This window comes from Pseudomonas taeanensis MS-3, assembly GCF_000498575.2.
In the GTDB taxonomy this organism is placed as follows: domain Bacteria; phylum Pseudomonadota; class Gammaproteobacteria; order Pseudomonadales; family Pseudomonadaceae; genus Aquipseudomonas; species Aquipseudomonas taeanensis.
Genome location: NZ_AWSQ01000001.1, coordinates 171,546 through 402,231 on the forward strand (window position 1 = coordinate 171,546; position 230,686 = coordinate 402,231).

At 62.7% G+C, this 230,686-nt stretch carries 194 protein-coding genes, 8 pseudogenes and 1 riboswitch (2 of these 203 only partly in view); of the genes and pseudogenes, 115 read left to right on the forward strand and 87 right to left on the reverse strand.

The features are described 5' to 3' along the window. The 5 genes from TMS3_RS00730 to fusA form a co-directional block, all read left to right on the forward strand. Positions 1-1,039 carry the 3' portion of a multicopper oxidase domain-containing protein gene (locus TMS3_RS00730; RefSeq protein WP_025163318.1) on the forward strand. Its footprint begins 428 nt before the window's first position, so only the last 1,039 of its 1,467 coding nucleotides appear in the window; the start codon falls outside the window, past its left edge; it ends in the stop codon at positions 1,037-1,039. Positions 1,040-1,086: 47 nt separating this feature from the next. Beyond that, complete coding sequence (locus tag TMS3_RS00735; RefSeq protein WP_025163319.1) at positions 1,087-1,686, forward strand: pyridoxine/pyridoxamine 5'-phosphate oxidase; 600 nt, start codon at positions 1,087-1,089, stop codon at positions 1,684-1,686. Positions 1,687-1,920: 234 nt separating this feature from the next. After that, positions 1,921-3,108, forward strand: coding sequence for a SorT family sulfite dehydrogenase catalytic subunit (sorT, locus tag TMS3_RS00740; protein ID WP_025163320.1), 1,188 nt, complete (start codon positions 1,921-1,923; stop codon positions 3,106-3,108). Further along, positions 3,083-3,439, forward strand: a complete 357-nt coding sequence (gene sorU, locus TMS3_RS00745) for a SorU family sulfite dehydrogenase c-type cytochrome subunit (RefSeq protein WP_029866030.1) — start codon at positions 3,083-3,085, stop codon at positions 3,437-3,439. The genes sorT and sorU overlap by 26 nt, the downstream gene beginning before the upstream one ends. A gap of 143 nt (positions 3,440-3,582) precedes the next feature. Continuing rightward, a complete protein-coding gene (gene fusA, locus TMS3_RS00750; RefSeq protein ID WP_025163322.1) occupies positions 3,583-5,628 on the forward strand; it encodes an elongation factor G in 2,046 nt (681 codons plus the stop codon). Between the two features lie 140 nt (positions 5,629-5,768). Here the strand turns inward: fusA and TMS3_RS25830 are convergent. Further along, positions 5,769-6,534, reverse strand: a pseudogene (locus TMS3_RS25830) (methyl-accepting chemotaxis protein); the annotation flags it as partial. After that, positions 6,508-7,602: pseudogene (locus TMS3_RS25835) on the reverse strand (cache domain-containing protein); the annotation flags it as partial. The pseudogenes TMS3_RS25830 and TMS3_RS25835, both read right to left, overlap by 27 nt. A 489-nt stretch (positions 7,603-8,091) precedes the next feature. Between TMS3_RS25835 and TMS3_RS00760 the strand changes: the two are divergent. Then, a complete protein-coding gene (locus TMS3_RS00760; RefSeq protein WP_025163324.1) occupies positions 8,092-8,484 on the forward strand; it encodes a GFA family protein in 393 nt (130 codons plus the stop codon). Positions 8,485-8,587: 103 nt separating this feature from the next. Here the strand turns inward: TMS3_RS00760 and TMS3_RS00765 are convergent, their stop codons facing one another. Then, a complete protein-coding gene (locus TMS3_RS00765; RefSeq protein WP_025163325.1) occupies positions 8,588-10,507 on the reverse strand; it encodes an outer membrane protein assembly factor BamB family protein in 1,920 nt (639 codons plus the stop codon). Between the two features lie 263 nt (positions 10,508-10,770). Between TMS3_RS00765 and TMS3_RS00770 the strand changes: the two genes are divergently transcribed. Next, positions 10,771-13,131, forward strand: a complete 2,361-nt coding sequence (locus TMS3_RS00770) for a DNA polymerase II (RefSeq protein ID WP_025163326.1) — start codon at positions 10,771-10,773, stop codon at positions 13,129-13,131. Between the two features lie 42 nt (positions 13,132-13,173). Here TMS3_RS00770 and TMS3_RS00775 read toward each other — a convergent pair whose 3' ends face one another. Both TMS3_RS00775 and TMS3_RS00780 read right to left on the reverse strand, forming a co-directional pair. Then, entirely contained in the window at positions 13,174-14,187 is a 1,014-nt protein-coding gene (locus TMS3_RS00775; protein ID WP_025163327.1) for a mechanosensitive ion channel family protein, read from the reverse strand. Positions 14,188-14,498: 311 nt separating this feature from the next. Next, on the reverse strand, positions 14,499-15,734 hold the full coding sequence (locus tag TMS3_RS00780; RefSeq protein WP_200929583.1) for a hypothetical protein: 1,236 nt from the start codon (positions 15,732-15,734) through the stop codon (positions 14,499-14,501). 575 nt (positions 15,735-16,309) lie between these two features. Here TMS3_RS00780 and TMS3_RS00785 point away from each other — a divergent pair. Both TMS3_RS00785 and TMS3_RS00790 read left to right on the forward strand, forming a co-directional pair. Next, a complete protein-coding gene (locus tag TMS3_RS00785; RefSeq protein WP_025163329.1) occupies positions 16,310-17,845 on the forward strand; it encodes a nucleobase:cation symporter-2 family protein in 1,536 nt (511 codons plus the stop codon). Positions 17,846-18,045: 200 nt separating this feature from the next. Beyond that, positions 18,046-18,255, forward strand: coding sequence for a hypothetical protein (locus TMS3_RS00790; RefSeq protein WP_025163330.1), 210 nt, complete (start codon positions 18,046-18,048; stop codon positions 18,253-18,255). A gap of 58 nt (positions 18,256-18,313) precedes the next feature. Here the strand turns inward: TMS3_RS00790 and gstA are convergent, their stop codons facing one another. Next, on the reverse strand, positions 18,314-18,922 hold the full coding sequence (gstA, locus tag TMS3_RS00795) for a glutathione transferase GstA (RefSeq protein WP_025163331.1): 609 nt from the start codon (positions 18,920-18,922) through the stop codon (positions 18,314-18,316). Positions 18,923-19,234: 312 nt separating this feature from the next. Continuing rightward, positions 19,235-20,335 (reverse strand): glycine-betaine demethylase subunit GbcB, encoded by a 1,101-nt coding sequence (gene gbcB / locus TMS3_RS00800; protein WP_025163332.1) that lies wholly within the window; start codon positions 20,333-20,335, stop codon positions 19,235-19,237. 367 nt (positions 20,336-20,702) lie between these two features. Between gbcB and gbcA the strand changes: the two genes are divergently transcribed. The 8 genes from gbcA to TMS3_RS00840 all read left to right on the forward strand — a co-directional run bounded on the left by gbcA (position 20,703) and on the right by TMS3_RS00840 (position 30,704). Further along, positions 20,703-21,995 carry a glycine-betaine demethylase subunit GbcA gene (gene gbcA / locus TMS3_RS00805; RefSeq protein ID WP_025163333.1) on the forward strand — a complete coding sequence of 431 codons (1,293 nt, stop codon included), beginning with the start codon at positions 20,703-20,705 and terminating at the stop codon, positions 21,993-21,995. 620 nt (positions 21,996-22,615) lie between these two features. Beyond that, positions 22,616-23,593: a dipeptidase gene (locus TMS3_RS00810; RefSeq protein ID WP_025163334.1), complete on the forward strand. Its 978-nt coding sequence runs from the start codon at positions 22,616-22,618 to the stop codon at positions 23,591-23,593. Positions 23,594-23,716: 123 nt separating this feature from the next. Further along, positions 23,717-24,247 (forward strand): 4-vinyl reductase, encoded by a 531-nt coding sequence (locus tag TMS3_RS00815; protein ID WP_025163335.1) that lies wholly within the window; start codon positions 23,717-23,719, stop codon positions 24,245-24,247. A gap of 15 nt (positions 24,248-24,262) precedes the next feature. After that, positions 24,263-26,323, forward strand: coding sequence for a dimethylglycine demethylation protein DgcA (gene dgcA, locus TMS3_RS00820; protein ID WP_025163336.1), 2,061 nt, complete (start codon positions 24,263-24,265; stop codon positions 26,321-26,323). Between the two features lie 167 nt (positions 26,324-26,490). Continuing rightward, on the forward strand, positions 26,491-28,440 hold the full coding sequence (dgcB, locus tag TMS3_RS00825) for a dimethylglycine demethylation protein DgcB (RefSeq protein ID WP_025163337.1): 1,950 nt from the start codon (positions 26,491-26,493) through the stop codon (positions 28,438-28,440). After that, positions 28,440-29,663 carry an electron transfer flavoprotein subunit alpha gene (gene etfA / locus TMS3_RS00830; protein WP_025163338.1) on the forward strand — a complete coding sequence of 408 codons (1,224 nt, stop codon included), beginning with the start codon at positions 28,440-28,442 and terminating at the stop codon, positions 29,661-29,663. The genes dgcB and etfA overlap by 1 nt, the downstream gene beginning before the upstream one ends. Next, entirely contained in the window at positions 29,653-30,432 is a 780-nt protein-coding gene (etfB, locus tag TMS3_RS00835) for an electron transfer flavoprotein subunit beta (protein WP_029866034.1), read from the forward strand. Before etfA ends, etfB begins: the two co-directional genes overlap by 11 nt. 26 nt (positions 30,433-30,458) lie before the next feature. After that, a complete protein-coding gene (locus TMS3_RS00840) occupies positions 30,459-30,704 on the forward strand; it encodes a hypothetical protein (RefSeq protein WP_025163340.1) in 246 nt (81 codons plus the stop codon). A 121-nt stretch (positions 30,705-30,825) separates the two neighbouring features. Here TMS3_RS00840 and gbdR read toward each other — a convergent pair whose 3' ends face one another. Together gbdR and TMS3_RS00850 are read right to left on the reverse strand one after the other, a co-directional pair. After that, positions 30,826-31,929 carry a choline metabolism transcriptional regulator GbdR gene (gene gbdR / locus TMS3_RS00845; protein ID WP_025163341.1) on the reverse strand — a complete coding sequence of 368 codons (1,104 nt, stop codon included), beginning with the start codon at positions 31,927-31,929 and terminating at the stop codon, positions 30,826-30,828. A gap of 397 nt (positions 31,930-32,326) precedes the next feature. Next, positions 32,327-33,706 carry an L-serine ammonia-lyase gene (locus TMS3_RS00850; RefSeq protein WP_025163342.1) on the reverse strand — a complete coding sequence of 460 codons (1,380 nt, stop codon included), beginning with the start codon at positions 33,704-33,706 and terminating at the stop codon, positions 32,327-32,329. A gap of 415 nt (positions 33,707-34,121) precedes the next feature. On the opposite strand from TMS3_RS00850, the gene choX reads away from it, so the two are divergent. The 13 genes from choX (at position 34,122) to TMS3_RS00915 (ending at position 51,191) form a co-directional block, all read left to right on the forward strand. Then, on the forward strand, positions 34,122-35,060 hold the full coding sequence (choX, locus tag TMS3_RS00855) for a choline ABC transporter substrate-binding protein (protein ID WP_025163343.1): 939 nt from the start codon (positions 34,122-34,124) through the stop codon (positions 35,058-35,060). 666 nt (positions 35,061-35,726) lie between these two features. After that, a complete protein-coding gene (locus tag TMS3_RS00860; RefSeq protein WP_025163344.1) occupies positions 35,727-36,923 on the forward strand; it encodes a quaternary amine ABC transporter ATP-binding protein in 1,197 nt (398 codons plus the stop codon). 1 nt (position 36,924) lies between these two features. Beyond that, positions 36,925-37,806, forward strand: a complete 882-nt coding sequence (locus TMS3_RS00865; RefSeq protein ID WP_025163345.1) for an ABC transporter permease — start codon at positions 36,925-36,927, stop codon at positions 37,804-37,806. 36 nt (positions 37,807-37,842) lie between these two features. Beyond that, positions 37,843-38,787 (forward strand): choline ABC transporter substrate-binding protein, encoded by a 945-nt coding sequence (locus TMS3_RS00870; RefSeq protein WP_025163346.1) that lies wholly within the window; start codon positions 37,843-37,845, stop codon positions 38,785-38,787. A 279-nt stretch (positions 38,788-39,066) separates the two neighbouring features. Beyond that, positions 39,067-39,924: a glycine betaine ABC transporter substrate-binding protein gene (locus TMS3_RS00875; RefSeq protein ID WP_025163347.1), complete on the forward strand. Its 858-nt coding sequence runs from the start codon at positions 39,067-39,069 to the stop codon at positions 39,922-39,924. Between the two features lie 240 nt (positions 39,925-40,164). Continuing rightward, entirely contained in the window at positions 40,165-40,755 is a 591-nt protein-coding gene (gene betI / locus TMS3_RS00880) for a transcriptional regulator BetI (protein WP_025163348.1), read from the forward strand. Positions 40,756-41,217: 462 nt separating this feature from the next. After that, a complete protein-coding gene (betB, locus tag TMS3_RS00885; protein WP_025163349.1) occupies positions 41,218-42,690 on the forward strand; it encodes a betaine-aldehyde dehydrogenase in 1,473 nt (490 codons plus the stop codon). Between the two features lie 98 nt (positions 42,691-42,788). Then, positions 42,789-44,471: a choline dehydrogenase gene (gene betA, locus TMS3_RS00890; protein WP_025163350.1), complete on the forward strand. Its 1,683-nt coding sequence runs from the start codon at positions 42,789-42,791 to the stop codon at positions 44,469-44,471. A 150-nt stretch (positions 44,472-44,621) separates the two neighbouring features. Next, positions 44,622-46,064: a TldD/PmbA family protein gene (locus TMS3_RS00895; protein ID WP_025163351.1), complete on the forward strand. Its 1,443-nt coding sequence runs from the start codon at positions 44,622-44,624 to the stop codon at positions 46,062-46,064. Beyond that, positions 46,064-47,407, forward strand: coding sequence for a TldD/PmbA family protein (locus TMS3_RS00900; RefSeq protein ID WP_025163352.1), 1,344 nt, complete (start codon positions 46,064-46,066; stop codon positions 47,405-47,407). Before TMS3_RS00895 ends, TMS3_RS00900 begins: the two co-directional genes overlap by 1 nt. A 146-nt stretch (positions 47,408-47,553) precedes the next feature. Then, positions 47,554-48,336 carry a hypothetical protein gene (locus TMS3_RS00905; protein WP_200929585.1) on the forward strand — a complete coding sequence of 261 codons (783 nt, stop codon included), beginning with the start codon at positions 47,554-47,556 and terminating at the stop codon, positions 48,334-48,336. Positions 48,337-48,522: 186 nt separating this feature from the next. Beyond that, entirely contained in the window at positions 48,523-49,902 is a 1,380-nt protein-coding gene (gene dbpA, locus TMS3_RS00910) for an ATP-dependent RNA helicase DbpA (protein WP_025163354.1), read from the forward strand. 53 nt (positions 49,903-49,955) lie between these two features. Beyond that, positions 49,956-51,191, forward strand: coding sequence for a diguanylate cyclase (locus TMS3_RS00915; RefSeq protein ID WP_025163355.1), 1,236 nt, complete (start codon positions 49,956-49,958; stop codon positions 51,189-51,191). A 74-nt stretch (positions 51,192-51,265) separates the two neighbouring features. On the opposite strand, the gene TMS3_RS00920 is transcribed toward TMS3_RS00915, so the two are convergent. Beyond that, positions 51,266-52,000, reverse strand: a complete 735-nt coding sequence (locus TMS3_RS00920; RefSeq protein ID WP_025163356.1) for a substrate-binding periplasmic protein — start codon at positions 51,998-52,000, stop codon at positions 51,266-51,268. Positions 52,001-52,213: 213 nt separating this feature from the next. Between TMS3_RS00920 and TMS3_RS00925 the strand changes: the two genes are divergently transcribed. From TMS3_RS00925 to TMS3_RS00945, 5 genes are all read left to right on the forward strand, one after another. Beyond that, a complete protein-coding gene (locus TMS3_RS00925; RefSeq protein WP_025163357.1) occupies positions 52,214-52,540 on the forward strand; it encodes a rhodanese-like domain-containing protein in 327 nt (108 codons plus the stop codon). Between the two features lie 57 nt (positions 52,541-52,597). Beyond that, the gene (locus tag TMS3_RS00930) at positions 52,598-52,936 is read left to right on the forward strand and encodes a TfoX/Sxy family protein (RefSeq protein ID WP_025163358.1); all 339 of its coding nucleotides are present in this window, start codon (positions 52,598-52,600) and stop codon (positions 52,934-52,936) included. Between the two features lie 150 nt (positions 52,937-53,086). Next, positions 53,087-53,596, forward strand: a complete 510-nt coding sequence (locus TMS3_RS00935) for an O-acetyl-ADP-ribose deacetylase (RefSeq protein WP_025163359.1) — start codon at positions 53,087-53,089, stop codon at positions 53,594-53,596. Positions 53,597-53,706: 110 nt separating this feature from the next. Beyond that, complete coding sequence (locus tag TMS3_RS00940) at positions 53,707-54,891, forward strand: BaiN/RdsA family NAD(P)/FAD-dependent oxidoreductase (RefSeq protein WP_025163360.1); 1,185 nt, start codon at positions 53,707-53,709, stop codon at positions 54,889-54,891. Between the two features lie 196 nt (positions 54,892-55,087). After that, positions 55,088-56,950: an SLC13 family permease gene (locus tag TMS3_RS00945; RefSeq protein ID WP_025163361.1), complete on the forward strand. Its 1,863-nt coding sequence runs from the start codon at positions 55,088-55,090 to the stop codon at positions 56,948-56,950. Between the two features lie 27 nt (positions 56,951-56,977). On the opposite strand, the gene TMS3_RS00950 is transcribed toward TMS3_RS00945, so the two are convergent. From TMS3_RS00950 to TMS3_RS00970, 6 genes and pseudogenes are all read right to left on the reverse strand, one after another. Beyond that, a complete protein-coding gene (locus tag TMS3_RS00950) occupies positions 56,978-57,631 on the reverse strand; it encodes a dioxygenase family protein (RefSeq protein ID WP_025163362.1) in 654 nt (217 codons plus the stop codon). Between the two features lie 198 nt (positions 57,632-57,829). Further along, on the reverse strand, positions 57,830-58,951 hold the full coding sequence (ald, locus tag TMS3_RS00955) for an alanine dehydrogenase (RefSeq protein ID WP_025163363.1): 1,122 nt from the start codon (positions 58,949-58,951) through the stop codon (positions 57,830-57,832). A 222-nt stretch (positions 58,952-59,173) separates the two neighbouring features. Continuing rightward, positions 59,174-59,281 (reverse strand): annotated as a pseudogene (locus tag TMS3_RS24920) (thiol:disulfide oxidoreductase); the annotation flags it as partial. Between the two features lie 18 nt (positions 59,282-59,299). Next, entirely contained in the window at positions 59,300-59,986 is a 687-nt protein-coding gene (locus TMS3_RS00960; protein ID WP_025163364.1) for a glutathione S-transferase family protein, read from the reverse strand. A gap of 417 nt (positions 59,987-60,403) precedes the next feature. Beyond that, the gene (locus tag TMS3_RS00965; protein ID WP_025163365.1) at positions 60,404-61,156 is read right to left on the reverse strand and encodes a slipin family protein; all 753 of its coding nucleotides are present in this window, start codon (positions 61,154-61,156) and stop codon (positions 60,404-60,406) included. A gap of 2 nt (positions 61,157-61,158) precedes the next feature. Continuing rightward, complete coding sequence (locus tag TMS3_RS00970) at positions 61,159-62,541, reverse strand: NfeD family protein (protein WP_051394199.1); 1,383 nt, start codon at positions 62,539-62,541, stop codon at positions 61,159-61,161. Positions 62,542-62,834: 293 nt separating this feature from the next. Here TMS3_RS00970 and yccS point away from each other — a divergent pair, with 293 nt between their 5' ends. After that, positions 62,835-65,018, forward strand: coding sequence for a YccS family putative transporter (yccS, locus tag TMS3_RS00975; protein ID WP_025163367.1), 2,184 nt, complete (start codon positions 62,835-62,837; stop codon positions 65,016-65,018). 49 nt (positions 65,019-65,067) lie between these two features. Here yccS and TMS3_RS00980 read toward each other — a convergent pair whose 3' ends face one another. Beyond that, positions 65,068-65,925: an HDOD domain-containing protein gene (locus TMS3_RS00980; RefSeq protein WP_025163368.1), complete on the reverse strand. Its 858-nt coding sequence runs from the start codon at positions 65,923-65,925 to the stop codon at positions 65,068-65,070. Positions 65,926-66,132: 207 nt separating this feature from the next. Continuing rightward, a complete protein-coding gene (locus TMS3_RS00985; protein ID WP_025163369.1) occupies positions 66,133-66,363 on the reverse strand; it encodes a hypothetical protein in 231 nt (76 codons plus the stop codon). A gap of 161 nt (positions 66,364-66,524) precedes the next feature. Between TMS3_RS00985 and TMS3_RS00990 the strand changes: the two genes are divergently transcribed. Together TMS3_RS00990 and TMS3_RS00995 are read left to right on the forward strand one after the other, a co-directional pair. Then, positions 66,525-67,007: a GreA/GreB family elongation factor gene (locus TMS3_RS00990; protein ID WP_025163370.1), complete on the forward strand. Its 483-nt coding sequence runs from the start codon at positions 66,525-66,527 to the stop codon at positions 67,005-67,007. Between the two features lie 168 nt (positions 67,008-67,175). Then, positions 67,176-67,409, forward strand: a complete 234-nt coding sequence (locus TMS3_RS00995; RefSeq protein ID WP_025163371.1) for a DUF2789 domain-containing protein — start codon at positions 67,176-67,178, stop codon at positions 67,407-67,409. A gap of 22 nt (positions 67,410-67,431) precedes the next feature. Here TMS3_RS00995 and TMS3_RS01000 read toward each other — a convergent pair whose 3' ends face one another. The 8 genes from TMS3_RS01000 to tkt all read right to left on the reverse strand — a co-directional run bounded on the left by TMS3_RS01000 (position 67,432) and on the right by tkt (position 75,172). After that, positions 67,432-67,938: a YgjP-like metallopeptidase domain-containing protein gene (locus tag TMS3_RS01000; RefSeq protein ID WP_025163372.1), complete on the reverse strand. Its 507-nt coding sequence runs from the start codon at positions 67,936-67,938 to the stop codon at positions 67,432-67,434. 229 nt (positions 67,939-68,167) lie between these two features. Next, positions 68,168-68,530: a hypothetical protein gene (locus TMS3_RS01005; protein WP_025163373.1), complete on the reverse strand. Its 363-nt coding sequence runs from the start codon at positions 68,528-68,530 to the stop codon at positions 68,168-68,170. 414 nt (positions 68,531-68,944) lie between these two features. Then, positions 68,945-70,009 carry a class II fructose-bisphosphate aldolase gene (gene fba, locus TMS3_RS01010; RefSeq protein ID WP_025163374.1) on the reverse strand — a complete coding sequence of 355 codons (1,065 nt, stop codon included), beginning with the start codon at positions 70,007-70,009 and terminating at the stop codon, positions 68,945-68,947. A 142-nt stretch (positions 70,010-70,151) separates the two neighbouring features. Beyond that, positions 70,152-70,472 (reverse strand): MliC family protein, encoded by a 321-nt coding sequence (locus TMS3_RS01015; RefSeq protein ID WP_025163375.1) that lies wholly within the window; start codon positions 70,470-70,472, stop codon positions 70,152-70,154. A gap of 49 nt (positions 70,473-70,521) precedes the next feature. Further along, positions 70,522-70,713: a hypothetical protein gene (locus TMS3_RS01020; RefSeq protein WP_025163376.1), complete on the reverse strand. Its 192-nt coding sequence runs from the start codon at positions 70,711-70,713 to the stop codon at positions 70,522-70,524. Between the two features lie 105 nt (positions 70,714-70,818). After that, positions 70,819-71,994 (reverse strand): phosphoglycerate kinase, encoded by a 1,176-nt coding sequence (locus TMS3_RS01025; RefSeq protein ID WP_025163377.1) that lies wholly within the window; start codon positions 71,992-71,994, stop codon positions 70,819-70,821. Between the two features lie 4 nt (positions 71,995-71,998). Beyond that, positions 71,999-73,066, reverse strand: coding sequence for an erythrose-4-phosphate dehydrogenase (epd, locus tag TMS3_RS01030; protein WP_025163378.1), 1,068 nt, complete (start codon positions 73,064-73,066; stop codon positions 71,999-72,001). 108 nt (positions 73,067-73,174) lie between these two features. Then, positions 73,175-75,172 (reverse strand): transketolase, encoded by a 1,998-nt coding sequence (gene tkt, locus TMS3_RS01035; RefSeq protein WP_025163379.1) that lies wholly within the window; start codon positions 75,170-75,172, stop codon positions 73,175-73,177. A 222-nt stretch (positions 75,173-75,394) separates the two neighbouring features. Here tkt and TMS3_RS01040 point away from each other — a divergent pair, with 222 nt between their 5' ends. From TMS3_RS01040 to ligB, 3 genes and pseudogenes are all read left to right on the forward strand, one after another. Next, positions 75,395-76,435 carry an ArsR/SmtB family transcription factor gene (locus TMS3_RS01040; RefSeq protein ID WP_025163380.1) on the forward strand — a complete coding sequence of 347 codons (1,041 nt, stop codon included), beginning with the start codon at positions 75,395-75,397 and terminating at the stop codon, positions 76,433-76,435. A 21-nt stretch (positions 76,436-76,456) separates the two neighbouring features. Next, the gene (metK, locus tag TMS3_RS01045; RefSeq protein WP_025163381.1) at positions 76,457-77,647 is read left to right on the forward strand and encodes a methionine adenosyltransferase; all 1,191 of its coding nucleotides are present in this window, start codon (positions 76,457-76,459) and stop codon (positions 77,645-77,647) included. 107 nt (positions 77,648-77,754) lie between these two features. Beyond that, positions 77,755-79,436: pseudogene (gene ligB / locus TMS3_RS01050) on the forward strand (NAD-dependent DNA ligase LigB). Positions 79,437-79,463: 27 nt separating this feature from the next. Here ligB and TMS3_RS01055 read toward each other — a convergent pair. The 4 genes from TMS3_RS01055 to TMS3_RS01070 form a co-directional block, all read right to left on the reverse strand. Next, on the reverse strand, positions 79,464-79,910 hold the full coding sequence (locus tag TMS3_RS01055; protein ID WP_025163382.1) for a c-type cytochrome: 447 nt from the start codon (positions 79,908-79,910) through the stop codon (positions 79,464-79,466). 148 nt (positions 79,911-80,058) lie between these two features. Further along, a complete protein-coding gene (locus TMS3_RS01060) occupies positions 80,059-80,445 on the reverse strand; it encodes an MAPEG family protein (RefSeq protein WP_025163383.1) in 387 nt (128 codons plus the stop codon). Positions 80,446-80,548: 103 nt separating this feature from the next. Then, complete coding sequence (locus TMS3_RS01065) at positions 80,549-81,832, reverse strand: Zn-dependent hydrolase (RefSeq protein ID WP_025163384.1); 1,284 nt, start codon at positions 81,830-81,832, stop codon at positions 80,549-80,551. Positions 81,833-81,908: 76 nt separating this feature from the next. Beyond that, positions 81,909-83,399 (reverse strand): NCS1 family nucleobase:cation symporter-1, encoded by a 1,491-nt coding sequence (locus tag TMS3_RS01070; RefSeq protein ID WP_025163385.1) that lies wholly within the window; start codon positions 83,397-83,399, stop codon positions 81,909-81,911. 481 nt (positions 83,400-83,880) lie between these two features. Between TMS3_RS01070 and hydA the strand changes: the two genes are divergently transcribed. From hydA to preA, 3 genes are all read left to right on the forward strand, one after another. Further along, positions 83,881-85,320 carry a dihydropyrimidinase gene (gene hydA / locus TMS3_RS01075; RefSeq protein ID WP_025163386.1) on the forward strand — a complete coding sequence of 480 codons (1,440 nt, stop codon included), beginning with the start codon at positions 83,881-83,883 and terminating at the stop codon, positions 85,318-85,320. 187 nt (positions 85,321-85,507) lie between these two features. Then, positions 85,508-86,875, forward strand: coding sequence for an NAD(P)-dependent oxidoreductase (locus tag TMS3_RS01080; RefSeq protein ID WP_025163387.1), 1,368 nt, complete (start codon positions 85,508-85,510; stop codon positions 86,873-86,875). Next, positions 86,876-88,156, forward strand: coding sequence for an NAD-dependent dihydropyrimidine dehydrogenase subunit PreA (preA, locus tag TMS3_RS01085; RefSeq protein ID WP_025163388.1), 1,281 nt, complete (start codon positions 86,876-86,878; stop codon positions 88,154-88,156). A 105-nt stretch (positions 88,157-88,261) separates the two neighbouring features. Here preA and TMS3_RS01090 read toward each other — a convergent pair whose 3' ends face one another. Further along, on the reverse strand, positions 88,262-88,882 hold the full coding sequence (locus TMS3_RS01090) for a TetR/AcrR family transcriptional regulator (RefSeq protein ID WP_025163389.1): 621 nt from the start codon (positions 88,880-88,882) through the stop codon (positions 88,262-88,264). A 140-nt stretch (positions 88,883-89,022) separates the two neighbouring features. Next, positions 89,023-89,119, forward strand: a riboswitch (S-adenosyl-L-homocysteine riboswitch). A gap of 23 nt (positions 89,120-89,142) precedes the next feature. On the opposite strand from TMS3_RS01090, the gene ahcY reads away from it, so the two are divergent. From ahcY to TMS3_RS01160, 15 genes and pseudogenes are all read left to right on the forward strand, one after another. Next, complete coding sequence (gene ahcY, locus TMS3_RS01095; RefSeq protein ID WP_025163390.1) at positions 89,143-90,549, forward strand: adenosylhomocysteinase; 1,407 nt, start codon at positions 89,143-89,145, stop codon at positions 90,547-90,549. Positions 90,550-90,654: 105 nt separating this feature from the next. Further along, positions 90,655-91,500: a methylenetetrahydrofolate reductase [NAD(P)H] gene (metF, locus tag TMS3_RS01100; protein WP_025163391.1), complete on the forward strand. Its 846-nt coding sequence runs from the start codon at positions 90,655-90,657 to the stop codon at positions 91,498-91,500. Positions 91,501-91,723: 223 nt separating this feature from the next. Continuing rightward, positions 91,724-93,097, forward strand: coding sequence for a nucleotide 5'-monophosphate nucleosidase PpnN (gene ppnN / locus TMS3_RS01105; protein WP_025163392.1), 1,374 nt, complete (start codon positions 91,724-91,726; stop codon positions 93,095-93,097). Positions 93,098-94,137: 1,040 nt separating this feature from the next. Next, entirely contained in the window at positions 94,138-94,794 is a 657-nt protein-coding gene (locus TMS3_RS25840; RefSeq protein ID WP_407691600.1) for a methyl-accepting chemotaxis protein, read from the forward strand. Between the two features lie 18 nt (positions 94,795-94,812). Further along, entirely contained in the window at positions 94,813-95,103 is a 291-nt protein-coding gene (locus TMS3_RS01115) for an STAS domain-containing protein (protein WP_025163394.1), read from the forward strand. 8 nt (positions 95,104-95,111) lie between these two features. Next, positions 95,112-96,875, forward strand: coding sequence for an ATP-binding SpoIIE family protein phosphatase (locus TMS3_RS01120; RefSeq protein ID WP_025163395.1), 1,764 nt, complete (start codon positions 95,112-95,114; stop codon positions 96,873-96,875). Positions 96,876-96,901: 26 nt separating this feature from the next. Then, a complete protein-coding gene (locus TMS3_RS01125) occupies positions 96,902-97,267 on the forward strand; it encodes a response regulator (RefSeq protein WP_025163396.1) in 366 nt (121 codons plus the stop codon). A 33-nt stretch (positions 97,268-97,300) separates the two neighbouring features. Further along, on the forward strand, positions 97,301-99,145 hold the full coding sequence (locus TMS3_RS01130) for a chemotaxis protein CheA (RefSeq protein ID WP_407691594.1): 1,845 nt from the start codon (positions 97,301-97,303) through the stop codon (positions 99,143-99,145). Further along, positions 99,138-99,626 (forward strand): chemotaxis protein CheW, encoded by a 489-nt coding sequence (locus TMS3_RS01135; RefSeq protein ID WP_025163398.1) that lies wholly within the window; start codon positions 99,138-99,140, stop codon positions 99,624-99,626. Before TMS3_RS01130 ends, TMS3_RS01135 begins: the two co-directional genes overlap by 8 nt. Before the next feature lie 33 nt (positions 99,627-99,659). Further along, positions 99,660-101,087, forward strand: a pseudogene (locus TMS3_RS25845) (MCP four helix bundle domain-containing protein); the annotation flags it as partial. A 264-nt stretch (positions 101,088-101,351) separates the two neighbouring features. Next, positions 101,352-102,008: pseudogene (locus TMS3_RS25850) on the forward strand (methyl-accepting chemotaxis protein); the annotation flags it as partial. 53 nt (positions 102,009-102,061) lie between these two features. Then, positions 102,062-102,898, forward strand: coding sequence for a CheR family methyltransferase (locus TMS3_RS01145; protein WP_025163400.1), 837 nt, complete (start codon positions 102,062-102,064; stop codon positions 102,896-102,898). Between the two features lie 4 nt (positions 102,899-102,902). Further along, the gene (cheD, locus tag TMS3_RS01150; RefSeq protein ID WP_025163401.1) at positions 102,903-103,511 is read left to right on the forward strand and encodes a chemoreceptor glutamine deamidase CheD; all 609 of its coding nucleotides are present in this window, start codon (positions 102,903-102,905) and stop codon (positions 103,509-103,511) included. A 9-nt stretch (positions 103,512-103,520) separates the two neighbouring features. Next, complete coding sequence (locus TMS3_RS01155; protein ID WP_025163402.1) at positions 103,521-104,576, forward strand: protein-glutamate methylesterase/protein-glutamine glutaminase; 1,056 nt, start codon at positions 103,521-103,523, stop codon at positions 104,574-104,576. 282 nt (positions 104,577-104,858) lie between these two features. Continuing rightward, a complete protein-coding gene (locus TMS3_RS01160; protein WP_025163403.1) occupies positions 104,859-106,682 on the forward strand; it encodes a DEAD/DEAH box helicase in 1,824 nt (607 codons plus the stop codon). Positions 106,683-106,779: 97 nt separating this feature from the next. Here the strand turns inward: TMS3_RS01160 and TMS3_RS01165 are convergent, their stop codons facing one another. Both TMS3_RS01165 and TMS3_RS01170 read right to left on the reverse strand, forming a co-directional pair. Next, on the reverse strand, positions 106,780-107,358 hold the full coding sequence (locus TMS3_RS01165; protein ID WP_025163404.1) for a YceI family protein: 579 nt from the start codon (positions 107,356-107,358) through the stop codon (positions 106,780-106,782). A 77-nt stretch (positions 107,359-107,435) separates the two neighbouring features. Continuing rightward, complete coding sequence (locus tag TMS3_RS01170) at positions 107,436-107,981, reverse strand: cytochrome b (protein ID WP_025163405.1); 546 nt, start codon at positions 107,979-107,981, stop codon at positions 107,436-107,438. Positions 107,982-108,300: 319 nt separating this feature from the next. Between TMS3_RS01170 and TMS3_RS01175 the strand changes: the two genes are divergently transcribed. From TMS3_RS01175 to TMS3_RS01185, 3 genes are all read left to right on the forward strand, one after another. Beyond that, positions 108,301-109,707 carry an adenosylmethionine--8-amino-7-oxononanoate transaminase gene (locus tag TMS3_RS01175; protein ID WP_025163406.1) on the forward strand — a complete coding sequence of 469 codons (1,407 nt, stop codon included), beginning with the start codon at positions 108,301-108,303 and terminating at the stop codon, positions 109,705-109,707. A 74-nt stretch (positions 109,708-109,781) separates the two neighbouring features. Then, positions 109,782-110,504 carry a 16S rRNA (uracil(1498)-N(3))-methyltransferase gene (locus TMS3_RS01180; protein WP_025163407.1) on the forward strand — a complete coding sequence of 241 codons (723 nt, stop codon included), beginning with the start codon at positions 109,782-109,784 and terminating at the stop codon, positions 110,502-110,504. A gap of 224 nt (positions 110,505-110,728) precedes the next feature. After that, positions 110,729-112,222 (forward strand): alanine/glycine:cation symporter family protein, encoded by a 1,494-nt coding sequence (locus TMS3_RS01185; protein WP_025163408.1) that lies wholly within the window; start codon positions 110,729-110,731, stop codon positions 112,220-112,222. A gap of 82 nt (positions 112,223-112,304) precedes the next feature. Here the strand turns inward: TMS3_RS01185 and TMS3_RS01190 are convergent, their stop codons facing one another. The 8 genes from TMS3_RS01190 to pilG form a co-directional block, all read right to left on the reverse strand. After that, positions 112,305-112,775, reverse strand: coding sequence for a chemotaxis protein CheW (locus tag TMS3_RS01190; RefSeq protein ID WP_025163409.1), 471 nt, complete (start codon positions 112,773-112,775; stop codon positions 112,305-112,307). 31 nt (positions 112,776-112,806) lie between these two features. After that, positions 112,807-113,826, reverse strand: coding sequence for a chemotaxis protein CheB (locus TMS3_RS01195; RefSeq protein ID WP_025163410.1), 1,020 nt, complete (start codon positions 113,824-113,826; stop codon positions 112,807-112,809). Next, positions 113,823-121,115, reverse strand: a complete 7,293-nt coding sequence (locus TMS3_RS01200) for an Hpt domain-containing protein (protein WP_025163411.1) — start codon at positions 121,113-121,115, stop codon at positions 113,823-113,825. Before TMS3_RS01200 ends, TMS3_RS01195 begins: the two co-directional genes overlap by 4 nt. A gap of 21 nt (positions 121,116-121,136) precedes the next feature. After that, the gene (locus TMS3_RS01205; protein ID WP_025163412.1) at positions 121,137-121,994 is read right to left on the reverse strand and encodes a CheR family methyltransferase; all 858 of its coding nucleotides are present in this window, start codon (positions 121,992-121,994) and stop codon (positions 121,137-121,139) included. 68 nt (positions 121,995-122,062) lie between these two features. Beyond that, positions 122,063-124,111, reverse strand: coding sequence for a methyl-accepting chemotaxis protein (locus tag TMS3_RS01210; protein ID WP_025163413.1), 2,049 nt, complete (start codon positions 124,109-124,111; stop codon positions 122,063-122,065). A gap of 84 nt (positions 124,112-124,195) precedes the next feature. After that, on the reverse strand, positions 124,196-124,732 hold the full coding sequence (locus TMS3_RS01215) for a chemotaxis protein CheW (protein WP_025163414.1): 537 nt from the start codon (positions 124,730-124,732) through the stop codon (positions 124,196-124,198). Between the two features lie 45 nt (positions 124,733-124,777). After that, positions 124,778-125,143 (reverse strand): twitching motility response regulator PilH, encoded by a 366-nt coding sequence (gene pilH / locus TMS3_RS01220; RefSeq protein WP_025163415.1) that lies wholly within the window; start codon positions 125,141-125,143, stop codon positions 124,778-124,780. Between the two features lie 48 nt (positions 125,144-125,191). Next, positions 125,192-125,599, reverse strand: a complete 408-nt coding sequence (gene pilG / locus TMS3_RS01225) for a twitching motility response regulator PilG (RefSeq protein ID WP_025163416.1) — start codon at positions 125,597-125,599, stop codon at positions 125,192-125,194. 239 nt (positions 125,600-125,838) lie between these two features. Between pilG and gshB the strand changes: the two genes are divergently transcribed. From gshB to TMS3_RS01260, 7 genes are all read left to right on the forward strand, one after another. Further along, entirely contained in the window at positions 125,839-126,801 is a 963-nt protein-coding gene (gene gshB / locus TMS3_RS01230; protein WP_025163417.1) for a glutathione synthase, read from the forward strand. A gap of 56 nt (positions 126,802-126,857) precedes the next feature. Beyond that, positions 126,858-127,754, forward strand: coding sequence for an energy transducer TonB (locus TMS3_RS01235; RefSeq protein ID WP_025163418.1), 897 nt, complete (start codon positions 126,858-126,860; stop codon positions 127,752-127,754). A 99-nt stretch (positions 127,755-127,853) separates the two neighbouring features. After that, a complete protein-coding gene (locus TMS3_RS01240; RefSeq protein WP_025163419.1) occupies positions 127,854-128,423 on the forward strand; it encodes a YqgE/AlgH family protein in 570 nt (189 codons plus the stop codon). Further along, entirely contained in the window at positions 128,423-128,866 is a 444-nt protein-coding gene (gene ruvX / locus TMS3_RS01245) for a Holliday junction resolvase RuvX (RefSeq protein WP_025163420.1), read from the forward strand. The genes TMS3_RS01240 and ruvX overlap by 1 nt, the downstream gene beginning before the upstream one ends. A 29-nt stretch (positions 128,867-128,895) precedes the next feature. Next, positions 128,896-129,402 carry a bifunctional pyr operon transcriptional regulator/uracil phosphoribosyltransferase PyrR gene (gene pyrR / locus TMS3_RS01250; RefSeq protein ID WP_025163421.1) on the forward strand — a complete coding sequence of 169 codons (507 nt, stop codon included), beginning with the start codon at positions 128,896-128,898 and terminating at the stop codon, positions 129,400-129,402. A 10-nt stretch (positions 129,403-129,412) separates the two neighbouring features. After that, complete coding sequence (locus TMS3_RS01255; RefSeq protein ID WP_025163422.1) at positions 129,413-130,423, forward strand: aspartate carbamoyltransferase catalytic subunit; 1,011 nt, start codon at positions 129,413-129,415, stop codon at positions 130,421-130,423. Next, positions 130,423-131,694: a dihydroorotase gene (locus TMS3_RS01260; protein WP_025163423.1), complete on the forward strand. Its 1,272-nt coding sequence runs from the start codon at positions 130,423-130,425 to the stop codon at positions 131,692-131,694. The genes TMS3_RS01255 and TMS3_RS01260 overlap by 1 nt, the downstream gene beginning before the upstream one ends. A 256-nt stretch (positions 131,695-131,950) precedes the next feature. Here TMS3_RS01260 and TMS3_RS01265 read toward each other — a convergent pair whose 3' ends face one another. The 3 genes from TMS3_RS01265 to pilT form a co-directional block, all read right to left on the reverse strand. Next, positions 131,951-132,349 carry an NINE protein gene (locus TMS3_RS01265; protein WP_025163424.1) on the reverse strand — a complete coding sequence of 133 codons (399 nt, stop codon included), beginning with the start codon at positions 132,347-132,349 and terminating at the stop codon, positions 131,951-131,953. A gap of 221 nt (positions 132,350-132,570) precedes the next feature. After that, on the reverse strand, positions 132,571-133,716 hold the full coding sequence (locus TMS3_RS01270; protein WP_025163425.1) for a PilT/PilU family type 4a pilus ATPase: 1,146 nt from the start codon (positions 133,714-133,716) through the stop codon (positions 132,571-132,573). 107 nt (positions 133,717-133,823) lie between these two features. Then, entirely contained in the window at positions 133,824-134,858 is a 1,035-nt protein-coding gene (pilT, locus tag TMS3_RS01275; RefSeq protein ID WP_025163426.1) for a type IV pilus twitching motility protein PilT, read from the reverse strand. Between the two features lie 64 nt (positions 134,859-134,922). Between pilT and TMS3_RS01280 the strand changes: the two genes are divergently transcribed. From TMS3_RS01280 to TMS3_RS01325, 11 genes and pseudogenes are all read left to right on the forward strand, one after another. Next, positions 134,923-135,609 carry a YggS family pyridoxal phosphate-dependent enzyme gene (locus tag TMS3_RS01280; protein ID WP_025163427.1) on the forward strand — a complete coding sequence of 229 codons (687 nt, stop codon included), beginning with the start codon at positions 134,923-134,925 and terminating at the stop codon, positions 135,607-135,609. 64 nt (positions 135,610-135,673) lie between these two features. After that, positions 135,674-136,492, forward strand: a complete 819-nt coding sequence (gene proC, locus TMS3_RS01285) for a pyrroline-5-carboxylate reductase (protein ID WP_025163428.1) — start codon at positions 135,674-135,676, stop codon at positions 136,490-136,492. A gap of 11 nt (positions 136,493-136,503) precedes the next feature. Next, positions 136,504-137,094, forward strand: a complete 591-nt coding sequence (locus tag TMS3_RS01290) for a YggT family protein (RefSeq protein WP_025163429.1) — start codon at positions 136,504-136,506, stop codon at positions 137,092-137,094. A 159-nt stretch (positions 137,095-137,253) separates the two neighbouring features. Further along, positions 137,254-137,375, forward strand: a pseudogene (locus TMS3_RS24400) (YggU family protein); the annotation flags it as partial. Positions 137,376-137,544: 169 nt separating this feature from the next. Beyond that, positions 137,545-139,527, forward strand: coding sequence for a dynamin-like GTPase family protein (locus tag TMS3_RS01295; RefSeq protein ID WP_025163430.1), 1,983 nt, complete (start codon positions 137,545-137,547; stop codon positions 139,525-139,527). Between the two features lie 95 nt (positions 139,528-139,622). Continuing rightward, positions 139,623-140,762 carry a homoserine O-succinyltransferase MetX gene (gene metX / locus TMS3_RS01300; protein WP_025163431.1) on the forward strand — a complete coding sequence of 380 codons (1,140 nt, stop codon included), beginning with the start codon at positions 139,623-139,625 and terminating at the stop codon, positions 140,760-140,762. Between the two features lie 7 nt (positions 140,763-140,769). Continuing rightward, a complete protein-coding gene (gene metW / locus TMS3_RS01305; RefSeq protein ID WP_025163432.1) occupies positions 140,770-141,390 on the forward strand; it encodes a methionine biosynthesis protein MetW in 621 nt (206 codons plus the stop codon). A 40-nt stretch (positions 141,391-141,430) separates the two neighbouring features. Beyond that, positions 141,431-141,850 carry a DUF4426 domain-containing protein gene (locus TMS3_RS01310; RefSeq protein WP_025163433.1) on the forward strand — a complete coding sequence of 140 codons (420 nt, stop codon included), beginning with the start codon at positions 141,431-141,433 and terminating at the stop codon, positions 141,848-141,850. Continuing rightward, positions 141,847-142,443 carry an RdgB/HAM1 family non-canonical purine NTP pyrophosphatase gene (rdgB, locus tag TMS3_RS01315; RefSeq protein WP_025163434.1) on the forward strand — a complete coding sequence of 199 codons (597 nt, stop codon included), beginning with the start codon at positions 141,847-141,849 and terminating at the stop codon, positions 142,441-142,443. The genes TMS3_RS01310 and rdgB overlap by 4 nt, the downstream gene beginning before the upstream one ends. Continuing rightward, positions 142,440-143,600 (forward strand): radical SAM family heme chaperone HemW, encoded by a 1,161-nt coding sequence (hemW, locus tag TMS3_RS01320; RefSeq protein WP_025163435.1) that lies wholly within the window; start codon positions 142,440-142,442, stop codon positions 143,598-143,600. Before rdgB ends, hemW begins: the two co-directional genes overlap by 4 nt. A 36-nt stretch (positions 143,601-143,636) precedes the next feature. After that, positions 143,637-143,960, forward strand: coding sequence for a DUF3392 domain-containing protein (locus TMS3_RS01325; RefSeq protein ID WP_025163436.1), 324 nt, complete (start codon positions 143,637-143,639; stop codon positions 143,958-143,960). 412 nt (positions 143,961-144,372) lie between these two features. On the opposite strand, the gene zapE is transcribed toward TMS3_RS01325, so the two are convergent. From zapE to TMS3_RS01355, 7 genes are all read right to left on the reverse strand, one after another. Continuing rightward, the gene (gene zapE, locus TMS3_RS01330; protein WP_025163437.1) at positions 144,373-145,500 is read right to left on the reverse strand and encodes a cell division protein ZapE; all 1,128 of its coding nucleotides are present in this window, start codon (positions 145,498-145,500) and stop codon (positions 144,373-144,375) included. 338 nt (positions 145,501-145,838) lie between these two features. Next, positions 145,839-146,192: a GFA family protein gene (locus tag TMS3_RS24405; protein ID WP_083491678.1), complete on the reverse strand. Its 354-nt coding sequence runs from the start codon at positions 146,190-146,192 to the stop codon at positions 145,839-145,841. A 61-nt stretch (positions 146,193-146,253) separates the two neighbouring features. Further along, positions 146,254-146,979, reverse strand: a complete 726-nt coding sequence (locus tag TMS3_RS24925; RefSeq protein ID WP_152985464.1) for a hypothetical protein — start codon at positions 146,977-146,979, stop codon at positions 146,254-146,256. A 257-nt stretch (positions 146,980-147,236) separates the two neighbouring features. Continuing rightward, positions 147,237-147,971 (reverse strand): sulfite exporter TauE/SafE family protein, encoded by a 735-nt coding sequence (locus TMS3_RS01340; protein WP_025163439.1) that lies wholly within the window; start codon positions 147,969-147,971, stop codon positions 147,237-147,239. Positions 147,972-148,073: 102 nt separating this feature from the next. Next, a complete protein-coding gene (locus TMS3_RS01345) occupies positions 148,074-148,820 on the reverse strand; it encodes a DUF3726 domain-containing protein (RefSeq protein ID WP_025163440.1) in 747 nt (248 codons plus the stop codon). Beyond that, positions 148,820-150,541: a hypothetical protein gene (locus TMS3_RS01350; protein WP_025163441.1), complete on the reverse strand. Its 1,722-nt coding sequence runs from the start codon at positions 150,539-150,541 to the stop codon at positions 148,820-148,822. Before TMS3_RS01350 ends, TMS3_RS01345 begins: the two co-directional genes overlap by 1 nt. A 178-nt stretch (positions 150,542-150,719) precedes the next feature. Further along, positions 150,720-151,622, reverse strand: coding sequence for a LysR family transcriptional regulator (locus TMS3_RS01355; RefSeq protein ID WP_025163442.1), 903 nt, complete (start codon positions 151,620-151,622; stop codon positions 150,720-150,722). 93 nt (positions 151,623-151,715) lie between these two features. Here TMS3_RS01355 and TMS3_RS01360 point away from each other — a divergent pair, with 93 nt between their 5' ends. The 4 genes from TMS3_RS01360 to TMS3_RS01375 all read left to right on the forward strand — a co-directional run bounded on the left by TMS3_RS01360 (position 151,716) and on the right by TMS3_RS01375 (position 156,208). Next, positions 151,716-153,158 (forward strand): aldehyde dehydrogenase family protein, encoded by a 1,443-nt coding sequence (locus TMS3_RS01360; protein ID WP_025163443.1) that lies wholly within the window; start codon positions 151,716-151,718, stop codon positions 153,156-153,158. A gap of 10 nt (positions 153,159-153,168) precedes the next feature. Beyond that, positions 153,169-154,158 carry a membrane dipeptidase gene (locus TMS3_RS01365; RefSeq protein ID WP_025163444.1) on the forward strand — a complete coding sequence of 330 codons (990 nt, stop codon included), beginning with the start codon at positions 153,169-153,171 and terminating at the stop codon, positions 154,156-154,158. Between the two features lie 47 nt (positions 154,159-154,205). Continuing rightward, a complete protein-coding gene (locus tag TMS3_RS01370; RefSeq protein WP_025163445.1) occupies positions 154,206-155,765 on the forward strand; it encodes a BCCT family transporter in 1,560 nt (519 codons plus the stop codon). 71 nt (positions 155,766-155,836) lie between these two features. Then, positions 155,837-156,208, forward strand: a complete 372-nt coding sequence (locus tag TMS3_RS01375) for a RidA family protein (RefSeq protein ID WP_025163446.1) — start codon at positions 155,837-155,839, stop codon at positions 156,206-156,208. Between the two features lie 473 nt (positions 156,209-156,681). On the opposite strand, the gene TMS3_RS01380 is transcribed toward TMS3_RS01375, so the two are convergent. From TMS3_RS01380 to TMS3_RS01400, 5 genes are all read right to left on the reverse strand, one after another. Continuing rightward, a complete protein-coding gene (locus TMS3_RS01380) occupies positions 156,682-158,025 on the reverse strand; it encodes a DUF1329 domain-containing protein (RefSeq protein WP_025163447.1) in 1,344 nt (447 codons plus the stop codon). A gap of 202 nt (positions 158,026-158,227) precedes the next feature. Then, positions 158,228-158,899, reverse strand: coding sequence for a tRNA (guanosine(46)-N7)-methyltransferase TrmB (gene trmB / locus TMS3_RS01385; RefSeq protein WP_235576618.1), 672 nt, complete (start codon positions 158,897-158,899; stop codon positions 158,228-158,230). A gap of 224 nt (positions 158,900-159,123) precedes the next feature. Beyond that, positions 159,124-159,918, reverse strand: a complete 795-nt coding sequence (locus tag TMS3_RS01390) for a thiazole synthase (protein WP_025163449.1) — start codon at positions 159,916-159,918, stop codon at positions 159,124-159,126. A gap of 75 nt (positions 159,919-159,993) precedes the next feature. Then, entirely contained in the window at positions 159,994-160,194 is a 201-nt protein-coding gene (gene thiS / locus TMS3_RS24930; RefSeq protein ID WP_025163450.1) for a sulfur carrier protein ThiS, read from the reverse strand. A 107-nt stretch (positions 160,195-160,301) separates the two neighbouring features. Then, positions 160,302-160,682 carry a DUF423 domain-containing protein gene (locus TMS3_RS01400; RefSeq protein WP_025163451.1) on the reverse strand — a complete coding sequence of 127 codons (381 nt, stop codon included), beginning with the start codon at positions 160,680-160,682 and terminating at the stop codon, positions 160,302-160,304. Between the two features lie 199 nt (positions 160,683-160,881). Here TMS3_RS01400 and TMS3_RS01405 point away from each other — a divergent pair, with 199 nt between their 5' ends. Both TMS3_RS01405 and mtgA read left to right on the forward strand, forming a co-directional pair. Then, entirely contained in the window at positions 160,882-161,226 is a 345-nt protein-coding gene (locus TMS3_RS01405; RefSeq protein ID WP_025163452.1) for a cupin domain-containing protein, read from the forward strand. A 167-nt stretch (positions 161,227-161,393) separates the two neighbouring features. Next, complete coding sequence (gene mtgA, locus TMS3_RS01410) at positions 161,394-162,128, forward strand: monofunctional biosynthetic peptidoglycan transglycosylase (protein ID WP_025163453.1); 735 nt, start codon at positions 161,394-161,396, stop codon at positions 162,126-162,128. A 57-nt stretch (positions 162,129-162,185) separates the two neighbouring features. Here mtgA and TMS3_RS01415 read toward each other — a convergent pair whose 3' ends face one another. The 5 genes from TMS3_RS01415 to ftsY all read right to left on the reverse strand — a co-directional run bounded on the left by TMS3_RS01415 (position 162,186) and on the right by ftsY (position 166,993). Continuing rightward, a complete protein-coding gene (locus TMS3_RS01415; protein ID WP_025163454.1) occupies positions 162,186-162,788 on the reverse strand; it encodes a hypothetical protein in 603 nt (200 codons plus the stop codon). A 67-nt stretch (positions 162,789-162,855) separates the two neighbouring features. Next, positions 162,856-163,710 (reverse strand): RNA polymerase sigma factor RpoH, encoded by an 855-nt coding sequence (rpoH, locus tag TMS3_RS01420; protein ID WP_025163455.1) that lies wholly within the window; start codon positions 163,708-163,710, stop codon positions 162,856-162,858. Between the two features lie 111 nt (positions 163,711-163,821). Continuing rightward, the gene (ftsX, locus tag TMS3_RS01425; protein ID WP_025163456.1) at positions 163,822-164,838 is read right to left on the reverse strand and encodes a permease-like cell division protein FtsX; all 1,017 of its coding nucleotides are present in this window, start codon (positions 164,836-164,838) and stop codon (positions 163,822-163,824) included. Continuing rightward, positions 164,838-165,506: a cell division ATP-binding protein FtsE gene (ftsE, locus tag TMS3_RS01430; protein ID WP_025163457.1), complete on the reverse strand. Its 669-nt coding sequence runs from the start codon at positions 165,504-165,506 to the stop codon at positions 164,838-164,840. Before ftsE ends, ftsX begins: the two co-directional genes overlap by 1 nt. Further along, positions 165,503-166,993 (reverse strand): signal recognition particle-docking protein FtsY, encoded by a 1,491-nt coding sequence (gene ftsY, locus TMS3_RS01435; protein ID WP_025163458.1) that lies wholly within the window; start codon positions 166,991-166,993, stop codon positions 165,503-165,505. Before ftsY ends, ftsE begins: the two co-directional genes overlap by 4 nt. 646 nt (positions 166,994-167,639) lie before the next feature. Between ftsY and TMS3_RS01440 the strand changes: the two genes are divergently transcribed. From TMS3_RS01440 to TMS3_RS01475, 8 genes are all read left to right on the forward strand, one after another. Further along, complete coding sequence (locus tag TMS3_RS01440) at positions 167,640-168,380, forward strand: SDR family NAD(P)-dependent oxidoreductase (RefSeq protein WP_025163459.1); 741 nt, start codon at positions 167,640-167,642, stop codon at positions 168,378-168,380. Between the two features lie 4 nt (positions 168,381-168,384). After that, positions 168,385-169,584 (forward strand): hypothetical protein, encoded by a 1,200-nt coding sequence (locus TMS3_RS01445; protein ID WP_025163460.1) that lies wholly within the window; start codon positions 168,385-168,387, stop codon positions 169,582-169,584. Then, complete coding sequence (locus TMS3_RS01450; protein ID WP_025163461.1) at positions 169,584-170,825, forward strand: hypothetical protein; 1,242 nt, start codon at positions 169,584-169,586, stop codon at positions 170,823-170,825. The genes TMS3_RS01445 and TMS3_RS01450 overlap by 1 nt, the downstream gene beginning before the upstream one ends. 1 nt (position 170,826) lies before the next feature. Further along, positions 170,827-171,450, forward strand: a complete 624-nt coding sequence (locus TMS3_RS01455) for a 2OG-Fe(II) oxygenase (RefSeq protein WP_025163462.1) — start codon at positions 170,827-170,829, stop codon at positions 171,448-171,450. 66 nt (positions 171,451-171,516) lie between these two features. Next, positions 171,517-172,416: a DMT family transporter gene (locus tag TMS3_RS01460; protein WP_025163463.1), complete on the forward strand. Its 900-nt coding sequence runs from the start codon at positions 171,517-171,519 to the stop codon at positions 172,414-172,416. Positions 172,417-172,486: 70 nt separating this feature from the next. Continuing rightward, on the forward strand, positions 172,487-173,221 hold the full coding sequence (locus TMS3_RS01465; protein WP_025163464.1) for a cupin domain-containing protein: 735 nt from the start codon (positions 172,487-172,489) through the stop codon (positions 173,219-173,221). Further along, on the forward strand, positions 173,218-173,997 hold the full coding sequence (locus tag TMS3_RS01470) for a class I SAM-dependent methyltransferase (RefSeq protein WP_051394178.1): 780 nt from the start codon (positions 173,218-173,220) through the stop codon (positions 173,995-173,997). The genes TMS3_RS01465 and TMS3_RS01470 overlap by 4 nt, the downstream gene beginning before the upstream one ends. 137 nt (positions 173,998-174,134) lie before the next feature. Continuing rightward, a complete protein-coding gene (locus tag TMS3_RS01475; RefSeq protein ID WP_025163466.1) occupies positions 174,135-174,506 on the forward strand; it encodes a hypothetical protein in 372 nt (123 codons plus the stop codon). Between the two features lie 18 nt (positions 174,507-174,524). Here TMS3_RS01475 and TMS3_RS01480 read toward each other — a convergent pair whose 3' ends face one another. Then, positions 174,525-175,955, reverse strand: a complete 1,431-nt coding sequence (locus TMS3_RS01480) for an aminotransferase-like domain-containing protein (protein ID WP_025163467.1) — start codon at positions 175,953-175,955, stop codon at positions 174,525-174,527. 541 nt (positions 175,956-176,496) lie between these two features. Between TMS3_RS01480 and TMS3_RS01485 the strand changes: the two genes are divergently transcribed. From TMS3_RS01485 to TMS3_RS01500, 4 genes are all read left to right on the forward strand, one after another. Further along, positions 176,497-177,849, forward strand: a complete 1,353-nt coding sequence (locus TMS3_RS01485; RefSeq protein WP_025163468.1) for a M16 family metallopeptidase — start codon at positions 176,497-176,499, stop codon at positions 177,847-177,849. Further along, positions 177,842-179,329 carry a M16 family metallopeptidase gene (locus TMS3_RS01490; RefSeq protein ID WP_025163469.1) on the forward strand — a complete coding sequence of 496 codons (1,488 nt, stop codon included), beginning with the start codon at positions 177,842-177,844 and terminating at the stop codon, positions 179,327-179,329. The genes TMS3_RS01485 and TMS3_RS01490 overlap by 8 nt, the downstream gene beginning before the upstream one ends. Next, positions 179,329-179,940, forward strand: coding sequence for a 16S rRNA (guanine(966)-N(2))-methyltransferase RsmD (gene rsmD, locus TMS3_RS01495; RefSeq protein WP_025163470.1), 612 nt, complete (start codon positions 179,329-179,331; stop codon positions 179,938-179,940). Before TMS3_RS01490 ends, rsmD begins: the two co-directional genes overlap by 1 nt. An 83-nt stretch (positions 179,941-180,023) precedes the next feature. Then, positions 180,024-181,016, forward strand: a complete 993-nt coding sequence (locus tag TMS3_RS01500; RefSeq protein ID WP_025163471.1) for a hydrolase — start codon at positions 180,024-180,026, stop codon at positions 181,014-181,016. Positions 181,017-181,033: 17 nt separating this feature from the next. On the opposite strand, the gene pelG is transcribed toward TMS3_RS01500, so the two are convergent. From pelG to TMS3_RS01540, 8 genes are all read right to left on the reverse strand, one after another. Further along, positions 181,034-182,404, reverse strand: a complete 1,371-nt coding sequence (pelG, locus tag TMS3_RS01505; protein ID WP_025163472.1) for an exopolysaccharide Pel transporter PelG — start codon at positions 182,402-182,404, stop codon at positions 181,034-181,036. 1 nt (position 182,405) lies between these two features. Then, complete coding sequence (gene pelF, locus TMS3_RS01510; protein ID WP_025163473.1) at positions 182,406-183,926, reverse strand: GT4 family glycosyltransferase PelF; 1,521 nt, start codon at positions 183,924-183,926, stop codon at positions 182,406-182,408. Further along, positions 183,923-184,912, reverse strand: coding sequence for a hypothetical protein (locus TMS3_RS01515; protein WP_025163474.1), 990 nt, complete (start codon positions 184,910-184,912; stop codon positions 183,923-183,925). The genes pelF and TMS3_RS01515 overlap by 4 nt, the downstream gene beginning before the upstream one ends. Further along, entirely contained in the window at positions 184,890-186,260 is a 1,371-nt protein-coding gene (locus tag TMS3_RS01520) for a PelD GGDEF domain-containing protein (RefSeq protein ID WP_025163475.1), read from the reverse strand. Before TMS3_RS01520 ends, TMS3_RS01515 begins: the two co-directional genes overlap by 23 nt. A 5-nt stretch (positions 186,261-186,265) precedes the next feature. Beyond that, positions 186,266-186,784 carry a hypothetical protein gene (locus tag TMS3_RS01525; RefSeq protein ID WP_025163476.1) on the reverse strand — a complete coding sequence of 173 codons (519 nt, stop codon included), beginning with the start codon at positions 186,782-186,784 and terminating at the stop codon, positions 186,266-186,268. A gap of 27 nt (positions 186,785-186,811) precedes the next feature. After that, the gene (locus TMS3_RS01530) at positions 186,812-190,441 is read right to left on the reverse strand and encodes a tetratricopeptide repeat protein (protein WP_025163477.1); all 3,630 of its coding nucleotides are present in this window, start codon (positions 190,439-190,441) and stop codon (positions 186,812-186,814) included. Further along, positions 190,419-193,196 (reverse strand): bifunctional glycoside hydrolase 114/ polysaccharide deacetylase family protein, encoded by a 2,778-nt coding sequence (locus TMS3_RS01535; protein WP_029866047.1) that lies wholly within the window; start codon positions 193,194-193,196, stop codon positions 190,419-190,421. The genes TMS3_RS01530 and TMS3_RS01535 overlap by 23 nt, the downstream gene beginning before the upstream one ends. A 413-nt stretch (positions 193,197-193,609) precedes the next feature. After that, positions 193,610-194,269 (reverse strand): TetR/AcrR family transcriptional regulator, encoded by a 660-nt coding sequence (locus TMS3_RS01540; RefSeq protein ID WP_025163479.1) that lies wholly within the window; start codon positions 194,267-194,269, stop codon positions 193,610-193,612. A 255-nt stretch (positions 194,270-194,524) separates the two neighbouring features. Here TMS3_RS01540 and TMS3_RS01545 point away from each other — a divergent pair, with 255 nt between their 5' ends. The 7 genes from TMS3_RS01545 to ggt all read left to right on the forward strand — a co-directional run bounded on the left by TMS3_RS01545 (position 194,525) and on the right by ggt (position 201,461). Continuing rightward, positions 194,525-195,967 (forward strand): coniferyl aldehyde dehydrogenase, encoded by a 1,443-nt coding sequence (locus tag TMS3_RS01545; RefSeq protein ID WP_025163480.1) that lies wholly within the window; start codon positions 194,525-194,527, stop codon positions 195,965-195,967. Between the two features lie 119 nt (positions 195,968-196,086). Next, positions 196,087-196,632 carry a hypothetical protein gene (locus TMS3_RS01550; RefSeq protein WP_025163481.1) on the forward strand — a complete coding sequence of 182 codons (546 nt, stop codon included), beginning with the start codon at positions 196,087-196,089 and terminating at the stop codon, positions 196,630-196,632. Positions 196,633-196,771: 139 nt separating this feature from the next. After that, positions 196,772-198,367: a GMC family oxidoreductase gene (locus tag TMS3_RS01555; protein WP_025163482.1), complete on the forward strand. Its 1,596-nt coding sequence runs from the start codon at positions 196,772-196,774 to the stop codon at positions 198,365-198,367. A 21-nt stretch (positions 198,368-198,388) separates the two neighbouring features. Next, a complete protein-coding gene (locus TMS3_RS01560; protein WP_025163483.1) occupies positions 198,389-198,772 on the forward strand; it encodes a hypothetical protein in 384 nt (127 codons plus the stop codon). Between the two features lie 78 nt (positions 198,773-198,850). After that, a complete protein-coding gene (gene coaD, locus TMS3_RS01565; protein ID WP_025163484.1) occupies positions 198,851-199,330 on the forward strand; it encodes a pantetheine-phosphate adenylyltransferase in 480 nt (159 codons plus the stop codon). A gap of 157 nt (positions 199,331-199,487) precedes the next feature. Then, complete coding sequence (locus tag TMS3_RS01570; protein WP_025163485.1) at positions 199,488-199,739, forward strand: YfhL family 4Fe-4S dicluster ferredoxin; 252 nt, start codon at positions 199,488-199,490, stop codon at positions 199,737-199,739. Between the two features lie 3 nt (positions 199,740-199,742). Beyond that, positions 199,743-201,461 carry a gamma-glutamyltransferase gene (gene ggt, locus TMS3_RS01575; RefSeq protein WP_025163486.1) on the forward strand — a complete coding sequence of 573 codons (1,719 nt, stop codon included), beginning with the start codon at positions 199,743-199,745 and terminating at the stop codon, positions 201,459-201,461. Between the two features lie 95 nt (positions 201,462-201,556). Here ggt and TMS3_RS01580 read toward each other — a convergent pair whose 3' ends face one another. The 3 genes from TMS3_RS01580 to TMS3_RS01590 form a co-directional block, all read right to left on the reverse strand. Continuing rightward, a complete protein-coding gene (locus tag TMS3_RS01580; RefSeq protein WP_025163487.1) occupies positions 201,557-201,895 on the reverse strand; it encodes a hypothetical protein in 339 nt (112 codons plus the stop codon). A 217-nt stretch (positions 201,896-202,112) separates the two neighbouring features. Continuing rightward, on the reverse strand, positions 202,113-202,925 hold the full coding sequence (gene mutM / locus TMS3_RS01585) for a bifunctional DNA-formamidopyrimidine glycosylase/DNA-(apurinic or apyrimidinic site) lyase (protein WP_025163488.1): 813 nt from the start codon (positions 202,923-202,925) through the stop codon (positions 202,113-202,115). Between the two features lie 80 nt (positions 202,926-203,005). Then, entirely contained in the window at positions 203,006-203,872 is an 867-nt protein-coding gene (locus TMS3_RS01590) for an HDOD domain-containing protein (protein ID WP_025163489.1), read from the reverse strand. A 135-nt stretch (positions 203,873-204,007) separates the two neighbouring features. Between TMS3_RS01590 and TMS3_RS01595 the strand changes: the two genes are divergently transcribed. Further along, positions 204,008-205,204 (forward strand): class I SAM-dependent rRNA methyltransferase, encoded by a 1,197-nt coding sequence (locus tag TMS3_RS01595; RefSeq protein WP_025163490.1) that lies wholly within the window; start codon positions 204,008-204,010, stop codon positions 205,202-205,204. A gap of 14 nt (positions 205,205-205,218) precedes the next feature. Here the strand turns inward: TMS3_RS01595 and TMS3_RS01600 are convergent, their stop codons facing one another. The 6 genes from TMS3_RS01600 to TMS3_RS01625 form a co-directional block, all read right to left on the reverse strand. Next, positions 205,219-205,926, reverse strand: coding sequence for an amino acid ABC transporter ATP-binding protein (locus TMS3_RS01600; RefSeq protein ID WP_235576619.1), 708 nt, complete (start codon positions 205,924-205,926; stop codon positions 205,219-205,221). Between the two features lie 330 nt (positions 205,927-206,256). After that, positions 206,257-207,492: an NAD(P)/FAD-dependent oxidoreductase gene (locus TMS3_RS01605; RefSeq protein WP_025163492.1), complete on the reverse strand. Its 1,236-nt coding sequence runs from the start codon at positions 207,490-207,492 to the stop codon at positions 206,257-206,259. Between the two features lie 61 nt (positions 207,493-207,553). Beyond that, entirely contained in the window at positions 207,554-208,267 is a 714-nt protein-coding gene (locus TMS3_RS01610; RefSeq protein ID WP_025163493.1) for an ABC transporter permease, read from the reverse strand. Beyond that, positions 208,264-208,983, reverse strand: coding sequence for an ABC transporter permease (locus tag TMS3_RS01615; protein ID WP_025163494.1), 720 nt, complete (start codon positions 208,981-208,983; stop codon positions 208,264-208,266). Before TMS3_RS01615 ends, TMS3_RS01610 begins: the two co-directional genes overlap by 4 nt. Positions 208,984-209,117: 134 nt before the next feature. Further along, a complete protein-coding gene (locus TMS3_RS01620; RefSeq protein WP_025163495.1) occupies positions 209,118-209,876 on the reverse strand; it encodes an ABC transporter substrate-binding protein in 759 nt (252 codons plus the stop codon). Positions 209,877-209,885: 9 nt separating this feature from the next. Next, positions 209,886-210,779 (reverse strand): MurR/RpiR family transcriptional regulator, encoded by an 894-nt coding sequence (locus tag TMS3_RS01625; protein ID WP_025163496.1) that lies wholly within the window; start codon positions 210,777-210,779, stop codon positions 209,886-209,888. A 153-nt stretch (positions 210,780-210,932) separates the two neighbouring features. On the opposite strand from TMS3_RS01625, the gene TMS3_RS01630 reads away from it, so the two are divergent. The 6 genes from TMS3_RS01630 to ilvD all read left to right on the forward strand — a co-directional run bounded on the left by TMS3_RS01630 (position 210,933) and on the right by ilvD (position 218,858). Next, positions 210,933-211,961: an Ldh family oxidoreductase gene (locus TMS3_RS01630; RefSeq protein ID WP_025163497.1), complete on the forward strand. Its 1,029-nt coding sequence runs from the start codon at positions 210,933-210,935 to the stop codon at positions 211,959-211,961. A gap of 278 nt (positions 211,962-212,239) precedes the next feature. Continuing rightward, the gene (locus tag TMS3_RS01635; RefSeq protein ID WP_025163498.1) at positions 212,240-213,358 is read left to right on the forward strand and encodes an ABC transporter ATP-binding protein; all 1,119 of its coding nucleotides are present in this window, start codon (positions 212,240-212,242) and stop codon (positions 213,356-213,358) included. Between the two features lie 30 nt (positions 213,359-213,388). After that, positions 213,389-214,462, forward strand: a complete 1,074-nt coding sequence (locus tag TMS3_RS01640) for an ABC transporter substrate-binding protein (RefSeq protein WP_025163499.1) — start codon at positions 213,389-213,391, stop codon at positions 214,460-214,462. A gap of 153 nt (positions 214,463-214,615) precedes the next feature. Continuing rightward, complete coding sequence (locus TMS3_RS01645; RefSeq protein ID WP_025163500.1) at positions 214,616-215,848, forward strand: ABC transporter permease; 1,233 nt, start codon at positions 214,616-214,618, stop codon at positions 215,846-215,848. Positions 215,849-215,861: 13 nt separating this feature from the next. Next, positions 215,862-216,737 (forward strand): ABC transporter permease, encoded by an 876-nt coding sequence (locus tag TMS3_RS01650; RefSeq protein ID WP_025163501.1) that lies wholly within the window; start codon positions 215,862-215,864, stop codon positions 216,735-216,737. Positions 216,738-217,010: 273 nt separating this feature from the next. Then, positions 217,011-218,858 (forward strand): dihydroxy-acid dehydratase, encoded by a 1,848-nt coding sequence (gene ilvD, locus TMS3_RS01655; protein ID WP_025163502.1) that lies wholly within the window; start codon positions 217,011-217,013, stop codon positions 218,856-218,858. Positions 218,859-218,921: 63 nt separating this feature from the next. On the opposite strand, the pseudogene TMS3_RS01660 reads toward ilvD, so the two are convergent. Beyond that, positions 218,922-219,568, reverse strand: a pseudogene (locus TMS3_RS01660) (YitT family protein). Positions 219,569-219,654: 86 nt separating this feature from the next. Next, entirely contained in the window at positions 219,655-220,182 is a 528-nt protein-coding gene (locus TMS3_RS01665; RefSeq protein WP_025163503.1) for a dihydrofolate reductase, read from the reverse strand. A 136-nt stretch (positions 220,183-220,318) separates the two neighbouring features. Between TMS3_RS01665 and TMS3_RS01670 the strand changes: the two genes are divergently transcribed. Further along, complete coding sequence (locus TMS3_RS01670) at positions 220,319-221,719, forward strand: DUF2868 domain-containing protein (protein WP_029866049.1); 1,401 nt, start codon at positions 220,319-220,321, stop codon at positions 221,717-221,719. 78 nt (positions 221,720-221,797) lie between these two features. Then, complete coding sequence (locus tag TMS3_RS01675) at positions 221,798-223,198, forward strand: DUF3482 domain-containing protein (protein ID WP_025163505.1); 1,401 nt, start codon at positions 221,798-221,800, stop codon at positions 223,196-223,198. On the opposite strand, the gene TMS3_RS01680 is transcribed toward TMS3_RS01675, so the two are convergent. The 4 genes from TMS3_RS01680 to TMS3_RS01695 all read right to left on the reverse strand — a co-directional run bounded on the left by TMS3_RS01680 (position 223,180) and on the right by TMS3_RS01695 (position 226,763). Next, on the reverse strand, positions 223,180-224,247 hold the full coding sequence (locus TMS3_RS01680) for a transporter substrate-binding domain-containing protein (RefSeq protein WP_025163506.1): 1,068 nt from the start codon (positions 224,245-224,247) through the stop codon (positions 223,180-223,182). The two genes, TMS3_RS01675 and TMS3_RS01680, sit on opposite strands and share 19 nt — an antisense overlap. A gap of 129 nt (positions 224,248-224,376) precedes the next feature. Then, entirely contained in the window at positions 224,377-225,171 is a 795-nt protein-coding gene (locus TMS3_RS01685; protein ID WP_025163507.1) for a thymidylate synthase, read from the reverse strand. Then, a complete protein-coding gene (gene lgt / locus TMS3_RS01690) occupies positions 225,168-225,971 on the reverse strand; it encodes a prolipoprotein diacylglyceryl transferase (RefSeq protein WP_025163508.1) in 804 nt (267 codons plus the stop codon). Before lgt ends, TMS3_RS01685 begins: the two co-directional genes overlap by 4 nt. 9 nt (positions 225,972-225,980) lie before the next feature. Then, positions 225,981-226,763 (reverse strand): sulfite exporter TauE/SafE family protein, encoded by a 783-nt coding sequence (locus TMS3_RS01695; protein WP_025163509.1) that lies wholly within the window; start codon positions 226,761-226,763, stop codon positions 225,981-225,983. Positions 226,764-227,249: 486 nt separating this feature from the next. Here TMS3_RS01695 and TMS3_RS01705 point away from each other — a divergent pair, with 486 nt between their 5' ends. Beyond that, a complete protein-coding gene (locus tag TMS3_RS01705) occupies positions 227,250-228,002 on the forward strand; it encodes an NRDE family protein (protein ID WP_025163511.1) in 753 nt (250 codons plus the stop codon). 39 nt (positions 228,003-228,041) lie between these two features. Here TMS3_RS01705 and ptsP read toward each other — a convergent pair whose 3' ends face one another. Together ptsP and TMS3_RS01715 are read right to left on the reverse strand one after the other, a co-directional pair. Continuing rightward, positions 228,042-230,321 (reverse strand): phosphoenolpyruvate--protein phosphotransferase, encoded by a 2,280-nt coding sequence (gene ptsP / locus TMS3_RS01710; protein ID WP_025163512.1) that lies wholly within the window; start codon positions 230,319-230,321, stop codon positions 228,042-228,044. A 24-nt stretch (positions 230,322-230,345) separates the two neighbouring features. Further along, positions 230,346-230,686 carry the 3' portion of an RNA pyrophosphohydrolase gene (locus TMS3_RS01715; protein ID WP_025163513.1) on the reverse strand. The gene runs 139 nt beyond the window's last position, so 341 of the gene's 480 nt are visible here — the last part of the coding sequence; its start codon lies beyond the right edge, outside the window; it ends in the stop codon at positions 230,346-230,348.

Genomic DNA, 230,686 nt, shown 5'->3' on the forward strand with positions numbered 1-230,686 from the left:
GATGATGCACTCGATGGACTTCCACGCCGCCATGGTTTCGCCGCAGGATAAATACCGTTCGATTGCACCGGGGCAAACCATCGAGTTCGAGTTCACCCTCAACTACCCGGGCATCTTCATGTACCACTGCGGCACGCCGATGATCCTCGAACACATCGCCTCGGGCATGTACGGCGCGCTGATCGTCGAGCCGCGTGCCGGCTACCCCACCCAGGTCGACCGCGAGTACGTGATCGTGCAGAGCGAGTTCTACCTCAAGCCCGACCCGGCCCAGCGCAAGGTCGATGGCGCACCGCTATACGTGCTCGACGGCGAGCGGCTGCGTGCCGCGCAACCGAACCATACGGTGTTCAACGGCACGCATAACGGCATGGTGGCCCGGCCACTGCCCGCCAAGCCGGGTGAACGGGTGCGCCTGCATGTACTCAACGTCGGCCCGAGCAAGACCTCCAGCTTTCACGTGGTCGGCACCATCTTCGACCGGGTCTGGCTCGAGGGTAACCCGGACAATCAGTTGCGCGGCGCGCAAACGGTACTGCTCGGTTCATCCAACAGCGCCACCGTGGAGTTCATGATTCCCGAGGCCGGCTCCTACATCATGGTCGACCACCACTTCGCCAACGCGTCCCAGGGCGCCATCGGGCTGATCTCCAGCGAAGCCAACTTCGACAGCAAGGATCTCGAGCACCACAATCTGCCTGCCTCGGCCACCCCGAGCGAGCCGGATGCCGTGGCCGGCAAGCTCGATTTCGAGAGCAAATGCCTGGCCTGCCACTCGATCGGCGGCGGGCGCAAACTCGGCCCCGACCTCGCCGGCGTGACCCGCCGACGTAGCGATGCCTGGTTGACGCGCTGGCTCAAGGAGCCGGAAAAAATGCTCGCAGACGATGCGCCAGCCAACGCTATGCTGAAAGAGTACGGCAACCTGCCAATGCCCAACCAGAACCTCAGCGACACGCAGATTCAGCAGTACCTCCAGTACTTTCATTGGCTTGATGCACAGCCCACAGCCCGCCCAGCGGCACCCGCGCAACACTGACCGGCGTTGCGCACGGCCCCCTGACCGCCTAGCGAGGGTCACCGAACATGAAGAGCAGTGAATCACTTTACCAACAGGCACTCGAGCAGCTGCAACGGCTGATCGACGAAGCCGGCGCGCGGGCCATGGCGGAACCCCATGCGGCGGCGCTCGCCACGGCGGATAGCCAGGCCCGTCCATCCGTGCGCACGGTCTACATCGTGGCCGTCGAGGCCGAAGGCCTGCTGTTCTTCGCCAACCGCAACAGCGGCAAAGGCCATCAGCTGATCGAAAACCCACGTGCGGCGCTGTGTCTGTTCTGGCCGGTGCTGCAGGAGCAGGCGATCATCGAAGGCGATGTACTCCTGCAGTCCGCTGAAGTCTCGGACTTGTACTGGCACAAACGCGCCCGGGTGGCGCAACTCGCGGCCTGGGCATCCGAACAAGGCGCGCCCGCGCCGAAGAAGCCGGTGCTGCGCCGGGAGGCGCGCCAGTTCGAGCATGACCTGGGTTTCGAGCCGGTGCCGCGCAACCCCGATTGGTGCGCCTTCCGCATCCAGCCCGACCGCATCGAATTCTGGCCGACCGGTTGGCAGCGGATGCGCGAGCGCACCCGCTACCAAAAAGATTCGGACGGTCAGTGGCTGCGCGAAGCGCTCAATCCTTGAGCGGCTATGCTTGATCCTTACCCTGGAGCAGTACGCCGGCCGAGGTTGGCCCTATCCAAACCGCGCAAGGCAGCTGGATAGTACGGAGTCGTACCCTGTACCCCGAGCGGGAACCCGCCTTGCTCCCGCTCACCAGGGCTGCGCAGCTGTTCGCCGCACCCTTCACGACCTCAGTTTGCGCGAAACAGGAGTCAATCCCGCGCCGCGCGACTCGCTTAATAAGGGAGAAAAAACATGAGCGACAACTTTGATCCACGACGCCGCCAGGTGCTACTGGGCAGCGCCGTGGCCCTCGCCTCGACCAGCCTGCTCGGCCTCAGCCCGCTTAGCCTGGCCGCCGATATGGCCCTGCCGGATTACGTCAACTGGAAGACCCCCGAGGCGCTGATCGTGCACAGTGCCAACACCCTGGAAACCAAACGCGACGCCATCGGCACCAGCATAGTGACGTCCAACGAGCAGCTGTTCATCCGCAACAATCTACCGCCACCACCGCCGTCCATAGTCGCCGATCGCGATGCCTGGACGGTCGCCTTCAAGGGCGTGAAAAACCCACGCAGCATCAGCCTCGGTGAGCTCAAGACCCTCGGAGTCACCACCGTCGCCACTGTGCTGCAGTGCTCGGGTAACGGCCGGGCGTTCTTCGACCACGAAACCAGCGGCACGCAATGGGCGACCGGCGCAGCCGGCTGCGTATTGTGGAGCGGCGTGCCGCTGAAAACCGTGGTCGATGCCATGGGTGGCAGCCTCGGCGACCTCCCCTACATCACCAGCACCGGCGGCGAAGAGCTACCCGCCGGCCTCGACCCGAAGAGCCTGGTGGTCGAGCGCTCGGTGCCCCTGCGCGCACTGGACCAGGCCATCCTTGCCTGGGAGCTGAACGGCGAACCGCTGCCGCTGGCCCATGGTGGCCCGCTGCGCCTGGTGGTGCCGGGCTACTACGGGGTGAATAACGTCAAATACGTCAAACAGGTGGCCTTCACTGCCGAACAAACCGACGCCAAGATCCAGGCTTCGGGCTACCGCATCCGTCCGGTTGGTCAGGGCGGCGCACCGGATCAACCGTCGATGTGGGAAATGAACGTGAAGTCCTGGATCACCCAGCCACTTGAACAGGCCAAGGCCGGACGAGTGCGCATCCAGGGCGTGGCGTTTGGCGGGGCCAAGGAAGTGAAAAACGTCGAGGTGTCGCTGGATGGCGGCAAGAGCTGGCAAGCGGCCCCCTTCGTTGGCCCGAGCCTGGGCCCATACGCCTGGCGTCCCTTCGTGCTGATCGTCGACCTAAAACCTGGCGACTACCGCCTGGTGAGTCGGGCGAGCGATGTCGAGGGTAACGCTCAACCAGAAGAAGAACTGGTCAACGAACGTGGTTATGGTCATAACGGTTGGAGGGATCATGGAGTCAGCATTGCGATTGTCTAAGGCCTCAGGACTGGCGCTGGGCCTCGCCCTGAGCGGCCTGCTCGGCACGGTTCAAGCGGGCGAAGCCGCCACGGATGACGCCCGCTACCAGCTGGGGCGCAAGGTGTTCACCGAGCAGGCGCAACCCTCCTGCACGATCTGTCACACCCTGCAGGACGCCGGTGCCAGTGGCGCCATCGGCCCCAACCTGGATGAGCTCAAGCCGGCCCCGGAGCGGGTCATGGCCGCGGTACGCGGTGGCGTCGGAGTAATGCCGGCCTTTGCTGACTTGCTCAGTGCCGAGCAGATAGAAGCTGTGGCGCACTATGTGTCGCAGGTCACCCAGCCGTAAGACTCCAGGCTAGAAAGGCGTAACCTGCACGGCCATCGAGACGCCCCGTCTCGATGGCCGTTTTCAAAACCACCCACGCCTGCTGACGCAGAACCCATACCGCCCTGCCTATACTCAACAGCACTCTGAGTAAGGAGGATGTCATGGCCAGCTATTCGGTCGACGCCATACGCACGATTGCCCTGGTCGGTCAGGCCGATAGCGGCAAGACCACGCTGATCGAAGCCCTGCTGCAACGCAGCGGCGCCATCGCCAGCATGGGCTCGCTGGAGCGCGGCGATACGGTCTGCGACTGCGACCCGCTGGAGCGCGAATACCGCCACTCACTGACCTCGGCGCTGGCCCATTGCAGCCACGCAGACGCCGAACTCAACCTGATCGACACCCCCGGCTACCCGGACTTCATCGGCCAGACCATCGCCGCCCTGGCGGCGGTGGAAACCGCGCTGGTGGTGGTCAACGCGCAGAGCGGCATCGAGCTGAACACCCGAAGGATGATGGACCTGGCCGGCGAACGCGGCTTGTGCCGGCTGCTGGTGGTAAACAAGATCGACGCCGAACGGGTCGAGCTGCCCGCCCTGCTCGCCGATCTGCGCGAGGCGTTCGGCAAGCAGGTGCTGCCCATCAACCTGCCCAGCGACGGCGCCAGTCGGGTGGTCGACTGTTTCTTCAACCCCAGCGGCGACAGCGACTTCGCCTCGGTGACCGAGGCGCACCAGGCCCTGATTGATCAGGTGGTCGAAGTCGACGAAGCGCTGATGGCGCGCTACCTGGAACAGGGCGAAATCGACCCGCACGAATTGCACGCGCCCTTCGAGCGCGCCCTGCGCGAGGGCCATCTGATTCCCCTGTGCTTCGTCTCGGCGCGCAGCGGCGCCGGGGTCGGCGAGCTGCTGGATATTCTCGCGCGGCTGGCGCCCAACCCGAGCGAGGGCAACCCGCCGCTGTTCTTCAAGGGAGAAGGCGCGGCGGCCAAGCCCTTCCGCTCCACCCCCGACCCGCAACGGCATGTGCTGGCTCACGTGTTCAAGGTGATGATCGACCCCTTCGTCGGCAAGCTCGGCATCTTCCGCGTGCACCAGGGCACGCTGCAGCGTGACATGCAGCTGTTGGTCGGCGATGCCAAGAAACCGTTCAAGGTCGGTCACCTGCTGCGCCTGCAGGGCAAGCGCTACGACGAGGTGACCCAGCTGATCCCCGGCGACTTCGGCGCCGTAAGCAAGGTCGAGGAGATCGAGTTCGACGCGGTGCTGCACGACTCGCATGACGAGGACCAGATCCACCTCAAGCCGCTGGCCTTCCCCGAACCGATGCAGGGCCTGGCCATCGAGGCCAAGCGCCGCGGCGACGAACAACGCATCGCCGAGGTGCTGCACCGCCTGCTGGCCGAAGACCCCTGCGTCAAACTCGATTACCAGGCCGACACCCAGGAGACCGTGTTGCGCGGCATGGGCGATCTGCACCTGCGCTACCTGCTCGACCGCCTGACCAGCAGCTACAAACTCGACGTACAGACCCAGCCACCGCGCGTGCCCTACCGCGAGACCATCACCCGCACGGCCGAGGGCCACTGCCGGCACAAGAAGCAGAGCGGCGGCGCCGGTCAGTTCGGCGAAGTGTTCCTGCGCGTCGAACCCTTGCCACGCGGTAGCGGCTTCAGCTTTGTCGACACGGTGAAAGGCGGGGTGATCCCTTCGCAGTTCATCCCCTCGGTGGAGAAAGGCGTGCGCTCGGTGCTGCAGCGCGGCCCCCTGGCCGGCTTCCCGGTCGAGGACCTGCAAGTCACGGTGTATGACGGCAAGAGCCATTCGGTCGATTCCAAGGACATCGCCTTCCAGGCCGCCGGGCGCAAGGCCATGCTCGACGCCCTGAAGGCGGCCGGCGCTATCGTCCTGGAACCGATCGCCAGCATCGACATCAGCACCCCCGAAGGCAAACTCGGCGACATCACCAGCGACCTGACCGGCCGTCGTGGCCAGGTGCTCGGCAGCGAGTCGCTGGACCAGGGCATGGTGTTGATCCATGGCCAGGTGCCCATGGCCGAGCTGGACGACTACGGCGGCCGACTCAAATCCATCACCGCCGGCCAGGGCGGCTTCAACCTGCAGCACAGCCATTACAGCGCCGTGCCGGCAGAGGTGCAGCAGCGCCTCGCCGGGGCCTACAAGGCGGTGCAGGAAGAGGATTGAAGCGAGGTCGAGCAGCACTCAGTCCGTACGGAAGCAGCCCACCAGCTTGTTCAACTCGCTGGATATTTGCGTCAGCGAGTGCGTGCTGGTTTTAGACACGCTGGATACTTCGCTAATACGACCGGCATCGCTGTGAATATCAGCGATATGGCGGTTGATGTCTTCGGCCACCGCATGTTGTTCCTCGGCTGCGGTGGCAATCTGGGTGTTCATGTCCTTGATCGTCGTGACCGCCTCGCGCACGCCAGCAAATGCTTCTTCCACCTGAGCGGTAAAAGCCACCGACTCGTTTGATTGCACTAGGCTGTGCTGCATATCCAGGGCCACGCTCTGGCTGCTGGTGACCAGTTTGTGGAGCAAACCGTTGATCTGCTCGGTCGAATCGGAGGTTCGCTTGGCCAAAGCGCGAACTTCATCGGCCACCACGGCAAAACCACGTCCTTGATCACCTGCACGCGCGGCCTCGATGGCGGCATTGAGCGCCAACAGGTTGGTCTGCTCGGCAATACCGCGAATGGTGTCGAGAATGGCGGTGATGTCCTGGGTATTCTGCTCCAGTTGGCTGATCGACTCAGATGCCTGACGAATACGCTCACCCAGGCTGCTGACCTGGCTGACCATGAGGCCGATGACTTGCTGCCCTTTATGCGCCTGATCCTGGCCATGCTGAGCGGCTTCAGCGGCGCGATTACAGTTCATGGCCACTTCATTGGCCGTGGCGACCATTTCATGGAACGCAGTAGACACCATGTCCACGGCCATCGACTGGCGTTGTGCTGAAGCGTCTAGCTGGTCGGCCTGCGTCCCTATATCCATAGCCTCCCGCTCGACTTGCAGGCTGGAAGCGCGAATCTCCTTGATCAGGTTCTGGATACTGCCGACAAAACTATTGAAACCCTTGGCCATTTGCGCGGTTTCATCATTGCCCTTGACCTCCAATCGTCGCGTCAGGTCTGCCTCACCGCTGGCGATATCGCGCAAGCCCGCCGAGGTATTGTTGATCGGCGCAATCAGCACTTTGGACAGTGCTACGCCGCACAGCCCAAAAATCACCACCAGAGCACCGCCGAGAAGCGTGATCACCCACACCAGATGCCAGGCACCGGCGCTGATTTCGCTGCTTTCGATCAGGCCGATATAGGTCCAGCCCAGTGTGGGCGATTTATAGACACTGGCGTTGTAGTCTTTGCCTTCCAGCTGCACGCTATAAAAGCCTGCCGGCTGGCTGGCGAGAAACTTGTACCCATCACCCAGGCTAGCCAATGCTTTGAAGTTGTATGTGGGGTGCATAGGGTCAGCCAATACTGTGCCGTCACCTTCCACCAGTACCAGATAACCCTTGTCGCCAAATCGGACATTCTTGGCCACTTCTGTCAGTTTGTTCAGCGAGACATCCAGAGAGATAACACCTGCTCCGCCATCGGCATCGATAAAGGTCTGCGTGGTGGAAATGATGACGGCGTTCGCTTCTTTGAACTCGTAAGCCTGAGTACGAACAGGCTTGCCATTGCCAGTAAGCGCGGCCTTGAACCAGGGGCGTTCGCGGGGATCGTAGTTGGCGCGAAGCTCAGACACTGGCCATTGCAGATAATGCCCCTGGCTAGTAGACGCATACACAAAGGAGTAACTGGGGTGCGTCTTGCCAAACTGCTCGAATAGCTCATAGATTGCAACGCCAGCCCCACTGGCAGGGGGTGACATTTGCGTTGCCTGCGGTTTGTCCATATAGCTGGGAAGGCTGCTATCGGCGGACTTCAACAGCCGAGTCTGAGTCAATAGCGTGACGTTTTCTGCGGCGCTTTCAAGGAATAAAGAGAATGCATTGTCCACTTCTTGAATCTGCTTAACACTGCTCTGATTGAACTGCGTGCGCTCCCGCTCCATGGCCTGACTGGTGACAAACAGCGTAATAATCAGCACAGGAATCAAGGTCACGCCAATAAAGGCGGCTATCAGTTTGAAGCGAATAGTCATACATCCCTCTGCTTTATTATTTGTGTCGCCCGGGAAGACTTACAAACATAAGCTTTGTGGGAATACCGACAATTGCCTGAAATCGACCTGAAATTGTATGAATTCACCCTATCAATCCCGAATCAATATCCAACTAAAGGGGTCGAACTAAAGGAACTAAAGAACTAAAGGGGTCGGAGTGATTTATTTTTAATCACTCCGACCCCTTTAAAAATGGAGGTGCAGCAGCGCCTCGCCGGGGCCTACAAGGCGGTGCAGGAAGAGGATTGAAGCGAGGTCGAGCAGGACAAGCTGCGCTGTACGCGCCAATCAACTGTCGGCATACGCGAACAGGGGAATGCCGTCCCGATGCAGTCATTCACAGAAGCGAGTGGGCACGTAAATGTTGACCACCCTAGACAGCGCCCGAGCGCGTAGGCTGGAAACCGCGGAGCGTTTTCCAGCAACTCTTAGCCGGGTTACCTTGCTTGATTTTAGAGGAGACTCAGCATGGACCGATTCACGGGCGGTTGCCTTTGCGGCAACGTCCGAATTGTGGCCTCTGGACGCCCATACCGGGTCGGCCTTTGCCACTGTCTCGATTGCCGCAAGCACCATGGGGCTCTTTTTCACGCTTCCGCGGTGTTCCCTCAGGATGCGGTGAGCATCGATGGCGAAACACACGACTACGCCGGGCGGTTTTTCTGCCCGCGCTGCGGCTCGTCGGTTTTCGCACGCAACGCAGACGAAATCGAAGTGAACCTCGGTTCCCTGGATGCCCCTGATCAACTGATGCCAACCTACGAACTCTGGATAACCCGCCGCGAAGCCTGGCTACCGGCGTTTCCGCTGACCAGACGATACGAGCGCGATCGTGACGCCACGCGGCGCTTTGAGGAGTAGGTGGCACGAACGCTGCGAAAGCGCCATTAGAAGGTGACCGAAATGCTTGCCTCCGCCCCCCTTAGTTTAATCGGAGCAAAAATAAAGCTGTCCCCCTGTTTCTTTATCGTCCCCCAACAGAAAAATGTGATCCCTTGTAGCTTCCTTGGAAAGTCTGGATATCTCTGCCGGTCTGGCCCATCACTGCTTGCCGTAAATGCGCATAGGCCTCGCTCTCGCGGCTATAGGCATAGCCCCCGTTAATGACAACTGTCCGCGCATTACCGGCACCCTCAATACTCGAGGGGTAATAGCTGGAGAGCAGTATGAGCTTGATACTGTCTTTACCTTGCGGACTGATCCGCCAGGTTACGGATTCGTAGGAGCTCAGAACGAGAACCAAAGGTTTGGCTGTCGGGCGAACGGCAAGGGTGATACTGCCGGGTCTGTTGCCCGGCCCTTTGGACAGGTTGTTCGAGGACTCATAAACGCCAATGCCCTCGATCTGGGCATCCTTGGCGACTTCTGCAAAAGGCACAGAGGTACTCCCGTGGTCGAGCCGGGGGAATCGCGGAATGGAAGGCTGCCGAACAGAGTAGACGGGCGGTGATGGGCGCAACCTGCCATCCTTGAGCAAGGTCTGGCCACCTGTGGTCGACGATTGCTGTGCCATGGCTTCGAGCTTGGCCATCTGCCGCTCTAAGTTCCGTTTGCTGAGAAACTCAGCGAGAGCAAGCGGCTTTCCCTGTTGCAAATGTAGACCGAACCATACGCCGTCATGCTCGCGACGCATAAAGCCGGCTCTGCCATCGAGTTCATAAAGGATCCCGGCGCTACCTTCTTCCGTTTCGATAGGCGAGAGCGAGGCTTCTTCAATATTCAGGGCCCAAGGGCGGGTTCTTACAGGGCGCTCGTAGGCGTCCACCAGAACGGTGGACTCGCTTAGTTTGGCGTACCGATTTCCGATGAACTCTCCGGTTTTCCAGAGTGTTTCCTGGCCCGACTCCAGGTCGAGTTTCATCAGGTCTCGCCCGCTCACAAAAAACAGCACCCGCCCATCGAGCATGGAGGTAGGTCGCAATGAGGTGACCCCTGGGCCTGTCTTAATCGTGAGGTGCTTGAGTATCGTCCCCTGTATGCCATTGGCACCGCGCTCGTAAGTAACGAGCGAAAGCTTCTGGCCCGCACCTATCGCAATCCTGCCGTCCTGAAGCGGAAGGGCCCAGCTCTGACGCTTTAGCGCGGGCAATCCGGCAGCAAATTCGCCGCTCTGGAAGTCGATAATCAATAGCTGGCCGTCTGAGCCGCTTGCCACAGCAGCCAAGAGCTCCGGCAGCCAAACCAGCACGTTGTAGATCTCCCTGTTTTGCCAGAGCACCGCTCCGGTTTCCGTGTCGAAGAAAGTTACCCCTTTGCCATAGCCGCCTGGCAATGCCAGAACCCGGCCGTTGGGCGACAGCAACGCGTCGTGGAACCGGGCGTCGCTGAGCTGTGGCAATTTGACGATGGGTTTGCCACTCGGGATTTCTATGGAGAGCAGTTCGCCACGAGTGCCCCGGAGAATGGCAACTCCGGCGGTAGGTGCCGATATACCCGAAGAGATGGGAAGACCGGGGGAAACGAAGGCGGGCGCTTCGAGAGGTGTCTTGGAGCGCAATGCCGCCTGCGAAAGCCTTCGCTCGACCTGCTTGATTTGTAGGAAGCGCAGCAGAACTTCGTCCTGCGCTATCAGGCAGTCGCGGCTCACCGGCAGCTTCCTGATGTTATCCACCGAGTCGAATCTTGAAATCGCAAGACTCTTAACGCAGGTCAGGCCGCGAATCTCCCGCAGCGCCCCATATTGGGCAGAAAGCTTTTCCTGTGCAGACTCATCGTCACTTACTAGATCGCGCAGTGTTTCTTCTGTGGCGCGAATATCGGCGCTGGGCGGGAAGGCCCTGTTTACCTTTTCGCCGGGAGACAGGAAGGCTTCTTCGACGAAGGAGCAGCCCGAAATGCTCAGGGCAAGCAGTAATGCAACAATTATTCGCACATGGAACTCCATTTCCTTTCGATCCTAGATCAAGCCAGAGAGACGGGTGCAAGCTGGCAGAGGACTACTCGAGGCTAGCCGCTTCTACGACAGAGAATCAAGACACTGTTGCCCTTCACGCGCATGTCCGGCCGAATGTCGCCGGGCGGGGAGATTTCAAACGACTGCAAAACCCCGCACGCATCAATGACACGGCCTATTTGGCAGCCATCCGCCCCTTCCCCGCCGCTGGGCAGTAGAATCATCCGGTTAAACAGCTTCTTGAAGGTGCAGCGGTGGATTTACAGCAGGGTTTTGTCCTGACCCGGCATTGGCGCGATACCCCCGCCGGCACGGAGGTCGAGTTCTGGCTGGCGACCGATGACGGTCCCCGGCATATCCGCCTGCCCTATCAACCCTCGGTGGCCTTTATTCCGGCGGTGCAGCGCGCGCAGGCCGAAGCCCTGCTGCGTGGCGAGCGCGACGTCGAGCTGCGTCAACTTGACCTCTGCGACTTCCAGCACCGGCCCGTACTCGGCCTGTATTGCCGCCAGCACCGCCAGTTGATCAGCCTGGAAAAACGCCTGCGCCAGGCCGGGGTCGAAGTGTTCGAGGCCGATATCCGTCCGCCGGAGCGCTACCTGATGGAGCGTTTCATCACCGCGCCGGTGTCCTTCGCCGGCACGCCGCACGGCGGCCTGTTGCGCGATGCGCAGATGAAGCCGCTGGCGGGCTATCGCCCGCGGCTGAAGCTGGCCTCCCTGGACATCGAAACCAACGCCCAGGGCGACTTGTATTCCATCGCCCTGGAAGGCTGTGGCCAGCGCCAGGTCTACATGCTCGGGCCGGCGAACGGCGCGGACGCCACGCGCGACTTCCAGCTCGACTACTGCGAGAGCCGCGCGCAACTGCTGGAAGCGCTGAACCAGTGGCTGGCCCGGCATGACCCCGACGCGATTATCGGCTGGAACCTGGTGCAGTTCGACCTGCGCGTGTTGCGCGAGCATGCCCAGCGCCTGCAGGTGCCCTTGCGCCTGGGCCGCGACGGTGACGAGATGGGCTGGCGCGAACACGGCAGCGGCAACAACCATTTCTTCGCCGAGGCCGCCGGGCGGCTGATCATCGACGGCATCGAGGCGCTGCGTTCGGCGACCTGGAGCTTTCCCTCGTTCAGCCTGGAGAACGTCGCGCAGACCCTGCTCGGCGAAGGCAAGTCGATCGCCACCCCCTACCAGCGCATGGACGAAATCGACCGCATGTTCGCCGAGGACAAGCCGGCGCTGGCGCGCTACAACCTCAAGGATTGCGAGCTGGTGACACGGATCTTCGCCAAGACCGAGCTGCTGACCTTCCTGCTCGAGCGCGCCAGCGTCACCGGCCAGCCCGCCGACCGCAGCGGCGGTTCGGTCGCTGCTTTCTGCCACCTGTATATTCCACAGATGCATCGCCAGGGCTTTGTCGCACCCAATCTCGGCGAGCGTCCGCCCGAGGCCAGTCCGGGTGGTTTCGTCATGCAGTCCCGGCCCGGCCTGTACGAGTCGGTGCTGGTACTCGACTACAAGAGCCTGTATCCATCGATCATCCGTAGCTTCCTGATCGATCCAGTGGGGCTGGTCGAGGGCCTGCGCCACCCTGGCGACAGCACATCGGTCGCGGGTTTTCGCGGGGCCCGCTTCTCACGCACGCGGCATTGCCTGCCGGCCATCGTCGCCACGGTCTGGCAAGGCCGGGAAGCGGCCAAGCGTGAGCACAACCAGCCGCTGTCGCAGGCGTTGAAGATCATCATGAACGCCTTTTACGGCGTGCTCGGCTCCAGCGGTTGCCGCTTCTTCGACCCGCGCCTGGCCTCGTCCATTACCCTGCGTGGTCACGAGATCATGCGACGCACCCGCGAGCTGATCGAGGCCGAAGGCTATGCGGTGATCTACGGCGACACCGACTCCACCTTCGTCTGGCTCGGCCGCGAACACGCGGACGAAGACGCCGCGCGCATCGGCCGGACGCTGGTGCAGCGGATCAACCAGTGGTGGCGCGCGCACCTGCGCGACGAGTTCGGCCTGGACAGCGCGCTGGAGCTGCAGTACGAGACGCACTACCGGCGCTTTCTGATGCCGACCATCCGCGGTGCCGAAGAGGGCAGCAAGAAGCGCTACGCCGGGCTGGTCAGGCAGGCCGACGGCAGCGAGGAAATGGTCTACAAGGGGCTGGAGACGGTACGCAGCGACTGGTCGCCGTTGGCCCAGCAGTTCCAGCAGGCGCTCTATCTGCGTATCTTCAACCAGCAGCCCTACCAGGACTTTGTCCGCGACTACGTGTGCCGCACCCTGGCGGGCGAGTTCGACGAGCTGCTGATCTACCGCAAGCGTCTGCGCCGGCAGCTGGATGACTATCAGCGCAATGTGCCGCCACATGTGCGCGCGGCGCGTGCGGCCGACGCCTACAACGACTCACTGGGCCGTCCGCGGCAGTACCAGAACGGTGGTTGGATCAGCTACGTGATCACCGTCGCCGGGCCTGAGCCGCTGGAAACGCGGCATGCGCCGATCGACTACGATCACTACATCAGCCGTCAGCTGCAGCCGGTGGCGGACGCCATCCTGCCGTTCGTGGACGACGACTTCGGCACCCTGATCGGCGGGCAACTCGGCCTGTTCTGAGCAGGGCTGAGCAACAGTTAGCCCCTGCCACTCTGCAACCGCTTACTCCCTGGGCGCCGCCGGGTCGAGCAAGTCCTCCGAGCCGTGGGTCAGCTGATCCTGCTCGATCTGATGATCCAGGTCGGCGTTGACCCGCGTATCCACCACGACCTCTTCGCCCGGTACTTTTGCGCTAGCGCTCGTGCCGCTGCCAGACGAGGCTGCAGCTTCGATGTGCTCGGTGATCTGCACCCGATAGATCGGCTCCGGCATGTCCATCTCGGCAGCCTCCAACGCCAATTTCACCTGACGGATGGCCTCACTCTTCACAATCAGAAAGTCGTTCGTACGCTGGTCCACCCAGCCGTGAAAACGCACCTGCACGTTGGAGTCGCCGAGCGTCGTAATGTAAGCCCGAGGTGGCGGGCTTTGCATGACACCCGGCAAGCCCTTCAGCTCATCAACACCGATGCGTTGCGCACGCACCAGGTCCTCATTCACGCCGATGCCGACATCGAACTCAAAACGCCGGCTGGGGTTGCGCGTGTAGTTGAGGGTGACGCTACGAAACACCAGCGCATTGGGCAGGCGTAAGTGATTGCCGTCCAGGGTCATCAGGATGGTGGCTCGCGAGGTCAGCGCGACGACCATGCCTTCATTGCCATCGATCACCACGTGATCACGCGGCGCGAAGGGCTGGCGCAGGCTCATGAGGATGCCCGCCAGGTAATTCTCCAAGGTGTCCTTGAACGCGAAGCCCAGTGCAACCCCGAGGACCCCGGCGGTGCCCAGGACCGCGCCCACCAGAGAAGTCGCATCCATGATCTCCAGCGCAATCAGCACACCAACCAGCATCACCACCCAACGCGCAGTGGTGCGAGCAAGGTCGCGCAGAAACGGGTTGCGTCTGGCGATGCGGTCGAGCAGTGCGCGACGTGACAGCCAACTGCCAAGCATCCAGGCCAGCCAGATCACCAGGACCGACAAGGCCAGCAGCGGCAGAGCGGCCAGCAGGCTGTAGGCCTCTTCCAGTAGGCGTTGAATTACCGCATCGATATCAAAGCGTTGACTATCCAAAATCAGGCAACCTTCATCCTTAAGGAGTGTTCTTGATGAGCCTAGCGACTCATCGCTTGAGGATAGTTGACCGCAGACTGACTGAACTGTTTGCTTACTCGTCGTCGATAGCGCAGATCGTTCGGGTGCACGCGCTCGCGAAAATACCGGCCGGCCAGTGCGTCAGCGCTCCTAGGCTGACCGGGCAGAATCGCTGGGGTACTGCTGGAAGGCCAATCTAGCAACGCTCAACGCGCTGCCCGCTGTAGCCAGCGGAAGCTAAACCCCGGGCAAGAAAAAGCCCCGTCCGTAGACGGGGCTTGGTTGATGCCTCAGGCGACCTTGCGGACCTGGGCTGAGGGGTTGTTGTAGTACTGGATAAGGCCGATGTTCTGTCCACTGGCCAGGCTGGCCTGCACCTGGGACGAACTCATTCCGTACTCCAGCTCAGCGGTATTCACCTGCAGGTCGAGCTGCAGCGAACCGGCCTGTGCGTAGGCGCTGTTCCACTCGTCGATGGCCTCGTTGAGGTCATTGAGCACCGCATTGAAGTTGGCCCCGCCGGCATCCGAGAGGGCCGTGCGAATGTCGGTGACCGCCGCATTCACCTCGCTTTCCAGGGTTTGCCATTCGGCGAGGATCGCCTGCAGGCTGGCCTGGATGGTTTCGCTCTGGTTGGCCAGATCGGCGAAGTTGTTCGCCAGTATGTGCAGGGTCGCTACATCGGCGGTGATACCGGTGATCTGTCCGAGCTTGGCCTGGATGCTGGCCTGGTCGGCCTTGATCTTCTCCGCGTCGAGGGCGATGTAGGTGCTGGCCACCGCCACCGCCGGGCCGAGCACGAACCACACCGCAGCCCCCACCGGCCACAGGGCGATGGTCGCGGTAACGCCGAGCGTGATGGCCACTCCATCGGCGATGCCAAGGCCGATGATGGCCGCGGTGAGGCTCTTGATATCGGCCTTGAGCTGGGTGATCTGGGCGTTGAGGTCATCGATCTGCTGCTGGTCGGCATTGGCATCCTGGGTCGACTTGGTGGCGATGGTCTGCAACTGCTTGGCCATGTCGGGCAGGGTGTCGCTACTGGTCTGCAGGCTGCTGATGGCACCGGTGATGAAACTGGTGACCAACGCCAGCTGACCGGTCAGGGTATTCAGATCCTGGTTGAGAACCTTCAGCGCCACCTGATTGGACGGCTGGCTGACCAGGGTTTGCGCCTGGGTTTTGGCGTCCTGCAGCACCTGACTGATTACGGCGTTGTAACTGAGCACCTCCTGCGGCACGTTGAGCAGGCGTGCCATGACGTTGTTGACCCAGTTGAGAGCATCGCCATTGGCCTGTTCGTAGGCCGCGATGAAGTCCTTCCAGTCGGGCGGATTCTGGTTGAGGGTGGGCAGGTTGGAAGTCAACACGCTGGTCATCAGCGTGTTGACCTCAACCACGTTCTGCTTGTAGCTGGTTTGGGCCAGGGCAAGAGACTTGCTGTTGCTGCGGATTGCATGGGCGAGCGAGTGCATGGTGCGTTCCTCCTTGAGGTATTGCGGGGTGTGTTCCTTCACTGAACTCAAGGGTAGATCAGTCCCTGCGCCGCAAAAGACCGATTGGCGCTAAGCCCAGCGTGGGCAAATAGCGCTGGCCAATAAGCGGTTACAAGCAGCCCAACTGCCATGACAGCAAGCACAAGCGCGAGGCACTCCCACGCCCAGGCAGTCGGTGCTCTGGACGCACTGCTCTGCAATATGCCGCGTCCTTCGCAGCACTCTCCGGCCTGTGAGTCCCACCAAGCAGCGCGAACAACCAAGGCCTGCTCAAACAGTGGCACTGCCCCGCCGCCGCTCGAGTCAGCGGGCAGTCATGGCGACGACCGTTCGGCGGTTTATCTGCCGCTCCATGCACGGACGTTACGCAGATGGACAAGGCTATGCACCACCCGCGTTCCTCTGCGACCTTGGCTGATCTTGCGCCGATCACGAGTAGATCGGTCGCTAATGACCTGCCCACCTCCGCGATCTCAAGAGACATTTTGCAGCAGGGCGACAAGCAAAAAGATCACAATAAACCACAAACATGTATACAAAAGACCAGGCAACGAATTATTTTAGGACTGGCCACACGGTGTACAAAAATAACAGCGAGAACCACGATGACCTCCACCTCCGCTAAACCCTCTTCACGAGCGCGGCCCGAAGATGAGAATCTCGGTGTCACCGCCAATATCGCCTACGGCTTGCAACATGTACTGACCATGTACGGTGGCATCATTGCCGTACCGCTGATCGTCGGCCAGGCGGCCGGCCTTTCTCCGGCCGATATCGGTCTGCTGATCGCCGCCTCGCTGTTCGTCGGCGGCTTGGCGACCTTGCTGCAGACCCTCGGCCTGCCGTTCTTCGGTTGTCAGTTACCGCTGGTGCAGGGAGTGTCCTTCGCGGGCGTTTCCACCATGGTCGCCATCGTCAGTAGCGACGGCGGCGGCGGGATGCCGGCGGTGCTCGGCGCCGTGATCAGCGCGGCGCTGATCGGTTTTCTGATCACGCCGATATTCTCCAAGATCATCAAATTCTTCCCGCCCCTGGTGACCGGGATCGTGATCACCACCATCGGCCTGACCCTGATGCCGGTCGCCGCACGCTGGGCGATGGGCGGCAACAGTCGGGCCGAGGATTTCGGCAGCATGGCCAATATCGGCCTGGCCGCCTTCACCCTGGCGGTGGTCTTGCTGCTGAGCAAACTGGGCAGCGCGGCGATTTCCCGGCTGTCCATCCTGCTGGCGATGGTGATTGGCACCCTGGTCGCCTTCAGCCTCGGTATGGCCGACTTCTCCAAGGTCAGCGATGGTCCGCTGATGGCCTTCCCCACCCCCTTGCACTTCGGCATGCCGACCTTCGAAATAGCCGCGATCATCTCGATGCTGATCGTGATCATGGTGACCCTGGTGGAAACCTCTGCGGATATCCTCGCGGTCGGCGACATCATTGGCACCAAGGTGGACTCGCGCCGTCTCGGCAATGGCCTGCGGGCCGACATGCTCTCCAGCATGATCGCGCCAATCTTCGGCTCCTTCACCCAGAGCGCCTTCGCCCAGAACGTCGGCCTGGTCGCGGTAACCGGGGTGAAGAGCCGCTACGTGGTGGCGACCGGCGGACTGATTCTGGTCACCCTGGGACTGCTGCCGGTGATGGGCCGCGTCATCGCAGCCGTACCGACCTCGGTACTCGGTGGCGCCGGCATCGTGCTGTTCGGCACGGTCGCGGCCAGTGGCATCCGCAGCCTGGCCAAGGTCGATTACCGCAACAACATGAACCTGATCATCGTCGCCACCTCCATCGGCTTCGGCATGCTGCCGATTGCCGCGCCCTCGTTCTATGATCACTTCCCGAGCTGGTTCGCCACGATCTTCCACTCCGGTATCAGCTCGGCGGCCATCATGGCGATCCTGCTGAACCTGATTTTCAACCACTTCACCCTGGGCAACTCGGACCAACAGTCGGTGTTCGTCGCCGGCACCGAGCGCACCCTGCGCCATCAGGATATTGCCGCCTTGAGTGATGGCGATCATTTCGTCGACGGCAAGCTCTTCGATGTGGAGGGTAATGAAGTACCGGTGGTTGCAGAAGACGCCCCGACTGCAGCCGAACACGCGCCAACGCTCAGAACCACGGCGCCAAGCAGCACCAGCTAATGTCCAGATAGGCGCCTGGATCCGCCAGAACGGGCACCCCGATGGGTGCCCGTTGTCCTGTGTACCGACCGTTGCCAGGCCTTCCACGCACTGTGGCGGCGCCTGCCGCCGATAAGCTGAAACTTCCAGACAAGCGGTACTCAGCCGGCGCCAATCGCAGGGTCTAAACCTGACTATCCGATTGCTGCGAGGGTCAGCCGATGCCGACGAACCATCCCGAACTCACCGACCTGCTGCGTCAGGCGCAGACGCTGGACGAACAGCTGCCGACGACGGGCGACCCCACTCACTATCGCCAGCCGCTGCCAGCGGTGTTCCAGGCCTTGCAGCTGCACGCCAAGCAGTCGGGCGCCTGGTGCCCGAGGCGCGCCGGGGTTGACGCTGCACCGCACCGCAACAAGGCTCTCTGAGCCACCTGCGCAGCAAATACCTTGGAGCGCGCCTGAGCCCGCAGCAACTGGCGAGAGACTAGCCCAGCAGGCCTTCGGCATTCAGCGCGGCCTGCACCGCCGGACGCTCGCCGACCCGCTGCATGAAGGCTTGCAGCTCACTACAGCCGCCCAGGTCGAACTTCAAGTACGGGGCCCAGCTGGCAATCACGAACAAATAGGCGTCCGCGGCGGTGAAGACCTCGCCGGTCAGGTATTTCTTACCGCGCAATTGTTGCGAAACCCAAGCAAACTTCTTCACCACCGCGTCGGCGAACTGCTCTCTGGCCTCGGCCTGCAGCGCAGGATTGAACAAGGCCCCGGCGGTCTTGTGCAGCTCGGAGGTGATGTAGTTCTGCCACTCCATCACCCGGTAGCGCGCCATGTCGCCGGCCTCAGGCATCAAGTCCGGGCGTCCCGCCAAGTCGCAGAGATATTGGCAGATGACTGGCCCCTCGGTCAGCCGCGTGCCGTCGTCCAACTCCAGTACGGGCACCGCGCCCTTGGGGTTGATTCGGTAGAAATCGATGGTCTGCTCGGTCTCATGCTTGCTTAGATCGACACGTTCGAGGCTGAACGGCAATCCCGTCTCGTGCAGCACGATATGCACGGCGAGCGAGCAGGCTCCAGGGGTGTAATAGAGTTTCATGGTGAGAGCTCCGCATCATGGGCTGATGGGCGCGGGGACGGTCGCGACGGCCTGCGCCTGTTGCTGCCGGCTCAGGAAAGACGACAGCAGCATGCGCCCCTTCCGATACCGGCACGGTCGCAGGCGACTCGCTTACTGGAAGACACGACTAAGAGCGGCGAGCGCTCGACGACCTACTACAGACAAGCATAGAGCGCTTTATCCTGCGCACCGGGCCGCTGGAGCAGCACTAGACCGGCGGCTGACGAAGTGCAGGCGGGTGAGCGCGGCAGGAGCGAGCCGCCCCCCCCCGCCTACGCAGGGAACGGGCAATCAGTAGTCGATGACCACGTCGCCCTTGGGCACGCTGCAGCAGGAGAGGATAAAGCCTTCGGCGACGTCCTCGTCGGTGATCCCGCCATTGTGATCCATGTCCACCTCACCGGCAGTTTTCATCACCTTGCAGGTGCCGCAGATGCCCATGCCGCAGGCCTTGGGAATGTGCAGGCCAAGCTTGGCGGCGGCCGCGTGCACGGTCTCGCCCGGATCGATACGAATGCTCTTGCCGGTGGCGATGAACTCCACCTGATGCTGGTCGGCCAGCGGCACCGGATCGGCGTCGGCGGCTTCGGCGGCCAACTCCTTGGCCTCCTCGCGGATATCTGCCGGCGTCGCGCCGAAGGATTCCTCGTGATAACGCGACATGTCGAAGCCATTGGCTTCGAGCAGGCGCTTGACCGCGTTCATGTAGGGTGTGGGCCCGCAGCAGAAGATCTCCCGCTCCATGAAGTCCGGCGCCATCATGTGCATCATGGCCTGGTTGAGGTAGCCACGGTAACCGGCCCAGGCTTCGCCCAGACCGTGCTTCTCGCAGATGATGTGCAGGCTGAAGTTGTTGATCCGCGCCGCCATGTTTTCCAGCTCGCGGTGGTAAATCACGTCCTTCGGCGAACGTGCGCTGTGCACGAAGATCATGTCGACGTTGGCGTTGGTGTCATAGAACCAACGGGCCATGGACATCACCGGGGTGATACCCACGCCGCCACTGAGGTAGAGCACCTTGTCCGCCGGAAAGTCGATGGCGTTGAACAGCCCGACCGGGCCGTGCACCGGCACCTCGTCGCCTTCCTTGAGATTTTCGTGCAACCAGTTGGACACCTTGCCGCCCGGTACGCGCTTGATCGTCACCGAGAAGCTATAGGGCACCGCAGGCGAGCTGGAGATGGTGTAGGAGCGCATGACCGGCTGGCCGTCGATCTCCAGTTCCAGGGTAACGAACTGCCCCGGCTTGAAGAAGTACAGCACCGGCTGTTCCGCCATGAAACAGAAGGTACGCACATCCCAGGTTTCCTGGATGACCTTGACGCAGCGCACCAAGTGGCGGCCATTACTCCAGGTTTGCGTGGTGATGGGATTGAGGAATTCGTTCGACATGGTCGTTGCTCTCATGCGCGGCGGCCAAGTGCCGGCCTAGTGCTGCGAATTTTGCGCAACGTCAAATACAGGCACTTACCTGCTAGCGACATCCACATACTTATCGCGACCTGCCGCAGACCCCGCGACTTACCGCGTCGGGAACGGATTCAGGCATGTCGCCCATAGATAAGATAGACGACGCGCACGCCGCCACACTCCTCATCAGCCGAAACAGAAATTACCAACGCGCCCGACCAACGCTTCAACGTAGCAATCGCCAGTCGGCAGGCGATATACGAGCGGTCAGTCAAACCGCCTTGCGTAGCAACCGAAACAGCCACTTTTTGCGGCGCTCGCACGGCGAGCCGCCATTGAGGAGTTACCGATGGACGTCACTTCCACCCTGAGCCTGGGCGATCCTCTAGAGCCCGCACGCAAGGCCACCGCCGAGATGCTGCAGACCCGCGAGCGCACCTTCTCGCTGCCGCAGCCGTTCTATAACGACGAGCGCCTGTTCCAGATCGACATGCAGGAAATCTTCCACAAGGAATGGTTGATCGCCGGCATGACCTGCGAGATCCCGACCAAGGGCAACTATTTGACCCTGCAGATCGGCGACAACCCGATCATCATCATCCGCGGCGCCGAGGGCGTGGTGCATGCCTTCCACAACGTCTGCCGCCACCGCGGTTCGCGCCTGTGCACCAGCGACAAGGGCAAAGTGGCCAAGCTGGTCTGCCACTACCACCAGTGGACCTATGAACTGGACGGCCGCCTGCTGTTCGCCGGCACCGAGATGGGCGCCGACTTCGACATGAAGGAATACGGCCTCAAGCCGGTGCACTGCAAGACCGCCGGCGGCTTCGTCTTCATCAGCCTGGCAGAGAACCCGCCGGCGATCGACGAGTTCCTCGCCACCTTGGCTCACTACATGGAGCCCTACGACATGGAGAACACCAAGGTGGCGGTGCAGAGCACCATGCGCGAGCAGGCCAACTGGAAGCTGGTGCTGGAGAACAACCGCGAGTGTTACCACTGCAACGGTGCCCACCCGGAACTGCTGAAGAGCCTGCTGGAGTGGGACGATGTCACCGACCCGCGCGCCGACCAGGCGTTCAAGGACCACGTCGCCGAATCCGCCGCCAAATGGGAAGCCGAGAAGATCCCCTACGCTCACGCCAGCTTCGGCCTGCGTAACCGCATCGTGCGCATGCCGCTGCTCAAGGGCACCGAATCCATGACCATGGACGGCAAGCCGGGCAGCAAGAAACTCATGGGCCGGATCAAGAACCCGGAGCTCGGCTCGATGCGTATCCTGCACCTGCCGCATTCGTGGAACCACTGCATGGGCGACCACCTGATCAACTTCACCGTGTGGCCGATCAGCGCCCAGGAAACCATCGTCGTCACCAAGTGGCTGGTGCACAAGGATGCAGTCGAAGGCGTCGACTACGACGTTGAGCGCCTGCGCCAGGTGTGGGATGCGACTAACGACCAGGACCGTCGCCTGGGCGAAGAGAACCAACGCGGCATCAACTCCACCGCCTACCAGCCGGGCCCCTACTCGAAGACCTACGAATTCGGCGTGGTCAACTTCATCGACTGGTACAGCGCCAGCATGCTGAAGCACCTCGGCGCGGCGCCGGCGCCCTACCTGCGCGAAGTCGCCGTGGATTAATCCAGACAGCCAGGCGAGACCCCGTGCCTCGCCCGGCTAACCGTTATGGCCTGCGCCTGTTTAATCAGGCCCAGGCAGCCTCATCACACTATGCCCTCTGGGCACACTCGCCTCTTCCCAGGTCAACGGCCCTGGTAAGGGGCATTTTTTTGCCTGTTGACCAAGGGTTAAGCCGAACCACAGCGCTGGCAAGCTGGACCATTGGCGCCGCGGGGTAACCCAGCAGCCTTGTAGCCCGGATGCAATCCGGGGAATGGATGTGCAGCTGCAGGCGCTTCCCGGACTGCATCCGGGCTACGGGAGGACAGCCGACGGTTATCGGGTCCACGCCTGCGCCTGGACGCCCTCGCGATGGACATGCCCTTCACTCATCTCACCCGCGCACTCGGCAGGACTGGCGGGCTCGAATCGCAGCAAAGCGACCTGCAACCCGACAGCCCGCCTGGCGGGTTTCCTGCGGCTTACCCATTCACGACCTCGGCTTGACGCTTTCGGCAATACCCCAGTCGCTTTTGCGCGATAGCGGCAAACCCCTCGGGGATATGCTGCCCCCAATAGCGCCGGCAGCGGGTTCGGCGCGTATAGCTTCCGACTCGTAGTCGTATAAAGGGGACAGCCTGATGAGCCCAGCCGAAGTGCACGCCGACAGCATCGTTATCGATGGTCTGATTATCGCCAAGTGGAACCGCGAACTGTTCGAAGACATGCGCAAGGGCGGCCTGACCGCGGCCAACTGCACAGTGTCGGTCTGGGAGGGTTTCCAGGCCACCGTCAACAGTATCGCCGCCAGCCAGAAACTGATCCGCGAGAACAGCGATCTGGTGATGCCCGTGCGCACCACCGCCGACATCCGCAAGGCCAAGGAGCTGGGCAAGACCGGCATCATCTTCGGCTTCCAGAACGCCCACGCGTTCGAAGACCAGCTCGGCTACGTCGAGGTGTTCAAGCAGCTTGGCGTGGGCATCGTACAGATGTGCTACAACACCCAGAACCTGGTCGGCACCGGCTGCTACGAGCGTGACGGTGGCCTGTCCGGCTTCGGCCGCGAGATCGTCGCAGAGATGAACCGCGTCGGCATCATGTGCGACCTGTCCCACGTCGGCAGCAAGACCAGTGAGGAAGTCATCCTCGAATCGCAGAAGCCGGTGTGCTACTCGCACTGCCTGCCGTCCGGCCTGAAAGAGCACCCGCGCAACAAGTCCGACGAGGAACTGAAGTTCATCGCCGACCACGGCGGCTTCGTCGGCGTGACCATGTTCGCACCGTTCCTCGCCAAAGGCATCGACTCGACCATCGACGACTACGCCGAGGCCATCGAGTACGTGATGAACCTGGTCGGCGAAGACGCCATTGGCATCGGCACCGACTTCACCCAGGGCCACGGCCAGGACTTCTTCGAGTACCTGACTCACGACAAGGGCTACGCCCGCCGTCTGACCAGCTTTGGCAAGATCGTCAATCCGCTGGGCATCCGCACCGTCGGCGAATTCCCCAACCTGACCGAAACCCTGCTCAAGCGCGGCATGCCCGAGCGTGTAGTGCGCAAGGTGATGGGTGAGAACTGGACCCGCGTACTAAAGGACGTCTGGGGCGAATGATGAATACCTGCGGAGACTACGGCGCACGGCGCTAGCGGCTCCACAGGCATTCACAACCTATTTTTAATTGAGCAGAGCGCCAGGCGCTCTGCCACAAACCACCGAATTCTGGAGTTTGCACACATGGCCACCCACGCCCCTGAAATGCCCATCGAAGTCGACAGCGAAACCGGCGTCTGGACCACCGACGCCCTGCCGATGCTCTACGTACCGCGGCATTTCTTCGTCAACAACCATATCGGCATCGAGGAAGTGCTGGGCGCCGACGCCTATGCTGAAATCCTCTACAAGGCCGGCTACAAGTCCGCCTGGCACTGGTGTGAGAAAGAAGCCGAGTGCCACGACCTGTCCGGCGTGGCGGTGTTCGAGCACTACATGAAGCGCCTGTCACAGCGCGGCTGGGGTCTGTTCAAGATCCAGTCGATCGACCTCGACAAAGGCACCTGCGAAGTGCGCCTGGATCATTCCGCCTTCGTCTACGTCTACGGCCAGTGCGGGCGTATGGTTGACTACATGTTCACCGGCTGGTTCGCCGGCGCCATGGACCAGATTCTGCAGGCCCAGGGCAGCAGCATCCGCACCCGTGCCGAACAGGTCTACGGCGCTTCGCAAGAAGGCCACGACCACGGTCTTTTCGTCGTCAAGCCGCTCTAAGTCGAGGAACGCATCATGGCCTTCGAAGCAATGTTCCAGCCGATTCAGATCGGCAAACTGACCATCCGTAACCGTATCGTGTCCACCGCCCACGCCGAGGTCATGGCCACCGACGGCGGCATGACCACCGAGCGTTACGTCAAGTACTACGAAGAGAAGGCCAAGGGCGGCGTCGGCCTGGCCATCTGCGGCGGCTCCTCGGTGGTCTCCATCGACAGCCCCCATGGCTGGTGGAGCTCGGTGAACCTGTCCACCGACCGCATCATCCCGCACTTCCAGAATCTGGCCGACGCCATGCACAAGCATGGCGCCAAGATCATGATCCAGATTACCCACATGGGTCGTCGCTCGCGCTGGGATGGTTTCGACTGGCCGACCCTGATGTCGCCGTCCGGCATCCGTGAACCGGTACACCGCGCGACCTGCAAAACCATCGAACCGGAAGAGATGTGGCGCATCATCGGTGACTTCGCCAAGGCTGCGGCCCGGGCCAAGGCCGGCGGCCTGGACGGCGTCGAACTGTCGGCCGTGCACCAGCACATGATCGACCAGTTCTGGAGCCCACGAGTCAACAAACGTACCGACGAATGGGGCGGCACCTTCGAGGGCCGCATGAAGTTCGGCCTGGAAGTGCTCAAGGCCGTGCGCAAGGAAGTCGGCGACGACTTCTGCGTGGGCCTGCGTATCTCCGGCGACGAGTTCCACCCGGACGGTTTGTCCCACGAGGACATGAAGCAGATCGCCAAGTATTACGACGACACCGGCTTGCTCGATTTTATCGGCGTGGTCGGCTCCGGCGCCGATACCCACAACACCCTGGCCAACGTCATCCCCAACATGAGCTTCCCGCCCGAGCCGTTCCTGCATCTGGCGGCCGGCATCAAGGAAGTGGTCAAGGTACCGGTACTGCACGCGCAGAACATCAAGGACCCGAACCAGGCCACCCGCATCCTCGAGGGCGGTTACGTCGACATGGTCGGCATGACCCGCGCGTTCATCGCCGACCCGCACCTGATCGCCAAGGTCAAGATGGGCCAGGTCGACCAGATCAAGCAGTGCGTCGGTGCCAACTACTGCATCGACCGCCAGTACCAGGGCCTGGACGTACTGTGCATCCAGAACGCCGCGACCTCCCGTGAATACATGGGCTTGCCGCACATCATCGAGAAGACCACCGGCGTCAAGCGCAAGGTGGTGGTGGTCGGCGGTGGCCCAGCGGGTATGGAAGCGGCGCGCGTCGCGGCCGAGCGTGGCCATGACGTCACCCTGTTCGAGAAGAAGGATCAGCTTGGCGGGCAGATCACTACCGCCGCCAAGGCGCCGCAGCGTGACCAGATCGCCGGCATCACCCGCTGGTACCAACTGGAACTGGCGCGCCTGAACATCGACCTGCGCCTGGGCACCGGCGCTGATCCAGAGAGCATCATGGACCTGCGCCCGGATGTGGTGGTACTGGCCAACGGCGGTCATCCGTTCCTCGAACAGAACGAACACTGGGGCGCAGCAGAAGGCCTGGTAGTGAGCAGCTGGGACGTCCTCGACGGCAAGGTCGCACCGGGCAAGAACGTGCTGGTGTACGACACCATCTGCGAATTTACCGGTATGTCGGTGGCGGACTTCATCGCCGACAAGGGCAGTCAGGTCGAGATCGTCACCGACGACATCAAGCCGGGTGTAGGCATGGGCGGCACCTCGTTCCCGACGGCCTACCGCAGCATGTACCCGAAGGGCGTGATCATGACCAGCGACATGATGCTGGAAAAGGTCTACCGCGAAGGCGACAAGCTGGTGGCACTGCTGGAGAACGAGTACACCGGCGCCCAGGAAGAGCGCGTGGTCGACCAGGTGGTGGTGGAGAACGGCGTACGTCCAGACGAAACGCTGTACTACGCACTCAAGGAAGGCTCGCGCAACAAGGGCCAGATCGACGTCGAAGCACTGTTCGCGATCAAGCCGCAGCCTTGCCTGTCCGAGCCTGGCGACGGTTACCTGCTGTTCCGCATCGGCGATTGCGTGGCTCAGCGCAACACCCATGCGGCGATCTACGACGCGCTGCGTCTGTGCAAGGATTTCTAACGGCTTGTGGCTAACACTGTGGGAGCGGGCTTGCCCGCGAAAAGGGCGAGACGGAGCGACTGAGTAACCGAGTCGCCTGCTTCGCGGGCACGCCCGCTCCCACGGCAATCGGCAAGGCATCCAGGTATTTCCGCCTGCAAGACCCGAGTGTCTTTGGGAGCTCCACAATGTTGAACACCATTCTTCCTATTCTGCTGTTCGCCGCACTGGCGCTCGCCGTGCTCGGTGCCGGCAAGCGTTTTCTGATGTGGCGGCGCGGCAAGCCGGCCAAAGTTGACTGGCTCGGCGGTCTGCTGGCCATGCCACGCCGTTATCTGGTCGACCTGCACCACGTGGTCGAGCGCGACAAGTACATGTCCAAGACCCACGTGGCCACCGCCGGCGGCTTCGTCCTGGCCGCCGTTCTGGCGGTCATCGTGCATGGTTTCGGCCTGCACAACCGCATCCTCGGCTTCGCCCTGCTGGGCGCCACCGTGCTGATGTTCGTCGGCGCGTTGTTCGTCGCCAAGCGTCGGCGCAATCCACCGGCGCGACTGTCGAAAGGCCCGTGGAACCGTCTGCCGAAGAGCCTGCTGATGTTCTCGGTAAGCTTCTTTATCGCCACCCTGCCGGTGGCCGGGATTCTGCCGCACGATTTCGGCGGCTGGATCCTCGCCCTGATCCTCGCGATTGGCGTGGCCTGGGGCGTGTCCGAGATGTTCTTCGGCATGACCTGGGGCGGCCCGATGAAGCACGCCTTCGCCGGCGCCCTGCACCTGGCCTGGCACCGTCGCGCCGAGCGCTTCGGCGGCGGCCGCTCGACCGGCCTCAAGGCGCTGAATCTGGATGACCCGAACGCCTCGCTGGGCGTAGAGAAACCCACCGATTTCACCTGGAACCAACTGCTCGGCTTCGACGCCTGCGTGCAGTGCGGCAAGTGCGAGGCGGTTTGCCCGGCCTTCGCCGCCGGCCAACCACTGAACCCGAAGAAGCTGATCCAGGACATGGTCATCGGCCTGGCCGGCGGCACCGACGCCAACTTCGCCGGCAGCCCCTACCCGGGCATCCCCCTGGGTGAGCACGGCGGCGGTCCGCACCAGCCGATCGTCAACCTGCAGGGCAAGGCCCTGGTCGAGGCCGACACGCTGTGGTCCTGCACCACCTGCCGCGCCTGCGTCGAGGAGTGCCCGATGATGATCGAGCACGTCGATGCCATCGTCGACATGCGCCGTCACCTGACCCTGGAGAAAGGTGCCACACCGAACAAGGGCGCCGAAGTCCTCGACAACCTGATCGCCACCGACAACCCTGGCGGCTTCGCCCCCGGCGGCCGTCTGAACTGGGCAGCCGACCTGAACTTGCCGTTGATGAGCGAGAAAAAGCAGACCGACGTGCTGTTCTGGGTCGGCGACGGCGCCTTCGACATGCGCAACCAACGCACCCTGCGCGCTTTCGTCAAAGTACTGAAGGCGGCCAACGTCGACTTCGCCGTACTCGGCCTGGAAGAGCGCGACAGCGGCGACGTGGCCCGCCGTCTGGGTGACGAAGCGACCTTCCAGACCCTGGCCAAGCGCAACATCGCCAGCCTGGCGCAGTATCGCTTCAACAAGATCGTCAGCTGCGATCCGCACAGTTTCCACGTGCTGAAAAACGAATACGGCGCCCTCGGCGGTAACTATCAAGTGCTGCACCACAGCACCTACATGGAAGAGCTGATCGCCGGCCAGCAACTCAACCTGGGTCAGCACAAGGGCGGCAGCGTCACCTACCACGACCCCTGCTACCTCGGCCGCTACAACGGCGAGTACGAGGCCCCGCGCAACGTGCTCAAGGCCATCGGCATCGAGGTCAAGGAGATGGAGCGTTCCGGCTTCCGTTCGCGCTGCTGCGGCGGTGGTGGCGGCGCGCCGATCACCGACATTCCCGGCAAGCAGCGGATCCCCGACATGCGTATGGTCGACATCAAGGAGACCGGTGCCGAACTGGTGGCCGTAGGCTGCCCGCAGTGCACCGCGATGCTCGAAGGCGTGGTCGAACCGCGGCCGCAGATCAAAGACATCGCCGAGCTGGTCGCTGACGTTCTGATCGAGGCGCCTGCCGCGACCAAGCAGCCGGCTGCTGCCCTGGAGGTTAACTGATGAGCGATATTATCCGCCGCGACCCGCGAGCCGAGTGGATCGCCCGTAACCGCTTGCACCCACTGCACGCCTCGCTGCAAACGGCGCAGACCAGCTGGATGGGACCCAACGGCCTGATCCGTAAGAACCCGCACGCGATCGGCTTCATCGGCCCCAACGGCCTCAAGCGCATCGACCGCAGCGGCGCCCAGCAAGGCGGCAGCAGCAAACGCTCGACTGCCAAGGCGGAGGTGCAACTGCCGTTGCACGTCATCGAACAGCCGAGCTTCCACATCGTGGTGGTGCCGGACATGGTCGGCGGCCGCCTCAGCAGCCACGACAAGGACCTGCTCGGCCTGGCCAATAAACTGGCCGGCAGTGAGGGTGCGGTGGTCGCAGTGGTCTTCGGTGAACACAAGGAAAGCGCCTTCGACACCGCCGGCGTCGACCGCCTGCTGCACATCCAGGGCGAAGCCTTTGACGGCTACGCTCCGGAACAGCGGGTACTGGCCCTGAGCGCGGTAGACAACCAGCTGACACCTCGTCACTGGCTGATCCCGGACAGCCGTACCGGCGGCGGCGAACTCGGCCGCCGTCTGGCGGCCAAGCTCGGTGAACGTCCGGCCACGCGCATCTGGCAGGTCGCCGACGGCCAGTGCATCGGCCGCGCCGGCGCCGGCCGCGAAGACCTGGCACGCCGTGCACCGCGACTGATTCTGGCAGCGGCCGAATGCGCCGATCCGGTTGGCGACAGCCGTCACGAAGTCCGTCCGGTAGAGCTGCAAGACCAGATCGCCCAGTGCCTGCCACGCATCGAGAACCTCGGCGCCGTGGCCGTCAACCCGGCACTGATCCCTATGGCGGAAGCCGAGTTCATTCTCTCCGGCGGTAACGGCGTGCAGGATTGGACCCAGTTCCATCAGGCTGCCGAAGCCCTCGGCGCAACCGAAGGCGCCTCCCGGGTCGCGGTCGACGATGGCTTCATGCCGCGCGACCGTCAGGTCGGCGCCACCGGAACCTGGGTCACCGCCCGGGTCTACATGGCGGTGGGTATTTCCGGCGCCATTCAGCACCTGCAGGGCATCGGCGCCTGCGACAAAGTGGTGGCGATCAACATGGATCCAGGCTGCGACATGATCAAACGTGCCGACCTGTCTGTGATCGGCGACTCGGCGGCCATCCTTCAGGCACTGATCGAACGAGTCACCGAATTCCGTCAGGGAGGCGCACGCGATGCCGCTTAACACGCTGAACATCATCACCCTGGTTTCCGTCGGTGCTCACCCGATGTCGGGTCGAGCACGCCGCGCCGAACAGGATGCCCGCGCCGTCGAACTGGGCCTGCGCCTGGCTGGCGAACGCCTGCGGATATTGCACGCCGGCGACCCTGAGGAAGAAGCCCTGCGCGCCTACCTGGGCATGGGCCTGGCGGAAATGACCGTACTGCAACAACCGCCACAGGCCGACGCCCTGCCGGCACTGAGCGACTACCTGCGCCAAGCTGGCGCTCAGCTGGTACTGACCGGCACTCAGGCAGAAACCGGCGAAGGCTCGGGCATGCTGCCCTACCTGCTGGCCGAACAGCTGGGCTGGCCACTGGTGGTCGGACTGGCCGAGGTGGAAAGCGTGACCGATGGCGTAGCCCAGGTTCTGCAAGCCCTGCCCCGCGGCCAACGGCGCCGCCTGCAGGTACGCCTGCCATTTCTCGCCAGCGTCGACAATGCCGCGCCGACCGCTCGGCAGAGTGCCTTCGGCCCCGCCCGGCGCGGGCAGCTGCAGGCACAGGCCGTAAGCGTTGTAGAGGACGTCCTGTTCAGCGAGGCTCAGCTGCAGCCAGCCCGACCACGGCCGAAACGCCTCAAGGTGATCAAGGCCAAGACCGGTGCCGAACGGATGAAAGCAGCCACTGCGAAAGCCTCTGGCGGCGGCGGACAGGTACTCAAGGATGTCTCGCCAGAAGCCGGTGCCGAGGCTATCCTCAAGCTGCTGACGGATGAAGGCGTGCTGCGCTGAGCGCAGCCCTGAAGGGAGAAATAACCATGATGCATGCCGACCTGATCGACCAGGAAGACTTACGCGAGCGGCTGGTGGCCCTGGGCCTGAGCATCCCGCCGGGCGTAAGTGCCGAACAAGCCTGCAGCTATGCGGTGAGTGGCCTCAGCCCGGAACGGGCGGTGGCCTTGAAGCGATTGGTGGAAGAACTGCTAGGCGGTAACGCCACCCTGCTGCCGGCCGTACGTGAAGCGATTTCCCGTACCCTGCTGCCGGCCCTGATACCGCACTGAGACGAAGCCACAACAACCTACGAAACAGCACACAGCAAAAAGGGCGCTTGATGCGCCCTTTTTGCTGTGTGCTGATTAAGGGTCAGGCCGCGCTACTGGCTGTAGCGGCCCCGCACCAGAGCTAAAGCCGCACGCTGGCGAAAGTCGACTCGCCCTGTGCCCGGTTCAAGGCATCCTTGGCCGTGGACGAGGCTGGTTGCATCAGCTCATCAGGCACTGGCACCAACGCCACCACATTGCTCAGGCTTTGCCCTGCGCGCTCGTCGCGCGGCGGGATGCCGAAATACTCGCGGTAGCACTTGGAGAAGTGCGGCGTGGAAACAAAGCCACAGACCGAGGCCAATTCGATGATCGACATCGAGGTTTGCTTGAGCAACTGACGAGCACGGATCAGGCGCAACTTGAGGTAGTAGCGCGACGGCGAACAGTGCAGGTACTTCTGGAACAGGCGCTCGAGCTGGCGCCGCGACACGTCGACATAACAGGCCAGCTCGTCGAGGTCGATCGGCTCCTCCAGGTTGGCTTCCATCAGCGCGACGATTTCCTGCAGCTTCGGCTGGTTGGTACCCAGCATGTGTTTGAGCGGCACACGCTGATGATCCTGTTCGTTGCGGATGCGCTCGTAGATGAACATCTCGGAGATCGCCGCCGCCAGTTCACGGCCATGCTCACGACCGATCAGGTGCAGCATCATGTCCAGCGGTGCGGTGCCGCCCGAGGCGGTGCTGCGATTGCGGTCGATGGAGAACAGTCGCGGGGTGATGGCCGCACGCGGGAAGGCTTCCTGCATAGAGGCCAGACACTCCCAGTGCACGCTGCAATCATAGCCATCGAGCAGCCCGGCCTTGGCCAGCGCCCAGCTACCCGTGCACACGGCACCGAGCTTACGTCCTTGACGGGCCTGAATCTGCAACCAGTGCAGATGTTCGCGAGTGACGCTGTGCTGAATGTCTACGCCACCACAGACAATCACCGCGTCCAGTACCGGTGCATTGTGCAGGCCGACATCCGGGGTGATCTGCAGACCATCGCTGGCCTTCACCGGTTGGCCGCTCTGGGTCAGGGTATGCCAGCGATACAGTTCCTTGCCTGAGAGCTGATTGGCCATACGCAACGGCTCGACCGCCGAAGCGAGGGAAATCAGGGTGAAGTTGTCCAGCAGCAGGAAGCCAATGGAGCGGGGAGCAGGAATCTGGGGCTGTGCCCCTTGGTTGAACTGCGACATCAGTGAAGCCCTCACGCTAAGCACGGTGTGAGCCTTCTTGGCGAGGCTCTGATATTACGGTTCTGGTACCCGACTGGCCCAGATGAACACTGTTCACAAGGCAAAGGTCATGCCTAAATTACTTGAGCGTTCAATTAAAAATATAGGCCATCATCCAAGCCGTGTACCACAAGGCTTCGCGAGCGCGACAGAAGTGTTCTGTTTGCGCCATCAGGACCCTGTTATTCCTGGATCCTGAGCATTTTGGTAGCACTGACTATAGGCGCGACTGTCACCGCGCCACAGGTTGAATACCAGCGGTAACAGACGAACGGCAGCCAGAATGACCAGCAAGTCACGAAAGCCTGCCGTTCGCCCCTGCAGCGCACCAAAATCGCGCATCAGGGGCGAAAATGAATCAGCACTCGATGGCGCTGACCGCCAGGCCGCCGCGCGAGGTTTCCTTGTACTTGTCGTGCATGTCGGCACCTGTATCGCGCATGGTGCGGATCACCCGGTCCAGCGAGATAAAATGCTCGCCATCGCCACGCAGGGCCATTTGTGCGGCATTGATCGCCTTCACCGCGGCGATCGCATTGCGTTCGATGCACGGCACTTGCACCAGGCCACCCACCGGGTCGCAGGTCAGTCCGAGGTTGTGCTCCAGACCGATCTCGGCGGCGTTCTCAAGCTGCTCGGGTGTGGCACCGAGGATTTCCGCCAGCCCGGCGGCAGCCATGGCGCAAGCCGAACCGACCTCGCCCTGGCAACCCACTTCTGCGCCGGAGATCGAGGCGTTCTTCTTGCACAGAATGCCAACAGCCGCCGCGGCCAACAGGTAATCGACCACATCGGCTTCGCTTACCGCCGGACTGAAGCGCACGTAATAGTGCAGGACCGCCGGGATGATGCCTGCCGCACCGTTAGTCGGTGCGGTGACCATGCGCCCGCCAGCGGCGTTCTCCTCGTTGACCGCCAGGGCGAACAGGTTGACCCATTCCATGCCGCTGAGGGTCGAGCCGATCACGTTGGGCTTGCTCATTTCCTGCAGGCTGCGGTGCAGCTTGGCGGCGCGGCGCTTGACGTTGAGCCCGCCGGGCAGAATGCCCTCGTGCTTGAGACCCTGCTCGACACAGTCGCGCATGGCTTGCCACAGACGCATCAGGCCGCTGCGGATCTCCGCCTCGCTGCGCCAGGCCTTCTCGTTGGCCATCATCAATTCGGACACGCGCAGCCCATGCTCCTTGCACAAGCGCATCAATTCGTCGCCACTGGAGAAGTCGTAAGGCAACTGGGTGTGATCCTGGTCCAGCTGGCCGGTGGCCGCCTGTTCGGCATCGACCACAAAACCGCCGCCCACTGAGTAATAGGTATCGCTGCTCAGCTCGCTGCCGTCGGCCGCGTAGGCCGTCAGGGTCATGGCATTGGGGTGGTAGGGCAGGTTCTCCTCAAGCAGCAGCATGTCGCGCTGCCAGTCGAAGGCAATCGGCAAACGTCCATCCAGCTGCAAGGTGCCGCTGCTACGCAGTGCTTCGATTCGCGGTGCAATCTCGCGCGGATCAATCTGGTCCGGCCAATCGCCCATCAGGCCCATGATCACCGCAGTGTCACTGCCGTGACCGATGCCGGTGGCCGACAACGAGCCATACAGGCGCACTTCCACACGCTGCACTCGCTCAAGCAAATGACGCTCACGCAGGGCGCCGGTGAACAGCGCGGCGGCGCGCATGGGGCCGACGGTGTGCGAGCTGGAAGGCCCGATACCGATCTTGAACAGGTCGAACACACTGATAGCCATGTCGGCCTCCGAGGTGAGTAATTGTTATGCCGCCATCATCGGGTTTTCAGCAAAGCACCGAGGTCCTACTCCGACTCGTTCGTATCCAAATCCGCCACCGTACAACGCCAACCGCCCTCTCACTCCGCCCCGAGAACCGGCCTGAGTTGACCCTGTCCAGCTGCTCACGGCTGGTAAAACTCAGGGGCGGACAAGCCGTGACCGACCTCGCAGTTTTCGCCAACTGACGGCACCAAATACGACATTAGCGTTCTGTCAGCGACCCGACGAGTGGCAGCCCACAAACTCCAGCGCCATGATCCAGGCGCCCGCGCGCTGGCTAGCACCGCTTCGTCTCGCCTCGCCGTGCGGCCTAAGTCCCCGCCCCAGTACGGCCGGGAAACCTCGCACCTCTTGCTGGAAGCGCCCCATGAAGCTGCAGAAGAATAAGAACTGGCTGCTGGCGGCAGCGTTGAGCACCCCGCTGCTGACTCAAGCTGCTGAACCCGCTAGCTGCGATGTCGTGCGTTTGGCCGACGTTGGCTGGACCGACCTAGTCGTCACCAACGCCGTCACCCGTGTACTGCTCAGTGACCTGGGCTACCGCACCAAGACCATGCAGCTGTCGGTGCCCGAGACCTATCAGGCCCTGCGTTACAACAATGTCGACGTCTTCCTCGACACCTGGATGCCCAGTTCGGAAGAAGGCATCCGCCCCTATCTGGACGACGGTTCGGTGGAACTGCTTGCGGTCAACCTGGAAGGCGCCAAGTACACCCTGGCGGTCAATCAGGCAGCCTACGAAGGAGGCCTGAAGGACTTCGCCGACATCGCCAAGTTCAAGGACCAGTTGGGTGGCAAGATCTACGGCATCGAGCCGGGCAACAGCGGCAACAAGTCAATCCAGCAGATGATCGGCAAGAACGCCTTCGGCCTGGGTGACTTCAAGCTCGTCGAGTCCAGCGAGGACAACATGATCCTGCATGTCAAACGCGCCGAGCACATCAAGAAATGGGCGGTGTTTCTCGGCTGGGAGCCGCACCCGATGAACAACCAGTTGTCGATGCACTACCTGAGCGGTGGCGACGACTATTTCGGCCCCAACTTAGGTGGCGCCACCGTCTACACCAGTGTCCGCAAAGGCTATAGCGAGGAATGCCCGAACATCGGTCGGCTGCTGAAGAACCTGCGTTTCAGCCTACAGATGGAAAACGACCTGATGGAGGCACTGCTCAACCAGAACACCAACCCGCGACGCGAAGCCAAGGCCTGGTTGAAGGCCAATCCACAGATACGCGCCCAATGGCTGCAGGGCGTCACTCGGCGCGACGGCAGCGTGGCTGATATGCCCTCCAGTGACGGCAAAAAGCCATAAATTACAAATTTTTTCGATTCCGCCACAGCCCCCGGAGCATGGCGACTGAACCCTTACCACAGGCTGTAAAGCAGGCCCTGTGCGGCCTGCAGCTTCGGCGTAGAGCCTATAAACTGTGGTAAGGTTTTTTAGCTAGTCGCCATGTCGCCACCCAACACGTCAACGTCGCAAAGCGACAATCGCGGCGACTCGAAGGCTATATCGTTGAGACAGCCGATTTCGTCGCTGTCGACTCTTAACAGGGCCGACAGACCAGAGTTCCCAGGCTCTGGACCGAAGAATAGATAGCGCTGGCGCCCCAACTTAGGCACCAGCCCAACAAGAAATTTCGGATGTACGCGCATCTCAGGGTGAGATGTGAAATACCAAAGGATTGGCCTTCGTAACTCTGCCAGAGGGTTTGGAAAGCAGTTTGCAATACGGCAAAGCAAAGCTCATTCAAGCGCATAGTCAAGCCACGCCCATGACCCTGACAGTCCATGGCGCGCCACTTGGCCTGTACCCGAATGCAGCCCAGTTCGCCACGACGCAGAACGCTATCCAAACCTTGGAACCAAGCCCACACTCACACAGGCAAGAACAGTCGACATCACCTGAAGCACGCTCTCGGGCGCACGACAGGTTCCGTGTAACTGATCTGGATGTCTACTGAAGGGGAACTATCCCATGAAATCTGGAAAAATCGTGGTCGAAAACCTGTTCAAGGTTTTTGGCGACAAACCGCAAGACGCCATCGACAAGGTCAAGCAAGGCTGGGGCAAGGATAAAGTCCTCGCCGAAACCGGCGCGGTAATCGGGGTGAGCGACGTCTCGTTCAGCGTCCAAGAGGGCGAAATCTTCGTCCTCATGGGCCTGTCGGGCTCCGGCAAATCAACCCTGATTCGTTTGATCAACCGGCTGATCGAGCCTTCCGGCGGCGATGTGTTCATCGACGGTCAGAACGTCGCCAAGATGACCAGCTCGGAACTCATCAGCCTGCGTCGCCGCGACATGAGCATGGTGTTCCAGTCCTTCGCCCTGATGCCTTCACGCACCGTGCTGGACAATGCCGCCTTCGGCCTCGAGGTCGCAGGTGTCGGTCGCAAGGAGCGCGAAAAGCGTGCCATGGAGGTGCTCAAGGAAGTGGGTCTGGAAACCTTCGCCCAGATGCACCCCCATGAGCTCTCCGGTGGTATGCAGCAGCGCGTCGGCTTGGCCCGGGCCCTGGCGGTCGACCCCTCGATGATGATCATGGACGAGGCGTTTTCCGCCCTCGACCCACTCAAGCGCCGCGAAATGCAGGACCTGTTGCTTGAGCTGCAGAAAGTCCACCGCCGCACCATCATCTTCGTCTCCCACGACATCGAGGAGGCCATGCGAATCGGTAATCGCATCGCCATCATGGAGGGCGGCAAGCTGGTTCAGGTCGGCACTCCGCAAGAGCTGGTCGACAACCCGGCCAATGACTACGTGCGCAACTTCTTCGATACCGTCGACACCAACCGCTATCTCACCGCTGGCCAGCTGATGGCCAACAGCGTGCCGGTCTTCGTGCATAACGGAGTGGCTCCAGACGCCCAGACTGTCTCGCAAAAACTGCAGGAGCTGGACAAGCACTACGCCTTCATCGTTGATGGCAACAATCGCTTCTACGGCTCCATCAGCCTGGAGAAGATCGCCCTGCTGGTCGAGGGTGGTCAGTCCTGCAAGCTCGACCAGAGCGTGGTCAAGCAGATCACCCCCGTGCCGGAAGATATGCCCCTTGATCAGGTAATCGAGCGCCTGGTGATCAACGAAGGGCCGATCCCGGTCGTCGGTGGCAACGGCCAATACTCTGGCGCTATCAGCAAGGGTCGCCTGCTGACCCGCATGCAGGGAGAATGACATGAGCGAGAAAAAACTCGACCTGGGCAGCTGGGTCAATGACGGCGTTCAACACCTGCTGGACAACTACAGCAACGGCTTCGACAGCATTGGTAGCGTGGTCAGCTCCTTTTCCGAAGGCATCGAGGCCATCCTCATGCTGCCGCCGGCCTGGTTGCTGATTGCCATCTTCGTCGGCCTCGGCCTGTGGCGTATTGGCGCCCGGTTTGCTGCCTTTACCGCCGTGTCCTTCATCCTGATTGTCCTCACCGACTTCTGGGAGCAGACGGTGGTCACCCTCGGGCTGACCTTCTCCGCCACCCTGATCAGCCTCTTGCTGGGCATCCCTCTGGGCATCTGGGCCGCCAAGAGTGAGCGTGTGGCGACCATCATCCGTCCCATCCTCGACTTCATGCAGACCATGCCTGCGTTCGTCTACCTGATTCCGGCCGCCATGCTGTTCGGCCTCGGCCGGGTACCGGGGATCATCGCCACGGTTATTTTCGCCATGCCGCCTGCGGTACGCCTGACCAGCCTGGGCATTCGTCAGGTCAACAAGGAAATCGTCGAGGCCGGCCAGTCCTTCGGCTGCAGCAAGGCCCAGCTGCTATTCAAGGTCCAGCTGCCCAGCGCCATGCCGTCGATCATGGCTGGGGTCAACCAGACCATCATGATGGCCCTGTCGATGGTGATCATTGCCTCGATGGTCGGCGCCGGCGGCCTGGGTAACGATGTGCTCGCCAGTATCCAGCGCCTGGACATCGGTCTAGGCTTCGAGAGCGGCATGGCCGTGGTGCTGCTGGCGATCATCCTCGACCGCATTACCGAAAGCTTCGGTACCAAGCAGACCGAGAAACGTAGCACCCTGTTCAGCTGGGTCAGCGCAAAATTGCAACGCCAGTAAGACATTCACCTTATCCATTCACACAGGGAGTCATAAATGAACAAGTTGAAAACCGTTGCTGGAGTTGGCCTGCTGTCCTGCACGCTACTGCAAAGCGCCTGGGCACAGGAGCCGGAAAGCTGCCAGCAGGTACGCTTCGCCGAGATCGGCTGGGCCGACATTGCGGCCACCACCGGTGTCGCCATGACCCTGACCGAAGGCCTGGGCTACAAGCCACGCAAGATCATGGCCTCGGTGCCGATCGCCTTCACCGGCGTGCAAAAAAGCCAGATCGATGTATTTCTCGGCTACTGGGCGCCGTCGATGGACGCGGTGATCGAGCCCTTCACCAAGGACAACGGCGTCAAGGTACTGCCCAAGGCCAACCTGGAAGGCGCCAAGTACACTCTGGCGGTACCGACCTACGCGGCTGAAGCAGGCCTGAAGAGCTTCCAGGACATCGCCAAGTTCCAGAAAGAACTCGACGGCAAGATCTACGGCATCGAGCCAGGCAACGACGGCAACCTGCTGATCGAAAAAATGATCAAGGATGACCAGTTCGGCATGGGCAAATTCCGCATGGTCGAATCCAGCGAAGCCGGCATGCTGGTACAGGTGCAACGCGCAGTGAAGAAGAAGCAGCCAGTGGTATTCCTCGGCTGGGCACCGCACCCGATGAACACCCAGTTCGACATCACCTACCTGTCCGGCGGCGATGACGTGTTCGGTCCGGACTACGGCGCCGCCAAGGTCTACACCGTGGTACCACCGGATTACGAAGCACGCTGCCCCAACGTCGGCAAACTGCTGAACAATCTGCAGTTCAGTGTCGAGATCGAAAGCCAGCTGATGGAAAAAGTGCTGGAGAAAGAAGACCCGGCCACCGTGGCCAAGAACTGGATCAAGGCCAACCCTGAGTCCCTCGACAAGTGGCTGGCAGGCGTCACCACCTACGACGGCAAGGATGGCGCTGCCGCCGTCAAGAAATACGTCGGTCTGTAAAAACTCTGACCCGCCTGGCCTCCGCGCCAGACGGGGCAGGTGAAGCCACGGTACGCGCAGTTGTTACCGCTACTGCGCAGCAAGATGGATGGACATCGTTGAACCCGGACTGACCAGGCCCAACGGCGATCATCCACCTGGCCAAGGCTTCTCCAGCGGCTCAGCAATGCAGGGGCACAGTATCCCTGCTGCTAGCTAACCGGCCGCCGCAACACCCGCAATCAGAACGAGCCAGCAACACAGCTGAACTGCCACTCTCACTGATGGAGCACCAAATTAATGCGCAAACTATCCACCTTCTGTCTGAAAAGCCTTGGCGTTGCTGCCCTGGCACTGGGCATGTCCACAGCCATGGCTGCGGAAAAGCCCACATTGAAACTCGGCTACGTCAACGGCTGGGACGACAGCGTCGCGACCACCAACGTCGCCGGTGAGATCCTCAAGAGCAAACTCGGTTACACGGTTGAACTGAAGCCAGTTGAACCCGCCATCATGTGGCAAGGCGTGGCCCGCGGCGATCTGGACGCGACCCTCACCGCCTGGCTGCCGGTCACCCACGCCGACTACTACGCCAAGATGAAAGACAAGGTGGTGGTACTCGGCAGCAACTACGAAGGCGCAAAAATCGGCCTGGTAGTGCCCGACTACGTCGAAGCCAAGAGCATCGAAGACCTGAACAAGTACAACAAGGAATTCGACGGCAAGATCACCGGCATCGACGCTGGTGCCGGCATCATGAGCCGCACCGAAGAAGCCATCGAGAAATACAAGCTGGACTACAAGCTGATGCCGAGCTCCGGCCCAGCCATGACCATTGCCCTGGCCCGCGCAGAGAAGAAGAAAGAAGCCATCGTAGTCCCCGGCTGGATTCCACACTGGATGTTCGCCAAGTGGAAACTGCGCTTCCTTGAAGACCCGCAGAATGTCTATGGTGCCGCCGAGCACGTCGACACTGTGGCCAACCCTGCTCTGGAAGCCAAAGCCCCTGAGGCCGCCGCTTTCCTGAAGAAGTTTTCCTGGGGCCCAGAAGAAATTGGCAGTGTGATGCTGGCCGTCAGCGAAGGCGCCAAGCCGGAGCAAGCCGCTAAAGACTGGATCGCTAAGAATCCGGATCGCGTTGCCGAGTGGTTGAAATAAACCCCTACCGCGCGGTATAGACAAAGCGGGCTTCGGCCCGCTTTGTCTTTTCTGCCAAAAAAACCTGTTCAGCCGTTCTCTGGCCCGGCCATTGCTCTCGGCACACCCAGCGCCAGCGAGCACCGGCATATCCCTAACCGACAAGTCGCCCGCGAAACCGGCAGCCTTGATTGATCGACCAATAAAAAACAACCTAGACTGCGCCCATCCTGGGGGATACCCCTATCGATGGAGAGCTCGATGCCCAAGATCGGAATGCAACCGATCCGCCGCTCGCAACTGATCGCGGCCACCCTAGAAGCAGTCGACCAAGTCGGCATGAGCGATGCCAGCATCGCCTATATAGCCCGGCTCGCAGGCGTGTCCAATGGCATCATCAGCCATTACTTCAAGGACAAGAACGGCCTCCTGGAAGCTACCATGCGTCACCTGATGCAGGCACTCAACGCCTCCATGCGCAGGCGCCGCGCCATGCAGCCAGATGACAGCCCACGTGCTCACCTGCGCGCGATCGTCGACAGCAACTTCGACGACAGTCAGGTCAACGGTCCGGCGATGAAAACCTGGCTGGCATTCTGGGCCTCCAGCATGCACCAACCCTCCCTGAACCGCCTGCAACGGATCAACGATCATCGCCTGTATTCCAACCTCTGCGGGCAATTCCGCCGTGCGTTGCCGCAAGAATCCGCCCGCGCTGCCGCTCGCGGCCTGGCTGCGCTGATCGATGGCCTGTGGTTGCGCGGCGCCCTGTCCGGCGAAGCCTTCGACATCCAGCAGGCCGTGCAGATCGCCTATGACTACCTCGACCAACAATTGGCCAAGGCCGAGTAGCCAGATGAACGGCGCAAGCGCCACGCCTCAGCATGCCGTGGTGCCATGCTGCTGACTGATGCACAACGCCGCGTCAGCTAACGCAGCTCAGTGCAGGCACGCCCCCGTGCGCAGCCTTGCCCCCGCTCAGAAAACCCCGACTCAGGCGTCCGCCACGTCCAGGTAGACAGTAGCGCAACCATATCCAGCGCGCCCTGGCAGTCCCGCTCACGCCAACGACCGCTGGCACGCAACCTAACACCTCGATAGCGCACCGCTTGAGTCGCTCAAAAGCGCCCTCGACTGGCATGATTGCGACACCTGGGTTTTTATTGTTTGAACGTTCAATAAAAACCAAGTAGCCTAAAATTCGATCTACTCTGACCTGGCAACAGCAGCCCACATAGCCAGTTCATCCGCCCAAGCCGCGCTCCAAGCGCCGGCTGCCAGGCGCAAACCACACAGACAAGAGAGGACTCACCCATGGCCCGATTCGACGACCAGCAGCTCTATATTGGCGGACGCTATGTCGCTGCCAGCAGCGGCGCTTCATTCGAAACCATCAACCCGGCCAACGGTGAAGTGCTCGCCAATGTTCAGCGCGCCAGCAAAGAAGACGTCGACCAAGCCGTGGCAAGCGCCGCTGCCGGACAGAAGGTCTGGGCGGCGATGACCGCCATGCAACGCTCACGCATCCTGCGCAAGGCGGTGGACATTCTCCGCGCCCGCAATGACGAGCTGGCCGAGCTGGAAACTCTCGACACCGGTAAGCCACTGTCGGAAACCCAGTCCGTGGATATCGTCACCGGCACCGACGTACTGGAGTACTACGCCGGTCTGATCCCCGCCCTCGAAGGCCAGCAGATCCCGCTGCGCGACACCTCCTTCGTCTACACCCGCCGCGAGCCGCTGGGCGTGGTCGCCGGCATCGGCGCGTGGAACTACCCGATTCAGATCGCCCTGTGGAAATCCGCCCCGGCCCTGGCCGCCGGCAACGCGATGATTTTCAAGCCCAGCGAAGTCACCCCGCTCAGCGTGCTCAAGCTGGCGGAAATCTACAGCGAAGCCGGCCTGCCGGATGGCGTGTTCAACGTGCTCACGGGCAGCGGTCGGGAAGTCGGCCAGTGGCTTACCGAACACCCGGGTATCGCCAAGATTTCCTTCACCGGCGGCACCACCACCGGCAAGAAGGTCATGGCCAGCGCCTCCGGCTCGACGCTGAAGGAAGTGACCATGGAATTGGGCGGCAAGTCGCCGCTGATCATCTTCGAAGATGCCGATCTCAACCGCGCCGCCGACATCGCCATGATGGCCAACTTCTACAGCTCCGGTCAGGTCTGCACCAACGGCACCCGGGTATTCATCCCGCGCGCGCTGCAGGCACGTTTCGAAGCCAAGGTGCTGGAGCGGGTCAAACGCATTCGCCTGGGCAACCCCGAGAACGCCGAGACCAACTTCGGCCCACTGGTCAGCTTCGCCCACATGGAAAGCGTGCTCGATTACATCGCGATCGGTCGCAAGGAAGGCGCCCGCCTGCTGTGCGGTGGCGAGCGGGTGACCGATGGTGAATTCGGCCAGGGCGCCTACGTCGCGCCGACCGTGTTCACCGATTGCACGGATGACATGACCATCGTGCGCGAGGAGATCTTTGGCCCGGTGATGAGCATCCTCGCCTACGACAGCGAAGAAGAAGTGATCCGCCGCGCCAACGACAGCGACTATGGCCTCGCCGCAGGCCTGGTAACGCGCGACCTGACGCGCGCACATCGGGTCATCCACAGCCTGGAAGCCGGTATCTGCTGGATCAACACCTGGGGCGAATCGGCGGCAGAAATGCCGGTAGGCGGTTACAAGCAGTCGGGCGTCGGCCGCGAAAACGGCGTGGCCACCCTGGAGCATTACACCCAGATCAAATCCGTGCAGGTGGAACTGGGCGACTACGCCTCGGTGTTCTGACCCAGGCTGAACGCTGAACGCCCCGTAGCCCGGATGCAATCCGGGTTCATCGCGTGATATTCCCGGATTGCATCCGGGCTACACAGCAGGAAGATCATATGTCCCAAGAATTCGACTACATCATCATCGGCGCCGGTTCGGCCGGTAACGTCCTGGCCACTCGCCTGACCGAGGACGCCAATGTCAGCGTGCTGCTGCTGGAAGCCGGCGGCCCTGACTACCGCATGGATTTTCGCACCCAGATGCCCGCCGCCCTGGCCTTCCCCCTGCAGGGCCGCCGGTACAACTGGGCCTACGAAACCGATCCAGAACCCTACATGAACAACCGCCGCATGGAATGCGGACGCGGCAAGGGCCTCGGTGGCTCATCCCTGATCAATGGTATGTGCTACATCCGTGGTAACGCCCTGGACTTCGACAGCTGGGCCAAGGCCCCGGGTCTGGAAGACTGGAGCTACTTGGACTGCCTGCCGTATTTCCGCAAGTCGGAAACCCGTGACATCGGCGCCAATGCCTACCACGGCGGCGACGGCCCGGTCAGCGTGACTACTCCCAAGGCCGGCAATAACCCGCTGTTCCACGCCATGGTCGAGGCCGGCGTACAGGCGGGTTTCCCGCGCACCGACGACCTCAACGGCTACCAGCAGGAAGGCTTTGGCCCGATGGACCGCTTCGTCACCAAGGAAGGCCGCCGCGCCAGCACGGCGCGCGGCTACCTGGACCAGGCCAAGGTCCGTTCCAACCTGACCATCGTCACCCACGCCCTCACCGACCGCATCCTGTTCGACGGCAAGCGCGCCACCGGCGTCGACTACCTGATCGGCGACAGCGACACGCCCGTACGTGCCCAGGCCCGCCGTGAAGTACTGCTGAGCGGCGGCGCGATTGCCTCGCCGCAGATTCTGCAGCGCTCCGGCGTCGGTCCGGCCGCACTGCTGCGCGACCTGGACATCCCGCTGGTGCACGACCTGCCAGGCGTCGGCGCCAACCTGCAGGACCACCTGGAGATGTACCTGCAGTACGCCTGCAAGCAGCCGGTCTCGCTCTACCCCGCCCTGCAATGGTGGAACCAGCCGAAGATCGGCGCCGAATGGCTGTTCCTCGGCAAGGGTATCGGCGCCAGCAACCAGTTCGAGGCCGGCGGTTTCATTCGCACCCGCCCAGAGGTCGAGTGGCCGAATATCCAGTACCACTTCCTGCCGGTGGCGATCAATTACAACGGCAGCAATGCGGTCAACGAACACGGCTTCCAGGCCCACGTCGGCTCCATGCGCTCGCCGAGTCGCGGCCGCGTGCATGCCAAATCCAAGGATCCGCGCGAACATCCGAGCATCCTGTTCAACTACATGAGCCATGAGCAGGACTGGCAGGAGTTCCGCGACGGCATCCGTATCACCCGCGAGATCATGGCGCAGTCTGCGCTCGACCCTTACCGGGGGCGCGAGATCAGCCCCGGCGCCGAACTGCAGAGCGATGCCGAGCTGGACGAATTCGTGCGCCAGCACGCGGAAACCGCCTTCCATCCGTCCTGCACCTGCAAGATGGGCGAAGACGACATGGCGGTGGTCGATGGTCAGGGCCGCGTACATGGCCTGCAAGGCCTACGGGTGGTCGACGCCTCGATCATGCCGCAGATCATCACCGGCAACCTCAACGCCACCACCATCATGCTCGCCGAGAAAATCGCCGATAAGATACGTGGCCACGAGCCACTGCCGCGCAGCACAGCCCCCTACTACGTGGCCAATGGCGCACCGGAGCGCAAATCGGCGCAACGCTGAACCCGCCATAGCGTCCTGAGACAGCAGGCACCGGGCCGGGCAACCCGCCCGGTGCTTGTCGACGCTCTCCCCTTCGGCAATCATGCATCCTTAATAACGGGCGGCTGCGGCCACCCGCTTGCCTGCCTATTACCGGTAAGGAGCCAACGCATGGTCGAGGCCTTCCGCACACTCAAGCGCGACTTCGCCGCTCTGCACTGCGCTGCCGAGCACTGGTCGCTGCGCTACGTGAGCCAGGACAGCCAGCAGCTGGCGGTGCGTAAACAGGTAGCCGAGCCGCCGCGCTTCAGCCGCGATCAGGGCGCGATGCTCAGCGTACGGGTCGCCGGCGTCGAGGCCTACGCGGCGACCAGTGACCTGTCGCGTCAGGGCCTGCAAGCCGCGCTAGAGCGGGCCGAAGCCCTGGCCCGGCGGATCGCGCCGCTGGCCTTGCTCGACCAGCGCCCACTAGCGCCCTCCAGCGCGTGCGGCGACCAACGCTCGCCCGGTTTCGACCAGCCGTTCCCCAGCCTCGCCGAGTGTTATCAGCTACTCGCCGCCGAGTCGGCTGCAGTGCCCGCCGACCCGCGCCTGGTGAACTGGCGGGTCGGCCTCGACGTCAGCTGCGTCGAGCAGCTGTACCTGAACAACAATGGCGCCGAGCTGACCTCGAGTCAGCGCTTCGTCTACCCCCACCTCAGCGTCACCGCCTACGACGGCCAGGACAGCCAGACCCGCAACCTCGGCGGCGCCCACCTCGGCCAGCAGGGCGGCGCCGAGGTGATCGAGCGCCTGGGCCTGATCGGCGCCGCCGCGCAGGTCGCCGACCAGGCCCTGCAACTGCTGCTGGCGCCCAATACACCGACGGACACACGCGACCTGCTGCTGATGCCGGACCAGATGATCCTGCAGCTGCACGAATCCATCGGCCACCCGCTGGAGCTGGACCGCATCCTCGGCGACGAGCGCAACTTCGCCGGCACCAGCTTCGTCAAGGCCGGCGACTTCGGCCAGCTGCAGTACGGCTCGCCGCTGCTCAATGTGACCTTCGACCCCGAAGTGCCCGAGGAACTGGCCAGCTACGGCCACGACGACGACGGCAGCCCGGCGCAAAGGCAGCACCTGATCCGCGACGGCCTGCTGCTGCGCCCCCTCGGCGGCGCCCTGTCGCAGCTGCGCAGCGGCCTGCCGGGGGTGGCCAACAGCCGCGCCTGCAACTGGAACCGTCCACCGATCGACCGCATGGCCAACCTCAACATCGAGCCGGGCCAGCACAGCCTGGAGCAGCTGATAGGCGGCATCGAGCACGGCATCCTGATGGCCAGCAACCGCTCCTGGTCGATTGACGATGCGCGCAACAAATTTCAGTTCGGCTGCGAGTGGGGCCAATTGATCGAGAATGGCGAGCTGCGCGGCGTGGTCAAGAACCCCAACTACCGTGGCATTTCCAGCCAGTTCTGGGGTGCGCTGAAGGCCGTCGGCGACGCCAGCACCCGCGAAGTGCTGGGCACCCCGCACTGCGGCAAGGGCGAACCGAATCAGGTGATCCGCGTGGGCCACGCTACGCCGGCCTGCGTGTTCGCCGCGATCGACGTGTTCGGAGGGGCCGCCTGATGCACCGATCCCAGCAGCCCAGCGCGCTGGCCCAGTTCGAAGCCCTCAGCCAGTGGCTGCGCGATGCGCTGACCGAGGGCGAAGACTTCTGCCTCGGCTACAGCGGCGAAGCCTCGGATTTCATCCGTTTCAATCAGGCCAAGGTGCGCCAGGCCGGTCATGTGCAGCAGGCCAGCCTGGACCTGCAGTTGATCCGCGATGGCCGCCATGCCGAGCTGCAACTGACCCTCAGCGGCGTACCGCAGCTCGATCGCCAGCGCCTGGGCAGTGCACTCGAACAACTGCGCCAGACGCTGCCGCTGCTGCAGCCCGACCCTTACCTGCTGCTCAACCGCGACGCCTGGCACAGCCACAGCGTGCAGCTGCAGCCGCTGCCAGACTGCGCGGCGGTTCTGGAGCAGATCGGCCGGGCCGCTCAGGGCCTCGACCTGGTCGGCTTCTATGCCGCCGGGCCGATCAGCCGCGGCTTCGCCAGTTCCGCGGGGGCCTTCGGCTGGCACCAGGCGAGCAGCTTCAACTTCGACTGGAGCCTGTTCCACGCCAACGGCCAGGCCGTCAAAGCCCAATACGCCGGGCAACACTGGCACGCCGATGCGTTCGCCCTGCGCATGCAGCAGGCGCGCGCGCAGCTCGAGTACCTGGGCCTGCCGCCACGCACCTTGGCGCCCGGCGGCTACCGCGCCTACCTGGCCCCGGCCGCGCTGCAGGAGATTGTCGAACTGCTCGGCTGGGGCGGCTTCTCCGCCCAGGCCCTGGCCGAGAAAGACAGCCCGCTGCAACGCCTGCACGCCGGCGCCGCCCGGCTCAGCCCGTTGCTGCACCTGCAGGAACAGGTCCGCGACTCGCTGACCCCAGGTTTCTCCAGTGAAGGCTACCCGCGCCGTGACCTGCAGCTGATCAACGCCGGCCAGCCCCAGGAGCAACTGGTCAGCTCGCGCAGCGCCGCCGAATACGGCCTGCCGGCTAACGGCGCCAGCCCCTGGGAATCGCCGGCCTCGCTGGTCATGGCCGGCGGCGAGCTGGAACAGACCGAGCTGCTCGCGCGCCTCGGCAATGGCCTGTATATCGGCAACCTCTGGTACCTCAACTATTCCGACCGACCGGCCGCGCGCATGACCGGGATGACCCGCTTCGCCAGCTTCTGGGTCGAAGATGGACAGATCCAGGCACCGCTGGCCAGCATGCGCTTCGACGACAGCCTGTATGACCTGCTCGGCAGCCAGCTCGAAGGCCTGACCCGCGAACGCGAGCTGAGCCTGTCCACCAGCACCTATCATCAGCGCCACAATGGCTCGACCCTGCTGCCCGGCGCCCTGCTCAGCCGTCTGACCCTGACCCTGTGAGGCGCCTGGTTCAAGCCCAAGAGCGTGCGCCAGTGCCCGGCAGTCCCAGCCAGCGTGTGCCGGGCGCGGCGATGAACCCTAGGGTCTGTTGCCNNGAAACGGCAACAGACCCTAGTATTGCCAGCTTTTGAACAGTATTCGTCCGAGTGGATGCTTGGACCGATCAGCAGAAGGACGAGCACGTGCAGTGCCCAAAATGTCACCAGCCGAGACAGGCGCAGCGCCCGGACTGCCCGCACTGCGGCATCTACTTCAGTAAATATGCGCAGTTCCTCGAACGCCAGGCGGCGGCCGCCCAGGCAGTGATAGACGGCACGGCGGACAACGAGTCAGGCGTCAGCAGGCTGTGGCGCTACCTGCTGACCCCGCCAGATGCGGGCAGCGGCCTCTGGTATGGCCGTGCGGCGCTCTGGGTGCTTTTCGTGCTCTGGGGCGGCCATTTCATCCTCCAGGACATTCCCAGCCTGGCCGCAGCCCCCAGTTTCCTGCATAACGTCGACCTGGTATTCCACGAAGCCGGGCATGTGCTGTTTGGCGTGTTCGGCTCCTTTATCGGCTCGCTCGGCGGCAGCCTCGGCCAGCTGCTGATGCCGCTGATCTGCGCCATAGCCCTGCTGCGCCAGCGCGACACCTTCGGCGCCAGCCTGTGCCTGTGGTGGGTCGGTCAGAACTGCCTGGATATCGCGCCCTATATGGCCGATGCCCGTGCCGGGCAGCTGCCGCTGCTGGGCGGCAATTTCGGCCACTCCGCACCCTACGGTTTCCATGACTGGGAATACCTGCTGAGCGAAACCGGGCTGCTGGCGCATGACCAGGGCCTGGCGCTGCTCTGCCTGAACCTCGGCCGCCTGCTTATGTTGCTGGGCCTGATCTGGGCCGGCTACCTGCTGTGGCGCAGCCGACCACAGCTTAGTCACGCCACGGACTAGGAGCCTGCTGGCGTTTGCCCCTTCCGAGGGCGCTGCCGAGGCCATGGCCAGCCCCGTTAGCCAGCTCTCGCCGGTGGCCGGCGGGCGCCTGAACGGGTCGAGCAGGGGGGCGCCTGTCAGCCAGGCACTGCTTACCCCCCTGCGCCTGTTACACTGCGTGCCATTTCGTTTTTGCAGGCCAGCCCCGTGACCAACACCGCTTTCTCCAGCCTTGCGCTGTCCGCCCCCATGCTGGCCAACATCGAGTCCCTCGGTTACACCCAGATGACGCCGATTCAGGCGCAGAGCCTGCCGGTGATCCTCAAAGGCATGGACCTGATCGCTCAGGCGAAAACCGGCAGCGGTAAGACTGCAGCCTTCGGCATCGGCCTGCTCAACCCACTGAATCCGCGCTTCTTCGGCTGCCAGGCCCTGGTGCTCTGCCCGACCCGCGAACTGGCCGACCAGGTCGCCAAGGAAATCCGCCGCCTGGCCCGTGGCGCCGACAACATCAAGGTACTGACCCTGTGCGGCGGCGTACCCTTCGGCCCACAGATCGGCTCGCTGGAACACGGCGCGCAGATCATCGTCGGCACCCCGGGACGAATTCAGCAGCACCTGAGCAAGGGCACGCTGAAGCTCGACGGCCTCAACACCCTGGTCCTCGATGAGGCCGACCGCATGCTCGACATGGGCTTCTACGACAGCATCGCCGAGATCATCGGCCACACCCCGAGCCGCCGTCAGACCCTGCTGTTCTCCGCCACCTACCCGACCGGCATCAAGCAACTCGCCGCGGCGTTTATGCGCGACCCACAACAGGTCAGGGCCGAGTCGACCCACGACAACACGCAGATCGAGCAGCGCTTCTACGAAATCTCCCCGGAAGAGCGCATGGACGCGGTGGTCAAGCTGCTCGCCAGCTTCCGTCCGCAGTCCAGCGTGGCCTTTTGCTTCACCAAGCAGCAGTGCCAGGAAGTGGTCGACCACCTGACCGCCAACGGCATTTCCGCTGCGGCCCTGAATGGCGACCTGGAGCAGCGCGACCGCGACCAGGTGCTGGCGATGTTCGCCAACCGCAGTTTGTCGGTACTGGTGGCCACCGATGTGGCCGCGCGCGGCCTGGATATCGATGCCCTGGACATGGTGATCAACGTCGAACTGGCACGGGATTCGGAAATCCATATCCACCGGGTCGGACGCACCGGCCGCGCCGGTGAAAAGGGCATGGCCATGAGCCTGGTCGCGCCGCCTGAAGCGCATCGTGCCCAGGCCATCGAGACCCTGCAGAAGGCCCCGCTGAACTGGCATCCGCTGAACGGCCTCAAGGCACAAGCCGGCGAGCCGCTGCAGCCACCGATGATTACCCTGTGCATTGGCGCCGGGCGCAAGGACAAGCTGCGCCCCGGCGATATCCTTGGTGCCCTCACCGGCGATGCCGGTATCCCCGGCGCTCAGGTCGGCAAGATCGCCATCTTCGACTTCCAGGCCTATGTCGCGGTCGAGCGCAGCATCGCCAAACAGGCGCTGAAACGCTTGAGCGACGGCAAGATCAAAGGCCGCTCGCTGCGTATTCGTACGCTGTAGCTGCAATGGACAGACCCCGGGCACAGGACCGGGCCGAGAGACGGGAGCACCTCGTGCGCAATATTCTGGTCATCGAAGACAGCCCGCTGGTGCTGAAGATCCTCGAACATATGTTCCGCCAGGAAAGCCAGCTGCAGCCGGTCTTCTGCGCCTCGCTGGCCGAGGCCCGGGTGATGCTGGAAACCTCTGCCGAGCTGTTCTTCGCCGCCATCGTCGACCTCAACCTGCCGGATGCGCCCAACGGTGAGAGCGTCGACCTAGTGATGCACTACAAGCTGCCGTGCATCGTTCTCAGCGGGTCCTATAACGAGCAGCGCCGCGACGAGCTGCTGCTCAAGGGCGTGGTCGACTATGTGCTGAAGGAAAGCCAGCACTCCTACGAATTCGCCTTCCGCCTGCTGCACCGCCTGGAAAGCAACAGCCAGGTGAAAATCCTCATCGCCGAAGACTCGGCGGCCACCCGCCAGTTCATCCGCCATGTGTTGACTCCTCACCGTTACCAGATCATCGATGCCTGCGATGGCGACGAGACCCTGCGCATCCTAGAGGAGCAAACGGACATCGACTTGCTGATCGTCGACCACAGCATGCCCGGGCTCAGCGGTTTCGAGCTGGTCAAAGTGCTGCGGCAGAAGCTGAAGCGCAGCGAACTGATCATCCTCGGGTTATCTGCCGATGCCAAAGGCTCGCTCAGCGCCAAGTTCATCAAGCACGGTGCCGACGACTTCCTGCGCAAACCCTTCTGCCCCGAAGAGCTCAACTGCCGGGTGATGTCCAGCCTGGAGCGTCGTGACATGCTCCGTGCACTGAAACAAGCCGCGCAGTTCGATGCCCTGACCAACCTGTACAACCGCCGGGCCTTCTCGGAAAAGGGCCAGCAGCAGTTCCGCCAGGCGCTACGCGCCGAGCGCAACCTCAGTGTGGCGATGATCGATCTGGATTTTTTCAAACGGATCAACGACGAACACGGCCATGCCAGCGGCGATGCGGCGTTGATCGCCTTCGCCCGCGCCTTGCGCAGTCATTTCCCCGATGCGCTGATCGGCCGCCTGGGCGGCGAAGAGTTTGCCTTGGTCAGCCTGCAGGATGGCGCCAGCCTGGCCCAGGCCCTCGACCAGTTGCGCGAACACTGCGCCAGCCTGAAGTACGCCATCGGCGCACCGCCGCTGTCGTTCAGCGCCGGCATCCACCATGACGCCCCGGACGAGCTGGAGAACTTCCTGCACCAGGCCGATGTACGCCTCTACCAGGCCAAGCGCCAGGGGCGCGGCCGCAGCCACTGGCAATAGTGCTAGTGAGCTGTACGGCTAGTTGGTTAACTCAACCATCCGAAATTGACTAATCGAACTCGCTACACAGGCTCCTAGAACCCGTGGCGTTTGAGAGTTTGCGCATAACTGCCATCGGCCCGCATCGCTGCGATCGCCTGATTGAAGCGCTCGGCAATCAGTTGGTGTTCGGGATGGGTGCGCCGAATCAGAATGTGCAGGCCATTCTCGCGCAGCGCTAACGGCACAAACTCCAGCTCATCAGCAATTGCTTGCAAACTACGGCTTAGGTGGTAGTTAGCGACAAACTCGTCCTCCAGGACCAGATCCACCCGCTGCCGCTGAAGCATGCGCGCGCCGCTCTCGAAGCTACCGACCTCGATCTTGTTCAGCCGCGGATCACTGCTGAACTCACTGGAATAGGCATAACCGCGCATCACCGCGATGCGGTAGGGGTACAAGTCGGACAAGGTACGATAGTCGATTGCCGTACCTTTGCGCCGCAGGAAGCGGATGCGATTGACCAGATAGGGCTGGGAAAAATAACCGAACGTGGCACGAACTTCACTGAACCAGGCACTGACCACCACATCGTACTCGGCGTTCTGCAAACCCCGCACCGCCCGTGCCCAAGGCACCTCGGCATAGTGCGTGGCATAGCCGGCACGGCTCAGCGCGGTGGTGACCAGATCCGTAGCCAAGCCGTTATTGAGCAGGGTCTGGTCCGTGAACGGCGGCCAGGGATCGGCCACCAGGCGCAAGGTCTCTGCACCAGCCAAGCCTGGTGTCAGCAGTACCAGCAATAACAACCACCTATGCAGTCGCTCCATGACACGCCGCCCATACAGATAAAGGGTTGAACCTAGTCAGCACCACCGTTTCTAGCCCGCGAGAACGCGCGGCCGGATGACCGGCAGCGCTGCGCGCTGGACAAGGACCCAAGCGGCCACTAGTTTCGCTAGAGCAGACGCTAACACGCTTCGCGCCGCCGACACAGCCACCCTCAATTCAGGCCAGGCGACAGGGGTGAGAGGAGATCGTCCATGCCCGAATCGATTTCAGTCGCCGAACTCAACGCACTGCTGGCAACGCGCACGGCGCTGCTGCTCGATGTACGCCGCGCACAGGCCTTCGCAGAGAGCCCAACGATCATTCCCGGCGCCCTGCGCCGTGCCCCCGAACACGTCGCCGACTGGGCTGCCGAACTGCCCCGACAACAGCCCATGGTTGTCTACTGTGTGCACGGCCATGAGGTCAGCCAAGGCGTTGCCGCACAGCTCGCAGAGCTGGGTTTGCCAGTACGCTTTCTGGCCGGCGGCATCGCCCAGTGGCAAGCCGAAGGTGGTGTCACCGTCAGCCCGACCGACTGACAGAGGCCTCCCGGCAACGATTATCGCGCCTAGTTTGCCCAACCTCAGGGGGTGTCCATGGCCTATGACGAAGGAGTTGCCCAGCGCGTACGTGAACATCTGCAGTCGCGCAGCGACATTACCGAAAGAAAGATGTTTGGCGGCCTCGCCTTCATGGCGCACGGCCATATGTTTATCGGCATTCTGGGCGACCGGCTGATGGTGCGGGTGGGGCCGGATGACTACGCCAAGGCCCTGAGCCAGGCGCATGTGCAGGAAATGGATTTCACCGGCAGGCCCATGAGAGGGTACGTCTACGTCGAGCCCGACGGCTTTGAGTCCGATGCGCAACTCGAGTCATGGGTCAATCAAGGCTATGCGTTCGTCGGCGCGTTGCCGCCGAAATTGTCGAAATAATCCGCTCGGCGTGATCCGCTGTGGTGCATATCGCGGGCTTATCGCCGCGCGCCGGGTGGGCGTAGAATTTCACTACGCTCATCCACAGCCGGCGCTCGGGTCGGGGCTTCGCTGTACGGGCCACCGCCCGAGCCGGCATGAGGTTAGGTCATGTCTGCCATCGTCCGCGCCCTGCAAGCCGATATCACCCAGCTACCGGTCGGCGCCATCGTCAACGCCTCGCTACTCGGCGGTGGCGGCGTGGATGGTGCCATTCATCGCGCCGCCGGGCCGGAATTGCTGCGCGAATGCCGCCGCCTGGCAGGTTGCAAGACCGGCGAAGCCAAGCTCACACCGGGCTACCGCTTGCCCGCCCAACACATCATCCATACCGTCGGCCCGGTCTGGCACGGCGGCAGCCGTGGAGAGCCGGAACTACTGGCCGCCTGTTATCGCAGCGCCATCCAACTGGCCGCCGCCCACGGCATTCTGACCCTGGCCTTCCCGAGCATCAGCACCGGCGTCTACGGCTATCCCATCGAGCTCGCGGCGCAGGTCGCCGTGACCACGGTGCGAGCTGCGCTGCACAAGTACAGCGCTATTCAGGAGGTCATCTTCTGCTGTTTCTCAGCGCAAGACCTGCAGGTTTACCAAGCCGTACTCGCAGAAAGCCCCCCCTGAACCCGGCCGCCGTCGAGCACCGGCAGACCCTGGCAGCTCACGCCTTCGGGTAAGATGCGCGCTGTTTTGCGTCGCGCTGGCGACGCTGCTCACGTCTCGAGGAAGTTGCTGTGCTCGCTACACAGGTTGTAATTATTGGCGCCGGTGCCGCCGGTTTGATGTGCGCGCTGACGGCCGCCGGGCGTGGCCGTCAGGTGCTGCTGCTGGATCACGCCAACAAGGCCGGCAAGAAGATTCTGATGTCCGGCGGTGGGCGCTGCAATTTCACCAATATGTATTGCGAGCCGGAGAACTTTCTCTCGGAAAACCCGCACTTCTGCAAATCCGCCCTGGCGCGCTACAGCCAGTGGGATTTCATTGCCCTGGTGGCCAAGCATGGCGTGCCCTACCACGAGAAGAAACTCGGCCAGCTGTTCTGCGACAACAAGGCCAGCGACATCCTCGGCCTGCTGCTCAGCGAGTGCGAGGAGGCCGGCGTCGACCTGCGCCTGGACACCTCGGTCGCAGAGATCGCCCAGTTGGGCGGCGGCTATCAACTGCAGACCAGCGCCGGCCCAGTGCGCTGCCAGTCGCTGGTGATCGCCACCGGCGGCCTGTCGATCCCCACCCTGGGCGCCAGCGGCTTCGGCTATCAGGTAGCCAGGCAATTCGGCCACAGCGTGTTGCCGACCCGCGCCGGCCTGGTGCCGTTCACTATTACCGAGCCCCAGCTGAAGACCCTGTGCAGTGAACTGTCCGGCACTTCGGTGGAGGATTGCCTGGTCAGCTGCAACGGCCAGAGTTTCCGCGAGAACATCCTGTTCACCCACCGTGGCCTCAGCGGCCCGGCGATCCTGCAGATTTCCTCGTACTGGCAGCCGGGCGACACCGTGCATATCGACTTGCTGCCGCATATCGACCTGCCCGAATGGCTGGCCAGCCAGCAGCACGAGCGGCCGAACAGCGAGCTGAAAACCCTGCTCGCCGAACTGCTCACCAAGAAGATGGCCGGCCTGCTGGTCGACAGCTGGTTCGTCTCCAAGCCGATGAAGCAGTACAGCCCGAACGAACTCAAGGCGATTGCCGAGAAGCTCGCCGACTGGCAACTGGTACCGGCCGGCACCGAGGGTTACCGTACCGCCGAGGTGACCCTGGGCGGCATCGACAGCCGCGAAGTCTCGTCGAAAACCCTGGAGTCGCTGAAAGCACCGGGGCTGTATTTCATCGGCGAAGTACTGGATGTCAGCGGCCACCTGGGCGGCTTCAACTTTCAGTGGGCCTGGGCCTCGGCTTACGCGGCGGCACAATACGTCTGATCGTTGTTAAAGTCCGCTGGTGACATCCGGCTCGGATAGCTGGAGCCCCGTCGCAGCGGACGCCCGTGGCCAAGGCGAACCACTGCCGTGGGCGTGGATTGAACTGCCGAACGGATGCAGGCTCTGCTACAAAGCAAGGGTGGCGAGTTGATCCTCGCCTCCTAACGACCGCCCCACACAAGGACCGTCCACCCACATGACTCAAGACCAAGGCCTTATCTTCGCCATTCTGGCCGCCACCATTGGCCTGTTCCTCTGGGGCCGCTGGCGGCATGACATCGTTGCTCTGGCCGCGTTGCTGGCCTGCGTAATCGCCGGCCTGGTACCTGATGAGAAGGCCTTCGCCGGTTTCGGCCACCCGGCAGTGATCACCGTCGCCTGCGTACTGGTGCTGAGTTACGGCTTGCAACTCACCGGCGCGGTGGACGCGCTGGCCCAGCGCATACTGCCCACCAATGCCGGACCGATGCTCTCGATCGCCGCGCTGACCAGCCTTGGTGCGCTGCTCTCGGCCTTCATGAACAACGTCGGCGCCCTTGCTCTGCTAATGCCGATTGCCCTGCAGATCGCCCGCAAGCAGGACCTGCCGCCGGGCCGCATCCTGATGCCGCTGGCATTCGGCACCATACTCGGCGGCATGACCACGCTGATCGGCACGCCGCCCAACCTGATCGTGTCCAGCTTTCGCGCACAAAGCGGCGCGGGGCCGTTCGCCATGTTCGATTTCAGCCCGGTCGGCGTGGCGGTGGCGCTGAGCGGCGTACTGTTCATATCTCTGCTCGGCTGGCGTCTGGTACCCAAGCGCAAGGTGGCCAGCGTGACCAGTTTCGACACTGGCACCTACCTCACCGAGGCGCGCCTGCAGGAAGGTGGCAAGGCCGTGGGCAAGACCCTGCGCGAGGTCGAGTTGCTGCTCGATGAGGCCGACGCCCAGGTCATCGGCATGGTACGCAACAAGATGCGCCTGTCCGCACCCAACCCGCACCGTGAACTACTGGTCGACGATGTGCTGGTGATCGAAGCCGAGCCGGAGTCCCTGGGCAGCGTGCTGGGCAACCTGGGCCTGAAGCTGGAGGCCGCCGCCCAGCATGAGGACAAAGCCAAGCTGGCTGAACAACCGAGAGAAACCGCCTTCAGCCCACCGGCCGCAGAAGCCCAAGAGAGCAAAACCAAGCACAGCGAGAAGAAAGACCCGCAAGCCGATGCCCGCTCGCTGCAAGAACTCCTGGTGCGGCCTGACTCCCATATGATCGGCCGCTCCGTCAGCGAAACCCGCTTGCGTAGCCGCTACTCGATCAACCTGCTGGCGATCTCACGACAGAGCCATCGCTCGATCAAGCGCCTGCGTTCGACCCTGATCGAGCGCGGTGACGTGCTGCTGATGCAGGGCGCGCCGGATGACATCTCCGAGTTCGCCGCCGATTACGCCTGCGTGCCTCTCGCCGACCGCGCCATCAGCATTCCCGACCTTGGCAAGACCTCCCTCGCCGTCGGCGTCATGCTGCTGGCGGTCGCCCTCGCCGCGTTCGGCCTGCTCTCGGCGGCAGTTGCCTTCGCCGCCGGCGTACTGGTGTTCATGGTCATGCGTGTGGTGCCGCTGCGCTCGATCTACAGCGCCGTCGACTGGCCGGTGATCGTTCTGCTCGGCGCGCTGATTCCGGTGGCTGGGGCCATGTCCAGCAGCGGCGCGGCCGACCTGCTGGCGCGGTTGCTGATGGAGCATATCGCCCAGGGCAACCCGGTGATCGTCCTCACCGTGCTGTTGGTGGTGACCATGACCCTCTCGGACTTCATGAACAATGCGGCCACCGCCGCGGTGATGTGCCAGATCGCCCTGAGCTCGGCGAGCCAACTGGGGGTCAACCCCGACACCCTGCTGATGGGGGTGGCGATTGGCGCCTCCTGCTCGTTCCTGACCCCCATCGGCCACCAGAACAACACCCTGATTCTCAGCCCCGGCGGTTTCCGCTTCGGCGACTATTGGCGACTCGGCTTGCCCATGGAAATCCTCGTGGTCCTGGTCAGCGTGCCGCTGCTGCTGCTGGTCTGGCCGCTGTAAAGCGTTCGACGAGCAGACCGAAGCTGCTCATGAGGCAGGAGTAAGGCCCAGGACCACATCGAAACGCGCCACCTGCTCGCCCGCCGTCGAGCCGGCAACGGGAACAAACGGCACGATCAGGCGTTCACGCGCCTTGGGGTCGCGGATCGCATTGAGTACGCCGTCGCGCTGGTTGCGACGCTCACCACGGATGTAGCACTGGGTGGCGAAACGTGGCTGACCGGGCAGCGTCACCGCCAGATGGATATGCGGCGTGCGCCCGGGGTAGGCCACCGGCCGTATGGTGCGAAAGCGGTACTCGCCCTTGGCGCCGGTGACGAAGCGCCCGTAACCCTGGAAATTCACATCGCGCGCGCTGCGCTCGCCGCCACGACTGTGCAGGTAGATGCCGTTGGCATCCACTTGCCAGATTTCCACCAGCGCGTCATGTAGCGGCTTGCCATGCGCATCGAGAATCAACCCGTACAGATGCACTACAGTGCCACTGGCTGGCATCTGGTGATCGTCGACGATCAGCAGGTCATTGTCCCGGTCCAGCGGCAGTTGGTCAGGATAGAACGGCCCGAGTGTCTGCGCCGGGGTCAACAGGCGCTCGGCGAACGCGCCCGGCGCAGTCAGCAGCAAGGCCCCACTGCCGAGTCCGGCGAGTAACTGACGGCGACTGATAGACGACTGGAACATGCTGCCTCCGCTAATCGGCTGACTGCTTCTTGAGCTTAGTCGCGGCGACACGGCGAACGCGAACCACTGGGCGACTGCCTCGTGCAGCGCCACTCAGCCCAAGACTTCCCCACAGCAACCAGCACACCGGTCCAGACGCACTGCGGACCTGTCATCCGGGTTGCCGGGATTTTGCCGGCGGCCCTCGCTCACCCTGCGCTAAAGCTGCCCCAGCACACTGACCGCCGACTGATAGGGCAAACCGTGGGCTTCGGCAACGCTTTCGCAGGTAATAACCCCTCTGGCCACGTTGAGGCCATTACACAGGTGTGGATCGTCCTCCAGTGCCAGACGAGTCCCCTTCTCCGCGAGAGCGACGACAAACGGCAGAGTCGCGTTATTCAGCGCCAGGGTCGAGGTGCGCGCCACCGCGCCGGGCATATTGGCCACGCAATAATGCACCACACCATCGACCACATAGGTCGGATCGTCATGAGTAGTGGCCTTCGAGGTTTCCGCACAGCCGCCCTGATCGATGGCCACATCCACCAGCACCGAGCCGGGCAGCATTTCTTTGACCATCTCGGCGGTGACCAGCTTGGGCGCCGCGGCGCCGGGTATCAGCACGCCGCCGATGACCAAGTCGGCGGCCAGTATCTGCTCACGCAGCGCCGCGCGGGTGGAATACAGGGTGGTAATGCGGTTGCCGTACTGCCCATCCAGACGGCGCAGGGCATCGACGCTCTTGTCCAGCACCGTGACATCGGCGCCGAGGCCCACGGCCATGGCCAGCGCATGGCTGCCGACCACTCCACCGCCGAGAATCACCACCTTACCCGGCGCTACACCCGGCACTCCACCGAGCAGCACGCCACGGCCGCCCCTGGCCTTTTCCAGGCAATTGGCCCCGGCCTGGATCGACATGCGCCCAGCCACCTCGGACATCGGCGCCAGCAGCGGTAAACGGCCGTTGTGATCGGTCACCGTCTCGTAGGCGATGCAGGTGGCGCCGCTGGCCATCAATTCATCGGTCTGCGGCCGATCCGGTGCCAGGTGCAGGTAGGTGAACAAGGTGTGCTGTGGACGCAAGCGCGCACGCTCAACGGCCAGCGGCTCTTTGACCTTGACGAGCAACTGCGCTTGGTTGAACACCGCTTCGGCCGATACGGCGATCTGCGCGCCAGCGGCCAGGTAGTCGGCATCACTGAAGCCGATAGCGGCACCCGCCAGGGTCTCGACCCACACTTCATGGCCCAACGCGGTCAACTCGGCCACCGACTGTGGGGTCAGGCCGACGCGATACTCGTGGTTCTTGATTTCCTTGGGTACGCCGATACGCATAGCAATTTCCTCGTAGGTAAGTCGAGTGACCCTAGGAAAAGTCTAGGAAACCAGAAGCATCAACAGACCTTAATTGACCGTTTTTTTCAGGGAAATACCCTTTAAATAGCGAATTTACCGCAGGCATGCCGCGCCACGGCGCCGGTGCGACTGGCATCCGAGCGACGGCCGCGCCGATGAGTCGGGCACGTCGCGGTTCGTGGCCCTCTTGCTGACTCAGCGGCCCTGGCCGATATGCACCGACTGCACTTGGTACTCCAGCCCGGCCTCCTGGAGAAAGATGCTGATCTTGTGGCCGTTGGGTGTGGCCCAGTAGTAGAGATCGGACACGCGCGTGTCCTGCTCGACTCAGTTGAGGGCAGCCCGTTTCACCGGACCACAGTGCGCCTGGTAATGCTCAAGCAGACGCTGGAACCAGACCCCGACGGAGGAGTCCGAGGCCCATGGCTGTATGCCCAGACACCAGGCCCAGAAGAACAGACTGCCGACCAGATAATCCGTGCCGCCGGCGCTGTCGCCATCAAGGTAGGGTTGCTCCGCCAGCCAGACGTCCAGTGGTGCCAGCGCCTGCTTGAGTTGCACTGCACCCGCCTCGGGGTCGGCGAAAGCTTCCAGGCTACTACCCAGAGCCTTCTCGCGAGTGCTGCGGAAATACGCCTGGTCGTCCGGAGTGATAACCGCGTGGACTCGTGTCACCAGTAGCTTCAGTAGAGGCGGTCGCAGCGCCTGAGAGATCATCCGCTCGAGTAGCCGTGCGCGGCTCGCCGCCACGCCTTCACCCAGCAGAGGGCGCTCAGGATAAACGCGGTCCAGGTACTGGAAGATCGCCACGCTGTCATGCACCACCGTCTCGCCATCGCGCAGCACCGGCACCTGCTGCTGTCCGGAACAGGCCAGCGGTTCCTTGTCGGTGAAGCACAGGGGCCGGCTCTGGAAGTCCAGTCCCTTGTGCAACAATGCCAGTCGCACGCGCCAGCAGTAGGGAGAAAACAGCAACTGGGGATCGGCCCCACGTAATTCAAACAATTCACGCATGTATCAGACCCTCAGGTTAGGACCACTCGGTCCAGGTTGCGCCAAGTCAACCGCACAGCGCGCGCAGTAACACCTGTGCGCGATGCAGATATGAGGCGCCGCCAATGCAAGCGGCCAGTGGCGGATCGATAAACAGACAACCCGTAGGGCAGCCCACAACCTGGGCGAGAGGAGGTAATTCATCCAGAAACTAAGCAGCGAATTTAGAACCGAACAGTCCAAAAATCAAGCACGTCAGCACCTGGCCGCACGCCCAAGTGTGGGGTAGCCGCAATATTTATCCGAGTCGTAGCTAGATGAGACGCGGGCGCGGTGGTCCGCTCCAGTAGCCGAATCTGGCGCCCCTATGGTTGGCACGAGTGCCGCCATGCAGGGCTCTGATAGCCCACGAAGCAGAGGGAGATGCAGCCGCGCGCCCTAGCGCTTCAGCTCGGCCATGCCCTGCAACAGTTCGATCGGCAGCGGAAAGACGATGGTCGAGCTCTTGTCGGTGGCGATGTTGCTCAAGGTTTGCATGTAGCGCAGCTGCATGGCGCCGGGCTGGCGACCGAGCATCTCGGCGGCCTGCATGAGCTTCTCCGAGGCCTGCAACTCGCCTTCGGCGTGAATCACCTTGGCCCGCCGTTCGCGCTCAGCCTCGGCCTGCTTGGCAATGGCGCGAATCATCGACTCGTCGAGGTCGACGTGCTTGATCTCGACGTTGGCCACCTTGATGCCCCAGGCATCGGTTTGTGCGTCGAGCACCTGCTGGATATCGACGTTGAGCCGTTCGCGCTCGGCGAGCATCTCGTCCAGTTCATGCTTGCCGAGCACCGCCCGCAGGGTGGTTTGCGACAGCTGGCTGGTCGCACTGTGGTAATCCTCGACCTGGATAATCGCCTTCTGCGGGTCGAGCACCCGAAAGTAGATCACCGCGTTGACCTTGACCGAGACGTTATCGCGAGAAATCACGTCCTGAGTCGGCACATCCAGGACGATGGTCCGCAAGTCGACGCGGACCATCTGCTGGATCACCGGAATGATGATCACCAACCCCGGCCCCTTGACCTTCCAGAAGCGCCCGAGCTGGAACACCACGCCCCGCTCATACTCACGCAGAATCCGAAAGGCCGAGGCCAATAAAGCGATCAACAGCGCCGCCAGGGCGGCAAAACTCAGTTCAAAACCCATGTCTACTCTCCTTGCGGCGGCGCCTCTTCAATCACGCCAACGTCCAGTAGCAAGCCCTTGCGCGCCAATACCCGCACCTGTTGGCCCGGATGCAACGGCACCTGGCTGAGCACCTGCCAGTGTTCCCCTTGCAGCTGCACCCAACCGCTGCGTGAGTTGTTCGGCTGCACTGCACTGACTCTCACCAGACTGCCGACCAACTCGTTATCACCGCCGACCAAGGCCCTTCGCCTGGCGCGCAGGGCCATGCTGACGATGGCGAATATCAGCACGCCAGTGGTCACCGCGAGGGTTCCAATCAGCGCCAGCGGAATGCCGAAGCCCGGCACATCCGTATCGATCAGAATCAAGGCGCCAAAGACGAAGGCCACCACCCCGCCAATGCCGATCACACCGAAACTCGGCATGAAGGCTTCGGCCGTGATAAAGGCGATACCCAGCAGGATCAAGGCCACGCCCGCGTAGTTGACCGGCAGCAGTTGCAAGGCGTACAGCGCAAGAATCAGGCTGATCCCCCCGAGCACGCCGCCGACGCCGGTGCCAGGATTGGAAAACTCGAAGAACAGGCCGTAGACCCCGATCATCATCAACAACAGCGCCACACTGGGATTGGTGATCACCGCCAGCAACTGCGTACGCCAGTCCGGCACATGGCTGATCAGCGCGGCGCCGGCCGTCTGCAGGGTCACCTCGACGCCGGCGGCGTTGAAGGTTTTACCGTCCAGTTGCTTGAGCAGATCCGCCAGGTCGATGGCGAGGTAATCGACCACCTTGAGTTCGAGCGCTTCTTCGGCTGACAGGCTGACCGCCTCGCGCACCGCCTGTTCGGCCCACTCGGCATTGCGCCCACGCATTTGCGCCAGGCCGCGGATGTAGGCCGAGGCGTCATTGATTTGTTTCTTGCTCAGGGTATCGGTCGGTGCGCCGGCTTTCTCGGCCTTGCCTTCGGAAGCTTTGCCGGAATTGTCGGACTCGTCGGCCTTGTCGCCCTGATTGGTACTCTCCGGCTTATCCGGTGCCGGCGACGGCGAACCGGGCATGCCGCCGATCTGCACCGGGGTGGCCGCGCCGAGGTTGGTGCCGGGCGCCATCGCCGCGATATGGCTGGCATAGAGGATATAGGTGCCGGCGCTGGCCGCCCGTGCACCACTGGGAGCAACGAAGCTGGCGACCGGAATCGGGCTGGCGAGAATCGCCTTGATGATCGCCCGCATCGAGGTGTCCAGGCCGCCGGGCGTGTCGATGCTCAGCACCACCAGCTGCGCGCCATCGTCCAGCGCACGGGCCAGGCCGCGCACGATGTAGTCAGCGCTGGCTGGCCCGATCGCGCCATCGACGCGTAGCTCCACCACCGGAGCCGGAGCCGCAGAGAGCCCCGCCGGCATTAGCAATAAAGCCAGCGCGAGGAGCAAACGGCGAATCAGCGAACCCTTCAAGGCGCTCTCCACGACAGCCGCTGTGGGTGACGCGAAACCGGCAAACTGCGGCTACCTGCTTAGAGGATAGTCCATTCGTCCCGCAGTGAACCCGCCGAGGTGGGAGCACCTGTCCTGATGGGAGCTTGGCCAACAACGCTTAGCACCGAACGCACCTAGCTCAGCTAAAAACGTGCGTGCCAGACGCCCATCGATTCCGTTAGTCTGCTCACTAATCATCGCAAACAAGGTCGTGAGCCCTGATGCCGTCCGCCTCGATCAGCCATTCCCTGCGCCGCCTGTGGGCATTGGACAAGTTCAGCTACAGCCTGCGGGTGTTTATTGCCCTCGGCGGCAGCCTGCTGCTGTGCTGGTCGCAAGGTTGGATGCAAGCATTGACTCCGCTGTTCCTGGGGGTCATCGCCAGTGCCTTGGCCGAGACTGACGACAGCTGGCAGGGCCGTCTCACCGCCCTGCTGGTGACCCTCGGCTGCTTCAGCACGGCGGCCTACACGGTCGAGCTGCTGTTTCCCTACCCCTGGTTGTTCGTCAGCGCCCTGGCCCTGTCGAGCTTCGCCCTGACCATGCTCGGCGCCCTCGGCGAACGTTTCGCCACGCTTGGCTGGGCGACCTTGATCCTGTCGATTTACAGCATGATTGGCGTGGAGCAGCGCGGCGGCAGCAGTGGTTTCGGCCTGGAGCCTCTTCTGCTGGTGGCCGGCGCGGCCTGGTACGGACTGCTCTCGGTGATCTGGAATGCCCTGTTCGCCCACCAACCGGTACAGCACAGCCTGGCCCGGCTGTTCCGCGAACTCGGCCACTACCTCAAACTCAAGGCCGCGCTGTTCGAACCGCTGCGCCAACTCGATGTCGAGGAGCGCCGGCTAGCCCTGGCCAAGCAGAACGGTCAGGTCGTGGCGGCGCTGAACGCGACCAAGGAAATCATCCTGCACCGGGTCGGCAATGGCCGGCCGGGCTCCAAGGTCGGCCGCTACCTGAAGCTGTACTTCCTCGCCCAGGACATCCACGAGCGCGCCAGTTCCTCGCATTACCCTTACAACGAACTGGCCGAGGCGTTCTTTCACAGCGATGTGCTGTTTCGCTGTCAGCGCCTGCTGCGCCTGCACGGCGAGGCCTGCCAGCGTCTGGCAGAAGCCATCGAACTGCGTCAATCCTTCGAATACCGCGAGCTGTGCAGCCAGGCACTGGACGATCTGCTGGCCTCCCTGGAGCACCTGCGCCTGCAGAGCAACCCGGCCTGGCGCCATTTGCTGCGCTCGCTGCATGCCTTGGCTGGCAACCTCAGCACCCTCGACCAACTGCTAGGCGACGCCAGCAACCCTGATGCGCTGGACGAAGAACAGGACAGCAGCCTGCTGGACCGCGAACCGCAGTCGCTGAAAGACGTCTGGGAGCGCCTGCGCCTGCAACTGACGCCGACCTCGCTGCTATTCCGCCATGCCCTGCGCCTGGCTATCGCATTGGCCGCCGGCTACGGCATGCTGCATTGGATTCATCCGGCCCAGGGCTACTGGATTCTGCTGACTACGCTGTTCGTCTGCCAGCCGAATTATGGCGCCACCCGGCGCAAACTGGTGCAACGGATCGGCGGTACCGTGTTGGGACTGGTGCTCGGCTGGGCGCTGTTCGACCTGTTCCCCAATCCATTGATCCAGGCGTTCTTCGCGGTCGCCGCCGGCGTCGCCTTTTTCGCCACTCGCAGCAGCCGCTACACCCTGGCCACGGCAGCAATCACCCTGCTGGTGCTGTTCTGCTTCAATCAGGTCGGCGACGGCTATGGCCTGATCATTCCGCGGCTGGTCGACACCCTGCTCGGCAGCCTGATCGCCGGACTGGCAGTGTTCCTGATCCTGCCGGACTGGCAAGGCCGCCGCCTCAACCGCATGCTTGCCAATACCCTAAGCTGCAACAGCACATACCTGCGCCAGATCATCCAGCAGTACGCCAACGGCAAACGCAACGACCTGGCCTACCGCCTGGCCCGGCGCAACGCCCACAACGCCGACGCGGCGCTGTCGACCACCCTCGGCAACATGTTGATGGAGCCCGGTCATTTCCGTAAGGAGGCGGACATCGGCTTTCGCTTTCTGGTGCTCTCGCACACCCTGCTGAGCTACCTCTCCGGCCTCGGCGCGCATCGTGGCGAAGCCCGCCTGGGCGAGGATCAGCAACACCTCATCGACAGCGCTGCCAGCCTCGCCGCCAGCCTCGACGACATCGCTCAGAACCTGGCACAAGGGCAATCGGTGGCGATTCACAGCGATGCCGAAGAACAACTCGCGGTCGAACTGGAACAACTGGCTGATGAACTGGATGACCAGCAACGTCTGCTACAAACTCAACTGGCGCTGATCTGCCGGCAGCTCGGCCCCCTGCGCACCCTCTGCGCCCATCTGCTCAAAGGCCATCAGACCGCCGCACACTAGCAGGCGAGCGGCGGGCCCGCACGTATCTTTGGGTGCTTATTCCGCAGCACTAGCGCAAGGCCGTGGCAATCGCTTCGATCTCTGGCCAATGCTCGCTGATCAGGCTCAGATCACCGCCAGTCGACACCTCGTTCTGCGGCGCGCCCAACTTGCCATAGGCCGCCAGGCTTGTTAGCGCAGGCAACTCGGCGGCCGCATTGTTGCGCCCGATGCTGTGGTAGAGGCTCAGGTTGACCAGATCGAGCAACTCGATCTGCCGCGACCCGCCCAGCGTCCAGTTTCCCACCTCGCGGATGATGTGCACGTACTCGTCATCCACCGCCCACTTCTTCAGCAAGATCACCCCCAGCGATTTGCTGTAGGCCCGGCACAGGCTGTAGTAACGCGCCGGTGTCGGGATCAGGCTGGCGTCCTTGAAGGCTGACAGCACCGCCAGCGAGCCAACCTCGCTGAGCAGGCTGGCGAGTACCGCATGGTCCGATGGAATATGCCCCACCGCCCGGGCGAGAAACGCACAGATGCTGGCCTTCAGCGTTACCCGATGCCAGGCCTCCATGAATAGCTGCTTGTGTGCGGCGCTGTGCAGGGTGAACAGGCTCTTGATGCTGTGCACCATCACGACCCGGTCCACCTGCTGAATCCCCAACACTCGCAACACGTCGTGCAAGGTCTTTGGCGGCACGCGCGTACGCAGCAAGGCGCTGGAGGCGTACTTCATCAATAACGCACTGAGTGCCGGATCGCGGCTGATCAGGCTGCTCAAACGCGCCATGCTGACCTCCGGCATGGCCAGCGCACGGCGAATGTCCAGGGTCAGCATCGGCAAGCTCGGCAGCTGCTCCTGGTCACTCATCAATTGCGAAACTACCTGCCGATAAACCGAATAGTCCGACTGCGTATCGCCCATAGTGCTCTCCCCAACATGGGCAGCAGTGTAGCCAACGCGCGCCTCAACGACGACATATAGCGCTAGCGCCGGCCTGGGTATCTGCGCTGCAAAGGCGGCCACAGAGCCTTACGCCGGTCGGGAAACATCAGCAGCAGTTTCCGCTGAGACTATCTTGGCCGCAGCCAGGATGACCGCCGCCAGGGCATACTTGGTCAGTGCGGCAACTCACACAGCGCGGGCCTCACGACCCTGAGCTCGGCGGCGAATGTCCAGGTCGATTTTCAGGCAGATAGCGGCAAGCAGCATGAAGCCTGCGCCGAGGTTGCCTCGACTGATGTCCACGCCGAACAGGCTGCTCAGCCATTCAGCTATTGGCCCAGGGTAGTTGGCCAGCAAGGCGCCCAGCGGCACCAGCAGGAACAGGAAGAGAAACCCCATCGATCGCAGCAGACCCACGTCTATATCCTCACTCGAAATAACACCGCTGACAGCATGCCGCTTCGGGCAACCCAGGCGACACTAGACTTTGGTGCAAGCGCTCGCACTTTGCCCCTGCAGGCTGTGATCACCGATAATCCGCCACGCTCATCACCCACCTGCCCCCTTGCGAGCCACCCTTGAACAAAGCACGCCTGCACCAGCTGATCCTCGACACTCTGCAGGCCGACCTGGAACTGGCCCAACGCGCAGCGCTGAGCGCCTATGAGGCGGCGACCCACAAGGAAAATATCGCCGAAAACAAGTACGACACCCTCGGCCTGGAGGCCTCCTACCTGGCCGCCGGGCAAGCGCGGCGGGTCGAGGAAATCCGTCAGGCGTTGAAGGCCTGGCAGCAGCTGACCCTGCGCCCATTCGATGCCGAGCTGGGTATTCAACTCACCGCCTTGGTGTGGTTGGCCAATGCCCAGGGCATAGAGCAGTGCCTGTTCCTTGGCCCGGATGCTGCCGGGATGAAAGTGCGACTGGAGGGCCAGGAGGTGCTGGTGATCAGCCCGCGGGCGCCACTGGGCCAGCGTTTGCTCGGCTGCGCCGAAGGGGATCAGGTGCATATGCGCATAGACAACAGCACGCAACTCTTCGAGGTTCTGCGGGTCAGTTGAGTGGCGCCTGCCAATCCAAGGCCAGCCGCCAAGCAACCGTCGTTCTAGAGCAGCAACAACGCCGCCGCACAGCCTGAAACCTGGCAATCTGCGCTAGGCTGTAGGGGCGGCGCCACGCACTGCCCTGCAGCGCTTCGACGCCAAGTCCTACCACCTGAGGAGCCCGCCATGCAAAGCCCCACCCACGACCTCCCAGCCCTGTTCAAGCAACTCGGCCTGCCTGCTGACCAGGCCAGCATCGACCGCTTTGTCAGTAGACACGCGCCCCTTGCCTCGACTATTGCACTGGCCGAAGCGCCTTTCTGGACAACGGCTCAGGCAACCTTTCTGCGCGAGGAAATTCTCGAAGACGCCGACTGGGCGGAAGTGGTCGATCAACTCAACCTGATGCTACGCGGCTGATTGCAGTTGCCGAGCGCGCCGGCTATGGCGCGGCGCCTTTCGGTAGTTCGCGCCACGTCAGGTACACGCGCAAGTCGAATTCCAGTTGGTGGTAGCCAGGCAGCATGTGTTCACACAGTTTGTAGAAGGCCTTGTTGTGCTCGGCCTCTTTCAAATGCGCCAACTCGTGTACCACGATCATCTGCAGAAACTCCGGCGCCGCCTCCTTGAACAATGAGGCGACGCGAATCTCCTTCTTCGCCTTGAGCTTGCCGCCCTGCACGCGGGAAATCGCGGTGTGCAGGCCGAGCGCACGGTGGGTCAGGTCGAGTCGGTTGTCGAACAGCACCTTGTCGATCGCCGGCGCATTGCGCAGATGCTCCTGCTTCAGCGCCACGATGTAGGCATACAGCGCCTTGTCGCTCTGCACGCTGTGCTTGCCGCTATAGCGCTGCGCCAGGTAGTCGCCGAGGCGCTGTTCGGCGATCAGCTTGCGTATCTGCTCTTGCAGCTGGGCGGGATAACCCTGAAGGTATTTCAGCGGGGACATGGTCAGTGAGGGGCGGTTAGCTCGGGACTCGAACGCAGGAGTATGCCGTAGCTGAGCGGTGACATCGAGTCGCGCGGGAGCTCATATGGTCGCGGCTCGCGGCTGCAATCGCTGCAGCGTCACGCTAAGAGCAGGAGCAGCAGACCGAGAAGTGCCTCAGGATGCCTTAATCTGTAGAACCTAAACCCGGCAGGCACAGAGCCTGCCGGGTCACCATCAAGTGGCTCGATCAGTTAACGGTTTTGAGCTCAAGATTCGGAAATTTCTCGCGAAAGAGTCGTTCGCTTTCCTGCAAAAGCTGGTGGCCCTCAGCGATTTCGCGATTACCTTGAGCCACCTGCTGCTGGCCCTTGTCCAGATCCCTTTCAGCGGCGCTAATCTGCTTCTCACCTTTTTTGATTCGCTTCTCGCCAGATCGGACCAGGTCTGTACCGCGGTCCCAGTCATCGGCAAATTGCTGCCGGAGGTCCACTCGGGCCTGCGCCTCATCGGCATGGGCGCGCATCAGGTCAGCGGTACTGGGCTGGCTCGCACAACCGGCGAGTGTAGCAACGGCAACTCCAACAGCGATAAAAATGGAAAGCTTTCTCATTAATAACCTCGACTCATGTTGAACAGCCACTTGCGCATTCTGATAAGCGATTACCCGACCTAGTCATCCTCTAGGTGCATTTATCCATAAAGGTAGCGACATCAAATGCGGCGATTTTCTGTGCATGCGGATCAACAACGGAATCCGCATTCCAGTCATTAAAAGACGCCACAAGAAAAAATAAGTCACATTGACATCAGTTTTCAGCCGCATGATCACTAATGATGTCTTACGCCGTACAACATGGATAGGCTGAAGCCAAGCAGGCCGATGGCTAGCCGCGCCCACACTCCAGCCTTGTCATTTCACAGGTTGCTGCGACGATCTGAGAGAGTGCCTGCCCGAATGGGCGCAGCATTTGAGCACAAAAAAACCCGCTCATATAGCGGGGTTTTTTGTGCTGCAGTGACTGGTTTAGTTGACCTTGGCGGCCAGCTCACCCTTGGCGTAGCGCTGGAACATGCCTTCCAGGGAGATCGGTTTGATCTTCGAGGCGTTGCCGGCGGTGCCGAAGGCTTCGTAGCGGGCGATGCAGATGTCGCGCATGGCCGTCACGGTGGCGCCGAAGAATTTACGCGGGTCGAACTCGCTCGGGTTGCTGGCCATCAGACGGCGCATGGCACCGGTGGACGCCAGGCGCAGATCGGTGTCGATATTGACCTTGCGTACCCCGTGCTTGATGCCCTCGACGATTTCTTCGACCGGCACACCGTAGGTTTCTTTGATGTCGCCGCCGTACTGGTTGATGATCGCCAGCCACTCCTGCGGCACCGAACTGGAGCCGTGCATCACCAGGTGGGTATTGGGAATGCGCTTGTGGATTTCCTTGATACGGTCGATGGCCAGGATGTCGCCGGTCGGCGGCTTGGTGAACTTGTAGGCGCCGTGACTGGTACCGATGGCAATGGCCAGGGCATCGACCTGAGTACGCTTGACGAAGTCGGCGGCCTCTTCCGGGTCGGTGAGCATCTGGCTGTGGTCGAGTACGCCTTCGGCGCCAACGCCGTCCTCTTCGCCGGCCATGCCAGTTTCCAGGCTGCCCAGGCAACCCAGCTCACCTTCCACCGACACGCCGCAGGCGTGGGCGAAAGCTACAGTTTGCTGGGTGACGGCGACGTTGTAGTCGTAGTCAGCCGGGGTCTTGCCGTCTTCCTTCAGCGAGCCGTCCATCATCACCGAGCTGAAGCCCAGCTGGATCGAGCGCTGGCAGACGTCCGGGCTGGTGCCGTGGTCCTGGTGCATACAAACCGGGATATGCGGGAACTCTTCGATGGCAGCCAGAATCAGGTGACGCAAAAACGGCGCGCCAGCATATTTGCGCGCACCGGCGGAGGCTTGGACGATCACCGGGGAGTCGGTCTTGTCGGCCGCTTCCATGATGGCGCGCATCTGCTCGAGGTTGTTTACGTTGAAGGCCGGCACGCCGTAGCCATATTCGGCGGCGTGGTCGAGCATCTGGCGCATGCTGATAAGTGCCATGGTGTTCTTTCTCCCGGTGGGGCTCATTAATCGTACAAGCCTGCCGCAGAGACAGACCGTGTTCAAGTTTTTGGGGATACGGCTAACGTGTCCCCTCTCGTCCCACGCCCTGGGGCGAAGGAGTAAAACAATGCATCGCCGCTTATGGCGCCTTGCAGCCGCGACCGATCAAGTCGTCGCTGGCCGTCCAGTACACCAGCCCTTGCGCGCCCTTGCTGTGGAAGGTCAGGCGCCCGTCGCTGTATAACGCGCCGGAAGCAGAAGGCTGCTGCTGCAGGCGGTAGATCCTATCGTCAGCCGCCAAGCGTACCTCGACCTGCTCCTTGGCGCTGTCGGCGAAGCGCCAGAGCACTTCTGCCTGACTGTCACAGACCCACCGGGTCCAGCTATCGGCTCCCTGCTGCTGGCCGGCGCACCCCGCCAGCAGCAGTGTTACGGCCGCTGCGTGGAATGCCTTGTTCATTCACCCTCCCTAGTTGCTGTAGCCGTCTGCCACAGCGTCTGCCTTGCTATCAGCACTTCTGCTCGCGACCTTCCGGAGCGGGGTCGCCCGTGCTTTTTTGCTCGATGCGCCGCTCATCCTGACTGGTCGGCAGATCGATTTGCGCCGGGCTGAACACCTCGCAAGCGGTATCTCGCGGGCTGTTTCCGGCACAACCGGCCAAACCGGCACACAACATCCATACAGCGGCAGCATTGCGCATGGCAGTAACTCCTTGTTGACGATCCTGGAATAGCAGACCGCAGATCACTGCCAGGGTTTAATCCTTGGCGGATGAACAGACCACAGACCTGTTCACCCTAGCTGGTTACTTGGCGCGCTGCTCCAGCACTTCCACGGCCGGCAGCACCTTGCCCTCGACGAACTCGAGGAAGGCACCGCCGCCGGTGGAGATGTAGCTGATCTTGTCGGCCACGCCGTATTTGTCGATGGCTGCCAGGGTGTCGCCGCCCCCGGCAATCGAGAAGGCCGGGCTCTCCGCGATGGCCAGGGCCAAGGCTTTGGTGCCTTCGCCGAACTGGTCGAACTCGAACACCCCGACCGGACCGTTCCACAGGATGGTCTTGCTGGATTTGAGCAGTTCGGCAAATAGCGCCGCGGTCTGCGGGCCGATATCGAGGATCATGTCGTCGTCGGCCACATCGGCCACCAGCTTGACCGTAGCCTCGGCGTCCGCGGCGAAGGCCTTGGCCACCACCACATCCACCGGCAACGGCACGCTGACCTTGGCCGCGATGGCCTTGGCGGTGTCGAGCAAATCGGCCTCGTACAACGATTTGCCGACCGGGAAGCCAGCAGCAGCCAGAAAGGTGTTGGCGATGCCGCCGCCGACGATCAGCTGGTCGCAGATCTGGCTCAGGCTGTTCAGCACATCCAGTTTGGTCGACACCTTGGAGCCGGCGACGATAGCCGCCATCGGCGTGGCCGGGTTACCCAGGGCCTTGCCCAGAGCGTCCAGCTCGGCGGCGAGCAGCGGTCCGGCGCAAGCGAGCTTGGCAAACTTGGCCACCCCATGGGTCGAGCCCTGAGCGCGGTGGGCGGTGCCGAAGGCGTCCATGACGAATACGTCGCACAGCGCGGCGTATTGCTGGGCCAACTCGTCGGTATTTTTCTTCTCGCCCTTGTTGAAGCGCACGTTCTCCAGCAGCACCAACTCGCCCGGAGCGATCTGGATGCCGCCGAGGTAATCCTTGAGCAACGGCACGTCACGGCCGAGGGCCTTGGAGAGATAGTCGGCGACTGGTTTGAGGCTATCCGCCTCGCTGTATTCGCCCTCATTCGGACGACCCAGGTGCGAACACAACATGACCGCCGCGCCTTTCTCCAGCGCCAGCTTGATGGTCGGCAGGGCGGCGAGGATGCGCGCATCGCTGCTCACGGCGCCGTCTTTTACCGGCACGTTGAGGTCTTCGCGGATCAGCACGCGCTTACCCTGGAGGTCGAGGTCGATCATCTTCGCTATTGTTTCGAACGGCGTAGTCATGAAATCAGTCCTTCACGGGGGCTGTTTGAATAGAGGCGGTGGAGACCGCAAGGTAATGTTCGGCCACATCGAGCATGCGATTGGCAAAGCCCCACTCGTTGTCGAACCAGGCCAGCAGGTTGACCAGGCGCGGGCCGGAGACCCGGGTCTGGCTGCCGTCGACGATGGCCGAATGCGGATCATGGTTGAAATCGCAGCTGGCATGCGGCAGCTCGGTGTAGGCCAGCAGCCCTTTCAGCGGCCCGCTCTCGGCCGCCTCGCGGAGCACTCGGTTGATTTCCTCGGCCGAGGTGTCGCGGCAAGTCTGCAGGGTGATATCCAGGCACGACACGTTCACCGTCGGCACCCGAATGGCTTTGGCCTGGATACGCCCGGATAGTTCCGGCAGCAGGCGCTCGATGCCACGCGCCAAGCCGGTCGACACCGGAATCACCGACTGGAACGCCGAACGGGTGCGGCGCAAGTCCTCATGGTGGTAGGCATCGATCACCGGCTGATCGTTCATCGCCGAGTGAATGGTGGTGATGGAGACGTATTCCAGGCCCACCGCCTCATTCAGCAGTTTCAACAGCGGCACCCCGCAGTTGGTGGTGCAGGAGGCGTTGGAGACCAGACGTTCTGCGCCGCTCAGGGCGTGCTGGTTGACCCCGTAGACGATGGTGGCGTCGACATCCGCTTCGCTGGCCATCGGTTGCGACAGCAGCACCCGTGGCGCACCGGCATGCAGAAAGCGCGCAGCATCGACTCGGGTGGTGTACTGCCCGGAGCACTCCAGCAGCAGATCGATACCCAGCCCTGCCCAGTCGACCCCTTCCGGCGTGGCCTGGCGCAGCACTCTGACGCAATCGCCATTGATATGCAGGCAATCGCCCTCGACCCTCACCTCGCCGGGAAAACGCCCGTGGGTGGAGTCGAAGCGGGTCAGGTATTCGAGACTGGCCTGGTCGGCCAGGTCGTTCAAGGCGACGATTTCCAGGCCCGCACCTGCACCGCGCTCGTGCAGGGCACGCAGTACGCAGCGGCCGATGCGGCCGTAGCCGTTGAGGGCGACGCGATAGGGGCGATTGGACATGGCAGTCTCGATGGCAAGGGCGAGCGTAGGATGGGTTGAGCGCAGCGATACCCATGCTGCACAGCGATGGGTATCGGCGTTACGCGCCTCAACCCATCCTACACGTGCTTAGGCGTCCAACAGTTCGGCAGCGGTTTCCAGGATGTTTTCCACGGTGAAGCCGAAGTGTTCGAACAGAGCAGGTGCCGGAGCGGACTCACCAAAGGTGGTCATGCCGATGATGCGACCTTCCAGACCAACGTACTTGTACCAGAAGTCCGCATGCGCGGCCTCGATGGCAATCCGCGCGCCCACTTGCAGCGGCAACACGGCCTGCTTGTAGGCGGCGTCCTGCTGATCGAACACCGAGGTCGACGGCATCGACACCACGCGGACCTGGCGGCCCTGCACAGCCAGCTGCTCACAGGCCTGCATCGCCAGACCAACTTCCGAACCGGTGGCGATCAGAATCAGTTCCGGCTCGCCGGCGCAGTCCTTCAGCACATAGCCACCGCGGGCAACATCGGCCAGCTGGGCGGCGTCACGGTGCTGGTGGGCCAGGTTCTGTCGGGAGAAGATCAGCGCCGAAGGACCGTCGTTGCGCTCGATCGCGCACTTCCAGGCCACCGCCGACTCCACCGCGTCGCATGGACGCCAGGTGTTCAGGTTCGGCGTGCTGCGCAGGCTGGCCAGCTGCTCGATCGGCTGATGGGTCGGACCGTCTTCGCCGAGACCGATGGAGTCATGGGTGTAGACGTACAGCACACGCTTCTTCATCAGCGCGGCCATGCGTACGGCATTGCAGGCGTATTCCATGAACACCAGAAAGGTCGCGCCGTAAGGCACCAGACCGCCGTGCAGGGCGACGCCGTTCATGATCGCGCTCATGCCGAACTCGCGCACACCGTAATACATGTAGTTGCCCGACGCGTCTTCGGCGCTGACACCCTTGCAGCCCTTCCACAGGGTCAGGTTGGAGCCGGCCAGGTCGGCGGAACCACCGAGAAACTCCGGCAGCAGCGGGCCGAAGGCATTCAGCGCGTTCTGGCTGGCCTTGCGGCTGGCGATGGTCTCACCCTTGGCCGCCACTTCGGCGATATAGGCCGTGGCCTTCTCGGCGAAATCGGCCGGCAGCTCACCCTTGACCCGCCGGGTGAATTCGCTGGCCAGTTCCGGGTAGGCGGCAGCGTAGGCAGCGAAGCGCTGATTCCACTCGGCCTCGGCGGTGGCACCGGCGTCCTTGGCATCCCACTCGGCGTAGATCTCGCTAGGGATCTCGAAGGGGCCATGGTTCCAACCCAAGGCGGCGCGGGTCAGGGCGATTTCGTCGTTGCCCAGCGGGGCGCCGTGGCAGTCTTCCTTGCCTTGCTTGTTCGGCGAACCGAAACCGATGGTGGTCTTGCAGCAGATCAGCGTCGGCTGCGCACTCTTGCGCGCGGTTTCGATGGCGATCTTGATTTCTTCCGCGTCGTGGCCGTCGACATTGCGGATCACCAGCCAGCCATAGGCCTCGAAGCGCTTCGGCGTGTCGTCGGTGAACCAGCCCTCGACTTCGCCGTCGATGGAGATGCCGTTGTCGTCGTAGAAGGCGATCAACTTACCCAGGCCGAGGGTGCCGGCAAGCGCGCTGACTTCATGGCTGATGCCTTCCATCATGCAGCCGTCGCCGAGGAACACATAGGTGTTGTGATCGACGATGCTATGGCCGTCGCGGTTGAACTGCGCCGCCATAACCTTCTCGGCCAGGGCGAAGCCCACGGCGTTGGCCAGGCCCTGACCGAGCGGGCCGGTGGTGGTCTCGACGCCCGGGGTGTAGCCGTATTCCGGGTGACCGGGGGTGCGGCTGCCCATCTGGCGGAACTGCTTGAGGTCTTCGATGCCCAGGTCGTAACCGGTCAGGTGCAGCAACGAGTAAACCAGCATCGAGCCGTGACCGTTGGACATGACGAAACGGTCACGGTCGGCGAATTCCGGGTTGCTCGGGTTGTGCTTGAGGTAGTCGCGCCACAGCACTTCGGCGATATCCGCCATGCCCATTGGGGCACCGGGATGGCCGCTGTTGGCTTTCTGCACGGCATCCATGCTGAGGGCACGAATGGCATTGGCACGCTCACGACGGCTGGGCATCACTGAATCTCCAAGGGGCTGCTGGTTAAACGAAGGGGGCGAAAAAAGGCGGCTATTTTCGCCCACCGGAGCGGTGCGGGGCAATGACAGATGGTCGCAGGAGCAATGTTTTCTGACCTGAGCAGCGTCATACGCAGGCCAAATCAGGCCGAAGCAGCAATATCAAAACTTTTTGATATTGCTGTTGCTGTATGAAAAATGACCGACTAGACTTCGCATCCTATGAATATGCGCGCACCCCAGCTGAGTTTCGAGCCTGCCGACGAACTGGCCGCCCTGTGCAAGGCCAGCGGCGACCCGCTACGCCTGAACGTACTGCGCGCCCTGAGCAATGACTCGTTCGGCGTGCTGGAACTGGCGCAGATCTTCGCCACAGGCCAATCCGGCATGAGTCACCACCTCAAGGTACTGGCCCAGGCCGGCCTGGTCGCGACGCGGCGCGAAGGCAATGCGATTTTCTACCGCCGCGCCCTGGCTCAGGGCGATCGTCTCGGCGGTGCACTGCACGCCGCCCTGCTCGGAGAGGTCGACGAGCTGGAACTGCCGGTCGATGTGCAAGTGCGGATCGGCGAGGTACATGGTCAGCGCGCGGCGGCCAGTCAGGATTTTTTCGCGCGCATGGCGGCGAATTTCCAGGCCCAGCAGGACCTGATCGCCGGCCTGCCGCAATACCGCGACAGCGTGCTGGCCCTGCTCGATGCCCTGGGCTTTGCCGAGCAGGCCACGGCCCTGGAAGTTGGTCCCGGCGACGGGGGATTTCTCCCCGAACTGGCGCGCCGCTTCGCCCGGGTCACCGCGCTGGACAACAGCCCGGCAATGCTCGAGTTGGCCAGCCTGCGCTGCAATAAAGAAAGCCTGGACAACGTCGAACTGAAACTCGCCGATGCCTTGCATGACGAGTACCCGGCCGCCGACTGTGTGGTGTTGAACATGGTCCTGCACCATTTCGCCGCCCCCGCCGAAGCCTTGAAACAACTGGCGGTGCGCGTCAAAGCCGGCGGCAGCTTGTTGATAACCGAGTTGTGCAGCCACAACCAGAGTTGGGCCAGGCAGGCCTGCGGTGATCTCTGGCTGGGCTTTGAGCAGGACGACTTGGCCCGCTGGGCCTTAGCCGCAGGGCTTACGCCCGGCGAAAGCCTGTATGTGGGCTTACGCAACGGTTTCCAGATTCAGGTGCGGCACTTCGCCAAACCGCAATTCCACCAAAATGGCCCAATAACCAGCTCACGAGCTGGCTCCAACGGCGCCCTCACCCACCGGTAATTATTTTAGGAAGACCGATAGATGAGCGAATACTCCCTGTTTACCTCCGAGTCCGTGTCCGAAGGCCACCCAGACAAAATCGCCGACCAGATATCCGATGCGGTGCTGGACGCCATCATCGCCAAGGACAAATACGCCCGCGTAGCGTGCGAAACCCTGGTCAAGACCGGCGTGGCGATCATCGCCGGCGAAGTCACCACCTCGGCCTGGATCGACCTGGAAGAGCTGGTACGCAAGGTCATCATCGACATCGGCTACAACAGCTCCGACGTCGGCTTCGACGGTGCTACCTGCGGCGTGCTGAACATCATCGGCAAGCAGTCCCCGGACATCAACCAGGGCGTCGACCGCAGCAAACCGGAAGACCAGGGCGCCGGCGACCAGGGCCTGATGTTCGGCTACGCCAGCAACGAAACCGACGTGCTGATGCCCGCACCGATCTGCTTCTCGCACCGCCTGGTCGAGCGTCAGGCCGAGGCTCGCAAGTCCGGCCTGCTGCCATGGCTGCGTCCGGATGCCAAGAGCCAGGTCACCTGCCGCTACGAGAACGGCCGAGTAGTCGGCATCGACGCCGTCGTCCTGTCCACCCAACACAACCCCGAGGTCAGTTACAACGACCTGCGTGAAGGCGTGATGGAGCTGATCGTCAAGCACTCGCTGCCGGCCGAACTGCTGCACAAGGACACCCAGTTCCACATCAACCCGACCGGCCAGTTCGTGATCGGCGGCCCGGTGGGCGACTGCGGCCTGACCGGGCGCAAGATCATCGTCGACACCTATGGCGGCATGGCCCGTCATGGCGGCGGTGCGTTCTCCGGCAAGGACCCGTCCAAGGTCGACCGCAGTGCCGCCTACGCCGGTCGTTACGTGGCGAAGAACATCGTCGCCGCAGGCCTGGCCGAACGTTGCGAGATCCAGGTGTCGTACGCCATCGGCGTGGCGCAACCGACCTCGATTTCGATCAACACCTTCGGCACCAGCAAGATCGGCGATGACAAGATCATCCGCCTGGTGCGCGAGCATTTCGATCTGCGTCCATACGCCATCACCAAGATGCTCGATCTGCTGCACCCGATGTACCAGCCGACCGCGGCTTACGGCCACTTCGGCCGCAACCCGGTCGAGATGACCGTCGAAGGCGACACCTTCACCGCCTTCACCTGGGAGCGCACCGACAAGGCCGCCGAACTGCGCGCCGCTGCCGGCTTGTAATCAGGCCTGCTGCACAACAAATAGCCCCGCCCCGTGCGGGGCTTTTTTTGTGGGACCGACAAACCCGGCTAGGCTCAAACCCCTAGCTCCCGAGCAAGGATGCTCATATGCCACGCGCGCTTGCAGTGCCGATCTGTTTAGTCGCCTTATTCGTCATCAATGTCTGGGCCGCGCCCTGCCCCGACTGGCCCGCAGAGCGGGCGGCGACTGAAACCGCTGCCCTTTCGGCACAAATCTCCACCTGGGACGACGCCTACCATCGCCGCGGCGTCTCGCTGGTGGCCGACGAACTCTACGATCAGGCCAGCGCCAAGCTGCAGCACTGGTCTTCCTGCTTCCCCAGCGATGCGCCTGCCAGCACCAACCCACTGGCCAGCAGCGCCGGCACCCTGACTCACCCGGTGCCACACACCGGACTGAACAAGCTGGCAGACGCCGCAGCGGTCAGCGCCTGGATCGAGGTGCGCAACGATCTGTGGATTCAACCCAAGGTCGACGGCGTGGCCGTCACCCTGGTCTATCGAGACGGCCATTTGCAGCAGGCGATCAGCCGCGGCGATGGCCACAACGGCCAGGACTGGACGACCAAGGCGCGGCACTGCCAGCCATTCCGGCGCAGCTACCCAGCACCCATGACCTGACCTTGCAGGGCGAGCTCTATTGGCGTCTGAATCGGCACGTCCAGGCCGACTCCGGCGGCGTCGGCGCGCGCGGCAGAGTCGCCGGTTTGATGGCCCGGCACACCCTCGGCCAGCCAGAAGCTAGCGGGATTGGCCTGTTTATCTGGGGCTGGCCAGACGGTCCCGCTGATATGCGCGAGCGTCTGCAGCAACTCAGCGTCCTGGGCTTTGCCGACAGTCAACGCTTCAGCCAACCACTCGACGATCTCGTCGCCGCCCGACGCTGGCGCCAGCACTGGTATCGCAGCGCCTTGCCTTTTGCCAGCGACGGCGTGGTGCTGCGCCAGGGTCGCCGCCCCCGCGCAGCCAGCTGGCGAGCCGCACCGCCGCACTGGGCGGCAGCCTGGAAGTACCCGGTGAGCCAGGCCTTGGCCGAGGTGCGTGCGGTGGACTTCAAGGTCGGCCGCAGCGGGCGCATTACCCCAGTGCTGCGCCTGCTGCCTGTGCTGTTAGACGACCGCAGCATTAGCCGCGTCAGCCTCGGCTCGTTGCCGCGCTGGCAAGCACTGGATATTCGTCCGGGCGATCAGGTCGCCATCCGCCTGGCCGGGCTGACCATCCCACAACTGCACAGCGTGGTCTGGCGCCCCGTGCAGCGCCCCGCGTTAGCGGCCCCCAGGGCCGACGACTACCATGCCTTGAGCTGTTGGCGGGCCAGCACCGCCTGCGCCAGTCAGTTCCGCGCTCGGCTGGCCTGGCTCAGCGGCAAACAGGGGCTGGCCCTGCCCGGCGTGGGCGCCGGTACCTGGGAGAAACTGCTGCAGGCGCAGCTACTCGATGGCCTGCTGGACTGGTTAACGCTCAGAGAGGAACAGCTACGCGGCGTGCCCGGGCTTGGTCAACGCAGTGCGAGCACGCTGATGCAGCGCTTTGCCCTGGCCCGGCAACGGCCTTTTGCAGACTGGTTGCGCGCCCTGGGTCTGCCGCCCAGCGCAGGGGCATCACTGGCCGGAAACTGGGATGACCTGGCACGACGCAGCGCACAGGACTGGCAACGGCAGACGGGCATTGGCCCGACGCGCGCGGCGCAATTGCAGGCATTCTTTCGCCACCCCGAGGTACTGGCCCTGCGCGCTCAATTACACGCGGCGCAAGTCGATGGCTTTTAGCCGCCCCGATTGCGAGCCCCGCATGACTCAATAGACGCGAAACTCCTCATGACAGGCCTCACAGCCGTCCTCGACGCGCTGCATGGGCGCGGCCAAATCGGCCCGCTGCAGCGGCGTGGCGGTGGTCGCGACGACCAGCGCAGCGGTGGCGCGCTCCAGCTCGCGAGCCAATTGCTGGAAACGCTCCTGGCGCTGCCAGACTTCATCCTTGGCGCTGCTCTCGTCTTCCTTGACCTGAGGGAAGTGCTGCCAGGGTTGCCGCGACAGCTTGTCCAGCTGCGCAGCACCGACCACAAACTTCTCCTCGTCGAAGGCGATGCGCCCACGCAGCATGCCGCCGAGGTCTTCGCTGGTGTTCAGCATCTGCTTGAAGATCGTCTGCCGCTTGCCCAGCGGCGAGTTCGGGTCGACCCCGCCACAGGCGGTCAGGGTCAGGCTGGCGAGCACGAGCAATAACAGGGTTTTCGGCTTCATCACAACGACTTCGGCAAAGGAACGGCCGTCAGTATCGCCACTCGAGGCGCACCGGCCAAGCGCGGCAGGTTGCCGCAGCCCGCCGCGCCACTTGCCCGAGAGCGAAAACACCCGCGCCGACAGCCTGCGACAAGCGCTCAACCGCCGGTCAGGCCGACACCACGAACAGACTGATGATCAGCCCCATCCCGGCGAACCAGACCAGCGAGCGCAACGGCGCCCAGTCGACCAGGTAACAAATGAAATACAGCACGCGACTGACGATGAAGCCGAGCGCCAACAGATCGATCAGGCCCTGCTCCGCGCCACCGGCCAACTGCGCGATGATCACCGCCGCCGCAAACGCCGGGGTGACTTCGAAGCCGTTGAGTTGCGCATTGTTGGCGCGCCGTGCCAGGCCACTCAGGGTGGCCTGCAAGGCCCGCGGGTCGTGATTGTGCTTCGGAGTGAAACCACCGCCCACGGCCTTGGCCGTGACGGTGCTGAGATACGGCAGGAACAGGGCGATTAATACACACCAATAGGCAAGCGTCATGCGGGGACCACTCAATTATTTGGAAACCAGCCGCACAGCTTGCCTACCGACATCACGGCCGTCCATGACCGCAAACGCCACCACTCTTGTCACATTAGGCCAATCAGGCCGCCCGCTTGCCGCTGGCGATCGCCTCCGACGCAGTGAGCATGGCGCGCAGCAGCACCGCGCAGCCGGCGGCGAGGTCCTTAGGCGCGGCATTCTCGATCTCGTTATGGCTGATACCGCCCTCGCAGGGCACGAAGATCATCCCAGCCGGGCCCAATTCGGCGAGGAAGATGGCGTCGTGGCCGGCACCGCTGACAATGTCCATATGCGGCAGGTTGAGTCCCTGAGCCGCCTCGCGCACCGCATCGACGCAACCCTGATCGAAGTACAGCGGCGGGAAGTCGGCAGTGGGGTTCAGCTCGAAGCTCAAGCCATGCTGAGCACAGGTGTTCTCCAGCACCTGACGCACCTCGGCGATCATCGAGTCCAGCCGCGCCGACTCCAGATGACGGAAGTCCAGGGTCATACGCACTTCTCCGGGAATCACGTTGCGCGAGCCGGGGTAAGCCTGCAGGCAGCCGACCGTACCACAGGCATGCGGCTGGTGCGCCAGGGCCACCCGGTTGACCGCCGCGACCACGACGGCGGCGCCGACCAGGGCGTCCTTGCGCAGATGCATCGGCGTTGGCCCCGCATGCGCCTCGACCCCGCGCAGGCTGAGGTCGAACCATTTCTGCCCCAGCGCGCCGAGCACCACGCCGATGGTCTTCTGTTCATCCTCGAGAATCGGCCCCTGTTCGATGTGCGCCTCGAAGTAAGCGCCGACCGGATGACCGACTACTTCACGACTGCCGGCATAACCAATGGCGTTCAACGCCTCGCCCACCGTGACGCCCTCGGCGTCGCGCTTGGCCAGGGTTTCGGCCAGGGTGAATTTGCTGGCGAAGACCCCGGAACCCATCATGCAGGGGGCAAAGCGCGAACCCTCCTCGTTGGTCCACACCACCACCTCCAATGGCGCCTCGGTCTCCATGCCGAGGTCGTTGAGCGTACGTATCACCTCCAACCCGGCCATCACCCCGAAGCAACCGTCGAACTTGCCGCCCGTGGGCTGGGTGTCGATGTGGCTACCGGTCATCACCGGCGGCAGCTGTGGATTACGTCCGGCACGACGGGCGAAGATGTTGCCCACCGCATCGACGCTGACCGTACAACTAGCGGCCTCGCTCCACTGCACGAAGAGGTCGCGGGCCTGACGGTCGAGGTCGGTCAGGGCCAGACGACAGACCCCACCCTTGGCAGTGGCACCGAGCTGGGCCAGGTCCATCAGCGACTGCCAGAGTCGCTCGGCGTTGATCTTCTGATGGGTCAATGCGGGTGCAGTTTCAGCAGCAGTCATGGAACTCTCCTCAGACAGCGATAATGCGCGTGCTCGGGGCGCCCACAACGCTGGCGGGCACCGTCGTGATGGCTACTTACAGCGTGGGCTTGGCGATGGCCACGGGGCTCGCGCCACGCAGGCTGCACAGCCCGTAATAGAGCAGACCGCCCAGCAGTGAGCCGGTGAACCAGCCAAAGTCGTAGAACCAGCTGAACAGGTCGCTGCCCATCGACAGCAGGGTCAGCGCTACCGGTATGCCGAAGGCGATGAAACCCGCCCAGTTCCAGGCCGGGTAGACATCGTCGCGATACAGACCGGCCAGATCCAGGCGCTGTTTCTTGATCAGGAAATAGTCCACCACCATGATCCCGGCGATAGGCCCGAGCAGACTGGAATAGCCCAGCAACCAATTGGAATAGACACTTTCCAGGCTCAGGTCGGAGACCAGCCAGCCCAGTTTCTTCAACAGCTCGTGGCTCATCATGGCCAGGCCTATAACCCCGGTGAGCATGATCGCGCGGGTGCGATTGATCAGCTTGGGCGCGACGTTCTGGAAGTCGTTGGTCGGCGAGACGATGTTCGCCGCGGTGTTGGTCGACAGCGTGGCGACGATGATCAACGCCATGGCCAGGGCGACCCAGCCGGGACTCTGAATATGCCCGATCAGGTTGACCGGATCGGCCACCATCTCACCGACCAATGCTGGTGAGGCGGCGGTCAGCACCACACCGAGGGCGGCGAACAGGAACATGGTCAGGGGCAGGCCGATGATCTGCCCGAGGATCTGGTCCTTTTGGCTCTTCGCATAGCGACTGAAGTCGGGAATATTCAGCGACAGGGTGGCCCAGAAACCGACCATGGCCGTCAGCCCGGCGAAGAAATAACCGGTCGCGCTGGCACCTTCAGGACGCTTCGGCGGTTGCGCCATCAATTCGCTCAGCGACACATTCGGCAGCGCCCACACCAGCAGGCCGGCGCCGACCAATACCAGCAAGGGTGCGGAGAGAGTCTCCAGCCACTTGATCGACTCCGAGCCACGCAGCACCACCCAGAGGTTGAGTACCCAGAAAATCAAGAAGCCGATCACCTCGCCGGTACCGCCGAGGGACTTCCAGCCGTCGAAGATCGAGCCGAGGAACAGATGGATGGCCAGACCGCCGAACATGGTCTGGATGCCGAACCAGCCACAGGCAACCACGGCGCGAATCAGGCAGGGCACGTTGGAACCCAGCACCCCGAACGAGGAGCGCAGCAACACCGGAAAAGGGATGCCGTACTTGGTGCCGGGGAAGGCGTTCAGGGTCAGCGGGATCAACACCACCACATTGGCCAGCAGTATCGCCAGCAGCGCCTCGCCAACGGAAAGACCGAAGTAGGCCGTAAGCACCCCACCGAGAGTGTAGGTCGGCACACAGACAGCCATGCCGACCCAGAGCGCAGTGATGTGCCACCTGTTCCAGGTGCGCTCCTGCACCCGGGTCGGGGCAATGTCATGGTTGTAACGGGGGCTGTCGAGTACGTCGCGGCCAGCGACCAACTCGTACAAGCCATCGCGCTCGGTCACTTGCGATCTGCTCTGCTGCATGGGGCTCTCCACTATTTATTCTTGTAATTGTGAGCTCATCGGGCGTACAGGCCGGAGTACTTACACCGTCAGCTCGACAGCAATGGCACTGGCCTAGTGCGAAACCACTTTAGGCACAGCACCACACAGGCCGGGAACTGATTTGAACCTACGCCGGCAGGCACCCATACCGACCTTCGCCCAGACAACCAAACGCAGTGGTCGGGCAGCCGCTTGGCCATAGGAAATCTGGACCATTTCCAATTCTTGTCAAGCAAGACAGCCTCAAATATTTCCTGTTAGCTTTCCTAATTTAAGTATTTTTTCTTTGTATTTCATCTATTTAAAATCAATTAAAACCACATAAAAAACTTACTTGCGCAATTCGTAATCCACACCTAGATTTAATCCTGTCACGCCTGACAGGATCAATGAATCCGCAGCCTGACCCAAAACAACACCAAGAACCGGCACAAGTCGGTCAGCCTGCGAGGAACCCGACATGTCTTTGTTGATCCGTGGCGCCACCGTAGTCACTCATGAAGAAAGCTACCCCGCCGACATACTCTGCGCCGACGGCCTGATCCAGGCGATAGGCCAGAACCTGGAAACTCCGGGCGGTTGTGAAGTGCTCGACGGCGGCGGCCAGTACCTGATGCCCGGCGGCATCGACCCGCACACCCACATGCAGTTGCCGTTCATGGGCACCGTGGCCAGCGAGGACTTTTACAGCGGCACCGCGGCCGGCCTGGCTGGCGGCACCACCTCGATCATCGACTTCGTCATCCCCAACCCGCAGCAATCGCTGCTCGAGGCCTTTCATACCTGGCGTGGCTGGGCGCAGAAGTCCGCCGCCGACTACGGCTTCCACGTCGCCATCACCTGGTGGAGCGAGCAGGTGCGCGCCGAGATGGGCGAGTTGGTGGAAAAATTCGGGGTGAACAGCTTCAAGCACTTCATGGCCTACAAGAACGCCATCATGGCCGCCGACGACACCCTGGTGGCCAGCTTCGAGCGCTGCCTGGAACTCGGTGCCGTGCCCACGGTGCATGCGGAGAACGGCGAGCTGGTCGACCACCTGCAACGTAAGCTGCTAGCCCAAGGGTTGACCGGGCCCGAGGCGCACCCGCTGTCGCGCCCGCCGCAGGTCGAGGGTGAGGCCGCCAGCCGCGCCATCCGCATCGCCGAAACTCTGGGTACGCCGCTCTACCTGGTGCACGTCTCGACCCAGCAGGCGCTGGACGAGATCGCCTATGCCCGCAGCAAGGGCCAGCCGGTGTACGGCGAAGTGCTGGCCGGCCATCTGCTGCTGGATGACAGCGTCTACCGCCACCCGGACTGGCAGACCGCCGCCGGCTATGTAATGAGCCCGCCGTTCCGCCCGCGCGAGCATCAGGCCGCCCTCTGGCACGGTCTGCAAGCCGGCAACCTGCACACCACCGCCACCGACCATTGCTGCTTCTGCGCCGAGCAGAAGGCCGCCGGGCGCGACGACTTCAGCAAGATCCCCAATGGCACCGCCGGCATCGAAGACCGCATGGCCGTGCTCTGGGATGAAGGGGTGAACAGCGGGCGTCTGTCGATCCATGACTTCGTCGCGCTGACCTCCACCAACACCGCGAAGATCTTCAACCTGTTTCCGCGCAAAGGCGCCATTCGCGTCGGCGCCGACGCCGACCTGGTGCTGTGGGACCCGCAGGGCACTCGCACCATCTCGGCCAAGACCCATCACCAGCAGGTCGACTTCAACATCTTCGAAGGCAAGACAGTACGCGGCATTCCCAGTCACACCATCAGCCAGGGCCGCCTGGTCTGGGCCAATGGCGACCTACGCGCCGAACGCGGCGCCGGACGTTATATCGAGCGCCCGGCCTACCCGGCGGTATTCGACCTGCTGAGCAAACGCGCCGAACTCGCTAGACCGACCGCCGTCGAGCGCTGAGTCAAAGAACCTGTGGGAGCGGCCTCGGCCGCGAAAAATCCTGGAAGTCTCAGACCATTCGCGGCCAAGGCCGCTCCCACAACAAAGTGCTGCCACGTACTTCGCCACAGCGGCCCACAGTGGCCGGGCGGCCGCTTATTCGCTGTTCATTGCCCAATAAAAGCCACAAAACCGGGAGACCACAACCGTGATCGACACCCTCAACCACCTGCCCCGACCGGATGCCGACGCAGCCGAACTGGCCGATCGCTTCGGCGATCTGGCGCCGCCCCTCAACGCGCGCCAGGCTGCACTGGAAAGCGCGCGCTGCCTGTACTGCTACGACGCGCCCTGCATCAACGCTTGCCCGAGCGAGATCGACATTCCTTCCTTTATCCGCAACATCAATCAGGAGAATGTCCAGGGCGCGGCGCAGAAGATTCTCTCGGCGAATATCCTCGGCGGTAGCTGCGCCCGCGTCTGCCCCACCGAAATCCTCTGTCAGCAGGCCTGCGTGCGCAATAACGCCCAGGAGTGCGCGCCGGTGCTGATCGGCCTGTTGCAGCGCTACGCGGTGGACAACGCCCAGTTCAGCGAGCATCCGTTCAAACGCGCCCCCGCCAGCGGCAAGCGCATCGCCGTGGTCGGCGCCGGGCCGGCCGGGCTGTCCTGTGCTCATCGCCTGGCGTTGCACGGCCACGAGGTGGTGATCTTCGAGGCGCGCGAGAAAGCTGGCGGCCTCAACGAATACGGCATCGCCAAGTACAAGCTGGTCGACGACTTCGCCCAACGCGAGCTGGAGTTCCTCCTGCAGGTCGGCGGCATCGAGATCCGTCATGGCCACAGGCTCGGTGTCGACCTCAGCCTCAGCGACTTGCATCAGCAGTTCGATTCGGTGTTCCTCGCTGTCGGCCTGGCCGCCAGCCGCCAGCTCGGTCTGGCCGACGAGGACGGGCCGGGAATGCTCGCCGCCACCGACTATATCCGCGAGTTGCGCCAGGCCGAGGACCTCAGCCAGCTGCCCCTGGCCGATCGCTGCATCGTCCTCGGTGCCGGCAACACCGCCATCGACATGGCGGTGCAGATGAGCAAGCTCGGCGCCCGCGAGGTCAACCTGGTCTACCGCCGAGGCTTCGAGGCGATGGGCGCGACCGGCCATGAGCAGGACATCGCCAAGGCCAATCAGGTGCGCCTGCTGACCTGGGCCCAACCGCAGCAAGTACTGCTCAACGACCAAGGCCAGGTGTGCGGCATGCGCTTTGCCCGCACCTGCCTGAAGCATGGCCGCCTGCAGACCACCGGGGAAACCTTCGAGTTACCCGCCGACGCCATCTTCAAGGCCATCGGCCAGGCCTTCGACGGCGCCGCCCTGAGCGACCCGCTGGCCCGTGAGCTACAACGCCAGGGCGAACGCATCTGGGTCGACGCGCAGATGCGCACCAGCATCCCCGGCATCTACGCCGGGGGCGACTGCACCGCGCTCGATCAGGACCTCACCGTACAGGCCGTGCAGCACGGCAAGCTGGCCGCCGAGGCCATCCACTCCCATCTCACGCTCAGCGTGGAGGTTGCTTAAATGGCCGATCTCTCAATCGAATTCGCCGGTATCAAGGCCCCCAACCCCTTCTGGCTGGCCAGCGCGCCGCCTACCGACAAGGCCTATAACGTCATCCGCGCCTTCGAAGCTGGCTGGGGCGGGGTGGTGTGGAAGACCCTCGGCGAAGACCCGGCGGCGGTCAACGTGTCGTCGCGCTACTCGGCCCACTTCGGTGCCAACCGCGAAGTCATGGGCATCAACAACATCGAACTGATCACCGACCGCTCGCTGGAAATCAACCTGCGCGAGATCACCCAGGTGAAGAAGGACTGGCCGGACCGGGCGATGATCGTCTCGCTGATGGTGCCCTGCGTCGAGGAATCCTGGAAAGCCATACTGCCGCTGGTGGAGGCCACCGGTTGCGATGGCATTGAGCTGAACTTCGGCTGCCCCCACGGCATGCCCGAACGCGGCATGGGCGCGGCGGTGGGCCAGGTGCCGGAATACGTGGAGATGGTCACCCGCTGGTGCAAGACCTACTGCTCGCTGCCGGTGATCGTCAAGCTGACCCCGAACATCACCGACGTACGCCTGTCCGCCCGCGCCGCCCATCGCGGCGGGGCCGATGCGGTGTCGTTGATCAACACCGTCAATTCGATCACCAGCGTCGACCTGGAGCGCATGGTCGCCTACCCCACCGTCGGCAGCCAGAGCACCCACGGCGGCTACTGTGGCTCGGCGGTCAAGCCGATCGCCCTGAACATGGTCGCCGAGATCGCCCGCGACCCCGAAACTCGCGGCCTGCCAATTTGCGGTATCGGCGGCATCGGCAGCTGGCGCGACGCAGCCGAGTTCATCAGCCTCGGCTGCGGTGCGGTGCAGGTATGCACGGCGGCCATGCTGCATGGATTTCGTATCGTCGAGGAGATGCAGGACGGCCTGTCGCGCTGGATGGACAGCCAAGGCTATGAGCGCATCGAGGACTTCGCCGGACGCGCGGTGGGCAACACCACCGACTGGAAGTACCTGGACATCAACTACAAGTCGATCGCACGCATCGACCAGGACGCCTGCATCGGTTGCGGTCGCTGCCACATCGCCTGCGAAGACACCTCGCACCAGGCCATCGCCAGCCTGGCTCAGGCCGACGGCACCCATAAATACGAGGTGATCGACGACGAGTGCGTGGGCTGCAACCTGTGCCAGATCACCTGCCCGGTGCAGGACTGCATCGAGATGGTCGCGGTGGATACCGGCAAGCCCTACCTGAACTGGACCCAGGACCCGCGTAACCCCTACCGCGAAGAAAAGGCCTCGTAGGCTCTGCGTTAGCGGGCCTTGCGCTCCTTATCGCCGGCAAGCCCGCTCCTACAGCATCCGTAGACGCGGGCTTGACCGTGATCGACCGCGTAGCGGGCGTAGCCTTTAGGGCTCCAGGCCGATGCCACGCAGAATCACCTGGGTCACGGTCTGCACCGCACGCTCGAACTGCAGGTCGGACAGCGGCTGGTGCTCGTTGAGCACGGCCACCTGGTGGCCAAAATCGGCGTAGTGCTGGGTCGAGGCCCAGATCATATAGAGCAGCGCCGAGGGCTCCACGGCCAAGATGCGCTTGCTCTCCACCCATTGGCGCACCTTGGCTTCCTTCATCTTCGCCCACTCGTACAGGCTCTCGTCGAGGGCCTCACCGAGCAACGGCGCGCCGTGGATGATCTCGTTGGCCCAGACCTTGGAGCCATTGGGCCGGGTCCGCGAGTTGTTCATCTTGGCGCGGATATAGCTGGTCAGCACCACCCGCGGGTCGTCGAACATCTCGAAGCACAGGGCGTCCTGCTTCCACACCTCGAGCAGGCCCAACAGCACCGCGCGATAGAGCTCATCCTTGGTGCTGAAGTAATAGTGCAGGTTGGAGCGCGGCAGCTCGACCTCTTCGGCGATATCGCCCATGGAGGTGCCTGCGTAGCCCTTTTCGGCGAAGACTTTCTCGGCAGCCAGGAGAATTTTATCGACGTTGCGCCGCCGGATCTCGATCTTGTGATTGCCCATGGCGTATCCATACCCGCGAAATTGGCCAAGGCTAACACCCGCCTCGGTACAGGGCGACGGAAACCCTTGGGCACTTCGTCTCGGGCGGCTATAATCGCCAGGTTTCATGCGACCGGCACCGCTCCGGTCGCTCCCGCCACCTGTCCGAGGGGCGCTGCAGCAGGCCTATACCCAGTAACGGGGCCTGTCAGGCTCGGATGGGGCGTTAACCATACGCATCAACGGCGCCCATTCGCAGACAACGAATGGAGAACTCATTTATGAGCGCTGTACTGACGCCTGCCGGTTTTACCGACTTCAAGGTCGCCGACATTTCCCTGGCCGCCTGGGGCCGCCGCGAAACCATCATCGCCGAATCGGAAATGCCCGCACTGATGGGCCTGCGCCGCAAGTACGCCGGCGAGCAGCCGCTCAAGGGCGCGAAGATTCTCGGCTGCATTCACATGACCATCCAGACCGCCGTGCTGATCGAGACCCTGGTCGCTCTGGGTGCCGAAGTACGCTGGTCGAGCTGCAACATATTCTCCACTCAGGATCAGGCCGCTGCCGCCATCGCCGCCGCTGGTATCCCGGTATTCGCCTGGAAAGGCGAGACCGAAGAAGAGTACGAATGGTGCATCGAGCAGACCATTCTCAAGGACGGTCAGCCGTGGGACGCCAACATGATTCTCGACGACGGCGGCGACCTGACCGAGATCCTGCACAAGAAATACCCGGCCATGCTCGACAAGGTCCATGGCGTCACCGAAGAGACCACCACCGGCGTGCACCGCCTGCTCGACATGCTGGCCAAGGGCGAGCTGAAGATCCCGGCGATCAACGTCAACGACTCGGTGACCAAGAGCAAGAACGACAACAAGTACGGCTGCCGTCACAGCCTCAACGATGCAATCAAGCGCGGCACCGACCACCTGCTGTCGGGCAAGCAGGCGCTGGTGATCGGCTACGGCGACGTGGGCAAGGGCTCGGCGCAGTCGCTGCGTCAGGAAGGCATGATCGTTAAAGTGACCGAGGTCGATCCGATCTGCGCCATGCAGGCTTGCATGGACGGTTTCGAACTGGTTTCGCCGTTCAAGGACGGGATCAACGACGGTACCGCCGCCAGCATCGACGCCGCGCTGTTGGGCAAGATCGACCTGATCGTCACCACCACCGGCAACGTCAACGTCTGCGACGCCAACATGCTCAGCGCCCTGAAGAAGCGCGCGGTGGTGTGCAACATCGGCCACTTCGACAATGAAATCGACACCGCCTTCATGCGCAAGAACTGGGCCTGGGAAGAGGTCAAGCCGCAGGTGCACAAGATCCACCGCACCGGCAAGGATCTCGACCCGCTCAACGACGACTACCTGATCCTGCTGGCTGAAGGCCGCCTGGTGAACCTCGGCAACGCCACCGGCCACCCGAGCCGGATAATGGACGGCTCCTTCGCCAACCAGGTACTGGCGCAGATCTTCCTGTTCGGCCAGAAGTACGCCGACCTGCCAGCCGCGCAAAAAGCCGAGCGCCTGACCGTGGAAGTGCTGCCGAAGAAGCTCGACGAGGAAGTAGCCCTGGAAATGGTCAAGGGTTTCGGCGGCGTGGTCACCCAGTTGACCCAGCAGCAGGCCGAGTACATCGGCGTGCCGCAGCAAGGCCCGTTCAAGCCGCACGCCTACCGTTACTGATGCGTAGGATGGGTCGGGCCGCGCAGGTTAGCCGCGCAGCGGCGTAACCCATCGAGAACCATGGTGGGTTACGCCTGCGGCTAACCCACCCTACGGAATTTTCTTATGTCTCAAGAACGCCGCTACAGCTTCGAGTTCTTCCCTGCCAAGACCGAAGCCGGCCATGAAAAACTGCTGGGCACCGCCCGCCAGCTGGCCACCTACAAGCCGGACTTTTTCTCCTGCACCTACGGAGCCGGAGGTTCCACCCGTGACCGCACGTTGAAGACCGTGCTACAGCTGGACGGCGAGGTGAAGATACCGACCGCGCCGCACCTGTCCTGCGTCGGTGACAGCAAGGCCGAGCTGCGCGAGCTGCTGGGCCTATACAAGAACGCCGGCATCCAGCGCATTGTCGCCCTGCGCGGCGACCTGCCATCCGGCATGGGCCTGGCCAGCGGCGAGCTGCGCTACGCCAACGAACTGGTCAGCTTTATCCGCGAGGAAACCGGCGAGCACTTCCACATCGAGATTGCCGCCTACCCGGAGATGCATCCGCAGGCGCACAATTTCGAAGCCGACCTGGCCAACTTCGTGCGCAAGGCCAAGGCCGGTGCCAGCAGCGCCATGACCCAGTACTTCTTCAACGCCGACAGCTACTTCTACTTCGTCGAGCGAGTGCAGAAAATGGGCGTCGACATCCCGGTCGTACCCGGCATCATGCCGATCACTAATTACAGCAAGCTGGCGCGCTTCTCCGACGCCTGCGGCGCTGAGATTCCACGCTGGATGCGCAAGCAGCTGGAGTCTTACGGTGACGACAGCGAGAGCATCCGCGCCTACGGCGAGCAGATGATCAGCGAGATGTGCGAACGTCTGCTGCAAGGCGGCGCCCCGGGCCTGCACTTCTATACCATGAACCAGGCAGAGCCCAGCCTGGCCATCTGGAACAACCTCAAGCTGCCGCGCTAGTCGCTGACTGTACTATCCCGTCCACGGTTTGAGCCGCACTACGCCTCAAACCGTGGACGGGCGCCGCACATGAACCTGGCGCCCGCCCCTGCCGTTCTGCGTCCATGCTAAAAGGCATTCAGCCCGGCTTGATGCACGGCGTGCGATCAGTACGCTTAGTCAGCCAAGCCAATGCCACCGCTCGAGCGCAGCCTCAGCCGAATCACCGCCACGGAGTGCCTAAATGGTCATCAACAACAAAACCAATGCTTCAATTTCCCCCAAAGGCAGCCTGGCAACGCTTTCGCAGCGCGAGGTGCAGCAACTTCGTGAAGCCGGCGAAGGCCGTGTGTACGAGCTGTTTCGACAATGTGCCCTGGCGATCCTTAACATCGGCTCAGGCAGCGATAACGCGAAAACCCTGCTGGATGCCCACCCGGACTTCGAAATCCGCATCCATCAACAGGACCGCGGCATTCGCCTTGAACTACTCAACGCCCCCTCGGCCGCCTTTGTTGATGGCGAGATGATCGCCAGCACCCGGGAAATGCTGTTCAGTGCCCTGCGCGATATCGTCTACACACAGAGCAAACTTGAAAGCGATCGGGTTGATTTCGAGAGCTCCGAAGGCATCACCGACTATGTCTTTCACCTGCTGCGCAACGCCCGCACGCTGCGCGCCGGCGTCGCACCGAAAATAGTCGTGTGCTGGGGCGGGCACTCAATCAACCACGAAGAATACAAATACACCAAAACCGTGGGTCACGAGCTCGGGCTACGCGGTCTCGATATTTGCACCGGCTGCGGTCCCGGCGTGATGAAGGGCCCGATGAAGGGCGCCACCATCGCCCATGCCAAGCAACGCATTACCGGCGCTCGTTACCTGGGCTTGACCGAGCCGGGGATCATCGCCGCGGAAGCCCCCAACCCCATCGTCAATGAGCTGGTGATCCTGCCGGACATCGAAAAGCGCCTGGAAGCCTTCGTGCGAGTGGGCCACGGCATCATCATCTTTCCCGGTGGCGCTGGCACCGCCGAAGAATTCCTGTATCTGCTCGGTATACTGATGCACCCGGACAACAAGGACCTGCCCTTCCCGCTGATCCTCTCTGGGCCACAAAGCAGCGCCCCCTACATCCAGCAGTTGCATGAGTTTATTGGCGCCACCCTGGGCCCGGCTGCGCAGCAGCGCTATCAAATCATCATCGATGACCCGCATCAGGTTGCGCGGGAGATGGCCGAGGGCATCAAGGAAGTCACTCAGTACCGTCGTGTCCACGACGATGCCTATCATTTCAACTGGCTACTGAAGATCGACGAGAGCCTGCAGCACCCCTTCGACCCCACGCACGAGAACATTGCCGGCCTGAAGCTGACCCGCAATCAACCGGTCCATGAGCTCGCCGCGCAATTGCGCCGTGCCTTCTCAGGCATAGTGTCCGGCAACGTCAAGGTGCAGGGTATTCGCCTGATCGAGCAGCACGGCCCGTACCAGATCACCGGTGACCGGGACATCATGCAACAGCTGGATCGCCTGCTGCAGGCATTCGTCGACCAGCACCGTATGAAGCTTCCCGGCGGCAGCGCCTATGAGCCCTGCTATAGGGTTGTCGGGTAAATGCAGTGCTGCGGAACCCACCATCCGGGGCTGCGCTCGTGCGGCTGTAGCCTCACCACTGCCCTCCTGGGCCATGCTCCGCGCCCCTGCCGCGGACGAGCCGAACTGGTCGCCTGGGCGAACTGAAGCTGCCGCAGCCAATACAGCACACCCACAAAGCCGGACAATGTCCGGCTTTTTATTACCGGCTACCTACCTCATCGACTGCTCCAGTCACAAGTATCACAGCGGACACTCAGCTTTATGGAGAGCCCATCCAATCTATCGCCAGCAGCCCCAGGCGATAGATCGGCCAAACATAAGCACAAATAGGTATTTAGTAATTCTGAATGAATATATTCAGCGCAGAGATTTCTCCCCCTGCCCAGGCACCAGCCCAGCATGGCCGTGGCCTCTAAGCTCATACCTCGCCCGCAGCGGCGGAGTCATCGCCGCACCCTGGATTTGACAAGGCTCCAGCTACCCCTAGATTGATAGCAAGCCTTGATAAATCAGCGTGCTTGCACAGGGAAGTCTTGATGCTCGGCGAAATCCCGCAGAAAACCTCAGCGTATCTCCTGACCTGCCTACTGCTGCTGCCCTGGTTGCTGTGCGCAGCGTTGCTGGCAGTCGATTTCTCTTCCTGGAGCGCGATATCGCTCGGCGCCCTGACGAGCCTGGCCAGCTTGACGTATCTGCTACGCCAGACGGGCAAAGCCCAACCGGATGAGTCGGCATCCAGCACAACCAGCGACGCCCAACTCCAGATCCAGGAACTGGAGCCCTTACGTCAGGCGGTAGCCCAACAAGCACAGCAGATTACCCAGCACAGCCGACAGGTCGATGGCCTACTGAACACGGCCATCGACCAGTTGACGGCCAGTTTCACCAACCTCAATCGCTTGATCGGGCGCCAGATCAACATTGCCGCCTCTCTGACCGACCGCTACAGCGACAGTGATGTATCCGAAGGGGGCATGAGTTTCCAACAGTTCGTCGTCACTACCCAACAAACCCTGGGGTTGTTCGTCGACTCCACCATTGAAACCAGTCGCACCTCGATGGAGCTGGTCGACAGCATTGACCGTATCACCCACAAGATCGGTGAAATAGTGAAGTCCACCAGCGACATGGACTCCATCGCCAAGCAAACCAACCTGCTGGCGCTTAACGCCGCCATCGAAGCCGCACGCGCGGGAGAAGCCGGGCGTGGCTTTGCCGTGGTCGCCGACGAGGTTCGCGCCCTCTCTACCCGCTCCAGCGTGTTCTCCGAAGAAATTCGTACCCATATCAATACTGTGCACAAGGAACTGCAACAGGCCGATACCGCGATCAGCCATCTGGCGGCCAAGGACATGAGCTTCGCCATGACCTCGAAGAAACAGGTACAGGGCATGCTGGAAAATCTGGAGCTGATGAACGGCAAAACCGTGCATGCCGTCGAAGAGCTGCAGCAGGTTTCCCAGGCGGTGGCCGACGATGTCAATACGGCCATTACCGCCCTGCAGTTCCAAGACCTGAGCAGCCAGCTGCTGGCCCAAGTACGCAAGCACGCGGAACAGCTCGAACATTTTTCTACCGACCTTGGCGGCATGGCCGAACTGACTCAGGAAGCCCAGCAAAACCATTTGCATACCCAGCAACAACAGCTCAGCAACAAACTGCACAACCCAGTCAGCCAGACGTCCATGCACGCCGGTGAGATTGATCTCTTCTAAGGATAGGAGCCCATTGCCATGAATGAAGCAAACACGGCCGTCATTCGACCAGGCAAACGTTTCGATTTTCAGGCCTACAGAGCCTTCCGTGACGCCTATGAGCTGGAACTGGCGAAGTCCTCTGTACATTGCCTGGTCGTCGACCTGCAAGAAGTGCAATACATCGATTCGGCGGCCTTAGGAATTCTGTTGCTGCTACGCGACAAGGCATTGGCGCAGAACAAGATGGTGGAACTGTGCAACCTGCACGGGGTAGCAAAGGACGTGCTGGAAATTGCCAATTTCCACAAACTGTTCAAAATCAACTGAGCCCTATCATGCCGTCCCTGAGAATTCTCAGCGTCGATGACGATGCCGCACTAGGCATGATGCTCAAGGCCTTCATAAGGTCACTGGGTCACCACTGCACGGTGGTCGGCGATGGCGAACAGGCCGTGCAGCGCTACCAGCAGGAACATTTCGACTTGGTCCTGGTGGATCAACTGATGCCTGGCATGGACGGTATTTCCGCCACCATCGCCATCCGCGAGCTGCAAAAGCAGACCGGCTGGCGGCCAATAATCATGCTGTCCGGCATGGACGAGACCGATGACCAGGTCGCGTCGCTCAATGCCGGCTGCGATGACTTCATCGCCAAACCGGTCAACTTCGGCATCCTCGCCGCAAAAATCGCTTCATTCAGCCGTATCTCCGCCTTGCAAGAGCAGGTCGCCGAGCAGAATCGCCAATTGCGCCACTATCACCACGCCGAAGCCGAGGAGCGGCGCATCAGTAGCTTCCTGATGGAGCGCCTGGTACGCCGCGACCTGCTTGATCAGCCTCAAGTGCGTTACCTGCTGCAACCCGCCAGTGAAGTGTCCGGTGACCTGCTGCTAGCCTGTCCCGCAAGCAATGGTGATCTCTATGTGATGCTCGCCGATGCGACCGGCCACGGCCTACCGGCAGCCCTGACCCTGATACCGCTGTCACAAACCTTCTATGCCATGGCCAGCAAGGGTTTCAATCTCGACAGCATTGCCCGTGAGCTCAATCTGCGAAACCGCGCTTACTCACCTGTCGACCGTTTCGTCGCGGCGCTGATGGCGGTGTACCGGCCGCGAGAGAATGTCCTCTCGGTCTGGAACGGCGGCGTTCCGGCGGCCCTGCTGCTGGATGAACAAGGACAGATAGTCCGCCGCTTCAAATCGCTGAACCTGCCGCTGGGCATAGTCGGCGATGAAGAGTTCGAGAGCGAGTGTGAAACCATCGCCGTGCGCCAGGATCAGCGTCTACTGCTGTACTCCGACGGGTTGATCGAGGCCGAGAACGCCGCAGGCGAACTATTCGGTCCGACTCGCCTGGAACACTACCTGCAAGAGCAAGAGTCGCTCACGCCTAACCTGCTGGCAGGCCTGCAACAGGTGCTGCAAGAACACATGGGTGAACGACGACCGCACGATGACCTGTCATGCCTGCTGCTCGAGTGCAGCACTGAAAACGTCCAACCGGCTCACCAGCAGCAAGCCAGCGCCGAGATAGCCGAAGACTGGCATCTGCAACTGACCCTCAGTGCCCCGCAGCTGCAGCGCCTGGATCTGGTGCCGATGGTCGGCAGCATGTGCAACACCCTGGGGCTTGAGGCCGAGCGGCAAGGGGTGCTGGCGCTAATTCTCAATGAGCTGCTGAGCAATGCCCTGGACCACGGTGTACTCGGCCTCGACTCGTCGATCAAGAACCACCCGGAAGGCTTCGAGCTCTATTTCGAGAGCCGTTATGAACGTCTCTCCGCCTTGCACGAGGGTGAAATCCACATAGACATTCGCCAACAGGGCCACCCACAAGGCAACAGCCTGCAGGTACGTGTCACCGACAGCGGCAAGGGCTTCGACATGAGCCAGCTGCTCTCGCCAGTCGATCAGAGTCACGCCGCCCGCTACCACGGCCGCGGCCTGGAGCTGGTACGCAACCTTTGCCAACACCTGGAATTTCATCCGCCCGGCAATAGCGTAAAAGCCGAGCTTCGCTGGGGAGGCTGCCCCCAGACGAAATCTGGCAGCTCAGTTGCAGCCGCTATCAACCCCAGCCAGGCATCGATCCCCTAACGAAGTATGCGAAGAGGAAGGACCCTATGAATAAATCCATCCTGATAGTCGACGACTCTGCCTCGATCCGGCAAATGCTCGGCTTCACCCTGCGGTCTGCCGGATACGACGTCGATGAGGCCGTGGACGGCAAGGATGGCCTGGGCAAGGCCCAGCGCAAAAGTTATCAACTGGTATTCACCGACCAGAACATGCCGAACATGGATGGCCTCAGCCTGATTAAGAGCCTTCGCGGTCTGCCCAACTATCGAGGCACACCAATTCTGATGCTGACCACAGAATCCACCGATGCCATGAAACAGCAAGGCAAGGCTGCCGGGGCGACAGGCTGGCTGGTCAAGCCATTCGATCCACCGAAGCTGCTCGAGGTCACCAAGAAGGTATTGCCCTGAAACCTGACCACGGTGGCCACGATGAATTTTGGTATGAACCAGTTCCTCGGCGTGTTCTTCGAAGAAGCCGAAGAACACCTGACAAGCCTTGAAAACCTGCTACTCACCCTCGACTTACAAGAGCCCGATCCAGAGGCTCTGAACGGTATATTCCGCGCGGCCCACTCGATCAAGGGCTCCAGCGGCATGTTCGGCTTCGAGGAGATGACTGGCGTCACTCATGTGCTGGAAACCCTGCTCGATCAGATTCGCAGTGGGCAGATCCGCCTCCAGGTGGAAATGATCGATGTGTTTCTCGAAGCACGTGACGTGCTCTCGCAGCTGCTCGACAACTACCGTGCCGAACGCCCACCCGTGGACGTACCGGTCGCAGCGGTCAGCCAGCGCCTGCAGGCGCTCATCGAACGCTACAGCCCGAACAACCAAGCCACACCAACCGAACAAGCCTATGGCCTGTTCGACGACGAATCACCAGCCGCCGCGGACCAATCAGAGGAGGCCTACGGGCTGTTCGACGATGAAGTCTCGCAGCCGGCGGTCGCCACCGAGCAAGACGACAAAGATGCGGCCTACGGTTTCTTCGATACTCCGCCCCAGCCGCAAGGCGAGACGGAGCCCAGTCCCACAGTCGCAACCCAGCCCATGGCGGTGGCCAAGCCTGGCCCGAAGACGACTCCCGTCGGCACTGAAGCAGAGTCCAGTTCGATCCGGGTCAGCGTCGAGCGTATCGACAGCCTGATCAATCAGGTTGGTGAACTGGTGATAACCCAGGCCATGCTCGCCCAGCTGACCTCGGCGCTCGATCCCGGAGAGCACGAGCGGATTTTCCAAGCGCTCAACCAACTCGACCACAACACTCGCGAACTGCAGGAAGCGGTGATGTCGATCCGCATGCTGCCGATCAGCTTTATCTTCAACCGCTTCCCCAGAGTGGTGCGCGATACCGCCAACAAGCTGGGTAAGCAGGTCGAGTTGATCCTGCGTGGTGAACACACAGAGCTGGACAAAGGGGTGATCGAGAAGCTCACCGACCCACTCACCCATATCGTCCGTAACAGCATCGACCACGGCATTGAAACCCCGGCCGAGCGGCTCGCCGCAGGCAAACCGGAGCGCGGCACAGTGCGGATGTCGGCCTACCACCAAGGCGGACGTATCGTGGTGGAGGTCAGCGATGACGGCAAAGGCCTGTCACGTGAACGAATTCTGGCCAAGGCCAAGGAAAAGGGCATCGCAGTCAGCGATGACATGCCAGACAGTGAAGTCTGGCCACTGATATTCATGCCCGGCTTCTCCACTGCGGAGACGGTGACCGACCTGTCTGGGCGTGGCGTCGGCATGGATGTGGTGCGACGCAATATCACCTCGATCGGCGGGCGCATCGACATTAACTCCGCCATTGGCCTGGGCACCCATATCGCCATTCGCCTGCCGCTGACCCTGGCCATTCTCGACGGCATGATTGTCGAGGTGGACAAGGTCCACTACGTGGTGCCGCTGACCTACATCGTCGAGTCCCTGCAGCTGAAAGCCGAACACCTCTACAGCATGAGCGGTAGCAGCAGTTCGGTCATCAGCGTGCGCAACGAGTACCTGCCACTGCTGTCGCTGCACAGCCTGCTCAACCTCGCTACGGAGCCGCCTCCCGCAGTGGGCAGCATCGTGTTGATCCTCGAAGCCGAGGGCAACACCTTTGCCTTGCAGGTGGATGAATTGGTCGGCCAGCAACAGGTGGTGATCAAAAGTCTGGAGCAGAATTTCCGGCGCATCGACGGCATCACCGGCGCCACCATCATGGGCGATGGCAGCGTGGCACTGATTCTCGACATCGATGCCCTGCCCCGTCTCGCCGGCCAAGGAGTAGCAAACCATGCATAACAGCAGTGAGAGCATCCGCAGTAGCGAACCCACCCAGGAGTTTCTGACCTTCACTCTGGGCCAGGAGGAATACGCCATCGACATCCTGCGCGTGCAGGAGATACGCGGCTACGACCAAGTCACGGCCATCGCCAACAGCCCGGCCTTTATCAAAGGAGTCATCAATCTGCGCGGCGCCATCGTGCCGATCATCGACCTGCGTATCAAATTCAACCTGGCTGCGGTGACCTATGACCAGTTCACCGTAGTGATCATTCTCAACGTACTGAAACGCATCATCGGCGTCGTGGTGGACTCCGTGTCCGATGTGATTGCCCTGGACGGAGAAGCCATCAAGCCACCTCCGGAGTTTGGCAGCACCTTCAACACGGAGTACCTGATGGGCCTGGCATCGGTGGAAGAGCGCATGCTGATCCTGGTGGACATCGAAAAACTGATGTCCAGTGACGAGCTGACCCTGATCGATCACAGCAACACCTGAAGGAACTCACCAGAGCAACACAAGGAGATCACAATGAATCTGACCAACCTGACCCTGGTCCAGCGGCTGTCCCTCTGTTTTGCCACCCTGGTGGCGTTGCTGATGCTACTAATTGCATTGAGCGTGAAACAGATCGATAACCTGCGCACTAGCCTCGAAGAGATGGTGCTGCAAAGCTTTCCCAAAGTTGTCTTAGCCAATAACTACATCGACCAGACCAACTCCATCGCCCGCTCCGTGCGCACCATGCTGATTGCCCGCGACGATGCGGAGATGGTCAAAACGCAGAATCAGCAGATCAGGGACGCGGAGAAAACCGCAGATGAGCTGCAAGCCAAACTCGAGCAGGCCGTTACTACGGAACAAGGGCGGCAAATCCTGCAGGGGCTTCAGTCTTCAGAAAAAGGCTTCCGCGCGGGTGTCGCAGAATATCAGCGACTGTTTGACAACGGATTGTATGAAAGGGCGCAGAGCTATCTGCTGAGCGACCTGAGAACGGCACAGTACGAAAATTTGAATGACATCACCGCGCTGATCGATTACGAAAGCAAGCTGGTCGACCAGCAAGGTGTGCAAACCAAAGAGGATGCTCACAGCACCATTCGACTACTGCTGGCCATTGGCGCCCTCTCGACCCTGCTAGCCTGCCTACTCGCGTTCCTGCTGATTCGCAGCGTCAAACGCCAGCTCGGCGCCGACCCCAAGGAACTGGCAAGCATCACCACCAGCATTGCCGAAGGTCGCCTCGACCTCGACCTGCCCCCCGTGGTGATTGAAAACAGCGTGATGGCTGCCGTCAAATCCATGCTCGTCTCGCTGCAAAAGTCTGCCGTCGCGGCCCGCGACAATGCCCGGGTCAAGAGCGCTCTGGACAACGTGTCGGCCAACGTCATGATCGCCGACAACGAACGCACCATCATTTACACCAACAAGACCGTGCAAAGCATGTTGCAGACGGCTGAGAGCGATATCCGCAAGGCCCTGCCGCAATTCGACGCAGGCAAGCTGATGGGCTCCAGCATCGACCAGTTCCATAAGAACCCGGAACATCAGAAAGGCATGCTCGCCCGCCTCAACAGCACGCACACCGCGCAGATCGAAGTCGGCGGACGCATCTTCAGGCTGACCGTAAACCCGGTATTCGGCGCCAACGGCGAGCGCCTCGGCTCGGTGGTGGAGTGGTTGGACCGCACCCTGGAGGTGGCCGTCGAAGAAGAGGTCGGGCAACTGGTCAAGGCTGCCAGCGAGGGCGATTTCACCCAGCGCATCAGCCAAGCCGGCAAGCAAGGCTTCTTCCTCAATCTGGCCAATGGCCTGAACCAGTTGGTGGAAACCGCCGACAAAGGGTTGAAGGATGTGGCCCGGGTGCTCGGCGCGCTCGCCGAAGGCGACCTGACCCAGCGCATCGAAACTGATTACCAGGGCACTTTCGGCCAGCTCAAGGATTACTCCAACGAGACCACGCAAAGCCTGTCGCGCATGCTCGGCCAAATCAGCGAAGCGACCGACACTATCTATACCGCCGCCAGTGAAATCGCCGCCGGCAACTCCGATCTCTCGTCGCGCACCGAGGAACAGGCCTCCAGCCTGGAGGAAACCGCATCGAGCATGGAAGAGCTGACGTCCACGGTGAAGCTCAATGCCGAAAACGCTCGTCAGGCCAACTCCCTGGCAGTGAACGCCTCGGAGGTGGCCACTACTGGCGGCAACGTGGTGCAGCAAGTAGTGCAAACCATGTCGTCGATCAACGACTCGGCACGCAAGATCGCAGACATCATCGGCGTCATCGACGGCATTGCCTTCCAGACCAACATCCTCGCCCTGAACGCTGCCGTCGAGGCCGCACGTGCCGGCGACCAGGGCCGTGGCTTCGCCGTGGTGGCGGCCGAGGTACGCACCCTGGCGCAGCGTTCGGCAGCGGCCGCCAAAGAGATCAAAACACTGATTTCAGACTCGGTGGATAAAGTCGATAACGGCAACACCTTGGTCGCCCAGGCCGGCCAGACCATGACCGAAATAGTGGTCGCCATCAAACGGGTAACCGACATCATGGCCGAGATCGCTGCCGCTTCGGCGGAGCAGAGCAGCGGTATCGAAGAGATCAATATCGCCGTCAGCCAGATGGATGAGATGACCCAGCAGAACGCTGCCCTGGTCGAGCAGGCGGCAGCTGCTGCCGAAGCGATGCAGGACCAGGCCACTACCCTCAACCAATCGGTGGCGGTATTCCGCTTCGATCAGACCAGCAAGCCGCAGTCGGCCAACGCGACTCCTCGCAACCCAGTGGCGCCTGCCCGCCCAGCGGCCAAGGTACCGGTTACCAAACTGAAGAGCCTGCCACCCACCAAGAAGGTCAAGGAAGACGAGTGGGAAGAGTTCTAGACAATGGCCATCTCAAGCCGGCACACGCCGGCCTGCAGTAGAGCCTGGTTGCGATGAGCGAGCAGACGACGCTGCGCGAGTTCCACTACACCCGGGCCGATTTCGAGCAGGCACGTCGCCTGCTCTATCAGCAAACCGGCATAAAGTTGGCCGATAGCAAGGAACAGATGCTCTACAGCCGCCTGGCCCGTCGTGTAAGGGCCCTGCGACTGACGGAGTTCTCGGCCTATTTCACCTACCTGAATGAACATGAAGAGGAATGGCAGCAGTTCATCAATGCCCTGACCACCAACCTCACCGCATTCTTTCGCGAGGCTCATCACTTCGAAGTGCTGGCTGACTATGCGCGCAGTCATGCCCAAACCGGGCGCAAGTTGCGTGTCTGGTCGGCAGCCGCCAGTACGGGTGAAGAGCCCTACTCCCTGGCGATAACCCTGATCGAAGCGTTCGGAAGTTTCGCCCCACCGGTAGAGCTCCTCGCCTCGGACATCGACACCGGGGTACTCAACACCGCACGCCAGGGTATCTACGCCGAGGCGCGCATCGAAGACATCAGTGCGGAACGCAAGCGTGCCTTTTTTCTGCGCGGCAAGGGAGAGCAGTTGGGCAAAGTGCGCATGCGCGACCAACTGCGCGACCTGATCGAGTTTCGCCAGATAAACCTGCTGGATGCCAACTGGGAGATCGAGCCGGGGCTGGACGTGATCTTCTGCCGCAACGTGATGATCTATTTCGACAAAGCCACCCAGACCCGTCTACTGGAGCGCATGGTGCGCCTGCTACGGCACGACGGCCTCTTCTTCGCCGGACATTCGGAGAGTTTCATCCAAGCCACCCATTTAGTCAGGCTGGTCGGGCGCACCGTCTACCGACCGGCCCAGAGGAACTGATGCGATGGAAGAGGAATTCGAGGCGCACCTAGCTCCCAACTGCTACTTCGACCCCAACTTCAACAGCGAGGCGGTGAAAATCCTGCCGGGCGAATATTACGTCACCTCCCGCAACATCCTCATCGTGACAGTGTTGGGCTCCTGCGTATCGGTCTGTCTGCGTGACCGGGTCAACGGTATCGGCGGAATGAACCACTTCATGCTGCCAGGCAATACCAACGAAGCGTTAAGCCCGGTCTCGGCCTCTGCCCGCTATGGGGTGTACGCCATGGAACTGCTGATCAACCACCTGCTCAAACTCGGCGCTCGACGCCAGAACTTCGAGGCCAAGGTGTTCGGTGGCGGCGCAGTCTTACGCGGCCTCACCATCAACAATGTCGGTCAGCGCAATGCCGATTTCGTGCAGGACTACCTGCATACCGAAGGTATCCATGTAGCCTCCCAGGACTTGCTGGATATTTACCCGCGCAAGGTTTACTTCTTTCCGGCCAGTGGCCGGGTACTGGTTAAAAAGCTCAAGTCCCTGCACAACTCGACCCTCATCGACCGCGAGCAGGAATACAGCATGAAAATCAAGAAAGCGCGCGTAGCTGGCGCCGTCGAACTGTTCTAGGAGAGCGCTATGCCGATCAAGGTGCTGGTGGTTGACGACTCGGCGCTGATCCGTGCCCTGCTCAAGGAAATCATCGACAGCGACCCCGCACTCAGCTGCGTCGGTTGCGCTCCTGATGCCTATGTCGCACGAGACATGGTCAAAGAGTTTGCTCCCGAGGTGATCACCCTCGACATCGAAATGCCGCGCATGGATGGCCTGAGTTTTCTGGAAAAGCTCATGGCCGCTCGCCCAACGCCTGTAGTGATGATTTCCTCACTGACCGAAGCCGGGGCCGAAGCCACCTTTCGCGCCATGGAGCTGGGGGCAGTGGACTTCGTCGCCAAGCCCAAACTCGGCATCCGCGAAGGCATGCAGGTCTATGCCGAATTGATCTGCCACAAAATCAAAGTCGCTCGTCACGCCAGTATCAAGCGGATCCGTTGCGCCCCTGGGCAGACGTCCAGCGCACCCCTGCACGCACCATTGCTGAGTACCGAGAAGGTCATCGCCATCGGCGCTTCCACCGGCGGCACCGAAGCGATCAAGCACGTGCTGTTGCAGATGCCTGCCAACAGTCCCGGGATCGTCATCACCCAACACATGCCTGCCGGCTTCACCCGCTCGTTCGCCGAGCGCCTGGATCGCATGTGCCATATCCGCGTCAGCGAAGCCCAGGGCGGCGAGCGCATCCTTCCCGGCCACGCCTACATCGCCCCCGGCGGCTACCATCTGCTGGTCGAGCGCTCAGGCGCCAACTATATAGTGCGCCTGGATCAGGGCCCTGCCGAACATGGTCACCGCCCCGCCGTCGACCCGATGTTTCGTTCGCTGGCCCGCTGCGCCGGGCGCAACGTGATAGCCGCATTGCTGACGGGCATGGGCAAAGATGGCGCCAGCGGCATGAAGCAGCTACGCGAAGCAGGCGCCCACACTCTCGCTCAGGACGAGGCCAGCTGCGTAGTCTACGGCATGCCTCGCGAGGCGGTGGCGCTGGGTGCTGCCGATGAGGTCAAACCTCTCGAGGAAATCGCCGCCAGTCTGTTGCAACAGGCCCGCCAACGCGGCAGCGGCAACCGTGTCTGATTCGCGCCGCTATCGATGACCACAGCGGCCTATGCCGCGCGCTCCCCCGTCACAGCACAGCAGCGCCCATGCCATCTTTGAGTAGTCGATTGCGCCGTTTAGCAGCCAAATAGCTGCACATTAGCGTCGCTCTGTTATACTCGGGCCTTCCCGCCAGGCTTGCGCCCGGATGCTAGCCCCCAGTGGTCAGCAGTACCGGACGGGATTGCGCCCCCCCAAACGCGCGATTCAAGCCAGGCAATACACCCCATAGGGCCTCGCCCTCACTAGACAGGATTTCACATGTCCTTTGCCTCCCTCGGTCTCTCCGAGGCTTTAGTCCGTGCGGTCGAATCCGTCGGCTACACCCAACCCTCGCCGGTGCAACTGCGGGCCATTCCCGCCGTGTTGCAAGGTCGTGACCTGATGGTGGCGGCCCAGACGGGTACAGGTAAGACTGGCGGCTTCGCCCTGCCGATTCTCGAACGACTGTTCCCCAACGGTCACCCGGATCGCGAACATCGCCATGGCCCTAAACAACCGCGCGTGCTGGTGTTGACTCCCACCCGCGAACTGGCCGCCCAGGTGCATGAGAGCTTCAAGGTCTATGCCCGCGATTTGAAATTCGTCAGCGCCTGCGTCTTCGGTGGCGTCGGCATGAATCCCCAGGTGCAAGCCCTGGCCAAAGGCGTCGATGTTCTGGTCGCCTGCCCGGGCCGCTTGCTCGACATGGCCGGACAAGGCTGCGTCGACCTGAGCCACGTCGAGATCCTGGTACTCGACGAAGCCGACCGCATGCTCGACATGGGTTTTATCCATGACGTAAAGAAGGTTCTCTCGCGCCTGCCGGCCAAGCGCCAGAACCTGCTGTTCTCGGCGACCTTCTCCAAGGACATCACCGACCTCGCGGGCAAGCTGCTGCACAACCCGGAACGCATCGAAGTCACGCCGCCGAACACCACGGTCGAGCGCATCGAACAGCGCGTATTCCGCACCCAGGCCAGCCACAAGCGCGCTCTGCTGGCCCACCTGATCACCGCAGGTGCCTGGGAACAGGTGCTGGTGTTCACCCGTACCAAGCATGGCGCCAACCGTCTTGCCGAGTACCTCGACAAGCACGGCTTGCCGGCCGTGGCGATCCACGGCAACAAGAGCCAGAATGCCCGCACCAAGGCCCTGGCCGAGTTCAAGTCGAACAAAATGCGCATTCTGGTCGCCACCGACATCGCCGCGCGTGGCCTGGACATCGACCAGCTGCCTCACGTGGTCAACTTCGAGCTGCCGAATATCGAGGAAGACTACGTACACCGTATCGGCCGCACTGGCCGTGCCGGGCGCAGTGGCGAAGCGATTTCGTTGGTCGCACCCGATGAAGAAAAACTGCTGCGCGGCATCGAGCGGATGACCAAGCAGAAAATCGCCGACGGCGACCTGATGGGTTTCGATGCCAGCACAGTCGAGGCCGAACGCCCGGAAGTACGCGAGCCGCAAAAGCCGCGCCAACCGCGTGGCGGCAGCCCAAGCGGCGAACGTCACGGTGGCGGCCGCAAGGACAAAGGCAAGGACAGCGGCAAGGCTAAAGCTCAGCCGGGGCGCCAGCAGCAGCCCCGTGCAGCTCGCCCTGCAGCACCAACTGCAGCGGCCGTGCCCACCCTGCCACCGGATCGCGCACCCGACGAGTTCCGTGATGACGAGATCGACAATTTTGGCAACCGTGTCGACTACGTCAGCCCGAACCAGAACAAGCAGCAGAATCGTGGCCGTCGGCCAGGTGCTGCGGCGACCGGCAATGGTGCTGGCCAGCCTCGCAGTCAGGGCAAAGGCCCGCGCAGCAATGCGGGTGGCGGTGCTGGTGCAGGCCAAGGCAAACGCCAAGGTTCGGGCGGCCAGGGTCGTAACGGCTCCGGCCGCGCGCGCCCACCGCGCGACAGCAGCACCTCGCTCAACCGCGACGAACTGCCGCGTCAGGAGCCTGCGGTCAAAAGCGCCCGCGACAAGCAACCGGTGATCGTGCATAAAGGCTCACGTAGTGACCGCCTGCCGACCCCGGAGCAACTCGACCAGTTGCAGAGCAGCCGCCCACGCGGCGAGAAACCAGCCCTGCTGACGCGTAACCGCGACAGCTAAGCTGCAGCACTGAAGACCCCGGCCTTCGCCGGGGGTTGTCAGCCGCACAGTAAAACGCCGACCTCAGGGTCGGCGTTTTTGTTGCAGCAAAATGAGCTTACTGACGAACACCTTCCACCGAAATGATCAGCTCGACTTCTTGAGAAGCTGGGCCGAGGTCTTTCTGGATATCGAAGTCTTTCAGCTTGAGCGTGGTGCTGCCGCTGAAACCGGCACGATAGCCGCCCCACGGGTCATCGCCCTGGCCAATGAAGGTGGCAGCGATGACCACCGGCTTGGTCACGCCATTAAGCGTCAGGTTACCGCTGATGTCGGCCGTGCCTTCGCCGGTGGATTTCACCGCAGTCGAGGCGAAGGTCGCAGTCGGATGTTTGTCGACGTTGAGGAAATCACCGCTACGGATGTGCTTGTCGCGCTCGGCATGGTTGGTGTCGACGCTTTTGGTATTCAGCGTGACATTGACCTTGCTGGCTTCAGGGTTCTTTTCATCGAAGCTGAAGCTGCCATCGAAATCCTTGAAGCTGCCATACAACCAGCTGTAACCCAGGTGGCTGATCTTGAAGTTGACGAAGGCATGCTGACCTTCGGTGTCGATGGCGTAGTCGGCGGCCATCGCAGAGCCTGCACCCAGCAGCGCAGTACCTAGGACCAGTGTGGCGAGGGTTTTCTTCAGCATGGAACATTCTCCTTGAGAGGTCGTACAGTCAGGCCGCGGGGTATCCCACTTGCCTGGGGAAAAGGCTTAAACGGATATCAACGACCGAACATGCGCAGCAAGGTGCGGTCTCGGTCAATAAAGTGGTGTTTCAGCGCTGCTAGCGCATGGATGCCGGCAAAAACCACCAGTGCCCAGGCCAGGTATTCGTGCACCAGGCCGGCAATATCTTCCTGGTCGGGAATACTGGTCAGGGTCGCCGGCACCTCGAACAAGCCGAACACGCTGATGCCACGCCCTTCGGCGGTGGAAATCAGGTAGCCGGACAGCATCAGCACGAACAGCCCCAGGTACAGAAACGCGTGGCCGAACTTACTGCCGAGACGGGTCAAGCGGCCATGCTCTGGCAGGCTGCTCGGCGATGGGCTGAACCCGCGCCAGAGCATGCGTACGAGCATGACGAAAAACAGCAAAATGCCGATGCTCTTGTGGATATCGGGCGCGGTTTTATACCAGCCACTGTAATAGTCCAGCTCGACCATCCAGTACCCCAGACCGAACAAACCGAACACCGCCAAGGCCACTAGCCAGTGCAGCAGAATGCTGACTGCACCGTAACGGGCGGAGGAGTTTCGCCACTGCATTACGAGGCTCCATATAAAGGCTCTGTTACCAGTAGCCGGTAGTAACCAAAGGAGAGCAAGCCTAGCAACAAATCTATCGATGAAAAGCGAAAAATTTCGCTACGAAATATCAAGAAATACGATCTCTACACCTGACATCCTGACGCCTCGACTGGATGCCGCGACATCAGCAGCAGTTCAGTCAGGCACCCTCGAATACCCCCGAGCCAAGTAGTGATGAGCCTAGCCACGCGCACGGTTCTTCTGCGCGTCAGGCGTGTCGTACCTCGGCAGCGACGCATCTGGTAGGCTTGCCGCAGATGATTGGGAGAGCGTTTCGATGAGCATGAATGACCACTGGATGCAACGCGACCTGAGCGTGCTCTGGCACCCCTGTACGCAGATGAAGGACCATGAGCAGTTACCGCTGGTGCCGATCAAGCGCGGCGACGGTGTGTGGCTGGAAGACTTCGACGGTAAGCGCTACATCGATGCAGTCAGCTCCTGGTGGGTCAACGTATTCGGCCATGCCAACCCACGCATCAATCAACGCATCAAGGATCAGGTCGATCAGCTGGAACACGTGATGCTCGCAGGCTTCAGTCATGCACCGGTGATCGAGCTCTCCGAGCGCCTGGTCAAGCTCACCCCAGCGGGCCTGGATCGAGTGTTCTACGCCGACAACGGCTCGTCCTGCATCGAAGTCGCGCTGAAGATGAGCTTTCACTACTGGCTCAACGTCGGCCAACCGGCAAAGAAACGCTTCGTCACCCTGAGCAACAGTTACCACGGCGAAACCGTGGCAGCCATGTCGGTTGGCGATGTCGCGCTGTTCACCGACACCTATAAGGCCTTGTTGCTGGATACCCTCAAGGTGCCGAGCCCGGATTGCTACCACCGGCCCGAGGGCATGAGCTGGGAGGCGCACTCGCGCGCCATATTCACCCACATGGAGCAATGCCTGGCCGAGCACCACCACGAGGTGGCAGCGGTCATCGTCGAGCCCTTGATTCAGGGCGCAGGCGGCATGCGCATGTACCACCCGGTCTACCTCAAGCTGCTACGCGAGGCCTGCGACCGTTACGGCGTACACCTGATCCATGACGAAATCGCCGTCGGTTTCGGCCGGACCGGAACGATGTTCGCCTGCGAACAGGCCGGCATCCGCCCGGACTTCCTCTGCCTGTCCAAGGCGCTGACCGGCGGTTACCTGCCGCTCGCCGCCTGCCTGACTACCGACCAGGTGTATCAGGCGTTCTACGACGACTATTCGACCCTGCGCGCCTTCCTCCATTCGCACAGCTACACCGGCAACCCATTGGCCTGTGCCGCGGCACTGGCGACCCTGGACATCTTCGAGCAGGACGACGTCATCGAACGCAACAAAGCCCTGGCCGCACGCATGGCCAGCGCCACCGCACACCTGGCCGATCACCCGCATGTCGCCGAGGTGCGCCAGACTGGCATGGCCCTGGCCATCGAGATGGTCCAGGACAAGACCAGCAAGACGGCCTATCCCTGGCAGGAGCGCAGGGGCCTGAAAGTCTATCAGCATGCCCTCGAACGCGGTGCGCTACTGCGCCCGCTGGGCAGCGTGGTGTACTTCCTGCCGCCTTATGTGATCAGCCCGGAACAGATCGACTTTCTAGCCGAGGTGGCCAGCGAAGGCATTGATATCGCCACCCGCGACTCGGTAAGCGTGGCCGTAGGCAACACCCTGTATCCGGGCTTTCGCGACCCGGGTTAACCACCCTACGGATATCGGTGCGCAGGAAGCAGCCTGCCGCTAGAATTTGCGCCTTTGACCCAGGTTCGCCCCTTATGCGCCTATCCCGTTTCTTTATCGACGCTCCTCTCGCCCTCGGCCAACATACGCTACCGGAAGCCCAGGCCCACTACATCGCTCGCGTGCTGCGGCATGCGACCGGTGACGCCGTGCAACTGTTCGACGGCAGCGGCCAGGAATACCTGGGCGAGCTGATTGAGGTAGGCAAGAAGCGCGTCTGCGTCGAACTCAGCGAAGCCTTCCCAGGGCTGGCCGAATCGCCACTGCAGATCCACCTGGGGCAGGGCCTGTCACGCGGCGAGCGCATGGATTGGGCGATCCAAAAGGCCACGGAGCTGGGCGCCAACCAGATCAGCCCGATTGTCAGCGAACGCTGCGAGGTGAGGTTGAAAGACGAACGCGCCGACAAGCGCATGGCCCACTGGCGTCAAATAGCGATCAGCGCCTGCGAACAGTGTGGCCGCTCGACGATTCCGCTTATCCATGCGCCGATTGGCCTGGACGACTGGCTGCAGCAGCTCGACGCCGAACTGAAACTGGTCCTGCACCCGGTCGCCGAGCCCCTGGCCAGCCACGCTCGACCGCAGTCATTGGCTTTCCTCATTGGCCCTGAAGGCGGCCTGACAGAAGCCGAAGTGGACAAAGCCAAAGCCCAAGGTTTCCACGCCGCCCGGCTTGGCCCACGCGTGCTGCGCACCGAGACCGCGCCAGTGGTGGCCCTGGCGGTCGCCCAGCAGCTCTGGGGCGACTTTTCATAAGTTCCTGTCGCCTTGATGTAACAAGATGTGATTTTTTGGGGTGGCAAGGCCGCCCGCCTCTGGCATCCTCTGCACCCCAATTGCGAGCCGCGGTCCACCCCGCACATTGCACTTGCCGAGACCGGTGCTCACCGCGCCGAACCTCTCTCCAATAATAATTCGCCAGGGGCATGCGCCTTTCCCAAAAGGAGGTCGCCGCACACCCTGGGCCCGAGGAGTACTGTATGAATGAACTGGTTAATTACCTCAACGGCCTCATCTGGAGTCCGGCACTGATTTATCTGTGCCTGGGTGTCGGCCTGTATTTCAGTCTGCGTGGCCGCTTCCTGCAGATTCGTCATTTCCGTGAAATGGCACGCCTGATATTCGCCGGCCGCACCGACAGCAATGGCATCACCTCCTTCCAGGCGCTGACCATGACCCTCGCTGGGCGCGTGGGTACCGGTAACATTGCCGGCGTTGCTACCGCCATCACCTTCGGTGGTCCGGGTGCAGTGTTCTGGATGTGGATGGTCGCCTTCCTCGGCGCCAGCTCGGCCTTTGTCGAGTCCACCCTCGGCCAGGTTTACAAGGAAGAGGTTCGCGGCCAGCACCGCGGTGGTCCGGCTTTCTTCATCGAGAAAGGCCTGGGCATGAAGTGGTACGCGGTGACCTTCGCCATCGTCACCATCTTCGCCTGTGGCCTGCTGCTGCCAGGCGTACAGGCCAATTCCATCGGCTCCGGCTTGCAGAACGCCATGGACATCCACCCCAACACCACTGCGGCGGTGCTGGCAATCATGCTCGGCATGATCATCTTCGGTGGAGTCAAGCGCATCGCCTCCTTCACCCAGGTCGTCGTGCCCTTCATGGCGCTGGGCTACATCATCGTCGCCTGTGTGATTGTCATGCTGCACATCGAGCAACTGCCTGATGTGATCGCCCTGATCTTCAAGAGCGCCTTCGGCCTGCAAGCCGGGTTCGGCGCCATCCTCGGCCAGGCCATCATGTGGGGCGTCAAACGCGGCGTGTACTCCAACGAAGCCGGCCAGGGTACCGGTCCGCACGCCTCCAGCGCCGCGGCCGTCAGCCACCCGGCCAAACAGGGCCTGGTACAGGGTTTCTCGGTCTACATCGACACCCTGTTCGTCTGCTCCGCTACCGCCTTCATGCTGCTGGTAACCGGCCAGTACAACGTGCAGGGTGCCGACGGTGAAGCGCTGTTCACCGGCATCGCCGGCGTCGCCGCAGGTCCGGGCTACGTACAGAACGCGATGGAGAACATCATGCCAGGCTTCGGCTCCTACTTCGTCGCCATCGCTCTGTTCTTCTTCGCCTTCACTACCATCCTCGCCTATTACTACATTGCCGAAACCAACATCGCCTACCTCACCCGCAAGGTAGATCGTCCTTGGCTGGCGCCGCTGCTTAAGTTCGGCATCATCGCAGCTAGCGTCTACGGCACCGTGAAAACCGCCGACCTGGCGTGGGGCCTGGGCGACCTGGGTGTTGGCCTCATGGCCTGGCTGAACATCGGCGCCATCCTGCTGCTGCACAAGGTGGCCTACACCTGCCTGAAGGACTACGAGGAGCAGAAGAAGCAGGGTCTCGACCCGGTCTTCGATCCCGAGAAGCTCGGCATCAAGAATGCCGACTTCTGGACCGACCAGAAACCAGCGGCCACACCCGACGCTATCGAACAGCCGCTTCCCGGCGCGCAGCCAGAAAGCGCTCGCTAAACCGCTGAACTAAAAAGCCCCGCCTGCCGCTCGCCCCTAATCAGGGCCGTTCGGCAGGCGGGGCTTTTTTATGTGGCGCCTGTCAGATCAATCCGGCATCTGCCAGCAACTGCTCCAATCCAATCAAATCGGGGATCTTCAGCACATCCTCACCGATGCTTACGGCATCCAGTTCCAACGGTGCGAGTGGCGCATCGGCGCGCACCAGGTCGGCCCCCACTTTCAGCGACCGCGGGATACCTTGCACCAGCAGGGCGATGAACTTTACCTCTGAGCGTCCACCGAGCGCATTGATCACCGCCACCCGCGCACCTGGTCCGATCTGCGCCTGTCCATTAGATGCCGCCTCGAACGACAACAACGGCAAGCGCAAGTCGCGCCAAGCAACCTGGCCGAGAAACCAGGCTGGCATGCCTTGCGTAACTTGCGGCGCACGGTAGGGAATCAGTTCGGCAACCGCTACGTTGGGCAGCAACAGAGTGCGGTCGGCCAACGGCACCAGCAGGCCTGTGAGGCTGCTGACAGTATTGGTGGAGGCTACGGCTTGGCTCATGAAAATGTCCTATACCGGGCTGCGCCGGAAATTAACTGCACTGCTCGGCCAGGTGATTGACCAGGGCTTCGGCCAGCTCGCGCGGGTCGGCGCTGTAACTGCTGTAGCCCCCCTCGCGCAGGCTGTCCGGCATACTCGAGGAGACGCAGGAGTCGGCACGCTGGGTCCAGATTGTGCCACCTTGGCGGCGCACATATGCCGCCGCGGCGCTGCCATCACTACCCATACCACTGAAGGCAATGACACCGCACAATCCAGAAAAGCACTGGGCCAGATTGAGCATCATCTGATCGATCGAGGGGCTATAGGGCTCAGGCCAGCCGCGTTCAGCGAGTTGCATGCAGCCATCCTCGGCAAAACCCAGCTCGTGCTTGATCGGTGCCACCACCACTTCCCCGCAGCGCACCAGGTCACCGTGCCGCGCAGGGTTGACGTGCCACTGACTGTGTCGACCGACGGCCTGCGGCAATGCCGACTCGAAACTGGCGTCGATATGCTGGGCGTAGACAAAGCCTACCGGCAGACCACCCGGCAGGGCATCGAGAAAGGCTTTGACCGCAGCCGGGCCGCCGAGAGAAGCCGCCAATAGCCAGACCTGCCGAGCAGGCTCGCCCGCCACCAGTGGAGTCGCAGCAAGTACCGCCGGGAGTTCCAAGCGCGCCGGGCGCTGAGCCTCGGCAAGCAAGGCTTGCAGGCTAGGCCCTACCGCTTGCGAGGGATCACCGACCAGCTTTTTCAGTTTGCCGAATAAACGACGCTCCCAGCGTGGATAATTCTCCGAATGCCGCTCCGGCGCATGACCTTCGCCAAACAGCACCGGCGCAGACGTGCTCTCGAGCAGACTGTCGACCAGCGGTGAATCATCCGATTGAGCCAGATCGACCAGCCACAGATCGACCTCGCAGGCGCCCAAGGTTTCTTCATCCAGGCGCGCAGGATCGCTGTTGAGCACCACCTGATAGCCACTGCCGGACAAGGCCTGTTGCAGCACATGGCGCTGCAGGGAAGTGTCGGCAATTATTGCAATCCGTGCCGCGCTTTTTTCACTCATGTGCGTTTGACCGGGTGGCGACCCACTAATTGTCCAATGGTGTCCAGCAACAGCGACTCCTGATAGGGCTTACCCAGGTACTCGTTGACCCCGATGGTCATCGCCCGCTCGTAGTGTTTCTCACCGGTACGTGAGGTGATCATGATGATCGGCAAGTCTTTCAGACGTTCGTCGTGACGCACCAGGGTCGCCACCTCGAAACCGTCCATCCGCGGCATCTCGATGTCCAGCAACATGATGTCGGGCTTGTGCTCCTGCAACTGGGCGATTGCATCCACCCCATCCTTGGCCGTCAGTACGTTCATCCCGTTGCGTTCCAGTAAGCGGCTGGTGACTTTACGCACGGTCACCGAATCATCCACGACCATGACCAGTGTCGGGCGATCCGCCTCGACTTCTGCCTCAGTCGCCACTCTGCTGGCCAGGCGTGGCTGCAACTGGCTCTGCAAGTGCGCGTGCAATACGCGGATAGTCGCCAACAGGTCGAGAATCACCACCACCCGACCGTCACCGAGGATGGTCGCCCCAGAAATACCATGCACTCCGGCGAACTGCGGCCCCAACCCCTTCACCACGATTTCGCGCGAGCCAGCCAGCGAGTCGACCTGCACTGCCACGGCGTGCTCACTCGAGCGCACCAGAATCACTGGCAACGGCAGGCTCTGGCCGATCAACTTGGGTTGCTGGCCGTTGTTCAGCAAGTCGCCCAGGTAACGCAACTCATACGCCTGGCCGGCATACTCGAAACGTGGCGCATCCGGCGCGTAGTAGGCCTCCAGCTCGTAGGGTGAAACCCGCACGATGCCTTCGATGGTATTCAGCGGAATGGCGTACAGGTCTTCGCCGGACAGCACCATCAACGCGCGGTTGACCGACACGGTGAACGGCAGGCGGATCGTGAAGGTGGTTCCGGCGCCCAGGACCGAGTCGATGCTCATCGCACCACCGAGCTGTTTGACCTCGGAGTGCACCACATCCATGCCGACGCCGCGCCCGGAAATCTGCGTAACCTGCTCGGCCGTAGAGAAGCCGGCCTCAAGAATGAACTGGAGAATTTCATGGTCGGTCAGGTCCGACTCCTGGTCCATCAAGCCTCGCTCGATGGCTTTTCGGCGCACCGCATCCAGCTTGATGCCGCCGCCGTCATCGGCCAGAGTCAGGACAATATCGCCGCCCTCACGCCCCAGGCTCAGGCGAATCGTGCCCTGCTCAGACTTGCCGCTAGTACGCCGCACCTCGCTCGACTCGATGCCGTGATCGACCGCGTTACGCAACATGTGCTCCAGCGGCGCCACAATACGCTCAAGTACGGCACGGTCCATCTCGCCTTCAGCGTTGCCAACGACGAACTCCACCTGCTTGCCCAGCTCGCCGGCGACCTGCCGAACGATACGTCGCAAGCGTGGCAGCAGGCGGTCGAACGGCACCATGCGAGTGCGCATCAGGCCCTCTTGCAGCTCGGTATTGACCCGTGCCTGCTGCAGTAACAGGGTTTCCGCGTCGCGGTTGCGCGCCGCCAGTGTTTCTTTCAAATCGAGCAAGTCGGACGCCGACTCGAACAGTGCGCGCGAAAGCTGCTGCAGCTGCGAGTGTCGGTCCATTTCCAAGGGGTCGAAATCTTCGTAGCCCGAACGCTCGGCCTCGGCTTGGTAGCGGCTGATAATTTGCGCCTGAGTCTCAATATCCAGACGACGCAGCTGATCGCGCACACGATCGATGGTCGATTCCATCTCGCTCAGGGTGAAGCCGAAGTCACTGACCTGCTGCTCAACCCGACCACGGAAGATCGAGGTTTCACCGGCCAGATTGACCAGGCCCTCCAGCAACTCCGCCGGTACCTTGACCAGCTCTTGTGGCGCTCGGCGAGCGGCGGTTTCCTGGGCGGCCTCCTGGGCACGACGAACGAACGGCAGAACCTTCTCCACCAACTCTTCGGCTGGCATAGCGCTGGCGGCGACAATTGGTGCCACCAGCCCCGGCGTGACAGCCGGTGCGGGCTTGACCACCCCTTCGCCAGCAGACGGGGCTGCAGTGTCAGCGACCTGGCTGTTTTGCAGACGCTGGCGCAGCTGGTCGAGCTCTTTCTGCAGCCCTTCGAATCCAGACTGTACATCCAGGGCCAGACTTTCCGGCCAGGGCGCACCGTTTGCCTGGGCCTCGGTCAGATGTTGCTCCAGATCATGGGTCAGATCGCCCAGTCGTCTCTGCCCGGCCAGGCGCGCGCCACCCTTGAGAGTATGCAGAATACGCAGCATGTCATCGACCGCCGCGCCTTCCCCACGGTTACCCTCCCAACGGCCGATGGCAGTCTCCATGGCCTCCAGCAGGTCATCGGCCTCTTCCAGGAATATCTCGAGGATATCCGGCTCGGCATCGTCCTGGCCTTCGGCAGCGGCCTTGAGCTGAACCGCGGACGGCATACTCAGTTGCTCATCCGGATTGGCGCGGAAACGCTTGATCGTCGCAATTAGCGAGTCGCCACTCGGTATAGCGCGCTTATCGCGCAAAGCCTCAAGCATCTCCGCTAAGCTGTCGTGACAGGCCTGAAGCAAGCCGAACAAATCAGCACTGGCACGTAAGCGCCCGCCACTGAGCCCCTCATAGAGAAACTCCAGCTCATGGGCGAGATCGCCGATTTCGCCAACTTCCGCCATTCGTGCCCCCCCCTTGAGGGTGTGCAGGTCGCGCAGCAGGGCTTCCAGCTCGAGGCTGTTGTCGACGTCATCCATCCAGCGCTGCAGGGCGGCACCGGAGCTGTCAATAATCTCTAGCCCTTCTTCGAGGAAGATTTCGACCAACTCAGGGTCGCGCTCATCCTCTACTGCCGGCTCGGCCGCTTGCTCACAAATCGGTTCCAACCCTGATGGCTGCAGTTCGGCGGCATCGGCCGCCATGCTCAGGTCGAGCGCTTCGGGGTCTATCTCGGCTTCGACCTCAACAGTCGTCGGCAGCTCTTCTTCCAGACTCAGTTCGGCTTCGTCTTCGTCTTCGGCTTCGTCTTCGTCTTCGGCTTCGGCTTCGGCTTCGGCTTCGGCTTCGGCTTCGGCTTCGGCTTCTAATTCAGCCTCAGGCAGAGCCATCGCACTCGACAAGCCTTGCCTGCCGACTTCGCGGAAGGTACGAATTGCCTCGATCAACTCCAATGGCAGCGGCAGTTCGACCCGCTTTTGCAACAGTTCGAGCAGTTGAGTCAGTCGATCATGACTTTGCTGCAGCAACTCGGCGAGCTCGGGACAATGGCTGTAACGGCGATCCAGCAAGCCTTCGTACAGCGACTCCAGTTCGTGGGCGAGGTCGCCAATCGGACGAATCTCGGCCATCCGCGCACCGCCTTTGAGGGTGTGCAGGTCGCGCTGCAAGGACGATAGCGCCGCCCTATTATCAGGTTCGGCAAGCCAGCGCTCCAGCGCCTGGCCCGCACTCTCCAAGATATCCACCGCCTCTTCGAGGAAAATCGTCACCATTTCCTCGTCCAACGCTTCATCCGCACTGGGCGCGGAAAGCGCCGTGGCATCGAGCACGGGAGCGGAAACTGCATCATTCTGGACATCTTCATCGACCTGCTGGTCGATTTGCGAGAGCACCTCGGTCTCACCGTCCGACTCCCACAGAGCCTGTTCAAGCGCTGCGGTAGCGGCATCCAGCTCGACTATCTGCATGCCCGAGTCGCCGGTGGTGGACAGCAGCGCCAACGCGCTCGGATCCAGCGCCTCATCGAGCAAGCTGCGTAGCGCGTCGACACACTCAGGCTGAGCACTGACCTGCAGGCCGGCAGCGACCTGATCCATCATGCTGATCAGCGCCTCATGGGCCAGTTCGACTTCACTGAAGAAGCGCTCACTGACCGCCAAGCGGCCCTCTTCAACGGCGCCATAAAGGTCGAGCAAGGCCTCGCAGAGCTCGTCGATCTGCGGTAGCTCGGCCATGTCCGCACCCCGCCCCAGGGTGGTCAGCTCCTCCAATAAGGCACTGAGCTCCTGGCGCTCGGACGGATGCTCACGCCAACGGCGCAGCAACTCTTCGGCATCCAGGAGAATGTCCATGCCCTCGGCGAGGAAGATGCTGATCAGTTGCGGGTCGCGGTGTTCGCCTTGCTCGTTCTGGCGGTTGCTCAGCGCAGTGTCCAAACGATCCTGGTGTAGCTTCTGCGTGCGCTCAAGGAATTCCGGAGCCCCCGACAACGGCGCCAACGGTTGGTTGTCCAACTGCTCCAGGCCGCTGCGGAACAGATGTTCAGCGCTGCTCAATAGCTCCGCCTCAGCCAGATCCATAGGAATCAGGTTGGCTTTGAACTCTTTGACCAGCTTTTCCAGCGGTGCGGCGATCTCGGCCACCGGCAGAATTCCGGCCATGTAGGCACTGCCCTTGAGCGTATGCAAGGCACGCTGCAGGTTGTCAGTCACCGGCTGCGGTAGTTCCTGAGCGCAATCGGCCAGAAACCCTACCAGCGTGTCGAGATGGGACTCTGCCTCATTACGGAAAATCTCCAGCAGTTGCGGATCAAGCGCTTCTACGCCGTCCTCAACAGTCGCAACAGCTGCTACTTCACCCGCTGGATCGGCTAGCTGAGCAGCCGGAGCGTCTTGCCTAGGAAGGCTCTGGCCTTTGGCCAGCGCATGGGCAGTAGCGGCGAGCAGGTCGACATCATCCCGCTGGCGCTGTGCGTTCGAGGCGAACTCATCGACCAGTGCCGGCATCAGCGCCACTACGTCGGCAATCACTTGCTGGACCTCGGCCCCAGGTTCAATGCTGCGTTCCAGCACCCGGTTGAGCAGGTTCTCAATCGACCAGGCCAACTCGCCGATGACCAGCGCGCGAACCATGCGGCCACTGCCTTTGAGTGTATGGAACGCGCGGCGTACTTCGCTCAGAGCCTCTTTGTCATCGGTATTCGCGCACCATTGCGGTAAATACTCGGCAATGGTCTCCAGCACTTCGCCCGCTTCTTCGACAAAGACCTCCAGCAGCTCTTCGTCTATTGGCTCTTCATCGGCCGGCGGCGGCAGCAGGCTCGGTGGAATGTCCTGCGCCGGCGGATTGATCGCCTGCGTCGGCGCGGCCATCACATCGGCCATCGACAGCGGCTGTTCCTCGGTCAGAGGCTCTTCATCCACGACTGGCTGGGCACTCGGCAACTCGACTTCCGGCAACTGCATGGCTGCCAGTTCGGCTTCATCCCAATGCTCAGGGCTGTCAAGGTCGTCAAGGCTGAACTCTTCCAGCTGCATATCAGTGCCGTTCGAAGCGCTTGTCTGCGCTTCATTCAGCCCTTGGGCTGGTAACGTGTCGCTGGCTGATGGCTCGGCATCGAAATCGATCAACTCGAGCTCGGTATCTAACGACTCCAGGTTCGAGCTGCCGGCGTTACCGGCCGTCACCTCGTCTTCAGCGGCCAGTGCGTCGAGCTCAGCATCGGCGTTACTCGGGCGCTCCAGCGGCTCTACAGCGAACGACTCCGAATGCTCCGCAGTCGGTGCCTCAGCAGCCTCATCCGCTAAAGTTCCGGCCGGCTCATCGGAGAGGACTTCGATATCGTCCAGCGGATCGGCGAGCGGCGCCGCTGCGTCTGCCTGCGACTCGACGCGATCGAGAATAGACGGCTTATCTTTCAACGGGTAGCCCAGTGCTTCCAGGCTCTCTTCGGCCACATCGAGAATCAGGTCGCCCTGGCTCGAATTGTCTTCGGCCAGTCGCTCCAGGTAATACTCGACGCTGGTAATGGCATCGGCCAAGGTGTCGAGGTTCTGCCAGTTAGGCACGGCCTTGCGCGCCAGTAACTGCTCGACAATGTAGCGGTTGCAGGCCTTCAGCAGCGCGGCTGCACGCTCTAACGGAATCATCGCCAAGCCGCCGCGGACCTGAGTCAATAGCTCGGGGACGCGCGCCAGGTGTTCGTGGTTCCACTGCGAGGCAATAAACTCGATGATCGCGTCTTTGGCCTGCTCCAGGCCGCTGCGCGCTTCCTTGATCACCAGTTGGTGGATCTGCGCCACGTCGGTGGTCGGCAGGTGGCTCTCTTCACGGCCGCCCTCTTCTGCCGGACCAACCATGCCGGCCAGGGTTGCCTCGACGTAGAGCAGCGCACCGGCCACATCCATCAGCACCGCGTCACTCGGCTCTCGCTGGCCGCAGGCCAGGCCGTGAACCACATCGATCTGGTCGACGATCACTTTGCGCGGCTGACCGAAACCGAGAACCGCCAGGGTATCGGCGATTTGCTTGAGTGGTGCCAACAAGGTATCCAGTTCGGCGACCTGGTTGCGATCGCTGCGCACGAACAGGTCGAGGCTGTCCTTGACCCGCACCAGCTCTTCACACAGCGCGCCGACCACTGAACGCATGGCATCGCGGTCAGGGCCGGCCAAGCGTGCACGCTCCTCGTCCACGATGTCGCTAGCCGGTAGCGCATCATCGAGGCGGTACTGTTGTTTCAGCGCATTAATTCGCGGCGACTGGGCCGGCGCCTTGGCTATGTAGAACAACAAATTCTTGATCAGCTCGTCGGGTGCCGGCTGATTGATACCATCGGCGCCTTGCTCCAGCAGGCGTTTCAACTGTTTATCCACCTGACTCATCAGGCTCCGCACCGAGGAGCTGCTGGCTACACTGCCATTGGCCAGCCCCTCGACCATTCCCGAGGCGATCCGCCACAGCGGGCCGAGTGGTGCGTCTTTGCACAAGACTTCGAGACGCGCGAAAACTCGCGCCATATAGCCCAGATTGGTCGGCATATCCTGATTACGGATCACCCCGACCAAGGCCACTTGCAGCATCTGCCGCAGCTTGCGCAGCAGCACCGGTAGTTCTACCGTGCGCAATTCGGCCAAGGACTCGACCGACAGCGCCGGCAGGCGATCTGACATGTCCGGGGCGAACAGGCTGGTTTCCGAGAGCAGTTTCTCGCCACGGGCAGCCCGCAGGTCGTTGAGCAGTGGCAGGACGACCATGGGCAGGTCGCGACGCGCAGTCTGGATGCGATCGAGATAGACCGGCAGTTGCAGGATCGCCTGCATCAGCACTTCCAGGGCTTCGTTGAGATTAGCCACGCGGCCTTCCATCAACGCCTGCGCCAGTTGCTCCATCTCTTCGGCAAGCAACGCAGCTCCATAGAACTCCACCATTTGCAGAGTGCCATGGACCTGGTGCACATAGGTCAGGCAGAAGCGCATGCGCGTCGGATCCTGTGGATTCTCGACGAATCCCTCCAGGGCTTGACGCGCCTGTTTCAGGGTTTCCGCAATTTCGCCCTTGACCCACTCCAGGGCGACATAATCGTGTCGATCCCCCATAGCCACTCCACTCATAAAGCCCTATCCCTTGCGGGTAAACGCCAGCACTTGTGTGTCGGCCACCGGGATCAACTCCGGATGCTGCCAACCGACCACTTCACCTACCCCCACCACCAGTAGACCACCCGGCGCCAGGCATTCAGCCAGGCGGTTGAGGATCTCACGGCGCCGCCAGCGGCGAAAATAGATCAACAAGTTCTGACAAAAAATGACGTCCATACCGGACATTGGCGCCTTGGCCAGTTCCAGTACATTGAGCTTGGCGCAACACACCCGCGCTGCCAGCCTCGGCACTACCTTGAAGCGTCCATCGGACTCGGGCGCGAAATAGCGCTGACACAAGTCCGCATCCAGTTCTTCCAGCTTGCGCGCGGCATACTGAGCCTCACGAGCCTTGCTCAGCGCGCTGAGGCTGATATCGGTGCCGGTCACACCGAAGTAGTCGGGCTGTGGCGTATCACGCAGCACCTCGGCAGCGCTAATCGCCAACGAATACGGCTCCTCACCGCTGGAGCAACCCACACTCCATAACTCCAAGGGCCGCGCCAGCCCTAGCTCCAAGCGTTCCCGCAGGTAACGCTCGAGCGCCTCGAAAGACGCTCGATGGCGAAAGAAACGGGTCTCCTGCACGGTCAACCGATCCAGCAAAGTCGACCATTCCACGGCGCCCCGAGGACCATCGATGATCTGCCGGTGGTAGGCGGCGTAGTCCGTAACCCCCAGTTCACGCATTCGGGCAGCCAGGTTGATTTGCAGAAACGTCCGGCGCTGCTCATTGAGCACCAGGCCGATACGCTCTTCGAGCAACCCTTGCCAGGTGCGAAACTCCGTAGCGGACATATCCACCACCGGTTGCAAGGCCCAGCCCCCTGACTGCATGTCGTGCCCCTCGCTCATCGGCGCATGCCTCGGACGGCGACCGTTTCAGGCCGCCGCATCACACCGGCTTAAGCCTGCTCCCCAGCTTCCGGCAGGGTAAAGCCGGAGACCGACTTACGCATTTCACTGGCCATCTTGGCCAGGTTACCAATGCTCTTGGCAGTAGCCGTAGTACCGGACGAGGTCTGCGAGGTGATCTCCTGGATCACGTTCATGGTGTTGGAAATATGCCCGGCCGAAGAGGCCTGCTGGCGCGCCGCGTTGGAGATGTTCTGAATCAAGGCCGCGAGGGTCTTGGATACCTTCTCGATCTCTTCCAGGGCGACCCCGGCATCCTGCGCCAAGTGAGCACCGCGCACCACTTCCGAGGTGGTCTGCTCCATCGAGATAACCGCTTCGTTGGTGTCGGTCTGAATGGTCTTGACCAGGGCCCCGATTTGCTTGGTCGCCGCCGACGAACGTTCCGCCAGACGCTGGACTTCGTCCGCTACCACGGCAAAGCCGCGGCCCGCATCACCAGCCATGGAGGCCTGGATCGCCGCATTGAGGGCGAGAATGTTGGTCTGGTCGGCAATGTCGTTGATCAGGCTTACAATGTCACCGATCTCCTGAGACGATTCGCCGAGGCGCTTGATCCGCTTCGAGGTGTCCTGGATCTGCTCACGGATGTTATCCATGCCGGTGATGGTGTTGTGTACGACTTCGTTACCCTTGTTGGCGATGGCTACCGAGCGCTCCGCTACCGCGGAGGACTCCGAGGCGTTCGCCGATACCTGGTCGATCGACACGGCCATCTCGTTAATTGCCGCGGAAGCCCCGGCAATTTCCTGGGCCTGGTGCTCTGACGCTTCGGCCAGATGCATGGCAGTGGCCTGGGTTTCCTGGGCGGCGCCGGCTACCTGAACGGCGGTCAGGTTGATCGTCGCAACCAGGTCACGCAACTGGTCGATGGAATAGTTGATGGAGTCGGCGATGGCCCCGGTGAAGTCTTCGGTTACCGTCGCGGCCACGGTCAAGTCACCGTCGGCGAGGTCGGCGATTTCGTCGAGTAGTCGCAGAATCGCCGTCTGGTTACGTTCGTTCTTTTCGGCAGTTTCCGCCAAACGACGGCTGGTTTCACGCACCATGACGATGCCGATCAGGATGATCGAAGCCAGCGCCAAAAGACCCAGAAGGTAACCGATGACAGTGTTCAGGGCGCGACCGGCAGCCAAGTTGTCGAAGCCGACGGCCAGATCCGAAGCCTTATCCAGCAGAGTCTGCGACACGCTGAAGATAACGTTCGCCGACTCGCGAACCTGGAACAACTCGGGCGAAGTCTCGAGAATTTCGTCCACAGAACCGGAGACGAACTCAAACAGCTCGGAGATTTCTGCCAAACGCTCAAGGGCTTCCCCGTCGGTCACCTTGGCAATTTCCATCGCGGCGTTGCCTTCGAGCATGGCGCTCAGCACCCGACCGAACAGGCTGGCATCGCGACCGAACATATCGGCAGCCTGCACCGAGTCTTCGTCACCGGCCAGTACCTTGTTCACCGAGCCGAGGATTCGTTCGGCGAGCAACGACTGGCGCTGGGCCACCGAGACCTGGGCCGCTGGCGCACCACTTTCGAGAAGGATGTCGACCACTTCTTCGTACTCGACCTGCAACTGCGGAATGGTTTCCGCGAGCGTCGCGGCCACCTGGTGCAGGGAGAGAACGGTTTGTTCGCTGGCCAGAATGGCGTCGGTGTTCTGCCGCAAACTGTCCCAGTCCTGCTGCACGGCCGTCATCTGCGTTTGTACGGCTTCCGGAGCTGACGGCACGCCGCTTGCCTCGTTACCGTCGGTCAGATACCCCCAGCGAGTCAGGAAGTCGTTACGCGCCTCGCGCAACAGACCGAACGCTGCCGGAGTACCAGCCGCCGCCTCTGTGGCGTTCTTGGCGATACGCTGGGACAGAACGCGCAGTTCGCCGGAGTGGCTGATGTATTCCGTATCGTAGTTGGACTGCGTGTTGATATAGGCGAAGTTCGCGAACAACAACACGATGGAAACGATCAGGACGATAAACAGTCCTGCGATCAACGTGCTGCTACGCGTACCTGCGAATAAATTGCCTGCGTTTAGTTTTTTCATTATCTGGCCCCCGCCTGGACCGACCGCACTACGGTTTCCATGTAACGCCAAAAGGCCGGCAATGCCGACCCCACCGAAAAGCTGTTAATACGCAACGTCGAGAAATCGCTGATGCTGGGCCAGTGCATGTGGACTGAACACCAACCAGGCTTGCTCACGTTGAAATACCCCGTGGATAAACGGCTGAATAGACGCCTCGAGCAACGGTAGCTGCTCGGAAAAGGTATCTACAGGAAAATGTTGCATGCCGAACACTTCATCGACCGTCAGACCGGCGAAGACATCCCGGTGATCGACCACCAGAACCCGACGCTGCTTGCGTAGCGGCGACAACTCCGCGCCGAAAAAGCCACACAGGTCCATCACCGGTAGCAAACGGCCACGCACGTTTGCGACACCTTTGACCCAGCTTTTTACCCCAGGCAACAGGGTATAGCGCGGCTCGTGCAGTACTTCACCGACTTCCCCCATCGGTGCGACGAACAGACGCTCGCCCATACGAAAACCGATCCCGCTCCAGGTTTGCATGGTGGCCTGCTGCGAAGGCAAGCCAGCCGCCAACGCTCGACAACGCTGGTCGATATCGAGGAGGGTTTGAAAAGGTGTTTGCGCGTCCGACATGCCAACCGTGGCCTTCTTGTTATTTAATTGCGGACCGGCCTGGCATCAGCCGACCAATACCGCATTAAGGGTTTTCAGCAACGTGGCTTCATCGATCGGCTTGGTCAGGTAGTCTTTAGCACCCTGGCGCTTGCCCCAGACCTTGTCGGTTTCCTGGTCCTTGGTGGTAACAATGATCACCGGGATATGGCTGGTGTCGGCATCCTTGGTCAACTGGCGAGTCGCCTGAAAGCCATTGAGGCCGGGCATGACGATATCCATCAGCACCGCATCGGGTTTTTCCTGACGCGCCAGGGCGACGCCGTCTGCGCCATTTTCCGCCTTGAGCACTTGATGGCCATGTTTCTCCAACATGGCGGTCAGCTTGTACATCTCGGTCGGTGAGTCATCAACAATCAGAATTCGAGCCATGGTATTTCCCAATACATGAAGAGGCGTCTAGGGCTGAACCGCCAGACGTCAGGAGGCTTGATCCACCGGAATGAAATCGGGCACATGGGCCTTGATCGCACCGAGCAACTCTTCTTTGCTGAAGGGTTTTGTCAGGTACTGATCGGAGCCGACGATGCGCCCCTTGGCCTTGTCGAACAGGCCGTCCTTGGAGGACAGCATGATCACCGGAGTGGACTTGAAAGCGCTGTTGTTCTTGATCAGGGCGCAGGTTTGATAACCATCTAGCCGTGGCATCATGATGTCGACAAAAATGATACTCGGGTGGGTATCGGCGATCTTTGCCAAGGCATCGAAGCCGTCAACGGCCGTAATCACCTCACAACCCACCTTCTTTAGTAGGGTTTCTGCGGTGCGCCGAATCGTCTTCGAATCGTCGATCACCATCACCCTCAAACCTTCGGAATGCTGTTCCATGTTTGCCCTACCATCGCCTCGGTGAGTCGTTATTTTTGCGTTACATCAGTGCGCCTGAGGCCTTACCATCGACGGGCTGCAACCCAATCGTCGGGCCTTTTTAGCACACTCTCCAGATGCAATCCATAAGCCTCGGAAGTGCAAGGTTTTTTCCTTGACCGCCTGACCTGTCAGCGCCACCCTGACGCCACACGCTAGTTTCGACAGCCTTTAGTTACAGTCCTTCACGGAGAATTCCCATGAGCGTCCGCCTCGGCATAGTCATGGACCCCATCGCCCAGATCGCCTTTAAAAAGGACAGCTCGCTGGCCATGTTGCTGGCCGCCCAAGCACGCGGCTGGTCACTGTTCTATATGGAGCAGCAAGACCTCTACCAAGCCAAAGGCGAAGCACGTGCCCGGCTCAGCCCACTGTCCGTTTTCAACGATCCGCAGCACTGGTTCGAACTAGGCAGTGAGCGCGACGTAGCGTTGACCGAGCTGGACGTGATCCTGATGCGCAAGGACCCACCCTTCGATAACGAGTTCGTCTACTCCACTTATCTGCTTGAGCAAGCCGAGCAAGCCGGCGTACTGGTGGTCAACCGCCCGCAGAGTCTGCGCGACTGCAACGAAAAGCTGTTTGCCACCCAATTCCCCCAATACACCCCGCCAACCATTGTCACTCGACGGGCCGACATTGTGCGCGAGTTTGCCAAAGAGCAGCGTGACATCATTCTCAAACCCCTGGATGGCATGGGTGGTTCTTCGATCTTTCGTCATCGCGAGGGCGATCCGAACCTCTCGGTGATTCTGGAAACCCTGACCGTCCACGGCACTCAACAGATCATGGTGCAACGTTACCTGCCGGCTATCATCGACGGCGACAAGCGGATCCTGATGATCGACGGTGAGCCTGTCCCCTATTGCCTGGCGCGCATCCCGGCCCACGGCGAAACCCGCGGCAACCTGGCCGCAGGCGGTCGTGGCGAGGCGCGTCCGCTGACCGAACGCGATCGTGAGATCGCCGCCGCCGTGGGTCCGACCTTGCGCGAAAAAGGCCTGCTATTCGTCGGCCTGGATGTGATCGGCGAGCACCTGACCGAGATCAACGTGACCAGCCCGACCTGCATCCGCGAGATTGACGCCGCCTTCGATACGCAGATTGGTGAACGCTTGATGGATGCGATTGCCGAGAAGCTCAATGCGCGCAGTGCTTCATAGACTTTTGCCTGAGCCCTCGGCAGACTGCGTGGCAACCTGAACTGACCTGACACGCGATGACCGCAGCCGCCCCAAAACTTACCTCCAGCGCCGCCGACATTCGCCCGGCGGACCGCCTGGGGTTCACCCTGTTTCTCGCCGCCGCACTGCATATCGCCCTGATCCTCGGCCTGGGCTTTACCCTGGCCGAGCCCAGCCAGGTCAGCAAAACCCTGGAAATCACCCTGTCGACCTTCAAAAGCGAAGAGCAGCCGAAAGAGGCCGACTTCCTCGCCCAGGACAATCAGCAAGGCAGCGGCACCTTGGAACACAAGGCAGCACCGAAGACCACCGAACAGGCGACGTTCCAGGACACCCAAGTCAAACGCGTCACCCCACCTGCGGCGCCACGACAGCCTACGGCCCGCCAGGAAGCGCCGAAGGCCGCGGTTGCCACCCGCAAACCCCAGCCACAGAAGACCCCAGTCAAGCGCGAAGAGGTCAAAGCGGCGCCACAGACACCCCCGGCACCGGTGTTCGACAGCGCACAGCTGTCGATGGAAATTGCCAGCCTGGAAGCCGAACTGGCCCAGGATATCCAGCTGTACGCCAAGCGCCCGAAGATCCTCCGCCTGAACGCTGCCTCGACCCGGCGCGACAAGGGGGCCTGGTACAAGGACGAATGGCGCAAGAAGGTCGAACGCATCGGCAACCTCAACTACCCGGACGACGCGCGGCGCAAGCAGATTTATGGCAGCTTGCGCCTGTTGGTGTCGATCAACCGCGACGGCACCTTGTACGAAGTGCAGGTACTGGAGTCCTCAGGCCAGCGGCTGCTCGACCAGGCGGCACTGCGCATCGTTCGCCTGGCTGCCCCTTACGCACCCTTCACCGGAGATCTGGCCGATGTCGACCGCCTGGAAATCATCCGCACCTGGCGCTTCGAGCGCGGCGACCGGCTATCGAGTAACTGAGTACGCACCCCAGTTCTCCCCTCCGCAGCTCCTCCTGACAGCAACAGCGATTTGCGTTTTGACTTCCAGCCTCAGGCCGCAAGCTTTAAGCTAACGGACATGAAAGACGCCAGCCCCAGCTACCTCAAGCACCACTTCCTGATTGCCATGCCGCACATGGCCGATCCTAATTTCGCGCAGACCGTCACTTATCTGATCGAGCACAATGAACAGGGCGCCATGGGCCTGGTGATCAACCGCCCGAACGGCCTCAACCTGGCCGATGTGCTGGAACAGCTGCGACCGGAAAGCCAGCCCCCTGCCCAATGCCAGGACCTGCCGATTTTCTCCGGCGGCCCGATGCAGACCGACAGGGGCTTCGTCCTGCACCCGGCCGGCCCTCAGTTTCAGGCCACCCTGGACTTGGGCGAGCTGGGCCTATCCACCTCCCAGGACGTGCTGTTCGCCATTGCCGACGGCAGCGGCCCGGAAAAATACCTGATCACCCTCGGCTACGCGGGCTGGGATGCCGGACAGCTGGAGAGCGAACTGACTGACAATGCCTGGCTGACCTGCCCTGCCGACAGCACCATTCTCTTCGACCTGCCCTTCGACCAGCGCCTGGAGGCCGCGGCAGCGCGCCTGGGGGTCAACCTCAGCCTGCTCACCTCGCAAGCCGGACACGCCTGATGGCCGACGCCAACAGCAAACCGTTACGCCTGTTACTGGGTTTCGACTACGGCAGCAAACAGATCGGTGTCGCCGTGGGTCAGGCCATTACCGGCCAGGCCCGCGAACTGTGCGTACTCAAGGCACAAAATGGCGTGCCGGACTGGCAGAAAGTCGAAGCCTTGATCCGCGAGTGGCAACCGGACGCCATAGTCGTCGGCTTGCCGCTGAATATGGACGGCACGCCGAGCGCGATGAGCGAACGTGCGGAAAAATTCTCCCGCCGTCTCAACGGCCGCTTCAATCTGCCCGTACATACCCATGACGAACGCCTGACCACCTACGCTGCCAAAGGCGAACGCCAGCAGCAAGGACAACACGACGGCTACCGCGAACGTCCGGTCGACGCCCTCGCTGCTGCGCTGCTGCTCGAAGGCTGGCTGGCCGAACACAGTCCAGGCTGACACCGGCTCAGGCCCACACGGAGTTTCAGATGAATCTACCCAACCCCGCCGAACTCCTGCCGCAAATGGCCGGCGCGCTGATTAACCACCTCAATCAGCGGCAGATCAGCCAGCCGCGTTTCATCGGCATCCGTACCGGCGGCGTCTGGGTCGCCCAGGCACTGATGGAGTGCCTGGGTAATCGCGAGCCGCTGGGCATACTCGACGTCTCGTTCTACCGCGACGACTTCACCCAGAACGGGTTGCACCCGCAGGTCCAACCCTCCGAACTGCCGTTCGAGATCGAAGGCCAGCATCTGGTATTGGTCGATGACGTGCTGATGAGCGGCCGCACCATCCGCGCGGCCATGAACGAACTGTTCGACTACGGCCGCCCGGCCAGCATCACTCTGGTCTGCCTGCTCGACCTGAATGCCCGCGACCTGCCGGTGCGCCCGGATGTGGTCGGTGCGACCCTGTCGCTGGCCACGGACCAGCGGATAAAATTGTCCGCCACCACGCCGCTGACCCTCGAACTCCAGACGCTCGCCAACTGAGACCCTCGCGATGACGCCCATTGACGCCAAGCGCCCGCTGCAACTGAACGACCAAGGTCAGTTGCGCCACTTCCTCTCCATCGACGGACTGCCGCGTGAACTGTTGACGGAAATCCTCGACACCGCCGACTCCTTCCTCGAAGTCGGCGCCCGCGCGGTGAAGAAGGTCCCGCTGTTGCGCGGCAAGACCGTGTGCAACGTGTTCTTCGAGAACTCCACCCGCACCCGCACCACCTTCGAACTGGCGGCCCAGCGCCTGTCCGCCGACGTGATCAGTCTCAACGTGTCGACCTCCTCGACCAGCAAGGGCGAGACCCTGTTCGATACCCTGCGCAACCTCGAAGCCATGGCCGCCGATATGTTCGTGGTCCGCCATGGCGACTCCGGCGCCGCGCACTTCATTGCCGAGCATGTCTGCCCGGACGTGGCGATCATCAACGGCGGCGACGGCCGGCATGCGCACCCGACCCAGGCGATGCTCGACATGCTCGCCATTCGTCGACACAAGGGCGGCTTCGAGAACCTCTCCGTGGCAATCGTCGGCGACATCCTCCACTCGCGCGTGGCCCGCTCCAACATGCTGGCGCTGAAGACCCTGGGCTGCCCGGACATTCGCGTGATCGCGCCAAAGACCCTGCTGCCTATCGGTATCGAGCAGTACGGAGTGACGGTCTACAGCGACCTGGCCAGCGGACTCAAGGACGTCGACGTGGTGATCATGCTGCGGCTGCAACGCGAACGCATGCAGGGTGGTCTGCTGCCCAGCGAAGGAGAGTTCTACCGCCTGTTCGGCCTCACCGAACAACGCCTGCAGCTGGCCAAGCCAGATGCCCTGGTGATGCACCCGGGGCCGATCAACCGCGGCGTGGAAATCGAGTCGGCTGTGGCCGACGGCCCGCAGTCGGTGATTCTCAATCAGGTCACCTACGGCATCGCCGTGCGCATGGCCGTGCTGTCCATGGCCATGAGCGGACAGAACACCCAACGTCAACTTAACCAGGAATCCGAGGAGCAGAACTGATGCGCACCCGTATCCTCGGCGCCCGCGTTATCGATCCAAGCAGCGGCCTCGATCAAGTCAGCGACCTGTATCTCGAAGGCGGCCATATAGCTGCCATCGGACAGGCCCCAGCGGGCTTCAATGCGGACAAGACCCTCGACGCCCAGGGTTTGATCGCCGCCCCCGGCCTGGTCGACCTCAGCGTTGCGTTGCGCGAGCCGGGCTATAGCCGCAAGGGCAGTATCGCCAGCGAGACCCAGGCGGCTGCGGCCGGCGGGGTCACCAGCCTGTGCTGCCCACCACTGACCAAACCGATACTCGACACTCCGGCAGTGGCCGAGCTGGTGCTCGAGCGCGCCCGAGAGGCCGGTCACACCAAGGTCTTCCCCATTGGCGCGCTGAGCAAAGGCCTGGCCGGCGAACAGCTGGCCGAACTGGTAGCCCTGCGCGATGCAGGCTGCGTGGCATTCGGCAACGGCCTGGACACCTTCCGCAACAGCCGCACCCTGCGCCGCGCCCTGGAGTACGCGGCCACCTTCGATCTGACGGTGATCTTCCACTCCCAGGATCACGACCTGGCCGAAGGCGGTCTGGCCCACGAAGGCCCCACCGCCAGCTTCCTCGGCCTGCCGGGCATTCCGGAAACAGCCGAAACCGTCGCCCTGGCCCGCGACCTGCTTCTGGTCGAACAAAGCGGCGTGCGCGCCCACTTCAGCCAACTGACCAGCGCCCGCGGCGCCCAGCTGATCGCCGATGCCCAGGCTCGCGGCTTGCCGGTCAGCGCCGACGTGGCCTTGTATCAACTGATCCTCACCGACGAAGCGCTGCAAGGATTCTCCAGCCTCTATCACGTGCAGCCGCCGCTGCGCAGCCGCGCCGACCGCGACGGCCTGCGCGAGGCAGTGAAAGCCGGGGTGATTCAGGCGATTGCCAGCCATCACCAGCCCCACGAGCGCGATGCCAAGCTGGCTCCCTTCGGCGCCACCGAGCCTGGCATCAGCAGCGTGCAGTTGTTGTTGCCCCTGGCCATGAGCCTGGTCCAGGACGGCCTGCTCGACCTGCCGACCCTGCTCGCCCGCCTCAGCCACGGCCCGGCCCAAGCGCTGCGCCTGCCTGCCGGTAAACTGGCGGCCGGGCACGCGGCCGACCTGCTGCTCTTCGACCCACAGGCCTCGACTCTGGCCGGTGAAAGCTGGTACTCCAAAGGCAGCAATTGCCCCTTTATCGGCCACTGCCTGCCTGGCGCAGTGCGCTACACCCTGGTCGACGGGCATATCTGCTATCAGAGCTGACTTTTCAGCCATAAAAAATCCCGCCGATTGGCGGGATTTTTTATGGGCGTGGGTTAGCGGTCCGTTGAAAAACGTAGCGAGCGAAGGCTAGGCAAGGCGAAGTCAACCGAGAAAGCGCAGTGTACGAATTGTACATGTGCATTTGATTCGCTTCGCTCCCCCCTTTGGGGCCGCGCTGAAGCGCGTTCAACGCTGCGCTTTTGTGAGGCTGAATTCAACGCCGCATAGCCAAGCGCAGTAGTTTTTCAGCGACCTGTTAGCCGCGAGCAGCGTTCTTCAGCGATACCTGGGTATTCAGCGTCCAGAAATCGTAGAGCACGCCGACCAGAAACAGGCCACCGGTGAACAGGTAAAGGATCCCAGTGATCCACTTGCCCTGGTACATCCGGTGCACGCCGAACACCCCGAGGAAGGTCAGCAGAATCCAGGCAACGTTGTAATCGGTGTCGCCTGCGGTAAAGCGCAGATCGGCTTCCCGGTCCATCGCCGGAATCAGAAACAGGTCGATGATCCAGCCGACAAACAACAGTCCGAGGGTAAAGAACCAGATGGTCCCGGTTACCGGCTTACCGTAGTAGAAGCGGTGTGCGCCGAGAAAACCGAAGATCCACAGTAAATAGCCGATGATCTTGCTATGAGTATCCTGTTGCTGCATGTCTGCCTCCTGCTTGCATGGTTCCGTTGGACGCCTCGATCTGCCCAGGGTTTCCTGGCATCGGGTAATTCGTCCTTCAATACTGCCGCCGAGCCTTTCCTGCGCCAGCCCTCCGACTGATCCAAACCGGCCACACCTCGGGTGTCAGCGGTATTCCCAGACATCCAGCGGACGCATGGAGCAGCCTCGGCTGGCGCAGGGGCTAGAACATGGGCGAAACCTTAGCGGAAACGCCGCCCCGGATCGTCCTCGCTGGCTTCCAGCGACAAACCCTCGGACAGGCTCGTCAGGTGCTCGCCATCGCTTTCCGAGCCGAGCTTGATCATCAGACGCAGATCGTTAGCCGAGTCAGCGTAGAGCAGCGCATCTTCGTAGGTGATCTCACCCTGGCTATACAAGCTGTACAGAGCCTGATCGAAAGTCTGCATACCCAGCTCGGTGGAGCGCTTCATCAGGTTCTTGAGTTCGTGGACGTCACCCTTGCGGATCAAATCGGCGGCCAGCGGCGTATTGATCAACACCTCGATCACCGCGCGCCGGCCCTTGCCATCCGGTGTAGGGATCAGCTGCTGGGCGACGATGGCTTTGAGGTTCAGCGACAGGTCCATCCACACCTGATTCTGCCGGTCGGCGGGAAAGAAGTTGATGATCCGGTCCAGCGCCTGGTTGGCGTTGTTAGCGTGCAACGTGGCCAGGCACAGGTGACCGGTTTCGGCGAAGGCCACGGCGTGATCCATGGTCTCGCGGGTGCGCACTTCACCAATCAGAATCACGTCCGGCGCCTGACGCAGGGTGTTCTTCAGCGCAACCTCGAAGGACTCGGTGTCGATGCCCACTTCACGCTGGGTAACGATGCAGCTCTGGTGCTGGTGGATGTATTCGATCGGGTCCTCAATGGAGATGATGTGACCGCTGCTGTTTCTATTGCGATAGCCGATCATCGCCGCCAACGAGGTGGACTTACCGGTACCGGTAGCGCCGACGAACAACACCAGGCCGCGCTTGGTCAGCGCCAGCTTCTTGAGGATTTCCGGCAGTTTGAGGTCGTCCAGGGTCGGGATATTGGTTTCGATACGCCTTAGCACCATTCCGGCCAGGTTGCGCTGGTAGAAGGCACTGACGCGGAAACGGCCGATACCGCGGGCGCTGATGGCGAAGTTGCACTCGTGATTTTCGGCGAAGTCGCGGCGTTGCTGCTCGTTCATCACAGAATGCACGGTTTCCCGCGTCTGCTCTGGGGACAATGGCGTCTTGGTGACTGGCATGATCTTGCCGTTGACCTTCATCGAGGGCGGAACCCCGGCGGTGATGAACAGGTCGGAGCCGCCTTTTTCCACCATCAGGCGCAGCAGTTTTTCGAATTCCATGCGTTGTCTCGCCCATCAGCATCACGCGGATAACCAAATTGCAGTCGCGGCGCGCGTGTCTCGCCAGCGACCTGAACCCGGCGACCGCATGGCCGACCGGGAGCGGTTCAGAAGTTTTCCGGGGCCTTGGCTTTTTCCCGTGCGCTTTCGCGACTGACCAACCCCTTGGATACCAGGCCCTTGAGGCAGGCATCCAGGGTTTGCATGCCCAGCGAACCGCCGGTCTGAATCGATGAATACATCTGCGCCACCTTGTCCTCGCGGATCAGGTTACGGATCGCCGGGGTGCCGATCATGATCTCGTGAGCCGCCACCCGACCACCACCGGTTTTCTTCAGCAGGGTCTGCGAAATCACCGCCTGCAAGGATTCGGAGAGCATCGAGCGGACCATGGACTTCTCTTCGGCGGGGAACACGTCAACCACCCGGTCGATGGTCTTGGCCGCCGAAGTGGTGTGCAGGGTGCCGAATACCAGGTGACCGGTTTCCGCGGCGGTCAGGGCCAGGCGAATGGTTTCCAGGTCGCGCATCTCGCCCACCAGGATGATGTCCGGGTCTTCCCGCAATGCCGAGCGCAAGGCCTCGGAGAAGCCCAGGGTGTCACGGTGCACCTCGCGCTGGTTGACCAGGCACTTCTTCGACTCGTGGACGAATTCGATCGGGTCTTCGATGGTCAGGATATGTTGGTACTTGGTGCCATTCAGATAATCGAGCATCGCCGCCAGTGTGGTCGATTTGCCCGAGCCGGTCGGCCCGGTGACCAGCACCAGACCGCGCGGTACGTCGGTGATCTTACGGAACACCTCGCCCATGCCCAGGTCTTCCATGGTCAGAACCTTGGACGGAATGGTCCGGAACACCGCACCGGCACCACGGTTCTGGTTGAATGCATTGACCCGGAAACGGGCCACGCCAGGCACCTCGAAGGAAAAGTCGGTTTCCAGGAACTCTTCGAAATCCTTGCGCTGCTTGTCGTTCATGATGTCGTAGATCAGCGCATGCACCTGCTTGTGATCCAGGGCCGGCAGATTGATCCGGCGCACATCGCCGTCGACTCGAATCATCGGCGGCAGACCAGCAGAGAGATGCAGGTCCGACGCGCCTTGCTTGGCACTGAAGGCAAGCAACTCAGTGATATCCATGGGACTCCCTAATGACGGTAGAATGCCGCGAACACAGAACGGCCGGGGCTACAGAGCGCAAGTAATGTCCACGATAGCAGAGAATATTGCAAAGGTCGGCGAGCGTATCCGTGAGGCGGCGCAAGCCTCGCAGCGAGATTATGCAGCGATCGGCCTGCTCGCCGTGAGCAAAACCAAACCTGCCGCAGCGGTTCGCCAGGCGCATGCCGCCGGTCTGACCGACTTCGGCGAAAACTACCTGCAAGAGGCCTTGGATAAACAAGCCGAATTAAGCGACCTGCCCTTGAGCTGGCACTTCATCGGCCCCATCCAGTCGAACAAGACCCGGCCAATCGCCGAACACTTCGCCTGGGTCCACTCAGTGGATCGCCTGAAGGTAGCCGAACGTCTGTCCGCACAACGGCCGGCGCAGTTGCCACCGCTGAATATCTGTTTGCAGGTGAATGTCAGCGGCGAGGCCAGCAAGTCGGGCTGCACCCCACAGCAGCTGCCGGCGTTGGCCCAGGCGGTTAGCCAACTGCCGAACCTGAAGCTGCGCGGATTGATGACCATTCCCCAGCCGACCGATGACCTGGCCACACAACACGCTGCCTTCGCCCGCCTGCGGCAACTGCAAGACAGCCTGAACCTCGACCTCGACACCTTGTCCATGGGCATGAGCCACGACCTGGAGGCCGCCATCGCCGAAGGCGCGACCTGGGTACGCATCGGTACGGCCCTGTTTGGCGCACGTGATTATGCTCAGCCATAAGCGTCCGCGTTCTCGACTCGCACTTTTCGACTCGTTCTTTCCGACTAAGTAAAGGAAGCCCGTTATGACCGCTCCTCGCATTGCCTTTATCGGCGCCGGTAATATGGCCGCCAGCCTGATTGGCGGACTGCGCGCCCAAGGCGTCGACGCCAGCGCCATTTGCGCCAGCGACCATGGCGCCGAACAGCGCGCGAAGATCAGCACTGAACATGGCATCCAGACCTTTGCCGCCAATGCCGAGGCCATCGTGGATGCCGACGTGATCGTCCTGGCGGTCAAGCCGCAAGTGATGAAGGCTGTCTGCCTGGATCTGGCCGCACACATCGGCGCCAACCAGTTGATCGTGTCCATTGCGGCCGGCATCACCTGCGCCAGCCTGGAAAGCTGGCTCGGCCCTCGCGCCATCGTGCGTTGCATGCCCAACACCCCGGCGTTGCTGCGCCAGGGTGTCAGCGGTTTGTATGCCAACCAGCAGGTGTCGGCAACTCAGCGCCAGCAAGCCGAACAGCTGCTCAGCGCGGTGGGCCTGGCGCTGTGGCTCGAACAGGAACAGCAGATCGATGCGGTTACCGCGGTGTCCGGCAGTGGTCCGGCCTACTTCTTCCTGCTGATAGAGGCAATGACCGCTGCCGGGGAAAAGCTCGGCCTGCCGCGCGACACCGCCGCCCAACTGACCCTGCACACCGCCCTCGGCGCCGCGCGCATGGCGGTGGCCAGTGAGGTCGACGCCGCCGAACTGCGCCGCCGCGTGACCTCGCCTGCGGGCACCACCGAAGCGGCAATCAACAGCTTTCAGGCTGGCGGCTTCGAAGCCCTGGTCGAACAAGCACTCAACGCCGCCGCCCGCCGCTCGGCGGAACTGGCCGAACAGCTAGGTAAATAAGGAATTTAACGATGATCGGACTCAATACAGCGGCTGTTTATATCCTGCAAACCATCGGCAGCCTGTACCTGCTGGTGGTATTGCTGCGCTTCATCCTGCAGCTGGTGCGGGCGGACTTCTACAACCCACTCTGCCAGTTCATCGTGCGCGCCACCCAGCCCCTGCTCAAGCCGCTGCGGCGGATCATCCCGAGCCTCGCCGGCCTCGACCTGTCATCGCTGGTGCTGGCGATTCTGGTGCAGCTGGTACTGATGGCACTGACCCTGATGCTGATGGGCTACGGCCTCGACAACCCGGGGCTATTGCTGGTCTGGTCGGTGATTGGCGTCACCGCGCTGTTCCTCAAGGTGTTCTTCTTCGCCCTGATCATCAGCGTGATCCTCTCCTGGGTCGCCCAAGGCAGCCACAACCCGGCCGTCGAGCTGGTCAACCAGATCTGCGAACCGCTGCTGGCACCGATTCGGCGCATCCTGCCGAGCATGGGCGGCCTGGATCTGTCGCCGATCGTTGCCTTTCTGGTACTCAACCTGATCGACATGCTGGTGATCCGCAACCTGGCAATGATGAGCGGCATGTACCGAGGCCTCAGCCTGGCGGTCTAGTGGCCTGTGAGGCTAGTTCAATTAGTCAATTTCAGCGTTTGAGGCCCAGATACTGCGTTGCCGCTCCTCGCCATAGCCCGCTATGACTCGTCGCAGCGCCTTGTCTCGGTACCTCAACCCTCCGAACTTGAGTTAACCAACTAACCGTACAGGCCACTAATGGGTTTCTATCGCTGGGACGGCGCGGACTTGATCCTCGCCGCCACCTGCTGCCCAAGGCCAACCGTGCTGAGTTCGCCGGGCTGCACGGTGAGCGCGTGAAGATTCGCCTCACCGCGCCGTAGGAATCGCAAGGCCAACGCCCTCGGCCTGACCGTTCAACCCTCCCGAGCGACCATAAGACGGGGCGCCGGTGGTGGCCAATTGACACAGACACTGCTGACCGCATAATTTCGCGCCGTGGCCAACGGCAAGACGCCCTCTGGCCGCGCTAGCGAGAGGATTGGCAGAATGAGCATGGAACGTCTCAGTCAACAGGTCGATGCCTACGTCGGTTGGAAGCGCGAGCTGATGCGCGAGATCACCCGCTATCGCAGCTGGCTGGTGAACAACCGACTCAGCTCCGACGCGGTCGACGCCAAACTCGAACGCGCCCTGCGCCTGCTACGCACGGATCACATCACCCTGGCCTTCGTCGGCGAGTTCTCGCGCGGCAAGACCGAGCTGATCAACAGCCTGTTTTTCTCCGAGTACGGTCAGCGCATGCTGCCCTCGCAAGCCGGCCGTACCACCATGTGCCCCACCGAGCTGTACTTCGACCCGCGCTCGGAGCGCTCCTATATTCGCCTGCTGCCAATCGAGACCCGCCTGGCCGAGGCCAGCGTCGCGCAGTTCAAGCGTATTCCGGGGCACTGGGTGAACATCCCGCTGGACCCAAGCGATCCGGACAACTTGATCCAGGCGTTCACCCAGGTGGCGAAGACCAAGCCCATGCCGGTGGAACAGGCGATCCAGTTGGGCTTTCATCCCGACATGCTGGAGCGCACTGGCAAACCTGGCCAGGTACTGGTCCCGGCCTGGCGGCATGCCATGATCAACTTCGACCACCCGCTGCTGCGCCAGGGCCTGCGCATTCTCGACACCCCGGGTCTGAATGCCCTGGGCAGTGAACCGGAACTGACCTTGTCGATGCTACCCAGCGCCCAGGCGATCCTGTTTCTGCTGTCGGTCGACACCGGCGTCACCGCCAGCGACATGGAAATCTGGCAACAGCACATTCGCCAGCTCGACGAAGACACCCAGACCAGCCTGTTCGCAGTCCTCAACAAGATCGACATGCTGTGGGACGATCTGGCCGGCGAGGCCTTCGTGCAAAACGCCATCGCCCAGATCCAGCACCTGACCGCCAGACAGCTCGGCATCAAGCCCGAGGACGTGCTGCCGCTATCGGCCAAACAGGCCCTGCTGGCCAAAGTGCGCAAAGACCCGGCGCTGCTCGCCCGCAGCCAGATGGGCAACCTGGAGAACCTGCTGTGCGAGCGCATCGTCGCGCAGAAGGAGCGCCTGATCGAAGATCGCGTAGTGCGTCAGGTACTGGCGCTGCTGCAAAACAGCCAACACGCGCTCAACCTGCGCCTGGAGAAGGTCAACGAGCAGCATGCCCTGCTCAGCAACCACCAGCAGGACAATGGTCAGCTGCTGTTCGAGCTGACCGCCAAGACCAAGGAAGACCACGGCCGGCACCACAGACGCCTGCTCAGCCTGAAAACCAACCAGCGCCTACTCAAGCGTCAAGGCGAGTTGTTACGCATCGCCGCCAGGCCCGAGTGCCTCGACGTGCACCTGCTCACGGTGCGCAAGAACCTCACCGGCAGCTGGACCACCCTCGGCATCAACCAGGCCATCCTGCAGTTCTTCCGCGCGGTGGAAAACGACCTGGACAACCTGCAGCACGACGCCGAGATGGCCAACAAGATGGTCGCCGCCATCTACCAGCGGCACAACCAGGAGAACCCGCTGCATGGCGTCGATGCGCCGCAATTCGAGGTCAGTCGCTACCTGCGTGAGCTCAAGCAGCAGCAGAGCAAGGCCGATCAATTTCGCCTGCAGCTGAAAACCCTGCTTACCGAACAGCGCAGCCTGACCCGACGCTTCTTCGCCACGCTGGTGCAGGAAGTTATCGGCCTGCACCAGCGCTTGCGCCAGGACATCGAGCAATGGGCCAGCGATGCCCTGATGCCGCTGATGCAGCACAGCCTGGAACACAAGCAAATGCTCGAAACCCACATGCTGCGGCTCAAGGCCCTGGCCCAGGAAACCCAGCAGGCCCGCCAGCGCAGCCAGTACCTGGCCCACTACCGCGACGAGCTGAGCCAGCAACTGACCCAGGCCGGCGAGATGCTCCGCGTCCTGCGCCGTCCGGCGCCGATCCAGCGTCAGGCCAAGGTAGTCAGCCTGCCTGGCGTTGGCCGTTCGCACCGCTCCGGCGAATAATCGCTCGTCGCCCCCCGCTCCCGCCGCCCCGCGCGCTTGCTGCCTGGGGCGGCGCTCTTTAGACTGCGGCTCTTTCTTTTTCGCGAGCTGGGACAATGCCGACTGCTTTTCCCCCGGACTCTGTTGGCCTGGTGACGCCCCAGGTGCTGCACTTCGCCGAACCGCTGGCGCTTGCCTGCGGGCGCAGCCTGGCCGACTACCAACTGATCTACGAGACCTATGGCGAGCTGAATGCCGCGCGCAGCAATGCTGTGCTGATCTGCCATGCGCTGTCCGGCCATCATCATGCCGCTGGCTACCACAGCCCGGATGATCGCAAACCCGGCTGGTGGGACAGCTGCATCGGCCCCGGCAAGCCGATCGACACCAACAAGTTCTTCGTCGTCAGCCTGAACAACCTCGGCGGTTGCAATGGTTCGACCGGCCCCAGCAGCCTCAACCCGGCCACCGGCAAACCCTTCGGCGCGGACTTTCCGGTGATGACCGTGGAAGACTGGGTGCACAGCCAGGCGCGCCTGGCCGATGTGCTCGGCATCGCGCAATGGGCCGCGGTGGTCGGCGGCAGCCTCGGCGGCATGCAGGCCATGCAGTGGACCATCAGCTACCCCGAGCGCATCCGCCACTGCCTGGCGATCGCCTCGGCGCCGAAGCTATCGGCGCAGAACATCGCCTTCAACGAGGTGGCGCGCCAAGCCATCCTCACCGACCCGGAGTTCCACGGCGGGCACTTCCAGGAACAGGGGGTGATCCCCAAGCGCGGCCTGATGCTGGCGCGCATGGTCGGCCACATCACCTACCTGTCGGACGACGCCATGGGCGAGAAATTCGGCCGTGGGCTGAAGAGCGAGAAGCTCAATTACGACTTTCACAGCGTCGAGTTCCAGGTCGAGAGCTACCTGCGCTATCAGGGTGAAGAGTTTTCCGGGCGTTTCGACGCCAACACCTACCTGCTGATGACCAAGGCGCTGGACTACTTCGACCCGGCTGCAGCCAACGATGGCGACCTGGCCAAGACCCTGGCCAAGGCCAGCGCGGACTTCTGCGTGATCTCCTTCACCACCGACTGGCGCTTCTCGCCGCTGCGCTCGCGGGAAATCGTCGACGCCCTGAGCGCCGCACGCAAGAACGTCTGCTACCTGGAAATCGACGCACCGCAAGGTCACGACGCCTTCCTGATGCCAATCCCACGCTACTTGCAGGCATTTAGCAGCTATATGAACCGCATTGCAGTATGAGGCGCCCATGAGAGCCGACCTGGACATCATCCAAGAATGGATTCCCGCCGGCAGCCGGGTGCTCGACCTCGGCTGCGGCGATGGCGAGCTGCTCGCCTGGCTGTGCGAACACAAGCAGGTCAGCGGCTACGGCCTGGAAATCGACCCGGACAACATCGCCCGCTGCGTCGAAAAGGGCGTCAACGTCATCGAGCAGAACCTCGACAAGGGCCTGAGCAACTTCGCCACTCACAGCTTCGACGTGGTGGTGATGACCCAGGCCCTGCAGGCCGTGCACTACCCCGACCGGATTCTTCGCGAGATGCTGCGAGTCGGCAAGACCTGCATCATCACCTTCCCCAACTTCGGTCACTGGCGCTGCCGCTGGTACCTGGCGAGCAAGGGACGCATGCCGGTTTCCGACTTCCTGCCCTACACCTGGTACAACACGCCGAACATCCACTTCTGCACCTTCGAGGACTTCGAGCGCCTGTGCCTGGACCAGAGCGCCACCGTGCTGCAACGTCTGGCAGTGGATCGCGATCACCGCCATGGTTGGGCCAGCCGGATTTGGCCTAATCTGTTAGGTGAGATAGGTATTTACCGGGTCAGCGGATCCGCAGCCATGGATGCCCAGGCCGCCAGCTGAGCGACCTGTGCCTTCAGGCCCATATTTTAGGAGAGCCATCATGCGCCGCATCGCTTTACTGTTTATCGCCCTGTGCCTGAGCCTGCCGGCGCTTGCCGAGCGCAAGATGAGCTTCGGCGACCTGGACGTGCATTACATCGCCTTCAACTCCGGTTTCCTCCAGCCGGACATCGCCGCCGCCACCGGGCTGGTGCGCAGCAAGACCCTCGGCGTGGTCAATATCGCCGTGCTCAAGGCCGGTCAACCCAGCGACGCCAGCGTCAGCGGCGCGGTGAAGAACCTGCTCGGGCAGAACTACCCACTGACCTTCAAGCAGGTCAAGGAAGGCGAAGCCATCTACTACCTGGCGCAATTCCCCTTCGAAGACCGCGAGGTGCTGCGCTTCACCATCAATGTCAAAGCCAGCGGCGACGTAGACCGCAGCTTCGACTTCAACCAGGAATTCTTCCCCGACGAATGAAGCCGCTCAGCCAACTCGTACTCGCCAGCCATAACGCCGGCAAACTCAAGGAACTCCAGGCCATGCTCGGCGACGCCGTGCGCGTGCGCTCGGTCGCCGAGTTCAGCAGCGTCGAGCCGCAAGAGACCGGCCTCAGCTTCGTCGAAAACGCCATCCTCAAGGCCCGCCACGCCGCCCTCGTGTCCGGCCTGCCGGCGCTGGCCGACGACTCCGGTCTGGCGGTGGACTTTCTCGGCGGCGCACCGGGCATCTATTCGGCGCGCTATGCCGACGGTCAGGGTGATGCGGCGAACAACGCCAAGCTGCTCGAGGCGCTGAAAGAGGTGCCCGATGAGCAGCGTGGCGCCCAGTTCGTCTGCGCCCTGGCCCTGCTGCAGCACGCCGACGACCCGCTGCCAATTATCTGCGAAGGCCTCTGGCACGGGCGCATCCTGCATGCCGCGCGGGGCGAACAGGGCTTCGGCTACGACCCGCTGTTCTGGGTCGAGGAGCGCCAGTGCTCCAGCGCCGAACTGGCGCCCGCCGAGAAGAACCAACTCAGCCATCGCGCCCGCGCCATGGCCCAGCTCAAGCAACGACTGGGGCTGGCATGACACTGTCCACGGGCGGAAGTTTTCAACTTCCTCCACTCTCGCTGTACATCCATATCCCCTGGTGCGTGAAGAAGTGCCCCTACTGCGACTTCAACTCCCACGCCGCCGGGCCCACGCTGCCGGAGCAGGAATACGTCGACGCCCTGCTCGCCGATCTCGATGAAGACCTGCCGCAGGTGCATGGCCGCCAACTGACCTCGATCTTCTTTGGCGGTGGCACCCCGAGCCTGTTTTCCGCCCAAGCTCTGGGCCGCTTACTGGCCGGCGTCGAACAACGCGTGCCGTTCGCCGCCGACATCGAGATCACCCTGGAGGCCAACCCCGGCACCTTCGAGCAGGCCAAGTTCGCCGCCTACCGCGCACTCGGCATCAATCGTCTGTCGATCGGCGTGCAGAGTTTTCAGGCCGACAAGCTCAAGGCCCTCGGGCGCATCCACGACGGTGACGAGGCGATCCGCGCCGCCGACATGGCGCGCGCCGCCGGCTTCGACAACTTCAACCTGGACCTGATGCACGGCCTGCCCGATCAGTCGATCGACGACGCCCTCGGCGACCTGCGCATCGCCATCGCCCAGCAGCCGACGCACCTGTCCTGGTACCAGCTGACCCTGGAGCCGAACACGGTATTCTGGAACCAGCCGCCGAGCCTGCCGGAAGACGACATCCTCTGGGACATCCAGGAAGCCGGCCAGGCCCTGCTGGCCGAGCACGGCTACGCGCAATACGAGGTGTCCGCCTACGCCCAACCCGGCAAGGCGGCGCGGCACAACCTCAACTACTGGAGCTTCGGCGACTTCCTCGGCATCGGCGCCGGTGCCCACGCCAAGCTCAGTAGCCCGGACGGAACGATCAAGCGCAGCTGGAAAACCCGTCTGCCCAAGGACTACCTCGATCCCAGCAAGCGCTTCAGCGCTGGCGAACGGGTACTGGGGCCGGACGAACTGCCCTTCGAGTTTCTGATGAACGTGCTGCGCCTCACGGACGGCAGCGCCAGCGAGTTGTTCACTCAGCGCACCGGTTTGCCCCTGAGCCAGTTGGCCGCCGCCCGCACCGAGGCCGAGCAGCGCGGCCTGCTGCACTGCGACCCGACGCGTCTGACGGCGACCCGCGAAGGCCAGCTGTTTCTCAATGACCTGCTGCAACACTTCCTGCCCTGACCGGCAGCCATGCGCCTCTTGCGCTAAGGACTTCACTTGGACCTGCTACTCGACCTGATCGCCACCCTGTCTCGCTGGAGCCGTAGCCACCTGTACGACATTTCCCTGGCTATCATGGCCACCTTGCTGGTGCTGTTCGGCCCCGGCATCAATGCCTGGGTGCAACGCAGCATCGGCGGCCTCAACTTCTTCCTGCGCACCCTGCTGTTCGTGCTGCTCTGCGCGGTCGGCTACGGCCTGGCGATGATCTTCCTCACGCCCTGGCTGGCCCAGGGCCTCGGCCACTTCAACAACTACACCCTGGCGCCGGTGCTGCTGCTGTCGTTCTTCCTGATCGGCATCTTGGCGGACCGCAACTAGCAGGTAGCAGGTAGCCTGGATGCAATCCGGGGCTGATCGGCGAACACCTGATCGAATCCCCGGATGCCATCCGGGCCTCGATTCTCTCCCCGCGTAGGAGCCAGCTTGCTGGCGATCCGGCGCCGGTCGTCACGCACAGCCACCCAGCATCGCCAGCAAGCTGGCTCCTACAGGCCGGGTTCAGGCCACGACGGCTACAGACGCCGGCGCTCTTCGCAACGGTATTGCACGACGCCCAGCGGAATGCGCCCTCGATGGCCGCGCGGATCTGCTCGACCTGGCGCCGGCGCTGCTGCTGTCATTCTTTCTGATTGGCATATTGGCGGGCCGCCACCAGACGGTAGCCCGGATGCAATCCGCGGCCGATCTGAACCTGTGCCACGAATCCCCGGATTGCATCCGGGCTACGTGCTCACGCCTCGGCGAAGCGCTGCAACTGCATCTCGCGCAGGCGGCTGAGGGTGCGGCGAAACGGAAAGGCCAGATAACCCTGGGTATACAGTTCATCCAGCGGCACCTGCGCCTCCAGATACAGCGGTACGCGGCGGTCGTAGCACTCATCGACCAGGGCGATAAAGCGCCGCACGCTGTCGTCGTGCACCGACAACTCGGGTAACTCGCGGTCGCCGGCCTGTACCCGCTCGACGCCATCCTCGGTGCCACGGGCTATCTTCGCGGCGCGCTGCTGCGCACTGAGGTTGGGCACCTCGCTCAATACAATGGCCGAGTAACGATCGCACAGACCAATGAAATCCAGGGCCGACAGCGGCTGCTCGCACAACTCGGCGTAGCGACACCAGAGCGCCGTCGTGCTGCGTCGCACCACGCTGATCGCCCGGTGCCCCAGGGTTATCTGCTCGGTCGAGGCTGGCTGGCCTGGCGTCAATTGTTCGAACAGCTCACTCAGGCCACTCGGCTGCTCTGGATGCGCCACCCAGTAGCGCGGCTGCGCGGCGCCCGGATGCAGGCGATGGTCCTGGCCGCCATCGATACCCAGCACCTGCATGTGCTGCTCGATCGCCGTGACCGCCGGCAAGAAGCGCTCGCGGTTGAAGCCCTCGGCATACAGCTGCTGCGGCGGCTGGTTGGAAGTGGCGACCAGCACCACTCCGGCCTCGAACATCGCCTGCAGCAAAGGCCCGACAATCATCGCATCGCCGATGTCATTGACGAACAACTCGTCGAAACACAGCACCCGCACCTCTTCGCTCAACTCGCGCGCCAGCACCTGCAAAGGGGCGGGCGTGCCGGTCAGCTGAAACAGGCGCCGATGCACCCAGCTCATAAAGTGATGAAAGTGTTGGCGTCGCGCCGGCACTCGCAGGCTGCGGTGAAACTGATCCATCAGCCAGGTCTTGCCGCGCCCCACCGGCCCCCAGAGATACACCCCGGTCAGTGGTTGCCCGGCGCTGTCAGGCTGATGCAGGGCCTGCTGGCAGTCTTCCAGCAACTGCGCGGCCCGCCACTGCGCCTGATCCGACTCGAAGCCCTGCTGCTCGATGGCATGCCTATAGGCCGCCAGGGGTGACGCCAGATCCATACAACTACCGTTCGCTTAACCCAGCCCGTAATGGCGGCGGCTATTTTACAGGGTCATAGCTGGCGTGCGGAATCACGGCGACGACCGCCCTAGCTATAGAGACGCGGCCAATCGCAGAGACTGGTGGACAAGCAAGCGTTGTCCACCAAACACAACCCCCGAGTGCGCGTAGGGTGGAAACCGAGAAGCGTTTTCCACCAAACCATTCCCAGGCGATCTCGCTGTCGTTCTTCCTGATTAGCATATTGGCGGGCCGCCACTAGCCGGTAGCCCGGATGCAATCCGGGGCTGATCTGAACCCGCGCTACGAATCCCCGGATTGCATCCGGGCTACTTGCTTAAATAGACGCGCCATCATAAACCTCAAATGGCAGCAAAGATGAGTTGAGCCCTTCAACGCAACCGAGATTAATTCGGTAGTACCCTGGCGCGCTCATTGATTGATGAAATGGATAGATTCCACACTTGCTACAGAAATGATGCTTTGCCGCATTGCTGCCAAACTCATAAGTCGAAAGAGCACCCGTCGTGGCGGTGATTATCAGCTCATCGGATGCTACAGTGAAAGCACTCATGATGGCTCCTTTGCGCTGACAAATAGAGCAGTTGCAACGCAAGCCATTCTCGATGACCGGGGCAGAGAATTCGAACTTTATTGCGCCACAATGACAACTTCCTTTCTGTCGAGCCACATAATCACCTTGGGTAATCTAACGATTAAGCTAAAGGGGCCGCCCCTTTAGCTCTACTGTTCTAAATTCTAATACCTAGAGGGAAGTTTATCTCTCCTTTGGAATACAGCTTGCCCTCCTTCGTTAGCAGCATACCGTTACGAAGCCACAGGTAAGAAGAATCTCCCACAGTGATATCAAAATTCATTGCTAGTAGCGGAAAGCCCAGGGCCATGCGGACATTTGCTACTTTTTCTGCAACAGCCACTATCTCAAGCAATAGCGTACCATCTGATGATGAATTTACATTTATTTTCTGATGAGTCTCAAGATCACGCAGCCAATTAAACATTCGGTTTTCCTGCATGAGCTCGAGCACAAAGTATTCTTGTGGTTCACCAGCACCAAGTGTAACGAAACATGGCTGAAGCAAATTTCTATCGTTGGAAATAAATTTCATGGTGCTGTCAACGTTGTCGACAACAAACCACCCATGCATTTTCTGATTTACATAACGAGTTCCAATTCGTGATCTAATCTCAATGGAGCCGTCGATATTTTGTGCGTGGACAATACCGTGACATTCCCTGCACAGAAGAACACATTTATCAACTTCCTCAATCTGATCAGCTGACAACGTCCTATTCATTAACGCCGAGTATTGAGGATGCTTCTCAGACGGATCTACATGATGAAATTCGAACATCCGGTTAAATGTGCCATAGCGGGCAACCATTTCGTCAACGGATTTGCCACAATGAGAACAGCTATTTCCTAGGTACCCATATAGCTGCGCTCGATTTGCCATTATTTGCAACCTAACTAGTAATTAGGCGATATGCCATACGGCGCTTTCTATCGTGTCGGCATGTCGCATGCTCGCTCCTTGTCGCCCTAATAAGTCCTTGTCTAGCTCAGAGGTGGTCGCGGACCACGTAACATCACTCGGGGCAACGCTATATAGACGGTAAGCCCCAGCGAAATTACTGATTTGCCATCAAGCTGTCCACCGGCTGTTTTTATCCAGACTCACCGGGCCGCCGCTCAAACATTTCGGCCTCACACCTAAGCCAACAGCCGCCACAGGCTGTGCATCAATAAACCACTCGCTGCCAGCAGGGAGAGTAGTAGCAACAGTTGGCGCGGGCTGCGTTTGTCGAAGCGGCCGTCCAGGCAACGGGCCAGGGCATAACCGGCCACTACGCCAGGCGCCAGCTTGAGTGTGCTGTGCAGGTAATCCAGCGGCATGCGGCCCTGGTAGAGCAGGAACAGCACCGAGACCGGGGTGGTCAGCAGGAAGAAGGCGGCCAGCTCATCGCGCGCGCTGATGCGGCTGCAACTCTGGTAGACCAGGGCCATGGGCGGGCCGCCGACCGAGGTGGCGGTGCCCATCAGCCCCGAGCAGAAGCCGGCGATGGCCAGGTTGCGTGGATTGCAGCGGACTTCCAGCCAGCGGTAGCTGGTGAGGGTCGCCAGCAGTACGCAGGCACCGAGCAACAAACCGAGCCAGGCGCTGGGCAGCACGCCGAGCAGAAGGCCGCCACACCAGGCGCCGGGCAATCGCGCCAGAATGGCCGGCAAGGGCCGCCGCCAGGCCAGCGACTGGCGGTTGCCAAGCAGCATGCAGCTTGCCAGGAGAAAGCCCAGCAGCAGGATCGGCCCGGGCACATAGCTGGGCTCGAGCAGATACAGCAGCGGCGCCGCCAGCAGGCCGAAGCCGATGCCCAGCAGCCCCTGCACCAGGCTGCCGCCCAGCACTATCAACAGCGCCAGGCATTCGCTGCCGCTGTAGTCGATCAAGGCCTATATCCACCTGGTGCCTTATCAGGCCATTGAAAAATGTAGCGAGCGAAGGCTAAGCCAGGCGACGTCAGCCGAGCGCAGTCGTTTTTCAACGGCCTGTTAACGGCCACCGGCGCCGCTGCGCGACTGCTCGGAATTCTCCACCAGCACCGCTTCGGCCAACTGGTTGAGCTGTTGCCAGAGCTCGATGGAGATATCCATGCCGCCTTCCAGGGCGCCCTCGCCGGCGCGGGCGAACTGTTCAGGGCTGACCTGGCGGTAGCCGCTGCGCTGACCCGCGCTGCCGTGCAACTGCCCCTGCAGGTCGATGCGGGTGCTGAGTAGCAGGGTCAGGGTTTGGGTGTCGGCGGTGGCGGGATCGACCAGCAACGCCTCGCTGTAGCTCGGGTAACGGGCGCCGACGGCGATGCTGGCAACATGCTCGCTGACCGGCTGCTTGCCGTTCTGCCAGTAGGCCAAGCCGCTGATGCCCTGACGGGCGCAGTCGACCAGCAGCTTGAGGATGAACTTGCGGTTGTGGCAGTTGCGCACCTTGACGTTGACGCAGCCCTGCTCCAGCACCTTGGTCTGGGCCAGTTCGACGATGCTCGGCAGGCAGTTCAGGCCGCTGCGGCCATGACAGTCGAACAGCAGCGCCTGGCTCTCCTCGGCCAGCAGTTCCAGCGCCGGCCGCTGGCTGTCGGCGACATAGGGCAAGGCGCGCTGCAGTTCGCCGAAGCCCTGCTCGCCATGCACCTGCAGCCATTTCACCAGGCCGGCGGCGTCCTCGTAGTAGCCGACGGGATAGCCCATGCCTTCGAACACGCGCTTGAGCAGGGAGGTCAGTTCATTCGACGAAATCAGCATCAGCGCTTCTCCGCAGTCGGGGCCAGGGGCAGGAACCAGTCGTCCTCGAACGGCTGGCCGATATCCTCCAGCAGCGGCGCGCCCTGGAACATGGTGTTGCGCACCCACAGGCGCGAGCGCGGATCGAACTTGCTGACGCCGAAGAAGGCCAGCTTGCAGCGCAGCAGGTGCATGGGCAGCACCTCGCGGTCCAGCAGGTTGGCCTGGATCTCGCCGTAGTGGGTCTTGGCCATGCTCTGCATACGCCGCACGATGCCGCGCTGCTCGGGGTGACGGAGGAGGAAGCTGGCGGTGCACTGCGCGGGATGCTCGGCCAGGTAGGCGCCGAGCTGGCGATGGCACTGCTGCGCCAGGTAGCCGATGCCCAGGGGCATCTGCTTGTCGCGGCCGCTCTCCAGGTTGCAGTTGCCCAGGCGCGGCTCCTGCTTCTCCTCGGAGCGATACCAGAAGGTTTCGCTGGCGCCGTCGGCCGTAAAGTCGATGGCCAGGGCCCAGGCGTAGTGCCGCTCGATCAGCGCCTGCAGCTCGGCGGCCGGCATCTGCGGTTGCAGTTCGAGGGACTCGACCAGGGAAAAGCTGTCTTCCAGGCTGTCCACCAGCTCCGGGTAGAGTTCCAGCAGGATGCAGTTGAGCAGCTCCTGGCCCTGCAGGCTGAGCTGTTGCTCGGCCCAGTTCGTCAACTGCTCCCAGCTGTGCAGCGGGTGGCTGGCGAGCCAGTCCTGCAGCGCGGCGAAGTCTTCCAGCACCACCCGGTTGTTGCCGGTCTGCCAGTCGTCCTCGGTGACGGTCTGCTGGATATGCAGGGTGCCGCGCTCGACCAGCACCTGCAGGCGGGCCAGACGTTCGACGGTGACCTGGCCGAGGCCGCGCACCCGCGCCAGGGCCAGTTCGCGCATCTCGATCCAGCGGCTGATCAGCTGCGGGTGATTGATCAGGTAGGGCGCCATGCCCAGACCGGTGGAATTGCCGATGCCGAAGTAGCGTTTGAGCTGCGGCTGCAGCGCCACGGCCGTTTCAGGCGCGCGCTGGCGGGCGATGTGCTCGGCCTGCTGCAGACTGAAGTTGCGCAGCATGAAGCAGTTGAACATCTCGGCGGCGAAGGGCCGGGCGAAGTCCGGATGTTTGCTGCTGACTTTCTCCCAGTCGGCCATGCCCAGCTTGCCGCTGCCATACACCGCGGTGGTGCGATAGAGGTAGCCGACCCGGGCGATCTGCTCGACCTCGGGTTGCTGGCCGGCACTCAGAGCCGCCACCACGCTGTCGAAGTTGCGCACGCTGCGATTGGCCCGCGACAGTACCATCACCCGTGAGTCCAGGCGGCCGGCTTCCTGCAGCGGCACGTTTTGCCGCAGGTACTCGACGTAAGCGTCGTCCACCTCGCCCTCGCACAGCGCCATGGTCAGGTCCCACTCGCTGGCGATCACCCGGTCGTTGCGCTTGTCCGGGTCCAGGTACTGGGAAAACAGCACGAAGCTGAACAGGTCTCCGGTGGTCTGGATGCGGTAGATGACGGTGCCGTAACCCTCGGCATCCAGCTCGAAACGTCGCGCCTCGATCTGCCAGCCCTCGCGCATGATCTTGCGCACCAGGCAGCGCATGAAACTCAGGCGGCTCTGGTGCAGGCTGCCGAGGCGTTCCAGGTCCATGACCACATGGGCCGGACGCAGGCGGATCGCCTGTGCCCCGCGCTTGCCGGGATCGATGCAGGAAGGAGTGCTCATGGGCTGGACCTCGACTGGCGCAAGCCGTACCCGGCACTGCGGCCTGTTGAGGGCCAAGCGGGGCACGGCGGGTTGTTGTTATCTGCCGTCGATGGTGGTCCAACGGTCGACGCAGGGCAATTCAGATCGCCCTATCAGCCGATAAGGGAAACTTATCTAGAAGGCTATCTCGATCAGATTAAAGCGCGCTCGGGTCCAGTTCGTTGTCACGCAGAATAAAGTCGAACAGCGCCTGGGCAGCCACCGGCAGCGAGCGATTGGCCAGGCAGACGATGCCGATGTCGCGCGTCACTAGCGGCTCGCTCAGCGGAATGAAGCGCAGTTGGCTGTGTTCCGGCGGAAAGGCGAAACGCGGCAGGGTGGTGATGCCCATGCCGGCCTCGAGCATGGCCAGCAGCGAGATCATGTTGGACATATAGAACTGCGCGTCGGCCACCAGCTCTTCGGCCTCGGTGCCAGCCAGCAGACGCGAGGTGCCGTTGCCGATCAGCCGCTCGCCGCGCAGTTGCTGCCAGCTCAACTCGGCTTCGCCAGCCAGGCGATGGTCGCTGCGGCAGACCACGCCGATGCTGTCCTCCCAGATCGGAATGAAGCGGATGTCGCTGTCCTGCTCCCACAGGCTGGCGATGCCGAAGTCGACCTGCTGGTTCTCGACCATCGCCAGCACCACCTCGGAGCTGTCGTCGAACAGACTGACGTGCAGGTCGGTGGCGTCGCCGATAAAGCGCGTGAGGATATCCGGCAGCAGGCGGCTGGCGATCGACGGCACCGAGGCAATGCGCAGGTGCCCGGACTTGTGCTGGGCGATCAGGCTCATGTCCTTGATCACCCGGTCATGGTGGGCGAGCAGCTCCTTGGCGTAGGCCATGAACTGCACGCCGAAGGGGGTCAGCTCCGGCCTGGCCGCGCGGGCATTGCGCTTCTCGAACAGGGACTGGCCGAGCTTGCCCTCCAGATCTCGGATCGACAGGGAAATCGCCGGCTGCGTGCGGTGCGCCTTCTCCGCGGCGGCATGAAAGCCTTGCAGCTCATGCACCCAGACGAAGTGCCGCAGCTGGGCGATTTTTAGCTCGGGTAGCATGGTAAGTTTTCCTTATCAAACAATATTTACTACTGATTTTAGTTTATTGAAAACCGCGCCTACCATTCGTTAACAGTTTGAGAGGAGGTGCATATGTCCGGCGATATCTTTGCTAACTACATCAATGGCGAGTGGCTCGAGGGCTCCGCGACTATCCGTAATATCAGCCCCGCGAACATCCAGGATGTGCTGGGCGATTACGCCCAGGCCGACGCCGGGCAAATCGAGCAGGCCCTCGACGCGGCCATCGCCGGTCAACTCGAGTGGCAGCGCAGCGGCCTGGAGCAGCGCTATCAGGTGCTGACCGCGATCGGTGACGAATTGATCGCTCGCAAGGCCGAACTCGGCGAGCAGCTGGCCCGCGAAGAAGGCAAGACCCTGGCCGAAGGCATGGGCGAAGTCTACCGCTCCGGCCAATTCTTCCACTACTACGCCGCCGAAGTGCTGCGGCAGATGGGCGAGACCGCCGATTCGGTGCGCCCGGGCGTGGAAATCGAAACCCGCCGCGAGCCGGTCGGTGTAGTCGGCATCATTACCCCGTGGAACTTCCCCATGGCCACCGCGGCCTGGAAGATCGCCCCGGCACTGGCCTTCGGCAACGCCGTGGTATTCAAGCCAGCTAACGCGGTACCGGCCAGCGCCTGGTCGCTGACCGAAATCATCGCCCGCCAGGGCCTGCCGGCTGGCACCTTCAACCTGGTCATGGGCAGCGGCGCCACGGTTGGCGACGCGCTGATCCACTCCAACAAGATCGATGCCCTGAGCTTCACCGGCTCGGTCGAGACCGGCCGCAAGGTAGCCTGCGCCACCGCCGCCAACTTCGTCCGCTGCCAGCTGGAAATGGGCAGCAAGAACGCCCTGATCGTGCTGGACGACGCCGACCTCGACCTGGCCGTGGACTGCGCATTGAACGGCGCCTTCTTCGGTACCGGGCAGAAGTGCACCGCCTCCTCGCGCCTGATCGTCACCGCAGGCATGCACGACCGCTTCGTCGCCGCCCTGGTCGAGCGCATGGGGCAGCTCAAGGTCGGCTACCCGCTGCGCGAAGGCACGCAGATTGGCGCGGTGATCGACGGCAAGCAGCTGGAACAGAACCTGCGCTACATCGAGCAGGCCAAGGCCGATGGCGCAGTGCTGGCCTGTGGCGGCGAGCGCATCGAGGAAGAGTACGAAGGCTTCTATATGCGCCCGGCGCTGTTCGTCGAGACCCGCAACGACATGCAGATCAACCGCGACGAGGTGTTCGGTCCGATCGCCTGCGTGATCAAGGTCGCTGATTACGAGGAGGCCCTGGCCACCCTCAACGACACCGACTTCGGTCTCACCGCCGGGATCATGACCCAGTCGTTGAAGTACGCCAGCGACTTCAAGCGCCGGGCCAAGACCGGCTGCGTGATGGTCAACCTGCCGACCGCCGGCACCGACTACCACGTGCCGTTCGGCGGCCGGAAGAACTCCAGCTTCGGCCCGCGCGAGCAGGGTACCTACGCCCGCGAGTTCTACACCGTGGTCAAGACCACCTACATCCGTGCTTGAGGACGCTGCCATGCATGACGACCTGATAGTCATCGACGGCCTGCAGTACTCCAACTGGGACCGTGAGCTGTTCACCCAGCTGCGCCAGGGCGGGGTCACTGCGGTGCATGTGACCCTGGTGTACCACGAGAACGCCCGCGAGACCCTCAGCCGTCTCGGCGAGTGGAACCGCCGTTTCGAGCAGCACGGCGACCTGATCATGCCGGTGGCAGGCGCCGCCGACATTCGCCGGGCCAAGGAGCTGGGCAAGGTGGGGATCTTCTTCGGCGCGCAGAACTGCTCGCCGATCGAGGACGATATCGCCCTGATCGAGGTGTTCCGCCAGCTCAACCTGCTGATCATGCAGCTGACCTACAACAACCAGAGCCTGCTGGCCACCGGTTGCTACGAGGGCAGCGACAGCGGCATCACCCGCTTCGGCAAGCAGGCCATCGCCGAGATGAACCGCGTCGGCATGCTGATCGACATGTCGCACAGCGCCGAGCGCAGCACCCTGGAAGCCATCGAGCTGTCGAGCCGGCCGATCATCATCTCCCACGCCAACCCGGAGTTCTTCCATCCGGCCAAGCGCAACAAGTCGGAGACCGTGCTGCGTGAACTGGGCCAGTCCGGCGGCCTGCTCGGTTTCAGCCTGTACCCCTTCCACCTGCACAACGGCTCGGACTGCACCCTGGCGCAGTTCTGCGACATGGTCGCACGCACCGCCGACCTGATCGGCATCGACCATATCGGCATCGGCACCGACCTGTGCCAGAACCAGCCGCAGTCGGTGCTGGAGTGGATGCGCAGCGGCCGCTGGTCGAAGCAGGTCGACTACGGCGAAGGCTCGGCGAGCAACGCCGACTGGCCCAAGCCGCTGACCTGGTTCGGCGACAGCCGCGACTTCCCGAACATCACCCAAGGCCTGCTGCAGCGCGGTTTCAGCGCCGAAGACACCGCCAAGGTGATGGGTCTCAACTGGCTCAACACCCTGGAGCAGGGCCTCAAACCTGCCCCGTAACTGTCCTGAACAACCAACAAGTACAAAACTCTTGTCAGGAGAACACTATGAATAGCAAATCGCAGGCGGCCCAGATGGGGGCCGTCGACAGTGGCAAAAGCTCCCTGCTGCATGATGTGGATGTACCGGTACTGCTGATGAGCGGCGGCGCCGTGCTGTTGTTCGCCATCCTCGCGCTGCTCGACATCGAGCTGATGACCCAGTGGGTCAACGCCGCCTTCGCCTGGTCGACCAAGGTGTTTGGCGCCTACTGGCAGGTGTTGTTGCTGCTGACCTTCGTCATCGGCCTGTTCCTCGCCATGGGCCGCACCGGCCGCGTGCGCCTGGGCGCCCTGGCTGCGCCTGAGATGCCCACCTACACCTGGGTGTCGATCATCATGTGCACCCTGCTCGCCGGCGGCGGCGTGTTCTGGGCGGCGGCCGAGCCGATGGCCCACTTCCTCTCGCCACCACCCCTGTACGGCGGTGAGACGGGCACCCCGCAGGCGGCCTACAACGCGCTGGCACAGAGCTTCATGCACTGGGGCTTCCTCGCCTGGGCGATTCTCGGCACCCTCAGCGGCATAGTGCTGATGCACCTGCACTACGAAAAAGGTTTGCCGCTCAAACCGCGCACCCTGCTCTACCCGGTGTTCGGCGAGCGCGTCATGACCGGCTGGTTCGGCGCCCTGATCGATGCCTGCTGCGTGCTGGCGGTGGTCGCTGGCACCATCGGCCCGATCGGCTTCCTCGGCCTGCAGGTGAGCTTCGGCCTGGAAAAGCTGTTCGGCATCACCAACGACTACGGCACCCAGCTGATCATCATCGGCGCACTGGTGGCGACCTACACCATTTCCGCCGTGTCCGGGGTGACCCGTGGGATCAAGATCCTCAGTCAGCTGAACGTGGTACTGGCCGTGGCCTTGATGCTGTTCATCCTGCTGTTCGGCCCGACCGCGTTCATCTTCGATGCCTACGTGCAGTCCATGGGCATCTACCTGGACAAGTTCATCCCGATGGCCACCTTCCGCGCCGACCCGGCCTGGCTGGACTGGTGGACGGTGTTCTTCTGGGGCTGGTTCCTCGGTTATGGCCCGCTGATGGCGATGTTCGTCGCGCGTATCTCCCGTGGCCGCACCATCCGCGAGCTGGTGACCATGATCGCGATAGCCGCGCCGGTGATCACCTGCTTCTGGTTCACCATCGTCGGTGGCAGTGGCCTGGCCTTCGAGCTGAGCAACCCCGGTTCGGTGTCCGAAGCCTTCGCCGGTTTCAACCTGCCCGGCGCCCTGTTGGCGATCACCGCGCAGCTGCCTTTGGGCTACCTGATCTCGGTGCTGTTCCTGATCCTCACCATCATCTTCGTCACCACCACCGGTGACTCGATGACCTACACCATCTCCATGGTGATGACCGGCACCGATCACCCACGCTCGGAAATCCGCGTGTTCTGGGGCGTGATGATGGGTGTGGTGGCGGCCCTGCTGATCTCCATCGGTTCGGGCGGCATCAGCGCACTGCAGTCGTTCATCGTCATCACCGCCGTGCCGGTGTCCCTGGTGCTGCTGCCGGCCCTGTGGAACGCACCGCAGATCGCCCGGCGCATGGCCGACGAACAAGGGCTCTAAGCCCCACCTTTTGAGGGAGCGCGACAGCCGTCGCCTCCCTCTTTTTTATTCCGCATAAGTAGGAGCACGCCATGAAACAGGCCGTGAAAACCCAACTGTTTCCGTCCAAGGCCCCGCTGGAATGGGCGGTGATCGGCAACGGCACCCTGTACACCGCACAGATCCCCATCGACGCCCAGGGCCAGGTAGTGCCCGGCGGCATCGAGGCGCAGACCCGGCAGACCCTGGACAACCTCAAGCACACCCTGGAATGCGCGGGCCTGGGCATGGATGCGGTGACCCAGGTGCTGATCTACGTCACCGACCGCAGCTACCTGGCCACGGTCAACGCGGTGTACGCCGAATACTTCGCCGCCCCCTACCCGAACCGCGCGGCCATGATCATCGCCGGCCTGGCCCGCGAGGAAATGCTGGTGGAGCTGGTGGTGTACGCCACCGCCTGACTTGCCTGATGCCTAACAGGCCGTTGAAAAACTACTGCGCTCGGCTATGCGGCGTTGAAATCGGTCTCACAAAAGCGAAGCGTTGAACGCGCTTTAGCGCGGCCCCGAAGGGGTGAGCGAAGCGAATCAAATGCTCATTTACACCACGTAAACTGCGCTTTTGATTCGCTAGGCTCACCCTGCGGGCCAGCCTTCGGCTGTTACTCCGCTTCGCTGTGTTGCGGCCGATTTCGCCTTGCCTAGCCTTCGCTCGCTACATTTTTCAACGGCCTGCTAACGCGCTGGCTTGGCACCACCGGCTGGCGCGTCGAGTGTCTGGTACTCAAGCCCTGGCACTCACCCCTGAAGCGGCCACCACACCCACCCAGGGCATCGACTCCTCGCGCACCAGCGCCCAATCGCCACAAGCGAAAACGGCGCCGCGCACAGCAAAAAGCCGCCCACTGGGCGGCTTTTTGCGCTTGGCTCGAACCTCAGTTACCGGCGCGGCGCAGGGCCTGCGGAGTGAAGTCGCGCGGGTTCAGCGGGGCGCTGAAGTCGTACATCGACTCATTGTTGTCCAGGCCATCGACGAAATAACGTCCGCCCTTGAAGTCGTAAATGGTTTCCAGGGTGCTGCCGAACATTGGCACCTCGTAGTAGCTGATCGGGTGGCTTTCCTGCAGCCCCGTCAGCTCGCCATTCTTGTCGTACAGATCGACCGCGAGAATCTGCCAGCTGTCCTCGTCCAGGTAGAAACGACGCTTGGCATAGGGATGGCCGAAGCCTTTGCGCAGCTCGGCCTCGACCACCCACACCCGATGCAGTTCGTAGCGCAACAGCGCCGGGTTGACCGTATTGCGCTGCAGGATGCTGTCGTAGGGGATGCCTTTCTGGTGCACCGCGTAGCTGTTGTACGGCACCAGTTTTTCCTGTTTGCCGATCAGCTGCCACTGGTAACGATCCGGCGCGCCGTTATAGACATCCACCTGGTCGGCGGTGGCCATACCGTTGCTGTCCGGCTGCAGACTGTCGTAAGCCAGCATCGGCAGACGACGCACCCGTCGCTCGCCGCGATTGAAACGCCAGGCCTTGCGAATCGCCAGCACCTGATCGAGGGTTTCCTGCACCACCAGCGCCGAGCCGGACAGTTTGGACGGGGCGACCACCTTGTATTTGTAATAGAACAGGGTGTTGTCCAGGTCCTGCGGACTGACCCCTTCGCGGCCGTAGAGGAAGTACACGTCGCGTTCCAGCTTGAGCAGGTTGTAGGCGCCATTCGACAGCACCGCCGCCTGATTGGTGAGCATGCTGATCTGCTCACCACGGTAGCGCATGATGTGGTTCCAGATCGCCTGCTGGCCGTTCTCCGGCAACGGGAAAGGCACCCCGGCGGCGACTCCGGCGACCCCGTTGCCGTTGGAGATCAACTCGCCATTCAGGGCGTTGAAGCGCGTCGCGTCATAGATCCGCTGCGGCGCCGCAGCGCTACGCCGGGTCGGATAGATGCGCAGGTAATAGTCGGGGTTCTGCTCCAGCAACACCCGCAGCCCCGCCGGCAGCTGCGCCTGATACTGGCCGAGATTCTGGCTATTGACCTGATACAACGGCGCATCGCCCGCGTAGGGGTCGGGGTGGTGCATGCCCGGCTGATAACTGGCCGGCGGCTGCGCCAGACCGCCCTGCCAACTAGGGATGCTGCCAGCCAGGTTACCGGCGCGTTCGCCGCCGAGCGGCGTCAGGTCCTGACCGAGACGCGCGGCCTGGGCGCTGTCGACCTTGGCCTGCGCCTGCAGCGCAACGCCGGCCAGCAACAGGATTGATAGCGTTCTCAACACAACATTCTCCTCACGACGTATAAGCCATACGCCGCTGCTTTTGGTGCTCTGACCACGTAGAGGTCGAGCTTTATGCTGTTGGCTTGGTGAGGAGCCGTCCTGGTGCCGGGTTATCCCGATCTTGTGCAATCGTCCCTGTGGCGCGATTACGCCATGCCGCGCCGATCGCTCGGCGCGTGAAAGCTGTGCAGTCTGAGCCTGTTTAGATTGTGCGCTGGAACTTGAGGTCCCATACGCCATGACCGAGGCGCTCGCCACGGCGCTCGAACTTGGTGATCGGACGCTCCTGCGGACGCGGTACATAGTGTCCATCGGCCGCCATATTCTGGTAACCCGGCGCCACGTTCATCACCTCCAGCATGTACTCGGCATAGGCCTCCCAGTCGGTGGCCATGTGCAACACACCGCCGATCTTGAGCTTCTGCCGGATCAGTTCGGCGAAGGCCGGCTGGACGATGCGGCGCTTGTGATGGCGCGCCTTGTGCCAGGGGTCGGGGAAGAACAGCAGCACGCGATCGAGGCTGGCGTCGGCCACGCAGTTGCGCAGCACTTCCAGCGCGTCGCAACTGTAGACCCGCACGTTGCTGAGGTTCTGGGTCATCAAGCCGTTGAGCAGCGCGCCGACACCTGGCCTGTGCACCTCGACGCCGATGAAATCCTGCTCGGGCGCGGCGGCGGCCATCTCCAGAGTGGAGTGGCCCATGCCGAAGCCGATCTCGAAGGTACGCGGCGCCTGACGAGCAAACACCGCATCGAAGTCCTGAGCGCCATCCTCCAGCTTCAAGCCAAACTTCGGCCAGCCCAGATCGAGGCCGCGCTGCTGGCCTTCGGTCATGCGCCCGGCGCGCATCACAAAACTCTTGATGGTGCGCAAGTGGCGCTTGTCCTCGGCCGCAGCCGAGGGTTCGTGCGATTCGGTCATCGGGTGCTCTTCAAAATCGGTGGTTTTTAAGCGGTCTTAGCGGACGATTGAAAGCGTAGCGAGCGACGGCTAGGCAAGGCGAAAGCAGGCGAGGATGCGCAGTGTACGACTGTACATGAGCAATCCGAGTCTGCTTTCAACGCCGCATAGCCGAGCGCAGTAGCTTTCAACGTCTGCTAACGGATCAGGCCTTCCAGGGGGGAGGACGCACTGGCATACAGCTTCTTCGGCATGCGCCCAGCCAGATAGGCCAGGCGCCCGGCTTCGATGGCGTATTTCATCGCTTCGGCCATCATCACCGGGTTCTGCGCGTGGGCGATGGCGCTGTTCATCAGCACCGCCTCGCAGCCCATCTCCATGGCGATGGTGGCATCGGACGCAGTACCCACGCCGGCATCGACCAGCACTGGAACTTTCGCTTCTTCGAGGATGATGCGCAGGTTGTAGGGGTTACAGATGCCCAGGCCGGTGCCGATCAGGCCGGCCAGCGGCATCACCGCGATGCAACCCATCTCGGCCAGTTGACGGGCGATGATCGGGTCGTCGCTGGTGTAGACCATCACGTCGAAACCATCCTTGACCAGCACTTCGGCGGCCTTGAGGGTCTCGATCACGTTGGGAAACAGGGTCTTGTCGTCGGCCAGCACTTCCAGCTTGACCAGCTTGTGGCCGTCCAGCAGCTCGCGCGCCAAGCGGCAGGTGCGCACCGCCTCGGCGGCGTCGTAGCAGCCGGCGGTGTTGGGCAGGATGGTGTAGCGATCCGGCGAGATCACATCGAGCAGATTGGGCTCGCCCGGATTCTGGCCGATGTTGGTGCGGCGTACCGCCACGGTGACGATCTCGGCGCCCGACGCCTCGATGGCGATACGGGTCTCGTCGAGGTCCTTGTATTTACCGGTGCCGACCAGCAGACGCGACTGATAGGTACGACCGGCAAGGGTAAAAGGCTTGTCGCTACGAACGTGGCTCATCGGAAATCCTCTTGGGCTTGGGCGCTGCTGTCGCCTGTTCTGTTGCTCTCGGGGCTGCACTGTCGCGGCTGGGCGTTAACCGCCGCCGATGGCGTGCACCACTTCGACCCGATCACCGTCGCGCAGTGCGGTGCTGCCGTGCTGGCTGCGCGGCACTATATCCAGGTTGAGCTCGACCGCCACGCGGCGTCCGGCCAGGTCCAGGCGACTGATCAGCTCCTCGACGGTCTGGCCATCGGGCAGCTCGAATGATTCACCGTTCAACTGAATGTGCATGGCAGAGCGGTCACATCTGGAGAGAGGGCGGGCATTCTAGCCCGATCACCGGCGATGACCAAGGCTAAAGGGCGCCGCTCGTCCAGAGGCCTGACTCGGCGGTCAGTTTAACTCACTCGCGGCGCGCGCCAGGTGGCCAGCCCCAGGCAGAACCAGCCCGCCAGAAAGGCCAGGCCGCCGAACGGGGTGATGATGCCCAGCTTGCCGATCCCGCTCAGTGCCAGCAGATACAGGCTGCCGGAAAACAGCAGGATACCCAGGGCGAACAGACTCCCCGCCGCAGCCAGCAGACGCCCCGGCAGCTGTGCGCCGAGCAGGGCGACCGCCAGCAGGGCCAGTGCATGCACCAGCTGGTACTGCACACCGGTGTGAAACACGGCCAGGTACTCGACCGACAGACGGCCTTTCAGGCCATGGGCGGCAAAGGCCCCCAGGGCTACGCCGCTAAAGCCGAACAGCGCGGCCAGCAGGGTATGGATACGCAGCATGCACAACACTCCCGAATGACTATTCCTTGATCGCGCACCAGGCCGATGCGCCTGCCACTCCCGGCACACATGGCGCCACACAGATTGGCGGGAACCAGGCCATAGCAGGTCGGCTGCAGACATTCCCGGCCCGGCGCGTGCGCCTATATTAACCGCGCAACCCACCGACCACCCCTCTCACCTGCCAAGGGAAAGCCCCATGTCCAATTCGATTACCGTACTCAGAGACACTCATCCGCTGCCCGTGTTGGACGCCTGCAAGTGGACCAAGGTCGCCGGCGACCCGCACACGGTGAACCTGAATGCCTACACCTCCGAAGACGGCAAGAAAATCATGGGCACCTGGATCTGCACGCCGGGCACCTGGGAAGTGGAATATGACCGCTGGGAGTACTGCCACTTCCAGGAGGGCTACTGCATCCTCACCCCCGAAGGCAAAGAGCCGATCCACCTCAAGGCCGGCGACATCTTCGTCCTCGAAGTCGGTTTCCGTGGCACCTGGCAAGTCGTAGAGACCGTGCGCAAGTATTTCGTCTTCGCCTAACAACTGCCCCGCTGCCGCCGTTGGCTACTGACGGCGGCAGACAAGTGGCCTGTGTGGCTAGCTCAATTGATCAACTAACCATACAGGCCACCGGCGCCGCGACAAACCAGCGCGAGCGCCCAGCCCCCTCGTTATAATGGCCGGCACTCTCGCCTGGCCTCGCTCGCATGTTTCGATCCATCCGCCGCCGCCTGTTCAAACTCCTGCTCTGGTTCATGGCCGGCTCGGTCCTGCTCGTGCTGTTGTTTCGCTGGGTACCGCCACCCGGCACGGCACTGATGGTCGAACGCAAGGTCGAGTCCTGGATCGACGGCCAGCCCATCGACCTGCAGCGCAACTGGCGGCCCTGGAGCGAGCTGCCGGACGACCTCAAGCTCGCGGTGATCGCCGCAGAAGACCAGAAATTCGCCGACCACTGGGGCTTCGACCTCGCGGCGATTCGAGCGGCCTTGGCGCACAACCAGCAGGGCGGCTCGGTGCGCGGCGCCAGCACCCTGAGTCAGCAGGTGGCGAAGAACCTGTTTCTCTGGTCGGGTCGCAGCTGGCTGCGCAAGGGCATCGAAGTCTGGTTTACCGGGTTGATCGAGCTGCTGTGGCCCAAGCAGCGCATTCTCGAGGTGTACCTCAACAGCGCCGAATGGGGCACGGGGGTGTTTGGCGCCGACGCTGCCGCGCGGCATCACTTCGGTATCGCAGCTCCCTACCTGTCACGCCAGCAAGCCAGCCTGCTCGCCGCCGTGCTGCCGAACCCGCGACAGTGGAGCGCCAACCGACCGAGCAGCCACGTCAGCCGTCGCGCCGCCTGGATTCGCCAGCAAATGCGTCAACTCGGCGGCAGCCACTACCTCAATCAGCTGCAAGCCACCCGCCCGGACTGGTGGTCGCGCTGGTTGAAAGCCTGAGCCGATCCAGCTCCCGTCATCATTAACCAGCGACAGATCTGCGTCCGGCCTTAACAGCTAGCGCTGCAAGGCCCGTCGTGGCATCGCCTGCAACAAGCGCAGGCGATCATCCTCGGTATGCAGCGTCAGTCCCAACTCGGGGTACACCCAGGCCTGGCCTTCGTCCAACTCCAGGCGCAAGCGCGGCTGACCCAGATTGCCGACCAGGCGCTCAACCGCCACCTCGGCCTGCGGCTTCAGCACCAGACTGGCAATCGCATGACTGCTCATCTGCGCCAGTAACTGCTCGCTCAGCGGCTGCTCGGCGCCTTGCGCGTTCGTTCCCTGCGCCGCCACCAGACTGTCGCGCTCGGCCTCGCTCAACGCCAGTTCGGCTTCCAGCGTCCAAGGCTCGCCATCCGCCTGCCACTGCCCGCGATAGAGCAACCGCGGCCCATCCAGCCGCTGCTGCAGCCACAACTCGCCCACCACCTCATCGCGCAACCTGGCCAGGCTCAGACGGTCATCAGCCAGTGGCGTCAACACCCTGGTTTGCCATTCACTCAGCCAGGGCAGCGGCTCAGCAGGGGTTGGCGGACGCATCAGCCACGCGCCCCAGGCAAAGAACAGCAACGCGACAGCGGCAAATACCAACCAGTGTTGCGCGCGCAGGGGCGGCATTTTCCTCAAGGGTTTTCTCCAGGCAGAAAAAAGCCGCACCAGAGTGCGGCTTCTTCGAGGTTTGCAGTTACGCCGCGATCGAACCTTTCAGCTTGTTCATGGCGTTTTTTTCCAGCTGGCGGATGCGCTCGGCGGAGACGTTGTACTTGGCCGCCAGGTCGTGCAGCGTGGCCTTTTCTTCGGCCAGCCAGCGCTGGTAGAGGATGTCACGACTGCGCTCGTCGAGGCCTTCCAGAGCCACGTGCAAGTTGGCGCTTGAACTGTCACTCCAGTCGGCGTCTTCCAGCTGGCGCGCCGGATCATAGCGATGATCTTCCAGATACTGCGCCGGCGATTGGAAGGCGCTGTCATCATCTGCTTCGGCGGCCGGATCGAAGGCCATGTCATGGCCGGTCAGACGACTCTCCATCTCACGCACTTCGCGTGGTTCGACACCCAGGCTTTCCGCCACGGCATGCACTTCGTCGTTATTCAGCCAGGCCAGACGCTTCTTCTGGCCGCGCAGGTTGAAGAACAGTTTGCGCTGCGCCTTGGTGGTGGCGACTTTGACGATGCGCCAGTTGCGCAGGATGAACTCGTGGATTTCCGCACGAATCCAGTGCACGGCAAAGGACACCAGACGCACGCCCATTTCCGGGTTGAAGCGCTTGACCGCCTTCATCAAACCAACATTGCCTTCCTGAATCAGGTCGGCCTGGGCCAAACCGTAGCCGGAATAGCTGCGCGCGATATGCACGACAAAACGCAGGTGCGCGAGCACCATCTGCCGAGCCGACTCGAGGTTCTGCTCATAGTAGAGACTCTCGGCCAGTTCGCGCTCCTGCTCTTGGGTCAACAGCGGTATGCAGTTGACCGCATGCACGTAGGCCTCCAGGTTGGCGCCTGGGACTAGGGCATGAACAGGTTGCAATGAAGTGGACATTGGGATCCTCCGACTTACGAATCGCGTGAAGTGTAGCACTGCGCAATATGACTTGGAACGCGTATACAAGTTCCCAGACGGATAGTCAATATTAACGAAATCAATTGGTTACTACCTGGGGGCCAACTCATTCAAATGTCGAGCGACCGCTACCCAGGCGCCGATGTAGCCCAGCAGCACCGCACCCAGCACCAGCGACAGGCCGTCGGCCAGCGGCACACCGGCCAGGGCGAAGTCACTGCCGTACAGCCCGGCCAGGCGCACCACCGCAGCGTTCAGCCAGCCCAGGCCATAGGCCAGCACCAGCCAGGCCAAAAATCCGGCACCGAAGCCGTACAACGCGCCCATATAGAGGAAGGGCCGACGCACGTAGCTGTCGGTACCACCGACCAGCTTGATCACCTCGATCTCGGTGCGCCGGTTCTCGATGTGCAGACGAATGGTGTTGCCGATCACCAGCAGCAGCGCCATCACCAGCAACAGGGTCAGACCGAAGACGAAACGCTCGCCGAGCTTGAGGATCGCCGTCAGGCGTTCGACCCAGAGCAGGTCGAGCTGCGCCTGTTGTACCTTGGGTAGTTCGGCCAGACGCAGGCGCAAGGCTTCCAGGGTGGTCTTGTCGACCTCTTTGGGGGTCACCAGCACCACGCCTGGCAAGGGGTTTTCCGGCAGCTCCTTGAGCGCCTCGCCGAGACCCGACTGCTGCTGAAACTCGTTCAGCGCCTGTTCGCGGCTGATCCACTCGGCCTCTTCGACATCCTCCATCGCCGCGATCAATTCGCGCAGCCCCTCACCTTCGGCCTCGCTGGCATCGATATTGAGGAACAGGGAAATCTGCGCGGCGCGCTGCCAGGAGCCACCGAGGCGATCGACGTTCTCCAGCAGCAGGGCCAGGCCCATCGGCAGGCTCAGGGCCACGGCCATTACCAGGCAGGTAAAGAAGCTGCCAATCGGCTGCTTGGCCAAGCGGCGCAGGCTGTCGACCAGGCTGGCACGGTGGCTTTCCAGCCAGGCGTGTAGCTGGCTGCGAAAGTCCGGGCCGTCGTCCGGGGTCGGCTGCTCGGACTTTTTCGGCGCGGCGCCGACGCGCTGGGCCGGTTGCGGAGGTGGAATTCGGGTGGCGCTCATCAGACGGCTTCTCCGTCGCCGATCAAACGGCCACGTTGCAGGGTCAGCATGCGGTGGCGCATGCGCGCGATCAGGGCCAGGTCGTGACTGGCGATCAGCACGCTGGTGCCGAGACGGTTGATGTCCTCGAACACCCCCATGATCTCTGCGGCCAGGCGTGGGTCGAGGTTGCCGGTCGGTTCGTCGGCGAGCAGCAGGGCCGGCCGATGGACGATCGCCCGGGCAATGCCGACACGCTGCTGCTGGCCGGTGGACAGATCGCCGGGGAACAGCTCGGCCTTGTCCGACAGCGCCACGCGTTCCAGGGCGGAACCGACGCGCTTGCCGATCTCCGGCTTGGACAGGCCGAGAATCTGCAGCGGCAGGGCAATGTTGTCGAACACGCTGCGATCGAACAGCAATTGATGGTTCTGGAACACCACGCCGATCTGCCGACGCAGGAAGGGAATCTGCGCATTGGTGATCTGCGCCAGGTCTTGGCCGGCCAGCAACAGCTTACCGGTGGTCGGCCGCTCCATCGCCAGGATCAGGCGCAGCAGGGTGCTCTTGCCGGCACCGGAGTGCCCGGTGACGAAGAGGAACTCACCACGCCGAACACGAAAACTCAGCTCGTGCAGCCCGACGTGACCATTGGGGTAACGTTTACCGACCTGCTCGAAGCGAATCATGCGCTCTCTCTTTCCGCAAACAGCGCCTGGACAAAGGGTTCGGCCTCGAAGGTGCGCAGATCATCGATACCCTCACCGACACCGATATAACGGATCGGCAGACCGAACTGCTTGGCCAGGGCGAAGATCACCCCGCCCTTGGCCGTGCCGTCCAGCTTGGTCAGGGCCAGGCCGGTGAGGCTGACGGTCTGATTGAACTGCTTGGCCTGGTTGATCGCGTTCTGCCCGGTGCCGGCGTCCAGCACCAGCAAAACCTCGTGCGGCGCAGTGTCATCCAGCTTGCCGATCACCCGGCGGACCTTCTTCAGTTCTTCCATCAGGTTGTCTTTGGTGTGCAGACGTCCGGCCGTGTCGGCGATCAGCACGTCCATGCCGCGCGCCTTGGCGGCCTGCACCGCATCGAAGATCACCGAGGCGGAATCGGCGCCGGTGTGCTGGGCAATCACCGCGATCTGGTTGCGCTCACCCCACACCTGCAATTGCTCGACCGCCGCGGCGCGGAAGGTATCGCCGGCGGCCAGCATGACCTTCTTGCCTTCGAGCTGGAGTTTCTTCGCCAGCTTGCCGATGGTGGTGGTCTTGCCGGCACCATTCACTCCGACCACCAGGATCACGTAGGGCTGCTTGGCCTGATCGATCAACAACGGTTGCTCGACCGGCCTGAGCAAGGCGGTCAGCTCTTCCTGCAAGGCCTTGTACAGCGCGCCGCTGTCGGTCAGCTGCTTGCGCGCGACCTTCTGAGTCAGGCTCTGGATGATCGCGCTGGTCGCCTCGACGCCCACGTCGGCGATCAGCAGGCGGGTTTCGATCTCATCGAGCAAGTCGTCATCGATCGCCTTCTTGCCGAGAAACAGGCTGGCCATGCCGTCGCCGAGGCTGGCGCTGGTCTTCGACAGGCTCTGTTTGAGGCGGGCGAACCAACCGCCCTGGTTGTCACCCGGTTTGTTCTGTTCGACCAGGGGCGCCACCACAGCCTCTGGCTCGGGTGGCGCTATCGGCTCAACGACTGGTTGCACGGGGGCATGCAGCACCTCGCTACCGGCATTGATGCGAAAGCGTGAGCCGCTGGGTGCCGGAGCCACTGGAGCCACATCAGTCTGCGGTTTGGGCGCAGTCTCAGCGCTAGCGAGCGGAGCAGTGGCAGGCGGTGGAGCGACGGGCGTTACGGGCGCAGCCTGTTCCGTGCTCGCTACTGGTGCCGGCGCCACTGCTGTTGGCGGCGCAACCGGCTCAACGGCGGCTACGGACTCATCGGGAACTTTCGTGGGAGTCGGCTCGACAGCGGGGGACGAAGCCGGAGAAGGTGTAGAGGCCGGCGCTGGTGCTGGTGCCGAGTCAGCGCCGACAGGCTCCTGCGGTTTTTTCCGCAGCCAACCGAACAGCCCTTTCTTCCCGGCCTGTTGATCGGTTTTTTTCTCGTTGTCGGCCGCCGCACTGGGCGCAGCAGTCGGTGCGGGGGTCTTCTTGTCGTCGTTGGAACCAAACATGGAGGACGATTATCTCAAAGGAGCGACGCGCCATAGGCGGGTCTGGAACATTGCTTGTGCCACACAATATAAGCGTCAGGGCCGCACACAGTAATATTCAGACGCCATACCCGGCAGGGCCGCCAGTCAAACGGATGGCTATCCTAGCACCTCCGCGCCCGCCGACGCTAAGTCCAAGCGGAGCCGTCCGGCAGGTCATCCCGACCAGCCTGGCCCGGCAAATCCCAACAGGCGCCATTGCCTGCAAGTCGCGCAATAGCCAGCGACAGGCTATGCCGTATACCTCGGATTGGCCGCCGACCGAGAGAGCACAGCTAAACACCTGGATGCCGGGAAAGCCCAGATCCGGCGCGTCCTTAGCTGCGCATGACCTTGCCGCACTGCCACTCGCCCCCTCCCCTCGACCCTGAGCGTGGCTGACTATTGCTGCACAGTGCAGACCAGCCTGCGCCGTGGTGCTGCCGCCCCAGCAACTGTCATGGTCGCCGAACGATACAGTTCGTTGCCAGCAGCCATGACCGTACCGGTACGCTGACTGCCGACCTCCTTAACCTGCACGTGTTCGCTCGGTGCCAAGCGCCCCGACGGCCTAGCTGTTGATCCGCCCCGGAACCTCTCCGGGAAACGCGTTGAGAAAGGAGCTTCAATGATCACTGAGGAAACAGTCGTCGTCACCGGCGTGACATCAGGCGTCGGCCTGGCCTGCGCCAGGAAGCTTATAGCGCACGGCAACAACGTCATCGGCATTGGCCGTCGGCAAGCGCGCCTGGTGGCCCTGGGCAACGAACTCGGCAATGACTTTTATCCAATGCCCTGTGACGTCAGGGATGCCGACGACCTGCGCGCGCGCCTTGCGGCGCTTCCAGAAAGGTTTCGCGGTTTCAGCAAGCTGATCAATAGCGCCGGTCTGCTGCAAGGCCAGGGATCACTGCTGGAAGTCACGCCGACGCAGATCTCCAGCATGCTCGACACCAACATCAACGGTTTGGTCAACGCCACCCGCGCCGTACTGCCGCAACTGATGGAGAGCGGACGTGGGCATATCGTCAACCTGACCTCGATTGGCGCCCATCTCCACTATGTCGGCGGGCATGTCTATGCGGCATCCAAGGCCTTCGTCGACCACTTCGGGCGCTGCCTGCGCACCGAGCTTGTCGGCTCACGGGTCAGGCTGACCAATATCGCGCCGGGCAAGACCCGCTCGGAGTTTGCCCTGGTGCAGTTTGCCGGCGATCAGGCACGCGCCGACCAGATGTATAGCAGCCTGACCCCGCTCGAGCCGGAGGATGTCGCCAGCTCCATCCTCTGGGCGTTGGAGCAGCCGCCACACGTCAATATCAACGTGATTGAACTCGTGCCTGCCGATCAGAACCTCTCCTACCGGTGATCCCATGAGTCAATCTCTCGCTCACTACTATGTCCGAAACAAACTGACCCATAAGTTGATCAGCAAGCGCGTGCTGTCGCCGATTGCGCTGTCCTTGCAGCCGCCAGCGGATCTGGTCAAGGCCCTGAGCATCGAAGACGAGGTCTCCAAGTTGTCGGCGGTGTTCGCCGAGTTTCAGCATTGCAATGACAGCCAGAGTGGCCTGCCCCGCTATATGCCGTTCTATCGCTTCATCCAGTCCAAGTTCCCCGGCTTCCAGTGGCAGACTCGCACTCGCGAAGGCAAGAAGACCTTGATCCTGGACAAGCCGTATATCAATCAAAGCCGTCCTTCGCTGTTGAATCTGCTGCTGTGTGCAGTCAACGACAACACGGCGACCACGCCGGCCCTGAAAGTCCGCTACCCCTCGATGCAGGACCTGCCAGACGAATTGGTGCTCGACCTCGAACGGGCTTTCGAATCGCTGAGCTTCAGCCAATCGGCCGCACATTTCATGGCCCGCTTCGCCGAGACGCTGCACAAGGGCCTGGCCGGGGAAAGGGTCACACTGGTATCGCCGGTGTGTCCCGACTACGGCTTCGAGAGCCAGAATGGCCGCTTCCGCTACACCTTCGAGCAGCTGGGCGACGGCATTGGCTTGGTCGCCGGGCGGGTGGTCAAGACGCTCCCCGTCCTGCAAGCCGTGCTGTGCAAGCACGGCATCGATGCGCAGCTAGCGGTGGCCGCCGGGGATTTCGAGGGCTTCGATGCCAGCACCCTGGCGCGCCTCAAGGAAACCCGCGAAGGGTTCGCCGGCAAGCTGCGAATCAGCCAGGAAAAGGTCCTCAGTGCCCTCGGCCCAGGCGCCGAATCGTTATTTATCGCCGAGGCGGTAGGCGGGGAGTCGAGCTGGCATGCCCTGACTGCGACTGCGCAGCAGCGTCTGGCCGAGGGCGACAGTGGCTGCATCGTCGCAGGCGACCTCGACTATGCCTCCATCTTCAATGCGCGACTGCCGCTCTACCAAGCCTGGCACCAGCAGCGCAGCAACGACGAACTGATGCAGGTCCTCTATGCCCAGGGCGCGGAATACGCCGCCATGGGCAAGGTGTTTGCCGAGCGCTGGCGGAATCCGATCGTGATCGGTGCCGACCACAATCGCATGCAGCCGTTCTACTGGTTCTACAGCCAGATCCCCGTCCTCTACCTGACCAGGGTCTACTGATGGACCGTCATGATCCGGTGGGGCAGCGCACCGAATATTGTCAATACGGGCCGCAGGGCGACGTCCGTGCCAGTTATGCCCATCTGCCCTGGCAAGGTCTGTGGACCTGGCTCACCGGCAAGGGGCAGGCACTGACGCCAGAGGCCTTGGAGCACGCCGCGAATGACAGGGGCGAGCGTTTTCTGCTGGTGCATCTGCTGTTCACCTGGTCGGTGATCATCGCCATCCTGGTGCTCGGCGGGTATGTCTTGCAGGGTGCGTTTTCAGCGGCTGCCACAGTGCTGCTGGTACTGGTCGGCTGGGTGCTGATGGTCAACCGGTTGCGCAGCATGCAAGCCACCTTCCACTACCTTACCCATGGTGCCGTACTCAAGAACAAGCGACGTGCACAGCGCTACGCCAAGGTCTTTCTAACCACGCCGCTGCTGTACCAGGACTGGGACAGCTACAACCAGAGCCATGTGCGCGAACACCACAATATCAAGGTGCTGTGTTCCGAGGATGATCCCGACCAGGCCTTTATCCGCCGGCAGGGCTTCTACCCCGGCATGCCTGAGTCGATCTATTGGTGGCGGGTCTGCTGCACGCCGTTTCGCCCCCGCTATCTGTGGCGCCAATGGCGCACCACCTTGCTCGACAGTTTTGTCCGCCCCCCGCGCTCGGAGCTGCTGTTGCGCTGGACGTTCTGGAGTGTGCTGCTCGGCGGGCTGTGGGCAGTCGACGGGCTCGCTGCCTTTGCCCTGATGTATGCGATTCCGCGGGCGCTGCTGTTCGAGCACTCCATGTGGCTGCAGCTGTTTACCGAACACCTGTGGTTTTACCAGCGCGAGGCGCAGCGCAATGACAAGGCTCACTACGGCCGGCTGACCTGGGGCCGTTTTCAGGGCCGCCGCCCGCCGCGCGAGGGGCTTGCCGCACAGTGCGTCTGGGCTCTGCAGGGCCTGCTCTTCGACCTGCCCGTGCGCCTGTACGTGTACCCGCAGGACTTGCCCAACCACGACGCGCATCACCGGCGCCCCAACATTCATTACCGGCATATCGCCAATTATCGAGCCAGCGTAGAGCGGGAGCCCTCGCCCTACGGCCCCTATCTCGAGGTTTGGGGCTTTATGGCGGGCCTGTATGTCATTCGCGACCACCTATGCCGAGGCGTCCGCGAGCCGTTTACCCCCCATGAACCCGCCACGGCGGCCAGCGCAATCACCGGCCCGGTCCCACAGGCCGATATTCAAGGAGCATGAAATGCAAGAAGTGATTCAAACCGCAAACCTGGAACTGCACAGCAACGCCTACGCCGCCCTCAATGCCGCGCAGCTGTTCACCGACGATGAAATCCGCTACCTGGATGAGGCGTGCCAGATCATCCCGAAGACCATCATCGAAATTGGCGACGTGGGGGAGCAGAACTATCTCTCGGTGGGGCGCTTTATGGAGGATCAGAAAGGTCAGTTGCCGCAGTACCGCAATGACCCCTACGGCAAGCGTGTCGTGGACATTCTCTCTTCGGGCAAGAGCCGCGAGTTCTTCAACGGCATCATGCAGGGTGAGTGCTTTATCCGGCGCTGCCAGTCGAATCTCCTCGAGGCCGGCAACTTCATCGGCAAGCACATCGATACCTACAGCAACCTGGAGTACCGCTACTCGGTGGTCATCCAGTTCGGCAAGCAATACGAAGGCGGCGAGTTCTTCATCGAGCATGAAGGGCGTGAGTCGCAGCTGAAAACCGGATATGCCGATGTACTGATCAACCGCTGCGAGATTCCCCATGGAGTCAACAAGGTACAGAGCGGAACCCGCGCTTCGCTGGTGTTTTTCCTCAGCACGACCCCCTTGGACAAACCCAACCTGCACAACAAGCAAATCTGACCGGAGCGACCGTCCGACCACTCAGGTACGGACGCGCGGCCGGCGTCGCCAGAAGGAATCGAAAGCATGACGCAAGCCAACGTAGCGAGTTATCCAGAGACCAAGAATCAAGACCTGCAGGCCTATTTGCTCGGCCTTATTTCGGTGGCGGCCTTCGCCATGACCTTGCCTGCGGCGAAAGTGCTCGCGGGTGACTTGAGCGCTGTCCAGGTCGGTATCTTTCGCTCGGTAATAGCCGCGTTTGCGGCGATCCCTTTTCTGCTCATAGGTCGCGCAAAACTGCCCAATCGCTCGCAGCTCAAGCGGATGCTGTTGACCTCGACCGGGATCGTCTACGGCTTTCCCATTCTCACCGCACTGGGCATGCAATACGTGCCGGTCAGCCACGGCGGCGTAGTGTTGGCCGCGCTGCCACTGTCCACCGCAATCTTCGGCACCCTGATCACCGGCATCCGTCCCTCCCGGATGTTCTGGGTGGTGTCCTGCCTCGGTTTCCTGGTGGTCATGGCCTATACGGTGGCCATGTCGGATGTGTCGGACATTTACCTTGGTGACCTGGCGCTGCTGGGTGCCGTGTTGCTGGCGGGTTTCGGCTATGCCCAGGGCGGTGCGCTGTCCAAGGAGCTGCCCGGCTGGCAGGTGATGTGCTGGACCCTGGTAGTCAGCCTGCCAATCCTGCTGCCGGCCAGCCTCTGGCTCTACGACGGCGAGACGCTCGCCAACTTGCCTGACATCGGCGTAGCCGCCCTGCTGTTTCTGGCCCTGATCAATTCGCTGCTGGGCTTCTTTTCCTGGAACCGCGCCCTCGCGCTCGGCGGCATCCAGCGCATCAGCCAGCTGCAGCTGCTGCAGCCGTTCTTCACCTTCGCTTTCTCGATCTTCCTGATGGGCGAGTCCTGGAACTGGCTGACTCCGATCGTCTGCGTCGTGGTCATCGTGTTGGTCTGGCTATCTAAACGCACCTGAACCTGGCTTCGCGTTGGCAGCACGCAGTCCTGCCAACGCGTGGCATTCACTTTCAAGCACGGGTACTCGCATGTCCGATATCGCCTTGATCGATCCAAACGTCATGCTGGTGGCGCCTCTGCAGGCAAGCAGCAGCTTCGCCTTCAGCGACCATCAGCACCAGGCTCAAATTGTTTCCTGGGCGGGTGGCGAACGCTCGCTGCCGGACCAGGCTACACACTTTTTCATCGTCTACAGCGGATGCCTGCAGGTGACCCTCGGCGAATACGCCTTCGAATTGGGCGCGGGGTTCTACGGTAGTTTTCCTGGACAGATCCAGGTCCGTGGCGACGCCCAGGCCTTGATCATCTCTCACTTGGGCTATAGCGGCACGACGTTGCTGGGCGGCCCCGTGGAAGCGCAAGGCCGGCTGCTGTACATCGACGGTTGCACCAACAGCCTGCTGCTCGCGCCACAGATAGACGGCGACCCCTGCTTGAACTTCCTGCACCTGCCGGCCCATACGGCGCAGACCCCGCACACTCACCCTTCGCTGCGTGCCGGGCTGATTCTGTCGGGCAATGGCTACTGTGAAACCGAGCAAGGCCTGCTGGCCTTCAAGCAAGGCACGCTGTTCGTGATTCCACCTGGCGTGCGCCATAGCTTTCAAAGCACGGAACAGGCCATGCGCATCGTGATTTTTCATCCCGACTCCGACAGTGGCCCCAGCGACAGCAATCACACCATGCTCAACAGAACACTGGTCGAAGGCAAATCGGCCCAACAGCTGACCCACCTGCATACCCCGATGGAATCACCGACATGACTTCTGTGACCTTTTTACGTCCCACCTCCGAGCTGCAGCAGTGGGATGCCAGCCAATATGAGAACAACGCACGCTTCGTCGCCCATCTCGCCAGCGTCGCCGTCGAACTGCTGGCCCTCCAGCCCGGTGAACGGCTATTGGACATCGGCTGTGGCGATGGCTACCTGAGCGAGCAATTGAGCCGGGGGGGGGTCGATGTAGTCGGCTTCGATTACAGCCCTGAGCTGGTTGCGGCGGCCCGTGCGCGAGGGCTCGATGTGCGCCTGGGCAATGCCGAGCAGCTGTATTTTCATCAGGAATTCGACGCGGTGTTCAGCAATGCGGCGATGCACTGGATGCGTCAGGCAGACCAGGTGGCGCTGGGCGTCTACGCCGCGCTCAAGCCAGGCGGGCGTTTCGTCGGCGAATTCGCCGGCGCCGAGAATGCCCTGATCATTCGCCGTGCGGTGCACAACGCGCTGGCGCGCCGATCCATCGATCCAGAAGAGATCGATCCCTGGTACCTGCCCAGCGCCGGCGCCTATCAGCAGGTACTGGAAAACGCCGGCTTTCACGTCAGCTCCATCAGTTGGTTCGAACGGCCAGTGATCATCGATTATCCGATTGGCCAATGGATCGAGACCTTTGGCAGCCCGTACCTGACCATTCTGCCGGCGGCGGAGCGCGGCGCGTTTCTGGGTGAAGTGACCGAGGAGCTGGCAGGCGACCTGCTGCTCAGCGATGGCCGCTGGACGGTGGACTACACGCGCCTTCGGTTCCGCGCGGAGAAGAAATAGCGCTGGGCAGCGGTGACCGGGGGAGTGGCGTGACCACCGCTCCTGCCCACCGCCCGGTGCGTGAGCATGAAAAACGTGGGCATTCGATAAATGCTGGGGCAGCGACAACGCGCCTGACCGTCGAGTTGGAAGTCACTATGTCTATCAAAACCACTGGATTAGAACTGAAATCTTTTTATGCCGATCCTGACGCCTGGTCCAGCCACGACGGCAAACCGCTCTATTGGGTCGACGACATCGGCCTGGCCATCAACGGCGCTGAAGTGGATGAAGACCCCAAGATTCAGGCGCTGCAAGACAGCGATGAAGTCCAGATTCTCAGCGGCTTCGTCTACTCCTACGAAAACCTGAGCGAGGTGGCGACCCTGGAGGAGTACTTCAACATCTGGCGACGCAGCCTCGGCTCGGTGTTTCTCGGCGCCTTCGTGCCGCCGGGTCAGTATGAAGTCATCCGTGCGGTGATCGAGGCGGCCGGTGGCCAGGTGCTGCGCCGGGCCACGAGCACCTGAGTGCCTGGAAGCGGATGGTCAGGCGCTGTGTGCGGCGATCCGCGGTGCGCTGTCGACCGCCACATGGGCATGGATAAAGCGCCTGAACTCGGCATCGTTGCAATGGGTCACATTGAAACGAATGTGCTGGTCGTAGTGGCGGCTATTGCTGAACAGCGATCCGGGGGCCAGAAAGATGCGGGCATCGTGAGCCTGTTCGATCAGCCTGCGGATATCCATCTGCTCGGCAAGACGCCCCCAGAGGAATATGCCGTCGGCGCTGTGCCCATCGAAGATCACCCCCGCCTTGCCCAACCATTCCCGCGCCTTGGCGCGCTCTTGCATCACCCGCAGGCTCAGCGCGTCGAGATGGTGTTGATAGCGGCCGGATTCCAGCGTGTAGGTGACGATGGTTTCGTCAATCGCCGAGCCGCACAGCAGGTTGTACATCTTCTGCTCGACCAGGCGCTCGACGAATGCCGGCGGCACCGCCGCATACCCCAGGCGCAACGCCGGGCTCAGGACCTTGCTGAAGCCACTGATGTAAAAGGTCCGGTTGAAACCGTCCAGGCTGGCGAGACGCAGGGTCTGTTGCGACGACAGCGAGCCGAAGATGTCGTCTTCGACAATATGGAAATCATACTTGTCGGCCAGCGAGAGGATCTTGTAGCCATTGGCCGGCGAGGTGCTGCCGCCTGTGGGGTTGTGGATCAGGGTCTGGGTCAGAAACAGTTTCGGTCGGTACTTGAGCACCATGGCTTCCATGGCCTCCAGGTCCGGACCGTCGTTCAGGCGCGGAACGGTGATGATGTTGAAATCCCGGTCCTTGATCAGCTTCAGCTGCAGCAGCAGGTAGCTGGGGTCTTCAACCAACAGGTAATCCCCGGGTTTCAGCATCACCTTGCGGATCAGCGAGAAAGCATGGGTGGCCCCCGAGGTGACCACGATCTGGCTGCTGGAGGCGTTGATATGCAGTTCGCGTAGCTTGCGCGCAATCACCGAGCGTAACGCCTGACTGCCCGCCGCCGGTGCGGGGACGCTGCAGGACAGGGTGTTGCGAATCAGCCGCCCGGTCACGGAGGGCGGCACCGCATCGGCCAGCCAGGCCGGTGGCAGGTAGCCCGAGCTGATGGGCAGATCATATTGCGACGGATCCAGAGCGCGGTAGAGAAACCCCGCGTGCAGGCTGGAGGGCGGTATCAGGCTGTCAAGCTCCTTGAGCGCGCCCGCCTGTTTGACTGGCAGGACAAAGTAACCGGCCCCCGGCCGCGACTCGATGATGTGCTGCGCCACCAGGTCTTCATAGGCGCTGGTTACGGTAAAGATACTGACGCCCAGTTGTTTCGACAGCGCCCGGACCGAAGGCAGTCGACCGCCTTGAACCCATTGCAATGACTCGATGCGGGTAATGATCGCGCTGCGAATCTGGTCTACCAGCAGCATCTTGCTGCTGCGATCTATCTCAAACATCTCATTCCCTTAATTGCTGCAGACACCATCCTGGGAGTGCGCGGCCGTTCTGCCGCCGATAGCGATGAAAGTATCGACGATCGATTTAACGGCCCGCAAGCACGCGGTTCGCAGAGCAGAACATTTGAATAGCAGGAAATAGTAGCGCCAGCCGGTGGATTGGAGCAGCAATACGCTGCTACGGCGCTGGCGCAACTGCTTTCGCTTCGTCTGCTGTGCAGCATAAGGGCCCTGGTCGGGCAGTTTTTAACGCCGCCGGCCCAGCATGCCAGGACAATCCTCCTATTTCCCCTTGCCGGCCTACTCCGAGTCGGGCACTTTGCACGCAGCAGCCTAGCAGGCCGTTAAAAATGTAGCGCGCGATGGCTAGGCAAGGCGAGATCCACCGCAACGCAGTAGTTTTTCAACGGTCTGCTATGGGGCTGGCGCTGTGATCGCGCATCATACTGTGCCCCGGGCTGGGTCAGGCCATGCTGCCTGCCCCTTATCTGGCGCGATCACAGCGCCAAGGTGAAACGTAATTTACGGTGACGACAGTCTCATGACTATGCTTGCTCAACGCGCTGCAGCCCTGGTGTTCGCAGCGCTTTTCCCTCTGCTGGGATTCGCCGCAGAACCACAGCCAACCCATGAGTTCAGCCTGGATAACGGCCTCAAGGTCATCGTCCGCGAGGATCACCGCGCCCCGGTCGTGGTGTCCCAGCTCTGGTACAAGGTTGGTTCCAGCTACGAGACACCCGGCCAGACCGGCCTGTCCCACGCCCTCGAGCACTTGATGTTCAAGGGCAGCCGCAAGCTCGGACCGGGCGAAGCCTCGCGCATCCTGCGTGAACTGGGCGCCGAAGAGAACGCCTTCACCAGCGACGACTACACCGCCTACTACCAGGTATTGGCGCGCGATCGCCTGGGTGTGGCGCTGGAACTGGAAGCCGATCGCCTGGCCAGCCTGACCCTGCCGGCCGACGAATTTGCCCGCGAGATCGAGGTGATCAAGGAAGAACGCCGCCTGCGCACCGACGACAAGCCCTCGAGCCAGGCGTTCGAGCGGTTCAAGGCCATGGCCTACCCCGCCAGTGGCTACCACACCCCGACCATCGGCTGGATGGCCGACCTGCAACGCATGACCGTCGAGGAGCTGCGCGCCTGGTACCAGGCCTGGTACGCACCGAACAACGCCACCCTGGTGATAGTCGGCGATGTCAGCGCCAGTGAAGTCAAAGCCCTGGCCAAGCGCTACTTCGGCGCTATCCCCAAGCGAGACGTACCACCGGCGAAGATCCCTCGCGAACTCGCAGCGCCGGGTGAGCGACGCATCACCCTGTACCTGAAGACCCAGCTGCCGAGCTTGTTGATGGGCTTCAACGTGCCTGGCCTGGCGACCGCCGAGAACCCGCGCCAGGTCCATGCGCTGCGTCTGATCGGTACCCTGCTCGATGGCGGCTACAGCGCCCGCCTGCCGACGCGCCTGGAGCGAGGCGAAGAACTGGTATCCGGGGCGTCCGCCTGGTACAGCGCCTATGTGCGCGGCGATAGCCTGTTCGTACTGTCCGCCACACCCAACACGCAAATGGGCAAGACCCTGGAGCAGGCCGAAGCCGGCCTGTGGCGCGAGTTGGAAGCGCTGAAAAACGCCCCGCCCTCCGCCGACGAACTGGCCCGCGTGCGTGCCCAGGTCATCGCCGACCTGGTCTACGAGCGAGATTCGATTACCAGCCAGGCCACCACCATCGGTCAGCTGGAAACCGTCGGTCTGTCCTGGAAGCTGATCGACCAGGAGCTGGCCGAGCTGGAAGCAGTCACCCCGGACGACATCCAGCAAGCCGCGCGCACCTTCTTCAATCGCGACCGCCTGAGCGTCGCCCATGTTCTGCCCGAGGAGTCTCGCGATGAGTGAGCGTAATGGCCTGCGCTACGGCCTGCTCGGCCTGGCCCTGCTGGTGTTGCTGGCGATCCTGGCCCTGGTGGCCAATCGTCCGGACGTCCCAGTCAACCAAGCTGAGTCTCTGCCGGCCAAACCGGCCAAACTCGAATCCCTTGCCGAGCTCAACGGCCAGGCACCCACTCACCGCAACCTGAAGATCCAGAGCTGGCAAACCGCCGAAGGCGCCAAGGTGCTGTTCGTCGAGGCGCCGCAGCTGCCGATGTTCGACCTGCGCCTGACCTTCGCCGCTGGCAGCAGCCAGGATGGTGAGGTGCAAGGCCTGGCCATGCTGACCAATGCCATGCTCAACGAAGGCGTGCCGGGCAAGGACGTCGGCGCCATTGCCGCCGGTTTCGAGAGCCTCGGCGCGGAATTCGGCAACGGTGCCTACCGCGACATGGCGGTCGCCAGTCTGCGCAGCCTGACGGCCCCCGAACAACGCGAGCCGGCCCTGCGTCTGTTCAGTGAAGTGATCGGCCAACCGACCTTTCCAGAAGACGCCTTGGCGCGGATCAAGAACCAGATGCTGGCGGGCTTCGAGTATCAGAAGCAGAGCCCTGGCAAACTGGCCAGCCTGGAACTGTTCGAGCGCCTGTACGGCAACCACCCGTACGCTCACTCGAGCGACGGCACCGCCACCTCGATCCCGCAGATCGGCCGCGAGCAACTGCAGGCCTTCCATGCCAAGGCCTATGCCGCCGGCAATGTGGTGATCGCGCTGGTTGGCGACCTCTCCCGTAGCGAGGCCGAAGCCCTGGTTGCGCAGGTCTCCGGTGCCCTGCCGAAAGGTCCGGCGCTGGCGAAGATCGCCCAACCACAAGAGCCCGAAGCTGGGGCCCACCATATCGATTTTCCGTCCAATCAGACCCATCTGCTGATCGCCCAGCTCGGCATCGACCGCCGCGATCCAGACTATGCGGCGCTCTACCTGGGCAACCAGATCTTCGGCGGCGGTGGTTTCGGCACCCGCCTGATGGAAGAAGTGCGCGAGAAACGCGGGCTGACCTACGGCGTCTACTCGGGCTTCAGCGCCATGCAGGCGCGTGGCCCCTTCATGATCAACCTGCAAACCCGCGCCGAGCTCAGCGAGGGCACCCTGCAACTGGTCAAGGATCTGCTGCGCGATTACCTGGCCAGCGGCCCTACCCAGGAGGAACTGGACAACGCCAAGCGCGAGATGGCCGGTAGCTTCCCGTTGTCCACCGCCAGCAACGCGGCGATCGTCGGTCAGCTCGGTTCGATGGGTTTCTACGACCTGCCGCTGGATTACCTTGAGGTGTTCATGCAGCAAGTCCAGGCCTTGACCGCCGAGCAGGTGAAGACGGCCATGGCCAAGCACCTCGACCCCGAGGCACTGGTGATCGTCAGTGCCGGCCCAAGCGTGGAACAGCAAGAGCTGCCACCACCCACCGACACACCCGCCGAGCAACCCGCCGGCGTACCGGAGCACTGATGCGCAAGCGATCCTCCGCGCCGAAGGCGGCGCCCTCACATGGTGGTGATGGCCAACTACGCATCATCGGCGGCCAATGGCGCAGCCGTCAGTTCGGCTTTCCCATGGCTCATGGCCTGCGCCCCACCCCGAACCGGGTGCGCGAAACGCTGTTCAACTGGCTGGCGCCGCATGTCGAAGGCGCCAAGGTGCTCGACCTGTTCGCCGGTAGTGGCGCACTGTTTCTCGAGGCCCTGTCACGCGGCGCCGGCAGTGCCCTGGCGCTGGACCTCAACCCGCAGGCCATCGCCAGCCTGCGCGGACACCTGCAGACTCTGCGCTGCGAAAATGGCCAGCTGCTGCAGGCCGACGCCCTGGCCTACCTCGGCAACCCGACCGCCACCCCGTTCGACCTGGTATTTCTCGACCCGCCGTTCAGCCAGGACCTGCTGTTGCCGGCCTGCAAGCTGCTGGAAAACCACGGCTGGTTGAGCGCGCACGCCTGGATCTACACCGAGAGCGAAAATTCACCGTCCAGCCTCGGCCTGCCCGGCAACTGGCGCCTGCACCGCGAACAGAAAGCCGGACAGGTGTATTACGCGCTGTGGCAGCGCACCCCGGCAAACAACTAGCCCGGTAGCCCGGATACAATCGAGGAACAGATCCTCAGCTACTCAGCGAATCCCCGGATTACATCCGGGCTAGTGGTACGCCCATGCACACGCCCTTCAAACCCGCCTGGTGGTTGCCCGGCCCACACCTGCAAACGCTGTGGAACCCGATGTGCCGCACGGCACCGCGACTGCAACGCAGGCGTGAACGCCTGTGGCTGCAGGACGGTGACTTCCTCGACCTCGACTGGTACGGCCCGCACAACGCCACGACGCCCCTGGTGCTGGTGCTGCATGGCCTGACCGGCTCGTCCAGCTCGCTGTACGTGCTTGGCGTGCAGCAGGCCCTGGCTGCCCAGGGCTGGGCCAGCGTGGCACTGAACTGGCGCGGCTGTTCGGGCGAGCCGAACCTGCTGCCGCGCGGCTACCACTCAGGCGCCAGCGAGGACCTGGCGGAAGTCGTGCGCCACCTGCGCGCCCAGCGGCCAATGGCAGCGCTGTATGCGACGGGTTATTCGCTGGGCGGCAACGTATTGCTCAAGTACCTCGGTGAGTCGGGCGAAGAGAGCCAGCTGCAAGGGGCCGTGGCGGTGTCCGTGCCGTATCGCCTGGATCAGTGTGCGGACCGCATCGGCATCGGTTTTTCCAAGCTCTACCAGGCGCACTTCATGCGCGAGCTGGTCAGCTATGTGCAGACCAAGCGCAGCCTGTTCGCCCACCAAGGTTTAGCCGATCGCCTTGCGGAATTGGACAAGCTGGGACCGCTGGACGGCATGCGCACCTTCTGGGACTTCGACGGCCGCGTGACCGCGCCGCTGCACGGCTTCAGCGATGCCCAGGATTATTACCTGCGCGCCTCCAGCCGTTACTACCTCGGCGCCATTCGCACCCCAACCCTGTTGATCCAGGCCGCCGACGACCCCTTCATATATCGCCATAGCCTGCCGGAACCCCACGAACTCTCGGCCTCGACCCAACTCGAACTGCATGCCCATGGCGGCCATGTCGGCTTTGTCGAAGGCTCGGCCCAGTGCCCTGGCTATTACCTGGAGCGGCGGATTCCGCAGTGGCTGGCGGCCAGGGCCTCCGCTCAGTAACAGGCACCTCCCGCCGCCTATCGGCTGAGCATGAAGGTCTCGTACTCGAGATCGTCCAGGGAGTGGGTCAGGCGCGCCAGCCCGAACAGCACACAGACCAGCAGGGACAAGGTGAAACCATAGCCGAAGAAACTTGGCCCCAGGTACTGGCTGAGAGCGGTCAAGGCGCCATTGAGCACCACGAACAGCAGACACAACTGCATGACGATGACGCGCTTGTCGAGGTAGAAGAACACGTTGAGCAGGGCCATGAACACCACCTGGATGCTCACACCGATCAGATCGACGTAGAACAGTGGCAGGTAGTAAGAGGAAATGCCCAGCCACTCGAGCAACTGCGGTCCGAGCAGGAACAGCAGGACCACGGTCAGCCCCTGAACCTTGCAAATTTCCAGCAGGCCCTGACGGATCGCCAGGATCATCTGCTCCTTCAACTGGCCGATATGCTGCAGGGTTTCACCACCGCGGATCGCCGCATAGAGCCGTTCGTACCACTCGGCGAAGTCGGTTTCGATGCGCACCAGGAACACCGCCATGCCGGGAATGATCGCCAGATAGGCGAGGAAGATCGGCAAGTCATAGAGGATCGACGCACGCAGTGGGCCGATGACCACATCCGAGGTGTTCGGGTTGAACCAGAAGAAGAACTTGTCGATCCAGATCCCCAGGTTGTAGCACAGGCCGGTCACCACCAGGCTGAGAAACACCTGGCGCCGATCAAGGAAGTCGAACGCCACCAGGCGCGGCGCCGGGTACTCGCGCAGGATATCGTAGAGGAACATGAACAACAGACTGGCGTGACCAATCAACAGCGCCAGCAGCAGTCCATCCATCTTCATGAAGCGCAACAGCAGTGCGCTAACCACCATCAGCGAATAGCCCGCCAGCATCACCAGCAGAATGCGGTTATAGGCCTTCATCCCGGAGAGGAAGATGATCACCAGCCACAGGTTGCACAACACCACGAAATTGGCCAGCACCAGCAAGCGATAGACCAACGGCTGGTCGAACAGCAGCGCCAGCATGAGCACTGCAAGCACGCCCGACGACAGGGTCACCAGCAGGAGGATGCCAACCAGATTGGGCAGGATCAGGTCACTGCGCTTCTCGAACAGGCGGTCGGAAATGAAACGAGTGAAGAACAGCTGCGCGCCTCCGGTGAAGATAAGCGAGCCGGCCATCAGGTAGGTGACCGTCACCAGGAACTGACGAATGAGGATTTCCGGCACCACCACACCCAGGCTCAACACGCCGATCAACATCACGCTGATGATCGACAACACCCAGGGCCCGGAGCTGATCAGACCGGCGTAGACGTAGGCCCGCAGAGTGGCCGAGTAGGAGTCACGGGCGAGGATCTTGCGCAGTTCGAAACCGATTCCGGCCATTTCAGACGGACTCCTTGGCCTGTTTATAGAGGGTGCGATAACGATCGAGCATGAGCTCCTCGGTGTAGTAGCGGTTGACCCGGGTCAGGCCAACGGCCTGCGCCTCCCGCCAGCGCTGCGGGTTGCCCAGCAGGTCGAGAATCGCACGCGCCGTGGCCTGCGGCTCGGCAATGGCCACCACCTCGCCGGCGCTGCCAAGGGCACGATCCTCCTCACCAGAGCCCTCGATCAGTTCACGGCAGGAGCCAACGTCGGTGCTGACTACCGGCGTACCGGCGGCCCAGGCTTCGAGAATCACCAGAGGCTGGGCCTCGCTGATCGAGGTCAGCACCATCACACCGAGCTTGGGCATCACGTCATGGATCTTCTGGAAACCGAGGAACTTGACCTTGCCTTCCAGTCCCAGGCTGGTGACCAGGCTATGGCACTCATGGGCGTAGTCCGGGTCCTCCTCGTCAGGCCCGACTATCCAGCCTTCGGCCTCGGGGATGGCGCTGACCACCGAGCGCATCGCTCGGATGAAGGTCTTCAGGTCCTTGATCGGCACCACCCGGCCGATCAGCCCCACCACCGGCGGAATACCCTCTGGACGCTGCTCCATGGCGTTGGCCCAGCCGTCCATGGCGATACCGTTGGGGATCACCCGAGTGCGGACCTCGGCGGCGCCATCGGCTATCTGCCGCTGGCGGTTGCCGTCGTAGAGCGCAATGATCGGCTCGGCCGAGCGGTAGGCGAGCAAGCCGACCCGCTCGAAGAAACGGATCCACAAACGGCGAATATAGCTGACCTCCGAATCCAATCCGGTGCTCAAGGCTTCGTCTGGGTTTTCCGAGATCCAGCTGGCCTGGGCCAGGTCGATCTTGCGCTCCTTGGTGTAGATACCATGCTCGCTGAGCAGGTAGCTGCACTGCCAGCGCTGTTGCAGGATACTGCCGAGCAGCCCGGCGTAGCCCGTGGAGATCGAGTGCAGCACCCGGGCCGGCGGCAGTCGCCGCGCCGCCTCGGCGAGCATCAACAAAGGCGCCTGCATGGTACGCAGGGTCCAGAAATAGTTGACGAAGGAAGGGTCACTGCAATGCCGGGCGTAGCCGTCGGTGATGGCCTCCCAGCTGGCCTTGCTGTGCAGCACATCGTCCAGGCTCAGCGTACCGTGAGCGAGCATCTCGAGCACTGCCTGGCCTTGTTCCTTCGTCGGCTCATCAGGATGGTGAAGAAACCGGTGCAGGTCGCGCAAAACCTCACGCGATCCTTCGCGCCGCGCAGTGGAAACTGCAGCCCCAGGCTTCCAGGCACTTTCGAGGAAGTGCTCCTCGATATGCAGGACGTTGGCGGGAATCGCATACTGGCGCTTGCCATAGGCTTCGCGCTGACCGCCAATGAAAAATACCGAGAACGTCAGCTCAGGTAGGCCGAGGATCAGCTGATTGACCCAGCTCGAGACGCCACCGCGCACGTAGGGCCAGGTGCCTTCGAGCAGCAGGCAGATATCGGCAACCGGTAAGGACTCAGGTTTTTTTTTCATAACCAGTATTTCGCCAATTCTGCGAAGGGCGGACGCTGTAGCAGCTGCTCCGGCAAAGTCGCCAACTGCGCAGGAATATCCGCATAGCGACGCTGGAGGAAGGCCAGTTCGGCACGAAATGGCACCAATTTCTGCGAGCCGATGCCGGCCAGCTCGGCCTGCTGGAAATGTGCCTCGGCCTGCTCCAGCAAGTCCTGCTGCAAGGCGATGCGCCCGGCAAGCAGGTGCGACTCACCGTTGCCTGCACTGATCAGGGACTGTTCGACATGCTCGCGGGCCTGACTGAGTATGTGTTCGAGCACACTACCCTGGGCCAGCCCCAGGTATGCCAACTCCCAGTACCAGCGCGCCAGGGTGGCGTGCACGGCCGGCCGCTGTTCTTCCGACACCGAGGCCAACTGGCCGAGCGCCGCCTCGATGCGCTGGTTGATCTGGCTCTCCTGCTGATCGAGCATGGAGTAGGCCAGCAGGCGCACATCGTCGGTCGGATCGCGTAGAGCCAGTTTCAGAATCGGGATAGAGTCGCGCCCGGCCATACGCCGGGTGGCAAACAGTGCATTCAGACGCTTCTCGGTGCTGGGGGCGTGGCGCACCACGTCCTGTAGGCCGCCATCGCTGAACATCAGGTCGCGGCGCTGATCCTGTGGGCGAAAGGGCAGCTCAGGTACCGCCATCGAATTCCATGCCTGCTCCTGCTGCTTGCGCGGCATGTACAACGCCGGAAATACCGCGAGGATCACACCGACGGTACCGAGCAGCGGCACGAAGAACGCCAGGCCAAAGATAAACAGAGGGCTCCAGGGTAAGGGAAACTTGTAGCGTCGCGGCAGCAACAGCCAGATCCCGGCGCTGAGCATCAGGCTGCCCAGCGCGTGGGCCGTCGCATACATCAGTGCGGCCTGCCCGACCGGCAACTGCGCGGACAAGCTCGCCCAGCTGCTCAGTTCGAACAGGAAGGCGCCGCTAAATAGCCACTTGCTGGTCACTGAAGGCACACTCGTTGAAGAGAAAATGGCGCAGGGCCTGGCGCTCGTTGCGCGCGTCCAGGTCATAGGCATGGGTGGTCACGCCCAGGCTTTCGAGTCCCTGGTCGAGGCCGAAACGTTCGCGCAACAGACTATGCAGGCGCAGCAGGTAGCCCTGGGCTCCCTCTGCCGAAGTCAGTGGCAGCAGGACCAGCACGCAAGTCTTGCCCCGCTGGTTGGTCAATTCGAGCTGCAGGTCGAGGCCGCGCTGGCTGCCCTCGATCAGCCGCAACAGCTCATCGAGGTGGGCCGTCGGCTCAAGTTCGAAGCCGTAGAGGTAGGCCTCAAGCGAGTGCTGCTGAGCATCGATCAACGAACGTTTGAGGTTCTGGCTGAACGCTTGGGCGTCGCTGTCCTGCAACTGCAGGGCCAGTGGGTCGCTGAGCAGCAGGTCGGCGATATGCCCGGCGAGAATCATCAACAGACTCAGGGTGCGCTCGTTGAAGGCGAAGAAGGGCATTTGCTCCACAGCGAGTATCGCCAACACGCGCCCTTCGGTGTCCACCAGCGGGATGCACGCCTGGTAATTCGAGTGCTGGCGATGCTCGCCGCGCTCCAGCAAGGCTTCGCGCACGCTGACCAGCTCCCCGCGCTCGAGGCACAGACGCACCAGCAGGTCGTCATGGCGCAGCGGCGAGACCTCGCCGATGCTGCTCAGTGCCTCGGCGTCTATCCTGCCTTGGGCACTGACGCGATAGAGGCCGGCGACGCGGAAGGAGCCGTACATTGCCAACAGGCTCAGGATCGAGCCGGCAAGGGCGACCAGCGCGTCATCGCCGCGCGGCAGCGCACGCAACTGACTGCGCAGCCCCAGCAGCGAGCTGCGCAGGCTCTGGTCAGTGCCGGCCACACGCTGCTCCAGGCGGTCGTGGGAGATGCGCAGGATGTAATGCGCGCGAGTGAATTCATCCAGGCGCAGTTGGCGGTAATCGTTGGCCAGATCCAGGCGCTCCAGGCGGCGTTCCCAGATGTCACGAAACTCGCCGACCAGCATGCCGCTGACCAGCACACCGACTATGAACGAGGCCGGCACCTCCTGGTACATCGCGTCGCTGTAGGCACGGCAGAGGAACAGCGCCAGCACCAGCATGGCGGCGCTGGCCAGACCGTTCATGAAGCCATAGCGCATACCCAGCAACAATGGCGCCAGGATCACCCAAGGAAAGGCAGTCTCGACCATCAGCGGGTCCTCCGGCGACAGCCAGAGCCCCAGGCCAATGGCCAAACCGCTGAGCAGCAACGTCTCCAGCCAGGACACACTGTTGCTGGCCCGTGGCGCCAGGGTAAAGTCCTTGTGGGCGGATTCCATCGCCATTACTCGAACTGCAGGTCGCTAACCAGCTCACGCAGCACCTTCTGCGCGGTGCCCGCCAGGCTCTCTCGCGACCAACCGGCACGCGCGCCGCTGTTGCTCCAGAGTACCCGGCCGCTGGCGGGGTCGATAACCTGCAGGCTGATGCCGACGGCGGGCTCACCGTCCAGACCACTCTTGTACTGCCATTCCTCGACGCTACCGCTGACCACATAGTTCAGGCCCTGCTGACGCGCCCAGGCCAGCGCCTGGGTCAGGCGCTCGCGGTCGTCCAACAGGGTCAGGTCGCCCTGGGGTAGCGCCGGATACAGGCGTGGCCGCAGGCCTTCTTCGGCCAGCACGCTGAGCAGGATCTGCTCGGCACGCTCACCGGCCTGGGGTGCCTGGGAAAAATTGACCAGCGGCAGTAGACCCCACTGCGCCTCATGGGGAAAAGCCGGGCCACTCTCACGCGTGAAGCTGGAACAGCCTGCGACAAGCAGGGCAATGGCCGCCAGGGCCAGATATCGCATTGATTGCATGATTCGATCCTCCTGTTGAATCCGTGCTCAGCGCCCGAAACGGGCGCTGTAGCTGATACCCATGGTCCCACCCGGCTCGCCGCCACCGCTGCGCGGTGCGGACTGGAAGCCAAAGGTGAAAGCCAATTCATCGTCGCCGAACAACTCCAGGCCGACCCCGGTGTTGATGGCGTAGTTGAACTCCTGCTCGGTCCACTGCCAGCCGGCCAGCACATCGACCAGCCAGGTGTACTGTGCCCGCTCACGATTGAGTGTGCCGGGGAAGCCGCGGCGCCAGGTACTGCCCAGATACAGTTGGCCGAAACGCTCCTGCAGCAGATCGCCCGGCGTCGCGCCATCGAGGATCAGGGCGCCGCCGAGCGGCACTCTCACCGCATTATTCTGATCATCTAGAACCTCATCGCCCTGCGCATCCAGCAGCGGTTGCGAAGCGAACAAACTATCGGGCAGAGCGCTTTCCAGGCTGTTCTGCTGATAGTTGATACCACTGCGCAGCAACCAGGTCGGCCCCTCGAAGAACAGCGCGTGAGTGGCTTCCAGATTGAACTGCTGACCGCTGCCCAAGGCGTCCCCTTGACGAGTGCTGTAACGCTGGTGGGCCAGCGACCAGCTCACCTGGTCTCGCGCGCCAAGACTGTGACGGCCGGCGACGCCGAGGCCGTCGCGCATGCCCAGGGCGCGCAGCAGGCCACTGTCGTCGGCCTCGCGATGCCAGTCCAGGCTGACTTCCAACTCATCGCGCGACGATAGCTGCAGCCTCCGCGCCAAGCCAAAGCCCAGGCGATCCTCATCGTCGCGCCAGCTGCCATCGACGATCAGGTCGAGCGCGCCATCACTGAGTTCGCGCTGCAGACGAAGCTGCAGGTTGCGTTCATCACCCAACACCCGCTCGTCCAGCGTCGGCGCATCATAGCTGCCCTGACCGAGACGCAGATCGGCATACCAGTCATTACCCAGATGGCGAGCAATTCTGGCACTCGGCCCGCGCAGGTCGAAATCACCGAAATCACGGTTCTGCCAGCTCAGCTGCACACCCTGTGGCGTGCGTTGATGCAACTCGACTGTCTGGCGCAGCAGCTGTCCACGGATGCTTTCGGGCTGTTCGTCGGACAGACTGGCCAAGCCCACGCCTAGCGCCTCACCGCCGCGGCCCAGGCGCGTCAGAGCCTCGACCCGCTGGGCCTGATCCAGCCCACCGCCGGCCAGCAGCCGTACCAACGCGTCACGATCCTGGCCACGCATGGCTTCCTGAAACAATTCATAGCGGCCGATCTCCAGGCCTTGGCTACGGGCCCAGGCCAGCCACTCGTCCTTCATCGCCTCTTGTCTGGTGCTGTCGAGCCGCGCCAGGAACTGCTCGAACCACAGCTGCAGCATCGTCTGCGAGCCGTCCTGCCACTGCCAGGCCTGCTGCAGGGCACGGCGGCCCGACTGACTGGTGCTGACCAGTCGCAGATAGACGCGGTAACGCTCGATAGAGCCGGCCAGCTGTTGCTGATCGACCTGGGCCAGCAGACGCCGTCGCTGGCGCTGCGCGGCATCGGCGTAACCGCCACTGTCCAGGGCGTCGGCATAGGCCGCCTGGACCAGCCAGTCGCCGGGGTTGCTGCGCAGGTACAGCCGGTACCAGGCCAGGGCCTGCTCGGTGCGATTGAGCAGCAGGTTGGCGCTGGCGAATGGCAGCCACAGTACGCTTTCCTGGCGCGCCAGGCTGCGCCACTGCTGGAGCAAGGCTGGCAGCTCCTCGCGTCGACCCTGGTCGATATACAACCAGAGCAGGCGTTCGCGGAACACGCTTTGCTGGGGGAACAAACTCAAGCCCTGTCGATACAGGCGCTCGGCTTCCACCTGGCGGCCGCCGCGTTCGGCCAGCAGTGCGCGGGCCTGCCACAGGGCCGACACCCGGGTACTGCCCGGCATCGTCATGGCTTCGTCGACAAGGGCTTGCAGCTGAGCCCAGGCGGCCAGTTGCTCGGCCAGCTGCAGGGCCTCGGTCAACGTGGCGGGATCCCGTGTGCGCTGCCAGCTTCTGATCAGCAACGCCAAGGCCTTGTCCGGCGCCGACTCGCGGTAGAGGGTGATAAGTTGCTGCTCATCGCCGTTGCTCAGGGTCACTTGCAGTGCCAGCAGGCGCTCGTAAGCCTGGCGCGCATCGGCATCCTGCTCCAGATCCCAGGCCAGTGCGGCGCGCATGCGCCAGTAGCCCTCATCATCGACGGCGTCGGTATCGATAGCGTCGAGGATCTGCCAGGCGGCAGCCGCATCGAACAGGCGCCAATGGGCCTCGGCCCAGGCCATGCGCTCGGCGACGGTCAATTTGAAACGCTTGTCCATAGCCGCCCATACCTGGGCCTCGGCCGCGAACTGCTGATTGTGCTCGTGTAGCAACTGCAGGCCGTACCAGGCCTTGCGGTGCTCGGGGTGATGCTGCAGATAGCCGCGCAGCCAGCGCTCGAGCGCTTCCGGTGTACCCCGCGAGCGCTGGCTGTAAACCAGGGCATCCAGCTCGGCGTCGCTGAGGCGACGCTGCTGACTGAGGGTCTCCAGCAGCGGAATCGCCCGTTCGAAATCGAACAACTGAGTCGCCAGTCGCCAGGCGTGCTCACGCGTCTCGCCGTCTTCGCGAACCTGCAGCAAGCGCACCCAATAGCCCAGCGCAGCGTGCGGATCACCGACCCACTCGCCCAACTGGGCCATCTGCCTTAGCAGGTCCGGGTCATCGGCACGCGACTCGACCAATATTTGGCCCACCGCCCAGGCCTGCTCCAGGTCTCCCTCGGCCAGACGCACTCGGAAATCCAGGGCCATGGCCTGCAGGTCATTGGGCCGCCAGGCACGCCAAGCGCGGATAAACTGCGCCGCGAGGTCCAGACGCCGGCTACCGATGGCCGTTTCGACACCCTCAGCCAGTATCTGCGGGTCGGCATCGCGCAACTCGGCGAAGTAGCGCGCCAACAATTCCACGGCGGCCTCGCCTCGATCGCCCGCGCGCAAGGCCGCGAACGCCTGGTCGAGCCACTGCGAGCGCTGCTCGGCAGTTTCTGCTTGTTCCAGCAGGTCGATATAAAGCTGCGCCGCCCGCTCTTGCTGGCCGCTCGCCAAATACCACCTGGCCGCTTCCCCGAGCCACTCGGTGGCTTTCTCGGGTTCACGCCCGGCCAGATCTACATAGACGTCCGCAGCCAGTCCAGGCGCCGATAGCGACAGTGCATAGCGGGCCTGACGTAGCAACAATTCGGTCGCCAAACCTCCACGGCTGAGCCTGCTCAAGCGCTCGACCAAGGCCAGGCGCTTGGGCCGCTCGATGCCCTTGCGACTGGCCAAGGCCTCGAGTACGTCCAGCTCGACCCGGTAGAAACGCAAGCTGTCGGTTTCATCCACCTCGAGTTCGCGCAAGTGGCGGCGTGCCCGAGGATAATCGCCCAGTTTGATCAGCTGCTCGATCAGGGTCAGGCGCAGCTCGTCATTCTCCGGACGCGCCTCGAGCAGCAGCTCGGCATAGCTGACCCAGACGGCGTCAGGCTGCTTGCCCGCCGGCAAGAAGACCTCCTCACTCCTATGAGTCAGGTACAGCAGGCCACCCACCACCAAGGCCAGCAGCAACAGGGCCCAGAGGCTGAGTAGACGAGCGGGCTTAGCGGCAGAAGAGTTGCGCATCCTGCACCTGTGTCATTGGCAACTTGAAGCGCCAGAGTTGCTGTTGCCGACTGCCAGCAACAGACTTGCCGCCGATCTCGACCCGACAGCTGCCAGTCGCACGGACGATGAAGTCCAGGGGAATCTGACCCTCGAAGGAGAAGCGCACCTGCTCATCGCTGACATAATGCCAGGCCGTCAGGGGCGTATTGGCCTCCTCCAAGGCCGGACGTGGATCGCGACTGTCGCGCAGGACCAGACGAACCCGCTCATCGCTCAGGTGCACGTAGCGGCCCTGGGGCAGGTCGCGAACGCCCGCCACGCCACTGGAGCGCAACAGGTCGGGCCAACCCTGGGCGGGATCCAGGCGCAGTGTGCGCAAACCATCGAGGCCACGGACCTGCCAGCTGCCATCGCTGTCGCGCGCCAGGCTGGTCTGGTAGAGGCCATGCAGGCGGGTGATGTAGTCGCTCATCCACAACGACAGCGGCTGCTGCTGATCCAAGAAGCGATAGATCTGGTGCATCGCCCGGATCGACGACTGTTTTGTACCCGAATAGAAGTGGTAATAGAGATGAAGACCGCGCAGGCGCCGCGGTGCATCGGTCAACTCGAAGGTATCGATGACATCGCGAAAACCGTAGTAGGGCCCCTTCCACAGATTGGTGTAGAGGTTCTCGTTGATCACCGGCGCGTAGTAATGCAGCCCGCCCGACGTCGGCCGCAGCAAGGGATAGAGGCCGCTCACCGAAGGGTAGGCCTTGGTCAGTATGGTATTGCCGCCGTTGACGTTGGCCAGGCCACTGTCATAGGCCAGTTTGATAGTCGCATCGTCCGGCATAGCCCCGCCCGACCAGAAGATCATCTTCACCGGCTTGTCCGGCGTGGTCAGACGCTCGTTGATGTAGGCCGCTGAGCCCACGACTTCCCGGGTGAAGTCGATCTTGTCGTAGCCAGGAATGGCCATCTTGTAGCCGTATTCCGCACTGAACCCCTCGCGCTGCTTGGCTCGCTCGGGTTGCCAGAAGAACGGGTGACTGTAGGTATGGGTGGCCACTTCGACCTTGGGGTCGGCAAATATCTCGCGAGCGATCGGCTCCAGCTCACGGGCCAGGTGCGGATACATACCCCGGGGACCGACTTCGCCTTCGATCACCGACACCGAGGTCAGAAATGGGTAAGGCTTGATGAAGTCATTCAGCACCTGCTTCCCTGCATAGGGGGTCCCCACCACTTCCGCCCGCGAGACGAAGCCGTCGCCGTCGATGTGCACGGTGGCAATGCGCCGACCATTTTCGGTGGTGGCATCCGGGCGCGGAAATATCGGCAGGTGCAAGGCGCGCTGGAGGAAGGCGAACGGGTCGATAATCCAGCGCTGGAAGTCCGAGTCGGCGCCTTCCTCGAGCAGGTAGGGCGACAACGCCATGCCGCCCCAGGAGCCGACCACCACCGGGGCGTACTTGCGCTGTTCGCTATCGGCGAGGGTCAACAGGGCGTCTGCACCCTGCTCGAGAACGGTCAGCGCAGGCAGCTCGCGCGTTCGCAGGCGCAGCGGTGCCTCGAAATGCCCCAGGTATTCGGCGTCGTAGCCTACCAGGCTGGCCTTGCCTTGCAGGGGCTTCGCCACGCGACGCAAGCCCATACGCTTGAGCAGGCTATCGTTGTCGATGGGCATTCCGCCGAATATCGCCAGGGGAACCTGCTCATCCAGGCGCGCCGTCAGCCACTGATTGAACACCGTCGAGTTTGCCGGCGGACCGCTGGTCATCCAGAGGACGGCACCTGCATAGAGGCCGCTGGCCGGGCGGGCGGGTAACTGATCGGCGGGCAGATAGTCCACTCGAAAGCCGAGATACTCGAGCAGGCCGCCCAGGTATCGATGCCCGGCCCCTTCATTGAAGGGGCCTTCCCGCGGATCAAAGATCAGCGCGATGCGCCGCGGTTGCACCTCGATACTGCTGATGCCTAGATAGTCCAACTCAGGCACCGTCACGAAGGGCACAAACCCCTCTTCCCGCAGGCGCTTGGCCAGCTTGCGCGCGTCCGCGCGGCGCTCGGGGGGCAGATAGTCGATGGCTACCAGCGGCACGCCCTGGGCACGCAACGGAGCCAGATGACCTTCCAGCCAGTTCCTGTCGTCCTGGGACACCGTGCGGTAAGTGCGGTTGGCAGCATCCCAGCCGGCATGAATCGACTCGACCGCCACCGCCGCCGCAACTCCCGGCAGCTCCGGCAGGACTTCGAAGCCGCGGTTGAAGAACAGCTGCAACTCGGGCTCCTTGCGCTTCAACTCGGCAAGAAAATCCCTGAGTGCAGCTCGCTCAGCCGTCTGTTCGGGCTCGGGCAGCAACTGAAAACTGTCCAGCGTATCGAGAAACAGACCGCTGTAGCCCTGCTCACGCAGTTCGGCCGCGCGGCGTAACAGGTGCTTGCGCCAGACCGGCGAGGTGAGGCGCATGACCTGACTGTTCCAGGCCTGATTGCGCACGGGACTGGCAGCGCTGTCGAGCTGCTCCTGCTCCAAGGCAGCGGGATCGCCATCGAACTCCCCTACCGACAGGTAGGCGAAGGCTAGACTGCCCTGGGCGCGCAGGAAGGCCACGGCTTTGCGGTCGGCGTGACCTGGCTCTAGGACACTCCAGTCGAACTGGCTGAGCTCGGCAAGCGGCGGGTTGTCGGCGTACCAGAACGCAACACTTTGCGGACTACGCGGGCTTACAGGCGCTTCGGCCAGGGCCTCGGACAGACCGCAAGTCAAGACAGTGCATAGCACCATAAGATTGGAGAATAGGGAAACCAGCGCGTACCGAAAGCTTGAGGCCGGCCGCTTTGACATGACGAGAAAACTGGAGACGCTTCCTGAGCCAGTAACGAAGGACATAGATTGCTCGAGGCGCGCGATTCAGCGCCTGCACGTGATTCTTGTTTGACTATTCCTAGAAGCGGCGAATGCTAGCACGACGCCATTACCCCCTACCAGGCCGCCTCCAGCCTTTCGCATTGCAGGCAAGGATCATAGAAAGACCGTGGCCCAAGCCTGCTGTATCCACTCAGGGCTTATCGGCCAGTGGCCGCAGACCTTTAACCCCAATGGCGACAGCCGCACCCCAACGACCCTCACCCTGAAGCCTCAAGTGGCGTTGACTAGCGCCACTCTCCGCACAACGACAGGTTAGAAACCCTCAGCTATTAGAACATCTGTACCAAGGGGACAAACAGCTTGCGCTGCAACTCTTCAACGACAGGCCGCGCCGACGGTTTGACAAAGCCGTCCTCCAACGCCAATACCTGATAGATGCCACGACGCAGCATTTCTTCACTGAGGTCACTGACATGACCGCCGGCAGTGCTGAGAAAGCGCACCCAGGAGGTCATGATGATCCAGCTGTTGAGGGCCAGGGCCTCGATCTGCGCAGGACTCATCAACAGGATGCCGGCCTCGACGAACCCTTGATAGATGCCTTGTGCGCCCTGCAGGCAGCGCTGGGCAAACAGCCGGTAGCGCTCGGCCAGTTGCACGTCGCTGTCGAGCAGGTGCTCCAGGTCGCGATGCAAAAAGCGGTAATGCCACATCGCCGCCAACAACGCCTCCAGGTAGAAGGTCTTGTCCTCCATGGTCAGCGCGCGGCCTTGCGGGCGCCGCAGGAAACCATCGACATGCGCTTCGTACTGGGCGAACAGCTCGGCGATGATCGCCTGCTTGTTACGGAAGTGGTAGTACAGGTTGCCCGGCGATATGCCCAGATGGGCTGCGATGTGGTTGGTGCTGACACTGCGCTCGCCCTGGGCGTTGAACAGCTCAAGGCTGGCCTGAATGATACGTTCGCGGGTTTTCAGAGGGGGCGGCATAGCGCAACTCGATCTCGACTCGATAAACAATGATCGCCAGAACCTGAACAGCCGGCCCGACAAAGGTACAGAGGAAAATCGACAAAGTGTTAGCCGAGCAGGGCCTGCGGCGCAATCCACGGCTGCGCCGGACGGCTTGGAACACCAGGTTATTTGACAGATTAGAGCAATTGCTCTAAAAATCCAGCACACCCTGACCGCAATGCCCAGCCCACCGCCTAATGGGCCTTGCGCCGAACTGCCGAGGAACTGCACATGGTTGCCGACGTCGCCTATCTAGAACAAAGCCTGCAACACAGCCAACACCAGCTCAGTCAGCTGGAAAGCAGCTTCGCCAGTCAACGCCAGGCGTACCGAGCCAATCCGATGCCCTCGGCCGAGCAGCGCATTCAGTGGCTCAAGTCCCTGCGTGAGCTGCTGACCCAGGAGCAGGACGCCCTGGTTCAGGCGATCTCGGCAGACTTCAGCAACCGCTCCGCGGATGAGACCCTGCTCGCCGAACTGATGCCCAGCCTGCACGGTATCCAGTACGCCAGTAAGCGCATCAAGACGTGGATGAAACCCTCGCGGCGCAGCGTCGGCCTGCAGTTCATGCCGGCCTCGGCCAAGGTGATCTACCAGCCGCTCGGTGTGGTCGGGGTGATAGTGCCGTGGAACTACCCACTGTTCCTCGCCATCGGCCCGCTGGTCGGTGCGCTGTCGGCCGGCAACCGGGTGATGATCAAGATGAGCGAGTCGACCCCGGCCACCTCGCAACTGGTCAAGGACCTGCTGGGCAAGGTGTTCCCCGAAGACCTGGTCAGCGTCGTGCTCGGCGAGGCGGAGGTCGGCATGGCCTTCTCCAAACTGCCGTTCGACCACCTGCTGTTCACCGGTGCCACCGGCATCGGCAAACACGTGATGCGCGCCGCCGCCGAGAACCTGACCCCGGTGACCCTGGAGCTGGGCGGTAAGTCGCCGGCCATCGTCTCCGTCGACGTGCCACTGAAAGACGCCGCCGAGCGCATTGCCTTCGGCAAGACCATGAACGCCGGACAGACCTGTGTGGCGCCTGACTATGTGCTGGTGCCCAGGGATCGCGTGGATGGCTTCGTCGAGGCCTACCGCGCCGCGGTACAGGGCTTCTACCCGCAGCTCAAGGACAACCCCGACTACACCGCGATCATCAATGAACGCCAGCAGCAGCGGCTGAACAACTACCTAAGCGATGCCGAGAGCAAGGGCGCCACGCTGATCCCGCTGTTCCCCGAAGCCCAGGGCCGGCGCATGCCACACAGCCTGCTGCTGAACGTCAACGACGAGATGCAGGTGATGCAGGACGAAATCTTCGGCCCCCTGCTACCGGTGATCCCCTACGACGGCTTGGACCAGGCGTTCGCCTACGTCAACCAACGCGCGCGCCCGTTGGCGCTGTACTTCTTCGGCTATGACAAGCGCGAGCAGCAGCGCGTGCTACATGAAACCCACTCCGGCGGCGTGTGCCTGAACGACACTTTGCTGCATGTGGCGCAGGACGACATGCCGTTCGGTGGCATCGGCCCGTCCGGCATGGGCCATTACCACGGTCATGAGGGCTTCCTGACCTTCAGCAAGGCCAAGGGCGTCTTCATCAAACAGCGCTTCAACGCCGCCAAGCTGATTTACCCGCCCTACGGCACGGCGCTGCAGAAGCTGGTGTACAAGCTGTTCGTGCGCTAACGGCCCCTCACGTAGGCTGGGTAGAGCGCAGCGAAACCCAGCAGGATCAAAGCGTCTCCTACGGGGTTCGGCGAAAACGCCCCGCCCCGGCTCGGAAGCCTGCAAGGGTGATAACAACAATGATCGACAACTCTGCTGAACCCTCAGGCCTGTCCCGGCGCAACCTGCTCAAGGTCGGCCTGCTGGGTTCGGCCCTGCTGACCACGGCCGGACTCACCGCGACGCTCAGCGGCTGCTCGGCGAGCGTCCCGCAGGCGGGCTTCGCGGTAATCCGCGCCTCCGACCTGCCCTTTCTCCAGGCCCTGATCCCGGTGATGCTGGAGGGTGCAGTACCCGCAGACCACATGCCACAGGCAGTCGCAGGCACCCTCGAGAGCCTGGACTACAACCTCAACCACCTGTCGCCGGAAATGCGGGGGCTCACGGTCCAGCTGTTCGATGTGCTGGCCCTGCCGATCACCCGCGGCCCGCTGACCGGTATCTGGGGCAGCTGGAACAACGCCTCGGCGGATGAAGTGCGTCACTTCCTCAACCGCTGGCAGAACAGTTCCCTCGGCCTGCTGAAGATGGGCCACGCCTCGCTGCTGCAACTGGTGATGATGAGCTGGTACGGCCGCCCCGAGTCCTGGATCCACTGTGGTTATCCCGGTCCGCCCAAGGTCTGAGCGACGCACACAGATCCTGTGGGAGCGGGCTTGCCCGCGAAAACTGGCAACGCACGAGCATCACGGGCAAGCCCGCTCCCACGAAGAGCTCAGTAGATCTATCCGCCTATCCGGCAGAACCCTAAGAGAAGCGCCTGAAATGCCCGTACCTGATTTATTCGCCGAGGGCCTGGCCCGTGGCTGGAAAACCTACAACGGCTCGCGCCTGGAGCACGACCTGACCCTCGAGGCGGATATCGCCATCATCGGCAGCGGCGCCGGCGGCGGCACCAGTGCGGAAATCCTCAGCGCCGCCGGGTTCAAGGTGCTGCTGATCGAGGAGGGCCCGCTGAAGACCAGCAGCGACTTCAAGATGCAGGAAGCCGAGGCCTACCCGCAGCTGTACCAGGAAGGTATCGGCCGCATGAGCAAGGACGGCGCCATCACCATCATGCAGGGCCGCGCCGTCGGCGGCACCACGCTGATCAACTGGACCTCGAGCTTTCGCACGCCGACGCCGACCCTGCAGCACTGGGCCAGCGAACATGGCGTCAAAGGGCACGGCGTCGAGGACATGGCGCCCTGGTTCACCCAGATGGAACAACGCCTGGGCGTCGCGCCCTGGGCCATGCCGCCGAATGCCAACAACGATGTGATCCGCGCCGGCTGTGAAAAACTCGGCTACGCCTGGAAGGTCATCCCGCGCAATGTACGCGGCTGCTGGAACCTCGGGTATTGCGGCATGGGCTGCCCGACCAATGCCAAACAGTCGATGCTGGTCACCACCATCCCCGCGACCCTGGAGAAGGGTGGCGAACTGCTCTACCTGGCGCGCGCCGAACGCCTGCTGATCGATGGCGAACGGGTCAGCGGCATCGAATGCCTGGGCCTGGACGAACGCAGCGTGACACCCAATGGCCGCACGATCAGGGTCAAGGCCAAGCACTACATCCTGGCCGGCGGCGGCATCAATACCCCCGGCATTCTGCTGCGCTCGGACGCCCCCGACCCACATGGCCGCACCGGCAAACGCACCTTCCTGCACTTGGTGAACTTCTCCGCCGCGCAGTTCGAACAGGTGATCAACCCCTTCTACGGTGCGCCCCAGTCGATCTACTCCGACCATTTCCAATGGGACGACGGCATTGCCGGGCGCATGTCCTACAAGCTCGAAGTGCCACCACTGCAACCGGCGCTGACCGCCACCCTGCTCGGCCGTTTCGGCGTCGACAACGCCCTGCGCATGGAACAACTGCCGCACACCAATGCCATGCTTGCCCTGTTACGCGACGGTTTCCACCCGGACAGCGCCGAAGGCCGGGTCGAGTTGCGTGGCGACGGCAGCCCGGTGCTCGACTACCAGATGACCGACTACACCTGGGACGGCGTACGCCGCGCCTTCCACAGCATGGCCGAGGTACAGTTCGCCGCTGGCGCCAAGAGCGTGCTGCCCCTGCATGCCGATGCGGGCTACGTGAAGACCCTCGCCGAGGCGCGCCGGCTGATCGACGACCTGCCCTTGGAGCTTTACCGCACCCGTCTGGGCAGCGCCCATGTGATGGGCGGCTGCGCCATGGGCGAAGACCCGCGTCAGGCGGTCACCGACAGTCTCGGCCGCCATCACCAACTGAGCAACCTGTCGATCCATGACGGCTCGCTGTTCCCCACCAGCATCGGCGCCAACCCGCAACTGTCGATCTATGCCCTCACCGCGCAGCTCAGCAGCCTGCTGGCCGATCGACTCGGCACCGCCTGACGAAACCCAAGGAGCCCTGCGATGCTCACCAAGACCATTTCCGCGCTGCTGATCATCGCCGGCATCATTCATCTGCTGCCGGTCACGGGCGTGCTAGGCGCAGAGCGGCTGGCCGCGCTCTACGGCTTAGCCGTTCAGGAGCCCAACTTATTGATCCTGCTGCGCAGCCGCGCCGTGCTGTTCGGCCTACTCGGTGCACTGCTGATCTACGCGGCCTGGCGCCCGGCGCTACAGCCCATCGCCTTGCTCGGCGGTCTGGTCAGCGTGCTGACCTTCCTCTTACTGGCCTACAGCAGCCCCGGCTACAGCGACGCCTTGCGCCGGGTGGTGATCGCCGACTGGGTGGCCTTGGCGTGCTTGCTGATCGCCCTGACGCTGTATTTCATTACCCGCGCCAAAGCCTGAGTCAATCGCCTCGACTTGGCCGCTGTGGACTGCTGCGCTACCATCCGACTCCCAAACGGACCCCGCCAGGACGTCACGATGAATCGAGTGTTATACCCAGGCACCTTCGACCCCATCACCAAGGGGCATGGAGACCTGGTCGAACGCGCCTCGCGCCTGTTCGACCAGGTGATCATCGCGGTCGCTGCCAGCCCGAAGAAAAACCCGCTGTTCTCCCTCGAACAACGCGTGGAGCTGGCGCGCGAGGTCACCAAGCACCTGCCCAATGTCGAAGTAGTCGGGTTTTCCAGCCTGCTCGCGCACTTTGCCAAAGAGCAGCAGGCCAATGTCTTCCTCAGGGGCCTGCGCGCGGTGTCGGACTTCGAGTACGAATTCCAGCTGGCCAATATGAACCGCCAACTGGCCCCGGAGGTGGAGAGTCTGTTCCTCACTCCGTCAGAAAAGTACTCATACATTTCCTCAACCCTGGTGCGTGAAATCGCCGCCCTGGGCGGTGACATCTCCAAATTCGTCCACCCCGCGGTGGCCGATGCGCTGAGTGAACGTCTCAAGCGCTAAGCCCGACGGCCATGAGCGGCCCCGCAACCCTCGTCGATCAGGGTTGCGGCCACACACATGGCGCCTGCTCCGACAATCCGGCACAATTCGCTCATCGTTGTCTGCCCATTGTTGTTATGAATGTCGCGGCCACTGGCCTCGGCAGGAGCGCTCCACCATGTCCCTGATCATCACTGACGACTGCATCAACTGCGACGTCTGCGAACCTGAATGCCCCAACGGCGCCATCTCCCAAGGGGAAGAGATCTATGTGATCGACCCCAACCTGTGCACCGAGTGCGTCGGCCACTACGACGAACCCCAGTGCCAACAAGTCTGCCCGGTTGACTGCATCCCGCTCGACGAGAACCACGTCGAGAGCAAGGATGAGTTGATGGAGAAGTACCTGATCATCACCGGCAAGGCCTGACCCATGCGCCGCCTGATCCGCGGCCTTGCTCCCTGGCGCGCGCTCGCCGGCGCGCTGGCTCTGCTCCTCGCCCTTGGCTTGCAAGCCGCCGAGCAGCCTGGCCGGGCCGCCATCGCCAGCGCCCACCCCGCTGCCACCGTGGCCGGCCTGGAAACCCTGGCGATGGGTGGCAATGCCTTCGATGCGGCGGTGGCCATCAGTGCCGCCCTGGCGGTGGTTGAACCCTACAGCTCAGGCCTCGGCGGCGGTGGCTTCTTCCTCCTGCGCGAAGCGGGTGAAAAGCCAACCTACCGCTTTATTGATGCGCGTGAGCGGGCGCCACTGGCCGCCCATGCCGACCTGTACCGGCGCGATGGCCAGGTGCAGGCGGATCTGTCCCTGAATGGCCCGCTGGCCGCGGCGATCCCCGGCCTGCCCGCCGCGCTGGTGGAGCTGGCGCAACGTTTCGGCCGCCTGCCCTTGAAAGACAGCCTGACACCCGCCATTCGCCTGGCACGTGACGGCGTGGCGATCGACCGGGTCTACCGTGAGCGAGCCCGCTGGCGTCTGGCCGCACTGCGCGACGACCCCGAAAGCGCACGGCTGTTTCTCGACCAGGGCGACATCCCCGAGGAGTACAGCCTGCTGCGCCAACCGGAGTTGGCCGTCACCCTGCAACACTTGGCCCGTGAGGGTCATGCCGGCTTCTACGCCGGGGAGGTCGCCGAACAACTGGTCAGTGGCGTGCGCAAGGCAGGAGGTATCTGGTCCCTGCGCGACCTCAGCGAATACCGCACCGTCGAACGCCAACCCCTGCGCATCGGCCTGGACGAAGGCCGCGAGCTGATCAGCGCGCCACCGCCCTCGGCCGGCGGTCTGGCCATCGCGCAAAGCCTGCTGATGCTGCAACGCCTGCCCTGGCGTCAGGCCGAGCCGGTGCAGCGCACCCATTTCGTGGTCGAGTCGCTACGCCGCGCCTATCGTGATCGTGGCCTGCTGGGCGATCCCGATTTCGTGGCCAATCCGACGGCGCAGCTGCTTGAGCCCGACTACTTGAAGCGCCTGGCACTCACTATCGACCCGCAAAAGGCCACTCCCAGCGTCAACCTGCCTCCCGCTGGCAGCTGGAAAGAAGGCAATCACACCACGCATTTCTCGGTGCTCGACGCCGCCGGTAATGCGGTAGCCGCCACCCTGTCGATCAACCTGCCATTCGGCGCGGCCTTTACCGTGCCCGGCACCGGGGTGCTGCTCAACGATGAAATGGACGATTTCGCCGCCGACGTGCAGGGCGCCAACGCCTACGGCCTGACCGGCAGTCATGCCAACGCCATCGCCGCCGGCAAGCGCCCGCTGTCGAGTATGAGCCCGACCTTTATCGAAAGCCCCGGCGAGTTCGCCAGCTTCGGCACCCCCGGCGGCAGCCGCATCCCGAGCATGGTGCTGCTGGCCATTCTCGAATACCTCGACGGCCAGCCCATCGCGCGCTGGCCCAGCGTCCCCCGCTATCATCACCAGTACCTGCCGGATCAGATCCAGCACGAACCGGATACCTTCACCCCAGCGCAAATCGCCGACCTGCAAGCCCGCGGCCACCAACTCAAGGCCCTCGACCGTCACTACGGTAACCAGCAGGTGCTGTTCTGGGACAAGCAGAGTAGGCGGGTCGAGGCAGCCAGCGACCCACGCGGCATCGGCACCAGCGCGACGCTTCCCGAATCAGCCCACGGGTCTGCCGATTGACCGCCGCGCCGTAGAAGCACCGAACCTAAGACCCACAACCAGTTTTCAGCGACAAAAAAACCGGCTCAGGGCCGGCTTTTTTGTTCGACGATAGCTCAGTCGCGGTTATAGCCACTGGTCGTGCAGCCCAGGCAGCGCACGAACGCGGCTTTGCCTGGCTCAACCACCAGAGACTGGGCAGCCTCTTTGACGTTCCCGCCCAAGGCGCTGAACGGCAGGCTGACGACGAAAGCCACGGCACCCAACGCAGTGGCGCCAATCAGCAGCGGGCGGGCGATAATCAGATCGCCGATCATGGCGTAACCCTTGGGTGCGTTAGCGGTGTAGAGCGGGTCGCCACTGGTGTTCTGCTGCGCCATTTCCGCCTGTGCCGGCAGCGCCAGCAGGCCAGTGGTCAGCGCCAGGACAACAGCGGTTGAGCGAAACAGTTTCATGGGGCGATCCTTCAGCTATTCGAAGTCGGTGGCAGTAACTATAACAGCGCACCGGCAATTGTCAGCGTGACGGCCGTCAATCGTTATAAAAGATGCACTGCAGTCTTTTGCAGTGGCTATTGGATAACAGAACCAGGATTTATAGCTGATCGCGACGAGTCACTACTCACGCGCACAGCGAACGCCGCCGTAGCATGCATTCAGGCCCGCGATAGCTTCAGCGTTGGCAGCGTGGGCAGAAGACGCTGGCACGCTGACCCAGCTTGACCTCGCGCAAGCTGCTGCCACAGTTCTTGCAGAACTCGCCACCGCGGCCGTAGACGAACAGCTCCTGTTGAAAATAGCCGGGCTGGCCGTCGCCGCCGACGAAGTCGCGCAGGGTGGTGCCGCCACGCTCGATGGCATGGGCGAGGATGCGCTTGATCGCCTCCGTCAGCTTCAGATAGCGCGCCCGTGAAATCGTCCCGGCCTCGCGGCGCGGGTCGATTCCGGCAGCGAACAGCGCCTCGGTCGCGTAGATATTACCGACCCCAACCACCACCGCGTTGTCCATGATGAACGGCTTGACCGCCATGCTCCGACCGCGTGACAGCTGGTACAGGCGCTCGCCATCGAACAGGTCGGTCAGAGGCTCGGGACCGAGCTTGCTGAGCAGCGCGTGCTGCAGGGGATCGACGCTCCAGAGCAGCGCGCCGAAGCGGCGCGGGTCGGTGTAACGCAGGGCCAGGCCGGACTCCAGTTCGATGTCCACGTGCTCATGCTTGGCCGCCGGCAGACCGCACTCGACCAGGCGCAGGCTGCCGGACATGCCCAGGTGGCTGATCAGGCTGACGGCCTCAGCCTTGATCAACAGGTACTTGGCGCGCCGTTCGACACACTCGATACGCTGGCCGGACAGCCGCACATCCAGGTCTTCCGGAATCGGCCAGCGCAAACGGCGCTCGCGCACGATGACCCGGCTGACCCGTTGGCCTTCGAGATAGGGGGCGATGCCGCGGCGGGTGGTTTCAACTTCTGGCAGTTCGGGCATGGGTCATCAATCGAGCGGAGTAAGCGGAACGGCGGGCAATCACCTTAGCAGGAATGCATGGGCGCGACTCATACAGGCCGTTAGGCGGTTCCCAGCTCACGGATGCTTTCGCGCAGGTTCTCGAAGTCATACTCGGACAGGCCGACGTACTCCAGCACCAGCTGCTCGATGCTCTGCCATTCATGGTCATCGGCCTGATTGCCCAGCACCCGATGGCTCTCGCAGATGTGTTCGGCCATCTTCAGAATGGCCAGCAGGGTCTTCAACGGTGCTTCGCGGCCGGAGTCGTCGCTGAAGATCGACAAGGCGTTGTGATGACTGGCGATGGCCTCGCACAGGTGCAGCGGCAGGTTCCACGACTTGGCGGTGAAGTAGCCGACCACCGCGTGATTGGTGTTGAGCAGACGGTTCTCGGTGTCGACCACGCGGTGCTCGGCACTGGCGCTGTAATAGGCTTCTTCCAGCACCGTCATGTAATCGGGGAAGCGCTTGACCATCAACGGAATGCCACAGTTGTGGAACAAGCCCAGTGTGTAGGCCTCGTCCGGCGCCTGGTGGCCAATGCGCTTGGCCAGGGTCAGGCAGGTCATGGCCACATCCTGTGCACTGTCCCAGAAGCGGCTGAGGGTGACGATTGCCTCATCGCTCAACTCGCCCTTGATCGACTGCGCATTGATCAGGTTGATCACCGTGTCGCAGCCCAGCAGGTTGACTGCCTGCTGAATCGAGACGATACGGTTGGCCAAGCCATAGAACGGCGAGTTGACGAGCTTGAGCAGCGCGCCGGACAGGCCCGGGTCCTGGCTGATCAGCTTGGCGATGGTGCGCAGGTCCGGGCTGGGCATGACCTGCTCCATCTGCAGGTCGACCATTATTTGCGGCTGTGGCGGAACGCTGATGCCTTGCAGGACTTTTTGAATCTGTTCGGCGCTGAGTTCTTGGGCCATGCCTGCGACTACATAGAGGGCTAAAGTGGGCCACAGTGTAGCCACTCTCTTGGCGCCTGTGCAGCCGTCGGCGGCAAGTCCCGTACGGGCCGCCGCCTGCGCTATAATCCCGGCCCTTTTCCGGAGAGCGCCCCCATGTCCCTGCCCAGCCTGCGCCTGAAAGCCAACGCCGATCGACGCCTGCGCGCCGGTCACCTGTGGGTCTACAGCAATGAAATCGATGTCGCCGCCACGCCGCTGAACGGCTTTGCCGCCGGTGACCAGGCGATTCTCGAGGCCGCTGGCGGCAAACCGCTGGGCGTCGTCGCCATGAGCCCGAACAACCTGATCTGCGCCCGCCTGCTGTCGCGCGACGTCAAACACGTGCTCGACAAGTCCCTGCTGGTGCACCGCATCAACGTCGCCCTGAGCCTGCGCGAGCGCCTGTTCGACCAGCCCTGCTACCGCCTGGTGTATGGCGACTCCGACCTGTTGCCGGGCCTGGTGGTCGACCGTTTCTTCGACATTCTGGTGGTGCAGTTGGCGTCGGCGACCATGGAGCGAAACAAGGACGAGGTGCTCGCCGCGCTGATCCAGGTGTGCAAGCCGAGCGGCATCCTGCTCAAGAACGACTCCGCCGCGCGCGACGCCGAAGGCCTGGAGCGCTACGTGACCACCGCCTTCGGCGTGGTGCCGGAGTGGGTGGCTCTGGAAGAGAACGGGGTGAAGTTCGAGGCGCCGGTAATCGAGGGCCAGAAGACCGGCTGGTTCTATGATCACCGCATGAACCGCGCGCGCCTTGCGCCCTACGTCAAAGGCAAGCGCGTGCTCGACCTGTTCAGCTACATCGGTGGCTGGGGCGTGCAGGCTGCGGCCTTCGGCGCCACTGAAGTGATGTGCGTCGATGCCTCCGGTTTCGCCCTGGACGGTGTGGAGCGCAACGCTACCCTGAACGGTGTGGCCGAGCAGGTCGTGTGTGTGGAAGGCGACGTGTTCGCCGCGCTGAAAGAGCTGAAATCCGCCGAGGAGCGCTTCGACGTGGTGATCGTCGATCCACCCGCCTTCATCAAGCGCAAGAAGGACATGAAGAACGGCGAAGCCGCCTACCGCCGCCTCAACGAACAGGCCATGCGCCTGCTCAACAAGGACGGCATCCTGGTCAGCGCCTCCTGCTCCATGCACCTGCCGGAAGACGACCTGCAGAACATCCTGCTGACCAGCGCCCGCCACCTGGATCGCAACATCCAGCTGCTCGAGCGCGGTGCCCAGGGCCCCGATCATCCGATCCACCCGGCGATCGCCGAGACCCGTTATATCAAGAGCCTGACCTGCCGCCTGCTGCCCAACAGCTGACAGGCCCCATCAACTCAGTGCAGTATCTGCGTCAGAAAGGCCTGCGCCCGCGGGCTTTTCGGCGCATTGAAGAAGGTCTCGGGCGGGCTGTCCTCGACGATCCGTCCACCGTCGAGGAACAGCACACGCTGCGCCACCTGCCGGGCGAAACCCATCTCGTGGGTGACGCAGAGCATGGTCATGCCGCTGTCAGCCAGCTTGACCAAGACATCCAGCACCTCGCTGACCATCTCCGGGTCGAGCGCCGAGGTCGGCTCATCGAACAGCATGATCCGCGGTTGCATGCACAGCGCCCGGGCGATGGCCACCCGCTGCTGCTGGCCGCCTGAGAGCTGGCTGGGGTATTTGTCCGCCTGGTTTTCGATGCCCACCTTGGCCAGGTAGTGCCGCGCCCGCTCCTCGGCGGCCTTGCGGCTCAGGCCGTGCACACTGGTCGGCGCCAGGCTGCAGTTGTCCAACACGCTCATGTGCGGGAACAGGTTGAAATGCTGGAAGACCATGCCGATCTCCCGGCGTACCTTGACCGCCTGGGTGGTGACCTTGGACAAATCGCAGCCTTCGACCAGGATGCGCCCCTGCTCGGCGATTTCCAGCCGGTTGATGCAACGGATCAAGGTCGACTTGCCCGAACCCGAGGGCCCGCACAGCACGATGCGCTCGCCCGGCTGCACGCTGAGGTCGATATCGTGCAGCACCTGAAAAGCCCCGTACCACTTGCTCATGCCCTGAATCTCAACGGCCGGCCGACTGCGGGGCACAGCCTGGGCCAAGCCTGGGGTGGGCGCCAGTGCGCCGGTCTGACTGCTAGTCGAAAGCATGCGAGTTCTCTCCCATCGCGGCCCGTTGAGCGCCGCCCTCCCGGACGGGAGGGCGGCGATCGGCGGGCGCTTATTGTTGTGGTGTTCGGTTTAACAACCCGTGAAAAACTACTGCGCTCGGCTATGCGGCGTTGAAATAGGCCTCAAAATGCTCATTTACACCACGTAAACTGTGCTTTTTCGGCCCATTTCGCCTTGCCTAACCTTCGCTCGCTACATTTTCCAACGGCCTGTTTAAGAGAAGCGGGCGGCGCTGAAAGCGGCCGGGTCGGTAAGGGGCTGTTCGCCGGTCATCATCTCGGCCAGCAAGCGGCCACTGACCGGCCCCAGGGTCAGGCCGTGGTGGGCATGACCGAAGTTGAACCAGAGCCCGGGATGGTTAGGCGCCGGCCCTATGACCGGCAGCATGTCCGGCAGGCAGGGGCGCTTGCCCAGCCAGGGTTGCGGGTCGAGGCGCTCGCCCAGGGGAAACACCTGGCGGGCCAGTGCTTCGGCGCGGCGCAACTGAATCTCGTTGATCGGCGCATCGGCGGCGGCGAACTCGATGCCGGTGGTCAGGCGAATGCCCTGGTCCATGGGCGCCAGGACGTAACCGCCCTGGGTGTCGCACAGCGAATGCTTGAGTTCGCGATTGGCCGCGTAGTGCATGTGATAACCGCGCTTGACCGCCAGGGGCAGCCGATACCCCAAGGGATTCAACACCTCGTTGGACTCCGGGCCCAGGGCGACCACCACCTCGCGCGCGCTCAGCAGACCTTGTGCGGTCATCAGCTGCCAAGCGCCGGCCTCACTGCGCAGCGAGCGCGCGTCGCCCCTGAGCACACGCCCGCCGCGCAGGCTGAACAGAGCCGCGTAGCCTTTGGTCAGGTTGCCCGGATCGGTGACCGTCTTCGGGTCCAGCCAGTGCACGCCGCCGCACACGGCAGGCGATAGATTGGCTTCACGGGCATGCAGCTGCGCGGCGTCCAGCAGCTCGAAATGCAGGCCATAGGCGCTCATGGCCTGCGCCTCCTGCTGCGCACGGCGCAAGGCGCGCGGGCAGCGGAAGATCTCGATCCAGCCATTGGCGCGAATCAGATGCTCGAGCCCGGCCTGCTCGACCAACGCGTCATGCTCCAGCACGCAGCGCTCGATCAACGGGCGCAGGGCGTGGGTCGCCGCGGCCAACGGCTTGGGCGCCGAGTGCCGCCAGAAACTCAGCAACCAGGGCGCAATCCTGGGTAAATGGCAGGGGCTGTAACGCACGTCCGACTCACGGTTCAGCCCATAACGCAGCAGGCGCAGAAACTCGCGGGGAAAGGCGTAGGGCACCACGCTGGAACGCTCAATCAAGCCGGCATTGCCGTAACTGGTGCCCTCGCCGGGGTCCTTGAGGTCAACCAGCGTCACCTGGCGACCGCGCGCCTGCAGGTGGAGGGCGGTACACACGCCGACGATGCCGGCGCCCAGAACGATAGTGTCGCAGTTCATGCGGAGGTCCTTGGATCACGCGCACCTGTCAGGGCGCGACTGTTAGCGAAAGTGGTCCGACTCAGGTATCAAGATGCCGGCCCAGGCGCATCTCGATGCGCCGCAGCAGTCGCCGGATGACCTCGACGATCAGCAGGTACAACAGCGCGGCCCAGAGGTAGAGCTGGAAGTCGAAGGTGCGCGAGAAGGCCAGCTTGGTGATGCCCATCAGGTCATAGATGGTCACCAGGGAGGCTATCGCACTGGCCTTGACCATCAGGATCAGCTCATTGCCCAACGGACCTACGGCCAGCAGCATCGATTGCGGCAGTATTACCTTGAAGAAGGTGGTACGCCGGCTCAGCCCCAGTGCCGCAGCGGCTTCGTGCTGGCCGCGGGCGACGGCCTGCAGGCTGCCCCGCAGGATCTCCGCCTGGTAGGCCGCGGTATTCAGGGTGAAAGCCAGCAGCGAGCAATACCAGGCATCGCGGAAGAACCACCACAGTCCCAGGTCCTGCCACAGCTCGCGAAACGAGCCCAGGCCGTAATAGAGCATGAACAACTGCGCCAGCAACGGCGAGCCGCGGAAGAAGTAGATATAGGCCCCGGTCGCCCCCCGCAGCATCGAGTTGCGCGACAGGCGCCCGAGCGCCAGCAGCAGCCCGAGCAGCAGCCCCAGGCTGAAGGAGATCGCCACCAGCTTGGCGGTCACCAGCAAGCCGTCGAGCATGCGCGCGCCGTAGCGCTCGAACAGCTCCGGATCGAAGAACAGCTGCAGCAGTTCCGTTGCGCTCATGACTGCGCACCCCTGTGTCCGAGGCTGTAGCGCTTCTCAGCGAAGCTGAACACCCGGCCGGACAGCGCCGAGAAGAACAGGTACAGCAGGCAGGCGGCGAAATAGAACAACATCGGCTCCTTGGTGGCACTCACCGCCAGGTTGGTCTGGCGCATCAGGTCGACCAGCGAGATGGTCGAAACCAACGAGGTGTCCTTGAGCAGGGTCAGCCAGTTGTTCGATAACCCCGGCAGGGCAACCCGCACCAGCTGCGGCAGTATCACCTTGCGGAAAGTCTGCCAGCGCGACAGGCCCAACACGCTGGCCGCCTCATACTGGCCCTTGCCCAGAGTCTTGAAGGCCGCGAGCCAAACCTGGCTGGAAAACGCGGCGAACACCAGGCCGAAGGCGATCACCGCGGCGAAGAAGGCATTGATGGTGACTTCAGTGCTGTAGCCCCAATAGGCCAGCAGCTTCTGTACCCCGATCTGGCAGCCGTAGTAGACGATCAACAGGGTCAGCAGCTCCGGCAGGCCGCGAAACACCGTGGAGAACAGGGTGGCCAGCGTGCGCGGCAGGCGCTTCTTCGAGCGCGCCGCCACCGCCACGGCCAGGCCCAGCGGCAGCCCCAGGGGCAGACAGCACAGCGCCAGGGATATAGTCACCAGCGCGCCGGCCAGCAGGGTCAGGCCCCAGCCACCGTCGCCAAAGCCGAGTAGAAAGAAGACTTCCGGCATCGTCGTAACCTCTGAGTGTCCTGCGCCAGACGACCCACGCCGAGCCTGGAGCGGCTCGCCTAGCCGCGGCCGCCATGGGCCGCAGACGGGCGAGCAGCTCCGGGTTCAGGCAAGCGCCTGGCAGCAGCGCTCAATCAATAGATGTCGAAGGGGAAGTACTGGCTGACGATCTGCGCATAGGTGCCGTTGGCGCGAATCTCGGCCAGGGCCTTGTTCAGCTGCTCACGCAGCGCCTGATCGTCCTTACGCACGGCGATGGCCACATCGTCGTCACTGCCCTGAATATCGCCGAGCAGCTTGCAGCAGTCCTTGCCGCTCTTGGCCAACCAGTCGAGCAGCGGAAACTTGTCATTGACCACCGCATCCAGGCGGCCGTTGGCCAGGTCGCTGTTGGCGTCGTCCTGGGTCGGATAGAGTTTGACCTCGGCACCGGCCGCGCCATAGATGTCCTCGGCGTAGATGCTCTGGGTCGAGGAGGACTGGGCGCCGACTATCTTGCCGTCCAGCGCCGCCGGCGTGGTATCGGCCAACGTGGAGTCACTCGGCACCGCCACGGCCAGACGGGTACGGTAGTAGCGATCGGTGAAGCCGATCTGCTTCTGGCGCTCCTCGGTCACCACCATGGACGCCACCACAGCGTCGTATTTCTTGGCCATCAGGGCCGGGATGATGCCGTCCCAATCCTGCGCGACCAGGGTGCACTCCACCTGCATTTGGCTGCACAGCGCCTTGGCGATATCCACATCGAAGCCATGCAGCTCATTGTTCGAGTCGACATAATTGAACGGCGGATAGGCCCCCTCGGTAGCGATACGCAGCGGCTCCGCCTGTGCGGCACCCATGCCGCCCAACGCCAGCATGCACGCAGTTGCTAAACCCATGACTCGATTCATGCTTCACCTCTATTTGTTGTTATGGCTTTTCTTGCTGAATCCCGGCGACGTGGTGTAGCCGACAAACTCGTTGTGCAGCGCGGCGGTGGCGTCCAGACGTGCTTCGACCTCGGGTCCCAGGTTGCGAAACACCTCGTTGACCAGCAGGTGGACCAACGACAGCATCGCCGCCGTCGACTCCCAGAACAGATTCATCTCGGTGGGCACGCGGAACACCTCATCGGCATGGGCGTCCGCCCACTCGCAATAAGGGTCGGTCACCAGTGTCACCGCGATGCCCGCCTCGCGCGCCTTGCGGCACAGCATCTGGGCGTGCTGCGAATAGCGACGGGCCTCGAATACCAGCAGCGCGGCCTGCCCCGGCTGACTGAGCAGCACTTCGCCGAAGTGCCCGGACGCGCCATCGACCAACTGCACCCCGTCGCGCAGGTACTGCAACAGGTGCACGGCCGACACGGCGATGCCACGCTCGGTCTGAAAGCCGGCGACAAACACCCGCGGCGAGCTGGCCAGGCGTTGCGCCACGGCTTGCCACTGGGGGCTGCGACTATGCTCGTAGACTTGCACCAGCGAGGCGATTTCCAGTTCGAGACTGCGCGAGGCGCTCTGCGAGTCCTGGCCGCTGTGTCGATGGAACTCCTTGAGGCGATCGCCGATCAACCAGGGGCTATCGCCCAAGTCATCCTTCAGGTCATTCTTCAGGGCCTTGAAGTGGCTATAGCCCAGGGAACGGCAGAAGCGGCCGACCGTGGACTCGCTGACGCCGAGCTTGTCGGCGATGGCGGCAGAGGTCTGAAAAGGCAGTTCATGCAGATTGGCCAGCATGTAATTGGCAATCGCACGCCCCGACGCGGCCGAGTGTTCCAGGCTGTTCTCGAGACGCTGCTTGATCGATTGATTCATGAGTGACTCCCCGTTCACATTTAAAATGAATGTTTTCTGTCATTCAGTCAACATTTGACAGATAACTGGCATATCCAGATAGTGATCACCACACCGCATGCGCATCAAACCGCGCCCCAACCCACCGCTCAGAACACCCAGGAGAAGCCTCCCATGACACCCGACGCCCCGATGGAAAGCATCAGCTTCGCCGAACTGAGCGCGCTGCTCGCCGCCATCTTCGAGCACCACGGCACCTCGCCCGAGGTCGCCCGCTGCCTGGCGGAAAACTGCGCCAGCGCGCAGCGCGACGGCTCCGACAGCCACGGCATCTTCCGCATCCCCGGCTACCTGTCGAGCCTGGCCAGCGGCTGGGTGGATGGTCGAGCCGAGCCACAGGTGGAAGACCTGGCGCCAGCCTTCATCAGCGTCGACGCCCGTGGCGGCTTCGCCCAGCCGGCCCTGGCCGCCGCCCGGCCACTGCTGGAAGCAAAGGCCAGAACGGCGGGCATCGCCCTGCTGGCGATCCGCAACTCGCACCACTTCGCCGCGCTCTGGCCAGATGTCGAGCCTTTCGCCCAGCAAGGGCTGGTCGCCCTGTCCTTCGTCAACAGCTTCGCCTGCGTGGTGCCCCACGGCGGCCATAGCGCGCTGTTCGGCACCAACCCGATTGCCTTCGCCGCGCCGCGCGCACAGGGCCAGCCGCTGGTGTTCGACCTGGCCACCAGCGCCATTGCCAACGGCGACGTACAGATCGCCGCCCGCGAGGGCCATCAGTTGCCCGAAGGTTATGGCGTCGACCAGCAGGGTCAGCCGACCCGCGATCCCAAGGCGATTCTCGACGGCGGCGCCTTGCTGCCGTTCGGCGGCTACAAGGGCTCGGCCCTGTCGATGATGGTCGAACTGCTGGCCGCCGCGCTGACCGGCGGACACTTCTCCTTCGAGTTCGACTGGTCGGGCCACCCCGGTGCGCAGACGCCCTGGACCGGGCAACTGCTGATCGTAATCGACCCCAGCCATGGCGCCGGCAACAACTTCGCCGAGCGCTGCGAGCAGCTGATCGGCCGCATGCACACGGCCGGCCAGCTGCGGCAGCCGGGGGACCGCCGCTACCAGCAACGCGCCCAGGCCGAACTGCACGGCATCCAGCTACCGGCGGTCGAGCTGAGCAAGTTGCGTCAACTCGCCGTCGCGGGTACTTGAGGCCATTCGCTCCCTCTCCCCCACCCAGTCACCGGGCGTATTCAGTCCTACGCCCGCGTCTGCACCCGCCAGCCGCCCCCCACCTCACGCAAACCCCAGTCTGAACTACGCTTAATTGCAGTGGCAGCGGCACGATGCAGGGTTTTCACCGGCACACGTACTGCTCGCCTCACTTTTCCGCCTGACAGCTGCCAGCCCTAACCCGGCGCGAAACAGCCGACTCAAGCGGTCAGATTGAGTCCAGCGGATGCTTGTCATCGAGGCAGTTGGGGAGGTTTATGGCTGAGCAGGCTGGGGACATATCGTTCCTGCAATTCACCAACGTGAAGAAGACCTACGACCACAAGAATCTGGTGGTCAAGGATTTCAACCTGGATGTGGCTCAGGGCGAGTTCATCACCCTGCTCGGGCCCTCCGGTTCCGGCAAGACCACCTGCCTGATGATGCTCGCCGGTTTCGAGGACGTGACCAGCGGCGAGATCCTGATCAACGGCCGCTCGGTCACCAGCATCGCCCCCTACGCGCGCAACATCGGCATGGTGTTCCAGCAGTACGCGCTGTTCCCGCACATGACCATCCGCGAGAACCTCGCCTACCCGCTGAAGATCCGCAAGCAGCCCAAGGCGCAAATCCGCGCCAAGGTCGACGAGTACCTGGCCCTGGTCGAACTGCAGGACTTCGGTAACCGTTACCCCGGCCAACTCTCCGGCGGCCAGCGCCAGCGCGTAGCCCTGGCCCGGGCACTGATCTTCGCTCCGGACATCGTGCTGATGGATGAACCGCTCGGTGCCCTGGACAAGAAACTGCGCGAACAGATGCAGTTCGAAATCAAGCGCCTGCACGAGCAGCTCGGCTTCACCGTGATCTACGTCACCCACGACCAGACCGAAGCCCTGACCATGAGCGACCGCATCGCCGTGTTCAACAACGGTATCGTCCAGCAGTGCGCCCCACCCCACGTGCTCTACGAGCGCCCGGCCAACCTGTTCGTCGCCGACTTCATCGGCGAGAGCAACAAGCTCAAGGGGGTGATTGCCTCGGTCGCCGACGACACCGTCAGCGTACGCCTGGACGACGGCGCCCAGGTCAGCACACTGAGAGCCAACTGCAGCGAGATCGGCCTGCCGACCACCGTGTCGGTACGCCCGGAAAAACTCACCTTCACCGACCGTCTCGGCAGCGCCGGCAATCAGGTCAAGGCGCGCTTCATCACCCGCCACTATGTCGGCGAGTACATCCGCTACCACTTCCAGACCGCCGACGGCACCGAACTGGTAGTGAAAAACCTGAACGACAGTTCAGCCCCGCAACTCAGCGCCCAGGATGAGGTCGCTCTGGCCTGGCTGCCCCAGGACAGCCAGGCACTGGATCGACAGGACGTACCGACGACGCTCTGACCACTCAATGACAGGCAATGGAGCACAGCAATGGCTAGATCACTGACTACCGGCTTTTCCGCATTCGCCCTGAGCGCCGCACTGGCTATGACCTCGTTCGGCGCCCATGCCGCGGAGAGTCTGACCGTGGTGTCCTGGGGCGGCGCCTACGGCGCTGCGCAGAAGAACCACATGATCGACCCCTTCCAGAAAGACACCGGGGTCAAGGTGCTGTTCGAGGACTACTCCGGCGGTGTGGCGGAGATGAAGGCCCAGGTCGAGTCCGGCAACATCCAGTGGGACGTGGTCGACCTGGAGGTGATCGACCTCGAGCGAGCCTGTTCCGAAGGCCTGCTGGAAACCATTCCGCACGACATCCTGCCCGCCGGTGCCGACGGCACCCCGGCCGCAGACGACTTCATCCCCGAAGCCCTGGCCAGCGAATGCGCGGTCGGCAATATCGTCTGGTCGGTGGTGTTCGCCTACAACGAGAAGACTATCGGTGGAACCAAGGCCAGTTCGATCGGCGACTTCTTCGACACCCAGAAAATTCCCGGCAAGCGCGCCATGCGCAAACGCCCACAGGTCAACATGGAGTGGGCACTGCTGGCCGATGGCGTAGCCCCGGCCGAAGTCTATGAGGTGCTCGCCACCGCGGAAGGCCAGGCACGCGCATTTGCCAAACTGGACACTCTGAAGAACGACATCGTCTGGTTCGACTCCTGGTCGCAGGCCCCGCAACTGCTGAATGACGGCGGCGCGGTACTGGTGCAGTCGGCCAACGGGCGTTTCTATGACGCCATCCGCCAGGAAGGCAAACCCTTCGTCATCGTCTGGGATGGCCACGTCTACGACCTCGACGCCTGGGCGGTGCTCAAGGGTTCGCCGAAGAAGGACCTGGCGTTCAAGTTCATCGCCTACGTGACCGAATCCAAGCCCCTGGCCGGCATGTCCGACGTGGCCTATGGCCCGACCCGCAAATCCTCCGCACCGATGATGGACCCGGCGGCCGCACCGCACCTGCCCACCGCGCACCTGGATAAAGGCATCCAGGCGGGTTCGGACTTCTGGGCGGATTACGGAGAATCCCTCGGTGAAAAATTCAACGAGTGGTTGCTCAAGTAAAACCCAGACTCGCAGGGTGGGTTAGCCGCAGGCGTAACCCACCGGCCGACCAACGGTTTCGCCGAACAAGGCGATGCCTGCCGGCCTTGGTGGCGGGTTACGCCAGCTCTGCGAGACTGATCTCAGCCTGTGCCGATTTAGCGGAGGACTTGCGTGTCAACCCTGACCACTAGTGAAGCCAGCCAAGCCGCCGGTGCCCGTCGCAAGAAGCGCCTCAACGCCTTTATTTTCGTGGTGCCGCTGCTGCTGTTCATCCTGCTGACCTTCGTTGCGCCAATCGGCAGCATGCTCTGGCGCAGCGTGCATCACCCCATAGTGGCCGAACTGATTCCGCTGACCCTGGCCGAACTGCAACACTGGGACGGTCAGCAGATCCCGGACCAGAAAACCCTGACGCTGTTCGCCAGCGAACTGCACGGCCTGGCCAAACGACGCCTGTCCGGCAAACTGGCCGAGGAGATCAACCGCTCGTATGCCGGCATGTCCAGCGCGGTCAAATCCAGCGCCCGGAAGATTGGCCGACTGAAACCCGAACAACTGCCTAGCCAGGGCGCCGAAACCCTGCTCAAGGCCCACCGCAACTGGAGCAAGCCGGAACTCTGGTACGCCATCCAGCGTGCCGGCCAGGTCTACACCTACGACTACTACCTGACCGCCCTGGATCTGGAACTGCACCCGGACCAGGGCATCCAGGTCCGCGAAGACACGCAGATCTACCTGCAGCTGTACGGCAAGACCCTGAACATGGCGCTGGTGATTACCCTGCTCTGCGCGCTACTCGGCTATCCGCTGGCCTACTACTTGGCCAACCTGCCGGAGAACCGCGCCAACCTGCTGCTGGTGCTGGTGCTGCTGCCGTTCTGGACCTCACTGCTGGTGCGCACCACCGCCTGGATCGCGCTGCTGCAGACCAACGGCGTGATCAACTCCTTCCTGCTCAGCGCCGGCCTGATCGGTCGGCCCTTCGAGATGCTCTACACCTCGTTCGCCACCGTGGTGGCCATGACCCATATCCTCCTGCCGTTCATGATTCTGCCGCTGTACAGCGTGATGCGCGGCATCGACGCCAGTTACCTGCGCGCGGCCATGTCGCTCGGCGCCAAGCCGATCCCCGCGTTCGTGCGCATCTACTTCCCGATGACCCTGCCGGGCCTGAGCGCCGGCGCACTGCTGGTGTTCATTATCTCGGTGGGCTACTACATCACTCCGGCACTGGTCGGTGGCACCGATGGGCAGATGATCAGCAACATCATCGCCTTCCATATGCAGCGTTCGAGCAACTGGGAACTGGCCGCCGCGCTCGGCTCCCTGCTGCTGGCGCTGATCCTGCTGCTGTACTGGCTGTACGACCGCTACGTCGGCGCCAGCAATATCAAGCTGGGCTAGGAACAGAGGGGTTATGAGCATGATTCCTGCGCATTTCGGTATCTGGCACCGCCTCGGCGCCAGGCTGCTGCAAGTCAGTTCGTGGCTGGTGCTGCTGTTCCTGATCCTGCCGATCCTGGTCATAGTGCCGCTGTCGTTCAATATCGAGCCCTTCTTCAGCTTCACCGAAGGCATGCTGCGCCTGCAGCCCGAGGCCTACTCGCTACGCTGGTACCAGGCCATATTCGATGATCCGAAATGGATCCTGGCGATTCAGAACAGCTTTTTTATCGGTTTTTTCGCCACCCTCATCGCCACCGTACTGGGCACCTGCGCGGCAGTCGGCCTGGCCCGCGACGACATGCCGCTACGGCGCCTGATCACCGCCCTGTTGCTGTCGCCGATGATCGTGCCGCTGATCATCACCGCCGCCGGGATGTTCTTCTTCTACTCCGAACTGGGTCTGGCGGGCAGCTACCTGGGGGTGATCCTGGCCCACGCGGCGCTCGGCACCCCGTTCGTCATCATCACCGTCACCGCCACCCTGACCGGCTTCGACTATTCCCTGGCGCGAGCGGCGGTGAACCTGGGCGCCACTCCACTGCGGGTGTTCTTCGACATCATCATGCCGCTGATCCGCCCCGGGGTGATCTCCGGCGCACTGTTCGCCTTCATCACCTCTTTCGATGAAGTGGTGGTCATCCTGTTCATGGCCGGGCCGCAGCAACGCACTATTCCACGGCAGATGTTCTCGGGCCTGCGCGAGCAGATCAACCCGAGCATCCTGGCCATCGCCACCCTGCTGATCCTGGTGTCCATCGCCTTGCTGATCACCATCGAGCTGTTGCGCCGGCGCGCCGCACGACTGCGCGGCAGTGAGGCCGACGTCCCCCCTGCCGCGACGTCCTGAGCGGCAGTCGTCGAGCCGCCGCCGACTCGACCTTTCGCCGTAGCGCCCGCTGGGATTAGAATCATCCCTTTCCTGCCCACCCTTGGCGGACTTGTAAGCCCCGGCCGAGCCAGCGCTGATCCCGCGCCATCTCGTCGCCAGCCCCGCACGCGGTCACTTCCGTTTGCCTTGGGCCTGAACCCGGCTCACCATACGCAGCAACAGCCCTTTGAAAACGTAGCGCAGCCGTTTTCAGCCGCCGCTACCTGATTAGCCTCTGCAGGACTTATCGCCATGCCAGATTACCGCTCGAAAACCTCCACCCACGGTCGCAACATGGCCGGCGCTCGCGCCCTGTGGCGCGCCACCGGGATGAAGGACGAGGACTTCAAGAAGCCGATCATCGCCATCGCCAACTCCTTCACCCAGTTCGTGCCCGGCCACGTGCACCTGAAGGACATGGGCCAGCTGGTCGCCCGCGAGATCGAGAAGGCCGGCGGCGTGGCCAAGGAATTCAACACCATCGCCGTCGACGACGGCATCGCCATGGGCCACGACGGCATGCTCTATTCGCTGCCGAGCCGCGAGATCATCGCCGACTCCGTGGAATACATGGTCAACGCCCACTGCGCCGATGCCATCGTGTGCATTTCCAACTGCGACAAGATCACCCCCGGCATGCTGCTGGCCAGCCTGCGTCTGAACATTCCGGTGATCTTCGTCTCCGGCGGGCCGATGGAAGCCGGCAAGACCAAACTGGCCAGCCACGGCCTGGATCTGGTCGACGCCATGGTGATCGCCGCCGACGAAAGCGCCAGCGATGAGAAGGTCGCCGAGTACGAGCGTAGCGCCTGCCCGACCTGCGGCAGCTGCTCCGGCATGTTCACCGCCAACTCGATGAACTGCCTGATGGAAGCCCTCGGCCTGGCCCTGCCCGGCAACGGTTCGACCCTGGCTACCCACAGCGACCGCGAACAGCTGTTCCTGCAGGCCGGACGCACCGTGGTCGAGCTGTGCAAGCGCTACTACCAGGACGGCGACGAGTCGGCCCTGCCGCGCAACATCGCCAGCTTCAAGGCGTTCGAAAACGCCATGACCCTGGACATCGCCATGGGTGGTTCGACCAACACCATCCTGCACCTGCTGGCCGCGGCCCAGGAAGGCGAAGTCGACTTCGACCTGCGCGACATCGACCGCCTGTCACGCCGCGTACCGCAGCTGTGCAAGGTGGCGCCGAACATCCAGAAATACCACATGGAAGACGTGCACCGCGCCGGCGGCATCTTCAGCATTCTCGGCTCCCTGGCCCGTGGCGGCCTGCTGCACACCGACCTGCCGACCGTGCACAGCGCGACCCTGGCCGAGGCCATCGCCCAGTGGGACATTACCCAGACCGACGATGAAGCCGTGCACACCTTCTTCCGTGCCGGCCCGGCCGGCATCCCGACCCAGACCGCGTTCAGCCAGAGCACCCGCTGGGACACAGTGGACGACGACCGCGAGAACGGCTGCATCCGCAGCGTCGAACACGCCTACTCGCAGGAAGGCGGCCTCGCCGTGCTGTACGGCAACATCGCTCTGGACGGCTGCGTGGTGAAGACAGCCGGGGTGGATGAGTCGATCCACGTATTCGAAGGCAACGCGAAGATCTTCGAGAGTCAGGACAGTGCGGTGCGCGGCATCCTCAATGACGAAGTCAAGGAAGGCGACATCGTCATCATCCGCTACGAAGGCCCGAAAGGCGGCCCGGGCATGCAGGAAATGCTCTACCCGACCAGCTATCTGAAGTCCAAGGGCCTGGGCAAGGCCTGCGCCCTGCTCACCGACGGTCGCTTCTCCGGCGGCACCTCGGGTCTGTCGATCGGTCACGCCTCGCCGGAAGCTGCTGCCGGCGGTGCCATCGGCCTGGTGCGCGAAGGCGACAAGATCCTGATCAACATCCACGAGCGTTCGATCAACCTGTTGGTCAGCGACGAGGAAATTGCCCACCGCCGTCACGAACAGGACAAGAAAGGCTGGAAGCCGGTCGAAGTGCGCCCACGCAAGGTCACCACCGCGCTCAAGGCCTACGCCCTGCTGGCTACCAGCGCCGACAAGGGCGCGGTGCGCGATAAAGAGCTACTCGATCGCCTGGTTAAATAAACCTCGGCAGCAACGCAAGAGCCCGGCGCACTGCCGGGCTTTTTCATGTCTGCGGCATAGCGCTCAACTCACACCCATATAGCGGCCGGCACGGTGGTTGATCGCCAGCACCATATTCAGCGCCAGCGCTCCGAGGATCGACAACGCCACCTTGTCCGCGGGCACGATGAACACCGCGGCCAGCACTATCACCGCGTCTATACCCATCTGCACCTTGCCGGCGCGCAGGCCGAAGCGCTCCTGAAGGTACAGCGCGAGGATATTCACGCCGCCCAGGCTGGCGCGATGACGGAACAACATCAGCAAGCCGAGCCCCATGGCGAAGCCGCCGAACAGCGCCGCATAGACCACATTCAGCTGGGCGAAGCCGATCCACTGCGGGGTCAACTCAGCCAGCAGCGACACCAGGCCGACCGCGCAGACAGTACGCAGGGTGAATTGCCAGCCCATGCGCCAGATGGCCAAGCCATAGAACGGCAGATTGATCAGGAAGAACGCCAGCCGAACGGCCAACCGAGCAGGTACTTGAGCAGGAAGGCCAGACCGACGGTGCCGCCGGTCAGCAGCCCCGCGTGGCCATAGAGCACGATACCCAGGGCGACCATGGCGGTACCCATCAGCAGCGCCAGGGCGTCCTCCCATAGCGGATGGCGGATAAAGATCGCCGCAATGGCATCCGCCGGCGGATTCTCGGAGTTGGCGTCAGCCATGGTGCTACACCTGTGAATGCAGTGAACGAAGCGCGGATGCTAGGGCAATGACGTCCCAGCGGAACTGGCCGGGATCAAGAAAGCGGCTATTCAGCCCGCACCCAGGTCTCGAAGGCGTAGGCCGCCGTGTCCGCGCTGGCCGGATGCTGTTCCAAGGTCTCACGCTGCCAGTCGGCCTGGTTGAACGCGGGGAACCAGGCATCGCCTTCAGGGCACAACTCCACCCGTGTCAGGTACAGCCGGTCGGCCTGTTCCAATGCCTGCGTATAGAGCTGCGCGCCGCCGATCAGCATCAGCTCGTCGGCACCCTGTTCACGAGCCCAGGCTTCGGCACGCACCAAGGCGGCATCCAGCGACGGGAAAACTTCCGCTCCCTCCAGTGCCAGTCCGGGCTGGCGGCTGACCACCAGATTGAGCCGGCCCGGCAATGGCCGACCGAGGGAATCCCAGGTCTTGCGCCCCATGATGATCGGCTTGCCCAGGGTCAGCGCCTTGAAGTGCTTGAGATCCGCCGGCAGGTGCCAGGGCATTTGGTTGTCGCGGCCAATCACGCGGTTCTGCGCGAGGGCGGCGATCAGGCAGAGGGGGAGAGTAGTGTTCATGGCGGCGAGCATAGCAGAGCGACCGACACCCGCGCAGCCAGGCGCCTCGCTGTCGAGTCGAGCGACTCCTACGCGTGGCGGCTTCCTTTGCTGACGGGACTTAGCCCAAGCCGATGGCAGCGGTTATGCTCAGCCCCTGACCTCGCCAATGAGAAGCCGCGTGACTGCCGACACCTCTCCGACCCCACTGCAACGCCTATGGTTGACCGAAGCGATTCGCCTGCGCGAGGAACACGCCGGCCTGCTGGAGGACAACGAGGCCAACCGCCGCGCCCGAGCGGATGGCGGCACGCTGGCGCAGCGCATCCAGGCTCGCGCCCTGTTCCTCGCCCAGCGCGACGGCCAGTGGCAGGCGCTGTTGCATTGGCGCCAGGGCGCGCAACTGGCGCTTGCCGCCTTACTGCTGTTGGCCCTGCTCAGCGGTATCGGCCTGGCGGTTGCGGCCCTGGGGGACGGCCAGCGTCCGGTCAACGTGTTCTGGGCCCTGGGCAGCCTGCTGGGCCTCAACCTGCTGTTGCTGCTCGGCTGGGTCCTCGGCCTGCTCCTGACGCGCGACAACGCCGGCGCCCTGGGCCGGTTGTGGCTATGGCTCAGCGAAAAACTCGCCCGTGACGCCAGCGCCGCGCAACTGGCGCCGGCGCTGCTGGTACTGTTGCAGCGCCAACGCCTGAGCCGTTGGGGCCTGGGTGTGCTGGTGAATGGCTTGTGGCTGCTGGCCTCGCTCGCGGCCCTGGCGACCCTGCTACTCCTGCTCTCCACCCGCCGTTATGGCTTCGTCTGGGAAAGTACGATTCTCGGCAGCCAGACCTTTATCGCCCTGACCCAGGCCATCGGCGCGCTGCCGGCGTTGCTCGGTTTCGCCCTGCCGGATGCCGAGCTGATCCGCGCCAGCGGCGACAGCGCCCTGCTCAGTGAAGCGGCACGGCACAGCTGGGCCGGCTGGCTGGTCGGCGTGCTGCTGGTGTATGGCCTGCTGCCGCGCCTGCTGCTGGCCCTGCTGTGCTTGTGGCGCTGGCGCCTGGGTTGCGCAGCCCTGCAATTGAATACCGAGTTGCCCGGCTACGGCCTGCTGCGTGAACGCCTGCAGCCGAGCAGCGAGCGCCTGGGCATCTGCGATGCGGCACCGGCGCAGCTGCATCAGCCGCAAACCGGCGCCGGCCCACTGCAGAGCCAGGGCGCGCTGCTGGTCGCCATTGAACTGGACGACCGCCGCCCCTGGCCGCCAGCACTGCCCAAGAACATTGCCAACGCCGGGGTGATCGACAGCCGCGAGCAGCGCCAGCGCCTGCTCGAACAACTCACACGCTTTCCGCCGGCGCGCCTGGCCATCGCCTGCGACCCCCGCCGTTCGCCGGATCGCGGCAGCCTGGCGCTGCTCGCTGAACTGGCCCGCTGCGCCGGCGCCACGCGCATCTGGTTATTGCCACCGCCACCCGGCGAAGCCCTCGACAGTGAGCGCCTGGGTAACTGGCATCAGGCTCTGGAGCAGCTGCAACTGGTGCACAGTGACGGCGCGCCGCTGAACTGGCTGGAGCAGGGTCATGACTGAAACCGTAGCCCGGATGCAATCCGGGAACATCAGCGCCGGCTTGTCCCGGATTGCATCCGGGCTACGGAGCACTATCTCGTGAGTCAGCCTCTCAAGTTGGCCGTGGTCGGCCACACCAACGTCGGCAAGACCTCGCTGCTGCGCACCCTGACCCGCGACGTCGGTTTCGGCGAAGTCTCGCCGCGGGCCAGCACCACCCGGCATGTCGAAGGTGCGCGGCTGTCGGTGGACGGCCAGGCGCTGCTGGAGTTGTACGACACCCCCGGCTTGGAAGACGCCATTGCCCTGCTCGATTACCTGGAGCGCCAGGACCGCCCTGGCGAACGCCTGGATGGCCCGGCCAGGCTGGCACGGTTTCTCGACAGCAGCGAGGCGCGTCAGCGCTTCGAGCAAGAGGCCAAGGTGCTGCGCCAGTTGCAGGCCTCGGACGCCGGCCTCTATGTGATCGACGCACGCGAACCGGTGCTGGCCAAGTACCGTGACGAACTGGCAGTGCTGAGTCTGTGCGGCCGACCGCTACTGCCGGTGCTGAACTTCGTTGCCAGCGCCAATCACCGCGAAGATGAGTGGCGCGACACCCTGGCCCGCCTCGGCCTGCATGCGCTGGTGCGCTTCGACAGCGTGGCGCCACCCCAGGACGGCGAACGGCGCCTGTATGAGAGCCTGGCGCTGCTTCAGGAAAAAGCCCGCGAGCCCCTGCAACGGCTGATCGACGACCATGAACGCCAACGTCTGGCCCGCCAACACAGCGGCGCCCGGCTGATCGCCGAACTGCTGCTCGACTGCGCCGCCTACCGCAGCAGCGTGGCCAACGACGCCGCGCAGGAACAAGACGCGATCCGCGCACTGCGCGCGACCATTCGCCAGCGCGAACAGCGCTGTGTCGATGCCCTGTTGCGTCTCTACGCCTTTCGCCCGGAAGACGCCCGGGCCGGCGAGCTGCCGCTGCTCGACGGGCGCTGGGGCGACGACCTGTTCAACCCGGAAACCCTCAAACAGCTCGGGGTCAAAGTCGGCGGTGGCATGGCCGCCGGCGCGGCGGCCGGTGCCGGCATCGATCTACTGGTTGGCGGCATCACCCTCGGCGCCGCCGCGTTGCTCGGCGCCCTGGCCGGCGGCGGCCTGCAGACCGCGCGCAACTATGGCGGACGACTACTCGGCAAGTTCAGGGGGCAACGCGAATTGACGGTGGACGACGTCGTACTGCGTCTGCTGGCCCTGCGTCAGCGCCAGTTGCTCAACGCACTGGCAGCGCGGGGCCACGCGGCGACCACGGCGATCCAGCTGGACACAACGCAGGACAAAGGCTGGCGCGAAAACAAACTGCCCGAGCCATTGCGCAAGGCCCGCGCTCACCCGCACTGGTCGAGCCTGCAAGCAAACGCTTGGCGCGACACCCCGGAGCGGGGTGCCGAGGTGGATGAGCTAGCCCGCCTGCTGCTGGAAGACCTACAACCGTCTCAAGGCGTACCGAGGTAAATCTGTAGCAACTTGGCCCAGTCGTCGCTGCCGGTGACCCGCAGGATCTCCAGGCTGAGTGGCTCGCGATAAGGGCTGCCGCTGGCCACAGCGAAAGCATAGGCCTGATTCTCGAAGGTGCCCGAGAGCACCCGCAAGCCGCCATTATCCATCTCGGTATTGCGGTACTGCAGGATCGGCAGATCGTAGACCACCGCGTCCGTCTCACCCTGCTGTACCGCACGCATGGCGCTGAGCAGATTCGGATAGCTGCTGTGGCGGATGCGCTGGCCTTCTAGAAAACGGGCGCTGACGGTCTTGTCGATAGTCGCTACATGGGACCGACGCAGATCTTCGACGCCTTGAATGCCACCCTGCAAATTGCCCACGGTCAGGGCGCTGGCGACCGCCGCAGTGAAGGTCGACACCATGATCAAGCCGGCGAACATCCAGACCAGGCCGATCAGCCGGCCGCCCAGGGTCACCGGGGCCTTGTCGCCATAGCCCACGGTGGTCATGGTCACCGCCGCCCACCAGAAGCTGGAACCCAACCCCTGAGCCGGACTACCGCCGAACTGCTCCTGATTGTGGCGCCGCTCGAACACCCAGACCAGTGCTCCGACGAGCAACAGCAGCGCTGCCAGGCCCAGTACCAGGCTGACGAACTGCCAGGACAGCAGCCCCTTGACCGTGCTCCAGGCACTGCCTTCGCCGCCTCTGGGCACCGCAATAGCCAGACCGGTCTGATAGAAGGGATGGGTGAAGTCGAAGCGCGCCTCGCGCTCGGCAGTCATGGTCAGGGCACCGACCACAACGTCCAGTTTGCCGGCCTCGAGACCGGGCAGCAGCTCCTTGAAGGCCATGGGCTGCAACTCGAAGCGGTAACCCAGCTTCTCGGCGATGTCCTTCCACAGGTCGATGCTGATGCCGCGCCAGTTGCCATTTTCTTCATGGATCACGAACGGTGGCACTTCGCTGATGCCAACGCGCAACACCGGCCCGGACGGCTCGTCTGCCCAGCTCGGCAGGACCAGACAAAACAGCAGCAAGACGCTCAGAATTCTCGGCATAAACAAGGCCCTCCCCGGCTCAAACAGGACCCAGAGTAACAAAAACCAGGGTTGACCCCGCTGCCGAGACTCTGCGGCTTAAAAACCTGGGCGCGCGTTCTCGCCCAGGTAGGTCTCACGCCTGCGGGCTCAGACCGCCACTGGCGCGGGGATGTGCGGGTGCGCCTGATAGCCGAGCAGCTCGAAGTCCTCGAACTTGAAGGCCAGCAGATCCTTGACCGCTGGATTGAGCTGCATGCGCGGCAGCGGCAACGGCTCGCGCGTCAGTTGCAGGTCGGCCTGCTCGAGGTGGTTGGCGTACAGGTGGCAGTCGCCACCGGTCCAGATGAACTCGCCCGGCTGCAGGTCGCAGACCTGGGCGACCATCAGGGTCAGCAGTGCATAGCTGGCGATATTGAAGGGCACGCCGAGGAAGATATCCGCCGAGCGCTGGTACAGCTGGCAGCTGAGCTTGCCGTCAGCCACGTAGAACTGGAACAGCGCGTGGCACGGCGGCAAAGCCATCTGCTCGACCAGCGCCGGGTTCCAGGCGGAGACGATCAGCCGGCGCGAGTCCGGGTTGCGCTTGATCATCGCGACCAGGTTGGTGATCTGGTCGATCGACTCACCGTTGGGCGCCGGCCAGTTTCGCCACTGGTAGCCGTAGACCGGGCCGAGGTCGCCGTTCTCATCGGCCCACTCGTCCCAGATTCTGACGCCGTTATCCTTCAGGTATTTGATATTGGTATCGCCCTGGAGGAACCACAGCAACTCGTGGATGATGGATTTGAGGTGGCACTTCTTGGTGGTGACCAAAGGAAAGCCCGCGGCCAGGTCGAAGCGCATCTGCTGGGCGAACAGGCTGTAGGTGCCGGTGCCGGTGCGGTCGCTCTTGAAGGTACCGGTCTCGCGCACCAGGCGCATCAGGTCGAGGTACTGCTTCATTGCGCGGCTCCCTGGGCGGGTTGCCGGCGATAGGCCCAGGCGATCAAGCCGATGCCGCCGAGGATCATCGGCAGGCTGAGCACCTGGCCCATGGTCAGCCAGCCCCAGGCCAGGTAACCGAGCTGGGCGTCCGGCACCCGGACGAACTCGACGATAAAGCGAAAGACCCCGTAGCTCAGGGCGAACATGCCCGAAACCGCCATGGTCGGGCGTGGTTTGCGCGAATAGAACCAGAGGATGGCGAACAGCGCCACGCCTTCCAGGGCAAACTGGTACAGCTGCGACGGATGCCGCGCCAACTGCTGCGGGTCAGTCGGGAAGACCATCGCCCAGGGCACATCGGTTGCCTTGCCCCAGAGTTCGGCATTGATGAAATTGCCGATGCGCCCGGCACCCAGGCCAATGGGCACCAGCGGCGCGATGAAGTCCATCAGCTGGAAGAAGCTCTTGTCGTTGCGACTGCCGAACCACCAAGTCGCCAGCATCACCCCGATAAAGCCACCGTGGAACGACATGCCGCCCTTCCACACCTGCAGGATCAGGCTCGGCTGGGCCAGGTAGGCTTCCAGATCGTAGAACAGCACATAGCCCAGACGGCCGCCGAGGATCACCCCCATGGCCACCCAGAACACCAGGTCGGAGAGTTTTTCCTTGTTCCAGTGCGGGTCGAACGCCTGCAGGCGGCGCGAGGCCAGCAGCCAGGCTCCGCCGATACCGATCAGGTACATCAGTCCGTACCAATGGATTTGCAACGGGCCGAGGGCGATGGCCACCGGGTCTATCTGCGGGTAAGGCAGCATTTCACTTCCTCAAATCAAAAAATTCAGGCCCACGCTGAACAGCAGCAGGGCGAACAGACGCTTGAGCACGCGCGGCGACAGGCGGTGCGCCAGGCGGGCGCCGAAACGGGCGAAAAACATGCTGGTGGTGGCGATGCCGGCCAGCGCTGGCAGGTATACGAACCCCAGGCTCCAATCCGGCAATTGTGGATTGTCCCAGCCCAACAGCATAAAGCTCAACGCCCCCGCCACGGCAATGGGCAGGCCGCAGGCCGCCGAGGTGGCCACCGCCTGCTGGATTGGCACGCTGCGCCAAGTCAGGAAGGGCACGCTGAGCGAGCCGCCACCGATGCCAAAAATCGCCGAGGCCCAGCCGATCACACCACCGGCGGCGGTCAAGCCGAGCTTGCCAGGCACCGCGCTGCTGGCCTTGGGTTTCAGTTCCAAGGTCATTTGCAGGGCGATGATGATGGCGAATACGCCGATGATTTTTTGCAGCAGCGGACCCTGGATCAGCGCGGCAGTCGCCGAGCCCAGCGCCGCACCAAACAGAATACCCAGCGCCATCCAGACAAACAGCGGCCAGCGCACCGCACCTTTGCGCTGATGCTCCAGCACCGAATTGATCGAGGTGAAGATGATGGTCGCCAACGAAGTACCCACGGCCAAATGCGTGAGCACTTCGGGCGCGACGCCCTGAGCAGCAAAACTCAGCACCAGCACCGGCACGATGATCAACCCGCCGCCGACGCCAAACAGCCCGGCCAGCACGCCGGCCGCCGCGCCTAGCAGCAAATACAGCAGCAGTTCCATCGACACCCCCCAGGCAAAGGCGCATGGTAACGGATGCGCACGCCTGCCTCTACTGAACGAGCGATGGCTGCTCACTGCACTGAGGGGGAAAGCACCGCCGCCGCCCCCGCAACCCTAGCCCCACGCTCTACTGAAACGAGCCTGCAATTATCTGCAGTTGAGTCACCTGGAAAGCGGCCGTAGCCTGGAATTAGGAACCGACAGCCCTTCAGCAACTCGCGCCTGCTAATGGCCGATTTCGGCTTTGCCGCACAGTTGATCGCACATGCGCTCGGCAAGTTGCTAGCCAGACGATTTCTACGTCTAAGCTTACCCCCCAGGTTGTTGATCCAACCATTTGGAGCCTCGCAGAGGCCTGCCCAGATGGAGGAACGGATTCTTTTGGAGCTTGGCCTAAGCTGCGGCGCACATAACGTTCGCCTGCACATTGGCGCCGAACTGGATGTCGGTGCTATACAAGAGAAATTCGATACCTAAGGAGTCACCATGTGCCTGATCGTCTTCGCCTGGCGCCCCTCCCACGACATCCCTCTGGTTCTCGCCGCCAACCGCGACGAGTTCTATGATCGCCCCAGTCTGCCGCTGGCAGCCTGGGAAGACGCACCGGGGATCTATGGTGGACGCGACCTGCAGGCCGGAGGGACCTGGCTGGGCGTCGGACCTGACGGACGCTTCGCCGCCCTGACCAATATTCGTGACCCGCGCCAACCACCGTTCGGCCGCTCCCGCGGCGAGTTACCGGTGCAGTACCTGAGCGGTCCGCTGGGACCAGAGGCCTTCTTGCTGGACTTGGCAAAACGCGCGGGTGAATACTCGGCCTTCAACCTGCTGATTGGCGATCGCCATGAGCTATGGATGTTGAGCTCGCGTAAGGGCGTGCCCGAGCGACTCAGCGAAGGGCTTTACGGACTGTCGAACGCAGACCTGGATACGCCCTGGCCGAAAGTCGAAAAGGGCAAGGCACTACTTAGCGAATGCCTGATAGAACCGCAGACATCCTCCTTGCTCGACTTGCTCCACGATGGTCAACAGGCTGCGGACGCGATTCTGCCGGACACAGGCGTCGGCATGAACACCGAGCGGCTGCTCTCGAGCATCTTTATCGCCACCCGCAGCTACGGCACCCTCGCCAGCACGGCGCTACTGGTCAAGGCCGACGGAACAAGACAACTAGTCGAACGCAGCTATGGTCCCAACGGCAAGCATTTGGGCGATGTCTGTCTCGACCTGGAGCCGTGATCGGGCCCTGAGCCAGGAGTCTGTGCTCTGGACGGGCCCCTAGGCCTGGATATCCGAGGCTGGGTTGATCATTCGACCCAGACCGAGGTTGCGCAGGGCCAGTTGCAAGACGCTGTGATTCAGCTGCGGATTGTCATTGCACATCAACTGGGCCAGGAGCTCCCTGGCCTTGCTCAAGCTGATCTGGCGCAGCAGCCATTTCACCTTGGGCAAGTTGGTCGCGTTCATCGACAGGCTGTCGAAGCCCATGGCCATCAACAACACCGCCGCAGCCGGATCGCCCGCCATTTCGCCGCAAATACTCACCGGCTTGCCTTCGGCGTGGGCGTCGTCGACCACCTTGCGCAACGCTTGCAGCACAGCCGGGTGGAGGAAATCGTAGAGGTCGGCAACCCGCGGATTGTTGCGATCAACCGCCAACAGGTATTGCGTCAGGTCGTTCGAGCCGACCGAAAGAAAGTCCACTTGGCGCGCCAGTTCGCGGGTCTGATAGACCGCGGCGGGGATCTCGATCATCACCCCGATGGGTGGCAACGGGATGTCCACCCCCTCGTCACGCACCTCACCCCAGGCCCGATGGATCAGGTGCTGCGCCTCTTCCAATTCCTGGATACCGGAAATCATCGGCAACAGGATGCGCAGGTTATTCAGCCCCTCGCTGGCCTTGAGCATGGCACGCGTCTGCACCAGGAATATCTCCGGGTGATCGAGGGTCACGCGGATACCACGCCAGCCGAGAAAGGGGTTCTCCTCCTTGATCGGGAAGTAGGACAAGGCCTTGTCACCACCGATATCCAGGCTACGCATGGTCACCGGCAAGGGATGGAAAGCGGCCAACTGCTCCCGGTAGATCGCCAGCTGCTCCTTCTCGCTGGGGAAGCGGTCCTTGATCATGAACGGCACTTCGGTGCGGTACAGGCCGACGCCCTCGGCGCCACGCTCTTGAGCCCGCACCACATCGGCGAGTAGACCGGTGTTGACCCACAGAGGCATGCGGTGACCATCCAGGGTCTCGCAGGGCAAGGCGCGCAGGGCATCGAGCCCCTGACTCAGCTGGCGCTCTTCCTCGACCACCTCGGCGTACTGCTTGCGCAGAATCTCGCTGGGGTTGGTGAACACCTCGCCGTGATAGCCGTCGATGATCAGTTGAATGCCGTCGATCTTCGAATAGGGCAGATCGACCGCGCCCATCACCGTGGGAATGCCCATGGCGCGGGCGAAGATCGCCACATGCGAGTTGCCCGAGCCGAGCACCGAGACCAGGCCGACCAGTTTGCCTTCCGGCACCTCGCCGAGCATCGCGGGCGACAGCTCCTCGCTGACCAGAATGCAGTTATCCGGATATTCCAGGGTCTGCTGGCGAGCCTTCTGCAGGTAGGCGAGCAGGCGCCGGCCGAGATCCTTGACGTCGGACGCCCGTTCGCGCAGGTAGGCGTCGTCCATCAACTCGAAGCGATTGACGTGTTCGCTGACCACCTGGCACAAGGCGCCCTGAGCCCACTGCCCAGTCTTGATGATCTTGACCACTTCGTTGCCCAGGGCGGCGTCTTCCAACATCATCAGGTAGACGTCGAACAGCGCCCGTTCCTCGGGACGCAGTTGGGTGGCCATCTTCGCCGAGAGGTTGCGCATATCCTCGCGCACCCCTTCCAGGGCGGTCTGAAACAGCGCCAGCTCGGCGTCGATGTCGGTGACTGTCTTGTCCGGCACCACATCCAGATCGGCCGCTGGCAAGACCACCACGGCCGTACCAATGGCCGCGCCGGGCGAGCCCGGCACGCCGATAAACTTGGCCTCCTGAATGCCCTTGCCCTGTTTGCCCAGGCCACGGATCGAACCGGTCGCCTCGGCATGCGCGATAACTCCGGCGAGCTGGGCGCTCATGGTCACCAAAAAGGCTTCTTCGCCCTCGTCGAACTGGCGACGTTCCTTCTGCTGGATGACCAGCACCCCCATCACCCGCCGGTGGTGAATGATCGGTGAACCGAGGAAGGAGGCGTAGCGTTCCTCGCCGGTTTCGGCGAAGTAACGGAAGCGTGGGTGACTGGCGGCGTCTTCCAGGTTGAGCGGTTCTTCGCGCGTGCCGACCAGGCCAACCAGGCCCTCGTTCGGCGCCATGCTGACCTTGCCGATAGAACGCTTGTTCAGGCCATCGGTGGCCATCAGGACGAAGCGGTTGCTCTCGGGGTCGAGCAGATAGACCGAGCAGACCTGGCTGCTCATGGCGGCCTTGACCCGCTGCACGATGATGCCCAACGCCGCATTGAGGTCCTTGGCGGCATTTACTTCCTGGACGATCTTGCGCAGCGTATTGAGCATGGTTCGGCTCTAGTCCGTATCAGTTCAGTCCAACGCCAGCAGGCGCGGAGCGAGTTCCTTAAGGGCGCGACGGTAAACCTCGCGCTTGAATGTGACCACCTGACCCAGTGGATACCAGTAACTGACCCAACGCCAACCATCGAATTCGGGTTTGTTGGTCAGGTCCATGCGCACACGTTGCTCATCCGAGGTCAGACGCAACAGGAACCACTTTTGCTTCTGGCCGATGCACAGCGGTTGGCTGTGGGTCCGTACCAGGCGCTGGGGCAGACGATAGCGCAACCAGCCACGGGTGCAGGCGAGAATTTTCACATCGCGCTGCTCTAGGCCGACTTCTTCGTTCAACTCACGATACAGCGCCTCTT

Excerpts from the sequence above, each read along its gene's own strand:
- metF (WP_025163391.1), top strand. The coding sequence starts at position 90,655 with ATGTCTCAAGAACGCCGCTACAGCTTCGAGTTCTTCCCTGCCAAGACC.
- TMS3_RS01550 (WP_025163481.1), top strand. The coding sequence starts at position 196,087 with ATGATCGACAACTCTGCTGAACCCTCAGGCCTGTCCCGGCGCAACCTG.
- tkt (WP_025163379.1), bottom strand. The coding sequence starts at position 75,172 with ATGCCCAGCCGTCGTGAGCGTGCCAATGCCATTCGTGCCCTCAGCATG.
- TMS3_RS00760 (WP_025163324.1), top strand. The coding sequence starts at position 8,092 with ATGGACCGATTCACGGGCGGTTGCCTTTGCGGCAACGTCCGAATTGTG.
- TMS3_RS01475 (WP_025163466.1), top strand. The coding sequence starts at position 174,135 with ATGTCTATCAAAACCACTGGATTAGAACTGAAATCTTTTTATGCCGAT.
- TMS3_RS01160 (WP_025163403.1), top strand. The coding sequence starts at position 104,859 with ATGTCCTTTGCCTCCCTCGGTCTCTCCGAGGCTTTAGTCCGTGCGGTC.
- dgcB (WP_025163337.1), top strand. The coding sequence starts at position 26,491 with ATGTTGAACACCATTCTTCCTATTCTGCTGTTCGCCGCACTGGCGCTC.
- TMS3_RS00840 (WP_025163340.1), top strand. The coding sequence starts at position 30,459 with ATGATGCATGCCGACCTGATCGACCAGGAAGACTTACGCGAGCGGCTG.
- TMS3_RS01610 (WP_025163493.1), bottom strand. The coding sequence starts at position 208,267 with ATGAGCGCAACGGAACTGCTGCAGCTGTTCTTCGATCCGGAGCTGTTC.
- TMS3_RS01470 (WP_051394178.1), top strand. The coding sequence starts at position 173,218 with ATGACTTCTGTGACCTTTTTACGTCCCACCTCCGAGCTGCAGCAGTGG.
- TMS3_RS00935 (WP_025163359.1), top strand. The coding sequence starts at position 53,087 with ATGTCTGCCATCGTCCGCGCCCTGCAAGCCGATATCACCCAGCTACCG.
- cheD (WP_025163401.1), top strand. The coding sequence starts at position 102,903 with ATGGAAGAGGAATTCGAGGCGCACCTAGCTCCCAACTGCTACTTCGAC.
- dgcA (WP_025163336.1), top strand. The coding sequence starts at position 24,263 with ATGGCCTTCGAAGCAATGTTCCAGCCGATTCAGATCGGCAAACTGACC.
- TMS3_RS01595 (WP_025163490.1), top strand. The coding sequence starts at position 204,008 with ATGTCCCTGCCCAGCCTGCGCCTGAAAGCCAACGCCGATCGACGCCTG.
- TMS3_RS00950 (WP_025163362.1), bottom strand. The coding sequence starts at position 57,631 with ATGTTCCAGTCGTCTATCAGTCGCCGTCAGTTACTCGCCGGACTCGGC.
- TMS3_RS01530 (WP_025163477.1), bottom strand. The coding sequence starts at position 190,441 with ATGCGCAACTCTTCTGCCGCTAAGCCCGCTCGTCTACTCAGCCTCTGG.
- TMS3_RS01195 (WP_025163410.1), bottom strand. The coding sequence starts at position 113,826 with ATGAGTGAAAAAAGCGCGGCACGGATTGCAATAATTGCCGACACTTCC.
- TMS3_RS01040 (WP_025163380.1), top strand. The coding sequence starts at position 75,395 with ATGAATATGCGCGCACCCCAGCTGAGTTTCGAGCCTGCCGACGAACTG.
- TMS3_RS01450 (WP_025163461.1), top strand. The coding sequence starts at position 169,584 with ATGGACCGTCATGATCCGGTGGGGCAGCGCACCGAATATTGTCAATAC.
- rdgB (WP_025163434.1), top strand. The coding sequence starts at position 141,847 with ATGAAGCCGCTCAGCCAACTCGTACTCGCCAGCCATAACGCCGGCAAA.
- TMS3_RS01295 (WP_025163430.1), top strand. The coding sequence starts at position 137,545 with ATGAGCATGGAACGTCTCAGTCAACAGGTCGATGCCTACGTCGGTTGG.
- ilvD (WP_025163502.1), top strand. The coding sequence starts at position 217,011 with ATGCCAGATTACCGCTCGAAAACCTCCACCCACGGTCGCAACATGGCC.
- ptsP (WP_025163512.1), bottom strand. The coding sequence starts at position 230,321 with ATGCTCAATACGCTGCGCAAGATCGTCCAGGAAGTAAATGCCGCCAAG.
- TMS3_RS00860 (WP_025163344.1), top strand. The coding sequence starts at position 35,727 with ATGAAATCTGGAAAAATCGTGGTCGAAAACCTGTTCAAGGTTTTTGGC.
- betB (WP_025163349.1), top strand. The coding sequence starts at position 41,218 with ATGGCCCGATTCGACGACCAGCAGCTCTATATTGGCGGACGCTATGTC.
- TMS3_RS01020 (WP_025163376.1), bottom strand. The coding sequence starts at position 70,713 with ATGCGCAATGCTGCCGCTGTATGGATGTTGTGTGCCGGTTTGGCCGGT.
- TMS3_RS01055 (WP_025163382.1), bottom strand. The coding sequence starts at position 79,910 with ATGAAGCCGAAAACCCTGTTATTGCTCGTGCTCGCCAGCCTGACCCTG.
- TMS3_RS01240 (WP_025163419.1), top strand. The coding sequence starts at position 127,854 with ATGAAAGACGCCAGCCCCAGCTACCTCAAGCACCACTTCCTGATTGCC.
- TMS3_RS01405 (WP_025163452.1), top strand. The coding sequence starts at position 160,882 with ATGTCCAATTCGATTACCGTACTCAGAGACACTCATCCGCTGCCCGTG.
- thiS (WP_025163450.1), bottom strand. The coding sequence starts at position 160,194 with ATGCACATTCAGTTGAACGGTGAATCATTCGAGCTGCCCGATGGCCAG.
- TMS3_RS01460 (WP_025163463.1), top strand. The coding sequence starts at position 171,517 with ATGACGCAAGCCAACGTAGCGAGTTATCCAGAGACCAAGAATCAAGAC.
- TMS3_RS00980 (WP_025163368.1), bottom strand. The coding sequence starts at position 65,925 with ATGGGCGATACGCAGTCGGACTATTCGGTTTATCGGCAGGTAGTTTCG.
- TMS3_RS00965 (WP_025163365.1), bottom strand. The coding sequence starts at position 61,156 with ATGGGTTTTGAACTGAGTTTTGCCGCCCTGGCGGCGCTGTTGATCGCT.
- TMS3_RS01635 (WP_025163498.1), top strand. The coding sequence starts at position 212,240 with ATGGCTGAGCAGGCTGGGGACATATCGTTCCTGCAATTCACCAACGTG.
- metX (WP_025163431.1), top strand. The coding sequence starts at position 139,623 with ATGCCGACTGCTTTTCCCCCGGACTCTGTTGGCCTGGTGACGCCCCAG.
- etfA (WP_025163338.1), top strand. The coding sequence starts at position 28,440 with ATGAGCGATATTATCCGCCGCGACCCGCGAGCCGAGTGGATCGCCCGT.
- TMS3_RS00900 (WP_025163352.1), top strand. The coding sequence starts at position 46,064 with ATGCACCGATCCCAGCAGCCCAGCGCGCTGGCCCAGTTCGAAGCCCTC.
- gbcA (WP_025163333.1), top strand. The coding sequence starts at position 20,703 with ATGGACGTCACTTCCACCCTGAGCCTGGGCGATCCTCTAGAGCCCGCA.
- TMS3_RS01365 (WP_025163444.1), top strand. The coding sequence starts at position 153,169 with ATGCATGACGACCTGATAGTCATCGACGGCCTGCAGTACTCCAACTGG.
- rpoH (WP_025163455.1), bottom strand. The coding sequence starts at position 163,710 with ATGTCCACTTCATTGCAACCTGTTCATGCCCTAGTCCCAGGCGCCAAC.
- ftsX (WP_025163456.1), bottom strand. The coding sequence starts at position 164,838 with ATGAGCGCCACCCGAATTCCACCTCCGCAACCGGCCCAGCGCGTCGGC.
- TMS3_RS01685 (WP_025163507.1), bottom strand. The coding sequence starts at position 225,171 with ATGAAGCAGTACCTCGACCTGATGCGCCTGGTGCGCGAGACCGGTACC.
- TMS3_RS01205 (WP_025163412.1), bottom strand. The coding sequence starts at position 121,994 with ATGCAGTCAGGGGGCTGGGCCTTGCAACCGGTGGTGGATATGTCCGCT.
- TMS3_RS01215 (WP_025163414.1), bottom strand. The coding sequence starts at position 124,732 with ATGTCGGACGCGCAAACACCTTTTCAAACCCTCCTCGATATCGACCAG.
- TMS3_RS01465 (WP_025163464.1), top strand. The coding sequence starts at position 172,487 with ATGTCCGATATCGCCTTGATCGATCCAAACGTCATGCTGGTGGCGCCT.
- TMS3_RS01360 (WP_025163443.1), top strand. The coding sequence starts at position 151,716 with ATGTCCGGCGATATCTTTGCTAACTACATCAATGGCGAGTGGCTCGAG.
- TMS3_RS01235 (WP_025163418.1), top strand. The coding sequence starts at position 126,858 with ATGACCGCAGCCGCCCCAAAACTTACCTCCAGCGCCGCCGACATTCGC.
- ppnN (WP_025163392.1), top strand. The coding sequence starts at position 91,724 with ATGGTCATCAACAACAAAACCAATGCTTCAATTTCCCCCAAAGGCAGC.
- TMS3_RS01415 (WP_025163454.1), bottom strand. The coding sequence starts at position 162,788 with ATGCCGCCCCTGCGCGCGCAACACTGGTTGGTATTTGCCGCTGTCGCG.
- TMS3_RS01480 (WP_025163467.1), bottom strand. The coding sequence starts at position 175,955 with ATGTTTGAGATAGATCGCAGCAGCAAGATGCTGCTGGTAGACCAGATT.
- metW (WP_025163432.1), top strand. The coding sequence starts at position 140,770 with ATGAGAGCCGACCTGGACATCATCCAAGAATGGATTCCCGCCGGCAGC.
- TMS3_RS01640 (WP_025163499.1), top strand. The coding sequence starts at position 213,389 with ATGGCTAGATCACTGACTACCGGCTTTTCCGCATTCGCCCTGAGCGCC.
- TMS3_RS01255 (WP_025163422.1), top strand. The coding sequence starts at position 129,413 with ATGACGCCCATTGACGCCAAGCGCCCGCTGCAACTGAACGACCAAGGT.
- pilH (WP_025163415.1), bottom strand. The coding sequence starts at position 125,143 with ATGGCTCGAATTCTGATTGTTGATGACTCACCGACCGAGATGTACAAG.
- TMS3_RS00875 (WP_025163347.1), top strand. The coding sequence starts at position 39,067 with ATGCGCAAACTATCCACCTTCTGTCTGAAAAGCCTTGGCGTTGCTGCC.
- TMS3_RS01185 (WP_025163408.1), top strand. The coding sequence starts at position 110,729 with ATGAATGAACTGGTTAATTACCTCAACGGCCTCATCTGGAGTCCGGCA.
- TMS3_RS01570 (WP_025163485.1), top strand. The coding sequence starts at position 199,488 with ATGTCCCTGATCATCACTGACGACTGCATCAACTGCGACGTCTGCGAA.
- TMS3_RS01445 (WP_025163460.1), top strand. The coding sequence starts at position 168,385 with ATGAGTCAATCTCTCGCTCACTACTATGTCCGAAACAAACTGACCCAT.
- TMS3_RS00810 (WP_025163334.1), top strand. The coding sequence starts at position 22,616 with ATGAGCCCAGCCGAAGTGCACGCCGACAGCATCGTTATCGATGGTCTG.
- TMS3_RS01290 (WP_025163429.1), top strand. The coding sequence starts at position 136,504 with ATGATCGGACTCAATACAGCGGCTGTTTATATCCTGCAAACCATCGGC.
- sorU (WP_029866030.1), top strand. The coding sequence starts at position 3,083 with ATGGAGTCAGCATTGCGATTGTCTAAGGCCTCAGGACTGGCGCTGGGC.
- TMS3_RS00995 (WP_025163371.1), top strand. The coding sequence starts at position 67,176 with ATGCAAAGCCCCACCCACGACCTCCCAGCCCTGTTCAAGCAACTCGGC.
- TMS3_RS00785 (WP_025163329.1), top strand. The coding sequence starts at position 16,310 with ATGACCTCCACCTCCGCTAAACCCTCTTCACGAGCGCGGCCCGAAGAT.
- lgt (WP_025163508.1), bottom strand. The coding sequence starts at position 225,971 with ATGCTGCCTTACCCGCAGATAGACCCGGTGGCCATCGCCCTCGGCCCG.
- TMS3_RS01280 (WP_025163427.1), top strand. The coding sequence starts at position 134,923 with ATGTCCACGATAGCAGAGAATATTGCAAAGGTCGGCGAGCGTATCCGT.
- TMS3_RS24925 (WP_152985464.1), bottom strand. The coding sequence starts at position 146,979 with ATGGCAAATCGAGCGCAGCTATATGGGTACCTAGGAAATAGCTGTTCT.
- TMS3_RS00960 (WP_025163364.1), bottom strand. The coding sequence starts at position 59,986 with ATGCGTGAATTGTTTGAATTACGTGGGGCCGATCCCCAGTTGCTGTTT.
- TMS3_RS00925 (WP_025163357.1), top strand. The coding sequence starts at position 52,214 with ATGCCCGAATCGATTTCAGTCGCCGAACTCAACGCACTGCTGGCAACG.
- metK (WP_025163381.1), top strand. The coding sequence starts at position 76,457 with ATGAGCGAATACTCCCTGTTTACCTCCGAGTCCGTGTCCGAAGGCCAC.
- pilT (WP_025163426.1), bottom strand. The coding sequence starts at position 134,858 with ATGGATATCACTGAGTTGCTTGCCTTCAGTGCCAAGCAAGGCGCGTCG.
- TMS3_RS01440 (WP_025163459.1), top strand. The coding sequence starts at position 167,640 with ATGATCACTGAGGAAACAGTCGTCGTCACCGGCGTGACATCAGGCGTC.
- ftsE (WP_025163457.1), bottom strand. The coding sequence starts at position 165,506 with ATGATTCGCTTCGAGCAGGTCGGTAAACGTTACCCCAATGGTCACGTC.
- etfB (WP_029866034.1), top strand. The coding sequence starts at position 29,653 with ATGCCGCTTAACACGCTGAACATCATCACCCTGGTTTCCGTCGGTGCT.
- TMS3_RS01165 (WP_025163404.1), bottom strand. The coding sequence starts at position 107,358 with ATGCTGAAGAAAACCCTCGCCACACTGGTCCTAGGTACTGCGCTGCTG.
- TMS3_RS01310 (WP_025163433.1), top strand. The coding sequence starts at position 141,431 with ATGCGCCGCATCGCTTTACTGTTTATCGCCCTGTGCCTGAGCCTGCCG.
- TMS3_RS01145 (WP_025163400.1), top strand. The coding sequence starts at position 102,062 with ATGAGCGAGCAGACGACGCTGCGCGAGTTCCACTACACCCGGGCCGAT.
- TMS3_RS01650 (WP_025163501.1), top strand. The coding sequence starts at position 215,862 with ATGAGCATGATTCCTGCGCATTTCGGTATCTGGCACCGCCTCGGCGCC.
- TMS3_RS00895 (WP_025163351.1), top strand. The coding sequence starts at position 44,622 with ATGGTCGAGGCCTTCCGCACACTCAAGCGCGACTTCGCCGCTCTGCAC.
- pelF (WP_025163473.1), bottom strand. The coding sequence starts at position 183,926 with ATGAAAAAAAAACCTGAGTCCTTACCGGTTGCCGATATCTGCCTGCTG.
- TMS3_RS01615 (WP_025163494.1), bottom strand. The coding sequence starts at position 208,983 with ATGCCGGAAGTCTTCTTTCTACTCGGCTTTGGCGACGGTGGCTGGGGC.
- TMS3_RS01345 (WP_025163440.1), bottom strand. The coding sequence starts at position 148,820 with ATGCTGATTTCGTCGAATGAACTGACCTCCCTGCTCAAGCGCGTGTTC.
- hemW (WP_025163435.1), top strand. The coding sequence starts at position 142,440 with ATGACACTGTCCACGGGCGGAAGTTTTCAACTTCCTCCACTCTCGCTG.
- TMS3_RS00920 (WP_025163356.1), bottom strand. The coding sequence starts at position 52,000 with ATGGAGCGACTGCATAGGTGGTTGTTATTGCTGGTACTGCTGACACCA.
- ruvX (WP_025163420.1), top strand. The coding sequence starts at position 128,423 with ATGGCCGACGCCAACAGCAAACCGTTACGCCTGTTACTGGGTTTCGAC.
- TMS3_RS01545 (WP_025163480.1), top strand. The coding sequence starts at position 194,525 with ATGGTTGCCGACGTCGCCTATCTAGAACAAAGCCTGCAACACAGCCAA.
- TMS3_RS00970 (WP_051394199.1), bottom strand. The coding sequence starts at position 62,541 with ATGCCGGCGGGGCTCTCTGCGGCTCCGGCTCCGGTGGTGGAGCTACGC.
- ggt (WP_025163486.1), top strand. The coding sequence starts at position 199,743 with ATGCGCCGCCTGATCCGCGGCCTTGCTCCCTGGCGCGCGCTCGCCGGC.
- gbdR (WP_025163341.1), bottom strand. The coding sequence starts at position 31,929 with ATGTCGCAGTTCAACCAAGGGGCACAGCCCCAGATTCCTGCTCCCCGC.
- ftsY (WP_025163458.1), bottom strand. The coding sequence starts at position 166,993 with ATGTTTGGTTCCAACGACGACAAGAAGACCCCCGCACCGACTGCTGCG.
- TMS3_RS01490 (WP_025163469.1), top strand. The coding sequence starts at position 177,842 with ATGAGTGAGCGTAATGGCCTGCGCTACGGCCTGCTCGGCCTGGCCCTG.
- TMS3_RS01695 (WP_025163509.1), bottom strand. The coding sequence starts at position 226,763 with ATGGAACTGCTGCTGTATTTGCTGCTAGGCGCGGCGGCCGGCGTGCTG.
- TMS3_RS01355 (WP_025163442.1), bottom strand. The coding sequence starts at position 151,622 with ATGCTACCCGAGCTAAAAATCGCCCAGCTGCGGCACTTCGTCTGGGTG.
- TMS3_RS01485 (WP_025163468.1), top strand. The coding sequence starts at position 176,497 with ATGACTATGCTTGCTCAACGCGCTGCAGCCCTGGTGTTCGCAGCGCTT.
- TMS3_RS01120 (WP_025163395.1), top strand. The coding sequence starts at position 95,112 with ATGCCGTCCCTGAGAATTCTCAGCGTCGATGACGATGCCGCACTAGGC.
- TMS3_RS01060 (WP_025163383.1), bottom strand. The coding sequence starts at position 80,445 with ATGACGCTTGCCTATTGGTGTGTATTAATCGCCCTGTTCCTGCCGTAT.
- TMS3_RS01130 (WP_407691594.1), top strand. The coding sequence starts at position 97,301 with ATGAACCAGTTCCTCGGCGTGTTCTTCGAAGAAGCCGAAGAACACCTG.
- epd (WP_025163378.1), bottom strand. The coding sequence starts at position 73,066 with ATGTCCAATCGCCCCTATCGCGTCGCCCTCAACGGCTACGGCCGCATC.
- TMS3_RS00945 (WP_025163361.1), top strand. The coding sequence starts at position 55,088 with ATGACTCAAGACCAAGGCCTTATCTTCGCCATTCTGGCCGCCACCATT.
- TMS3_RS01630 (WP_025163497.1), top strand. The coding sequence starts at position 210,933 with ATGACACCCGACGCCCCGATGGAAAGCATCAGCTTCGCCGAACTGAGC.
- pelG (WP_025163472.1), bottom strand. The coding sequence starts at position 182,404 with ATGGCCGGAATCGGTTTCGAACTGCGCAAGATCCTCGCCCGTGACTCC.
- TMS3_RS01665 (WP_025163503.1), bottom strand. The coding sequence starts at position 220,182 with ATGCTCGCCGCCATGAACACTACTCTCCCCCTCTGCCTGATCGCCGCC.
- fba (WP_025163374.1), bottom strand. The coding sequence starts at position 70,009 with ATGGCACTTATCAGCATGCGCCAGATGCTCGACCACGCCGCCGAATAT.
- rsmD (WP_025163470.1), top strand. The coding sequence starts at position 179,329 with ATGCGCAAGCGATCCTCCGCGCCGAAGGCGGCGCCCTCACATGGTGGT.
- gbcB (WP_025163332.1), bottom strand. The coding sequence starts at position 20,335 with ATGTCGAACGAATTCCTCAATCCCATCACCACGCAAACCTGGAGTAAT.
- TMS3_RS25840 (WP_407691600.1), top strand. The coding sequence starts at position 94,138 with ATGGAGCTGGTCGACAGCATTGACCGTATCACCCACAAGATCGGTGAA.
- zapE (WP_025163437.1), bottom strand. The coding sequence starts at position 145,500 with ATGGATCTGGCGTCACCCCTGGCGGCCTATAGGCATGCCATCGAGCAG.
- TMS3_RS01125 (WP_025163396.1), top strand. The coding sequence starts at position 96,902 with ATGAATAAATCCATCCTGATAGTCGACGACTCTGCCTCGATCCGGCAA.
- TMS3_RS01065 (WP_025163384.1), bottom strand. The coding sequence starts at position 81,832 with ATGACTGCTGCTGAAACTGCACCCGCATTGACCCATCAGAAGATCAAC.
- TMS3_RS01455 (WP_025163462.1), top strand. The coding sequence starts at position 170,827 with ATGCAAGAAGTGATTCAAACCGCAAACCTGGAACTGCACAGCAACGCC.
- TMS3_RS01190 (WP_025163409.1), bottom strand. The coding sequence starts at position 112,775 with ATGAGCCAAGCCGTAGCCTCCACCAATACTGTCAGCAGCCTCACAGGC.
- TMS3_RS01135 (WP_025163398.1), top strand. The coding sequence starts at position 99,138 with ATGCATAACAGCAGTGAGAGCATCCGCAGTAGCGAACCCACCCAGGAG.
- TMS3_RS01200 (WP_025163411.1), bottom strand. The coding sequence starts at position 121,115 with ATGGGGGATCGACACGATTATGTCGCCCTGGAGTGGGTCAAGGGCGAA.
- preA (WP_025163388.1), top strand. The coding sequence starts at position 86,876 with ATGGCCGATCTCTCAATCGAATTCGCCGGTATCAAGGCCCCCAACCCC.
- TMS3_RS01555 (WP_025163482.1), top strand. The coding sequence starts at position 196,772 with ATGCCCGTACCTGATTTATTCGCCGAGGGCCTGGCCCGTGGCTGGAAA.
- betI (WP_025163348.1), top strand. The coding sequence starts at position 40,165 with ATGCCCAAGATCGGAATGCAACCGATCCGCCGCTCGCAACTGATCGCG.
- TMS3_RS01680 (WP_025163506.1), bottom strand. The coding sequence starts at position 224,247 with ATGCCGAGAATTCTGAGCGTCTTGCTGCTGTTTTGTCTGGTCCTGCCG.
- TMS3_RS01535 (WP_029866047.1), bottom strand. The coding sequence starts at position 193,196 with ATGGTGCTATGCACTGTCTTGACTTGCGGTCTGTCCGAGGCCCTGGCC.
- betA (WP_025163350.1), top strand. The coding sequence starts at position 42,789 with ATGTCCCAAGAATTCGACTACATCATCATCGGCGCCGGTTCGGCCGGT.
- gstA (WP_025163331.1), bottom strand. The coding sequence starts at position 18,922 with ATGAAACTCTATTACACCCCTGGAGCCTGCTCGCTCGCCGTGCATATC.
- TMS3_RS00815 (WP_025163335.1), top strand. The coding sequence starts at position 23,717 with ATGGCCACCCACGCCCCTGAAATGCCCATCGAAGTCGACAGCGAAACC.
- TMS3_RS01560 (WP_025163483.1), top strand. The coding sequence starts at position 198,389 with ATGCTCACCAAGACCATTTCCGCGCTGCTGATCATCGCCGGCATCATT.
- gshB (WP_025163417.1), top strand. The coding sequence starts at position 125,839 with ATGAGCGTCCGCCTCGGCATAGTCATGGACCCCATCGCCCAGATCGCC.
- TMS3_RS01590 (WP_025163489.1), bottom strand. The coding sequence starts at position 203,872 with ATGGCCCAAGAACTCAGCGCCGAACAGATTCAAAAAGTCCTGCAAGGC.
- TMS3_RS00930 (WP_025163358.1), top strand. The coding sequence starts at position 52,598 with ATGGCCTATGACGAAGGAGTTGCCCAGCGCGTACGTGAACATCTGCAG.
- TMS3_RS01350 (WP_025163441.1), bottom strand. The coding sequence starts at position 150,541 with ATGAGCACTCCTTCCTGCATCGATCCCGGCAAGCGCGGGGCACAGGCG.
- TMS3_RS01090 (WP_025163389.1), bottom strand. The coding sequence starts at position 88,882 with ATGGGCAATCACAAGATCGAGATCCGGCGGCGCAACGTCGATAAAATT.
- TMS3_RS01210 (WP_025163413.1), bottom strand. The coding sequence starts at position 124,111 with ATGAAAAAACTAAACGCAGGCAATTTATTCGCAGGTACGCGTAGCAGC.
- TMS3_RS01155 (WP_025163402.1), top strand. The coding sequence starts at position 103,521 with ATGCCGATCAAGGTGCTGGTGGTTGACGACTCGGCGCTGATCCGTGCC.
- TMS3_RS00735 (WP_025163319.1), top strand. The coding sequence starts at position 1,087 with ATGAAGAGCAGTGAATCACTTTACCAACAGGCACTCGAGCAGCTGCAA.
- coaD (WP_025163484.1), top strand. The coding sequence starts at position 198,851 with ATGAATCGAGTGTTATACCCAGGCACCTTCGACCCCATCACCAAGGGG.
- fusA (WP_025163322.1), top strand. The coding sequence starts at position 3,583 with ATGGCCAGCTATTCGGTCGACGCCATACGCACGATTGCCCTGGTCGGT.
- TMS3_RS01180 (WP_025163407.1), top strand. The coding sequence starts at position 109,782 with ATGCGCCTATCCCGTTTCTTTATCGACGCTCCTCTCGCCCTCGGCCAA.
- TMS3_RS00765 (WP_025163325.1), bottom strand. The coding sequence starts at position 10,507 with ATGGAGTTCCATGTGCGAATAATTGTTGCATTACTGCTTGCCCTGAGC.
- TMS3_RS01600 (WP_235576619.1), bottom strand. The coding sequence starts at position 205,926 with ATGAGCAAGTGGTACGGGGCTTTTCAGGTGCTGCACGATATCGACCTC.
- TMS3_RS01370 (WP_025163445.1), top strand. The coding sequence starts at position 154,206 with ATGAATAGCAAATCGCAGGCGGCCCAGATGGGGGCCGTCGACAGTGGC.
- TMS3_RS01005 (WP_025163373.1), bottom strand. The coding sequence starts at position 68,530 with ATGAGAAAGCTTTCCATTTTTATCGCTGTTGGAGTTGCCGTTGCTACA.
- pyrR (WP_025163421.1), top strand. The coding sequence starts at position 128,896 with ATGAATCTACCCAACCCCGCCGAACTCCTGCCGCAAATGGCCGGCGCG.
- TMS3_RS01070 (WP_025163385.1), bottom strand. The coding sequence starts at position 83,399 with ATGCAGCAGAGCAGATCGCAAGTGACCGAGCGCGATGGCTTGTACGAG.
- TMS3_RS00850 (WP_025163342.1), bottom strand. The coding sequence starts at position 33,706 with ATGGCTATCAGTGTGTTCGACCTGTTCAAGATCGGTATCGGGCCTTCC.
- TMS3_RS01520 (WP_025163475.1), bottom strand. The coding sequence starts at position 186,260 with ATGGAATCCGCCCACAAGGACTTTACCCTGGCGCCACGGGCCAGCAAC.
- pilG (WP_025163416.1), bottom strand. The coding sequence starts at position 125,599 with ATGGAACAGCATTCCGAAGGTTTGAGGGTGATGGTGATCGACGATTCG.
- TMS3_RS00865 (WP_025163345.1), top strand. The coding sequence starts at position 36,925 with ATGAGCGAGAAAAAACTCGACCTGGGCAGCTGGGTCAATGACGGCGTT.
- TMS3_RS01025 (WP_025163377.1), bottom strand. The coding sequence starts at position 71,994 with ATGACTACGCCGTTCGAAACAATAGCGAAGATGATCGACCTCGACCTC.
- sorT (WP_025163320.1), top strand. The coding sequence starts at position 1,921 with ATGAGCGACAACTTTGATCCACGACGCCGCCAGGTGCTACTGGGCAGC.
- TMS3_RS01390 (WP_025163449.1), bottom strand. The coding sequence starts at position 159,918 with ATGAGCCACGTTCGTAGCGACAAGCCTTTTACCCTTGCCGGTCGTACC.
- TMS3_RS00790 (WP_025163330.1), top strand. The coding sequence starts at position 18,046 with ATGCCGACGAACCATCCCGAACTCACCGACCTGCTGCGTCAGGCGCAG.
- hydA (WP_025163386.1), top strand. The coding sequence starts at position 83,881 with ATGTCTTTGTTGATCCGTGGCGCCACCGTAGTCACTCATGAAGAAAGC.
- TMS3_RS01375 (WP_025163446.1), top strand. The coding sequence starts at position 155,837 with ATGAAACAGGCCGTGAAAACCCAACTGTTTCCGTCCAAGGCCCCGCTG.
- TMS3_RS01625 (WP_025163496.1), bottom strand. The coding sequence starts at position 210,779 with ATGAATCAATCGATCAAGCAGCGTCTCGAGAACAGCCTGGAACACTCG.
- TMS3_RS01260 (WP_025163423.1), top strand. The coding sequence starts at position 130,423 with ATGCGCACCCGTATCCTCGGCGCCCGCGTTATCGATCCAAGCAGCGGC.
- proC (WP_025163428.1), top strand. The coding sequence starts at position 135,674 with ATGACCGCTCCTCGCATTGCCTTTATCGGCGCCGGTAATATGGCCGCC.
- TMS3_RS01580 (WP_025163487.1), bottom strand. The coding sequence starts at position 201,895 with ATGAAACTGTTTCGCTCAACCGCTGTTGTCCTGGCGCTGACCACTGGC.
- mutM (WP_025163488.1), bottom strand. The coding sequence starts at position 202,925 with ATGCCCGAACTGCCAGAAGTTGAAACCACCCGCCGCGGCATCGCCCCC.
- ald (WP_025163363.1), bottom strand. The coding sequence starts at position 58,951 with ATGCGTATCGGCGTACCCAAGGAAATCAAGAACCACGAGTATCGCGTC.
- TMS3_RS01705 (WP_025163511.1), top strand. The coding sequence starts at position 227,250 with ATGTGCCTGATCGTCTTCGCCTGGCGCCCCTCCCACGACATCCCTCTG.
- ahcY (WP_025163390.1), top strand. The coding sequence starts at position 89,143 with ATGAGCGCTGTACTGACGCCTGCCGGTTTTACCGACTTCAAGGTCGCC.
- TMS3_RS01500 (WP_025163471.1), top strand. The coding sequence starts at position 180,024 with ATGCACACGCCCTTCAAACCCGCCTGGTGGTTGCCCGGCCCACACCTG.
- TMS3_RS01000 (WP_025163372.1), bottom strand. The coding sequence starts at position 67,938 with ATGTCCCCGCTGAAATACCTTCAGGGTTATCCCGCCCAGCTGCAAGAG.
- TMS3_RS00870 (WP_025163346.1), top strand. The coding sequence starts at position 37,843 with ATGAACAAGTTGAAAACCGTTGCTGGAGTTGGCCTGCTGTCCTGCACG.
- yccS (WP_025163367.1), top strand. The coding sequence starts at position 62,835 with ATGCCGTCCGCCTCGATCAGCCATTCCCTGCGCCGCCTGTGGGCATTG.
- TMS3_RS01605 (WP_025163492.1), bottom strand. The coding sequence starts at position 207,492 with ATGAACTGCGACACTATCGTTCTGGGCGCCGGCATCGTCGGCGTGTGT.
- TMS3_RS01525 (WP_025163476.1), bottom strand. The coding sequence starts at position 186,784 with ATGCAATCAATGCGATATCTGGCCCTGGCGGCCATTGCCCTGCTTGTC.
- TMS3_RS01265 (WP_025163424.1), bottom strand. The coding sequence starts at position 132,349 with ATGCAGCAACAGGATACTCATAGCAAGATCATCGGCTATTTACTGTGG.
- mtgA (WP_025163453.1), top strand. The coding sequence starts at position 161,394 with ATGTTTCGATCCATCCGCCGCCGCCTGTTCAAACTCCTGCTCTGGTTC.
- TMS3_RS01015 (WP_025163375.1), bottom strand. The coding sequence starts at position 70,472 with ATGAACAAGGCATTCCACGCAGCGGCCGTAACACTGCTGCTGGCGGGG.
- TMS3_RS01540 (WP_025163479.1), bottom strand. The coding sequence starts at position 194,269 with ATGCCGCCCCCTCTGAAAACCCGCGAACGTATCATTCAGGCCAGCCTT.
- TMS3_RS01670 (WP_029866049.1), top strand. The coding sequence starts at position 220,319 with ATGAGAAGCCGCGTGACTGCCGACACCTCTCCGACCCCACTGCAACGC.
- TMS3_RS01115 (WP_025163394.1), top strand. The coding sequence starts at position 94,813 with ATGAATGAAGCAAACACGGCCGTCATTCGACCAGGCAAACGTTTCGAT.
- TMS3_RS01620 (WP_025163495.1), bottom strand. The coding sequence starts at position 209,876 with ATGAATCGAGTCATGGGTTTAGCAACTGCGTGCATGCTGGCGTTGGGC.
- TMS3_RS01175 (WP_025163406.1), top strand. The coding sequence starts at position 108,301 with ATGAGCATGAATGACCACTGGATGCAACGCGACCTGAGCGTGCTCTGG.
- TMS3_RS01270 (WP_025163425.1), bottom strand. The coding sequence starts at position 133,716 with ATGGAATTCGAAAAACTGCTGCGCCTGATGGTGGAAAAAGGCGGCTCC.
- TMS3_RS01170 (WP_025163405.1), bottom strand. The coding sequence starts at position 107,981 with ATGCAGTGGCGAAACTCCTCCGCCCGTTACGGTGCAGTCAGCATTCTG.
- TMS3_RS01400 (WP_025163451.1), bottom strand. The coding sequence starts at position 160,682 with ATGCTGCGTATCCATACCCTGCTGGCCGCGCTGTTCGGCTTTAGCGGC.